At 35.1% G+C, this 230,686-nt stretch carries 207 protein-coding genes, 4 tRNA genes, 2 pseudogenes and 1 riboswitch (2 of these 214 only partly in view); of the genes and pseudogenes, 147 read left to right on the top strand and 66 right to left on the bottom strand.

Translation table 11 applies throughout. The annotated features are described in order from the left end of the window. The 6 genes from mnmE to NCCP28_RS16210 all read left to right on the top strand — a co-directional run. On the top strand, nt 1-612 hold the end of the coding sequence (gene mnmE / locus NCCP28_RS16235) for a tRNA uridine-5-carboxymethylaminomethyl(34) synthesis GTPase MnmE (protein WP_248562464.1). Its footprint begins 774 nt before the window's first position; only the last 612 of its 1,386 coding nucleotides appear in the window; the start codon falls outside the window, past its left edge; it ends in the stop codon at nt 610-612. 58 nt (nt 613-670) lie between these two features. Next, nucleotides 671-2,551: a tRNA uridine-5-carboxymethylaminomethyl(34) synthesis enzyme MnmG gene (mnmG, locus tag NCCP28_RS16230; RefSeq protein WP_248562463.1), complete on the top strand. Its 1,881-nt coding sequence runs from the start codon at nt 671-673 to the stop codon at nt 2,549-2,551. Between the two features lie 23 nt (nt 2,552-2,574). Further along, complete coding sequence (gene rsmG, locus NCCP28_RS16225; RefSeq protein ID WP_248562462.1) at nt 2,575-3,294, top strand: 16S rRNA (guanine(527)-N(7))-methyltransferase RsmG; 720 nt, start codon at nt 2,575-2,577, stop codon at nt 3,292-3,294. A 294-nt stretch (nt 3,295-3,588) separates the two neighbouring features. Then, nucleotides 3,589-4,476, top strand: coding sequence for a nucleoid occlusion protein (noc, locus tag NCCP28_RS16220; RefSeq protein WP_248562461.1), 888 nt, complete (start codon nt 3,589-3,591; stop codon nt 4,474-4,476). Nucleotides 4,477-5,234: 758 nt separating this feature from the next. Then, nucleotides 5,235-5,996, top strand: coding sequence for a ParA family protein (locus tag NCCP28_RS16215; protein ID WP_101176655.1), 762 nt, complete (start codon nt 5,235-5,237; stop codon nt 5,994-5,996). Next, the gene (locus NCCP28_RS16210) at nt 5,989-6,849 is read left to right on the top strand and encodes a ParB/RepB/Spo0J family partition protein (protein ID WP_248562460.1); all 861 of its coding nucleotides are present in this window, start codon (nt 5,989-5,991) and stop codon (nt 6,847-6,849) included. Before NCCP28_RS16215 ends, NCCP28_RS16210 begins: the two co-directional genes overlap by 8 nt. Before the next feature lie 317 nt (nt 6,850-7,166). Here NCCP28_RS16210 and yyaC read toward each other — a convergent pair whose 3' ends face one another. Continuing rightward, nucleotides 7,167-7,784 (bottom strand): spore protease YyaC, encoded by a 618-nt coding sequence (yyaC, locus tag NCCP28_RS16205; RefSeq protein WP_248562459.1) that lies wholly within the window; start codon nt 7,782-7,784, stop codon nt 7,167-7,169. 398 nt (nt 7,785-8,182) lie between these two features. On the opposite strand from yyaC, the gene NCCP28_RS16200 reads away from it, so the two are divergent. From NCCP28_RS16200 to rlmH, 23 genes are all read left to right on the top strand, one after another. After that, on the top strand, nt 8,183-9,043 hold the full coding sequence (locus NCCP28_RS16200; RefSeq protein WP_248562458.1) for a mechanosensitive ion channel family protein: 861 nt from the start codon (nt 8,183-8,185) through the stop codon (nt 9,041-9,043). 18 nt (nt 9,044-9,061) lie between these two features. Next, on the top strand, nt 9,062-9,259 hold the full coding sequence (locus tag NCCP28_RS16195; RefSeq protein WP_248562457.1) for a DUF951 domain-containing protein: 198 nt from the start codon (nt 9,062-9,064) through the stop codon (nt 9,257-9,259). A gap of 217 nt (nt 9,260-9,476) precedes the next feature. Beyond that, nucleotides 9,477-10,577, top strand: coding sequence for a redox-regulated ATPase YchF (gene ychF, locus NCCP28_RS16190; RefSeq protein WP_248562456.1), 1,101 nt, complete (start codon nt 9,477-9,479; stop codon nt 10,575-10,577). 329 nt (nt 10,578-10,906) lie between these two features. Further along, the gene (gene rpsF / locus NCCP28_RS16185) at nt 10,907-11,197 is read left to right on the top strand and encodes a 30S ribosomal protein S6 (RefSeq protein WP_248562455.1); all 291 of its coding nucleotides are present in this window, start codon (nt 10,907-10,909) and stop codon (nt 11,195-11,197) included. A 60-nt stretch (nt 11,198-11,257) separates the two neighbouring features. Continuing rightward, nucleotides 11,258-11,773 carry a single-stranded DNA-binding protein gene (gene ssb, locus NCCP28_RS16180; RefSeq protein WP_248562454.1) on the top strand — a complete coding sequence of 172 codons (516 nt, stop codon included), beginning with the start codon at nt 11,258-11,260 and terminating at the stop codon, nt 11,771-11,773. A gap of 45 nt (nt 11,774-11,818) precedes the next feature. Beyond that, nucleotides 11,819-12,055, top strand: a complete 237-nt coding sequence (gene rpsR / locus NCCP28_RS16175) for a 30S ribosomal protein S18 (protein WP_248562487.1) — start codon at nt 11,819-11,821, stop codon at nt 12,053-12,055. A 520-nt stretch (nt 12,056-12,575) separates the two neighbouring features. Then, nucleotides 12,576-13,517 carry a YybS family protein gene (locus NCCP28_RS16170; RefSeq protein WP_248562453.1) on the top strand — a complete coding sequence of 314 codons (942 nt, stop codon included), beginning with the start codon at nt 12,576-12,578 and terminating at the stop codon, nt 13,515-13,517. A gap of 42 nt (nt 13,518-13,559) precedes the next feature. Then, complete coding sequence (locus NCCP28_RS16165; protein ID WP_248562452.1) at nt 13,560-15,533, top strand: DHH family phosphoesterase; 1,974 nt, start codon at nt 13,560-13,562, stop codon at nt 15,531-15,533. Then, on the top strand, nt 15,530-15,979 hold the full coding sequence (gene rplI / locus NCCP28_RS16160) for a 50S ribosomal protein L9 (RefSeq protein ID WP_248562451.1): 450 nt from the start codon (nt 15,530-15,532) through the stop codon (nt 15,977-15,979). The genes NCCP28_RS16165 and rplI overlap by 4 nt, the downstream gene beginning before the upstream one ends. 187 nt (nt 15,980-16,166) lie before the next feature. Then, nucleotides 16,167-17,531 (top strand): replicative DNA helicase, encoded by a 1,365-nt coding sequence (dnaB, locus tag NCCP28_RS16155; RefSeq protein WP_248562450.1) that lies wholly within the window; start codon nt 16,167-16,169, stop codon nt 17,529-17,531. 269 nt (nt 17,532-17,800) lie between these two features. Then, nucleotides 17,801-19,093: an adenylosuccinate synthase gene (locus tag NCCP28_RS16150; protein WP_248562449.1), complete on the top strand. Its 1,293-nt coding sequence runs from the start codon at nt 17,801-17,803 to the stop codon at nt 19,091-19,093. A 148-nt stretch (nt 19,094-19,241) separates the two neighbouring features. Next, nucleotides 19,242-19,317 (top strand) — tRNA-Lys (locus tag NCCP28_RS16145). Between the two features lie 12 nt (nt 19,318-19,329). Then, nucleotides 19,330-19,401, top strand: a tRNA-Glu gene (locus NCCP28_RS16140). Between the two features lie 19 nt (nt 19,402-19,420). Next, nucleotides 19,421-19,497: transfer RNA gene (locus tag NCCP28_RS16135), tRNA-Asp, on the top strand. A 182-nt stretch (nt 19,498-19,679) separates the two neighbouring features. After that, a tRNA-Phe gene (locus NCCP28_RS16130) sits at nt 19,680-19,752 on the top strand. Nucleotides 19,753-20,408: 656 nt separating this feature from the next. After that, nucleotides 20,409-21,119 (top strand): response regulator YycF, encoded by a 711-nt coding sequence (gene yycF / locus NCCP28_RS16125; RefSeq protein ID WP_248562448.1) that lies wholly within the window; start codon nt 20,409-20,411, stop codon nt 21,117-21,119. A gap of 9 nt (nt 21,120-21,128) precedes the next feature. After that, the gene (gene walK / locus NCCP28_RS16120; protein WP_248562486.1) at nt 21,129-22,970 is read left to right on the top strand and encodes a cell wall metabolism sensor histidine kinase WalK; all 1,842 of its coding nucleotides are present in this window, start codon (nt 21,129-21,131) and stop codon (nt 22,968-22,970) included. After that, a complete protein-coding gene (locus tag NCCP28_RS16115; protein ID WP_248562447.1) occupies nt 22,967-24,301 on the top strand; it encodes a YycH family regulatory protein in 1,335 nt (444 codons plus the stop codon). Before walK ends, NCCP28_RS16115 begins: the two co-directional genes overlap by 4 nt. Then, nucleotides 24,288-25,088, top strand: coding sequence for a two-component system regulatory protein YycI (locus tag NCCP28_RS16110; RefSeq protein ID WP_248562446.1), 801 nt, complete (start codon nt 24,288-24,290; stop codon nt 25,086-25,088). The genes NCCP28_RS16115 and NCCP28_RS16110 overlap by 14 nt, the downstream gene beginning before the upstream one ends. Nucleotides 25,089-25,094: 6 nt before the next feature. Then, on the top strand, nt 25,095-25,883 hold the full coding sequence (locus tag NCCP28_RS16105; RefSeq protein WP_248562445.1) for an MBL fold metallo-hydrolase: 789 nt from the start codon (nt 25,095-25,097) through the stop codon (nt 25,881-25,883). A gap of 174 nt (nt 25,884-26,057) precedes the next feature. Continuing rightward, a complete protein-coding gene (locus NCCP28_RS16100) occupies nt 26,058-27,278 on the top strand; it encodes a S1C family serine protease (RefSeq protein WP_248562444.1) in 1,221 nt (406 codons plus the stop codon). A 264-nt stretch (nt 27,279-27,542) separates the two neighbouring features. After that, the gene (locus tag NCCP28_RS16095; RefSeq protein ID WP_248562443.1) at nt 27,543-27,704 is read left to right on the top strand and encodes a CxxH/CxxC protein; all 162 of its coding nucleotides are present in this window, start codon (nt 27,543-27,545) and stop codon (nt 27,702-27,704) included. 80 nt (nt 27,705-27,784) lie between these two features. Beyond that, the gene (rlmH, locus tag NCCP28_RS16090; RefSeq protein WP_248562442.1) at nt 27,785-28,264 is read left to right on the top strand and encodes a 23S rRNA (pseudouridine(1915)-N(3))-methyltransferase RlmH; all 480 of its coding nucleotides are present in this window, start codon (nt 27,785-27,787) and stop codon (nt 28,262-28,264) included. Between the two features lie 135 nt (nt 28,265-28,399). Here the strand turns inward: rlmH and rluF are convergent, their stop codons facing one another. From rluF to garR, 5 genes are all read right to left on the bottom strand, one after another. After that, nucleotides 28,400-29,107: a 23S rRNA pseudouridine(2604) synthase RluF gene (rluF, locus tag NCCP28_RS16085; protein ID WP_248562441.1), complete on the bottom strand. Its 708-nt coding sequence runs from the start codon at nt 29,105-29,107 to the stop codon at nt 28,400-28,402. Nucleotides 29,108-29,635: 528 nt separating this feature from the next. Further along, the gene (locus NCCP28_RS16080; RefSeq protein ID WP_248562440.1) at nt 29,636-30,307 is read right to left on the bottom strand and encodes a hypothetical protein; all 672 of its coding nucleotides are present in this window, start codon (nt 30,305-30,307) and stop codon (nt 29,636-29,638) included. Between the two features lie 375 nt (nt 30,308-30,682). After that, entirely contained in the window at nt 30,683-32,002 is a 1,320-nt protein-coding gene (locus tag NCCP28_RS16075) for a gluconate:H+ symporter (RefSeq protein WP_248562439.1), read from the bottom strand. A 179-nt stretch (nt 32,003-32,181) separates the two neighbouring features. After that, nucleotides 32,182-33,618 (bottom strand): four-carbon acid sugar kinase family protein, encoded by a 1,437-nt coding sequence (locus NCCP28_RS16070; protein ID WP_248562438.1) that lies wholly within the window; start codon nt 33,616-33,618, stop codon nt 32,182-32,184. Next, entirely contained in the window at nt 33,615-34,514 is a 900-nt protein-coding gene (gene garR / locus NCCP28_RS16065; RefSeq protein WP_248562437.1) for a 2-hydroxy-3-oxopropionate reductase, read from the bottom strand. Before garR ends, NCCP28_RS16070 begins: the two co-directional genes overlap by 4 nt. Nucleotides 34,515-34,824: 310 nt before the next feature. On the opposite strand from garR, the gene NCCP28_RS16060 reads away from it, so the two are divergent. Beyond that, a complete protein-coding gene (locus NCCP28_RS16060; RefSeq protein WP_248562436.1) occupies nt 34,825-35,445 on the top strand; it encodes a GntR family transcriptional regulator in 621 nt (206 codons plus the stop codon). Between the two features lie 94 nt (nt 35,446-35,539). Here NCCP28_RS16060 and NCCP28_RS16055 read toward each other — a convergent pair whose 3' ends face one another. The 3 genes from NCCP28_RS16055 to NCCP28_RS16045 all read right to left on the bottom strand — a co-directional run bounded on the left by NCCP28_RS16055 (nt 35,540) and on the right by NCCP28_RS16045 (nt 40,184). Beyond that, nucleotides 35,540-36,376: a class II fructose-bisphosphate aldolase gene (locus NCCP28_RS16055; protein ID WP_248562435.1), complete on the bottom strand. Its 837-nt coding sequence runs from the start codon at nt 36,374-36,376 to the stop codon at nt 35,540-35,542. A gap of 1,279 nt (nt 36,377-37,655) precedes the next feature. Continuing rightward, complete coding sequence (locus NCCP28_RS16050; protein ID WP_248562434.1) at nt 37,656-39,020, bottom strand: MFS transporter; 1,365 nt, start codon at nt 39,018-39,020, stop codon at nt 37,656-37,658. A 48-nt stretch (nt 39,021-39,068) separates the two neighbouring features. Continuing rightward, nucleotides 39,069-40,184 (bottom strand): 5-methyltetrahydropteroyltriglutamate--homocysteine S-methyltransferase, encoded by a 1,116-nt coding sequence (locus tag NCCP28_RS16045; protein WP_248562433.1) that lies wholly within the window; start codon nt 40,182-40,184, stop codon nt 39,069-39,071. A 262-nt stretch (nt 40,185-40,446) separates the two neighbouring features. Between NCCP28_RS16045 and NCCP28_RS16040 the strand changes: the two genes are divergently transcribed. After that, the gene (locus NCCP28_RS16040) at nt 40,447-41,358 is read left to right on the top strand and encodes a LysR family transcriptional regulator (protein ID WP_248562432.1); all 912 of its coding nucleotides are present in this window, start codon (nt 40,447-40,449) and stop codon (nt 41,356-41,358) included. Between the two features lie 650 nt (nt 41,359-42,008). After that, a complete protein-coding gene (locus NCCP28_RS16035) occupies nt 42,009-43,523 on the top strand; it encodes a transcriptional regulator (protein WP_375709420.1) in 1,515 nt (504 codons plus the stop codon). 495 nt (nt 43,524-44,018) lie between these two features. Here NCCP28_RS16035 and ahpF read toward each other — a convergent pair whose 3' ends face one another. Together ahpF and ahpC are read right to left on the bottom strand one after the other, a co-directional pair. After that, the gene (gene ahpF, locus NCCP28_RS16030; protein WP_248562430.1) at nt 44,019-45,548 is read right to left on the bottom strand and encodes an alkyl hydroperoxide reductase subunit F; all 1,530 of its coding nucleotides are present in this window, start codon (nt 45,546-45,548) and stop codon (nt 44,019-44,021) included. A gap of 12 nt (nt 45,549-45,560) precedes the next feature. Continuing rightward, entirely contained in the window at nt 45,561-46,124 is a 564-nt protein-coding gene (gene ahpC, locus NCCP28_RS16025) for an alkyl hydroperoxide reductase subunit C (protein ID WP_248562429.1), read from the bottom strand. A 611-nt stretch (nt 46,125-46,735) separates the two neighbouring features. Between ahpC and NCCP28_RS16020 the strand changes: the two genes are divergently transcribed. Further along, nucleotides 46,736-48,199, top strand: a complete 1,464-nt coding sequence (locus NCCP28_RS16020) for a protein adenylyltransferase SelO (protein WP_248562428.1) — start codon at nt 46,736-46,738, stop codon at nt 48,197-48,199. A gap of 437 nt (nt 48,200-48,636) precedes the next feature. Continuing rightward, entirely contained in the window at nt 48,637-49,194 is a 558-nt protein-coding gene (locus NCCP28_RS16015; RefSeq protein ID WP_248562427.1) for a tyrosine-type recombinase/integrase, read from the top strand. A gap of 65 nt (nt 49,195-49,259) precedes the next feature. Here NCCP28_RS16015 and NCCP28_RS16010 read toward each other — a convergent pair whose 3' ends face one another. Continuing rightward, nucleotides 49,260-49,952 carry a universal stress protein gene (locus NCCP28_RS16010; RefSeq protein WP_248562426.1) on the bottom strand — a complete coding sequence of 231 codons (693 nt, stop codon included), beginning with the start codon at nt 49,950-49,952 and terminating at the stop codon, nt 49,260-49,262. A 189-nt stretch (nt 49,953-50,141) separates the two neighbouring features. Between NCCP28_RS16010 and NCCP28_RS16005 the strand changes: the two genes are divergently transcribed. The 8 genes from NCCP28_RS16005 to NCCP28_RS15970 all read left to right on the top strand — a co-directional run bounded on the left by NCCP28_RS16005 (nt 50,142) and on the right by NCCP28_RS15970 (nt 58,263). Then, a complete protein-coding gene (locus tag NCCP28_RS16005) occupies nt 50,142-52,559 on the top strand; it encodes a Na+/H+ antiporter subunit A (protein ID WP_248562425.1) in 2,418 nt (805 codons plus the stop codon). Continuing rightward, nucleotides 52,543-52,968 (top strand): Na(+)/H(+) antiporter subunit B, encoded by a 426-nt coding sequence (locus NCCP28_RS16000; RefSeq protein ID WP_248562424.1) that lies wholly within the window; start codon nt 52,543-52,545, stop codon nt 52,966-52,968. Before NCCP28_RS16005 ends, NCCP28_RS16000 begins: the two co-directional genes overlap by 17 nt. Then, on the top strand, nt 52,968-53,306 hold the full coding sequence (locus tag NCCP28_RS15995; RefSeq protein ID WP_248562423.1) for a Na(+)/H(+) antiporter subunit C: 339 nt from the start codon (nt 52,968-52,970) through the stop codon (nt 53,304-53,306). Before NCCP28_RS16000 ends, NCCP28_RS15995 begins: the two co-directional genes overlap by 1 nt. Then, complete coding sequence (locus NCCP28_RS15990; RefSeq protein WP_248562422.1) at nt 53,299-54,780, top strand: Na+/H+ antiporter subunit D; 1,482 nt, start codon at nt 53,299-53,301, stop codon at nt 54,778-54,780. Before NCCP28_RS15995 ends, NCCP28_RS15990 begins: the two co-directional genes overlap by 8 nt. Before the next feature lie 74 nt (nt 54,781-54,854). Next, on the top strand, nt 54,855-55,334 hold the full coding sequence (locus tag NCCP28_RS15985; protein WP_248562421.1) for a Na+/H+ antiporter subunit E: 480 nt from the start codon (nt 54,855-54,857) through the stop codon (nt 55,332-55,334). Then, complete coding sequence (locus NCCP28_RS15980; protein ID WP_248562420.1) at nt 55,331-55,615, top strand: Na(+)/H(+) antiporter subunit F1; 285 nt, start codon at nt 55,331-55,333, stop codon at nt 55,613-55,615. Before NCCP28_RS15985 ends, NCCP28_RS15980 begins: the two co-directional genes overlap by 4 nt. After that, a complete protein-coding gene (gene mnhG, locus NCCP28_RS15975) occupies nt 55,593-55,949 on the top strand; it encodes a monovalent cation/H(+) antiporter subunit G (RefSeq protein WP_248562419.1) in 357 nt (118 codons plus the stop codon). The genes NCCP28_RS15980 and mnhG overlap by 23 nt, the downstream gene beginning before the upstream one ends. 220 nt (nt 55,950-56,169) lie before the next feature. Next, nucleotides 56,170-58,263, top strand: a complete 2,094-nt coding sequence (locus NCCP28_RS15970; RefSeq protein WP_248562418.1) for an Ig-like domain-containing protein — start codon at nt 56,170-56,172, stop codon at nt 58,261-58,263. Nucleotides 58,264-58,426: 163 nt separating this feature from the next. Here NCCP28_RS15970 and NCCP28_RS15965 read toward each other — a convergent pair whose 3' ends face one another. Then, complete coding sequence (locus tag NCCP28_RS15965) at nt 58,427-59,344, bottom strand: aldo/keto reductase (protein ID WP_248562417.1); 918 nt, start codon at nt 59,342-59,344, stop codon at nt 58,427-58,429. Nucleotides 59,345-59,732: 388 nt separating this feature from the next. Here NCCP28_RS15965 and ypfJ point away from each other — a divergent pair, with 388 nt between their 5' ends. Beyond that, nucleotides 59,733-60,578, top strand: a complete 846-nt coding sequence (ypfJ, locus tag NCCP28_RS15960) for a KPN_02809 family neutral zinc metallopeptidase (protein WP_248562416.1) — start codon at nt 59,733-59,735, stop codon at nt 60,576-60,578. Nucleotides 60,579-60,678: 100 nt separating this feature from the next. On the opposite strand, the gene NCCP28_RS15955 is transcribed toward ypfJ, so the two are convergent. Continuing rightward, nucleotides 60,679-62,376, bottom strand: coding sequence for a methyl-accepting chemotaxis protein (locus NCCP28_RS15955; protein ID WP_248562415.1), 1,698 nt, complete (start codon nt 62,374-62,376; stop codon nt 60,679-60,681). 463 nt (nt 62,377-62,839) lie between these two features. On the opposite strand from NCCP28_RS15955, the gene NCCP28_RS15950 reads away from it, so the two are divergent. Both NCCP28_RS15950 and NCCP28_RS15945 read left to right on the top strand, forming a co-directional pair. Continuing rightward, nucleotides 62,840-65,317, top strand: a complete 2,478-nt coding sequence (locus tag NCCP28_RS15950) for a DEAD/DEAH box helicase (RefSeq protein WP_248562414.1) — start codon at nt 62,840-62,842, stop codon at nt 65,315-65,317. Nucleotides 65,318-65,922: 605 nt separating this feature from the next. Continuing rightward, the gene (locus NCCP28_RS15945) at nt 65,923-67,293 is read left to right on the top strand and encodes a polysaccharide pyruvyl transferase family protein (RefSeq protein ID WP_248562413.1); all 1,371 of its coding nucleotides are present in this window, start codon (nt 65,923-65,925) and stop codon (nt 67,291-67,293) included. Nucleotides 67,294-67,527: 234 nt separating this feature from the next. Here the strand turns inward: NCCP28_RS15945 and NCCP28_RS15940 are convergent, their stop codons facing one another. Continuing rightward, nucleotides 67,528-67,791 carry a hypothetical protein gene (locus NCCP28_RS15940; RefSeq protein WP_248562412.1) on the bottom strand — a complete coding sequence of 88 codons (264 nt, stop codon included), beginning with the start codon at nt 67,789-67,791 and terminating at the stop codon, nt 67,528-67,530. A 397-nt stretch (nt 67,792-68,188) separates the two neighbouring features. On the opposite strand from NCCP28_RS15940, the gene NCCP28_RS15935 reads away from it, so the two are divergent. Next, on the top strand, nt 68,189-70,957 hold the full coding sequence (locus tag NCCP28_RS15935) for a CHASE3 domain-containing protein (protein ID WP_248562411.1): 2,769 nt from the start codon (nt 68,189-68,191) through the stop codon (nt 70,955-70,957). Nucleotides 70,958-70,968: 11 nt separating this feature from the next. After that, a complete protein-coding gene (locus tag NCCP28_RS15930; protein WP_248562410.1) occupies nt 70,969-71,817 on the top strand; it encodes a CheR family methyltransferase in 849 nt (282 codons plus the stop codon). A gap of 70 nt (nt 71,818-71,887) precedes the next feature. Here the strand turns inward: NCCP28_RS15930 and NCCP28_RS15925 are convergent, their stop codons facing one another. From NCCP28_RS15925 to NCCP28_RS15910, 4 genes are all read right to left on the bottom strand, one after another. Beyond that, nucleotides 71,888-73,030 (bottom strand): PP2C family protein-serine/threonine phosphatase, encoded by a 1,143-nt coding sequence (locus tag NCCP28_RS15925; RefSeq protein WP_248562409.1) that lies wholly within the window; start codon nt 73,028-73,030, stop codon nt 71,888-71,890. 304 nt (nt 73,031-73,334) lie between these two features. Then, nucleotides 73,335-74,318, bottom strand: coding sequence for a GMP reductase (gene guaC, locus NCCP28_RS15920; protein ID WP_248562408.1), 984 nt, complete (start codon nt 74,316-74,318; stop codon nt 73,335-73,337). Between the two features lie 546 nt (nt 74,319-74,864). Continuing rightward, the gene (locus NCCP28_RS15915) at nt 74,865-75,533 is read right to left on the bottom strand and encodes an SIMPL domain-containing protein (protein ID WP_248562407.1); all 669 of its coding nucleotides are present in this window, start codon (nt 75,531-75,533) and stop codon (nt 74,865-74,867) included. A 142-nt stretch (nt 75,534-75,675) separates the two neighbouring features. Further along, the gene (locus NCCP28_RS15910) at nt 75,676-77,685 is read right to left on the bottom strand and encodes a catalase (RefSeq protein WP_248562406.1); all 2,010 of its coding nucleotides are present in this window, start codon (nt 77,683-77,685) and stop codon (nt 75,676-75,678) included. Nucleotides 77,686-78,171: 486 nt separating this feature from the next. On the opposite strand from NCCP28_RS15910, the gene NCCP28_RS15905 reads away from it, so the two are divergent. Then, entirely contained in the window at nt 78,172-79,497 is a 1,326-nt protein-coding gene (locus NCCP28_RS15905; RefSeq protein WP_248562405.1) for a globin-coupled sensor protein, read from the top strand. A 142-nt stretch (nt 79,498-79,639) separates the two neighbouring features. On the opposite strand, the gene NCCP28_RS15900 is transcribed toward NCCP28_RS15905, so the two are convergent. Further along, complete coding sequence (locus tag NCCP28_RS15900) at nt 79,640-81,103, bottom strand: NAD(P)-binding domain-containing protein (RefSeq protein ID WP_248562404.1); 1,464 nt, start codon at nt 81,101-81,103, stop codon at nt 79,640-79,642. Between the two features lie 480 nt (nt 81,104-81,583). Between NCCP28_RS15900 and NCCP28_RS15895 the strand changes: the two genes are divergently transcribed. From NCCP28_RS15895 to NCCP28_RS15885, 3 genes are all read left to right on the top strand, one after another. Further along, nucleotides 81,584-82,486 (top strand): EamA family transporter, encoded by a 903-nt coding sequence (locus NCCP28_RS15895; RefSeq protein ID WP_248562403.1) that lies wholly within the window; start codon nt 81,584-81,586, stop codon nt 82,484-82,486. A gap of 397 nt (nt 82,487-82,883) precedes the next feature. Next, nucleotides 82,884-83,321 (top strand): hypothetical protein, encoded by a 438-nt coding sequence (locus NCCP28_RS15890; RefSeq protein WP_248562402.1) that lies wholly within the window; start codon nt 82,884-82,886, stop codon nt 83,319-83,321. Beyond that, the gene (locus NCCP28_RS15885) at nt 83,309-83,596 is read left to right on the top strand and encodes a YxcD family protein (RefSeq protein WP_248562401.1); all 288 of its coding nucleotides are present in this window, start codon (nt 83,309-83,311) and stop codon (nt 83,594-83,596) included. The genes NCCP28_RS15890 and NCCP28_RS15885 overlap by 13 nt, the downstream gene beginning before the upstream one ends. A gap of 39 nt (nt 83,597-83,635) precedes the next feature. Here the strand turns inward: NCCP28_RS15885 and NCCP28_RS15880 are convergent, their stop codons facing one another. Both NCCP28_RS15880 and hmpA read right to left on the bottom strand, forming a co-directional pair. Then, entirely contained in the window at nt 83,636-84,559 is a 924-nt protein-coding gene (locus NCCP28_RS15880) for an iron-hydroxamate ABC transporter substrate-binding protein (RefSeq protein WP_248562400.1), read from the bottom strand. Between the two features lie 363 nt (nt 84,560-84,922). Further along, entirely contained in the window at nt 84,923-86,137 is a 1,215-nt protein-coding gene (gene hmpA, locus NCCP28_RS15875; protein WP_248562399.1) for an NO-inducible flavohemoprotein, read from the bottom strand. 183 nt (nt 86,138-86,320) lie between these two features. Here hmpA and NCCP28_RS15870 point away from each other — a divergent pair, with 183 nt between their 5' ends. Then, complete coding sequence (locus NCCP28_RS15870) at nt 86,321-86,767, top strand: RrF2 family transcriptional regulator (RefSeq protein WP_248562398.1); 447 nt, start codon at nt 86,321-86,323, stop codon at nt 86,765-86,767. A gap of 201 nt (nt 86,768-86,968) precedes the next feature. On the opposite strand, the gene NCCP28_RS15865 is transcribed toward NCCP28_RS15870, so the two are convergent. Next, nucleotides 86,969-88,006 carry a PTS sugar transporter subunit IIC gene (locus NCCP28_RS15865; RefSeq protein WP_248562397.1) on the bottom strand — a complete coding sequence of 346 codons (1,038 nt, stop codon included), beginning with the start codon at nt 88,004-88,006 and terminating at the stop codon, nt 86,969-86,971. Between the two features lie 233 nt (nt 88,007-88,239). Here NCCP28_RS15865 and NCCP28_RS15860 point away from each other — a divergent pair, with 233 nt between their 5' ends. Continuing rightward, complete coding sequence (locus NCCP28_RS15860; protein ID WP_248562396.1) at nt 88,240-89,448, top strand: sensor histidine kinase; 1,209 nt, start codon at nt 88,240-88,242, stop codon at nt 89,446-89,448. A gap of 104 nt (nt 89,449-89,552) precedes the next feature. Here NCCP28_RS15860 and NCCP28_RS15855 read toward each other — a convergent pair whose 3' ends face one another. The 4 genes from NCCP28_RS15855 to NCCP28_RS15840 all read right to left on the bottom strand — a co-directional run bounded on the left by NCCP28_RS15855 (nt 89,553) and on the right by NCCP28_RS15840 (nt 93,410). Next, nucleotides 89,553-90,563: a FecCD family ABC transporter permease gene (locus NCCP28_RS15855; protein WP_375709419.1), complete on the bottom strand. Its 1,011-nt coding sequence runs from the start codon at nt 90,561-90,563 to the stop codon at nt 89,553-89,555. Then, nucleotides 90,563-91,570: a FecCD family ABC transporter permease gene (locus NCCP28_RS15850; RefSeq protein ID WP_248562395.1), complete on the bottom strand. Its 1,008-nt coding sequence runs from the start codon at nt 91,568-91,570 to the stop codon at nt 90,563-90,565. The genes NCCP28_RS15855 and NCCP28_RS15850 overlap by 1 nt, the downstream gene beginning before the upstream one ends. Before the next feature lie 126 nt (nt 91,571-91,696). After that, complete coding sequence (locus tag NCCP28_RS15845) at nt 91,697-92,614, bottom strand: iron-hydroxamate ABC transporter substrate-binding protein (protein ID WP_248562394.1); 918 nt, start codon at nt 92,612-92,614, stop codon at nt 91,697-91,699. Beyond that, nucleotides 92,565-93,410, bottom strand: coding sequence for an ABC transporter ATP-binding protein (locus NCCP28_RS15840; RefSeq protein WP_248562393.1), 846 nt, complete (start codon nt 93,408-93,410; stop codon nt 92,565-92,567). Before NCCP28_RS15840 ends, NCCP28_RS15845 begins: the two co-directional genes overlap by 50 nt. A 187-nt stretch (nt 93,411-93,597) precedes the next feature. On the opposite strand from NCCP28_RS15840, the gene NCCP28_RS15835 reads away from it, so the two are divergent. The 18 genes from NCCP28_RS15835 (at nt 93,598) to rfbD (ending at nt 111,764) form a co-directional block, all read left to right on the top strand. Next, complete coding sequence (locus NCCP28_RS15835) at nt 93,598-94,680, top strand: NAD(P)/FAD-dependent oxidoreductase (RefSeq protein ID WP_248562392.1); 1,083 nt, start codon at nt 93,598-93,600, stop codon at nt 94,678-94,680. Nucleotides 94,681-95,032: 352 nt separating this feature from the next. Continuing rightward, nucleotides 95,033-96,469 (top strand): aryl-sulfate sulfotransferase, encoded by a 1,437-nt coding sequence (locus tag NCCP28_RS15830; protein ID WP_248562391.1) that lies wholly within the window; start codon nt 95,033-95,035, stop codon nt 96,467-96,469. A 29-nt stretch (nt 96,470-96,498) separates the two neighbouring features. Beyond that, nucleotides 96,499-97,512: an ABC transporter substrate-binding protein gene (locus NCCP28_RS15825; protein WP_248562390.1), complete on the top strand. Its 1,014-nt coding sequence runs from the start codon at nt 96,499-96,501 to the stop codon at nt 97,510-97,512. A 106-nt stretch (nt 97,513-97,618) separates the two neighbouring features. Beyond that, on the top strand, nt 97,619-98,389 hold the full coding sequence (locus NCCP28_RS15820; RefSeq protein WP_248562389.1) for an ABC transporter ATP-binding protein: 771 nt from the start codon (nt 97,619-97,621) through the stop codon (nt 98,387-98,389). Nucleotides 98,390-98,404: 15 nt separating this feature from the next. Continuing rightward, a complete protein-coding gene (locus NCCP28_RS15815) occupies nt 98,405-99,223 on the top strand; it encodes an ABC transporter permease (RefSeq protein ID WP_248562388.1) in 819 nt (272 codons plus the stop codon). A gap of 214 nt (nt 99,224-99,437) precedes the next feature. Then, nucleotides 99,438-100,421 (top strand): glycosyltransferase family 2 protein, encoded by a 984-nt coding sequence (locus NCCP28_RS15810; RefSeq protein WP_248562484.1) that lies wholly within the window; start codon nt 99,438-99,440, stop codon nt 100,419-100,421. Beyond that, nucleotides 100,418-100,714: a hypothetical protein gene (locus tag NCCP28_RS15805; RefSeq protein ID WP_248562387.1), complete on the top strand. Its 297-nt coding sequence runs from the start codon at nt 100,418-100,420 to the stop codon at nt 100,712-100,714. The genes NCCP28_RS15810 and NCCP28_RS15805 overlap by 4 nt, the downstream gene beginning before the upstream one ends. Before the next feature lie 790 nt (nt 100,715-101,504). Continuing rightward, on the top strand, nt 101,505-102,677 hold the full coding sequence (locus tag NCCP28_RS15800; protein WP_248562386.1) for an ABC transporter substrate-binding protein: 1,173 nt from the start codon (nt 101,505-101,507) through the stop codon (nt 102,675-102,677). Nucleotides 102,678-102,904: 227 nt separating this feature from the next. Beyond that, on the top strand, nt 102,905-103,780 hold the full coding sequence (locus tag NCCP28_RS15795) for a branched-chain amino acid ABC transporter permease (RefSeq protein ID WP_248562385.1): 876 nt from the start codon (nt 102,905-102,907) through the stop codon (nt 103,778-103,780). An 11-nt stretch (nt 103,781-103,791) separates the two neighbouring features. Next, nucleotides 103,792-104,730, top strand: coding sequence for a branched-chain amino acid ABC transporter permease (locus tag NCCP28_RS15790; protein WP_248562384.1), 939 nt, complete (start codon nt 103,792-103,794; stop codon nt 104,728-104,730). Continuing rightward, nucleotides 104,720-105,499 carry an ABC transporter ATP-binding protein gene (locus tag NCCP28_RS15785; RefSeq protein ID WP_248562383.1) on the top strand — a complete coding sequence of 260 codons (780 nt, stop codon included), beginning with the start codon at nt 104,720-104,722 and terminating at the stop codon, nt 105,497-105,499. The genes NCCP28_RS15790 and NCCP28_RS15785 overlap by 11 nt, the downstream gene beginning before the upstream one ends. Next, nucleotides 105,499-106,206 (top strand): ABC transporter ATP-binding protein, encoded by a 708-nt coding sequence (locus tag NCCP28_RS15780; RefSeq protein WP_248562382.1) that lies wholly within the window; start codon nt 105,499-105,501, stop codon nt 106,204-106,206. Before NCCP28_RS15785 ends, NCCP28_RS15780 begins: the two co-directional genes overlap by 1 nt. A 501-nt stretch (nt 106,207-106,707) precedes the next feature. Further along, nucleotides 106,708-108,228, top strand: a complete 1,521-nt coding sequence (locus NCCP28_RS15775) for a glycosyltransferase (protein WP_248562381.1) — start codon at nt 106,708-106,710, stop codon at nt 108,226-108,228. Nucleotides 108,229-108,243: 15 nt separating this feature from the next. Next, a complete protein-coding gene (locus tag NCCP28_RS15770) occupies nt 108,244-108,441 on the top strand; it encodes a hypothetical protein (protein ID WP_248562380.1) in 198 nt (65 codons plus the stop codon). 37 nt (nt 108,442-108,478) lie between these two features. Further along, nucleotides 108,479-109,366: a glucose-1-phosphate thymidylyltransferase RfbA gene (gene rfbA, locus NCCP28_RS15765; protein WP_248562379.1), complete on the top strand. Its 888-nt coding sequence runs from the start codon at nt 108,479-108,481 to the stop codon at nt 109,364-109,366. Between the two features lie 2 nt (nt 109,367-109,368). Next, nucleotides 109,369-109,929 (top strand): dTDP-4-dehydrorhamnose 3,5-epimerase, encoded by a 561-nt coding sequence (gene rfbC, locus NCCP28_RS15760; protein ID WP_101176537.1) that lies wholly within the window; start codon nt 109,369-109,371, stop codon nt 109,927-109,929. 3 nt (nt 109,930-109,932) lie between these two features. Then, a complete protein-coding gene (rfbB, locus tag NCCP28_RS15755) occupies nt 109,933-110,919 on the top strand; it encodes a dTDP-glucose 4,6-dehydratase (protein ID WP_248562378.1) in 987 nt (328 codons plus the stop codon). A 2-nt stretch (nt 110,920-110,921) separates the two neighbouring features. Continuing rightward, on the top strand, nt 110,922-111,764 hold the full coding sequence (gene rfbD, locus NCCP28_RS15750; protein WP_248562377.1) for a dTDP-4-dehydrorhamnose reductase: 843 nt from the start codon (nt 110,922-110,924) through the stop codon (nt 111,762-111,764). 100 nt (nt 111,765-111,864) lie between these two features. On the opposite strand, the gene NCCP28_RS15745 is transcribed toward rfbD, so the two are convergent. Further along, on the bottom strand, nt 111,865-113,079 hold the full coding sequence (locus NCCP28_RS15745) for an NAD(P)/FAD-dependent oxidoreductase (RefSeq protein WP_248562376.1): 1,215 nt from the start codon (nt 113,077-113,079) through the stop codon (nt 111,865-111,867). Between the two features lie 150 nt (nt 113,080-113,229). Between NCCP28_RS15745 and NCCP28_RS15740 the strand changes: the two genes are divergently transcribed. From NCCP28_RS15740 to NCCP28_RS15730, 3 genes are all read left to right on the top strand, one after another. Further along, a complete protein-coding gene (locus NCCP28_RS15740) occupies nt 113,230-113,445 on the top strand; it encodes a hypothetical protein (RefSeq protein WP_248562375.1) in 216 nt (71 codons plus the stop codon). Nucleotides 113,446-113,463: 18 nt separating this feature from the next. Continuing rightward, complete coding sequence (locus NCCP28_RS15735) at nt 113,464-113,775, top strand: spore coat protein (RefSeq protein WP_248562374.1); 312 nt, start codon at nt 113,464-113,466, stop codon at nt 113,773-113,775. Between the two features lie 103 nt (nt 113,776-113,878). Continuing rightward, nucleotides 113,879-114,202 carry an MGMT family protein gene (locus NCCP28_RS15730; protein ID WP_248562373.1) on the top strand — a complete coding sequence of 108 codons (324 nt, stop codon included), beginning with the start codon at nt 113,879-113,881 and terminating at the stop codon, nt 114,200-114,202. Nucleotides 114,203-114,402: 200 nt separating this feature from the next. Here the strand turns inward: NCCP28_RS15730 and NCCP28_RS15725 are convergent, their stop codons facing one another. Together NCCP28_RS15725 and NCCP28_RS15720 are read right to left on the bottom strand one after the other, a co-directional pair. Beyond that, on the bottom strand, nt 114,403-115,350 hold the full coding sequence (locus NCCP28_RS15725; RefSeq protein WP_248562372.1) for an L-lactate dehydrogenase: 948 nt from the start codon (nt 115,348-115,350) through the stop codon (nt 114,403-114,405). A 36-nt stretch (nt 115,351-115,386) separates the two neighbouring features. Beyond that, the gene (locus NCCP28_RS15720; RefSeq protein WP_248562371.1) at nt 115,387-117,003 is read right to left on the bottom strand and encodes a lactate permease LctP family transporter; all 1,617 of its coding nucleotides are present in this window, start codon (nt 117,001-117,003) and stop codon (nt 115,387-115,389) included. 345 nt (nt 117,004-117,348) lie between these two features. Continuing rightward, a riboswitch (TPP riboswitch) is annotated at nt 117,349-117,450 on the top strand. Nucleotides 117,451-117,618: 168 nt separating this feature from the next. On the opposite strand from NCCP28_RS15720, the gene tenA reads away from it, so the two are divergent. Genes tenA through NCCP28_RS15700 form a run of 4 tightly spaced genes read left to right on the top strand, consistent with a single transcriptional unit; the run spans nt 117,619 to nt 121,189 of the window. Next, nucleotides 117,619-118,305: a thiaminase II gene (gene tenA / locus NCCP28_RS15715; RefSeq protein WP_248562370.1), complete on the top strand. Its 687-nt coding sequence runs from the start codon at nt 117,619-117,621 to the stop codon at nt 118,303-118,305. After that, a complete protein-coding gene (locus NCCP28_RS15710) occupies nt 118,302-118,898 on the top strand; it encodes an ECF transporter S component (protein WP_248562369.1) in 597 nt (198 codons plus the stop codon). Before tenA ends, NCCP28_RS15710 begins: the two co-directional genes overlap by 4 nt. After that, nucleotides 118,876-120,480, top strand: a complete 1,605-nt coding sequence (locus NCCP28_RS15705; protein WP_248562368.1) for an ABC transporter ATP-binding protein — start codon at nt 118,876-118,878, stop codon at nt 120,478-120,480. The genes NCCP28_RS15710 and NCCP28_RS15705 overlap by 23 nt, the downstream gene beginning before the upstream one ends. Beyond that, the gene (locus NCCP28_RS15700) at nt 120,443-121,189 is read left to right on the top strand and encodes an energy-coupling factor transporter transmembrane component T family protein (RefSeq protein ID WP_248562367.1); all 747 of its coding nucleotides are present in this window, start codon (nt 120,443-120,445) and stop codon (nt 121,187-121,189) included. The genes NCCP28_RS15705 and NCCP28_RS15700 overlap by 38 nt, the downstream gene beginning before the upstream one ends. A gap of 54 nt (nt 121,190-121,243) precedes the next feature. Here the strand turns inward: NCCP28_RS15700 and ppdK are convergent, their stop codons facing one another. Continuing rightward, nucleotides 121,244-123,895, bottom strand: coding sequence for a pyruvate, phosphate dikinase (ppdK, locus tag NCCP28_RS15695; RefSeq protein WP_248562366.1), 2,652 nt, complete (start codon nt 123,893-123,895; stop codon nt 121,244-121,246). Nucleotides 123,896-124,577: 682 nt separating this feature from the next. Here ppdK and NCCP28_RS15690 point away from each other — a divergent pair. Both NCCP28_RS15690 and NCCP28_RS15685 read left to right on the top strand, forming a co-directional pair. Further along, entirely contained in the window at nt 124,578-125,102 is a 525-nt protein-coding gene (locus tag NCCP28_RS15690) for a sigma-70 family RNA polymerase sigma factor (protein ID WP_248562365.1), read from the top strand. Beyond that, a complete protein-coding gene (locus NCCP28_RS15685; protein ID WP_248562364.1) occupies nt 125,092-126,384 on the top strand; it encodes a DUF4179 domain-containing protein in 1,293 nt (430 codons plus the stop codon). Before NCCP28_RS15690 ends, NCCP28_RS15685 begins: the two co-directional genes overlap by 11 nt. Before the next feature lie 71 nt (nt 126,385-126,455). Here NCCP28_RS15685 and hxlB read toward each other — a convergent pair whose 3' ends face one another. The 8 genes from hxlB to NCCP28_RS15645 all read right to left on the bottom strand — a co-directional run bounded on the left by hxlB (nt 126,456) and on the right by NCCP28_RS15645 (nt 134,639). Continuing rightward, on the bottom strand, nt 126,456-127,004 hold the full coding sequence (gene hxlB / locus NCCP28_RS15680; protein ID WP_248562363.1) for a 6-phospho-3-hexuloisomerase: 549 nt from the start codon (nt 127,002-127,004) through the stop codon (nt 126,456-126,458). Continuing rightward, nucleotides 127,001-127,633: a 3-hexulose-6-phosphate synthase gene (hxlA, locus tag NCCP28_RS15675; protein ID WP_248562362.1), complete on the bottom strand. Its 633-nt coding sequence runs from the start codon at nt 127,631-127,633 to the stop codon at nt 127,001-127,003. Before hxlA ends, hxlB begins: the two co-directional genes overlap by 4 nt. A gap of 330 nt (nt 127,634-127,963) precedes the next feature. Continuing rightward, nucleotides 127,964-128,974, bottom strand: coding sequence for a LacI family DNA-binding transcriptional regulator (locus tag NCCP28_RS15670; RefSeq protein WP_248562361.1), 1,011 nt, complete (start codon nt 128,972-128,974; stop codon nt 127,964-127,966). Nucleotides 128,975-129,392: 418 nt separating this feature from the next. Beyond that, entirely contained in the window at nt 129,393-130,019 is a 627-nt protein-coding gene (locus tag NCCP28_RS15665; protein ID WP_248562360.1) for a bifunctional 4-hydroxy-2-oxoglutarate aldolase/2-dehydro-3-deoxy-phosphogluconate aldolase, read from the bottom strand. Nucleotides 130,020-130,041: 22 nt separating this feature from the next. Next, nucleotides 130,042-131,325, bottom strand: a complete 1,284-nt coding sequence (locus tag NCCP28_RS15660; protein WP_375709418.1) for an MFS transporter — start codon at nt 131,323-131,325, stop codon at nt 130,042-130,044. Between the two features lie 2 nt (nt 131,326-131,327). Beyond that, on the bottom strand, nt 131,328-132,287 hold the full coding sequence (locus tag NCCP28_RS15655) for a sugar kinase (protein ID WP_248562359.1): 960 nt from the start codon (nt 132,285-132,287) through the stop codon (nt 131,328-131,330). Beyond that, nucleotides 132,275-133,063 carry a sugar phosphate isomerase/epimerase family protein gene (locus NCCP28_RS15650; protein ID WP_248562358.1) on the bottom strand — a complete coding sequence of 263 codons (789 nt, stop codon included), beginning with the start codon at nt 133,061-133,063 and terminating at the stop codon, nt 132,275-132,277. Before NCCP28_RS15650 ends, NCCP28_RS15655 begins: the two co-directional genes overlap by 13 nt. A 208-nt stretch (nt 133,064-133,271) precedes the next feature. Continuing rightward, nucleotides 133,272-134,639 (bottom strand): MATE family efflux transporter, encoded by a 1,368-nt coding sequence (locus NCCP28_RS15645; protein ID WP_248562357.1) that lies wholly within the window; start codon nt 134,637-134,639, stop codon nt 133,272-133,274. A 480-nt stretch (nt 134,640-135,119) separates the two neighbouring features. On the opposite strand from NCCP28_RS15645, the gene NCCP28_RS15640 reads away from it, so the two are divergent. The 4 genes from NCCP28_RS15640 (at nt 135,120) to NCCP28_RS15625 (ending at nt 140,330) form a co-directional block, all read left to right on the top strand. Continuing rightward, a complete protein-coding gene (locus NCCP28_RS15640) occupies nt 135,120-136,319 on the top strand; it encodes an MFS transporter (RefSeq protein WP_248562356.1) in 1,200 nt (399 codons plus the stop codon). A 578-nt stretch (nt 136,320-136,897) separates the two neighbouring features. Continuing rightward, nucleotides 136,898-137,914 carry a PTS sugar transporter subunit IIC gene (locus tag NCCP28_RS15635; protein ID WP_248562355.1) on the top strand — a complete coding sequence of 339 codons (1,017 nt, stop codon included), beginning with the start codon at nt 136,898-136,900 and terminating at the stop codon, nt 137,912-137,914. A 327-nt stretch (nt 137,915-138,241) separates the two neighbouring features. After that, nucleotides 138,242-139,612 carry an FAD-dependent oxidoreductase gene (locus NCCP28_RS15630; protein WP_248562354.1) on the top strand — a complete coding sequence of 457 codons (1,371 nt, stop codon included), beginning with the start codon at nt 138,242-138,244 and terminating at the stop codon, nt 139,610-139,612. Nucleotides 139,613-139,682: 70 nt separating this feature from the next. Further along, the gene (locus NCCP28_RS15625) at nt 139,683-140,330 is read left to right on the top strand and encodes a DUF6944 family repetitive protein (RefSeq protein WP_248562353.1); all 648 of its coding nucleotides are present in this window, start codon (nt 139,683-139,685) and stop codon (nt 140,328-140,330) included. 97 nt (nt 140,331-140,427) lie between these two features. Here NCCP28_RS15625 and NCCP28_RS15620 read toward each other — a convergent pair whose 3' ends face one another. Next, the gene (locus tag NCCP28_RS15620) at nt 140,428-141,402 is read right to left on the bottom strand and encodes a bile acid:sodium symporter family protein (protein ID WP_248562352.1); all 975 of its coding nucleotides are present in this window, start codon (nt 141,400-141,402) and stop codon (nt 140,428-140,430) included. Between the two features lie 375 nt (nt 141,403-141,777). Further along, nucleotides 141,778-142,440: an NAD(P)H-binding protein gene (locus NCCP28_RS15615; protein ID WP_248562351.1), complete on the bottom strand. Its 663-nt coding sequence runs from the start codon at nt 142,438-142,440 to the stop codon at nt 141,778-141,780. 241 nt (nt 142,441-142,681) lie between these two features. On the opposite strand from NCCP28_RS15615, the gene NCCP28_RS15610 reads away from it, so the two are divergent. From NCCP28_RS15610 to NCCP28_RS15600, 3 genes are all read left to right on the top strand, one after another. Then, complete coding sequence (locus tag NCCP28_RS15610; RefSeq protein WP_248562350.1) at nt 142,682-143,452, top strand: ABC transporter ATP-binding protein; 771 nt, start codon at nt 142,682-142,684, stop codon at nt 143,450-143,452. Then, the gene (locus tag NCCP28_RS15605; protein WP_375709417.1) at nt 143,433-144,290 is read left to right on the top strand and encodes an ABC transporter permease; all 858 of its coding nucleotides are present in this window, start codon (nt 143,433-143,435) and stop codon (nt 144,288-144,290) included. The genes NCCP28_RS15610 and NCCP28_RS15605 overlap by 20 nt, the downstream gene beginning before the upstream one ends. Nucleotides 144,291-144,472: 182 nt before the next feature. Beyond that, complete coding sequence (locus NCCP28_RS15600; RefSeq protein ID WP_375709416.1) at nt 144,473-145,498, top strand: ABC transporter substrate-binding protein; 1,026 nt, start codon at nt 144,473-144,475, stop codon at nt 145,496-145,498. A gap of 210 nt (nt 145,499-145,708) precedes the next feature. Here the strand turns inward: NCCP28_RS15600 and NCCP28_RS15595 are convergent. Beyond that, nucleotides 145,709-146,137 (bottom strand): annotated as a pseudogene (locus NCCP28_RS15595) (GntR family transcriptional regulator). 86 nt (nt 146,138-146,223) lie between these two features. On the opposite strand from NCCP28_RS15595, the pseudogene NCCP28_RS15590 reads away from it, so the two are divergent. From NCCP28_RS15590 to NCCP28_RS15565, 6 genes and pseudogenes are all read left to right on the top strand, one after another. Continuing rightward, nucleotides 146,224-146,397, top strand: a pseudogene (locus tag NCCP28_RS15590) (6-phospho-beta-glucosidase); the annotation flags it as partial. Beyond that, a complete protein-coding gene (gene chbG / locus NCCP28_RS15585) occupies nt 146,394-147,101 on the top strand; it encodes a chitin disaccharide deacetylase (RefSeq protein WP_248562348.1) in 708 nt (235 codons plus the stop codon). The pseudogene NCCP28_RS15590 and the gene chbG, both read left to right, overlap by 4 nt. Nucleotides 147,102-147,263: 162 nt before the next feature. Then, on the top strand, nt 147,264-148,505 hold the full coding sequence (locus NCCP28_RS15580) for a PucR family transcriptional regulator (protein WP_248562347.1): 1,242 nt from the start codon (nt 147,264-147,266) through the stop codon (nt 148,503-148,505). 135 nt (nt 148,506-148,640) lie between these two features. Continuing rightward, nucleotides 148,641-149,777, top strand: coding sequence for an alanine dehydrogenase (gene ald, locus NCCP28_RS15575; protein ID WP_248562346.1), 1,137 nt, complete (start codon nt 148,641-148,643; stop codon nt 149,775-149,777). A 270-nt stretch (nt 149,778-150,047) separates the two neighbouring features. Next, entirely contained in the window at nt 150,048-150,983 is a 936-nt protein-coding gene (locus NCCP28_RS15570) for an ABC transporter ATP-binding protein (RefSeq protein WP_248562345.1), read from the top strand. A gap of 2 nt (nt 150,984-150,985) precedes the next feature. After that, nucleotides 150,986-151,933 carry an ABC transporter permease gene (locus NCCP28_RS15565; protein ID WP_248562344.1) on the top strand — a complete coding sequence of 316 codons (948 nt, stop codon included), beginning with the start codon at nt 150,986-150,988 and terminating at the stop codon, nt 151,931-151,933. Nucleotides 151,934-152,843: 910 nt separating this feature from the next. Here NCCP28_RS15565 and NCCP28_RS15555 read toward each other — a convergent pair. Beyond that, complete coding sequence (locus NCCP28_RS15555; protein WP_248562489.1) at nt 152,844-152,987, bottom strand: hypothetical protein; 144 nt, start codon at nt 152,985-152,987, stop codon at nt 152,844-152,846. A gap of 229 nt (nt 152,988-153,216) precedes the next feature. Between NCCP28_RS15555 and NCCP28_RS15550 the strand changes: the two genes are divergently transcribed. The 4 genes from NCCP28_RS15550 (at nt 153,217) to NCCP28_RS15535 (ending at nt 156,246) form a co-directional block, all read left to right on the top strand. Continuing rightward, nucleotides 153,217-153,543 (top strand): MerR family transcriptional regulator, encoded by a 327-nt coding sequence (locus NCCP28_RS15550; RefSeq protein ID WP_248562343.1) that lies wholly within the window; start codon nt 153,217-153,219, stop codon nt 153,541-153,543. Between the two features lie 298 nt (nt 153,544-153,841). Then, nucleotides 153,842-154,606 (top strand): threonine/serine exporter family protein, encoded by a 765-nt coding sequence (locus NCCP28_RS15545; protein ID WP_248562342.1) that lies wholly within the window; start codon nt 153,842-153,844, stop codon nt 154,604-154,606. Between the two features lie 15 nt (nt 154,607-154,621). After that, complete coding sequence (locus tag NCCP28_RS15540) at nt 154,622-155,077, top strand: threonine/serine exporter family protein (protein WP_375709415.1); 456 nt, start codon at nt 154,622-154,624, stop codon at nt 155,075-155,077. 266 nt (nt 155,078-155,343) lie between these two features. Then, the gene (locus tag NCCP28_RS15535; RefSeq protein WP_248562341.1) at nt 155,344-156,246 is read left to right on the top strand and encodes an NAD(P)/FAD-dependent oxidoreductase; all 903 of its coding nucleotides are present in this window, start codon (nt 155,344-155,346) and stop codon (nt 156,244-156,246) included. Here NCCP28_RS15535 and NCCP28_RS15530 read toward each other — a convergent pair. Then, entirely contained in the window at nt 156,243-156,965 is a 723-nt protein-coding gene (locus tag NCCP28_RS15530) for a class I SAM-dependent methyltransferase (protein ID WP_248562340.1), read from the bottom strand. The genes NCCP28_RS15535 and NCCP28_RS15530 overlap by 4 nt on opposite strands. A 161-nt stretch (nt 156,966-157,126) precedes the next feature. Between NCCP28_RS15530 and ybaK the strand changes: the two genes are divergently transcribed. Then, nucleotides 157,127-157,603 (top strand): Cys-tRNA(Pro) deacylase, encoded by a 477-nt coding sequence (gene ybaK / locus NCCP28_RS15525; RefSeq protein WP_248562339.1) that lies wholly within the window; start codon nt 157,127-157,129, stop codon nt 157,601-157,603. 347 nt (nt 157,604-157,950) lie between these two features. Then, nucleotides 157,951-158,850, top strand: coding sequence for an SDR family oxidoreductase (locus NCCP28_RS15520; protein ID WP_248562338.1), 900 nt, complete (start codon nt 157,951-157,953; stop codon nt 158,848-158,850). Between the two features lie 248 nt (nt 158,851-159,098). Here NCCP28_RS15520 and cydC read toward each other — a convergent pair whose 3' ends face one another. Genes cydC through NCCP28_RS15500 form a run of 4 tightly spaced genes read right to left on the bottom strand, consistent with a single transcriptional unit; the run spans nt 159,099 to nt 164,952 of the window. Further along, nucleotides 159,099-160,826: a thiol reductant ABC exporter subunit CydC gene (gene cydC / locus NCCP28_RS15515; RefSeq protein WP_248562337.1), complete on the bottom strand. Its 1,728-nt coding sequence runs from the start codon at nt 160,824-160,826 to the stop codon at nt 159,099-159,101. Nucleotides 160,827-160,842: 16 nt separating this feature from the next. Then, nucleotides 160,843-162,540: a thiol reductant ABC exporter subunit CydD gene (cydD, locus tag NCCP28_RS15510; RefSeq protein WP_248562336.1), complete on the bottom strand. Its 1,698-nt coding sequence runs from the start codon at nt 162,538-162,540 to the stop codon at nt 160,843-160,845. Continuing rightward, entirely contained in the window at nt 162,540-163,556 is a 1,017-nt protein-coding gene (gene cydB, locus NCCP28_RS15505; protein WP_248562335.1) for a cytochrome d ubiquinol oxidase subunit II, read from the bottom strand. Before cydB ends, cydD begins: the two co-directional genes overlap by 1 nt. Continuing rightward, entirely contained in the window at nt 163,549-164,952 is a 1,404-nt protein-coding gene (locus NCCP28_RS15500; RefSeq protein WP_248562334.1) for a cytochrome ubiquinol oxidase subunit I, read from the bottom strand. The genes cydB and NCCP28_RS15500 overlap by 8 nt, the downstream gene beginning before the upstream one ends. A gap of 547 nt (nt 164,953-165,499) precedes the next feature. Here NCCP28_RS15500 and NCCP28_RS15495 point away from each other — a divergent pair. Further along, entirely contained in the window at nt 165,500-166,357 is an 858-nt protein-coding gene (locus NCCP28_RS15495; RefSeq protein ID WP_248562333.1) for a Cof-type HAD-IIB family hydrolase, read from the top strand. A gap of 221 nt (nt 166,358-166,578) precedes the next feature. Here the strand turns inward: NCCP28_RS15495 and NCCP28_RS15490 are convergent, their stop codons facing one another. The 3 genes from NCCP28_RS15490 to NCCP28_RS15480 all read right to left on the bottom strand — a co-directional run bounded on the left by NCCP28_RS15490 (nt 166,579) and on the right by NCCP28_RS15480 (nt 169,098). Continuing rightward, complete coding sequence (locus NCCP28_RS15490; RefSeq protein WP_248562332.1) at nt 166,579-167,232, bottom strand: TetR/AcrR family transcriptional regulator; 654 nt, start codon at nt 167,230-167,232, stop codon at nt 166,579-166,581. Nucleotides 167,233-167,357: 125 nt separating this feature from the next. Further along, complete coding sequence (locus NCCP28_RS15485) at nt 167,358-168,374, bottom strand: ABC transporter permease (RefSeq protein WP_248562331.1); 1,017 nt, start codon at nt 168,372-168,374, stop codon at nt 167,358-167,360. Continuing rightward, nucleotides 168,364-169,098: an ABC transporter ATP-binding protein gene (locus tag NCCP28_RS15480; protein WP_248562330.1), complete on the bottom strand. Its 735-nt coding sequence runs from the start codon at nt 169,096-169,098 to the stop codon at nt 168,364-168,366. Before NCCP28_RS15480 ends, NCCP28_RS15485 begins: the two co-directional genes overlap by 11 nt. Nucleotides 169,099-169,291: 193 nt before the next feature. On the opposite strand from NCCP28_RS15480, the gene NCCP28_RS15475 reads away from it, so the two are divergent. Continuing rightward, nucleotides 169,292-169,738 carry an SRPBCC family protein gene (locus tag NCCP28_RS15475; RefSeq protein ID WP_248562329.1) on the top strand — a complete coding sequence of 149 codons (447 nt, stop codon included), beginning with the start codon at nt 169,292-169,294 and terminating at the stop codon, nt 169,736-169,738. Nucleotides 169,739-169,806: 68 nt separating this feature from the next. On the opposite strand, the gene NCCP28_RS15470 is transcribed toward NCCP28_RS15475, so the two are convergent. The 4 genes from NCCP28_RS15470 to pdxK form a co-directional block, all read right to left on the bottom strand. Further along, on the bottom strand, nt 169,807-170,955 hold the full coding sequence (locus tag NCCP28_RS15470) for a 5-methyltetrahydropteroyltriglutamate--homocysteine S-methyltransferase (RefSeq protein ID WP_248562328.1): 1,149 nt from the start codon (nt 170,953-170,955) through the stop codon (nt 169,807-169,809). A 209-nt stretch (nt 170,956-171,164) separates the two neighbouring features. Continuing rightward, entirely contained in the window at nt 171,165-171,836 is a 672-nt protein-coding gene (gene bshB2, locus NCCP28_RS15465) for a bacillithiol biosynthesis deacetylase BshB2 (protein WP_248562327.1), read from the bottom strand. 25 nt (nt 171,837-171,861) lie between these two features. After that, the gene (locus NCCP28_RS15460) at nt 171,862-172,209 is read right to left on the bottom strand and encodes a YojF family protein (protein WP_248562326.1); all 348 of its coding nucleotides are present in this window, start codon (nt 172,207-172,209) and stop codon (nt 171,862-171,864) included. Between the two features lie 32 nt (nt 172,210-172,241). Then, nucleotides 172,242-173,072, bottom strand: coding sequence for a pyridoxine/pyridoxal/pyridoxamine kinase (pdxK, locus tag NCCP28_RS15455; protein ID WP_248562325.1), 831 nt, complete (start codon nt 173,070-173,072; stop codon nt 172,242-172,244). A 365-nt stretch (nt 173,073-173,437) separates the two neighbouring features. Between pdxK and NCCP28_RS15450 the strand changes: the two genes are divergently transcribed. The 3 genes from NCCP28_RS15450 to NCCP28_RS15440 are packed head-to-tail and all read left to right on the top strand — an operon-like array spanning nt 173,438 to nt 175,183. After that, entirely contained in the window at nt 173,438-173,902 is a 465-nt protein-coding gene (locus NCCP28_RS15450; protein WP_248562324.1) for a molybdenum cofactor biosynthesis protein MoaE, read from the top strand. Then, nucleotides 173,895-174,128, top strand: a complete 234-nt coding sequence (locus tag NCCP28_RS15445; RefSeq protein WP_248562323.1) for a MoaD/ThiS family protein — start codon at nt 173,895-173,897, stop codon at nt 174,126-174,128. Before NCCP28_RS15450 ends, NCCP28_RS15445 begins: the two co-directional genes overlap by 8 nt. Before the next feature lie 29 nt (nt 174,129-174,157). Next, nucleotides 174,158-175,183: a MoeB/ThiF family adenylyltransferase gene (locus NCCP28_RS15440; RefSeq protein WP_248562322.1), complete on the top strand. Its 1,026-nt coding sequence runs from the start codon at nt 174,158-174,160 to the stop codon at nt 175,181-175,183. Nucleotides 175,184-175,324: 141 nt separating this feature from the next. On the opposite strand, the gene NCCP28_RS15435 is transcribed toward NCCP28_RS15440, so the two are convergent. After that, nucleotides 175,325-175,648, bottom strand: a complete 324-nt coding sequence (locus NCCP28_RS15435; protein ID WP_248562321.1) for a YflT domain-containing protein — start codon at nt 175,646-175,648, stop codon at nt 175,325-175,327. 215 nt (nt 175,649-175,863) lie between these two features. Here NCCP28_RS15435 and NCCP28_RS15430 point away from each other — a divergent pair, with 215 nt between their 5' ends. The 5 genes from NCCP28_RS15430 to NCCP28_RS15410 all read left to right on the top strand — a co-directional run bounded on the left by NCCP28_RS15430 (nt 175,864) and on the right by NCCP28_RS15410 (nt 178,419). After that, entirely contained in the window at nt 175,864-176,610 is a 747-nt protein-coding gene (locus tag NCCP28_RS15430; protein WP_248562320.1) for a DUF4230 domain-containing protein, read from the top strand. Nucleotides 176,611-176,627: 17 nt separating this feature from the next. Further along, nucleotides 176,628-177,302: a uracil-DNA glycosylase gene (locus tag NCCP28_RS15425; protein WP_248562319.1), complete on the top strand. Its 675-nt coding sequence runs from the start codon at nt 176,628-176,630 to the stop codon at nt 177,300-177,302. A gap of 146 nt (nt 177,303-177,448) precedes the next feature. Next, nucleotides 177,449-177,616: a uracil-DNA glycosylase gene (locus NCCP28_RS15420; RefSeq protein WP_248562318.1), complete on the top strand. Its 168-nt coding sequence runs from the start codon at nt 177,449-177,451 to the stop codon at nt 177,614-177,616. A gap of 38 nt (nt 177,617-177,654) precedes the next feature. Continuing rightward, the gene (locus NCCP28_RS15415) at nt 177,655-177,942 is read left to right on the top strand and encodes a YwdI family protein (RefSeq protein WP_248562317.1); all 288 of its coding nucleotides are present in this window, start codon (nt 177,655-177,657) and stop codon (nt 177,940-177,942) included. Between the two features lie 105 nt (nt 177,943-178,047). Further along, complete coding sequence (locus NCCP28_RS15410; RefSeq protein WP_248562316.1) at nt 178,048-178,419, top strand: DUF423 domain-containing protein; 372 nt, start codon at nt 178,048-178,050, stop codon at nt 178,417-178,419. A 41-nt stretch (nt 178,420-178,460) separates the two neighbouring features. Here the strand turns inward: NCCP28_RS15410 and gerQ are convergent, their stop codons facing one another. Then, the gene (gene gerQ, locus NCCP28_RS15405; RefSeq protein ID WP_248562315.1) at nt 178,461-178,922 is read right to left on the bottom strand and encodes a spore coat protein GerQ; all 462 of its coding nucleotides are present in this window, start codon (nt 178,920-178,922) and stop codon (nt 178,461-178,463) included. Nucleotides 178,923-179,184: 262 nt separating this feature from the next. After that, a complete protein-coding gene (hemQ, locus tag NCCP28_RS15400; protein WP_248562314.1) occupies nt 179,185-179,937 on the bottom strand; it encodes a hydrogen peroxide-dependent heme synthase in 753 nt (250 codons plus the stop codon). Between the two features lie 419 nt (nt 179,938-180,356). Between hemQ and pta the strand changes: the two genes are divergently transcribed. Together pta and lipL are read left to right on the top strand one after the other, a co-directional pair. Continuing rightward, complete coding sequence (gene pta / locus NCCP28_RS15395; RefSeq protein ID WP_248562313.1) at nt 180,357-181,334, top strand: phosphate acetyltransferase; 978 nt, start codon at nt 180,357-180,359, stop codon at nt 181,332-181,334. A 123-nt stretch (nt 181,335-181,457) separates the two neighbouring features. Further along, a complete protein-coding gene (lipL, locus tag NCCP28_RS15390; protein ID WP_248562312.1) occupies nt 181,458-182,303 on the top strand; it encodes an octanoyl-[GcvH]:protein N-octanoyltransferase in 846 nt (281 codons plus the stop codon). Between the two features lie 403 nt (nt 182,304-182,706). Here lipL and NCCP28_RS15385 read toward each other — a convergent pair whose 3' ends face one another. Both NCCP28_RS15385 and NCCP28_RS15380 read right to left on the bottom strand, forming a co-directional pair. Then, entirely contained in the window at nt 182,707-183,501 is a 795-nt protein-coding gene (locus NCCP28_RS15385) for an RsfA family transcriptional regulator (protein ID WP_248562311.1), read from the bottom strand. 267 nt (nt 183,502-183,768) lie between these two features. Beyond that, entirely contained in the window at nt 183,769-185,100 is a 1,332-nt protein-coding gene (locus NCCP28_RS15380) for an MFS transporter (protein ID WP_248562310.1), read from the bottom strand. A 291-nt stretch (nt 185,101-185,391) separates the two neighbouring features. On the opposite strand from NCCP28_RS15380, the gene NCCP28_RS15375 reads away from it, so the two are divergent. The 3 genes from NCCP28_RS15375 (at nt 185,392) to NCCP28_RS15365 (ending at nt 187,764) form a co-directional block, all read left to right on the top strand. Then, nucleotides 185,392-185,616, top strand: a complete 225-nt coding sequence (locus NCCP28_RS15375; protein WP_248562309.1) for a YuzB family protein — start codon at nt 185,392-185,394, stop codon at nt 185,614-185,616. A 257-nt stretch (nt 185,617-185,873) separates the two neighbouring features. After that, nucleotides 185,874-187,175 (top strand): HD domain-containing protein, encoded by a 1,302-nt coding sequence (locus tag NCCP28_RS15370; protein ID WP_248562308.1) that lies wholly within the window; start codon nt 185,874-185,876, stop codon nt 187,173-187,175. A 79-nt stretch (nt 187,176-187,254) separates the two neighbouring features. Continuing rightward, entirely contained in the window at nt 187,255-187,764 is a 510-nt protein-coding gene (locus NCCP28_RS15365) for a YwgA family protein (protein WP_248562307.1), read from the top strand. 161 nt (nt 187,765-187,925) lie between these two features. Here NCCP28_RS15365 and NCCP28_RS15360 read toward each other — a convergent pair whose 3' ends face one another. Continuing rightward, a complete protein-coding gene (locus NCCP28_RS15360) occupies nt 187,926-188,111 on the bottom strand; it encodes a 2-hydroxymuconate tautomerase (protein WP_101178332.1) in 186 nt (61 codons plus the stop codon). A gap of 290 nt (nt 188,112-188,401) precedes the next feature. Here NCCP28_RS15360 and NCCP28_RS15355 point away from each other — a divergent pair, with 290 nt between their 5' ends. Both NCCP28_RS15355 and NCCP28_RS15350 read left to right on the top strand, forming a co-directional pair. After that, nucleotides 188,402-189,040 (top strand): site-2 protease family protein, encoded by a 639-nt coding sequence (locus NCCP28_RS15355; RefSeq protein WP_248562306.1) that lies wholly within the window; start codon nt 188,402-188,404, stop codon nt 189,038-189,040. An 18-nt stretch (nt 189,041-189,058) separates the two neighbouring features. Next, a complete protein-coding gene (locus NCCP28_RS15350; RefSeq protein ID WP_248562480.1) occupies nt 189,059-189,568 on the top strand; it encodes a YwhD family protein in 510 nt (169 codons plus the stop codon). A gap of 208 nt (nt 189,569-189,776) precedes the next feature. Here NCCP28_RS15350 and NCCP28_RS15345 read toward each other — a convergent pair whose 3' ends face one another. Continuing rightward, complete coding sequence (locus tag NCCP28_RS15345; protein WP_248562305.1) at nt 189,777-191,843, bottom strand: transglycosylase domain-containing protein; 2,067 nt, start codon at nt 191,841-191,843, stop codon at nt 189,777-189,779. 886 nt (nt 191,844-192,729) lie between these two features. Between NCCP28_RS15345 and speE the strand changes: the two genes are divergently transcribed. From speE to NCCP28_RS15320, 5 genes are all read left to right on the top strand, one after another. Further along, on the top strand, nt 192,730-193,554 hold the full coding sequence (gene speE / locus NCCP28_RS15340) for a spermidine synthase (protein WP_248562304.1): 825 nt from the start codon (nt 192,730-192,732) through the stop codon (nt 193,552-193,554). A gap of 71 nt (nt 193,555-193,625) precedes the next feature. After that, complete coding sequence (gene speB / locus NCCP28_RS15335) at nt 193,626-194,498, top strand: agmatinase (protein WP_248562479.1); 873 nt, start codon at nt 193,626-193,628, stop codon at nt 194,496-194,498. A gap of 330 nt (nt 194,499-194,828) precedes the next feature. Beyond that, nucleotides 194,829-195,281 (top strand): YwiB family protein, encoded by a 453-nt coding sequence (locus NCCP28_RS15330; RefSeq protein ID WP_248562303.1) that lies wholly within the window; start codon nt 194,829-194,831, stop codon nt 195,279-195,281. Beyond that, a complete protein-coding gene (gene argS, locus NCCP28_RS15325) occupies nt 195,278-196,948 on the top strand; it encodes an arginine--tRNA ligase (RefSeq protein WP_248562302.1) in 1,671 nt (556 codons plus the stop codon). The genes NCCP28_RS15330 and argS overlap by 4 nt, the downstream gene beginning before the upstream one ends. Before the next feature lie 91 nt (nt 196,949-197,039). Then, nucleotides 197,040-197,219, top strand: a complete 180-nt coding sequence (locus NCCP28_RS15320; RefSeq protein ID WP_248562301.1) for a XapX domain-containing protein — start codon at nt 197,040-197,042, stop codon at nt 197,217-197,219. Nucleotides 197,220-197,273: 54 nt separating this feature from the next. Here NCCP28_RS15320 and uvsE read toward each other — a convergent pair whose 3' ends face one another. Together uvsE and cls are read right to left on the bottom strand one after the other, a co-directional pair. Continuing rightward, nucleotides 197,274-198,230 (bottom strand): UV DNA damage repair endonuclease UvsE, encoded by a 957-nt coding sequence (uvsE, locus tag NCCP28_RS15315; protein ID WP_248562300.1) that lies wholly within the window; start codon nt 198,228-198,230, stop codon nt 197,274-197,276. Nucleotides 198,231-198,338: 108 nt separating this feature from the next. Further along, nucleotides 198,339-199,541 (bottom strand): cardiolipin synthase, encoded by a 1,203-nt coding sequence (gene cls / locus NCCP28_RS15310; RefSeq protein ID WP_248562299.1) that lies wholly within the window; start codon nt 199,539-199,541, stop codon nt 198,339-198,341. Between the two features lie 340 nt (nt 199,542-199,881). On the opposite strand from cls, the gene rpoE reads away from it, so the two are divergent. Both rpoE and NCCP28_RS15300 read left to right on the top strand, forming a co-directional pair. Further along, nucleotides 199,882-200,454: a DNA-directed RNA polymerase subunit delta gene (gene rpoE, locus NCCP28_RS15305; protein ID WP_248562298.1), complete on the top strand. Its 573-nt coding sequence runs from the start codon at nt 199,882-199,884 to the stop codon at nt 200,452-200,454. A 388-nt stretch (nt 200,455-200,842) separates the two neighbouring features. Continuing rightward, entirely contained in the window at nt 200,843-202,447 is a 1,605-nt protein-coding gene (locus NCCP28_RS15300) for a CTP synthase (protein ID WP_248562297.1), read from the top strand. 515 nt (nt 202,448-202,962) lie between these two features. Here the strand turns inward: NCCP28_RS15300 and NCCP28_RS15295 are convergent. Then, nucleotides 202,963-203,490 carry a DUF2529 domain-containing protein gene (locus NCCP28_RS15295; RefSeq protein ID WP_248562296.1) on the bottom strand — a complete coding sequence of 176 codons (528 nt, stop codon included), beginning with the start codon at nt 203,488-203,490 and terminating at the stop codon, nt 202,963-202,965. A 191-nt stretch (nt 203,491-203,681) separates the two neighbouring features. On the opposite strand from NCCP28_RS15295, the gene NCCP28_RS15290 reads away from it, so the two are divergent. The 6 genes from NCCP28_RS15290 (at nt 203,682) to NCCP28_RS15265 (ending at nt 210,741) form a co-directional block, all read left to right on the top strand. After that, entirely contained in the window at nt 203,682-204,044 is a 363-nt protein-coding gene (locus tag NCCP28_RS15290) for a response regulator (protein ID WP_248562295.1), read from the top strand. 254 nt (nt 204,045-204,298) lie between these two features. Continuing rightward, on the top strand, nt 204,299-205,156 hold the full coding sequence (locus NCCP28_RS15285; RefSeq protein WP_248562294.1) for a class II fructose-bisphosphate aldolase: 858 nt from the start codon (nt 204,299-204,301) through the stop codon (nt 205,154-205,156). A gap of 759 nt (nt 205,157-205,915) precedes the next feature. Beyond that, complete coding sequence (locus NCCP28_RS15280) at nt 205,916-207,202, top strand: UDP-N-acetylglucosamine 1-carboxyvinyltransferase (RefSeq protein WP_248562293.1); 1,287 nt, start codon at nt 205,916-205,918, stop codon at nt 207,200-207,202. 711 nt (nt 207,203-207,913) lie between these two features. Then, nucleotides 207,914-209,188, top strand: coding sequence for a transcription termination factor Rho (rho, locus tag NCCP28_RS15275; protein WP_101178884.1), 1,275 nt, complete (start codon nt 207,914-207,916; stop codon nt 209,186-209,188). Nucleotides 209,189-209,582: 394 nt separating this feature from the next. Then, nucleotides 209,583-209,783 carry a 50S ribosomal protein L31 gene (gene rpmE, locus NCCP28_RS15270; RefSeq protein ID WP_248562292.1) on the top strand — a complete coding sequence of 67 codons (201 nt, stop codon included), beginning with the start codon at nt 209,583-209,585 and terminating at the stop codon, nt 209,781-209,783. Between the two features lie 334 nt (nt 209,784-210,117). Further along, on the top strand, nt 210,118-210,741 hold the full coding sequence (locus NCCP28_RS15265) for a thymidine kinase (RefSeq protein ID WP_248562291.1): 624 nt from the start codon (nt 210,118-210,120) through the stop codon (nt 210,739-210,741). A 111-nt stretch (nt 210,742-210,852) separates the two neighbouring features. Here the strand turns inward: NCCP28_RS15265 and NCCP28_RS15260 are convergent, their stop codons facing one another. Then, entirely contained in the window at nt 210,853-211,704 is an 852-nt protein-coding gene (locus tag NCCP28_RS15260) for an STAS domain-containing protein (protein WP_248562290.1), read from the bottom strand. A gap of 358 nt (nt 211,705-212,062) precedes the next feature. Between NCCP28_RS15260 and prfA the strand changes: the two genes are divergently transcribed. From prfA to NCCP28_RS15170, 18 genes are all read left to right on the top strand, one after another. Beyond that, nucleotides 212,063-213,136, top strand: coding sequence for a peptide chain release factor 1 (prfA, locus tag NCCP28_RS15255; protein WP_248562289.1), 1,074 nt, complete (start codon nt 212,063-212,065; stop codon nt 213,134-213,136). Further along, nucleotides 213,129-214,019 (top strand): peptide chain release factor N(5)-glutamine methyltransferase, encoded by an 891-nt coding sequence (gene prmC / locus NCCP28_RS15250; protein ID WP_282579580.1) that lies wholly within the window; start codon nt 213,129-213,131, stop codon nt 214,017-214,019. The genes prfA and prmC overlap by 8 nt, the downstream gene beginning before the upstream one ends. A gap of 269 nt (nt 214,020-214,288) precedes the next feature. Beyond that, a complete protein-coding gene (gene spoIIR / locus NCCP28_RS15245) occupies nt 214,289-214,996 on the top strand; it encodes a stage II sporulation protein R (protein WP_248562288.1) in 708 nt (235 codons plus the stop codon). A 297-nt stretch (nt 214,997-215,293) separates the two neighbouring features. Next, nucleotides 215,294-216,208, top strand: coding sequence for a proline dehydrogenase family protein (locus NCCP28_RS15240; RefSeq protein WP_248562287.1), 915 nt, complete (start codon nt 215,294-215,296; stop codon nt 216,206-216,208). Between the two features lie 979 nt (nt 216,209-217,187). Further along, nucleotides 217,188-217,643: a GNAT family N-acetyltransferase gene (locus tag NCCP28_RS15235; RefSeq protein ID WP_248562286.1), complete on the top strand. Its 456-nt coding sequence runs from the start codon at nt 217,188-217,190 to the stop codon at nt 217,641-217,643. A gap of 170 nt (nt 217,644-217,813) precedes the next feature. Beyond that, nucleotides 217,814-218,854 carry an L-threonylcarbamoyladenylate synthase gene (locus NCCP28_RS15230; protein WP_248562285.1) on the top strand — a complete coding sequence of 347 codons (1,041 nt, stop codon included), beginning with the start codon at nt 217,814-217,816 and terminating at the stop codon, nt 218,852-218,854. A 436-nt stretch (nt 218,855-219,290) separates the two neighbouring features. Then, entirely contained in the window at nt 219,291-219,845 is a 555-nt protein-coding gene (locus tag NCCP28_RS15225) for a manganese efflux pump MntP (RefSeq protein ID WP_248562284.1), read from the top strand. Nucleotides 219,846-220,136: 291 nt separating this feature from the next. Then, nucleotides 220,137-220,574, top strand: coding sequence for a low molecular weight protein arginine phosphatase (locus NCCP28_RS15220; RefSeq protein ID WP_248562283.1), 438 nt, complete (start codon nt 220,137-220,139; stop codon nt 220,572-220,574). An 18-nt stretch (nt 220,575-220,592) separates the two neighbouring features. Continuing rightward, entirely contained in the window at nt 220,593-221,888 is a 1,296-nt protein-coding gene (locus tag NCCP28_RS15215) for a methyl-accepting chemotaxis protein (RefSeq protein WP_248562282.1), read from the top strand. A gap of 198 nt (nt 221,889-222,086) precedes the next feature. Further along, nucleotides 222,087-222,536, top strand: a complete 450-nt coding sequence (rpiB, locus tag NCCP28_RS15210) for a ribose 5-phosphate isomerase B (protein WP_248562477.1) — start codon at nt 222,087-222,089, stop codon at nt 222,534-222,536. 31 nt (nt 222,537-222,567) lie between these two features. Then, nucleotides 222,568-223,140, top strand: a complete 573-nt coding sequence (locus NCCP28_RS15205) for a TIGR01440 family protein (protein ID WP_248562281.1) — start codon at nt 222,568-222,570, stop codon at nt 223,138-223,140. A 501-nt stretch (nt 223,141-223,641) separates the two neighbouring features. Continuing rightward, nucleotides 223,642-224,883 (top strand): serine hydroxymethyltransferase, encoded by a 1,242-nt coding sequence (gene glyA / locus NCCP28_RS15200; protein ID WP_248562280.1) that lies wholly within the window; start codon nt 223,642-223,644, stop codon nt 224,881-224,883. 218 nt (nt 224,884-225,101) lie between these two features. Beyond that, a complete protein-coding gene (gene upp / locus NCCP28_RS15195; RefSeq protein WP_248562279.1) occupies nt 225,102-225,731 on the top strand; it encodes a uracil phosphoribosyltransferase in 630 nt (209 codons plus the stop codon). A 237-nt stretch (nt 225,732-225,968) separates the two neighbouring features. Next, the gene (locus tag NCCP28_RS15190; protein WP_309296637.1) at nt 225,969-228,188 is read left to right on the top strand and encodes a S8 family serine peptidase; all 2,220 of its coding nucleotides are present in this window, start codon (nt 225,969-225,971) and stop codon (nt 228,186-228,188) included. A 517-nt stretch (nt 228,189-228,705) separates the two neighbouring features. Continuing rightward, nucleotides 228,706-229,095 carry an ATP synthase subunit I gene (locus NCCP28_RS15185; protein ID WP_248562278.1) on the top strand — a complete coding sequence of 130 codons (390 nt, stop codon included), beginning with the start codon at nt 228,706-228,708 and terminating at the stop codon, nt 229,093-229,095. A gap of 6 nt (nt 229,096-229,101) precedes the next feature. Continuing rightward, nucleotides 229,102-229,824, top strand: coding sequence for a F0F1 ATP synthase subunit A (gene atpB / locus NCCP28_RS15180; protein ID WP_248562277.1), 723 nt, complete (start codon nt 229,102-229,104; stop codon nt 229,822-229,824). Between the two features lie 66 nt (nt 229,825-229,890). Beyond that, nucleotides 229,891-230,103, top strand: a complete 213-nt coding sequence (atpE, locus tag NCCP28_RS15175) for a F0F1 ATP synthase subunit C (protein WP_027323467.1) — start codon at nt 229,891-229,893, stop codon at nt 230,101-230,103. A 106-nt stretch (nt 230,104-230,209) separates the two neighbouring features. After that, on the top strand, nt 230,210-230,686 hold the 5' portion of the coding sequence (locus NCCP28_RS15170) for a F0F1 ATP synthase subunit B (protein WP_248562276.1). 57 nt of this gene lie beyond the right edge of the window; the window shows 477 of its 534 coding nt (coding positions 1-477); it begins with the start codon at nt 230,210-230,212; the stop codon falls past the right edge of the window.

Genomic DNA, 230,686 nt, shown 5'->3' with positions numbered 1-230,686 from the left:
AGAGATGTAATTGAAGAGTATGTCAATATTAGGGGCGTTCCGCTCAAACTTGTAGATACGGCTGGAATAAGAGAAACCGAAGATATTGTCGAAAGAATTGGTGTAGAAAAATCACGCCAAGTACTAAAGGAAGCTGACTTGATTCTATTGGTCTTAAATTATGCAGATGAATTAACAAATGAAGATATAAATCTTTTTAAGGCAGTGGAAGGAATGGATTATATCGTTATTGTTAATAAAACAGATTTACCGCAAAAAATTGACATGGATATGGTGCGTAAGCTAGCTAATCATCAAAAAATGGTTACAACTTCTTTGCTAGAGGATAATGGAGTAAACCAATTGGAAGAAGCGATATCTACTTTATTTTTTGAAGGAACCATTGAGGCAAGTGATATGACGTATGTTTCCAATACGAGACATATTGCCTTATTAAATCAATCACTGCAATCTATAAATGAGGCGATAAATGGTGTAGAAATGGGGACACCAATCGATATTGTCCAAATTGATTTAACTAGAACGTGGGAATTGCTTGGAGAAATTATTGGCGATAGTGTACATGAGAGCTTAATTGACCAATTATTTTCGCAGTTCTGTCTCGGAAAATAACTTTTTTATAGTATAAATCTAGCGAAAGCATAGTGAAACAATATAAGGAGGCACCGTGATGCAGTATGAAGCTGGTAACTTTGATGTCATTGTTATAGGTGCGGGACATGCGGGCTGTGAGGCTGGACTTGCAGCAGCACGGCTTGGCGCTAATACTTTGATGTTGACAATTAATCTTGATATGGTTGCATTTATGCCATGCAATCCATCTGTTGGTGGTCCGGCTAAGGGAATCGTAGTAAGAGAAATTGATGCCCTAGGCGGAGAAATGGGAAAAAATATTGATAAAACCTATATACAAATGAGAATGTTGAATACAGGAAAAGGTCCTGCAGTTAGGGCGCTGCGAGCGCAAGCAGATAAATTTATGTATCAACATGAAATGAAAAAAACGCTAGAAAGCCAGCAAAATCTAACCTTAATTCAAGGTATGGTAGAACAGTTGATTGTAGAAGAAGACATTGTTAAAGGTGTCATTACAAAATCAGGAGCTGTTTATCGAGCAGAAACAGTAGTTATCACAACTGGTACGTATCTTCGGGGCGAAATCATTTTAGGAGAATTAAAGTATTCAAGCGGACCCAATAATCAGCAGCCATCTGTTCGTTTATCAGAATATCTGCAAGAATTAGGATTTGATTTGGTCCGTTTTAAAACAGGAACTCCACCTCGCGTTAATAGTCATTCTATTGACTACAGCAAAACAGAAATTCAGCCTGGTGATGATGTACCGCGAGCATTCTCTTATGAAACAACAAAGTATATAACAGAACAGCTTCCATGTTGGCTGACTTATACGAATGAAACGACGCATCAAATTATTGATGCTAATTTGCATCGTTCGCCAATGTATTCAGGAATGATTAAAGGAACTGGACCTCGTTATTGCCCTTCGATTGAAGATAAAGTCGTTCGTTTTAATGATAAACCAAGGCATCAAATTTTCTTAGAGCCAGAAGGAAAAAATACACAAGAAGTTTATGTGCAAGGATTATCAACAAGCTTGCCTGAAGATGTTCAACAACAAATTTTAAGAACAATTCCTGGCCTTGAAAATGTTCAAATGATGAGAGCTGGTTATGCAATTGAGTATGATGCAATTGTGCCTACTCAATTATGGCCTACTTTAGAAACAAAAAAAATAAAAAATCTTTATACAGCAGGGCAAATTAATGGAACTTCTGGATATGAAGAAGCAGCAGGACAAGGATTGATGGCTGGCATTAATGCAGGGTTAAGAGCGCTAGATAAAGAAGATTTAATTTTAGGCCGCTCTGATGCTTATATTGGTGTATTAATTGATGATTTGGTTACAAAAGGAACAAATGAACCATATCGTTTATTAACATCTAGAGCGGAGTATCGCTTATTGCTTCGCCATGATAATGCTGATTTACGTTTAACAGACATTGGAGCAAAAATAGGCTTAATTTCGAAAGAAAGATTTAGAAAATTTTCCGAAAAAAAGCAACAGATAGAAACAGAAAAGCAGCGCTTAAAAGAAATAATCTTAAAACCATCTGAACAAGTCCAACAAATAATTAAAGAACAAGGCGGCAGCGAATTAAAAGATGGTATACGCGCAGCGGACTTATTAAGAAGACCAGAAATGAATTATAGCCATATACATTCTTTAGTGCCAAGTGATGTTCTGTTAACAGATGAGATAATGGAACAAGTAGAAATTCAAATTAAGTATGAAGGATATATCGAAAAATCTTTACAGCAAGTTGAAAGATTAAAAAAGATGGAAAATAAAAAAATTCCGGAAAATATAGATTATGATGCGATCTCAAGTTTAGCAACTGAAGCAAAGCAGAAGCTAAAAACAGTTCGTCCATTATCCATTGCTCAAGCATCCAGAATCTCTGGGGTAAATCCTGCGGATATTTCCATACTTTTAGTTTATTTAGAACAGGGACGCATAGCGCGCATTTAAATTTTTTTGGAAAGGGTTCTAATATGAATACAGAACAGTTTATTCACATGTTTTCAGAAAAGGGAATTAACCTTTCCGAAACGCAAGTGGAACAATTTGAGATTTATTTCCAAACATTAGTGGAATGGAATGAAAAGATGAACCTTACGGCTATTACAGAAAGGGAAGATGTATATCTAAAACATTTTTATGATTCTGTGACGGCATCCTTTTATGAGGATTTATTTACTAAATCTGTCCATATTTGTGATGTAGGTGCAGGTGCTGGATTTCCTTCCATTCCATTAAAAATTGTTTATCCAAATTTAAAGGTAACAATAGTAGATTCATTAAACAAGCGAATAAATTTTCTCGAACATCTAGCAAAAAAACTTCAATTGGAAAATGTAGAATTTATCCATGATCGTGCTGAGACATTTGGAAAAAATAGCAAATATCGAGAAAAATTTGATATTGTCACAGCAAGAGCTGTAGCAAGATTGTCTGTGCTAAGCGAATTATGCTTACCTCTTGTAAAGATTGGTGGTGTATTTGTTGCTATGAAAGCAGCAAGTGCTGAAGGAGAAATTGAAGCTGGCAAAAGAGCAATTTCTATTTTAGGTGGGAAATTGGAAGCGAAACATTCATTCGAATTACCATTTGAGAAAAGCGAACGAAATATACTAATTATCTCTAAGGTAGAATCGACACCAAAAAAATATCCAAGAAAACCTGGTACACCTAATAAGGAACCAATTGAATAAAAGATGATCTTCCTCCTGATTTAGATTTTTTAAGGAGGAAGATTATAAAAAAATGTAAAAATAGAACTAGCTCTTTTTGCAACCCATTTTATTATTGAAATAATAACGACTTTTCAAATTAAATCTATGAGATTTAGACTATATCATTTTTCTTAACTACTATATAATAGAGATATAATGGCAAATTCTATGAAAATTCGAGAAGTTTCTTATTATAATTAATATATTTTGCAGGACATGCTATTCATTTTAGAGAATATGTAATAGGGAGTTTCGTAAAGGTGGTGCAGGGTGATGAAGCCTTCTTTCTCACGCTTTTTTGGCCTAGGCGAAAAGGAAGATCAAACAGTTGCAAGGCAAATTGGAGTAGAAGATGCTAGTGAGGAGATGGAAATGATGGGAAGCAGGGAAGAAATAAAAAAAATTCCTATCCATCAGATTGTTCCAAACCGTTTTCAGCCAAGAACGGTGTTTGATGACGAAAAAATTGAAGAATTATCAAGAACTATCCATACACATGGCATTATTCAGCCAATTGTTGTCAGAGAATATGAAGCTGATAAATATGAAATCATAGCAGGTGAAAGAAGATGGCGTGCTATGAAAAAATTAGAGTGGGAAGAAGTTCCTGCTATCATTAAAAATTTGAGCGATACAGAAACAGCTTCTGTTGCGTTAATTGAAAATCTTCAAAGAGAAGAATTATCTCCTATAGAAGAAGCGATTGCTTACGGTAAATTATTAGAACTTCATAATCTTACTCAAGAAGCCCTTGCGCAAAGACTTGGAAAAGGGCAATCCACTGTGGCTAATAAATTAAGATTATTAAAGCTTCCAGAAGAAATTCAAGCGGCTCTTTTAAATAAACAAATTTCTGAAAGGCATGCCCGCTCTATGATTCCTTTAAAGGAAAAAGAGAAACAGTTGCAGCTCCTTCAGGAAATTATTGAAAAAAACTTAAATGTGAAGCAAACAGAAGATCGTGTGGTAAAAATGCTTGAGCAGACGGAAAATAAGCCTAAAGCAAAACGCAGAGCTTTCAGTAAAGATATGCGGATTGCAGTTAACACAATTCGCCAATCATTATCAATGGTTTCAGATAGTGGCATTAATCTTAATGCCGAGGAAGAAGAATTCGATGATTTTTATCAATTTACTATAAAAATACCAAAAAAGAAATAAGATCATTTGCCTTTTTAAAAGGTTTTCTATAGAACTGTGCTAATTTGGGGTTCTCTATCAGCAATTGAAGAAATCGTGAAAGTAATGAATACAAAATTATCCTATCTATATTATTTATATAAAAAGCGAGTGTATAACTTTTATTAGTTATGGCACTCGCTTTTTTAACTTTTTATATTCTATATAGGCAGCTCCTATTGGTTTAGATTTATCAAGCATTAATAATGGGCGACCTAAGGGATGATAAAAGAAAATGATGAATCTCTAGGTAGAGAGAAGCTTGCTGATAAAAGTTTAATTGAAGTTTCACTTTATGAAAAAACTTCTTTTTTTTTCATTAGTTAAATTAAAAAACACCATTTTTTTCTAAAAATGTAGTAAAATTTGATATGAAAGGAAAGGTTTTTTTCTTTTATTTTATCATTCTGACTAAGATTAGATAATGCAGGGAAAAAAAGACGATATTTACAAGTTTTCATGATAAAATAATATACAGAATGATATTATCGTTATATTTTTCTACTAATATAACATAATAGACTTAGAAAATTCAGTTTTTTCACTTGAATGTATAAATAAATCGAGAAGCTAACGATATTGTTCGTTGGATAATCAGCATAATTCTCCCTTTTTAAGGGGCCAAGTTTCAAAAAAGCTTTGCATAGACTTACTTAGACATAATTTTTAAAGAGCTTTGATTATTATTAGCTAGAATGCTTGTATAATTTTGATTTCAGGTAATAAAGGTAGGTGACAGCATGGGAAAAATAATTACAGTTGCTAATCAAAAAGGGGGCGTTGGGAAAACGACTACCTCAGTCAATCTTGGCTCTTGTTTAGCATATATCGGAAAAAATGTTCTATTGGTAGATATTGACCCACAAGGAAATGCAACTAGTGGAGTTGGAATTGAAAAAGCAGATGTAGATTATTGTATCTATGATGTTTTGGTGGATGACTTAGATGTAGAAAAAGTATTGAAAAATACAAACGTAGAGAACTTACACGTCATTCCTTCTACTATTCAACTTGCTGGTGCTGAAATTGAGTTAGTCTCCACTATCTCAAGAGAAATAAGATTGAAAAGAGCATTAGAAAAAATAAAAGACAGATATGATTATATTTTAATTGATTGTCCTCCTTCATTAGGGCTATTAACAATTAATGCTCTTACAGCTTCAGATGCTGTATTGATACCTGTACAATGTGAATATTATGCTTTAGAAGGATTAAGCCAGCTTTTAAATACGGTTCGATTAGTTCAAAAACACTTAAATCATGAACTTGCAATTGAAGGTGTATTATTAACTATGCTAGATGCAAGAACAAACTTAGGGCTGCAAGTTATTGAAGAAGTAAAAAAATATTTCCGTGATAAAGTATATAAAACAATTATCCCGAGAAATATTAGATTAAGTGAAGCTCCTAGCCATGGCGAACCTATCATCATTTATGATCCAAAATCACGTGGTGCTGAAGTTTATTTAGATTTGGCAAAGGAAGTGGTAACAAGTGGCTAAAGGACTAGGGAAGGGCCTTGATGCTTTTTTTTCAATGGAAAAGGTAGAACTAGAAAAGGAAGAAGTTATAAAAGAGTTGAGCATAAAAGAACTTCGACCAAACCCTTATCAGCCTAGGCAAGTTTTTGAGAAAGAGGCAATTGAAGAATTAAAGAATTCTATATTAGAGCATGGTATTCTACAGCCAATCATTGTTCGCAAAAGCATTAAAGGATATGAAATTGTTGTAGGTGAGCGAAGATTTCGTGCAGCTAAAGAGGCTAATCTTCATGCTATTCCTGCTATTGTACGTGAATTGTCAGAACAGCAAATGATGGAATTAGCGATACTGGAAAATTTGCAACGAGAAGATTTAACACCTATCGAAGAAGCTAGCGCCTATCAATTGTTAATGAAAAAACTAAAACTTACTCAGGAAGAATTAGCAAAAAGATTAGGAAAAAGCAGACCCCATATCGCCAACCATGTACGATTATTAACATTACCAGTTGAAATTCAAGATCTTATGAGCGATGGGAAAATATCTATGGGGCATGGAAGAACTTTGTTAGGTTTAAAAAATAAAGATAATCTGCCACTGCTTGTAAATAAAATCATTAATGATGGGATAAATGTTCGCCAATTGGAACAGATGATTCAAAGATTAAATGATAATGTTCCACGTGAAACAAAAGAGGAAAAAAAGGAAATAAAAAATGTTTTTATAAAGGAACAAGAATCTTATTTACGAGAAAGATTTGGAACTACCGTTCATATTAAACAATCAAAAAATAAAGGGAAAATTGAGATAGAGTTCTTCTCAGAGGATGATTTGGAAAGACTATTGCAGCTATTTTCCTTAGAGAATGATTGAAAGAAAAGGCTGTTTTCGTATAGATTGTGGCTTTTAAAATCATTAGTCTGCATACACTTCACTAGCGCCGATCCGCTTTGTTTTTTTGCTCCTGTAGGGTCTTGTTTTTCTAGCATTCCCACAGGAGTCTCCGTGTATGCGGGCCACTCGAGATTTACTTCCCCTGTTTTTTTCTTTTAAAAACAACAAACTTTGAGTAAAAAGCCAAAGAAAAAGATGCTTATTTTGCTGTAAGTAATAGAGGAATAATAGGCAAAAAAGAAACCTGAAATAATATGGTTTCTTTTTTTTCTGAAGATAAGCAAGTATTTAATCTTTTACATAGGGCGTTCTTTTAAGGTGTAATCCTTTATTTCTGTAGTGTGCATATAACGCAAACTAGTATGATAGATACCCTTTGAAACTATTTTCGCCATATTTAACACTAAACTTAATCTAGTATTTTGCAATACTAAAAATTCCATGAATCCACTGACATTCACAATGCCTGTAATATGAATATTACCTACAGGAGGAAGTTCTTTATTTACCCCACTTCCAGGTTTAACTGGACCCTCTCCTATTTGAATGGCGCCAACACTTTTCATTCTCCCTAGACAAGCATCTATTCCAATAATAAATGGATTTTCATGAGAAGCTTTTATTTCTTCTAATCTTTCTTCTAAGTTAAGGGCATGTATAGGATCATCTAAAGTTCCATATACACTAAATGGAGCGATATTCTTTTCATTTAGCAAGGTTCCAATAAGTGGACCTAGTGAGTCGCCTGTAGATCGATCCGTACCAATACAAATAAAAACAATGGAATGATTAGAATGGACAGAAGGCAAAAAATTCGCTAAAGAATCTGCTATTCTATAAGAAGCAAGCTGTTCATCATACATGATTCTTGTCGGCAGGTCCCTTTTTTCAAATAGAGAGGAATATATGGTCATTAAATCAACTCCTTTATCTCAGTAAGCATTATAAAAAGTTCGATATGCGGATGGGAAACAATAACAGCGAGTGACTCCTATTAATTGGTAAAAAAATGATTTTTTAATATTCATAGTAATAACAGTATACGGAAATATTATGTAATCTATACATACACAATAATAATAATTTTTAAACAGGGGAAAAGGCTGGGAATGTTACAAGCGAGTATAGAGGTAAGGATTAGTTTATTAAATTACTACAAAGATGAGAAATAAACTGATAAAATGAAATTGTTTTATAAAAAAGTTCTGGCAGTGTGGTAGACTAACTGTTAGAAAAAGACTCGATAGAAATAATTAGGGGATAATTTTATTCGTATACTCTAATGATATAATGGTACAAAGGATGTGAAAAAGTGGATTCAGTTGAAGAGCAAGTTACGGAAAGTGTAGATACATTAACAAATCAAGATATGTGGATCAATTTAGGTCAGACTTCTTTAAAAATAGTTGTTATATTAGTAGTTAGCACTGTTTTAATTAAAATAGGAAAATTAGCGATTAATAATATATTTAAAGTGAGACCTCATGCAGCATTGCGCATATCTGAAAGACGCGAAGCTACTTTAGTAAAATTATTAGAAAATGCGATTACGTATGTTATTTATTTTATCGCAGCAATGACACTTTTATCTATTTTTGGCATTGATGTTAAAGCATTATTAGCTGGTGCTGGTATCGTTGGATTAGCTGTAGGTTTTGGAGCTCAAAGTTTAGTAAAAGATATTATTACCGGATTTTTTATTATTTTTGAAGATCAATTTTCAGTTGGCGATTTTGTTCGGATTGGTGCATTTGAAGGGGTAGTAGAAGAAATAGGACTGCGAACAACAAAGATAAAAAGCTATACTGGAGAAATTAATATTATACCAAATGGTAGTATAATAGAGGTAACAAATTTCTCCCTTAATAATAGTCGTGCGGTAGTCGATGTTAGTATAGCCTATCAAGGTGATATTAATCGGGCAGAACAAGTTATTCAGGAGCTTATTGCAAAAATGCCGGAACAATATGAAGAAATGGTTGGTCCACCTGAATTATTAGGGGTTCAAGATATCTTGGCTGCTGAAGTAGTAATTAGAGTGGTGGCAGAGACATTGCCTATGCAACAGCATTATATAGCAAGAATATTAAGAAAAGAAATAAAAAATGTTTTAGATGAAAATGGAATAGAAAGTCCATACCCGAAATTAGTGATGTATTCTAAACCTGAATAATAACCAATAGGAGGAAATATGGAGCCGAAAGAATTTTCAATAAATGATGTAGTAGAAATGAAAAAGGCACACCCATGTGGGACAAATCGTTGGAAAGTCATTCGAATGGGCATGGATATAAGAATTAAATGTGAAGGATGCGGCCATAGTGTTTTAATACCAAGAAGGGATTTTGCAAGGAAAATGAAAAAAATTCTTGTGAAACACGATGAGTAATTTTTAAGCAATTCTAAATCATGGTAATATACTTCAGGCAAACAGAAATAAAGTGGAAAAACTTTATTTCTGTTTGCCTTTTTTATGCAAATTGCCGCATTAGGATGGCTACTTGTCTTTTTTTGTAGATAAAACTATAATTGTTAGAGGTTTAGAAACAATAACTTAATACTTTTACTGTACGTAAATTAAAAGGTTTATATAGGAGAGTGACAATATGGCATTAACTGCTGGAATAGTAGGATTACCTAATGTTGGAAAATCAACATTGTTTAATGCAATTACACAAGCGGGTGCTGAATCAGCAAACTACCCGTTTTGTACAATAGATCCAAATGTTGGAATTGTGGAAGTTCCAGATCAACGTTTAACAAAATTAACTGAATTGGTTCAACCAAAAAAAACAGTGCCAACAACTTTTGAGTTTACAGATATTGCGGGTATTGTTAAAGGCGCGAGTAAAGGGGAAGGATTAGGGAATAAATTTTTATCCCATATTCGAGAAGTAGATGCAATTTGCCAAGTTGTTCGTTGCTTCGCAGATGATAATATTACCCATGTATCAGGAAAAGTAGACCCTATTTCGGATATAGAAACAATAAATTTAGAGCTAATTCTGGCAGACTTAGAATCTGTTGAAAAAAGAATTGGCCGTGTTGGTAAAATGGCGAAACAAAAAGATAAAGATGCAATGGCAGAGTTAGAAATTTTAGAAATGCTAAAAGCAGCATTTGAGGAAGAAAAACCTGCAAGGGCAGTAGAATTTACAGAAGAACAAGCGAAATTAGCTAGAAGTTTACATTTATTAACAATTAAACCAGTGTTATATGTAGCAAATGTTGGGGAAGACGAAATTTCTGATGCTGAAAATAATGAGTATGTAAAACGTGTAAAAGAATTTGCGGCAAATGAAAATGCTGAAGTTATTGTTATTTGTGCAAAAATTGAAGAAGAAATTGCAGAGCTTGAAGGGGAAGAAAAAGAAATGTTTCTTCAAGAATTAGGAATTGAAGAATCAGGATTAGATCAATTGATTCGTGCTGCATATCATCTGCTTGGATTAGCTACTTATTTCACAGCAGGGGTACAAGAAGTTCGTGCATGGACTTTTGTTCAAGGAATGAAGGCTCCTCAATGTGCTGGAATTATCCACTCTGATTTTGAAAGAGGATTCATTCGTGCTGAAACAGTATCTTATGATGATTTATTAGCTAGCGGAAATATGGTAGCAGCAAAAGAGGCTGGAAAAGTAAGACTGGAAGGGAAAGAGTACATCGTAAAAGATGGAGATATTATTCACTTCCGCTTTAATGTTTAATATTCAAATAAGATAAAACTCTCTTTAGCATCCTTATCATGATAAGGATGCTAAAGATGTTTAGCTGCTTTTTTATAAAATATGAACTAGTATAAAAATAAACGTATGATGGATCTATCTCTAGTTCAAGGGAACATTAAAGTTGCAATTTTAGCTGTTATATACGATTAAGCATTTTAAAGAAATAAATTCATTTTTTAATATGTATTTATTTTATTTGACTGCTTCATTGCTAATTATACTTTTCTATGCTATAATCTAATCTTGTGAGTAATGTTAATTGCTCCTTGCCCAAATTGGGCCGTTTAGACCAAAAGGAGGTGAAAGAGATGAAAAAGTACGAAATTATGTACATCATCCGTCCAAACATTGAAGATGAAGCTAAAAAGGCTCTAGTTGAGCGTTTTAATGGTATTCTTACTGAAAATGGTGCGGAACTAGCTGAAGCAAAAGAGTGGGGTAAACGTCGCCTTGCATACGAAATCAATGATTTCCGCGATGGTTACTACCAATTAGTAAAAGTTAACGCTACACCAGTAGCAGTTGAAGAATTTTCTCGTTTAGCAAAGATCAGCGAAGATATCATTCGCCACATTGTTGTTAAAGATGAAGCTAAATAATTAATATAAATTTATTGTGTTTCACGTGAAACATATTTGACTAGAAGGGAGTTGATACTGATGATGAATCGTGTCGTTCTTGTTGGCCGTTTGACAAAAGATCCGGAATTGCGTTATACACCGAATGGGGTTGCTGTAGCATCTTTTACACTGGCAGTGAATCGTACCTTTACGAATCAGCAAGGAGAAAGAGAAGCAGATTTCATTAATTGTGTTATTTGGAGAAAACCAGCTGAAAATGTTGCTAATTTCTTGAAAAAAGGAAGTTTAGCAGGAGTAGATGGAAGAATTCAAACACGCAGTTATGAAGGACAAGATGGAAAACGAGTTTATGTAACAGAAATTCTAGCTGAAAGTGTTCAATTTCTTGAACCTAGAAATAGTTCTGGCAACAATAGAAATGACAACACGAATTATGGTGCTCCAAGAGAACAAGATAATCCTTTTGGGTCTAATAATTATCAGAATCAGCGACCTCAAAATAATCGCAGCAATCAGGACTATACGAGAATGGATGAAGACCCATTTGCAAATAGCGGCCAGATCGATATTTCAGATGATGACTTGCCATTCTAAATAGAACTAAACATTTTAATAAAAAAGGAGGGAAATCACATGGCAATGGGAGCACGCAGAGGCGGACGTGCAAAACGTCGTAAAGTTTGTTTTTTCACAGCTAACGGCATTTCGCACATCGACTACAAAGATGTAGATCTTCTTAAAAAATTCATCTCAGAACGCGGTAAAATTTTACCTCGTCGTGTAACTGGTACAAGCGCTAAATATCAACGTAAATTAACGATTGCTATTAAACGTTCACGTACTATGGCTTTACTACCTTACGTAACTGGTGAATAATAAAGATTAAAGCACTCATTTTAATAATGAGTGCTTTTTTATATTGGATCTTAAAGTTTATCACGCATTAACGGGCTTTTGTCCCCGTGTAAGAGAAAACGGGAAATCTAGGTGGGGAGAAACTTGCCTATAAAAGCCTGATTGAAGTTTCACTTTATTGTTTGGCATTGCAATGACCATAATCTTCTTATTTTTCCATAGTAACTCATCACTTGAAATCTTCTTTAAAAACTATGTCATAATGGATGCCGCAATTCCTCATAATATTTAAGAATATAGGGAACAGATATAAGTAATTATTAAAATTAATATAACTTTATTAGGCATCAATCATTAGCTAAGGCATATTTGAAGAATATATCTCCCAAAACTACATAAAACCTTATGGAACATCAAGTTCTAGAGGTAAAGCCTAAAAAAAAATCAATAATAGTAATTCTTTATTATTCTATAAGAAAGGAATGATTGAACGAGTTGTAATTAGATAGTAGAATGTTTATATACAGAGGGGAAGGTGGAAATGAGAAAAACAAGAATAATTACAGAAGGTGCTGTACTTTTAGCTATTTATGCTGTTTTTTTATTAATTACACTCTATATACCAATTCTCAATAATGTAACTACCTTTTTTTTAGTGCTTCCATTTATTTTATTTCGTGGAAGGTTTGACAGAAAAGCAAGCGGTCTATTTTTTATAGCAGCTATTTTCATTTCATTTATAGTCGGGTCGTTACATGCACTGCCATTGACTTTCATGTATGGAATCACAGGATTAGTTCTTGGCGATTACATCATTAGGAAAAAAAGCCGGGTTCAGCTGTTGTTAGTAGCCTCCTTTTCATTTTTTATCACTATTGCGCTTTCTTATTGGATATCTGTATTTTTCCTGCAAATAGATTACATAAAAGAGTTATTTAAAGTGATGGAAGAAGGATTAGAACAAAGCAAGCCAATAATTAAAGCAATAGATCCAAAAAAGGGAGAAGAAACTTTGGATCAATTCCAAGTTGCGGTAGAATTAATGAAAAAAATGATTCCAACCATAGCTATTATAGGATCTATTGTAAATATATTTATTATACAGGCTATTGCTATTCCTATTATCAAAAGATTTGGGATAAAGGCAGAGCCGTGGCAGCCAATTAGAATGTGGAGATTGCCCCGTGTTATTTTATGGATTTTTCTTGGATTAATTATATTATCATTTGTTTCAATAGAAAAAGATACACTTGCCTATACGGTATTTCTTAATGCTTTTTACATACTGCAGCTGTTGATTATGGTACAAGGTATATCTTTTCTCTTTTTTATTTTCTTTCAATATAAATTGCCAAAGGGAATTGCTATTGTATTAACTATTTTCATGTTAATTAATCCAACCTTTTCTTTTTTGCTTAGGGTGTTAGGAGTAATTGATATAGGGACAAATTGGAGAGAATTCTTTAGAAAAGCAACTGATTAAGGGTATAGATATTAAAACAGACAATATTAGGAGTTGAAGAAATTGCCTACGTTTTTAGAAAAAGGGTCTATTAGATATCCGTTAATTGGCTTAATGGGAATTACGATGATCCTTCTTGGTCTCCTCTCCTATTATAATTGGATCTTTTCTCTATTAGGCCTGCTATTTTCCTTTATTCCTTTTTATCTCATTTTAAGGATAGATATCAAAAATAGAAAAGAAACAGAAAAGTATATAACGACTCTTTCTTATCGAGTAAAAAAGGTTGGAGAAGAAGCGCTGATGGAAATGCCAATAGGGATAATGCTGATTAATGATGAGTATTATATTGAGTGGACAAATCCCTTTTTAGCTTCATGCTTTACAGAGGATACGTTAGTTGGAAGGTCATTATATGATGTAGCATCATCAGTCATACCATTAATCAAACAAGAAGTAGAGACGGAAATTATTACATTGCATGAACGGAAATTTCGAGTGATTCATAAAAGAGAAGAAAGGCTTCTATACTTTTTTGATGTAACAGAACAAACGGAGATAGAGAAGCTGTACGAAGATGAACGGACAGCTATAGCTATTATATTCTTAGATAATTATGATGATCTAACCCAAGGCATGGATGACCAGACAAGAAGCAGTTTAAACAATAGTGTGACGTCTCTTTTAAATAAATGGGCAACAGATAGCGGCGTCCTGCTAAAAAGAATTTCTTCTGATCGATTTATAGCTATATTTAATGAACATATTCTTCAGCAATTAGAAAAAGGAAAGTTTACCATTTTGGATGAAGTAAGAGAATTGACATCTAAACAAAATGTCTCCCTTACACTAAGCGTCGGGGTCGGTTCAGGGGTTTCCTCATTACCAGAACTTGGAACAATTGCTCAGTCTAGTCTTGACTTGGCATTAGGGCGAGGAGGAGACCAAGTTGCCATTAAACAAACAAATGGTAAGGTGAAATTCTATGGCGGGAAAACAAATCCAGTTGAAAAAAGAACAAGAGTTAGAGCGAGAGTAATTTCACATGCCTTAAAAGAGCTGATTCTTGAAAGTGATAAGGTAATCATTATGGGACACAAAAATCCCGATATGGATGCAATAGGGGCTTCTATAGGGATTCAGAAAGTGGCACAAATGAATCAAAAAGAGGGATATATTGTTGTTAATTTTCAAGAAATAGATACTGGTGTAAGAAGATTGGTTGATGAAATAAAAAAACAAGGGAATTTATTTGAAAGATTTATTACACCAGATCAGGCTTTAGAGATGGCAACAGAAGATACTTTGTTAGTGATTGTAGATACGCATAAACCTTCTCTTGTAATTGATGACAGACTGCTTCAGAAAATTGAAGATGTTGTTGTAATCGATCATCATAGAAGAGCAGAAGAATTTGTGGAGAATCCATTACTTGTTTATATGGAACCATATGCATCCTCTACTGCTGAACTTGTTACTGAATTACTAGAATATCAGCCGAAAAATGTTAAAATTGAGATGTTAGAGGCAACAGCATTGCTTGCAGGCATTATTGTAGATACCAAAAGTTTCACGCTGCGAACAGGTGCAAGAACGTTTGATGCAGCTTCTTATCTCCGTGGTCAAGGTGCAGATACTGTACTTGTACAAAAATTTTTAAAAGAAGACATTGATAGTTATGTAAAAAGAGCAAAATTAATTGAAAATGTAAAATTTTATAAGCCTGGTATTGCTATAGCCTCAGCAATAAATAATGATATTTATGATGGCGTGCTAATTGCCCAAACTGCTGATACACTTTTAACAATGGATGGAGTTATAGCAAGTTTTGTCATTTCCCATAGAAGTGAGGGGATCATCAGCATAAGCGCCCGTTCCCTTGGTGATATAAATGTCCAGCTGATTATGGAAAGCCTAGAAGGTGGAGGCCATCTAACAAATGCTGCGACACAGATTGCTAATGCATCCATTAAAGAAGTGAATATAAGGCTGCAAAATGCTATTGATGAATATTTTGAAGGGAGAAATAAAGAATGAAAGTAATTTTTCTAAAAGATGTTAAAGGTAAAGGAAAAAAAGGGGAAGTGAAAAATGTAGCAGATGGATATGCTAATAATTTCCTTTTGAAACAAGGTTTGGCTGTGGAAGCAAATACGAGTGCAGTCAGCACATTAAATGCACAAAAGAAAAAAGAAGAAAAACAAGCAATTGAGGAGCTAAATGAAGCAAAAAAACTAAAAGAAGTAATAGAAAAAATTACTGTGGAGCTGAATGCCAAGTCTGGAGAAGGCGGCAGATTGTTTGGCTCTATTACAAGTAAACAAATTGCAGAAGAGCTAAATAAAAAGCATCAAATTAAAATAGATAAACGCAAAATTGAAATGAATGATGCAATACGTTCATTAGGTTATACAAAAGTTCCGGTAAAGCTTCATCAAGAAGTAACAGCAACACTAAATGTACATGTAAAAGAATTAAGCTAATATTGGAAGTTCCATTTATAAAAAAAAATGTTAAAATAGGATAAGTCCGATAAAATGTGATACAGTTCTAGCTGATCACATTTTTTTATTTCATTTTATAACTATCATTCTTTTAAAATAACAATTTATTAAATGTATCATAGATGAATAATAATGAACCTTTCCCTACTTAAAAGGAGGTTTCTAGATGAGTGAAATGATGACAGATAGAGTCCCGCCACAAAATATTGAAGCAGAGCAGGCTGTTCTTGGGGCAATTTTTCTTGAGCCGCAAAGTTTAACGTTAGCATCAGAAATTCTTATTCCAGAGGATTTTTACCGTGGTGCACATCAACGCATCTATTCTGTAATGCTGAAATTAAGCGACCAAGGAAAAGCTGTTGACTTGATTACAGTAACGGAAGAATTAGCAGCAGGCAATAACTTAGAAGATACAGGCGGTGTCAGCTATTTAAGTGAGCTTGCGGGGTCTGTCCCTACTGCTGCCAATATAGAATACTATGCAAAAATTGTAGAAGAAAAATCATTGCTTCGCCGATTAATTCGAACAGCAACAGATATAGCTCAAGATGGATTTACACGTGAAGATGAAGTAGAAGTATTGCTTAGTGAAGCAGAAAAAAGCATTTTGGAAGTTGCACAAAGAAAAAATGCGGGTGCCTTTCATAACATTAAAGATGTATTAGTGCGCACCTATGATAATATCGAAGAAATGCACAATCGAAGCGGAGATATAACAGGAATTGCCACAGGGTTTGAGGAATTGGATAAAATGACTGCTGGATTTCAGCGCAATGATTTAATCATTGTTGGAGCACGTCCCTCTGTTGGTAAAACAGCATTTGCTTTGAATATTGCACAAAATGTTGCAGTGAAAACACAAGAAAATGTAGCGATATTCAGTCTAGAGATGGGAGCTGAGCAGCTTGTCATGCGTATGCTTTGTGCAGAAGGCAATATTGATGCGCAACGTCTTCGTACAGGTTCATTAACAGATGAAGATTGGGGCAAGCTTACCATGGCAATGGGAAGCTTATCCAATGCAGGTATTTTTATTGATGATACACCTGGTGTTAAAATTACAGATATTCGCTCTAAATGCCGTCGTTTAAAACAAGAGCATGGGCTTGGGATGATTTTAATCGATTATCTGCAATTGATCCTGGGAAGCGGAAGATCTGGCGAAAATAGACAACAGGAAGTTTCTGAAATTTCTCGTTCATTAAAAGCATTAGCCAGAGAATTGCAAGTTCCTGTTATTGCTCTTTCTCAGCTTTCCCGTGGCGTGGAACAGCGTCAAGATAAACGGCCAATGATGTCTGATATTCGTGAATCAGGAAGTATTGAGCAGGATGCGGATATTGTAGCGTTCTTATACCGTGATGATTATTATGACAAAGAGTCAGAAAGCAAAAATATTATTGAAATAATTATTGCCAAACAACGTAATGGTCCAACAGGAACAGTACAGCTCGCTTTTGTAAAAGAGTACAATAAATTTGTGAATTTAGAGCGGCGTTTTGATGATTCTGGAATGCCGCCTGGTGCATAAGAGCGACAGCAATATACAACAATAAGAATAGAAGTTGGAGGGGGCCGTAAGTTGATTATTTTGCTTACAGTCCCCCTTTTTTTCTATTAATAAAAGCGATACACTGTAGTTTTTACTAGTTTAATAATGTTTCACGAACATAAAATATATTATTTATTTTCATTGTTCGTGTTTTATTGACTTTTACTACATTAAATTGATAAAATAGGAATGTTTGATTGATTAATAATATAAAAAATGTACAGTAACCTTTGGAGGTGCTCAAGGATATGTCATCAGTAGTGGTGGTTGGAACACAATGGGGAGACGAAGGAAAAGGAAAGATTACAGATTTTTTATCTGAAAATGCTGAAGTAATTGCACGTTACCAAGGCGGAAATAATGCGGGACATACTATTAAGTTTAATGGCGAAACGTATAAATTGCACTTAATTCCTTCAGGGATTTTTTATAGTGATAAAGTCTCTGTTATAGGCAATGGAATGGTTGTTGATCCTAAAGCACTTATAACAGAATTAAAATATTTGCATGATCGAGGTGTGACTACAGACAACCTTAGAATCAGCAATCGTGCACATGTTATTCTTCCATATCATTTGAAATTAGATGAAGTAGAAGAAAACAGCAAGGGCGATAATAAAATTGGTACAACAAAAAAGGGAATTGGCCCTGCATATATGGATAAGGCTGCTCGTATTGGCATTCGTATGGCTGATTTATTGGATAAAGAAGCATTTGAAGAAAAACTAGCACGCAACTTAGAAGAAAAAAATCGTTTACTAGAACGCATCTATGAGACAGATGGATTTAAAATAGAAGATATTCTGGATGAATATTATGATTATGGTCAGCAAATTAAACATTATGTTTGTGATACATCTGTAGTATTAAATGATGCTTTAGATGATGGACGCCGTGTTCTTTTTGAAGGTGCACAAGGCGTTATGCTGGATATTGACCAAGGTACATATCCATTTGTTACCTCTTCTAACCCAGTTGCTGGTGGAGTGACGATCGGCAGCGGTGTAGGCCCATCTAAAATCAAGCATGTTGTAGGTGTATCAAAAGCTTATACAACTAGAGTTGGTGATGGTCCATTCCCTACAGAACTAGATAATGAAATTGGCCATCAAATTCGCGAAGTAGGACGCGAATACGGAACTACGACTGGAAGACCTAGACGCGTAGGCTGGTTTGATAGCGTCGTAGTACGTCATGCACGCCGTGTTAGTGGCATCACAGACCTTTCATTAAATTCTATTGATGTATTAACAGGAATTGAAACTTTAAAAATTTGTGTAGCTTATAAATACAAAGGAACAACTATGGAAGAATTCCCAGCAAGTCTAAAAACTTTAGCTGAATGCGAGCCTGTATATGAGGAACTTCCAGGTTGGACAGAGGATATTACTGGTTGCAAATCATTAAGTGAACTTCCAGCAAATGCAAGACATTATTTAGAAAGAGTATCCCAACTCACTGGTATTCCACTTTCTATTTTCTCTGTAGGTCCAGATCGTAAACAAACAAATGTAATTCATAGTCCTTGGAGACAAAACTAATTTAAAGAAATGCCTAAATTGAGTATACTTTCTGCTTTATTTAGGCATTTGAAATTATTTTAATTTTTTTTGTAAAAAGTATTGCTTTTTAAATTGAAACTGTGATAATATAAAAAGCGTCGCAAATGATATGAAAAACTTTTAATAAGAGCCATTAGCTCAGTTGGTAGAGCATCTGACTTTTAATCAGAGGGTCGGAGGTTCGAATCCTCCATGGCTCACCATTTCCTTATAATGGCCCATTGGTCAAGCGGTTAAGACACCGCCCTTTCACGGCGGTAACACGGGTTCGAATCCCGTATGGGTCATTTTTAAAATATACTTTTTGGTCCGGTAGTTCAGTTGGTTAGAATGCCTGCCTGTCACGCAGGAGGTCGCGGGTTCGAGTCCCGTCCGGACCGCCATATTTTTTCTATATGCGATTAGCATATTTTACATATATATTTTTTTATCTGTATATACGACTGGATGTTAAGATAGCCATAGTCGTAATCTAAGACTTAATAAAATTAATTTTATTATCTTAATACATAAATAAAAAATAGATAAAAGTAAGATAATAGAATAAAAAAGCAGATAATATTATGGCTCAGTAGCTCAGTCGGTAGAGCAAAGGACTGAAAATCCTTGTGTCGGCGGTTCGATTCCGTCCTGAGCCACTCTAAAAAAACGGTTATGAATTTTATTCGTAACCGTTTTTTCTTTTTGTCGCATTAAAGGGCTTATTTTCCTGCTTTGGGTTCAGAAAAGGAAATAAGAAATTTAGGTGGGCAGTAAACATTCGATTGTTAGTTGTACTTTATTTAAAAGGAAGACAGTTTTTATCATGAATAGACGAGGAGCTTTTTTATTTTTTCCTTACTGCAATTTACAATTTGATTACAAAATAAAGATGTTCATTCCATAGGCAGAAATATATGATAGAGTGAAGAAGGATATTTAGGAGTTCCTAAATATCTCCTATTTAAATTAGATAAAAATAAAGCTAGAACAAAAAGATAAAGAGTGTCTTTAGATTTAATGGTAGATTTACGTATATACTCTAACTTGCTCATTATTTAGGTTATTCTCTGCATTTTGGTTCTACTATATATTCTTTGGACTAGTAAAAAAATTGTTGCCTACAATGTGAGCTGGCCTAATTCAAGCAAATTAATGATTAAAAAACCCTCTATTTGAGGGTTTTTTAATCATTCGTTTTTATTGGAAAGGTATAAAAAGTGAATATATTCTTATAAAATGGTAAATTAGAAGTAGAAGACGCAAATAATACACATACTACTATAGATACTCTGACTTAAGGGGGACAACTGGTTTGAATAAGAAAATACTTGTTGTTGATGATGAGAAGCCAATTGCAGATATACTACAATTCAACTTAAAAAAGGAAGGTTTTGAAGTCCATTGCGCTTATGATGGAAATGCAGCCTTAGAAAAGGTGGAAGAAATACAACCTGATTTAGTGCTTCTTGATATCATGCTTCCGCAGCGAGATGGTATGGAAGTTTGCCGAGAAATTAGAAAAAAATATGAAATGCCAATTATTATGCTAACAGCAAAGGATTCAGAAATAGATAAAGTGCTTGGTCTTGAGCTTGGAGCAGATGATTATGTAACAAAACCTTTTAGCACAAGAGAATTAATTGCACGTGTAAAAGCTAATTTACGTAGACATCAACAGACTCCTTCGGCAGTGGAAGAGGAGAATGAAACAAATGAGATTGAAATAGGCTCATTAACGATTCATCCAGATGCATATATTGTATCGAAACGTGGTGAAATGATTGAATTGACGCATAGGGAATTTGAATTGCTTCATTATCTCGCAAAACATATTGGGCAGGTTATGACAAGGGAGCACTTGCTGCAAACAGTATGGGGATATGATTATTATGGGGATGTTCGTACAGTAGATGTAACGGTAAGAAGATTAAGAGAAAAAATAGAGGATAATCCTAGTCATCCAACATGGATTGTAACAAGAAGAGGTGTTGGTTACTATTTAAGAAACCCTGAACAGGAGTAATCATAATTGATGAAAAAAGTTAGTTTCTTTCGATCTATTCATTTAAAGTTAGTGCTGATTATTGTACTGCTTATTCTTATCTCCATTCAAATCATTGGTGTTTACTTTGTGCAAACACTGCAGCGAACATTAAAAGATAACTTTGAAACATCTATTCAAGATAAGGTAAATATCTTATCTATCTATTTAGAAGAACAGCTAACAAAGGAACGTTCGATTGAAAATGGGGATTCTACGTTAGAAGAGGATGTAAAAAGGCTTTTGAGCGAGGATAATAACTCAAATATTATTCAGGAAATTAGAGTGATTGACAGTAACTCTATTATTATTGGTACATCAGACCCTGAAAACCAAAACTTGGTAGGACAGAAAATGGTCGATAATGTAGTGAGAAGGACGTTAGTGAATTCTTCAGCACCTGTAGAAGATTATTCCATCGATCCAAAAACAGGGAATCGAATTTATGTTTTAATAGCTCCTATTAGACCTCAAGGGGGAGAATCAATAGGAGCTATCTATCTGGTTGGAAAAATTGAGAATGTTTATAAGCAGATGGATGAAATAAATCAAATCTTCCAAAAGGGTACACTTATTACATTAGTAGTAACAGCTGTTTTAGGAGTGCTGCTGGCAAGAACGATAACAAGGCCTATTTCTGATATGCAAAAACATGCTTTTGCTTTGTCAAAGGGGAATTTCTCAAGAAAAGTAAAAGTATATGGTTTTGATGAAATTGGTCAATTAGCGATTACATTTAATAATTTAACAAAAAAACTGCAAGAATCACAGGCAACAACAGAAAGCGAACGAAGGAAGCTGTCTTCTGTCCTTTCATATATGACAGATGGAGTAATTGCAACAGATAGAAGAGGGCGCATTATACTTATTAATGAACCGGCAGCAAAAATGCTGGATGTTTCACGTGAAACAGTCTTATCAGAATCTATCATCAATCTTTTAGGGTTAAAAGGAAAATATACATTTGAAGAACTTCTTGAAGAGAGAGAGTCGGTTATTCTCGATTATAGTACAAATTATGAACCATATGTATTAAGAGCAAACTTTTCGGTCATTCAAAAAGAAACAGGATTTGTAAATGGTCTTATAACTGTCCTTCATGATATAACGGAGCAGGAGAAAATCGATATGGAACGCAAAGAATTTGTAGCGAATGTTTCACATGAGTTGCGCACTCCTCTTACAACTATGAGAAGTTATGTAGAGGCATTAGCGGAAGGCGCATGGCAAGATGATGAGCTTGCTCCTAAATTTTTAGAAGTGACACAAAATGAAACAGAAAGAATGATTCGTTTAGTGAATGATTTGCTTCAATTATCAAAACTAGACAATAGAGACATTAAATTGGATAAAGAGTTAGTAGATTTTATTGTTTTCTATAATCGCATTATTGATCGCTTTGAGTTGACTAAAGAGCAGAATGTTATATTTGAGCGTAAATTGCCAAAGCATGCTGCTTTTGTGGAAGTAGATGAAGATAAATTAACACAAGTAATGGATAACATTATTTCGAATGCATTAAAATATTCTCCTGAAGGCGGAAAAATCACATTCTCTTTAAAGGAACAGGAGAAACAGATTATTGTCAGTATTTCTGATAATGGCGTTGGTATTCCAAAAGAAAACTTAGAAAAGGTGTTTGATCGCTTCTATCGTGTTGATAAGGCACGTACACGCAAGCTTGGGGGCACCGGATTGGGACTTGCTATTGCAAAAGAGATGGTAGAAGCACATGGAGGGAAAATTTGGGCAACGAGTAAAGAAGGGAAAGGAACAAAAGTATCTTTTACTCTTCCTTATATTCAATCAGAAGAGGATGATGATTGGGTATGACTTATGAAAAAATAAAAACAGTTATATTAGCCATTCTTGTATTAGTAAGTATTTTTTTATACTATATTTTATGGACACATCAAGGTAATTATGAAACATTAAAAAAAATTCCAACAGTTGAGCCAGAAATGTTTGGAAAAAGCAAAGAAATTGGCGAGGTAGTTAAGCCAGACCGAATTTATCAACACTTAAATGGCCAGCATTATGGAACAATGGATAGTATGGAAATAAGTGATGTGATTAATACCTTAAAAAAATGGGACTATAACAATATTAAAAATATTTCCCCGGAAATAAAAAATATTTCTTCTTTTATTCAGAAACAGGACCATAGTATGGAAATAAGATTTCCAGGCGATGTTCCATTTTATTTGTATAAAACCTTGCTGAATAGTACAGAAAGCAATAATTTTGATTTTGATACTATTTTAATTTCCTATGATATTTCTAAAGATAAAGAGGGATTGGTGTATTTTATTTCTAGAAATAATGGAAAAGTATATGAAAGCAATGTTTCTGCATCATTTATTGATTCTTTTAAAGATTTTACTAATCATGCAGCAATGGAAGGATCTATTTATACAACATATTTTAGTCATAATTTGACAAAAAATAATTTGATTTATCTACCAAAAAATGATGGTAGCATGAAAAAGTATAATTATTTATATAAAACTATCGATTCTGCCAAGCTAAAAAGAGCATTATTTAGTGATCCTAGTCTAGTGCAGAAAAACATTATTGCCAATCGAGAAGAATACACAGATGATACTGGACTTTTAAGAATCGATAAAGATACCCATGTTGTTTCTTTTCTAAAACCATCTGAGATACTTACAGATGGTACAGAGAAAAATAAAATGATTCAAAAGAGCATTGAATTTGTAAACCAGCATGGAGGATGGACAAACCAATATAAATATGAGTATAGATATGTAGACAAAAATGATAATTACGATAAAACAACTTTTCGCCTATATAATTCAGCAGGATTTCCAATATTTGATATGGAGCATAAAATATCGGATATTCAGATAGTGTGGGAAAATAATGATGTAAAAACATTTATTACAAGCAATCTTAGTACCTTTGGGACAGATTTTGATACCACCACTACTACATTAATGTCTGGACAAAAAGTGCTTGAATATTTAAAAGAACAAAAAAATATTGAGATGGAAAAAATACAGGATATTGTAATGGGCTATGATATGCAGGTAGACTCGCAAAGTATTGTAAGATTGCAGCCGAGCTGGTTCTATGAATACGATGAAAAATGGTATCAGATAGAAACCTCACATATAGGAGGCAAGAATAATGGATTGGAATAAGATTAAGACAATATTTATTCTTGCCTTTTTAATCCTTGATATTTATTTGGTCTATGAATACATGCGGCTTAAAGAGTCATCTCAACAATTTGAGTACAAACAAGGCCCTTCAGCTGAAAAGATATTATCATCATATGGCATAACATATCCAAAAGATCTGCCTAAGAATGCAAAGGATCAATATTTGTCGGCAAAATCTAAAACCTTTAGTAAAGAAGAATTAACAAAATGGGAAAAGGGCCTTTTAAAGGGGCAAGAGGTTACTATCATTGACAGCAATATTCTCCAGTCTATTTTAGAAAAGCCGATAAGCATAGGACAACCATTTAAGGAAACAGATTTAACGGCATATATAGAGGGTCATATATTAAATGGCAATCAATATCGTTTCTGGGAAAAAAAAGATAAGACAATTACCTACTATCAGCAATATAATGGCAAAACCTTTTATCAAAATTTAAATGGAAAATTGACTTTTTATTTAAATGAAGAAAATAAAATAGTTTCCTATGAACAGACATTTCTTGAAAATATTAAAGAAATTGAAGAAGAAGAAAATATTAGTCGGCCATTAGATGCTATTTATACACTGTTTACAAATAGCTATATTGATAATGACAGCAAGATAAAAAAGGTAGAATTAGGTTATTACTCCCAGCAGTATTCTACAACGCAGGTGCTTTCGCCAACTTGGTCCATTCTATTAGATAATGGGGAAAATTTATTTGTAAATGCGTTAGATAATCAGATAATAAAAACAAAAAGTGAGCAGATTAAATTGGAGTGAGAAAAAATGCAGTTTAGTGTTCTCGCAAGCGGGAGTACTGGCAATGCCATTTATATAGAAAGTGAGGAATATTCATTTTTGGTTGATGCAGGATTAAGCGGAAAACAAATGGAAGCATTGTTTGAGCAAGTTGGCCGGAAAATGAATAAGCTCACTGGCATTTTAGTAACCCATGAGCACAGCGACCATATTAAAGGGGTCGGAATTATTGCCCGCAAATATAAATTGCCTATTTATGCAAATGAAAAAACCTGGAATGCTATGAGCTCACATATTGGGGAAATTCCCTTAGAGCAAAAGTTTCATTTTGATATGGAAACAGTAAAAACGTTTGGGAATTTATCCATCGAGTCTTTTGGCGTTTCTCATGATGCGGCAGAGCCAATGTTTTATGTCTTCCATGAAGGCGATAAAAAGCTTGTATTGATTACAGATACAGGTTATGTCAGCGATCGAATGAAAGGTATAATAAGCAATGCTGATTCTTATGTATTTGAAAGCAATCATGATGTGCAAATGCTTAGGATGGGCAGGTACCCTTGGAATACTAAGAGAAGAATACTAAGCGATGTAGGCCATGTTTCAAATGAAGATGCTGCAATTGCTATGAGTGAAGTGATCGGCGACCGTACCAAACATATATATTTAGCCCATTTAAGCCAGGACAATAATATGAAAGAACTGGCAAGAATGTCTGTTGCGCAAACTTTAGAAAACAAAGGCATTATGCTTAATGAACAAGTAAGCTTAAAAGATACGGATCCAAAAATACCAACAATTTTAACAACTATTTAATTATAAAGAGACGGCCAGAAAATTTATTCTAGGTCGTTTTTTATTTTTCTCTATAAAAGAAAGCAGTTATTTTGTTTGTTTTTAAAAAAATAAGGAAAAATAAATAAAGAACTTATGTAATGACTTTTTATTTACATAACCAAAGCATATATTTTAGTTCTTTAAAAGAGAGGAATGGTGTACGTGGCAAATGAAGAGGATTTTGAATATGGAAATCAAAGAGAAAAGCCTGTACGAAAAAGAAGTTACTTCTTTTCAGGCTTTTTAGGTGCCATTATAGGTGCATTGCTTGTTTTATTAATAGTAACCCGTTTTGCTGATAATGGAATTTTAGCAACTAAAAAGGAAACTGATGATGATATTACCATAACGGAGGATAAGGAATTAAATACAAAAAATGTTTCCCTAAATGTAGAAACGAACATAACAAAAGCAGTTGATAAGGCAGCTGATGCAGTAGTTGGCATTAGCAATCTTCAATCTTCTAACTTTTGGGAAGATACTTCTGCACAAGAAGCAGGTACCGGATCTGGTGTCATCTATAAAAAGAGCGGGGATAATGCGTATATTGTTACAAATAATCATGTAGTAGCAGGTGCAAGTGAACTTGAGGTAACTTTATCGGATGGAAAGAAGATAAGTGCAAAATTAGTGGGTGCTGATGTATGGACAGACCTTGCTGTTGTAGAAGTAGATGCAAAAGATATCAGCAAAATCGCTGAATTCGGCAATTCGGATACGCTAAAAGCAGGTGAACCTGTTATTGCTATTGGCAATCCACTTGGCATGACATTCTCCGGTTCCGTAACTCAAGGAATTGTATCAGGGCTACAGCGGACGATACCAGTAGATATTAATGAAGATGGTGTAACAGATTGGCAGTCAGAAGTTATTCAAACAGATGCTGCCATTAACCCTGGCAATAGTGGAGGAGCATTAATTAATATTGCTGGCCAGCTAATTGGCATTAATAGTATGAAAATTTCTGAGTCCTCTGTAGAAGGGATCGGTCTTGCTATTCCAATTAACTCAGCAGAACCAATTATTCAAGACTTAGAAAAATATGGTGAAGTAAAACGCCCATATATGGGAGTAGAGCTTCAATCTGTCAGCGATATTCCAGGGTATTATCAGCAAGAAGCATTAAAGCTTCCAGAAAACGTGACAGATGGAGTAGCAATTAAAGATGTTAGTCCAAATTCTCCAGCGTCGAAAGCAGGTTTAAAGGAATTAGATGTTATTGTTGAATTGGATGGAGAAAAGGTCAGCGATTTAATTGATTTAAGAAAACATTTGTATACGGAGAAAAAAATAGGTGATAAATTGAAAATAAAATATTATCGCGAAGGAAAACAGATGACAGCAGAATTAATGCTGTCTGAAGATAATCGATAAACAAAAAACAGGAAGAATTCGTTCTTCCTGTTTTTTGTTTATCGAAATTACAAAATAAATGCATAAAAACTTTATAAAAAAAATATTAAAAGGAAAAATAAAAAAAGAAATATAGACTTATTAGAGAATTTTAAAAGGAATAGTTGCAGTTTTGAGATAGAATGATAAGATGAAATGTGGATAACTGAAAAAAAGATAACAATACGGTTATCCACAGGAATATTTTGAAAAATTAGATTTATAGGTAAAAAAGGAGAAGAAAAAATGATTTATAGTTGTGCTGAACATATTGATATAGCAATAGATACGATCGTAAATGAGCATGAAACATTTCCTATTTTGGAAAACCTTAGAGAAGGGGAAAAGTTATCCACAACCTGTGGATATTGCAAAAATATCGCCATATATATGGTAGCGAACAAATGATTTCATACTATATGTGGATTATAAATGTGGATATGTGGATAAGTTATGTGGATATGTTGTTTGTAAAGTGAGGAATACATGTGAATATCTCAATTATTACAGTTGGAAAACTAAAAGAAAAATACTTGAAGCAAGGAATCGATGAATATACAAAACGATTATCAAGCTATTCCAAAATAGAAATCATCGAAGTTTCCGATGAAAAAGCTCCTGAAATACTCAGCAATGCAGAAATGGAGCAAGTCAAAAATAAAGAGGGAGAAAGAATCCTCGCAAAAATTTCTCAAGATGCCCATGTTATCGCGCTGGCCATTGAAGGCAAACAAAAGTCTTCTGAAGAACTAGCAGACACACTAGATAAACTCGCTACATACGGAAAAAGCAAAGTAGCTTTTATTATAGGCGGTTCTTTAGGATTAAGCAATGATGTTTTAAAAAGAGCAGACGACAAGCTCTCTTTCAGCAAAATGACATTCCCTCACCAATTGATGAGGCTTGTTTTAGTAGAGCAGGTTTATCGGGCGTTTCGGATTAATCGAGGAGAACCGTATCATAAGTAAATGAGGTTTTAAAGGGATAGATGGTCCTTATGCATATCTTTTTTAGTGCTTCTTTCCAAGAAAGAAGCACTAAGCTTTAATTAATTATAATGAGATTGTCCCTTTAGCTAGCTGGACATTAATCCAATGATAATTTTACCATTCTTTTGGCTCATAGTTTAATTCTCTAAATAATTGAGTTCGCTCTTTTTTGGATAAATCTTTCCATTGTCCAGGAGGAAGGTTTCCTAAATGAATATTCATGATTCGAGTTCTTTGCAATCGGTAAACGTCGTATCCTAATTCTGCGCACATGCGGCGAATTTGACGGTTTAGCCCTTGCGTTAAAATGATTTGAAAATCAAATTTTGATAATTGAACCACTTCACAAGGAAGTGTTTTTGTACCTAATATTTTGACACCCTCTGACATCTTCTTCACGAATTCAGGGGTAATTGGCTTGTCTACAGAAACGATATATTCCTTTTCATGCTTATTTTCAGAACGCAGTATTTCATTGACAATGTCTCCATCGTTTGTAAGAAGTATTAAGCCCTCTGAATCTTTATCCAGGCGTCCAATATTAAATATTCTTAATGGGTGGTTGACTAAATCAACAATATTTCCCTTTACGCCTTTTTCTGTTGTACTAGTAATGCCTACAGGTTTATTTAAGGCAATATAGACATTATTCCTTGCTACTCGGATTGGATTTCCATCTACTCGAACGTCATCCCCAGGTTCAACTTGGCTACCTATAGTTACACGTTTCCCATTGATAGTAACTCTCCCATCGGCAATTAATTTATCGGCGCCTCTTCTAGATGCTTTTCCAGATTCACTTATATATTTATTAATACGCATAATGACACATCCTTAATCAGAGGATTTTTTTATTAGATACTAACTATACTTTATTTTAAGGAGGAATCACAAACTTTTATTTAGGGATAGCGGATAAAAATTTGTTTTAAAAGAAGCTATCTTTTTTGAGGTGCAATTGTTATTTTTATTTGAATTAAATATATAAAGCCGTTAATAATTGGGAGTATTGGATTTAACCTGTTTACATAAATGCTAGAAACGTTATTACGTAGTGGTAATAATTTTTCTAATTTTGCTGGCCGATCATCGGTATTTGAATTATATCAAGGAATGGCAGCCTGGTTATTTGAAGCGTTTGAGAGATTCATAATATTTGCATGAATACTAAAAAAAGCTTAATTATAAAGGTGGAATATCCTTTGGAAAATGAAGTGGATTTTTATTTTTGGGTTCAATTTTTTATTTAGTTACTAAATAGAAATAGTTGTTTTTATGTAAAAAAGTCAAAAATATATAGAGGTAAAAAAACCTTATATATTTTCGACTTAATGTTCAATTACCAGTTTATCATTCACATCGGTACTTGAATGCAGGCTCTGTCTGAATATAAAAAGCATTTCTGACTTGTGCACTCCAATTTGCAAAGGCTGATCTCCATTCAGGAGTATTAAAGAATTGATCAACAGTTTGAGTTTCAGAATGCCAAACTATAAATAGGTTGAGTGGGGCGATTCCTCCTGCCCAAATTCCATTGTTTGCGTCGGTATCTTCTTCCCTTACTAATAATAAGGGGAGACCAAATTGAAAAGCCATGGAAGGTTCAACTTGTGAATAAACGGATCCTTCCCAAAAAGGAGTAGATGGTGGAAGAGGTCCCGCATTAACGTCAACTGTTTGAATTTTAAAACGACGAAGGTTTACTGCCAACATTCCATAGCTTGATGAAACTAGCCGACGAATATCAGTTAAAATGGATTCGGGATAACTTTCGCTTAAAGGTAATGTACGTGGAAAAAGCAAAGCATTTTCAATCTCTAAAATGAGACGGTTTAGAAACCGTTGTTGGTTGTCATTTAAATGAGTTGTCGTACTTAAAAATATAGGAATACGATAAGCACGGTCAATACATGTTTGGTGTGTCGAGTCTATTTTTACTTTATCTTTACGTGAAGAGCTATGCTCATTATTACTCCCTTTTTTTTCATCCTTGTGTGAAGAGCCATCTTTCTTTTTACTCACTTTCTCACCTCCTTTTTTATCAGTATATGGAAAAGAAATAAGTAAGCTTGGACATAATAGGTAAATTTTATAATATAGAGGTACTGTAAAACGAAAAATAATAATTTTGTAAAAGATTATGGAATTTAAATGAAGCAGGAAATAAGTACTGGTGAAAAATCGATTCAAATAAGAGGATATATGCTAGATCCATTTGGCATTTATAGTCTCGCAGGAATTTGGTGCTCAATTGTTATAGGACTTTTCGCAACTGCTAGTGTTGAGGGAAATGAATACGCAGGAAACAAAAGAAATATGTTTAATCAGGGGAGGCTTTCCTAGACCTAGTGAAAATAAAAAAGACATTGTTTCGAATAACAATGCCTTTTTTATAAGTTATATAAACATATCCAGGATTAGGACACCGGCAAGTCCCACTAAAGAAATAATTGTTACCATGACAGACCAGGTTTTAATCGTTTTTCCGATTGTTAGGTTAAAATATTCTTTGTAAATCCAGAAGCCTGCGTCATTTACGTGTGAGAAGGTAACGCTTCCTGCACCAGCGGCCAATACCATTAATTCTGGGCTTGTGCCAGTTGAAGCGACAAGTGGTGCAGCAATACCTGCTGCTGTCATACCTGCTACGGTTGCAGATCCTACTGCTATTCTTAGGATTGCAGCAATTAGCCAAGTTAAAAGCAAAGGTGACAGGGTAGAACCAGCCATAAGATCAGAAATGTATTTATCGATATGGCTGTCAATCAATACTTGTTTGAAGGCACCGCCAGCAGCAATGATTAATAGAATCATTCCGATACCGCTTACAGATTCACTAAGAGATTGCATAATTTCTGGCATTTTTTTACCAAGATTTAAACCGAATGTAAAGATAGCAACAATAACTGAAATGAGCAAGGCTACATTCGCATTACCGATAAAATTAGTGACTGGTGCGATGGCTGATTCAGGTATAAAAATTTCTACAATGGCTTGTAACGCAATTAAAATAACTGGTAAAAGAGCAGTGAAAAGGCTTACTCCAAACTTAGGAAGCTCCTCTTCTTTAAATTTTTTAGGATTAAATAGACCTTTTGGAATTTCAATCTCTAATGATTCTTTTTTAAATAATTTTGTATAGACTGGACCTGCAAGAATAAAGGCAGGAATCGCAATGATGATTCCTAAAATCATCGTTAAGCCGATATTTGCTCCAAAAACATTTGCAACTGCAGTTGGACCTGGATGCGGGGGTACAAACCCATGCATGGTAATCAAGGCAGCAATTACTGGCATACCAAGATATAAAACTGGCACTCTAGCCGCGGTGGCAATAGTAAATACTAATGGAATTAAAACAACAACTCCAGTTTCAAAAAATAAAGCGATTCCAACAATAGCCGCAGTAATAACAGCAGCCATCTGAACTCGTTTTTCCCCAAAAGCATTAATTAAAGTTGTCGCAATGCGTTGCGCACCACCAGAATCCGTCATTAACTTACCAAGTATGGCACCAAAGATAATGATCATGGTAAGATGTCCAAGCGTTCCGCCTAGACCAGCTTCAATGGATTCTATAGCCGCAATAGGTGTCATTCCTTCTAGTATTCCTACTGCTAGTGAAACAATAATCAATGATATGAAAGCGTTTAATTTGAAGGCCATCATTAAGACTAATAATAGGGCAACTCCTATAGTGACTGAAATAATTGGCATTGATTTTTCCTCTTTTCCTTTTTGTCATCATAAAAGAGGTTCGCCTCCATAAGGAGTTTACTCATAATCTATCATCTAATTCTGATTGAATAAAAAGATTGCTGAACGACTGTATAATGAGTATGGACTCCTTACTTAAAGGCCAACCTTATTTTTTAAAAAGTTTCTTGCTTTTAGGTTTACTTTTGGCTTAGCATCTCAACAACTTCTCTAAGATCCGTTTTTGTCCCGACATTTCCTGGGAAGATAACATAAGAAATCCCTGGAAACTTGCTTTCGCTGCCTATTTTCCAGACAGGAATTCCAGGTCTAATTTGACCAGCTACCGTTGCCCTTTGGACTTCAAGGCCATTTGTTCCAACATCACTAGATGTAATGCCGCCTTTAGCAATAATAAAGGAAGGTCTTGCTTCTAATCTTTTCACGATGCTAGTGACTGCATCAGAAATTTTCACAGACAGCTGTAACTCTTCTTCTTTTTTGTTTTCTCCAAGATCCAATCTTTCCCGTTTTGTATAAACGGCCACATTTGTCCCCTGAGAGATTAGCTGGTTTGTTGTTTCTACTACTCTATCAAGTTCTTTTTCGAATTTATCAGGTTCTAATACAAGATGAACGTTAAATTCAATAAACTCAACCGTATCCAATTTTTTTAGTTCTTCAAACTGTTCTGTTGTCTTTTTAACATGCGAACCAATTATTACCAATCCGCCGTTGTTTGTTTCTTCCGTCATTAGTTCTGCCTGAGTAAGCAAGTTTTTATCACTTACGCCTCCGATTACTTTCGTAAGAGCGGCTGCACTTCTGAACATGAAGTTCTTTCCTTTATTTATGGCTCTAATTAAGGCAATGGTAAAGATTTTTACATCCGTATAATCCACTGCATTCACAATTACTTTATTAAAATTTTCCACTTTCAGCAGCTGCTGTTCAATTGTTTCAATATCTAGTGCACGCAGGCTATCAAGCGAAATATATGTCATATTCTCAGTCTTATATGCACCGTTAGATTTTTCTTCAGCCCACTCGCCTAAATGTGATTTGCTGTAGCCAAAGGTGCGGTCTTTCGCAAATTCTGTTTCCCCTGCAGGAACTAGATACTCATCATATTGAACATAGTGGATATTATCAATGGTGAAACGTCCGCCTTCTTTGAAGAATGGAAGGATCACTTCACCATCGAATTTAATCTCTTCATTTGCTTCTACTGTTTCTCTTAGCACTTGAGTTTCCAGTGGGTAATGACCTCTTAATGTGGAGTCCCCACGACTGATGATTGTAAAATCACGATTGTTTTTCTTCGCTGCTTTCACAATATTTGCGGCAATTTCTTGATGCGCTTTTGTTGTTTCGGCAGCCGTAAATCCACGTGAATTTGTTAAGATAAAGAACATAGAGTTAGCTTCTTTAAAACCCTTATCAATACTGTCCAGTGACCAATCTGTATAAACGGAGACACCATGAACGGTTTGAACACCGGTTGGATCATCGTCTAGTACAATAATTTTTTTATTTAGCTTCTTAAGTTCCTTCTCTATCATTTCATTCACAATGCTTGTATCAACAGAAGGTATCTGGCTAAAAACTTCTTCTACTAATCTTTTATTTGAACTCATTGATTAGATCCCCTTACTTCTACATTTGCAAGCTTTTCATAATACTGAACAATGCCGCCGTGGTCATCCATTAATTTTCCATCTACTTTTAATGCATGAAAGATTTCTAATAGGTGGCTGGATAATGGAAGGGGTACGCCAATTTCATGAGCTGTATCCATCACATTCGTAATATCTTTCATATTAATGGCGATGGTGCCGCCAGGAGCAAAATTTCTTTCAAGAATCAGTGGAACTTTAGCATCCAGTACAGTGCTGCCTGCCAATCCGCCTCTGATCGCTTGATACATTTTTTCAATATCAATTCCAGCCTTTGCAGCTAGAACAAGCGCCTCTGACATTGCGGCAATGTTAAGGTTTACAATAATTTGGTTGGCCAATTTGGCGGTAACCCCGCAGCCGCTGTCTCCAACTAATGTAACAGCACTTCCCAGATCAAATAGCACGGATTTTGCTGCTTCAAAAACATCTTCCTTCCCACCAACCATGATGGATAATGTGCCATCAATCGCTTTAGGCTCGCCGCCGCTGACAGGAGCATCCAAGAAGCCCACACCGCTTTTAGCTGCTTCTTTTGCCAGTTCAATGGAAGCAGCAGGAGTAATGGAGCTCATATCAATAATAATGGCTCCTTCTTTTGCTCCTGATAAGATTCCATTATCGCCTAAAACAACAGCTTGTACATGTTTTGATGCAGGAAGCATCGTAATAATAATTTCACTGTTTTCTGCCACTTCTCTTGCAGAACGAGCTACTTTTGCACCCGCTTCCATTAATAGTTGTACTGTATCTTGATTAAGATCATTAACCGTTAAAGTATGTCCTGCTTTCAGAAGGTTTAAAGCCATAGGTTTTCCCATGATGCCTAATCCAATAAAGCCAATCCTTTTTGTCATGTTGTTTTCCTCCCATGCATTATGTTATGAAAAGCAGATTCCTGCTTTGAAAAAATAATATCCATTTCTTGTATAGATTCGGTCATCTGCTTTGTAATTGAAAATGGTAAGCAATCGCTTACAAAAAGTATTTATGTTTAGATTGTATACTATAAATATTTTTTTGTATACGTATTTTTTAAAAAATGTATACAGTTTTATAAAAAATGTATTCATAAAAAGAGTTGTACACTTTCTCTCTATGTTATTTTTTAAAATAATTTGGTACTATGGACTTTATTAGGAAATAATTATTGAGGTGAAATTTGTGTTGGAAAGTAATAGCCCCCGACCTGCGTATCATCATTGTTATGAAATTCTCCGCGATAAGATTTTAAATGGTGAGCTTCCTGGTGGTACCAAGATCGTCGAAGAAAAAATTGCTGTTGAGCTTGGCGTCAGCAGAACACCGATAAGAGATTCGATAAGAAAATTAGAATATGAAGGACTAATTGTCAAAAAGAGAGTGGTAAATCCAAAAGAGAAGGATTTACGAAATATGTTTAGTGTCCGGATCTTGTTAGAAGGGTACTCAGCCCGATGTGCAGCAACCTTTTTAAAAGAAAATGAAATTGAAAAACTATACAAATATATTGAGATTGGCAGAAAGGGCACAAAGGAAGAAATTATGTCTGCCAACGAAGCCTTCCATAATGATATTGTAAAAGCAAGCAATAATCCTGTCATGATTGATATTATTGATCGAATGCAGGCAATTATTTATTTGTTTAGAAAAACGGTTGTCATCTATAATCGTCCACATCTTATTGATGAACATGAAGAAATTTATGAGGCAATCAAGGCAAGAGATGGGGAAAAGGCTGAGATTTTGATGAAAAAACACTTAGAAACGGATTTAAACTTTTATCTGCACATAATGAGTAATGAATAGTATAGTATAGTATAGAGTATCTTTGCATACAGTGGATGGATAGATAGAAGTGCCCTCAGTAAATTCTGAGGGCACTTCTTGTTTGTTTCTTTTTTTATTTTTTTGATAACAGACGGACAAATTTTGTCATGACTGGTTCCATTGCTTGCTGCATTTCTGCCATAATGGTAGAAAGATGGGCCATTTGATTATTATCTGCGTATTTTTCAAGGTAAGAGACAGCTGCTATGGAAACTTCTGTATTGACATTTACTTTGCAAATTCCCAATTTGATTGCTTTCTCTAGAACATCTCCCGGTGTTCCAGAACCGCCATGCAGAACGAGCGGAATACCAACTGCTGCACGAATCTTTTCGAGAAGGGCTAAGTCGATTTTTGGTTCCCCTTTGTACATTCCATGAACAGTACCGATTGCAGCAGCTAAAAAGTCAACGTTTGTTTCAGCCACGAATGCCTTGGCCGATTGTGGATCTGTTAAAGTTCCATCTCCTTCTTCTTCATCTGAGAATGCCCCCCTTGCCACAGAACCGATTTCTGCTTCAACAGAGACCCCTGCCATATGGGCAATCTCTACAATCTCTTTGGTAAAATGGATATTTTCTTCGAGATTATATTTCGATCCGTCGTACATAACAGAGGTAAAACCAGCTCGAATCGCTCGAATAATGGATTCCTTTTCATATGCATGATCAAGATGCAGTGCAACTGGAACTTTTACTTTTTCAGCCATTGCTTTGATCATAGCTGAAAAACCTTCCACATCTACTGTAGGAAAATAGCGTTCTCCTAAAGCGATAATCACAGGTGTACCTTCCCGTTCACTTACTTGGATAGCAGCTTGGGCTGTTTCTAAGTTATAGACATTAAAAGCTGCCACAGCATATTGTTCTTGTTGTGCTTTTGTTAAAATTTCTTTTGTATTCACTAACATGATTGTTTCCTCCTTGGTTGATAGATTAAGTTGAAAATATTGTATACATTTTTAAAAGATTTGTATACATTTTATTTTATTTTTAGATAAATTCGAATTTTTTAATAGACTAATTTGGATTGATTAAGGTGAACCATACCACAAATAGAGGCAATGGATAGAATATGAGTCAAGATTTCCTTTCTCAACATATAAACAGAGCATTTAAGCAATTATCCTCTTTCAATAAGCTTACAGTTAATTTATTAATCAGAAGGAAGAAGTTTATCGTTCACATACATTAACGAAGTGTTGAGAGCTGGTTCATCAAAGGTAGAGTTGATGATTAATATAAACGAAGCGATGTACAATGAAGTCATTTATGGCAGCTTGCATATTAAAGGAGACAGAAAAATATTAAAGCTATAAAGGCTAGAGTGCACATTACTTAAAAATTATCGGGATGGTTCTGAAGAGAAGTAGAAATAATTACTATTATCCTTATATCAAAGCATTTGCATCGCGATTCATCTGTAAATTTCGTACAAATTTGTTTTTTGTGGATAATAAGGTTAAGTGAAGATTATGATGAATTAACAATTAGAGACTAGATGACAAGCAAAGGAGCTGTTTAATGCTCAGTAATGGTGGCATTCAAAATAAGCAATTCCTAGGCCTTGTATCTGATTATGGTAATTCTTTGATATATAATATCTCAGGCTGTTGGCAAACACCTGCTTTCTTTGTTGCTCGCCTTGTCCAGATGCTCATTACCTGCCTTAGTAACTCCACTCCCCGCAAGGCTGCGCTTCTCAAAAGATAGATGTTTTCAATTGTATATAAAAAGCACTAGCGAGAGAAAAGGGAGTTAGTGCCCACCATTTCCCTCACTTCTTGCCTGCTTAGCCCATAATAGGCCCAATAGGAAGGTTGGACATTGCAATCTTTATTAAAAATAAAGGTGCATCTATACCCACTCCGTTCTTAGATTGTTCTGGGCGAGCATTTAATCAGGCATGATTATCGGCAATTTCCTAGAACATCACATTGCTGTTTTTTTAAATAAATATTTAGACTGGTGGCTGAAATATTAATTTTATAGAATGGAGCAGATTATATTGTGAATAATAAGATAGTAAGTAATAAAGGTTTCTGTCAAAGAATACTTTCTATCTTTATGAATTTTTACATATTCGCACTTATTTTTGTCAGTGGAAAATAAAATATGCCTCCCTTTAAACAAGCAGATTTATCAGCTTGTTTAAAGGAGGCATATTAGAGAAGAGAGGATTTTTAGTAATTAAGCACCTTTATTTTCTGTTTTAAAATGGCTGTTAGATGTTTTGCTGATTTTGTAAAAACTCCCGTATTTCTCTTGCACTAATAAAAGGGCAATTACTCCAATAATACTTGGAACGGCAAATGCCATAAATGCATTTTGCGGCGCTAAATTAGCCGCTAGCAAAAGACCGATTATCAGTGGTGCCAATATTGCTCCGATTCTCCCAATGCCAACCGTCACACTAAGGCCTGTTGTGCGGATTTCTTGGGGATAAAATTCAGATATATATGGATTTATTAAGTTTTGTGTTCCCCCTGTGCATGCACCGCCAATGGCGATTAATATATATAACAGAAGTGTATTAGACGTTGCGCTAAGGGAAACGAAGCAAATAGCTCCTAATAAAAACATATAGATAAGTACTTTGCGATGGCCTAATCGTTCCACTAAGTAACCGCCTAATAAAGATCCTCCGATTTGTCCAACTCCTAATGCTAGGCTGAATGATATGCTTGAAGTGATTCCATATCCAGCTCCTTGCATAATTTTAGGAAGCCATGTATTTAGGCCATATATCATAAGAAGACAGCTAAACACGGCAGTCCAAAAGGCTAGTGTACTAATAACTCGATTGTCTGAAAATAGCTTTTTGGCTGGAAAGCCTTTTGCCCGTTCTTTAACAGTCGCATATTCAAAATCGTCTGTTGCTTGATAGTTCCCTTTAGAATCTATTTTGTTTAAAATGCTGGCTATTTTTCCGCCTTGGTTGCGAATAATATAATAAGAAAGAGATTCAGGAAATTGTTTAAGAAACAATGGCAGCGTAAGTAAGGGAATAATCCCTAGCCAATATAAAAATCTCCACCCTAGACTTTCCATTAAATACATGCCTGTTAGTGAAGCCAGAATAGCCCCGATAGAGTAGCCGCAATACATTGTCGCCACAATCAGCGCGCGGTTTTTTTTAGGAGAGTATTCTGTCATCATGGCAATTACAGCTGGCATTAATCCACCCATTCCAAGAGCAGCAATAAAGCGCATAATCGTAAAGGTTAGGGAGTTTGGCGCTAAACCAGCAAAAAGGGAAAATATGCTGAATAAAAGCATGCAGATTGCTAATATCTTTTTTCGGCCAATAATATCGGAAAGGGAGCCAAGCAAAAAGGAACCAAGCATCATGCCAACTAGAGTATAGCTGCCGATTGCTCCTGCCTCTACAAGGGTTAACTCATAGTCCTTCATCATTAAAGGCAATCCAATTCCGTATAAGGCAATATCAAAACCATCAAAAGCAATGGCATAAAAACACCAAAGAAAAACCAATAAATGAAATTTATTAAACTTACTTTCAGCGATTACCTGAGAAGTCTGAACAACACGCATATTATTCCCCCTTTTGTAGCCATTTTTCTTTTTTATATTAAAAATTGTTTATTTCCAAACTTCCTGGGAGATTTCCACGACATGCCGAAGTTTTGACCATTGTTGTTCTTCTGTCAATAAGTTGCCTTCTTCTGTGGATGCAAATCCGCATTGAGGGCTTAAACATAGCTGATTTAAATCGACAAATTGTGATGCCTCTTCAATTCGTTTTATAATAGCATCCTTACTTTCCAATTCACCAAATTTTGAAGTAATTAAGCCTAAAACAATATTTAGGTCAGATTTATTTACAAAACGAAGTGGTTCAAAACCGCCTGAACGATCATTATCATATTCAAGGAAGAAACCATCGATATTTAGATGACCAAATAATTGTTCTGCCACTGGTTCATATCCACCAGAGGAAATCCATGTGGAGCGGAAATTTCCACGACAAATATGCATTGTTATCTTTAAATCATCAGGTCGCCCTGCTACTGCTTTGTTTAATGTATCTAAATACATTTTTATTAAATAATCAGGGTTCAGTCCTTTTGCACGAAGCTGTTCTTTTTGCTCTTTTGAACATAGATAAGCCCATGATGTATCATCAAGCTGCAGATAGCGGCAGCCGGCATCATAAAAAGTTTGCAGCCCTTTTTTATATGTTTTGGCTAAATCATCGAAGAATTCTTCTTCATCTGGATAAACTGATTTATCAATCTCTCCACGAAAATGAAGCATGCTTGGACTTGGAATTGTAAATTTTGCTACATGGTCCTTGGCTGTTTGATGAAGATACTTATAATCTTCTAACATAGGATGATTGCCAAAGTCTAATTTGTTGGTTATTTTAATCGCACGAGATTTTGTTTGTTTTTGATGGAATTGAATGCCGTTTCCTTCCCAAAAGCCATTAACTCCAACCAGATTTTCTAAGAAATCAAAATGCCACCAAGCTCTGCGGAATTCTCCATCCGTAACAGCTTGCAATCCTATTTCTTTTTGCTTCTGTACAATTCTTGCAATTTCGTTATCTTCGATTTTTCGTAATTGTTCTAAGGAAATTTCTCCAGCAGAGCTTTGTAAGCGGGCTTTTTTTATGGCATCGGATCTCAATAAACTGCCGACTTGATCGGCGCGGAAAATGGTTGCGCTATTGCTAGTTGTATTTATTGTTTTCATAAAATTTCCTCTTTTCTTTTTCTAACTCTAATGTTTGTATCCTAACATGATTAGAAGGTTATAGTGTAACTGATAAAAGTAATTGGTCGTTATAGCCAAAAGCTATAACGACTGCCTCTTTTATATTCTATTGGACATATGATTTTTATATTTTAGCAGTGCTCTATTCATTTTTGTTTATTTCGTCTAAGGTTAGAATAGCGGAATAAATTCTTTTATAATATAGTGAGAACATTTTAAATAAATTAATGAGGGATTAAAGATGAAGTTGCATCAACTAAGATATGTTATTGAAGTTGTCATGTGTGGCTCTATTAATGAGGCTGCACGCAGATTATACATATCACAACCTAGTTTATCAAAGGCAATAAAAGAACTGGAAAAAGAAATAGGCATTACTATTTTTACTCGCACATCCACAGGCATTACACTTTCGCCAGATGGAGCCGAGTTTCTTGGATATGCCAGGCAGGTAGTAGAACAAGTTGAACTATTAGAGCGTCGATACTTTAATACGATTCCCTCTCAGCAATTATTTTCTATTTCTACACAGCATTATGCATTTGCTGTAAATGCATTTGTAGAAATGATAAAAAAGCATGGGGGAGATAAATATCAATTTACTATGAGAGAAACCAGAACCTATGAAATTATAGAAGATGTCAAGAATTTACGCAGTGAAATTGGTATTTTATACGTTAGTTCCTTTAATGAAAAAGTAATGCTGCAGCTATTGAAAGAAGAGGGATTAGATTTTCATGTGCTTTTTAAAGCGGCTCCGCATATCTTTGTGAGTGATCAGAATCCGCTTTCAAAAAGAAAATCTGTTACTTTAGAAGATTTAGAGGATTATCCTAGGCTTAATTTTGAACAAGGAGAGTTTAATTCGTTTTATTACTCAGAAGAGATTTTTAGCACGATTCCCAGCAAAAAAAGCATCCAGGTCAGTGATCGGGCCACTCTATTTAACTTACTGATCGGATTGAACGGCTATACAATATCTACTGGCATTTTAAGTTCAGATTTAAATGGCTCCAATATTGTATCTGTTCCACTTGAAGAAGGAGAAATTATTACAGTTGGCTGGGTGGTGCATAAAAAAACGCAATTGAGCAGAATGGCTAAAGTGTATTTGGAAGAGCTTAAGCAGATTATAAATTTCTATGTATCATGAGATAGAGTTTTAAAAAAGGAATCTGAGAATGATGTTTTATTTCTAGCTTTTTTTAGGGTAAGTATATTTAGTTATGAAGGAGATAAATGGGAAAATATGTTGGTGAGAAAATCTAGTTTGAGTATGAATGATATCGTGGAAAAGCACGCCACTTTGATTTTTAATTTGGATGAAAGAAGGATTGTCTCCATACAGAGGACATTCGATGAATAATCTAATATAGAATTTGTTTTTGCAGGATATGAAAAAAATGTTAAAAAAACTCATAATATATATAACTAAATAGGCCTTTTCCAAAGGTCTATTTAGTTATGCGCTTTAATAAAGAAGTGATAGGAAAGCGAATATTAAAATCACATTTTCTTTCATTTAAAAATAGCTTAACAATAGGTAAAAGAACTAACGAAAGTATAAATATGTATTTTTTATGCATAGAAACATAATAATAGTATAAGAGAAAATAGTATTCAGTTATTATGTTGATATATTAAAAAAACTTATTTTCTACTATTTTGAATAAGCTGTTTTAGCGATGCTTTTAATGGAAAATGTTACTTATCCTATAAAGGAGGGAAGAACTAGACAAAAGATGGTAGAATAAGAATAATCAAAAGATAGATATAAATCGAGTATAAGAGGGGCGATTGAACGTGAATATACATCATCCACCTGATTATTCATCTGTTCCGCAAGATAATGTAATCTTAGAATATTATGGGATCAATGAACTGAATTTCGAATCTATTAAAAAATATCGAGGGGAATTTTCAACGATTAATCCTAGTCATCCTTGGAATGGATTAGAAATAAAAGAGTTTTTATATAAAATTGGTGCATGGGGAAAGGTAAGAAACACCAATCAGGAAGGTTTAACTCTTGCTGGTTTATTGATGTTTAGTGAAGAAAGGATTATTACGGAGGTATTGCCGCAATTTTTTCTTGAATATAGAGAAGTCTTAGGAGAAAAGATAGCTGATAACTGGTCCAAACGTTTTACTTCACAGGATGGAACTTGGTCAGGGAATATATTTGATTTTTATTTCAAAGCCCATGTAGAGCTAAAGGCTAATTTTAATAATTTGTATCAGAATGCTCATTTTACCCCTGCTGAGGAAATAAGCGCTCTATTTTGTCTGCAGGAACCATTAATCAATGCGTTAGTTCATGCTGATTATTATGGAGAAGGGGGCATTGTGATTGAAAAAAAAGCAGATTTATTTCAATTTTCCAATCCAGGTCTTCTGCGTATACCTTTAGAGCAAGCATTAGAAGGCAATGTAAGTAATCTGCGTAACCCTAACCTTTTTAAAATGTTTATTTTAATTGGTCTTTGTAAAAGAACGGGATCTAGCCTAAAAAGCACTAAAGAATTATGGGAACATTATGGCGGGGACGGTTCTTTTGATTTTATAAAAGAGTCAGGGCTCGAGCGTACTATTCTTAGGTTATATGTGAATCAAAAGGGAATCAGCGAAGAAGAAACCAGAGAAAAGGAAAATAACCTTTTTTTATTTTCTAGTGAAGAGGAGTTAATGATGTCGAATTTTGACGATCTAGACAACTCCTATAGTAACGAATCGAACTCCTTGAATAGTGAGGCGAACTCCTGTAATAATATAGTAAACTCCTTAAATAGCGGTAACAACTCCTATAATAAAGAGTTTAACTCCTATAGTAACGAACTGAACTCCTTAAATAGCGGTAACAACTCCTATAATAAAGAGAAGGGCTCCGGTAATAATGAAAATGAGTTAGATGATAGTATAATGTCACCTTTTGACGACATAGTGAACTCCTATAATAGTGAAGACGAGAGTGATGTTCATGAACTGGCGGAAATAGTAGCGAGTCATTCGACAAAGGATCTTCCAGAAGAGAAAATAAACGAATCTCCCTCAGAAGAAATGGATAAAAAATTATGGGAAATATCAGAACTTGCTAGAAGGAAAAAACGCTTGTCTCCAAGTGTGATGGAAGATATTGTAATAAATCTTTGTAGTCAGAAGCCTCTTATGTTAAGAGAATTAGCACGCTTATTAGCAAGAACTCCTGATGGCTTAAGAAATAATTATTTGGCCAAGTTATTAGATAAAGGGAAAATTAGGCTCAAATATCCTAATCAGCCAAACCATCCAAAACAGGCTTATATTATTATTAAGAAGTAAGGAAAGGTACAGAAAAGCTGTATCTTTTTTTATTAGTAAAAAATTAATGATTAGTAGGAGAATTTTGTTGTATAACAGTTTTTTTATTAAGAGTTATAAAATAGGAGAAGAAAAAGAGGTTATTTTTAATAATGGCTGTTTTCTAAAAGATTGCTACTTTTAAACAAGCAGACGTAATACGCTTTGCTTTCCATGAGCAAGCATCGAGCATTACATTTACTAAAACTATTTCTTCTATTTTTTTCTGTTAAAAACAATAAAATTTACAAAAACAGCCTTAATAATAGAGTAGCTTGGTATAGTAAAATAAAGGTCAAAAACTTAATTTAGCTGATGAAGCATTATATAAAGTGAAACGGACTGGAAAGAATCGATTACATTTATTTCATGTAAAGAATTATGAGAAGGAATTAGTTTATTAAGGTTAGGAATCAAGCAGTCTACAGTCTGAAAGCCGCTTTATTAAAAGCGGCTTTCTCTTATTCCAATCAATATTTAATTTCTAATTAGATAATCGAAGGCACCTAAAGATGCAGTTGCGCCTGATCCCATAGAAATAATAATCTGTTTATAAGGACTATTTGTACAGTCTCCTGCCGCAAACACTCCAGGTACGTTTGTTGCGCCGTGTTTGTCTACTACAATCTCACCGGTTCTAGTACGTTCAACTGTGTCGCCTAACCAATCAGTATTTGGTACAAGGCCAATTTGAACGAATATACCTTCTAGTTCAATATGATGGACTTCTTCTGTGTTGCGGTCTATATAGGAAATACCATTTACTTTATCAGTTCCAGTAATTTCTTTTGTTTGAACATTCTTTAGAACAGTTGCATTTGGCAGACTGTAAAGACGCTCTTGCAGTACAGAATCGGCTTTAAGCTCTGATGCAAACTCAAGAATTGTTACATGTTTTACAATGCCAGCTAAATCAATTGCTGCCTCAACACCAGAATTACCGCCGCCGATAACAGCTACATGTTTTCCGGCGAATAATGGACCATCACAATGAGGGCAGTATGCTACACCCTTATTTTTGAATTCTGCTTCACCAGGTACACCAACATTACGCCAGCGAGCACCGGTTGAAAGAATTACAGCTTTACTCTTTAGAACAGCACCGTTTTCTAGTTCAATCTCGATAAGATCTTTCTTTTCCAGGCTTTTGGCGCGCTGTAAATTCATTACATCAATATCGTACTCTTTTACATGTTCTTCAAGACTTGCTGCGAGTTTAGGGCCTTCTGTATATTTCATGCTGATAAAGTTCTCAATGCTCATGGTATCCATAATTTGACCGCCAAAGCGTTCAGCTACAATTCCTGTACGAATACCTTTGCGCGCTGCGTAGATAGCTGCACTTGCACCAGCAGGTCCGCCGCCGACTACAAGCACATCGAAGGGATCCTTATCAGAAAACTCTGAGGCATCTGGAGCATTGCCTATTTTAGCAAGGATTTCTTCTACTGACATACGTCCGCTGCCAAATGATTCCCCGTTTAGGAATACTGTTGGCACTGCCATGATGTTTTTGCTTTCTACCTCTTCTTTAAAAGCTGCACCATCAATCATGGTATGTGTAATGCCATGATTAAGAATGCTCATTAAATTTAATGCTTGTACAACATCAGGACAGTTGTGGCAACTCAAACTAATATAAGATTCAAAATGATATTCGCCTTTAATATTTTTAATTTGATCAATTACTTTTTGATCAACCTTCGGAGGTCTGCCGCTTACTTGCAGCAGTGCCAATACTAATGAAGTGAATTCATGTCCAAGAGGAATACCAGCAAATGTTACGCCAGTGTCTTCGCCAATGCGATTTACACTAAAGCTTGGTGTTCTTTGCAGCTGTGTATTCTCCACTTTAATTTTTGAGGACATAGTGGCTAATTCATCTACTAGAGCCAGCATATCACGAGAAACCTCATCGGAACCTGCGCTTACCTTAAGTACTATATCGCCTTCCATTAGTTGAAGATATTGGTTTAATTGTGCTTTTATCTCTGTATCCAGTAGCATTTATAGCACTCCTTAAATTTTTCCTACAAGGTCTAGGCTAGGTTTAAGTGTTGCAGAACCTTCTTGCCATTTCGCTGGACAAACTTCCCCTGGATTGTTGCGAACATATTGTGCTGCTTTAACTTTATTAACAAGAGTGCTTGCGTCACGGCCGATACCGCCAGCGTTGATTTCAACTGTTTGAATAACGCCATCTGGATCAATGATGAATGTACCGCGATCAGCAAGGCCTTCTTCTTCGTCTAGTACATCGAAGTTGCGAGAGATTTTTTGGGAAGGATCGCCAATCATAACATATTCGATTTTGCCGATAGCTTCTGAGTGATCATGCCATGCTTTATGGGTAAAATGAGTGTCAGTTGAAACAGAATAAACTTCTACTCCAAGATCTTTAAGAGCTGCATATTGGTTTTGAAGATCTTCAAGTTCTGTAGGGCAAACAAATGTAAAATCTGCTGGATAGAAGCAGAAAATGCTCCATTGTCCTTTTAGGCTTTCTTCTGTAATGTCAATAAATTCACCGTTATGGTAAGCAGATGCTTTGAATGGTTGTACTTCTTTTCCAATTAAAGACATAATTAATTCCTCCTAAGTATGTGTTGAGTTTTATAAAATAGATAGTTTTAGACATATTGCCAAAACTATAAATAACTAATAATAATTCTAATTCAAAATTAATTATTATATAAACCTTATTATTTTGTCAAGGATAATGCTCAATTTTTTACGATTTATTGCTACAGTTATATTGAATTTATATTTATAATAATTATGTTAGCTACAGATTGTTTGATAATTATTAAAAGAGATAAAAGAAAATATTTATTGCAAAATAAAATTTTCAATTAATATTACTATTTCTCAATTAACTAGTGTTTTTACATTAGTTAATATTATTATAGATAAAAATTTATATGCAAAAGAATAGACAGAAAAAGTGGAGGCATGTATTACTTTATCCTATTAGTTAGCTTCTATGCTAAAATCAGTTGATATTATTCTCCCTTTATCTACGGTATTACATCTTAAATAACCTCATGTCCTTCTTGTTTTCAAAATGCTCCTCCATTTGAATTCTATCTAGAAATTGTATAATAAACATTAGAAAGCGGACATTATTAAAGATTAGAATGTAGGGTGAAAATGAATTTGTTTATTTTTAGAACGAATACAGAGAAGGAGAAATTATGACAAAAAATAAAATAACAGGATGGAATTTAGATAATAGTTATGCAGAACTTCCCACATTATTTTTTTTAAACATATTGCCAACTTCTGTGAATGAACCAAAACTGGTTATATTTAATGATCAATTGGCAGAATCCATTGGACTGGATCGAGAGGAGCTGCAAAATGGGGATGGTGCGGCAATATTCTCTGGAAATAAAATTCCAAAAGGGGCTGCTCCGCTTGCGCAGGCTTACGCAGGGCATCAATTTGGCTATTTTAATCGCTTGGGAGATGGTCGAGCAATTCTTTTTGGGGAACAAATTACGCCAAAAGGCAGGCGGGTTGATGTTCAGTTAAAAGGTCCAGGGAGAACGCCCTATTCTCGAGGTGGGGATGGCCGAGCATCGCTTGGACCTATGCTTAGAGAATATATTATTAGTGAAGCGATGCACGCTCTTGGTATTCCAACAACTCGCAGCTTAGCTGTAGTAACGACTGGAGAGTCAGTTATTCGGGAAAAAGAATTCCCTGGTGCCATTTTAACTCGTATAGCTTCCAGTCACTTGCGAGTCGGAACTTTTCAATATGGGGCAAACTGGGGAACAGTCGATGAACTTCGCAGTTTAGCTGATTATACAATAAGAAGGCATTATCCTGAATTGGAGATGCAAGAGAATCCCTACCTTTCTTTGCTTCAGAAAGTTATTGAACAACAAGCGTCCCTTATTGCAAAATGGCAGCTGGTTGGCTTTATTCATGGGGTAATGAATACTGATAATATGACAATAAGCGGACAAACGATTGATTATGGACCCTGCGCATTTATGGATGTGTATAATCCAGACACAGTATTCAGTTCGATAGATAGAGAAGGACGCTATCGCTATAGCAATCAGCCTTCAATAGGCGGATGGAATCTTGCACGTTTTGCAGAGAGTCTCTTGCCATTATTGGGTGATGATGAACAAAAAGCATTAGAACTAGCACAGACTGAAATATCTGCATATGGTTCAATATATTATGCCAATTGGCTTAATGGGATGAGGAGAAAACTAGGTTTATTTAATGAAGAAACAGCAGATGAGGATCTTGTCAGCAACCTTCTTAAAATAATGGAGAAATATAGAGCAGACTATACAAATGTCTTTGTTGCATTGACTTTTGCCGAACAGAAAGATATAGCGATGTTTAAAAGTCCGGAATTTGTTCAGTGGCATAAGCTTTGGCAGGAAAGGATTAAAAGGCAAAAAGAGTCTGATGAGGAGAGAACTCTGTTGATGAAAAGCAGCAATCCTGCTGTAATTCCAAGGAATCACCGAGTGGAAGAGGCGTTAGAAGCTGCGGTGGAAAGAGGAGACTATAATGTGATGGAAAGGCTGCTTAATGCGCTATCCAAACCGTACGCACATACAAAGGAGCAGATAGAGTACGCTCAGCCATCTAAAGAGACTTTGCCATATAGAACATATTGCGGCACTTAATAACTCAATATAAAAGTTAAATAGGAGTGGTCAGACTGTCGACAAACGCTCGCTTTTTTCGTTGTTCTCCTTGTACGGATGTGATAAATCCGCTTCTTACAAGGCTTCATGCCTCAAAAGTCAAATGTTTTCTCTCGGCCTGAAATTTTTCCTCTTTGGATTTTATCTATAATTTTTCCGCTCTTTAAATAGGAGCGGTTTTTTTTTTATTATGTAACATAAGAAAATTTTAGTTTATTTCTGATATCAAAAATTATCATTAAATTATAAATTTTTGCCTGCTCTATGGCCAATCTTCTATTGGTTTTTAAAAGAAATTGCATAAAAAAAGATAAGAATATGATGAATTTTTTAATCATTTTTTAATGTTTACTATTTGTAATGTTACTTATTTATTGTTAATATTAAGTTATGTAACTTATTTAGGAGGATAATCGATGGAATATGTCGACCCTATAAAAGATATTGAAAGTATTAATGCGATTAAAGAGATGCTAAAGAAACAATCACAAAGAGATTTATTGCTGTTTGTTTTTGGTATTAATACGGGAATAAGAGTGAGTGATTTACTTTCGCTAAAAGTCGGTGATATACGAGACCAGAATGGAATAAAAGAATTTTTGTATTTGCAGGATTCTAACGGGCAAAAAGCCTACTATATAAATAACCGAATACACCTTGAACTAGAAGCGTATTTAAAAGACCATGATTTTAAAGAGGAAGATTTTCTTTTTAAGTCAAAGAAGAATGATCAAGCGATTACTCGTCAGCAGGCATATCGAATTATTCATAATGCAGCAAAGGAAGTTGGAATTCCAGGGAAAATCGGCATGCACACATTGAGAAAAACCTTTGGCTATCATGCTTACAGGAAAGGAATTGCTATTTCTATTTTAATGGAAACTTATCATCACCACTCGCCCTCTGAAACGTTAAAATATATCGGGATAAATAAGGGAGAGAAGCGTTTAGTGAAGGTAGATGTGAATTTATAAGAGATTTGGATGAGCATGTATTTATAAAAAAACTCCACCCATCAACAGGTGGAGAAACCAATTATTTATAAATAATCATCATTAGAGTCTAAAGTTGCATCAATCTCAACATTTGTTAATTCTTTGACTATATCCTCGTGCACTTCAACTTGTAATGTTTCCTTATCTTTCATAAATTTAAAAACACCATTATTAAAGTCTGTCCCATATTCTTTAAAGAATATGCCTTCAAATTCTACTGATTTTGTATGATTAAAGATTAGACGGTAATTTTCTTGTTCTTTTACAAGATATGCACGGATACCCTTTTCAAAGTGTCCTTCCGGATTTTTAAGATAACGGGAAACAGAAATGATGTGAAGGTCAACAAAAGGAATTTCACGTAATAAAGAATTGATGATAGAGCCTTTGGCAATTTGCTCCCAGCGGCTTTGAGCGGTTTGGCCGAGAATGATTTGTGTAATATTCTTTTCTCGTGCAACCTCAGCAATTACTTTAGAAATAGGTCGTTTTTCATTATCTCGAATTACAAAAGTATTGGCATTATGTTTGTCTGCTAACTCTTTCCATCTTTCGATATAACCTGACTTCTCAGCATCTAAATCATCAAGGGGCTTTGGGTCGACTGTTAGTATATAAAGTGGACAATTAAGCATTTTTGCAATTTTACAGCCTCGTTGTATGAGACGTTCACCATTTGGACCATAATAAACGCAGACGAGAATACTTTCGTCCATACGTTCTTTTCTTTTTTCCATTGTTTTTTCACCTCAAAATCGATGTGAATTTTTACACCACTATTAGTAAACTATGTATGACTATAACGTATGCTACAAAATCAGTCAATCTATTTAATAAATTTTCCAATTTAATCAATATTAAAGATATAAGCTGATTTTTATTTATAGAAAAAATGTTTTTAAAACACTTACAAGGAGGGAGATTCTATGTCTTGGCTGCACATGATTATATTGTTTCCATTTATATTTGCCATCATTGTGCCTTATATATATAAAAAGTTTACGCCGCGCATACACACAGGATGGTTTGTTTTGTTTGTACCGTTCATCATCTTTATTTACCTTTTAACATTAATCCCCAAAATATCCAAAGGGCATACATCGTATGCGGTAGCTCGATGGCTGCCATCATACGATATTAACTTTACTGCATATGCAGATGGACTAAGTCTTGTGTTTGGGTTATTAATTGCAGGTATTGGTACATTAGTAATTGTCTATTCCATTTACTATCTTTCCAAACAACGTGAAGCACTTCATAATTTCTATATTTATTTGCTTCTATTTATGGGTGCGATGCTTGGGCTTGTCTTCTCAGACAATATTTTTGTTCTATATGTTTTTTGGGAAATTACAAGTGTTTCCTCCTTTTTATTGATATCGTACTGGTACACACGAGAAAGATCCCGTTATGGTGCGCAAAAGTCGATGTTAATTACTGTATTTGGCGGTCTTTGCATGCTTGCAGGATTTATTATGCTTTCGATGATTACCAATACGAATAGCATTAGAGAAATGTTTGAAGTGGTGGAGACCATCCATACAGATGCTTTATTTATTCCGGCTATGGTATTGGTGTTGATTGGTGCATTTACCAAGTCAGCGCAGTTTCCATTCAGCATTTGGCTGCCTGATGCAATGGAAGCACCTACTCCTATTAGTGCTTATTTGCACTCCGCTACAATGGTCAAAGCAGGCATCTATTTAGTTGCACGACTAACACCTGTATTTGGCGGAACTTATGAATGGTTTTGGCTTGTTTCAGGCATAGGAATTGTCACATTGCTTTATGGGTCATTAAATGCGGTGAAACAAACAGATTTAAAGGCGCTGTTAGCGTACTCGACAATTAGCCAATTAGGATTAATCATGAGTCTTTTTGGGTTGGGTTCTGCCTCTATGTATTATGGAAATAGCAGTGCTGAAACCTCCCTTTATGCCGCAGCAATATTTGCAGCTATCTTCCACTTAGTGAATCATTCTACATTTAAAGGATGCTTATTTATGGTAGTGGGAATTATTGACCATGAAACAGGAACACGTGATATTAGGAAATTAGGCGGTTTGATGAGTATTATGCCTGTTTCCTTTACGCTTACTGTAATTGGAAGTTTTTCGATGGCAGGGATTCCGCCATTTAATGGGTTCTTAAGTAAGGAAATGTTTTTTACAGCAGTAAAAAATGCTGCTGCCATGAATATATTCAGCATGCAAAGTATCGGTATTGTAATTCCAATTATAGCGTGGATAGCTAGTGTATTTACATTTGTCTATTGTATGGTGCTTGTATTTAAAACATTTAGAGGGAAGAATAAGCAGGAAAAACTTGATAAGAATGTGCATGAGGGATCTATTGGACTGCTAATATCTCCTATTATATTAGGTTCGCTTGTGATTATCTTTTTCTTTTTTCCAAATACAATTGCAAAATATCTGCTGAAGCCAGCATTTGCTGCAGTATTGCCAACACTTGCCGATACAGTCAAGGTAAAAGAAATAAGTGCATGGCATGGATGGAATGCAGAATTGTTTATGACAATAGGTGTAGTTGTTCTTGGAACGCTATTGTATGTGTATTTAAAGAAATGGTACCGGATTTATCGATTATATCCACAAGCAATGACTTTAAATAATTTATATAATTTTAGTTTGGAATATATGGAGAATACCTCTAAGAAAATAACAGATTTTTATATGACAGGATCTATTCGTCATTATTTAGTGTATATCTTTTCTTTTATTATACTTGTAATGGGAGGATCTTTATGGATATTTGGAGGATTTAAAATCGATACATCCCAAGATTCTCCTATCAGTATATATGATATTGGGATTGTCACATCCGTATTTATTTCTGCCATTGCAGTATTATTTTCAAAAACTAGATTGACCGCGATTGCCGCTGTTGGAGCATTAGGTTTTTTAGTCTCCTTTTTCTTTGTATTGTTTAGGGCCCCTGATTTAGCGCTGACACAGTTGGTTGTGGAAACCGTGACCACTGCATTGTTTTTATTATGCTTCTATCACTTGCCGGCGTTGCAGAAGGAAGTTAGTCGCATCCCATTTAAGCTAGTTAATGCTGTCATCTCAATTGGGGTTGGTGCAGTAGTAACAGTTATTGCTCTTTCAGCTAATGGAACTCATATGTTTGACTCTATTTCTAGCTTTTATGAAAATTCGTATAAGCTGGCTGGTGCTCAAAATATAGTCAATGCCATTCTCGTTGATTTTAGAGGGATTGATACGATGCTGGAAATTCTCGTACTGAGCATAGCTGGTTTAGGGGTATATACATTAATAAAATTAAAGATAGCTGGGAGGGATAAGAATGAAGAGATCGAATGATTTGCTGATAAGAAGCGTGACAAAAGTAGCGGTCGTCATTATTTTTACTTTTGCCATTAATCTGTTTGTTTCAGGACATCATTATCCTGGCGGCGGATTTATCGGAGGGCTTACCTTTGCTTCTGCTTTAATTCTTTTATTCCTAACATTTGATATAGAATCAGTTCGCAAAAATATCCCTGTTGATTTTAAAGTGCTTGCCGCTGTTGGTGTATTAATTGCTGTTTTGACAGGGGTAGGCGGAATGGTTTTAAATCAGCCATTTTTAACTCAGGCATTTAATTATTTTGAACTTCCTATATTTGGAAAAACAGAACTTGCAACAGCTGTTATTTTTGATATAGGGGTAGCGTTGGCGGTTATTGGAACGGCTATAACGATTATTATGAGTATAGGTGATGATCGATAATGGAAACAATGATGTCTATTCTTGTTGGTGTGCTATTCGCCATTGGTATTTATCTAATTCTGACAAAAACATTACTCCGGATTATTTTAGGAACATCCATACTCGGCCATGGTGTTAACTTGCTTATTATCACAATGGGAGGCTTGAAAAAAGGCGGTCCCCCCTTGCTTGGGATAAAAGATCTTTCTTATGCGGATTCTTTGCCGCAAGCTCTTTTATTAACCGCAATTGTTATAAACTTCGCAACAACGGCGCTTTTCTTAGTGCTGAGTTACCGTGCCTATAAAGTGTTGGGGACGGATAATACAGAGCAACTGAGAGGTAATGACAATGAATAATTTAATTATACTGCCAATCATAATCCCTATATTGCTGGGTATGGTGATGGTGATTTTCAGAAAAAATATCATGCTGCACAGGATTCTAAGCATTGTTTCAACTATTGCAGTTGGTGCTGTATCTTTTGTATTGATGATGCAAATAAAAACAAAAGGGATTCAAACACTTCAATTAGGCGGATGGGAAGCTCCTTTTGGGGTAAGTATGGTTGGGGATATGCTTTCGATGCTCCTTATCCTAGTAACAAGCATTGTTTCTTTATGCTGTTTGCTTTATGCCTTTCATTCTATTGGAAAGGAAAGGGAACTGCATTATTTTTATCCATTATTTCTTTTTCTTATTACAGGAGTAAATGGATCATTCCTTACGGGGGATATCTTTAATTTATTTGTTTGTTTTGAAGTAATGCTTGTTGCTTCCTATGTGCTGATTGCATTAGGGGGTACTGGAGTTCAGTTAAGAGAGTCGATTAAGTATATTTTAATAAATATTATATCCTCGTTTCTTTTTCTTGTAGCAATAGCTTATCTTTACGCAATGGTAGGGACTTTAAATTTTGCCCATTTATCTGTTCGGATAGCTAGTGTAGGACAAGATGGATTAATGACTACAGTAGCCATATTATTTTTAATTGTATTTAGCTTAAAGGCAGGATTATTTTTATTTTATTGGCTTCCTGGGTCGTACAGTGCTCCTCCTCCTGCTATTGCAGCAATATTTGCTGCGCTATTAACGAAGGTCGGAATTTACGCTATTATGAGAATTTTCACGTTGGTTTTTTATCATAATCCAGAAAATACGCATTTATTTATTGGTATTTTGGCAGCTGCAACAATGATTCTAGGAGCAATTGGTGCTGTTGCTTATAATGACATACAAAGAGTTATGACCTATAACGTGGTGGTAGGAGTAGGACTTATTCTAGCAGGAGTCGCCTCTTTTACTACAGTTGGAATGACTGGTGCATTATATTATTTAATTCACGATATGATTGTAAAAGCGCTTATTTTTCTTTTGGGTGGAACGATTATTCATCTGACAGGAACAAGTAAATTGAATGAAATAAGCGGACTAATTAGGCTGCATCCTCAATTCGGGTGGATGTTCTTTATTGCTGCATTATCTTTATCCGGTATTCCTCCTTTAAGTGGTTTTATCGGGAAGATATTTATTACAGAAGGAACATTTGGCGCTGGTTACTTTTGGCTAGGCGGAATAGGATTGATAACTAGTCTTATGGTGCTGTTTTCTATTATGAAAGTTTTTATGAACGTTTTTTGGGGATATACAGATTTAACGTTGGAAGAAGAGAAAGGGACGACAAAAGGGTTATTGCTGCCTATCGGCATTCTTACCTTTTTGACAATCGCTTTAGGCTTAGGAACGGAAGGGATTCATGAATTTGTAGATATTGCAGTTGAAACCTTGATGAATCCTGAAATATATATTGAAGCAGTATTGGGCAGCCATTAAAAGCTGATAAAATTCTTTTCTTTATAAGAATCAAGTTAATTAATATTTAATAATAATGGAAAGGGGTGGTAGCGATGCCTATGCAGGTTTTAATTAACTTATTAATTGGTGTAGTGTGGATGTTCCTTCAAGATAGTTGGGGTGTCTTAACTTTTTTTAGCGGCTATTTATTTGGCTTGCTGGTTCTGTTTCTTTTACGCCGTTATCTGCCTACTAAATTTTATCTGGAAACATTATTTGCTGTGGTTAAACTGTTTTTTGTTTTTATTTATGAGTTGTTTACTTCAAGTATTGTTGTTATTCGGCAGATTACGAGGCCTAAGATAAATATTTCCCCAGGAATATTTACGTTGGATACTGACTTGGAAGGGGAATTGGAAGTTTCGTTATTGGCTTTACTATTGAATTTAACTCCTGGATCTGTAGTAGTAGAAGTATCCCCTAACAGTAAGCAATTCTATATACACGCAATGGATATTCCTGTATCAAGAGATTCTGTTTTTCGTTCTAAAGAGAAGTTCGAGCATGCTATAAAGAAGGTGACACGTGGATGATTAATGGAATATTATTTTGTTCTTTAATACTTCTTAATTTATCGATTTTAGCAACTGTTTATCGATTGGTAAAAGGTCCTTCCGCTTCTGATAGAATACAGGCACTTGATGTCTTAGGCATCAATTTGATTTCAGGTGTGGCAATCTTTTCTGTTTTGCTGAGGAATACTGCATTTTTTGAAGTGATTTTATTGATAGGAATCCTTTCATTTATTGGAACAATCGCCTATGCAAGGTATATTGAAAGAGGTGTTGTCATTGAACGTAAACAATCAGATTGAATTAGTGGCCGTTCTTTTAATATTGCTTGGAACCATTTTTAGTTTCCTTAGTGCAGTTGGGCTCATTAGACTGCCAGATGTGTATACTCGTTCTCATGCTGCTTCAAAAAGTGCAACAATGGGGGTTTTGTTTACACTGGTAGGCACTTTTGTATTTTTTATGATAGAAGACACCTTTAGCATTCGATTATTCCTTGGCATTTTCTTTGTATTTTTGACTGCACCTGTTGCCTCACACGTTATTGTCCGGTCAGCTTACCGTTCGAAAGTAGCCTTAACAAAAGAAAGTGTTCAAGATGATTTGAAAGAAATAATGGAAAGGGAAAAGGAGTAAGAAATAGTTATTTAATTTAAAAAGCATCTGTTAATCCATTAGAGAGGGTATCTCTGATGGATTTTTTTCGCTGTTATCTTCGGGCCATGGGAGGAGTCTGCAATGTTTACTATATTATAAATTTAACAATATAGTAAATAATATATATATTTAGTAGAAATAGGATATTGGCTGACGATATATTTATTGGAGTGTAAAAAAATAGAAAGAAGGGTTATGGATGAAAAGAACTAGGCTGCTAAAAGCTATGATTCTATTAATGATATTGCTATCTTTTTCAGCAGTAAATAAGGTGGAAGCTGCCAATAAGCAAACATTAAGCACAGGTACATATAAGGTAGGAAAAGATCTTTCAGCTGGATTAATAAAGTTTACTCTTTCGAAAGGTGAGGCACTTATTTATTTGACAAAAAATGGAGCGAATGAGACCTTATATGAAGAACTAAGCGATGATAAGGAGTATGGTCCTAATCACTTTACAGCAAGATTGAACGACGGAGACAAAATAGAAGTATCATTGTATGAAGATAGCGCTCCATTAACAGTACAAAAATTAGCAAAAATCGATGCAAATAAAGTAGAAGCTGGCTATTATGAGATTGGTGCCGATATCCCAGTAGGAACGTATAATTTACAGATTGACCGGCCATATGATGAGTATGATACAGCATATATTAGTATTTTTGACAGCAAATATCATGAAAAAGAGGCATTTGATTTTTATCAGGAAAGCGGGTCCTTTGCTTATAAATTTTCAAAGGGGGATAAAATTTATATTGCTTCTTTAACGGGAACGATGAGCTTTAAAGAAAAGATTCTTATTCCTCAGAGCATTACGTTAAGCAAGTCTCATCTATCTTTAATGGTAAATAAAACAGCCAAGATTACAGCAACTGTTAATCCATCTACTGTCACAAATAAAAATGTCAGCTGGTCAAGCAGTAACCCAACTGTTGCAACAGTGGATGCTAGCGGCAACATTAAAGCACGTAAAGCTGGAAATACAACGATTACAGCAACAGCGAAAGGCAATATGTCTGTAACCAAAAGCGTAAAGCTGACAGTCAATAATATTGTGCCGACTGGGCTAAAGGTAAGCAAATATTCATTGAATATATCGAATAATCAAACAATAAAGGTAACGGCAACTATAACTCCAACCGAGGCTGCTGATAAAACCGTTTTATGGAAAAGTTCCAATATAAAAGTGGCAACAGTAGATGCCAAAGGAAATATTAAAGGAAAAGCAACTGGATCTGCTACTATTACAGCAACAGCAAAGGCTAATGGGAAAATTTCAAAAAAAATAGCAGTAAAGGTTTCTGCTAAGACAGTAAAAGTAAATAGAAAAAGCTTATCCATAATAGCAGGCAAGACAGGGATGCTGTCAGCGACAGTAACTCCTTCTGATAGTACAGATAAAACTGTGAAATGGAGATCTAACAATACAAAAATAGCAACGGTAGACAGCAAAGGAAAAGTAACGGGCAAGACAAAAGGTACCACAACTATTATTGCTTCTGTTAAAGGTGCAAAGGAAGTAAAGATAAAAGTAACGGTTACATCACCAATTCCAGCAAAATCAGTAAAAATAAATAAAAAGTCCGCTACCTTGATTAAAGGAAAAACACTAACATTATCAGCAACAGTAAGTCCAAGCAATACAACAAATAAAACGATAAAATGGAAATCTTCCAATGCAAATGTGGCAAAAGTAGACAGCAAAGGAAAAGTAACAGCTGTAGGTGCGGGAACAGCCAAGATTACTGCTAAAACTGTTAATGGCAAAACTAGCAGTATGGCCATTAATGTACCTTATACGAAAAGCTTAAGTGCGGGCACATGGAAAGCAGGTAAACACCTTCCAGCAGGCCGCTATAAAATTACAACAAATTCAGGAAGCGGCAATTTATTTATTGCTTCTGGAACTGATCATTTTGTAAATGAAATTCTTTCAAGTGAAGATGATGGTTTTGGTGTAATGGTTGTTACAACAGATATCAAGTCAGGAGATAGCGTTGAAATCTTAGGATTAAATAGCGTGCAATTTACTCGCGTTTCACATGTTAAATCCAATACATTGCACGCTGGATATTGGACAGTCGGCAAAGATATCTCTCCTGGAAGATATAAAATAACAACACCAAAGGGATCGGGGAATTTAATCATTTACAGACAGGATAATTTGCTTGTAAATGAAATTCTTTCAAGCACATCAGATAATTATACTGTTAGAAGTGTAACGGCGACATTAAAGTCTGGAGATAAAATTGAAATTTCTAGTTTAAATAAGGTGGTCTTTACAAAAAAATAAGATAACAATAGATTTTGAACTAGTTTTTCTTCTTAAGAGATTAACTAGTTTTTTAATATTATATGGTTTAAGCTTTTATAAATATTTATATCTTGGAATAATAAAAAGGAAGGCAAAATGACTAGTTTGCCTCCTTTGTAATTTGAGATATCCTAAGTAAGATTTATGGCAAAATATTGCCTGCTGCACGATAGATACTATACCATTCTTCTCTTGTAAGATTGATTTCACTTGCCTGACAGCATTCTTTTAATCGATTAATATTCATGGTGCCAATAATAGGCTGCATATTTGCAGGGTGGCGCAATAGCCAAGCGATAGCAATAGTTGTATTGCTTGCATTATATTTGTTAGCGATTTCATCTATTTTTTGATTTAATTCTGGAAACTTATCGCTGCCAAGAAATACTCCTTCAAAAAATCCATATTGGAAAGGAGACCAAGGTTGAATGGTAATATCATTTAATCGGCAATAATCAAGAATGCTTCCATCACGGTTGATTGCTGATTCATTTTCCATATTTACATTAATTCCATTAGAAATCATATTGGCATTTGTAATGCTTAATTGTAATTGGTTTGCAACTAATGGCTGCTTTACATATTTTTTAAGCAATTCTATTTGCATGGGATTTTGATTGGATACGCCAAAATACCTTACTTTTCCAGAATTTTCAAGAATATCAAAAGCCTCTGCCACTTCTTCAGGCTCTACTAATGCATCTGGACGGTGAAGAAGCAATGTATCCAGGTAATCTGTTTTTAGTCTTTTTAATATTCCATCAACGGATTCCAAAATATATTCTTTTGAGAAGTCGAACATTCCATTGCGAATGCCGCACTTTGATTGCAGAATGATTTTTTCGCGGATATCTGCATTCATGTTAATAGCATCTGCAAAGATTTCTTCGCATTCACCCCCGCCGTATATATCTGCATGATCAAAAAAGTTTGCACCTTCTTCTAAAGCTGTTTGCACAAAATGCTCTGCTTCAGCTTTTTCAAGCGAGTTAATGCGCATACAGCCAACCGCAACAACAGGTATTTCTAGTGTACTGCTTCCAAGCTTTATTTTTCTCATTATTTATTCCCCTCCAATTTATAAAATATATGTATGGGCTGAGGGATATGATTCTATGGATCCATCAACCAATAACTGAAGTTCTCTCATATATGTTTTTTCTTAGTTGGATATGCTATACCATGTTATTTTGACATATAAGTAGGTTTACTTCAACTATTAAGAAAGGGGTTTCAATTGCTGTCTATAAATAGAGAATCAGGAAAGGAGCAATAATAATCTTTATTCGAGATAGCAATAAAAATATTCTTTAAAATAATCCTGTCAAATTTATGATTAGGTATGGGAGTTTCAGCTTTATACAATAAAGTAATGATTGTCTAAAAATTTATTTTTTCGGGTATAACACAACTATCATTATTTGATCTATCAACTAGGGGGTATAGCAATGAAATGGCAAGGTAGACGGAAAAGTTCCAATATAGAAGATCGCCGAGGAAAAAGCATAGGCGGGAAAGGCATTATTGGCGGTGGGATTGGAATAGTTATTGTTGTTATTATAACTTTAATGGGAGGAAACCCTGGAGAGTTATTAAATAATTTGTCTTTGTCTGATTCAGGCAGCGATACTTCTTATGAAGAAACAGCCGAGGAAAAAGAACTAGCAGAATTTGTCTCCGTTGTTCTCGCTGATACAGAAAAAGTATGGAAGGAAGAATTTCAAAAGGATGGACTTTCTTATAAAGAACCTACTCTTGTTTTGTATACGGGGAGTGTTGATTCTGCCTGTGGGACAGCTGGTTCATCGGTAGGCCCCTTTTATTGTCCAGGTGATCAGAAACTGTATATTGATCTTAGCTTCTACCAAGAGCTGCAGGATAAATTTCAGGCACCAGGAGACTTTGCAATGGCATATGTAATTGCCCATGAGGTAGGCCATCATGTACAGACTCTTCTTGGTACATCGGATAAGATTATGCCTTTGCGCTCAAAATTAAGCGAAGAAGAATTTAATAAGTATCTTGTTCGTTTTGAACTGCAGGCAGATTATTATGCTGGAGTTTGGGCAAATCATGCACAAGGAATGGATTTGCTTGAAGAGGGAGACTTAGAGGAGGCATTAACAGCAGCGACAGCGGTTGGAGATGATACGCTTCAGAAGAAAGCACAGGGATATGTTGTGCCAGAAAGTTTTACACATGGAACTTCAGAACAAAGAAAACGTTGGTTTTATAAAGGGTTTCAATCTGGAAAAATAGAAGATGGAGATACGTTTCAAGCAAAAAAACTATAATGTTTTATGGCTTGTTTAAAAACCCCCTAAATTCATATGTTGTTTAGGGGGTTTTTTGATACATATATGTCCAAATTTAAAAACGAATAGACAGGCCTGATTATTTTTGTATTTTAAATTTTCTTATATGTGTTTGTAGATCTTCTGCCATTTGCGATAAAGATAGGGAGGAAGAAGCGATTTCTTCTATTGATGCTAGCTGTTCTTCGGTTGCGGCAGACACTTCCTGGCTATTGGATGCAGTTGATTCTCCAATTCCTGTAACATAGTCTATTGTTTGTATTATATGTTCTGAGCCTTCTGCCATTTCTTGAACAGCGGTTGAAACTTCTTGAATTTGCTGTGTAACTAGCTTAATGGAACCTTCAATATGAGCAAATAAATTTCCTGAATCGTTTATGATATGAATTCCTTCAGATACTTCTTTTGTAGCAGAATTCATGGATAAAATAGCTTTATTTACCTCTTCTTGATTATGTTTTATCAGTTCAGCTATTTGTTGAGCAGAGATAGCAGCTTGTTCTGCTAACTTGCGCACTTCATCTGCAACTACGGAAAACCCTCTGCCATGTTCACCAGCTCTTGCGGCTTCAATAGCAGCATTTAATGCTAAAAGATTTGTTTGTGCTGAAATATTTGTAATTACATTAATAATCTCATTGATTTCCATTGAACGATTTCCTAGTCCTGCAATAATGGTTGATAAACTTTGAACATTTTGCTGGATAGAATTCATCTGTTGAATAGCAGTATGAATGGATTTATCCCCTTCTGCAGCTTTTGTAGATGTTTCGCTAGCGCTAGCAGCAACTAGTTGAGCGTTATTGGCTATTTGATTTATTCCTGCAGCCATTTTATTTATAGTAAGAGAAGTCTTTTCTATATTCGTGAATTGTTTTTCTGCATTTGCTGAAACTTCTTGTATAGAAATGGTGATTTGCTCAGCAGCTCTACTTGTTTGTTCAGAGCTTGCAGATAGTTCTTCGGATGTTGCCGCTACATGATCCGCATTTATAGAAACTTGTTGAATAATATTTTTTAAATTAGCAGCCATTTTATTAAAAGAGCTTGCAAGATCACCAATTTCATCCTTGTTTTGTATATTGATTTTATCCGCAGTTAAATCGCCATCTGCTATTTTCTTGGCAGCTGTATTCACGATAATTATTGGTTTTGATATAATTTTGGCAGTATAAAAGGCAATAAGGAACCCAATAAGGATGGCAGCGATACTTAATAGCAGCACGATGTTTAAAATAGAATAAACATTATCGGTTGTTGAAACGCTTTCATTATCCAAGACGGCTTGTTGATAATTAGTTAACTCCTCTGCTTTCAGACTAAAGCGCTCAATCACTTCCTTGCCTTGTCCTGATATAATTGCTGCATATTCCTCTGTTTTCTTTTCTTGTTTTAGTTTAATTGTTTTATCAGCAATTTCCTTATATTCTTTTTCAATTTGATTTAATTGAGAAAGTAATGTTTTAGCTTTAGGGTGTTTAATTATTTTACCTAAGGCATTGCTTTGATTCATATATTCTTGTGCTGCACTTTGATATTTGTGAAGTGCCGTTTCATCCTCAGTTAGAAGATATCCGCGTAAACTGGTTTGTTCATCTTTAACTGTGATTTCAAGGTCTTTAATCATGGATAATTTTTTTGCTTTGTCATTAATTAATTCTGTATAGGTTTTGTCTACAACAGTGATCTGATAGTAAGAGATACTTGCTAATGCCGCTAATATCAGCAATATGATAGAAAAACCAAGGTTGATTTTTTTCTTTATCGTCCATTTCATCCTCTTCATCTCGCTATTCTATATAGTAATTAATAATGCATCAATATCATAAACTTGCTTTTGAAGTTGGAAGAATCCGCAAGGTGTCCACTAATGCATTAAAATAAAAAATATTCATCAATCTGTTGGCTTTTGCATTAGTCCTATATGTTGGTTCCCAACTTCTGAAGGAGTTTGCTTTTATCAAACTATTAAGTTATAAAGAATATACAATAGATGGTTTTAAAAAATGTGGAAATTAGCTAGTTTTCCTTATAGTTCTAATGGAATGATTTTATTGAAAATAAATACTAATATATGTAAATTATAGCATGATAAAATAGGTTTAAATACCTATTTGTGAATTGTGCACAGAAAGTTCATAATTATTGAATGGGTATCATTGGAAGTCTATATAAACGATACATGAATTTACATAAACGACAGAAACTAAAGGAAATATATTATTTTTAGGAGTTTTTAAATGAATAAAATCCTGAAACCCTATTATTTACAGGCAGTCGAACGCACTCAAAAACTTATTTTAGAAGATGTTGGTCGTTATTTGGAGAAACAAGATACAATGCCTTCTTATAATCAATATATTTTGGATAGAGAAGAGTATATTAGCCAAATATGGCTGAATACATGGATTAACACAGCAGCAAGCCATACTTCCAGCGATGAAAAAAAGCAGTACTTAGAGGAGAATGGTATTTCTATAGAAGGAATCCCGAAAAAAAAGCTAAATCAATTATTTCGCGCGCAAATTAGAGAAGTAAAGCCGTATGCTTTTCAACAATGGCTGGATGAATTTATTTCGGAGGAATCTTGCAGTTGGAAACAAATATATACAAATGCTAGAGAAGGGTATCTTGAGCGCAAGGAACAAGTAGAGCAGCGAGAATTGAGGGGGAAGTTAGAGAGCAAGTTTGAATATTATATGGAAAAGCAAGTTGGAAAACAATATGAAGATATTTATCTTTATATACGCTACTTGGTTGGAAGCCATCTTGCTGTTGAAATTGAAAGGTATGGGATTGTTTTATCTTCTTCTGAGCTGTTATTTGAAGAGTATTTATATAATGAAATGGAATTGCCTTATAATAAATTTCATTTTATAGAGGACAGAAGTGAAGCATATGCAAGTCTTATACAGAATTATTTAGTAGACTTTTTGCCTAATTGGTTAAAGAATGAATTGCCGCCGCGTTTGCTCGATGAATATCAACAAGTTTATCAGCATACTATGCCGAATGCCTATTTGAAAGAAGTGGGATATGGCATATTTACAGATATAACGTTTGAGTTAATAGATGATTTGCTTGAAGAACAGCTAAAAGACCTTCTAAAATTAATCGATATTCCATTCGATAGGGAAATACATCGGGAAATATATGAAAGAGATATCGCTAGAAGAGAGCAGAAGGCTTTTGAAGATAAAGAAGAAAGAAGGCGGCGTCAAGAGGAAGAGGCAAGAATGATTGATGATATTTTCGGAAGAGAATATTATCCCCCAGCAAGCAGAAACATTCATTATATTCTTCATACAGGGGAAACAAATACAGGGAAAACGTTCCAAGCCTTATCCAGAATGAAGAAAGCAAATAGTGGTTTATATTTAGCTCCTTTACGGCTTTTGGCATTAGAGGTTTTTGAAAAGTTAAATGAAGAACAGGTTCTGTGCTCCTTAAAGACTGGAGAAGAGGAAAAGCCGGTGATGGGGGCCATGCATCAATCGAGTACAGTAGAGATGTTTCATGAGAAAGATTTTTATGAAGTAATTGTCATAGATGAAGCGCAGATGATTGCTGATAAGGATCGTGGTTTTTCGTGGTATCGAGCTATTACAAAAGCAAATGCAAAAGAGGTTCATATTATCTGCAGCCTTCATGCTAAAGCTATGATTTTGCAAATTTTAGGCGATTCTCATGTTGAAGTGCATGAGTATAAGAGAGATATTCCATTAGAAGTGGAGACGCAAACCTTTCATTTAAATCATACTAGAAAAGGAGATGCACTTGTTTGCTTTTCCAGAAGAGGGGTGCTTGAAACAGCCGCGGAACTTCAAAAAACAGGACGTCAGGTCAGTATGATATATGGCAGCATGCCTCCAGAAACTAGGAAAAAGCAAATGGAGCGATTTATTAATGGTGAAACATCGGTTATTGTATCAACAGATGCAATTGGAATGGGACTAAATTTGCCGGTCAGGCGTATTGTTTTTCTAGAAAATGATAAATTTGATGGCATAAGGCGAAGATTGCTTACCTCTCAAGAAGTAAAACAAATAGCAGGAAGAGCGGGCCGCAGAGGAATATACAATATTGGCAAAGTGGCTTTTGCAACTGAGCAAAGAAAAATGAAACAGTTGTTAGAAAAGGAAGATGAAAGTATAGAGGGATTTACCATTGCGCCGACACAGGCAGTTCTAGAAAGGTTTCAAAAATATTCGAATAAACTCAGCTTGTTTTTCTATTTATGGGATCATTTTAAGAGTCCTGAAGGAACAAAAAAAGCTACTTTATCCGAAGAAAAACTATTGTACGAAAGTATTGTGGGGACAATGATAGAAGCAAGGCTCTCTTTATATGACTTATTTAGCTTTTTGCGACTTCCGTTTTCCACAAGTGAGCCTACATTAAGAAGTCAATGGAAAAGGAATATGGAAGCTATTGTAGAAAATCATGAGTTGCCAGAGCCGCATGTTAAAGGGACGAATCTCGAAGAATTGGAATTATCCTATAAAGCAATTGGGCTTCACCTTTTATTTCTTTACAGATTAGAGAAACGGACGGAAGCCTATTATTGGGAAAGAGTGCGAGAAGAAATAAGTGATAAAATTCACGAGCTGCTGAAGTCAGGGATAAAAAGCCGCAAAAAAACTTGCAGAGTTTGTGGGAAAGAACTGCCAGCGATGTTTAGATATTCGATTTGCAATGAATGTTATTTTGCAAAATAGTGATAAGCAGTAGGAATCTAGAATATTTAGATCTCTACTGCTTTATTTTAAGAAAACGAAAGAGATAGACTTTCAATGATTTTTTTGTATAACTTTATTAAGAGAAAATTAAGAATGAGTTGCTAGCATCTTTCTATATAAAATAAAGGCTGTTTTCTCAAAGTTTGTTGTTTTTAACAGAAAAAAACATAGGGAAAGTAAGTCTCGAGCAGCCTGCATATATGGAGACTACTGTGGGAAAGCGGGAAAGACGATCCTGCAGGCTGCTGATTTTAAAGGCCACAATCTATACAAAAACAGCCAAAATGAAAAAAATCTATAAAAAATGTTTGCATTCCTTTTATATGGGGTAATAAAAGATGGGTTTATGCGATTTATTCTCTAATAAATATATGCATGTCCTTGAAAAGAATAGCATTTATAAAAGGAACTTAAAGTATAGGTGCAAAAAAAATTGGCTAGGCTGTTAAAAATAGAGTATGTAAAAATTTATTATTAGTTTATAAATACTCAATTCCCTAGTATTAGAATCTAAAGTATAAAAGCTTTTAAAAAGTCAGCTCAGCAAAACAGCATATGGGAATTCAGAAAGGAGCATTTTTTACATGAAAAATATTATAATACGCGCAGGAATGTCACCATTTGATACGTTTGATGCCCCTCACATTCTTTTAAACAACTCAATTGGAGGAAATGTAGGAAACCTTGTTTATCAATACAGTGTTTTTCGTACATTGATGACAGAAGATACTGCTATTGCGCCTGATTATTATGACTACGATCCAAAATATGCAGATGAAATCAATGAAAAATACGATTGCTACATCATTCCATTAGCAGATGCTTTTCGCAAGGAATTTGTTCCATCATTGCGTAAGTATACGGCACTAATAAAAAAATTGAAAATTCCTGTAGTAGTTATTGGTGTAGGATTGCGTGCACCCTTTGAACCAAAATTAGATGAGGGTTTCCCTTTTGATCAAGATGTAAAAGATTTTGTCCGCGCAGTATTGGAGAAATCAAGTACTATTGGTCTCCGAGGAGAAATAACCTCCCAATATCTAACTAGATTAGGATTTCGCGAAGGGATTGACCACACTGTAATCGGATGCCCTTCTATGTATACTTTTGGAAGGGAATTAAAGATAAGAGAAACAAATATAACAAAAGAATCAACGGTTTGCGTAAACTCATCAAGACTTTCGCCTAAACATGTTTTAGATTTTATTACAAGAGGAATGGAAGAGTTTCCTAATCACTATTTTATTCCGCAATGGTTGAAAGAGCTAAAGCTTACATACTTGGGTGCGCCTTCTATTGCAAAACCGAGCAGTAATTACCCTGTGAAAATGTCTGATCCAACTTATATGAATAATAGAGTTCGATATCCATTAAATGTTCCTGGGTGGCTGGATTTAATGAAACAAGCTGATTTAAGTTTTGGAGCTAGATTACATGGTAATATCGCTGCAACAATTGCTGGAACACCTAGCATTATCATTCCAAAAGACGCCCGTATGCGTGAATTAGCTGAATATCATCAGCTGACATATGTGTGGGCAAATGATATTACAGAAAAAACAACACTGTCTGAGCTGATTGAAAAAAGCGACTTCCAAAAACCAGCTAGAAGACAAGGAAAAAACTTTGATAACTTTATTAATTTCCTTAATAAAAATAATTTAAACCATATTTATAAAGACACCCTTTCGCCAAGCGCTGTTCCATTGGATAAAAAAATAGCGGAAACTAAGCTGCAGCCAGTTGTTTCTCCAATAAGCGGATGCGGTTTGGAAGAGATAGTAGCAAGGTGGGAAAAATATCATCCAGAAGACGACAGCAAAGAAAAAACAATTAAAAACCTGCAAACTAAGTTGGCAGAAAAAGAAAAAGTGATTAAAAAACACCAAGGCACTATGAATAGAAAAGCAGTAAAATTGGCTTTAAAAACAGCTAATATGTTCAGCTTTAAATAAATGGATGCATACAAAAGCAGTTGTTATCTTAAAAGGTAACAGCTGCTTTTTAATTGTTGGAATCAATGTATAAAATAATGCGCTCACATATTTTTCATGTGTGAGAAGCGAGTCGCTAATAGATGAGCTCGCCTGTTTATTATGTTGCACCCAATCAATAAAATAGTCGATTATTTAGTTTATAAAGAGTTGGTTCCCATTCTCCCAATTTTTCGATGCTGACCTGTCATATATTCAATAATTTTTTCTGTTGGATCCCCATTTCGATTCTATTCTCCTATCTAAAACTTTTGTATCCATCAGGAACCGTGATATATCCACTATATGAATAAAATTTCCTGCGATAAATCTTCTGATATAGTCAGGATAGGGGAATCTATTTTGGGCTTCAGGAAAATCAATAGAGATAGGCTTATCTATGTAAACAGGGGTCCATTTTTCAGCAATTTCAAAATGAGCATCCGGAGCGGTACGGACAAATGCAGCATCAATATCCATTTTTTTAGTTCATCCAATATTTTTTTTTTGGTATTCGACATTTTTCTGATAGATGATAAATAGTCTCCCTGTTCCTGATCTTTCAGAGAGAACTGGCAAATAAGGCTTTCTCGTCATATTGCCTAATCCGATAATTCCATATTCCCCCGTTCTTATTAAAGGTAAAAATTTATTAATGATACACTATTAGAAAAGAAATGTTCAATTCGTGATAAAGTTTTATATTCTAAAGTAGTGAAGCGGGAAAGATGAACAAGGAATACGGCTCCATTTAATAATAGGGAAAAATGGAATAAATAGGTTGATATACATAATGGAGCGGATGATGTTCTTTTTTTATTCCAATTGGTATACTATTAATATAATTATTAAATGATTACGAGAAGGCAGGAAGATAATGAAGAATAATAGGAAAGTAGGAATTCGCTCAAAGATTACCTTTGGCTATGTGGTTATAATTTGCTGCTTGCTTGCATCGGTTATTATTATTAATAGTCAAATTAAATCCTTGCAAAAGGAAAGAAATTATATTATTAATCATGATTCCAAAGTTCATGAGCTGACCAACAATATAGAAAAATATATGCTGGATATGGAAACGGGGCAACGTGGTTTCATTATTACAGGAGACTCAACTTATTTAGAACCATATAACAAAGCCGAGGAAAATTGGAAACTGGATTATAATAAGCTTATGAAACTATTAAAGGATAATCCAGATCAACAGAATAATTTAAAAGAAATTAGAACAACGATAGAACATTGGATAACAACTGCTGGCGAACCGACGATACAATTAAAAAGGGAAAATGATGAGAAAGGCCTTCAAGAATTTTTTCTAACAGACAATGGTCATAAAGATATGGAAATGATGCGCAAGCAGTTTAATGCTTTTCGCTCTGAAGAAAAGGCGGCTACTCAGGAAAAGGCGGCTCAGTTAGATAATAGAAATAATATAGTCACAATTGGTTTAATAGGAATTATTGTGATTGTGTCTGCTATAGCAATTATTGCTGCCAATATTATATCTAAATCTATTGTTAATAAAATAATGGAAGTGACAACAGCGATTAAGAGTATTGCAGCATCAAGCGGGGATCTTAAAAGAAGGATTGATGTAAAAACAAATGATGAAATAAAAGAACTTGGACAAGCAACGAATCAGTTATTGGATAGCTTTGAAAAACGTGAATGGCTGCAATCCAATCTTGCTGAAGTAGTTACAAAATATCAAGGTATATCCTCTATACAAGTATTAGCAGATACGTTTCTTAAAGAAATGGCAAAAATGACACAAGCATCATTTGGGGCATTTTATGTTCGTGAAAAGAATGATCAAAGGAACACTTTTGTTAAGAGAGCAAGCTTTGCAGATTCAGATTATACATCAATTGGGCGGGAAAGTTTTGTTTTGGGCCAAGGATTAATCGGGCAATGTGCAATAGAAAATCGGATTCTTTTATATAAGGAAATTCCCGATGATTACCGTTTTATTGAAACGGGCTTAGGCAAAGTTGCTCCAAAGGGTATTTTAATGGCGCCGGTATTATTTGAAGATGAAGTTATAGCAGTTATTGAACTTGCAACCATAAAAGAGTTTACAAAATTGCAGCAAGAGCTAGTAGAAGAAATAATAAGAACTTTTGGATTAACCATCAATAGTATAATGGGCCGTATGGAAATTATTCGATTGTTAAATGAATCAAGAACAATGACAGAGGAATTGCAGGCACAGTCGGAAGAATTGCAGACCCAGTCAGAAGAGCTGCAAACTCAGTCAGAAGAACTGCAAGTGCAAAAAGAGGAATTGCTTGCTATTAATGAGCAGCTAGAAGAAAGAACAAAAGATGCCGAAGCAAAATCAAAAGAGCTGGAGCGAGCGAAGGAAGAATTAGAGGAAAAGGCGGAACAGCTCACCTTAAATTCCAACTATAAGTCAGAATTTCTGGCAAATATGTCCCATGAGTTACGAACACCCCTTAATAGTATTTTGATCTTATCTGAATTACTGGCAGAAAATGAAAATGAGGGGTTATCTACAGAAGAGACAGAATATGCTAAGGTAATACATTCCTCAGGAAAAGATCTCCTTTCATTGATTAATGATATATTAGATCTTTCTAAAGTAGAAGCTGGAAAATTGGATATTCAATTTGATGAAGTGAATATGGATGAGTTGCCATTAGTGATGGAAAGAAACTTTTTGCCAATAGCAAAACAAAAAAACCTAGAGTTTAAGGTCATAAAATCAAAAGATGTGGAAAATATTTTTTATAGCGATGAAAAGAGATTTTTACAAATAATTAAAAATCTGCTTTCAAATGCATTTAAATTTACAGAAAACGGTTCTGTATCATTAAATATTAAAAAAATGGGTAAAAGTGGAGTAACCAATGGAATGCAAAATATCAGCTCAAATTGGCTGGAAATTGCAGTGGTAGATACAGGCATAGGCATACCGAAAGAAAAGCATAAACTAATCTTTGAATCTTTTCAGCAAGCTGATGGAGCAACAGTTCGCAAATATGGAGGAACTGGCTTAGGATTATCCATTTGCAGGGAGTTTGCTAAACTTTTAGGAGGCTGGATTTCTTTAGAGAGCCAGGAAGGCGCAGGAAGTACCTTTACGCTTATAATCCCAAGTCTGCCAAATGGTTTTCCAGAGGAAAAAGAAATAGATGCTGCTTATCTAGAAGCAGGTGCATCTGAAATAACAGCAGAAAATGCTAAAGCGGAAATTTATGCGCAAAAAGAGGAAACATTGCAACTATCTATAAATGAGTATGATGAGTTTACGGGGAAAAAGGTTTTAATCGTGGATGATGATTATCGAAATATCTTCGCATTAAAAACGACCCTTGAAAAAAGAGGGATGAATATTCTAGTAGCTCGGAATGGAAATGAATCTCTTGATATTATTAAAGATACAAAAGATATTGATGTAATTCTTATGGATATTATGATGCCAAATATGAATGGTTATGAAGCAATGTCCAAAATAAGGACATCAATGGGATTGACTGATATTCCAATTATCGCTTTAACTGCAAAAGCAATGAAAAATGATCGGGAAAAATGTATTGAGGCAGGAGCTTCTGATTATATTAGCAAGCCATTAGATTTAGATCAATTATTTTCTGTTCTAAGAGTATGGTTAGCGAATTAAGGAGAAATTGGATGGATAATGAAGAATACTTGAAGCAAGGACAGGATAACGAAAATACGAATATAGAGGTAGACCTGTTGCTTGAGGGAATTTACCGCTTATCAGGATTTGATTTTCGAGAGTATAACCGATCCTCCATATCTCGTCGAATCTATTATCGAATGAAGTTGGAAAATATTTCAACAATTTCCCGATTATTAGAAAAAATTATTCATGAAAGAAGTTTTTTGGAACAAATTCTTAATGATTTTTCGATTAATGTAACGGAAATGTTTCGCAATCCTAGCTTTTTTAAAGCATTTCGAAAAGAAGTGATACCAAAGTTGCGGGATCATAAAGAGATTCGAATATGGCATGCTGGCTGTGCAACAGGCGAAGAGGTATATTCTATGGCGATTCTTCTTGAAGAAGAAGGTTTGATGGAAAAAGCGGTTATTTATGCAACAGATATGAATGAGCATGTTTTGCAAAAAGCAAGTTTGGGTGCATTTCCTTTAAATAAAATGCAGGCATATACAAAAAACTATATTCTTGCAGGGGGAGCAAATGCTTTTTCTGAGTATTATAAAACCGATCAACAATATGCGTATTTTCATGAATCATTGTTAAAGAATATTATCTTTGCACAGCATAATCTTGTAACTGATCAGTCTTTTAATGAATTTCATGTGATAATATGCCGTAATGTACTTATTTACTTTACCCAGTCTTTGCAAAATAAAGTTCAAAAGCTTTTTTATGAAAGTCTAAGCAAAGGTGGTTTTTTAGGGTTAGGAGATAAAGAAACATTGCGATTTGCAGATGTAATGCCACATTATAGAGATGTAGCAGAAAATGAACGCCTTTATCAAAAAATATAGCAAAAGGGTCTGTCCCCTATAAGTGAAAGTTTTTAACTTATAGGACAGGCCCTTTTTTCTATTGAAAAAGTTATTTTGTTGTTGCTTGGACAAGCAACACACACATGTCGTCTGGTTGATCCTTCTGCTGCTCGGTAGTCAATAAATTATCGATTACACAAGTTGTATGATTTAATTTTTTTGATGCAATGGATCGGATTCGCTTCTCTGACTCTATCTCGCAAGGTCCCATTGCCTCCAGAACTCCGTCTGTATACAATAAAATTTGGGCATCCTTTGTAAAGGGAATAATGGACTTTTGAACAGGAATTTCATCAAAGAAGCCGACTGCGCAGCCACCTTGATCTAGAGCAACTACTTCTTTTTCATCAATAAGAACAAATCCAGGAGGATGACCTGCATTTACATATTCAATCGTTTTTTCTTCCGTATCTACCAATAAATAAATAGCAGTAAAATAATAGGATAGGTCTTGTTTTTCATTTTTTAATAAAGCCATATATCGGTTTAATTCAGTGATAACAAGCTCTGGATCGGCCAGTTGTTTAATGGATTCTCTTAAAACAGAAGAAATGAACATGCAAACAAGCGAGGCAGAAATTCCATGTCCCATCATATCAAGGAGTATAACGGCGTAACGATGATCATTTATTTTATGCCAATAATACATATCTCCTGCTAAATTAAAGGAAGGAAGATAGGATACATCGATTTGAATGTTTTTCTCGTGTAAAGGTGTGCTTAGTAGACTTCTTTGAACATGTGTGGCTAAATCTAGTTCATATTGAATTTTTTTCTCATGTTGAGTGTGCCAATCTAATTCGGCCTTTAAACGGAGGGCAACACGTATTCGTGCAAGAAGTTCCACTTTGTTAAGCGGTTTTGTTATATAATCTACGCCCCCAATATCCAGCGCCTCTGCCAGTTTATTTTTATCTTCAAGAGCTGTGACGAAAATGACTTGGATATCTTTTAATCTGTCGTGCTCTTTAATGCGTTTGCATGCTTCGATTCCATCTATTTCTGGCATCATAATATCTAATAAAATTAAATCCACTGGAATATAGGAAGATGTATATGTGTCAAGCTGCAAATAATCAAAAAGTTCAAAAGCAGAATGAAGAGATACACAATCAGTATAGCCTGCACTTTTTAGTGTTTTTTCCATTACAAATAGATTGACAGGATTGTCATCTACAAGAAGAATAGTCATAATTATAATAACTCCTTATTCTTTCCTTAGTATTGACGATTTTTAGCAAATGCTAGGATTATTATGTATTGATAGATAGAATTGTTTTTAAAAATCTATTTATATTATATTATACAAAAAATCAATCTATACCTGTAATTTAATGATTGAGATAGGAAGGAGTTTAGTGAAAAGGGGTATAAAGTAGCAGATTAATAACGAGGATATTGGATTTTCTGTAAATAAAAGGATGGATCTGAAAGATTTAATTAGAAAACCAAAAAAGAGTAGTAAACCTGCCCTTTTTTGGTTTTAGGTTTCTAAATTAATATACTTTATCTCCGTTAAAGATAGAGTTTTTAACTACCACATAATCAACATTGCGGATAGATTCCAATTTATTGCCTCCAGCATAGGAGATAGAAGATTGAAGATCTTGTTCCATTTCTGTTAATGTATCTTGAAGAGCACCTTTATGCTCTACAAACATTTTTTTGCCTTCCACGTTTTTCTTTTCGCCTTTTTGGAACTCAGATGCAGATCCGAAATATTCTTTGAAAAGTTTTCCATCTTTTTCGAAAGTTTCACCTGGAGATTCTTCATGTCCGGCAAATAAGGATCCGATCATCACCATAGAAGCGCCGAATCTTACAGATTTAGCAATATCACCATTTGTGCGGATACCACCATCTGCAATAATTGGTTTACTTGCTGCTTTTGCACACCAGCGAAGTGCTGCTAATTGCCAACCGCCAGTACCAAAACCTGTTTTAATTTTTGTAATGCAGACTTTGCCAGGTCCAATTCCTACTTTTGTAGCATCTGCTCCGGCGTTTTCCAACTCTCTTACTGCTTCTGGAGTACCAACATTACCTGCAATAACAAAACTTTCAGGCAAGTATTTTTTTATATGTTTGATCATCTCGATAACTGCATTAGAATGTCCATGCGCAATATCAATTGTAATATAGTCTGGAACAAGTCCTTCAGCAGCTAATTGTTCAATAAATCCATATTCTTCTTCTTTTACGCCAACGCTAATGGAAGAGTAAAGTTCGCGTGCTTGCATATCTCTAATAAATGAACTTCTTTTTTCAGGCTGAAAACGATGCATAATATAAAAGTATCCATTTTCAGCTAAATAAACAGCAACTTTTTCGTCAATAATTGTCTGCATATTTGCAGGCACTACTGGTAGTTTAAATGTATGTTTTCCTAAAGTTATGCTTGTATCACACTCTGAACGGCTATTAACAATACATTTTGCCGGAATTAATTGAATATCTTCATAATCAAATACATTATCCATGAGTTTGCACCTCTAAATACGAATATTTTTTGTTTGTTCATTTTAAATGTTCGTCCCTATGGTAATTTACATCATTTTTAATAGGATGTCAAAGTTTTTTAACTATTATGTAAGATAAAAAATCACACCAATATAATGAAGGCGCGATTTATAAGGTAAAGATAATTTTTTCAATTTTGGTGATGAGAAAATGTTATTTACAGATATAATTTGGGATTTTAAAAAAACAAGGTAATGCGCTTTTGATTTTTATGAAAAAACAATACAATCATGTTTGCCCATTTATTGTTGACCCGGATCTTTCTCAGTTAATTGTGTAAAAAAAGAGAAGTTTGTTGTGATTACATTAGAAAGTGTATTGTCTGGTAATCGTATGGCATATACGGTAGAAAAATTGGCAAAGGGATTTTATCCAGAGCTATTTAGATGATAAAGGAATTTTACGGATTTGGGGAAATAGAGTGCAGTGCCCAATAAAGGGCGCTTTTTAATATTTATCCGGCAGTAACGAGCAGTAAAACCCCTACTGTTTGAAGTTTCACTTTATTAAGTATAATAATAAAATTTCACTTCCACTTTTGCTTGTAGCTGTAATTGTCCTGCTTCTATAGATGTAGAGGCCCCAGCTAGTGCATTTGAAGGCGCAAATGCTTTATAGGCGATAGGGGAAGCATGCTCTGTCTGTTGCTCTAAAATTTTAGCAGGCACTGAATCTAGGTGGACCTTTAAATCTTCAGCAATAGTTTGAGCTTTTTCCAGTGCATTGTTTAATGCCATTTTTAAGGCAGTATTATAATAAATATCCTTATTTTTTATAGAAAAGTGAATATTTGATATACTGTTAGCACCATTTTTTGCTGCTGTATCTATTACGCTTCCTGTTTGACTGATATTTTCTATTGTAATAGACAGCAAGTGTTTTACTTGGTATCCTCGAAATTGTTGAATATTATCAATGAAATCATATTGAGGATAAATGGAATAATCAGCAGTTTGAATATGCTCCTTTGAAATTCCTTGATTTAGTAAGGCCTTGGTAATTTGCTGAATCAAGCTAGCATTTTTTTGCTGTGCTTTAGTAAGTTCAGTATCCTCATTTACAACACCTAATTGTATGCTCGCAATATTTGGCTCTACTGTAATATGGGAGCTTCCATAAACAGTCATATAACGCTTTTTTGTTTGATTGCCTTCTCTTATAAATGGATAATGCATATTTTCTTCTCCTTTCCTATACAAATTATTCTATTATAGGGATGAAGAAGAAGTGTTTATCCTATTTTTTCTTCTATCTTTTAGAAAACAACCTTAAATAAAAACCAAGCCCCTAATCTTGCCTAAATTAGGGGCTTGGTTTTTATTGTTGTTTACGATCCCAGAAACGGCCTTCTGCAATGCCTTTAATAAAATCTGTTATATCTTTTGTAGACAGATTAAAGACGCCAGAATCATTTAAATCGATGCGAATATTATCTAAAGACTTTTTATCCTGGACAAAAAAAGCAAGGGGCTTAAAATGTTTAAAGGACATTTCAATAAATTCTAAAGGTTTTGCATCTATTTTGTTGTCGCTGCTGATAAGCAAGGCTGAATCAAACAGGCTGCTGTCTGCTGTGTCATAAGTGTCTGTAACTTTTAAATTTTCATTTAGAGGATGTACTTTTTTATCTACAATACTAAAGTTTATTTTAGATGATGCAAGTGAGTTGACCCATTCGGTAATTTTATTTAGATCTGGTGCGCCATTTAAAAGTATGGCAACATTTTTTGTATCCGGTTTTTTAATTGTATTTGCCATGCTGAGAGCAGGGGATTTTTTATCAGATTTTACTTCATTGTTTTCTTGCGGAAGCTGTGCGCCGATATTTTCGGAAACCTCTTCTGCTGCTTGTCTATCGATATGATTTAATACAGCAATGGCATTATCTTTAACTTGCTGAGATTTGCATTTTCCTAGTTCAAAGCTGAGCGCATTTTTAAGATGTTGTTGTTCATAAGATGCAAGGCTATTGTAGAATAATTTTGCTTGTGAATAAAAATCTAAAAAACTTTCACTTCGTCCCCGAACCTTATGTCCATCCACTTTTTCTTGATAATGTTCATAACCACCTTGACTTTCAGGTACTGGTTCTGGCTGATTATTATTTAAATTATTGCGATGATAGCTTGTTTGTCCATGATGGATAGTCATTTGGTGCATGCCGTCACGCTGATTATTATGGAATGGGCAAACTGGTTTATTAATTGGGATTTGATGAAAGTTGGGACCGCCTAAACGAGAAAGTTGTGTATCAGTATAGGAGAATAATCTTCCTTGCAATAAAGGGTCATTCGAAAAGTCAATGCCTGGAACTACATGACCTGGATGGAAGGCAATTTGTTCTGTTTCCGCAAAAAAGTTATCAACATTCCGATTTAACACCATTTTGCCGACAAGTTTTACTGGCACTTCTTCCTCAGGCCAAAGTTTTGTTGGATCTAATATATCAAAATTGAACTTGAATTCGTCTTCCTCTGGAATTAGTTGAAGTCCTAGCTCCCATTCTGGAAAATCACCTTTCTTAATTGCTTCATATAAATCTATTCGATGAAAATCCGGATTTTTTCCGGCAGCTTTTTGTGCTTCATCCCAAACTTGTGAATGAACGCCGAGTGCAGGCTTCCAATGAAATTTAACAAAATGTGCTTTCCCTTCTTTATTAACCAAACGGAATGTATGGACACCAAAACCCTCCATCATTCGTAAACTGCGAGGAATAGCACGGTCGCTCATTGCCCACATAATCATATGTGCGGATTCTGGATTTTGCCCGAAGAAATCCCAAAATGTATCATGGGCACTGGCTCCTTGGGGAACTTCTGTATCTGGTTCTGGTTTAACAGCATGAACAAAATCCGGAAATTTAATGGCATCTTGAATAAAGAAAACAGGCATATTATTGCCTACTAAATCATAATTGCCTTCATCTGTATAAAACTTTGTTGCAAAGCCGCGCACATCTCTGACTGTATCACTTGATCCTCTTGAACCTTGGACAGTCGAAAAGCGCACAAAAACAGGCGTGATTTTGGAGGGATCATTAAGAAAATCGGCTTTCGTGTATTTTTCCAAAGATTCATATACTTGGAAAACACCATGTGCACCTACCCCGCGAGCATGTACAATTCGTTCAGGAATGCGTTCATGGTCGAAGTGAGTCATTTTTTCTCTAAAATGGAAATCTTCCAAAAGTGTTGGTCCTCTTAATCCAGCTTTTAAAGAAAATTCATCATCTGCCATTTTGAGACCTTGGTTTGTTGTTAATCCAGCTTTTTGTTCATTATCAATCGTGTAATTTTTTAATTGTTCTGTCTTTTTATTTTCCACAAGAAGGCCTCCTCTAATTATTTATGTAGTACATTACAAGTCTTTTTCTTAACTTTCCCTATTTTTTCTATATAAAACATCAAGATACTCTACATTTCATTTATTTGAAAAATAGGTAATTAGTAACAAAATTTATAATTGTGTTAAATTCAGGAAACTATCCGCCGATGTAAAGGTGATAATTATTTTTTTATAAAGATAAAAAATGTTCTTTATAAAACGTTAACATATAATGCATCATTACATTTTTGATTTAGGCTGTTTTTGTAAAATTTGTTGCTTTTAAATCCAGGATGTTCGCTTTCCGTAGGGCGGTCTGCGGGGTTTAACCTGTCCCGCTAATCTAGCAGGGTCTCGCACCTTTCACTCCAACCAATCTGTTTTAACACTGGATTTATTCATTGGAATTATCTGAAAAACAACTATCTTTTAGAAAGCAGCTTTAATTTATTAGAAGAAACGAAGGGAAAAAAGGAGAATTAGATCATGGGACTGCAGGAATTTTTTAAGTGGAACAAAGGAACAGAACAAACAAGTTTAATAGAACAAGCAAAATCTTTAAATGGGAATATTTCCATTTCTAGTAAGAGTGAGTTGAACTGGCAACTTCAGATTATTAATTTAACAGAAAAAGATTTAAAACTGGTTAAAGCAATTAAACCAATTGTGGAGAAAAATATTGATTGGGTGACAGAGGAGTTTTATGAGAATATTACAAAACAGCCTAATTTGTTAGCCATCATTGAAAAGCATAGTAGTGTAGATAGATTAAAAAAAACATTGAAGGTCCATATTATTGAATTGTTTAATGGAGATATCAATGAAGAGTTTCTGGAAAAGAGAAAAAGAATTGCTCAGGTACATGTAAGAATAGGATTAGAAACAAAATGGTATATGTCAGCATTCCAAGATTTATTTAATTCTTTAATAAGACTGGTGGAGAGCATATTCGCTGACCGAAATGATTTAGTGATGGCAATTACGGTTATAGGAAAGTTAATTAACTTTGAGGAGCAAATAGTTTTAGAAGCTTATGAGGAAGAGAATAAAAAGATTCACGCAGTTTATGAAAGGCAAAAAGATGATTTTATAAAAGAAGTAAGCATAACAGCAGAGGGCCTAGCAGCAATAGCTAATGCTACAAGTTTATCAATCAACCAATTAAATGTTCAATCAGATAATATAGTTTCCCTAGCTCAAGTGGGGTTAGATCTTGCTAATCAATCTGAACAGTATTCCCAAGAAGGAAAGCTGCAGCTAGATGAACAAAGCAGAAATATGGAGGATATCGATGAAAGCATGTCCGCTATTAAAAGAGATTCTCAAAAACTTCAGCAAATATCGGAGCAGATTATTGAAGTGATACAGATTGTAAGCAATATTGCTAGTCAAACGAATCTTTTATCACTTAATGCATCTATTGAAGCTGCCAGAGCAGGTGAGCATGGCAAGGGTTTTGCCGTGGTAGCAAATGAAATTCGAAAATTATCAGATCAAACGAAACAATCTACAGAAAATGTGGCAAAGTTAATTGGAAAAACAAATCAGCAAGTTATGAATGTGGCCGTTTCCCTTGATAAGGTAAATGCTTTAGTTGCACAAGGAATGAAGGGGATGGGTGATACAGATAAGTACTTTGCTGAGATCCTGAAAGCAATGATTGAAACAAAGGATCAAAATAAAAGAATGGAAAAGGAAATACAGGATATGGCTATAGGGATAAAAGATATAGATGATATGGCAACAAAAGTAGCATTGTCTACAGAGGAGTTAAATCAAATATCTGAACGTTTTCAGCAACGATTAAATTAAGAAACAATATAAGCATGTTGTTTATCATAAAAAATTGCCGGTTTAGATGATTTTTAGCTTGGAAGCAGAGGAATGCCTATATATTTTAAGTTGTTCCTCTGCTTCCAAGCTTATAATTTAATGAGAACGATAGTATATATTCTTAGGAGATGGTTTGCGTATTAGAGGGAGAGGCTACATCTTCAGAATCCTTTTTTGGCGGCCATTCTCCTATAAACTCTTCTACATCATAAGTAAGGAATTCCTGTAAACTTTCATTTTTATGATCAAGAAAAAGCTCGTCTGCAACGGAAGATACAATCCTTGGGATACCATAGCGCATGCCTGAAAGAGCAGATGCTGCTAAACCACAGCTAATCAAGGCAGAATAATTAAAGGCAAACAGGCCATACAATAGTTTTTCCCCTTCTTTACCACGGCTTAAGAAGGAGAAGCCAGGGCTTAAATATGGATGTGCATCAAGCAGTGGATTAGCAATGTCCTCAGGTGCTTGGTAACGATCGCCCCAACGCGCAATATGCTTTTCAACACGTTTTAATTCTGGACGCAATCCAGGATCTGTCAATAAACCTGTACTAATGACAAGAAAATCAAAAGTGAACTTTCCTTGTGGTGTTGTTACTACTGCACCATCTATTGTTGCTTCTACATCCAGCCATGGAGCGCCTAAATGAAGATTAAATCCAGGCCAAGATGTTGCACGGTTAAATGTATCATTTGTTGGCGGCTGATTATGTTTGAAAAAATGGGAAATTGCCGTATATTTTTCGCTGTCGGACAGCACAGGAAATCTTTCTATTAAACCGGATATTTCCATTTGTCGAATTGGATTGATGCGAGGCATTTCTTTTCTGCGAACAAATACATGCGCTTCTCCTACTCCTTCAGATAATGCGAAATTTGCGTTATCGTATGCTGATGCGCCACCGCCTAAAATAGCAATCTTTTTCCCTTTTAGTTTTTTAAAATCTATATCTTTTGAAGTATGTGCATAAAGAGTTTTTGGAAGTTTATCTGATATAAATGATGGGACATGCCATTCTCCGCCGCCTTGAATACCGGTCGCAAGGATTACTTTACGGGCAAGAAGTTTATCGCTTGGTGCTCCTGTTCCTCCAATATGCAGCTTATGGATTCCTGTTTCATCTGGCTCAATATCATTTAGTGTTACTTCATTAAGGACAGGAAGCTGAAGCACTTGGCGATACCAACGCAAATAATTCATCCAGTCTCCTTTAGGAATTTTATCTATTTTTTCCCAGCCCTCTATACCAGTTTGTGCTTCCCAAAAAGATCGGAATGTTAAGGAAGGAACACCAAGGTCAATGGATGTTAAATGTTTAGGTGTGCGCAGCGTAACCATGCGAGCATAGGTTTCCCAAGGTCCTTCTAACCCTTCTTTATTTTCATCAATTATAAGAATATTAGAGATTCGCTCACGTAAAAGACCAAAAGCTATACCTAATCCACTTTGTCCCCCTCCAACGATAACTACATCATAAACATGACCTGCAGGATGTTGAATAGGACGAACCCAATCTGGGCCTCCAAAGTTAAGATAGGCTAAATCTGTCTTCACTCTTTCATTTAATGCTTCTAAGCTCATATACGAATCATCCTTTCTTTTTTCTTACTGCAAAATAAATTGCCATCTCAAAAGTGCTATAATGTTAGTTAATTATATGTTCGTTTTTATAACATGCAAATGTTAGTTTTAATAACAAATTTATTTCTTGTTCATATCTTATCATTTCTATAATTTAAGTGTATGTTTAATATATCTAAATTTTCTATAAATTTTTAGTTATATAAACCAGTCTTGATTTATGAAAATTAGTTTTAATTTCGAAAAGTATCTATTTTCAGACATTTAAATTTCACATTGACCGTTTTTTAAGTAACTTGATAAAATAACATATAGAAGTATCAATAAGAATTCGCAAACTCGTTTTTTAAGCGAGTGGTGAAATTTTGTAGAGTCTGACTCTGTTTCGTTCACCCATTATCCTATTTATTAGGATGATGGGTTTTTTTGCGTAAAAAGGAGCAAAGGGGAATAAATCAAATGAATGGAGGAATCTTTATCATGAATAAGTTAAAGTACTCGTTCTTCGTACTCGCTGGAGCGATTAGTTATGGTTTGCTTTCAACAGCCATTAAACTGGGAATGGAAAATGGTTTTACTGTTAATGAATTAGTGGGAGGGCAATATTTATTTGGCTGGTTAGGACTCTTTTTAGTAGTGCTTGTTTCATCAAAGTTTCGTTTATCCAAAAAATTAATATTTTCCTTATTGCTGGCAGGTATTCCAATGAGTTTAACAGGCATTACTTACGGTTTTGCTGTAAAGGAATTATCGGCTTCCATTGCAATTGTTTTTTTATTTCAATTCACATGGATTGGCGTCATTATTGAAGCTATTTCCAATAAAAAATTCCCAGGAAAAGATAAATGGCTGTCTATTTCTATTCTATTTATTGGGACTCTTTTTGCTGGAGGAATTTTTAACGGCAGTTCCTTATATTATTCGGCAAGTGGTGTAATCTTTGGTTTATTGGCAGCCTGCTTTTTCGCGTTAAATATCTTTTTTAATAGTCGTATTGCCACAAGAGTTCCAGCTTACACAAAAAGTTTTTATATGACAACAGGAGCCGCTATTATAATCTGTAGTGCATTTCCTCCAACATTTATCTTAAATGGTGCTCTTTTAGAAGGTCTATGGAAGTATGGAGTTTTTCTTGGTTTATTCGGTGTTGTACTTCCGGTGATTTGCTTTTCAATAGGAGCCCCTAAAGTAGGCGCAGGACTTGGGACTATTTTAAGCAGTGTAGAGCTGCCAGTAGTGGCTATTGCTTCTATTATATTTTTGCATGAAACAGTATCAGGATTACAATGGATTGGCATTGTTCTTATTTTGATTGGGATTATTGTTCCAAATGTGTACTTTATAAAGAAAAAAAGGCAACAGCAAATAACCCATGTAGCATAGGGAGGGATATAGACACTCTATAAAGATTGCCGTGCATCAATAACACATTATATAGAAAATGGCTTTTACTTGACGGGTAAATTTCTTTATACTAGAATAAACGTAACAATAAAATACTCCAAAGGGGAGTAGCTAACAGTTATGTCGTCAATACGTGATTTCTTCAATCACCGGCCTAGCTGGCAACAATGCGTTGTTTGCGAGACCTTTGCCTACATGGTAAAGGGATAAATATGTCTAATATAAACCTTTACCAATTATATGGTGAAGGTTTTTTTGTTTTTTAGGCAAAACAGCAGATCATTTCTTTTGTAGGAGGGAGAAAATATCTAATCTTTAAGGGAAAGATAAAACATAAGCAATAGATAATATTTAAAATAATGGAGGAATTTCGGATATGAAAAAATTATTTGCGGCACTGCTTACCTTTACTATTATGTTTTCGCCACTAGGAAGTGTGATAGTTCAAGATCAAATAAAAACTGTTGAGGCGAAGTCCTATAAATCAGGAAAAAAGAGCTTTAATCAGTCGAATAGTAATACAAATAATTCAAATGCAAATTCTTTTTTTCAAAAGAAAAAGTCGAATGATACTAAAACTGCAACTAAATCAAACAAAGGTTTCTTTTCTGGCGGCTTAATGAAAGGCTTAATGGTTGGTGGTCTAGCAGGATTATTATTTGGAAGTTTATTTGCCAACATGGGGATATTAGGGTCTATTTTAGGATTTATGATTAATGTATTCGCAATTATTTTGTTAATTGGCATCATCCGCAAAATATTTGCGTACTTTAAAAATAAAAAGAAAGAAGAAGCGAATCCATGGAGAAACTAATTATATCTGAACAAGATATTATTAATGCTTTATGTGTATATACTTCTCGCAAAAAACAAGTAAAACCAGAAGAGGTAGAAGTAGAACTAATGTATGATGATGATTATGGATTTTCCGCAGAAACATATGTTGACGGGCGCAAGCAGATATTAATTACACAGAATATAATAGAAGCATTGCGTTTATGGATGGATGAATATATGCATATTGATCCGTATATCGGAATAAAGCTAGAGCTTGATGATGAGATGGGCATTATTGCTGTGACCCAATAAAAAACAACCAAAGTGCATAGTGCACTTTGGTTGTTTTTGTTATTTGCTTTCTAAAAAGAATTTTTCAAATGTTTTTAATTGATCATCGAGTGTATAAGGATCTGTGAAAGAAGAAGATTCTCCGTCTATTTCAAGCACGCGATTATTTTTAACTGCTGGAATATTTTTATAAGTTTCCGATTCTTGGAAGGAGTTATCTGCACTAGAATATTTGCTGAATATAATATAGTCTCCTGCATAATCTGGAATTACTTCCGCAGATATTGTATAGTAGCCAGCTTTTAATGCATCTTTTTTGACTTTTTCAGGCATTTTCAATTGCATTGCCTGATACAATATCTCCGTTCCGCGTGCCCAGTTGTTTCCGAATACATAGAGGTCTTTATCATAACCTTCCATTACGGTAACAGTAGCATCTTCACCAATTTTTCCCTTTACTTTTTCTCCAGCTTCCTGTGCACGCTGTTTAAAATCATCTACCCAAGCAGTTGCCTCTTTTTCTTTATTTAAAAGCTTTCCTAATTCAATATGTTGACTTAAATAATCTAATTTGCCCCAAGTATAGGTAACAGTTGGTGCTATTTCTTTTAGTTTATCAATATTTTTAATATTAGATAAACCAATAATTAAATCTGGTTCTAATTCGATAATTTTTTCTAAGTTTTCGTCTGAAACTTCTTCTGCCTCTTTTAATTCTTTTTCGAAGCGAGGATTTGATTTAGACCAAACGTCCACCCCGACAATATTTACACCTAATTTTAAAACATTTCCTGTAAATCCAGATAAAAGAACGACGCGTTTTGGTTCGGTTGGAACCTCAACAGGGCCTGTTTCTGATTCATATGTAAAAAATTCTTCTTTTTCTTCCTTTTTAGCAGTGCTTTTCTTTTCTTCTGAGCTGCTTCCACATGCGCTTAAAGCTAAAATCAACAGTAGAATAACCGGAAATAACAACTTCTTCATGCTTGTTCCCCCATCTTATATGTATTTTAAGTAGTTTAATGGTTAATAATCATTAAATTAAATAACTGTGATAAAATGATAATGATTATCAATGTTATTAACGTTTTAAATATAAGGTCAGTTTTATAGATTGTCAATATATTTTCTGATTTTTGTCACTTTTAATCTGGCATGAAGAAAAATAATATAATAGAATAAAATTAATTATTAAATGTTAGCTTTTCTATCATTAATGTTCTTTTATTTTATTAGAAAAAAGAGATTCTATGAATAGAACCTCTTAGAGTGTAGACAAAGTCAAAAATGCAGACTTTCAGGCTGTCGATATAAAAATTATTCTCTTGTTAATGCTGTTTTTTTATTTTAAAGATTTACAGATGGGCCAAAAAATTCGTAATGAATAGAAGCATCATCCACACCAATTTCTTTTAAACTGCTTATAGTATTTCTTAAAAATGGAACAGGCCCGCATATATAATAGTCGGCGTTTTTATTTGCAATATTGCTTTTTAGCCATTCTGTATCAATAAAGCCTGCTTTGCGGAAATGGATATCCTTTTGATCTTCTTCAGAAGGATTGTCGTATAAATAAGATAGATAGAAATTTGACAGTTTACCTTCCAATTCTTGCAGCTCTTTTTTAAATGCTTGAACCTTCCCGTTTCTAGCAGCATGAATAAAGTCTATTTCAAGATTTAATTGTTTTTCAGCTATGTCATTTATCATACTCATAAATGGAGTGATTCCAACGCCTCCGCTTAAGAAAACAAGCTTTTTGTTTTCTGAAAGGCTGTTTAAAGTGAACTCTCCGGCAGGTGCTGTAACTTCTATTATATCTCCAATATCTATTTGATCATGAAGATAGTTGGATACCATACCTGCAGGTTTAGAGGTTTCGGCTTCTCTTTTTACAGAAATACGATAGTATTTTTTATTTGGGGAAGTGGATAAGCTATATTGACGATTAAATAAAAATTGCTCCCCTGGAATAGAAATACGGATAGAAATATATTGCCCTGGTTTGAATTCTGGAAGAAAACTGCCATCTTCTGCTGCTAAATAAAAGGATGTAATGCATTCGCTTTCTATGACTTTATCAATTATTTTAAAGTTTTTATAATCAGACCAGCCATCTTCTTGATTTTTTGCTTCTGCATACATTTCTTTTTCTATATTGATAAAGACTTCTGCAATGACACCATAAGCTTCTGCCCATGCATTAATAATTTCATCTGTCGCAGCGTCTCCAAGAACTTCTTTAATAGATTGAAGAAGAAATTGTCCTACAATTGGATAATGTTCTGCCTTTACTGCTAAACTGCGGTGTTTATGAGCAATTTGCTGTACAACTGGAATAATAGTTTCAAGTTTATCAATATTTTTTGCGGCAGCCAGAACTGTGTTCGCAAGAGCAGTTTGTTGTCTGCCTTGCTTTTGGTTGGTATGGTTAAAAATGTTTAGTAATTCCGGGTGAGCTTCAAACATATTTTTATAGAAAACAGTAGTAATTTTTGTGCCGTGCACTTCTAAAACGGGAACGGTTGATTTAATGATTTCAATTGTTTTTTGTGATAGCATACAAATAACTCCTTTTAAAGTAGTATTTAAAATACATCTTTTATGCTTTTATACTAAAACTAAAAAAACCTAAAAGCAATATTTAAAATACATCTTTTAAATCTTTATTTAGATAAGTTAACAAAATGTTCACATTTACACTATTTAAAACGTAAAAATATAATCAAGATAGGAGGAATAACCGTGAGGCTAACTAGCTATACTGACTACTCATTAAGAGTGCTTATTTATTTAGGAACAAATACAGAAGAAAAGTTGGTCAATATAAAAGAAATAGCAGAGACCTACAGTATTTCTAAAAATCATTTAATGAAAGTTATCTATAACTTGGGAAAAATGGGCTATATTGAAACAGTTAGAGGGAGAAATGGAGGTATGCGCTTAGCGATGAATCCAGCAGAGATTAATATGGGAGAGGTTGTCCGGAAAACAGAAGAAGATTTTTATTTGGTGGAGTGTTTTGAAAGTGGAAGCAAGTGTGTTATTACCCCTGTTTGTTCATTAAAGCACATATTAAATGAGGCGTTAAACCAATTTATGAGTGTACTTGATCAATATACTTTGGAAGATGTTATTCAAAATAATGTGTTGCTGAAGCAATATTTATCTGTAAAACAGAGTACTGTATGAAAAGGGCATTAGCAAAACAATAATAGAGAGCCAAATTGTTTCACATGAAACAATTTGGCTCATAAATGAATAAGAAGCAAGTATCTTAGAAATATTGATAAGAAAAATAGTTGCTTATGCATTTCCTAGCAGGATAGCAAATGAAAGGGGCTGTACCCAAAAGTCATTATTTACTGGCTTTTGGGACGCCCCTTTTTTGTATCAATCAAAGTGCAATTTATAGTCTTCTGATTTAATCATTTTTAATTTTCTAGAGAATATATAAATAAGAACTGAATTTAATAAAATTGGAAGAATGAAGAAAGTCGTAACCATAATCGTTATATTTTGGGTGGTCCAGCCGCCAGCTGCTAAGTGCATATAATTAAGTGGGCCTACCAGACCAGATAATCCAAATCCCGCACTATATGGGGTGCCTTGAATATTTAACATGCCTGCAAGTGCGCCTAAAACAGCTGCTGTAATTAGCATAGGAATAATAATCTTAGGCTTCATAAAAAAGTTGCGCATTTGTATTTTGGGGGATCCTAATACATGTGCTAATGCTGTCCCTAGTGCATTAGCTTTATAGCTGGCAATTGCCAGACCAATGCCTGCAGCGACAATGCCTAAATTGGCAGCACCTGACCCAATTCCAGATAGGGAGATAACGGTGGCGACCCCAACTGTTGATATAGGTGATAAAATGATAATACAGAAAATCACAGAAATAATAATGCTCATGATGACTGGTTGGAGTGATGTTGTTTTAGCAATGGCAACACCAATTAAGCCAGTAGTTGATTTCATGTAAGGCAAAATCAAATAGCCTATCATACCAGGAATAAGAATGCTTAGGGTCGGAAGTAATAGAATAGAATATTCTTTTAATCGATTGCCGACAAATTTCACAAATAAAACTGTTAATGCGGCAGTAATCCCTGTGTTGACTACAATGCCAATTCCATTTAATGCAAATAAGCCATCGGCGGTTTTTTGAATAGCGCCGCTGCCAACCATTGCAGCTATTCCAACACTTGCAGTTTGAATAGCTGTTAATTTAAAGGACACACCAATCATGACTCCAATCATAACGGGAAGAAGGCTCATTATAATAGTTGTAATATCTAATATATGCTGTAAAAAGGGAAAGCTAGGAATCAGCAATTTTAAGATTTCTCCTAATAAGGCATTAGGGATTAATGATACAACAATACCAATGCTCATTCCTGTTAATAATTTATTGAAAAACTCTTTCATGCCAAATTGCTCCAATCGCATTCATTATTTTGGAGTTAATTATAAAAAATATTCAGAAAATCGTCAACAATTATTTTTTAACACTTCAACGCAAGAAAGAGTCATTTGTGAAAAAAGTTATATACATATAACTTTGAATTAAATGGTTATTTTAATAAAATATTCCAAATGGTTTGTCTGTTTGTTACAATAAATAGACAGAACTTCACTCCTAGGATTAAAGGTGTTTATAAATGGAAAGATATAGGGAGATTAATATAAAGTATTATTATCATTTTATTAAAGCCATCATTGCGTTTATGGCATTAGCAATTATATCAAGTCATGGCAAGTCTACAGCAGAATATTTATTTTTAGGGGCATTAATTATTGTGCTTGCTATTGTACTGTTTGTTTACCCAAAACATGAAACTTTTTTAATGAAGATATTCATTATACTTTTAGGCACTATTTACTTTTACTCTATTTTTTATATTTATCCAGAAACTTGGTCTAGTTTTATATTTATTTGTTTAATACCATTGATATCTATTTTATTTTTTGATGCCAAGTTATTTTATTTTTCTGCTGTTTTAAATGGCCTGTTATATTCTGCTATTTCCAGCTATATTATTTTATTCGAAAGCAACCCAGCATTTAATTATATGAAGACAGATATTATCGGGAATGCTATGAATTTTCTTGGAAGTCAACTTTTGCTATTTTTTATTTTTTGGCTTACACTTATACGCATAAAAAAACAGCAGTTATATTATGAACAATTGCAGCAATCAGAAAAACTTAAGACAACATGGCAGCTTGCTGCAGCCGTTGCGCATGAAATAAGAAATCCGTTGACTGTTGTAAAAGGTTTTCTGCAATTATATGAATCAGATGTTTCCACTCCTTCAGATAGAAAAGACAATTATCGTTTAATGATGGATGAATTGAATATGGCTGAAAAAGTAATCTCGCAATTTTTAATGGTAGCAAAACCAGATACAGGGGAAAAAAGTGAAGAAATTATTGATGTAAATCAGGAACTTCGCAATATAGTGGATTTAATGAAATCTTATAGCTACTTAAATGATAGTGAATTTTTTTTAGAGCTTGAAAGCGACTGTTATACTTGCATGAATATAATGGAATTTAAACAACTGTTTATTAATATAATAAAAAATGCTATTGAAGCATCTAGTCACGGGCAGACTATTGTAATTAAGAATAGAGAAAAAGGCAAACAGATATGGATAGAAGTAATCGATAGAGGGAATGGAATGACAAAGGAAGAGCTGCGATCTCTTGGCACTCCTTTCTATTCATTAAAGAGCAAGGGTACTGGGCTTGGAATGATGATTTGTTATAATATAGTTCTTAAATATCAAGGAACGATAGATATTAATAGCAAAAAGGGGAAAGGCACTGCTGTAGCGGTTAAACTGCCTTCATGTAGTAGGAGATAAAGATTACGGAAGAAAAATAAAGGGCAAAGCGACTTCAATAGTCTCTTTGCCCTTTATTTTTTTCAATGTATGGAAATTTAAGCTGATAATAGAAGAAATATTCACTAATCATTTTTTAATAACAAATAGATAAAATAGGGAGCTCCAATAAAAGCCACCACAATACCTGCTGGAATTCCATCTGGATCCACTATATTTCGGCCAATGGTATCAGCCAATAAAAGAAGCCACCCGCCGATAAGCATGGCAACAGGAAGAAATAGTTGATTTCTGGGACCAACTAGCGCCTTTGCAATATGTGGCGCCATTAAGCCGATAAAGAAGATGCTTCCTGCAACAGAAACGGCGGCAGAAGCTAAGGCGATTGCTGCAATAAGCAAGGTTATTCTTTCTTTATTGATTGATACGCCAAGTCCAATCACAACAGGCTCATTTAAACTTAAGAGATCTAATCGTTTTGCTTTATAAAAAACAAATGGAATAAGTATAATCAGCCATGGAAGGATAGAGTAAATAAAAATCCAATCAGATCCCCAAATATTTCCGGAAAGCCACTTAGCAATAAAATTCACCTTTTCACGATCTGCTGAAGAGATAAGAACAATCATTATTCCTGAAAGTGCCATAGAAAAGCCCACACCTACTAATACAAGTCTAATTGGCTGAAAACCGGTAGCGCGCTTATAAGAGAAAAAGTAAATAAGCACGGAAGTAAAAAAGGCACCAGCAAATGCAAATATAGGGATCAAATAGGTAAAGCTGCCTGCTTCTATAGGGAAAAATAAGAAGAATACTGCTACAGCGACACCAGCTCCAGAGTTAATGCCGATAATACCAGGTTCAGCTAAGTCATTTCGTGTGATGCTCTGCAAAATAGCACCAGAAAGAGCAAGAGCCACACCAGCTAAAAAAGTAATGATAATTCTGGGCAAACGAATGGAAAAGAGCACAAATTCTTCTTTAAAAGTGCCATTTCCTAAAAAGGTAGGCAACAAACGGTTATAGGATAAGGAAGAAGCTCCCATGCCTAAACTGGTAAAAATCGTAAAAATAGTTAATATAGATAATATAATTAAGGCTAATCGTTGTTTTTTTATAACATTTGGATGTATCATCAGTACCCTTTTCCTCCTTTATTGACAATAAGCAAGAAGAAAGGCAATCCTAGCATGGCTACAATTGCGGCAACTGGCGTTTCATAAGGGGCATTAATTATTCTTCCTAATGTATCGGCAGCTAGCATAAACGTTCCACCAAAAATAGCTGACATTGGAATAATATAACGATAATCTGTTCCTACGATAGCTCGTACAATATGCGGAATCATGAGTCCGATAAAAGCCATATTGCCAACAAGTGCAACGGAGGCTCCTGCTAGAACTGTAATGACAATAAACAGAATAATTTTGACATATTTTGTTTTTTGACCTAAACCTACGGCTACTTCTTCGCTTAAACTTAAAATAGTCAGTTGGCGTGAAAGGAAACAGGATATGAATATTCCAATTAGAATAAAAGGAATAATGAGCTGCAGTTGTCCCCAAGCAGTACCTATTAAACCGCCAGACGTCCACATAGAAATATTTTTGGATAATTTAAAAATAAGACCAATTCCCTCTGCAACTGCTGTTAAGAAGGCAGAAATGGCGGATCCTGCCAGAATGAGCTTAAAGGGAGATAATCCCTGCTTTTTAACAGCTCCAATTCCAAAAACCAGCAGGGTGCCAAGAGCTGCTCCGATAAAACAAGCAATCATTATACTGAAATAATTGGCAGATGGAATAAACGCTAAAGTTAAAGCAAGGGCAAAGTTTCCTCCTGCGGTTAGGCCCAATAAGCCTGGATCAGCTAAAGGGTTTCGCGTAATTCCCTGCATAATGGCTCCAGATACGGCAAGAGCTGCCCCTACGGTAATAGCTCCAATCTCTCTTGGTAGTCGAATTTCGCGAAGAAGCGTTATATTATCGCTTTTTATTTTAGTAGTAAGAGCCAGCCAAACATCTTTAATAGACGTATCTGCTGCACCAAAAACCATTGAGACAAAAAATACGGCGATAAATAAAAGGATTGCTAATATAAATTTCCATGCAATGAACTGGCTAAAGGTAGTGTTTTTTGTCATTTATCATCTTTCTTTCTGTAGTTTGGCAGTATAATTAATTAAGAGTTTAAATCCTAAAAAGAAAGTAGCAATTCTTTTATAGAAAATGCTACTTTTGGGTATGCTTTTGTGATTTTGATAAAATAATTATTTTTCTAAAAAATGCTCTTTGAAGAAGTCCAATTGAAAATCGAGTGTAAGTGGATCATTAAAGTAGAACTCGCTTGCATTTGCTTCAAAAACATGATTGTTCTTTACTGCTGACATATTTTTGTATGTTTCTGTATTTTGGAAGGAGTTATCCTGATCATTATATTTGCTGACTACCAGATAATCTCCTACGTATTCGGGCAGAACTTCTGATGAAATAGCATAATAGCCATCTTTAAGTGCCATTTTTTCTACTTTTTCCGGCATTTTTAGTCCCATTTCCTGATAAAGGATTTCTGTTCCGCGACCCCAGTTATTTCCGAATACATACATTTGCTTATTGAAATTTTCAACAACAGTTACCGTTGCATCTTCACCAATTTTTGCTTTAATCTCTTTTCCGGCACTCGCTGCACGTTCTTTAAAGTCATTGATCCAGTCCTGTGCTTCTTTCTCTTTGTTTAAAACTTTTCCAATTTCTAAATGTTGTGTAAGATAATCAACTTTTCCATAGGTAAAAGTTACAGTCGGTGCAATTTTCTTTAATTTATCCATATTTTTAACATTGTCTAACCCAATAATTAAATCTGGATTTAATTCAATTATTTTTTCTATATTCTCATCGGATATTTCTTCAGCATCTTTTAAGCCCTCTGCAAAACGAGGGTTTGCCTTTGACCAGGAGTCCACTCCCACTACATTAACGCCTAATGACATAACACTTCCAGCAAATGATGATAATACTACAACACGCTGTGGGTTTTTAGGTACTTCAATTGGACCATCTTGCGACTGATAGGTAATGGTTCCTGATGCTTCTTTTTCATTTTCCTTGCTGTTTTTTTCATTTGTATTGCCGCATGCACTAATAACTAACGCTAAGATTAGAATAAATGGAGCTAAAAGCTTCTTCATCGTTGTTTTCTCCCTTAATTAAATGATAAGTAAGACACATAGGTTTTTTTGTTCTTGGATCCCGTCCTATTACAGCATCAATTTGAAAAACTTTTTCTAACACCTCGTGTGTAATTACTTCTTCACAATTTCCTGCTTTTACGACTTGCCCCTCTTTCAAGGCGATAATATAATCAGCAAAGCGTGCAGCTTGGTTTAAATCATGAAGAACCATAATAATGGTGCGATCTTGCTCACGATTTAACTTTTGCAAGCATTCGAGTACTTCCAGTTGGTGAGCCATATCTAGATACGTTGTTGGTTCATCAAGGAAAATGATATCTGTTTCTTGAGCTAAGGCCATGGCTATCCATACGCGCTGTCTCTGTCCGCCAGAAAGTGCATCAACAGAGCGATATTTAAATTCAGAAGTACCAGTTACATCTAATGCCCAATCAATGGCTTCTATATCTTTTTTTGTTAATTTTCCGAAACCCTTTTGATGAGGAAATCTGCCGTATGATACTAGTTCTCCAACAGTTAATCCAGATACGCTTTCTGGTGTTTGTGGGAGAATGGCCATTTTTTTGGCTAAAGTTTTTGTATTTATTTTGGAAATTTCTTCTCCATCTAATAAAGCCGAACCTGATTGGTGGGGAATAATTCTGGTAATTGCTTTTAAAAGAGTGGATTTTCCACATCCATTTGAGCCGATAATAGTAGTAATTTTTTTATCCGGTATTTCTACACATAGATCTTTTACAATTAAACGCTCACCATAGCCGATGCTGATATCTTCTGTATATAGCCGAACCATAATAGCCTCCTTGAATTAGCCGTATTTACCATCTCGATGAGAATGATAATCAATAATGAATAGTTAAATAATATTATCGTTTAATATTTCTGTCAATATACCATTGTCAAAAAACGAAAAAGAGGGTAAAATTCTATTTAATGAGAATGATAATCAATATAATTGATTATAAGGAGAGGACATATTAATGAAAAATGCAGATATATTCGATGTGACGATCATAGGTGGAGGACCAGCAGGATTATATTCTGCTTTTTATAGTGGACTTAGAGAAATGAAAACGAAAATCATTGAATTTTTGCCAGAGTTAGGCGGCAAGCTGCATTTATATCCAGAAAAAATGATATGGGATGTTGGAGGAGTAACTCCTTTGCCCGGCGCTCGCTTAAGAGAGCAGCTTGTCGAGCAGGGATTAACCTTTAAGCCAGAAGTTGCCCTTGATACGAAAATTGCTTCTATCTCCAAAAATGAAGAAGGCCTTTTTGTATTAACAGCAGAATCAGGAGCATTGCATTATTCAAAAACCGTTATTGTTGCAGTTGGAAGTGGAATATTGACTCCACAGAAGCTGAAAATTGAAGGCGCTGAAAGATTTGAGTTGACTAATTTAAATTATACAGTTAAATCTTTAATGCACTTCAAAGATAAAGTTGTTGTTATTTCAGGTGGGGGGAACTCTGCACTAGATTGGGCTCTAGAATTAGAGCCGATTGCCAAAAAAGTATATATTATATGCAGAAAAGATGCTTTTGCAGGACATGAAGCACATGCTAAGCAGCTGATGGAAGGATCTGTGGAATGCATTTTCCAAAACGCGATTACAAAGCTGATTGCTAAGGATAATCATGAATTAATCGAGTCTGTGGAGTTGACAAACAATCATACTGGGGAAGCAAGAATATTAGAGGTGGATGAGATTGTCATCAATCATGGATATGAAATGGATTCTTCCTTGTTGAAAAATAGTGATTTGAATATAGATATGATTGAAGATTTTTATATTGCAGGCAGTGCGGCGAGCGAAACTTCAGTAGCAGGTTTATTTGCTGCTGGTGATATATTAAAACACGATGGAAAAGTAAATTTAATCTCAGGTGCATTTCAAGATGCAGCAAATGCTGTAAATAAGGCAAAACAATTTATTCAGCCCGAGGCAAACTCTAGTGCAATGGTATCTTCGCATAATGATGTATTTAAAGAAAGAAATAGAGAGATAGTACAAAATATGATTCAATGCGATGATTGTACGAAGATGAAGGTTAAAATGTAGATATTTCCCGAAAACTGTCTGAACGAGCGTTCGGACAGTTTTTTTCTAAAAATAACTAAAACTTAATACCAAGTAAATTTATAAGAATAATCAAAAAAATATTGACGTTCTTTTTTTCTGCTGTTATTATTACTTTCAAGAAGAAACCAAAAAATAAATAATAAAAGAATCGACTAGATAACTAGAGATTCAATGAAATGCAAAGCCTATCTTAGCATGCATTTTGTTGGATCTCTTTTTGATTATTTAAGGTTTACAGCAAATTAGGAGTGGTGGGCAGTATATCAGTTGACTGGGTTTGTTTTAAAACCGATTAAACTTATAAGAAAACTAAAATTAAGGAGTGGTAATAATGGGACTACCAACAATTTATCCAACAGGCGCAACAGTCTATTCACCAGATAAAGCATGGAGCGGATATACTATTTTTCAAGCACCAGATCTTGGAGCATTATTAATAGATATGAATGGAAAGGAAGTTCATTTATGGAAAGGATTACGCGGTTTTCCAAATAAGATTTTCCCAGGTGGCTATGTATTAGGGCATACATTCAACAGAGATCCAGAGCATGGATTTCAGGATGAAGGAGATGTTGTCCAAGTAGATTTTAATGGAAATATTGTATGGAAATTTGATAAGCATGAGTTTATAGAAGACCCAGGATATGAAGGAAGATGGATTGCGAGGGCACACCATGATTATCAACGTGAGGGAAATCCCGTTGGATACTATGCACCAGAACAAGAGCCTAAAATTGATGGCGGGAATACATTAATACTTGCTCATCGGAATGTAACAAATTCCAAGATATCTAAACATGAGCTTTTAGATGATGTAATCCTAGAAGTAGATTGGAATGGAAATATTGTTTGGGAATGGTCATTCAGTGATCATTTTGATGAATTGCAATTTGATGAACAAGCGAAAAAAACAATATATGAACAGCCTAACCGGCGATTCTTCGAAAATGAGTCTGGAGATTGGCTTCATATAAATTCTATTTCTGCAATTGGACCAAATCGACATTATGATAATGGAGATGAGAGGTTTCATCCAGATAATATTATATGGGATGCGAGAGAAGCAAATATTATTGGCATAACAGACAAGCGATCAGGGAAAATTGTATGGCAAATTGGCCCTGACTATTCTAGCGATGAGTTAAAGCATATAGGATGGATTATTGGACAGCATCATGCTCACATCATTCCACAAGGGTTGCCTGGAGAAGGAAACCTATTAATATTTGATAACGGAGGCTGGGGAGGATATGGATCGCCGAATCCATCATCTTTAGATGGAACTAAAAATGCACTGCGCGATTATTCCCGAGTATTGGAAATAGACCCAGCTACATTGGAGATTGTTTGGCAATATACGGGGCAGGAAGCGAACTTTCAAGCACCAACTGATTCCTATCGTTTTTATAGTCCTTATATCAGTTCTGCGCAACGATTGGAAAATGGCAATACATTAATAACAGAGGGGGCAAATGGCCGCATTTTTGAAGTAACTGCAGCACATGAGATTGTGTGGGAGTATATTTCTCCCTTCAAAAACAAACGCAATTCTAATATGGTATATCGAGCCTACAGAGTTCCATATGATTGGGTGCCGCAGCTTGATAAGCCAGAAGAAATAGCGATAAAGCCTTTGGAAATCGAGACATTCCGTGTACCAAATGCTGCTCCAAGCGGTATTTATTCAGCAGTAGAAGTAAGTGGAGCCCAAACTATCGGAGAAGGGGCATTATGCGTAGCGCGTTTTGATGAACAAGAGACAAAATGATAACAGGCAGTTTTAAGGGGGAATTCTTTATGAAACATAAATCTAAGCTTGTTGCTTTTGGATTTGCAGCATCCATTCTTTTAGCGGGGTGCTCTAGCCAGTCTGCAAGCACTAATAGCGAAAGCGGCAAGGAGTTAAAGGAAGTAAAGATAGGAATTGATACAGCTGCAGGGGGTTCCCTGCAAATTAGAGCCGCGAATTCAGAGGGATACTTTAATAAACAGGATATCGATCCGAAAATTTCAAATTTTGCATATGGAATTGATACGATCAATGCATTATTAACAGAACAAACAGATACTGGATTGGCAGCTGATTATGCGCTATTAAATTCACTAAACCGAGGAGATCTGGTTGTGCTTTCATCTCTCACACACAGTACAGATGAAACAATTAAAAAATCAGAATTTTTAGCTGTTGAGGGGATTGCAAAGCCCTCTCAATTAAAAGGGAAACGAATTGGTGTAGCTAAAGGAACTGTTTTTGAGTACCATTGGGCGAAATATTTAGAGCATCTTGGAATAAATGAGAAAGATATCAAGTATGTTCCATACAGTACACCAGATGAAGCAATTGTTGGGGTCAAAAAGGGAGATATTGATGCTATTTTAGCTAGCGGAGCTTTGCTTGAGAAATTTAAAGCAATAAAAGGTGTACATAAAATTGATGATCTTTCTTCTGCCGGTGTCTCTGTGAGCAGCTATTTAGTAGCAAATAAAACATTTGTTGAAAAAAATCCTGAAACAATTGTTAATCTTTTGAAGGCCATTAAAGAAGGCATAGCATATGTAAAAGAAAATCCTGATGGAACAGCAGAAATTGCCTATAAAGAGCTGAAGATCAAAAAAGAAGATACATTGCGTGATTTAAAAACTTCCAATTATACGCTTGAATTCACTCAGGAGGATATTGACCATCTGACAGATATGAAAAAATGGCTTCTTGATCGAGGTTTATTGAAAAAAGATTATAACCTAGAAGATAAACTAGCATTAGATGCTTTGCAAAATGCTTTTCCAGAAGCTGCAACATACAAAAAATAATTTGATTTTGTATAGAGTTGATTCGGATGAATATGTATTTCATTCGAATCAACCATCTTTTTTGATGCACTAAGCGACTATTATAAAAGAGAGGAGAGATGTTAAAGTGACAGTTATTCAAAAAAAAGCTCCTTCTATTGTATTAAAAGGATTATCAAAAACATTTTCAGAGGATGGACGACAAGCTAACTATGTTCTGGAAAATGTTGATTTAACGATAAAACAAGGCGGATTTTATATCTTATTAGGGCCAAGTGGATGCGGTAAATCCACTTTGCTGAATATTTTGGCAGGATTTATTGAAAAATCAGATGGTGAGTTAACTGTAAATGGTGAGAATGAAGAAAGCAAAGCTAATCGGGGTTTTGTCTTTCAATCAGCTGATTCAGCATTATTTCCATGGCTGACGGTAGAGGAAAATGTGGAGTTTGGGCTGAAAATGAAGAAGATTCCATTAGCAAAGCGGAAGGAAGTTGCTAATCATTTTATTGAGCTTGCGGGACTTTTAGGGCATAATCATAAATTTCCCAGTGAAATATCAGGTGGTATGAAACAACGTGTACAATTGGCGCGCGTCTTGGCAAATGACCCACAAATTTTATTAATGGATGAGCCTTTTGGGGCATTGGATGCAATGACAAGGCGTACGATGCAACAGGAACTTATAAGAATATGGAAAGAAACAAATAAAACAATTATATTTGTAACCCATGATATTCAAGAGGCGCTAATGCTTGGTCAGCATATCGGCATTATGTCAATTGGACCTTCCTCAAAGATTACTCATTCCTATGAAATTAAATTGCCATATCCCCGTGAAATTACGAGTCCTGATTTTAACCAGTATTATAAAGTCGTACAGTCGCATTTTGATTGAGGAGGGCGTGAACATATGAAAACAATCGTACAGCAGGAAGTAGAAATAAAGCCGATAGCAAAAAAAATATCCATAAAGATTTATTGGAAAAAAATATTAAAAACTGGCATTTTAACATGGGTAGGTTTATTGCTTGTTTGGAGCATAGGAGCTCGCTTTTCAGATCCTCAATTTTTGCCCAGCCCTCTTGCGACTTTACAAGGAGCAATAGAACTTAGTAAGGATGGTTCCTTATTCATTTATATGGCTTATAGTTTTATTAGAGTGCTGATTGGCTGGTTTTTAGGGAATTTAATTGCTATTCCATTAGGATTATTTATCGGCAGCAATAGAACGCTCCGTGCACTTGTTGAACCATTAATTAACTTTGTTCGTTTTATTCCGCCATTGGCCTTTATTACGTTATTTATGCTTTGGTTTGGAATAGGGGAGCAGTCTAAAATATTTTTAATTATGTATGCAACATTTTTCGTTGTCACAATTAATACACTAACAGGAGTACTGTCTATATCAGAGGATAAGATTCGATCAGCCAAAAGTATGGGAGCATCTGATTTCCAAGTATTGCGCTATGTAGTTATTCCAGCAGCCATTCCGTTTATTTTTACAGGGGCGAAGCTTGCAATGGGTTCTTCTTTTATGGCAATTGTAGGGGCGGAAATGGTAGCAGCAAATGAAGGAATCGGCTTTATGATCTGGAATGCCAGATTATATTTCCAAACTGATTGGATTTTTGTTGGATTAGTTGTATTAGGATTGATGGGCTTTTTTATGGATAGATTATTTGCATGGACAGGAAAGAAATTTTTAAAGCGATATAATATTGTATCTTAAATTCTGTGAAGAGGAGAAAAATGTCAAGTTGCTATTAATCAAATGAAAAAACAAGTATTCTATTGCAGATTTTTAATAGAACACTTGTTTTTTTGCTTTTCAGAATTATATAAGATCAAAAAACAGCAATTATATCTAATTTAATATTGTCGTTTGTTATAAAAGTAAAGAAAAAATGGAAAAATGAATTTGGAGGGAGGAGTAAAAATTGAAAGTGACAGTTGCTATTCCTGTTTACAATGCGGCAAATTATATAAAGGCAACACTAGACTCATTAATGAAACAAACAATGAATTCCCGAGAGTTTGAAGTAATTTGTGTAAATGACTGTTCCACTGATAAGAGTAAGGAAGTAATAGAATCATTTAAAATAAGAATGGCAAACTTAGTGTTGATAGAACGGGAAACTAATTCAGGGGGGCCGATGATTCCGAGAAATGACGCCATCCAGGCTGCTAGGGGAGAATATTTGCTGTTCCTTGATAACGACGATTTCTTAGGAGAAGAAGCATTAGAGCGACTGTATAATGCAGCTCAAGAAAATCGATCTGATGTGGTATATGGAAAATATATTGGGGTGAATGGAAGAAATGTACCTCAATCGATGTTTAAAAAGGGCAATATCGCAAATGCTGATATTATAAAAGATAATTTGGTTTACTCATTGGCTCCTCATAAGATGTTCAATGTCTCTTTTTTGCATAAACATCAATTTCTATTTAATCCGCAGGCTGTGGTGGGAGAAGATCAATTATTTGTGATGCAATGCTATGTAGAGGCAAAGGTAATTACTGTTTTAGCTGATTATGATTATTATTTTGTTGTATCAAGAGGAAATGAAAATTTGAGTTTGAAATATTTTCCGGCTAAAAATTTTTTTTATTCTTTCCACCAATTACTAAAATACATTGATGAAAGCAATTTAAACAATTTATATAAACGGGATTTAAAAATTGCTTATCTTAACCGCTTTTTTCATGCAAGTCGTCTAAGAAGGCAGCTGCTTTCCAAAAAAAGAACAAAGGAGCAAAAGAGAGATTGGCTTGCAGAAACAAAAAAATTTATTGATTCGCATATTAGTGATGAAATAATGCAGGGGATAGAACCGAGATTTCATTCCATCATACATATAGCAAAAAAACAGGATTTGAAGAAATTGCTTAAATTGGCTCGATCAATAAGGGGGGCTATTCTTTGAAAAAAATGAAAACGAAAAGAAAAAATATAAATACCTATGAGAGGCCTTCATTAAATGCAAACAAGGTGCACTTATTAGAAAAAGCTGGAACAGAATTAGTAGTATACCGCTCTGCTGCAGACTGGTATGAGCATCGCTATATTGGTGCAGATGGGTTTAAGTATGCTGAATTTATACAAAAAAAAGATTTGCGATATCAATTGGGCTATATATTTTTTGCAGCCAGAAAAAGAATGACAGACCCTCATATCAGAATGAAAGTGATGAACCGCTTAAAGTCTAAGAACTATTAAGAGGATTCATCTTTTTTTGTAAAGGTTTAGCAGCATAATGATAAAGCTACTTCATCTGCCCCTATTACATATAAGAAAGGAATATTTTTCTGCTCAATGAAAATAATTTAATAGAAAAATATATTTATCAATATAATTTATGTTAATAAATATAACAAGTGAAATCTAGAATTGTTATATTTTTTTGTTTTTAAACATACTAAAATCTACAAATGACATTTAGTTAGATAATGAAAACATAATTATAACAAGATGTTTATTTGAATGAGGAAAAAAACGCATTGTAAAATAACTACAAAAATCTACAAGTGTCTTTTGGACTGGTTGACTTTTGGTTGAAATGATAGATGTTGTGACAAGTATATTGAAATAATAGAATTATTTTATAGGGATTATCGATATATTGTAAGAAGATATAACGTTAATTTGGTATATAGAAGGTATTGATTATTTTTGTAGAAAAGAGGTATGATAATATTCACACAAAATTCATAATTAATAAAAATAAATAAAATTTCTGATATTATTCTATAAGGATAGTGTTAAAAAAAGGAAAACTCTTTTTAAGCTAACATATTAAAGGTTTATTAGATAGGATATCCTTTAATCTGCATTATTTTTTTATTTCTATATAATTTTCAGATTAGTTAGATTAGTAAAAAATTGGACTAGACAAAACTAAAAACTTTGTACTAAAATAGCAATTGTGTTTGAAAAAATTATACACTCTGTGTTCTGAAGTTTTTGTATTTTCGGAATACTTAAAAATATAGAAAAAGGGGAACTTAACATGAATAAAAAGTTAAAAGTGCTATTAATGACTACTACATTGGCAGCAGGTATCCTTTCGGGCTGTAGTGCTGGAGGTTCTAAGTCTTCAGACGAGGATGCAATTAAATTAGGGGTAAATCTAGAGTTATCAGGAGCAGTTGCTTCATATGGACAATCTCTTGAATCCGGCATTGATTTAGCTGTAGCTGAAATCAATAAAGATGGCGGGATTGACGGCAAAAAAGTTGAAACAGTAAAAGTTGACAATAAATCAGATTTAACAGAAGCAACAAACGCTGCTCTTAAACTAATTACACAAGATAAAGTAACAGCAATTATCGGTGCTGCAACAAGCGGTGATACAGTTGCACAAGTTCAAATTGCTAATGATAAAAAGACTGTTTTATTGACGCCGTCAGGCACTGCGCCAAACGTTACGGTAAATGATGATGGATCTGTTAATGATTATGCATTCCGCACATCTTTTATTGATCCGTTCCAAGGGACAGTTGCAGCAAACTTTGCTACAAATGATTTGAAAATTAAAAAAGCAGCAATTTTTGCGGATAGCGCAAGTGATTATGCAAAAGGGTTAGCAGCGTCTTTTAAAGAAACATTTAAAGAAAATGGCGGTTCCATTGTTTCTGAAGAAGCATATGTAGCAAAAGATACTGACTTTAGCTCTACATTAACACGCATTAAAGCAAAAAAACCTGACTTTATTTTTATCCCAGGCTACTATGAAGAAGTTGGCTTAATTATTAAACAAGCTCGTGAAATGGGCATTACTGTTCCATTCATGGGAGCAGACGGTTGGGATTCTCCTAAACTAGTAGATCTTGCTGGCAAAGATGCATTAAATAACACGTACATTACAAATCATTATTCATCTCAAGATCCAGATGAAAAAATTCAAAAGTTTGTAACAGCATATAAAAAAGAAAACAAAGATAAAAATCCAGATGCATTTAATGCTTTAGGATATGATTCTGTTTACTTGCTGAAAGATGCTATTGAAAGAGCTGACAGCACAGATTCAGAAAAAATCAAAAATGCTTTAGCTGAAACAAAAGATTTAGCTTTAATCACAGGGGTTGTTTCAATTGATAAAAATCATAACCCAATTAAATCAGCAACAGTTCTAGAATACAAAGACGGACAACAAGTATTTAAAACAAAAGTTAATCCTTAAATAGAAATTAAAGAGAAAGAAAAATGGGGGGGATTGTCCTCCCTATTTTCCATTTGAACAGATAAATGGAATGGATTTACTTTTTTATGCAATGAAAGGAAGTAGCATTTTATACGTCTTTCAATTAGCCATCAGCATAAAAAGCTGATGGAAGTTTTGTATAAAGAAGTATTATTTGCTTCCTGCACAAAAAAATCTTGCGTTTTAGCTAAAAAGGAGTGAATAAAATGGAGTGGCTACAGCAGCTGGTGAATGGTATATCATTGGGAAGCATTTATGCACTTATCGCATTGGGATATACAATGGTTTACGGAATTATAAAATTAATTAATTTTGCTCATGGCGATGTATTTATGGTGGGGGCATTTATTGGTTTTTATGCTATTACTGGATGGGGATTAGGTTTTTTCCCGGCACTTATTATATCGATGGCAGCTTGTGCTTTGTTTGGTGTATTAATTGAACGGATTGCTTATAAAAGATTGCGCAACGCAACAAGGATTGCAGCACTTATTACAGCAATAGGAGTTTCTCTACTTATTGAATATGGGGTTATTTATATTCGCGGAGCGCAGCTTGAAACATATCCAAGTGTACTGCCGACAAAAACATTTGATGTATTTGGAGCCCAAATCAGCAGCAAATCATTGTTGATCTTAGGCGTTTCTATAGGATTAATGCTGATCTTGCAATTTATCGTACACAAAACAAAAACAGGAAAAGCAATGAGAGCTGTTTCTCACGATATGGATGCAGCAAGATTAATGGGTATTAATGTTGATCGCACTATTTCTGCTACATTTGCAATTGGGTCAGCCTTAGCAGGTGCAGCAGGCGTTATATTTGGTGCATATTATACAAAAATTGAGCCATTAATGGGGGTTATTCCAGGATTAAAAGCCTTTGTTGCTGCTGTATTGGGGGGAATTGGAATTATTCCTGGAGCAATGGTAGGCGGATTATTGCTTGGTGTTGTGGAAACAGTTGTAAGTGCAATGGGTTATTCTTTATGGCGTGATGCTGCGGCATTTATTATTCTAATTTTAATTCTTATCTTCAAACCTGCTGGTATATTTGGTAAGAATACAAAAGAGAAAGTGTAGGTGAAGAGATCATGAAAAAGTCTAAAAGTTTTTGGGTATTTTTAGTTCTCTCTGCCCTTATCTTTGGCGTGATTCAATTTTTAATGAATACAGGAATTATTGATGATTTATATAGCAATATGATTATTTTGATGGCTATTAACATTATGCTTGCTGTTAGTCTTCATTTAGTTATTGGGATAACAGGGCAGTTTTCCATTGGACATGCAGGTTTTTTGGCAGTAGGAGCTTATATATCTGCAATTGTGACAATGAAGCTAGAGCTGCCATTTTTTGTCGCTATTTTAGCTGCAGGAATTGTTGCAGCATTAGCAGGGCTTTTAGTTGGAATTCCAACATTGCGTTTGCGCGGGGATTATCTTGCTATTGCGACACTAGGATTTGCTGAAATTATTCGTATTATCTTTTTAAATATTGACTATGTCGGCGGCGCAGCAGGAATGCAGGTGTCCCGCCTAACAACTTGGACTTGGGCTTTTGTATGCTTATTTATTACGATTCTTGTTATTGTCAATTTTACGAATTCTCGACATGGACGAGCTGCGATTTCTATAAGAGAAAATGAAATCGCGGCAGATGCAATGGGAATTAACACCACTTATTATAAAGTAGCGGCATTTGCACTAGGTTCTTTTTTTGCAGGAGTTGCAGGTGCATTGCAGGCGCATAATTTCTATATTATCCAGCCAACAAACTTTGGATTCCTAAAATCATTTGATATTTTGATCTATGTGGTATTAGGAGGATTAGGAAGCATCTCGGGCTCTGTTATTGCTGCTGTATTTTTAACGATAATTTCAACTTATTTGCAGGATTATCCAGAAACAAGAATGATTATTTACAGCTTAGTGCTAGTAATCGTGATGTTATATCGTCCAAAAGGATTAATGGGAACAAAGGAAATAACAGATTTATTTAGACGGAAAGGAGGCAATAATCATGACAAATAGTCCTCTTTTACAAGTGAACAAAGCCGGTATTTCATTTGGCGGATTAAAAGCCGTTTCCGAAATAAATATGGAACTGCATCAAGGCGAGTTAATCGGATTGATTGGTCCAAATGGTGCGGGAAAAACAACTACTTTCAACTTATTAACAGGTGTTTATACTCCGACAGAAGGAGATATCACTTTTGACGGCAAGCGTTTAAATGGGTTAAAACCGTATCAAGTAACGAGAAGAGGAATAAGCAGAACATTCCAAAATATTCGTTTGTTTAACGAATTATCTGTCTTGGATAATGTAAAGGTCGCCTATCATTCATTAGCGAAACACTCGATTTTAAGCAGTATCTTGCGCCTGCCATCCCATTTTTCTGGGGAAAAGGAAATGGAAGAAAAGTCCCTAGAATTTTTGAAAATATTTCAGTTAGATAAATATAAAGATGAAAAAGCAAAAAACTTGCCATATGGGCAACAGCGCCGTTTAGAAATAGCAAGAGCCCTTGCCGCTGGTCCGAAGCTGCTTTTATTAGATGAACCTGCAGCCGGGATGAATCCACAGGAAACGCATGAATTAATGGAATTAATAGCATTTATCCGCAGACAATTTAATTTAACGATTCTATTAATTGAACATGATATGCCCCTTGTTATGGGAATTTGTGAAAGAATCTATGTATTAGACCATGGGCAGTTGATAGCAGAAGGAACTCCTGATGTTATCCGCAACCATCCAAAAGTAATTGAAGCATATTTAGGAGAGGAGGTAGCAGAATAATGCTGAAAGTGGAAGATATTAATGTCTATTATGGCAATATCCAAGCATTAAAGGGTGTAACATTAGAAGTAAATGAAGGAGAAATTGTTACATTGATCGGTGCTAATGGTGCAGGGAAAAGTACACTGCTAAAAACTTTATCTGGACTTTTAAAGCCAAAGAAAGGTTCTATTACGTATTTAGGCAAATCCATTTCGGGAAAAGCAGCACAGACTATTGTAAAGGCAGGCATTTCTCATGTTCCAGAGGGCAGAAGAGTATTTGCTAATATGACTGTAGAAGAAAATCTAGAATTGGGTGCTTATTTGCGAAAAGATACTGCAGAAATTCGCACAGATTTAGAGAGAGTGTATAAGATATTCCCAAGATTATCAGAGCGGAAAAAGCAGGCATCTGGCACTCTATCAGGGGGAGAACAGCAGATGTTAGCAATGGGGCGCGCTATTATGGCTAGACCAAAACTTCTATTATTAGACGAACCATCCATGGGACTTGCTCCGTTATTTGTAAAGACAATTTTTCAAGTAATACAAGAGATCAATAAAAATGGAACCACCATTTTGCTTGTGGAACAAAATGCCAATATGGCTCTATCAATTGCAGATAGAGCATATGTCATTGAAACAGGTCGAGTAGTGCTGTCAGGAACAGCAAAAGAGCTTCAAGCGAGCGAAGAACTGAAACTTGCATATCTGGGTGGACATTAAACAAAAAAGGTTGTCACGATTGTGGCAGCCTTTTTATATTTTTATTTAAGCTGAAACTTTTTTGACAGTCCTTGGCACTAATAAAGGAAGGAGGAGGTAAACAGTGAAAAATAAGCAAGAGACTCTTGTGAAAAAGGCAATAAAGGGCAATAAAAAGGCGTTTGAGCAGTTAATAAAACAGCATTATTAATTTTGAATAGATAACACTAATATATAAACAATTTATGTAAGCTACTATAAAAAAGATATCGGTAAAAAACTTCAAATGAAATTCATCAAAAAATACTTGTTTGTAAAAGGAAATAGGAATAAACTTTATAAGTTATTAGAAAATTATGTTGTTTCTCTTAATTTTCAGGGGATTATAAAGGCATATAGAAAATACTTTTATGGTTGAACAGGCTAAAATTTAAGTAATTATGGTATGATGATATATGGAAAATTAAAGTAGAAAATGTAATATTTTATATAAATTCCTTTATATACGGAGGTATAAAAAGATTGAAAATCACAATAGCAATTCCTATTTATAATGCTGCAAGACATTTGAATGTAACACTCGATTCTTTGTTGAATCAAACGATGGATTCTTCTGAATTTGAAGTTATTTGTGTCAATGATCGATCAACGGATAGAAGCAAAGAGGTGATTGAAGAATACAGCCAAAAAATGGACAATTTAATTTTAATCGATCGGGAGGAGAACTCTGGAGGGCCAATGATACCTCGTAATGACGCAATTGAAGCGGCAAGAGGAGAATATATTATGTTTTTGGATAATGATGATTTCCTTGGTGAGGAAGCGTTAGAACGTCTTTATAATGCTGCACAGGAGAATTCTTCAGAGGTCATTTATGGCAAATATGTTGGTGTAAATGGAAGAAATGTTCCGCAATCTATGTTTAAAAAGGGAAATAGATTAAATGCAGATATTATAGAAGATAATTTGGTTTTCTCATTAGCTCCGCATAAAATGTTCAATTTAGCTTTTATACGAGAAAATGGTTTTAGATTTCATCCAAAAGCGGTTGTTGGCGAGGACCAATTATTTGTTATGCAATGCTATATTAATGCCAAAGTAATCACAGTATTAGCTGACTATGATTATTATTTTGTGGTAGCTCGCGGGAATGAAAACTTGAGTCTTAAATACTTTCCTGCTGAAGAATTTTTCTTTTCCTTTAATCGCATAATGGAATTCTTAGAAGCAAGTGAATTAAATGACTTATATAAACGTGAATTGAAGGTTGCCTTCTTAAATAGATTTTTGCATGCCAGCAGGTTAAAAGGACATCTATTATCTGGCCTATTAACAAAGGAGCAAAAGATAGATTGGCTAAATGAGACAAAAAGTTTTATTGATAACCATGTAGAAGATGAAATAATTCCAGCATTGCATACTCGCTTCCAATATATTGTTACTGTTGCAAAAGAGAATAATATTGATAAATTATTGGCAGTTCATGATCAGATGAATCAAATATCAGCAAATGATATTACAAGAGTAGAAGATGGGTTTATTTATGCTCGCTTCCAAAACTATACAAAAGGTGTTTCCTATAATGAGGAATACGTTGTGAATCATTTAAATACCTCAAATGTGTATATAAATGATATGGAGTTTGATAAACGTACACTCACTATTAAAGGACAGTTTACACAAAAATTGCTCATTAATCTTGACATTACTTACAAGCTTATTTTAGTTCATAGAAAAACAGGCTTAGAAGTAGTGCATGTAAATCAGCTGCCTTCTTCATGCAATATGTTTACTTTTGTTATGGAGTATCAAAAAATCTTGTTTGATGAAAAGCTACTGGGACCATGGGATCTATTTGTGGAAGCTTCTATTAATGGCTATGCAAAAAGAAGGAGAATAGGTTCAACAAGAGCACCTCATTTAAAAGAACATGAAATAAGATATCCAATCCAATCCTTTGGGGTAGATTATAAAATTCTCCCATATTACACAAAACCACATAATAATATCTCATTAGAGGTCAAATTGGATAATGAAAATTAGAATGGATGTGCTTGTATGAAAAAAGTAAAAACGAAAGAAAATGTAACCACATATGCTAGACCTTCTACTAATGCTATACAAGTGAATCATTATGGAGAAGGGGAACATGAATTAACTGTATATCCAAGTGTAGAAGGCTGGTATGAATTAAGACCAGTAGATTACGACGGGATAATGAATACAGAATTCATTCAGAAAAAGGATGTTAAGTAGTTATATTAATTTTCTAATAGAAAATGGAGGCTGACCAATGAAAGGCATCATACTTGCAGGCGGAAGCGGCACCCGTCTTTATCCTTTGACAAGAGCTATTTCTAAACAAATGCTGCCAATTTATGATAAACCAATGATTTATTATCCTTTATCTATTCTAATGCTTAGTGGCATTAAGGAAATATTGATTATTTCTACTCCTGAAGATACCCATCGTTTTGAGCAGCTATTAGGGGATGGAAGCGATCTTGGAATTAAGCTTTCCTATGCGGTTCAAGTAAAACCAGAAGGGCTTGCACAAGCGTTTATTATTGGTGAAAAATTTATTGGAAATGACTCTGTTGCACTTATTTTAGGCGACAATATTTATTATGGGCAAGGCTTATCAGAAATGCTGCAGCGTGCTGCTTCGAAAGCAAAAGGGGCAACTGTTTTTGGTTATCATGTTCATGATCCTGAGCGCTTTGGTGTGGTTGAATTTGATGAGAATATGAAGGCTATATCTATTGAGGAAAAACCGGAAAAACCAAAAAGCAACTATGCTGTAACTGGATTGTATTTTTATGATAATCGTGTAGTTGAGTTTGCGAAAAGCATAAAGCCATCTCCGCGTGGTGAGTTGGAAATTTCCGATTTAAATAGCTTGTATTTAGCAAGTGGGGATTTAGAAGTAGAAATAATGGGTCGTGGATATGCATGGTTGGATACAGGAACACATGAAACATTATTAGAAGCATCTACCTTTATTGAAACAGTAGAAAAAAGACAAAGACTAAAGATTGCATGTTTAGAAGAAGTTGCATATCGTATGGGATATATTAGTGCAGATCAAGTGAAAAAGCTGGCAGAACCATTAAAGAAAAATGAATATGGGCAATATTTGCTTCGTTTAATTGCACAAGATAAGGAAGAGAAAGGAGAATAAGAATGAATGTAATAGAAAGTAAATTAAAAGGCGTTAAGTTAATTGAACCAAAAGCATTTGGTGATCATCGAGGATTTTTTATGGAAAGCTACAATGAAAAAGTTTTTAAAGAAAACGGCATTTTAGAGAACTTTATTCAGGATAACCATTCTCTATCAAAAGAAGCGGGTGTGCTTCGCGGCATGCATTATCAGTTAGCGCCGAAAGCACAAACAAAATTAATTCGTGTGGCAACAGGAGCTATTTATGATGTAGTTGTAGATATGCGCCAAGGTTCTCCAACCTATGGTCAATGGGAAGGCTATATTTTAAGTGAGCATAATAAGCGACAATTATTGGTTCCAAAAGGTTTTGCGCATGGTTTTTGTACAATTACGGAAAATGTAAATGTTTTGTATAAAGTAGATGAACTTTATTCGCCAGAACATGATCGAGGAATTGCTTGGGATGATGAGGATTTAGCAATCACTTGGCCTGTTTCTAATCCAATTTTATCTGAAAAAGATGGAAAACATCCTCAGCTTAAAAATGCAGACAATAATTTTGAATGGGAGGAAAAATAAACAATGAATATTATTGTAACTGGGGGCGCAGGTTTTATTGGAAGCAATTTTGTGCGCCATATATTAAATACATACGCAGACTATAAGGTAGTAAATTTAGATCTTTTAACATACGCAGGTAACATTCATAATTTAGATGATCTAAAAAATAATCCTAATCATGTTTTTGTGCAAGGTAACATCACAAATAGAGAATTAGTTGCCCATCTCATTAAAGAGCATGATATCAATGCGATCGTCAACTTTGCTGCAGAATCTCATGTAGATAGAAGCATTTTAGATCCAGGCATTTTTATTGAAACAAATGTACAAGGAACGTTAGCTCTTTTAGACGTTGCAAAAGAATATAAGATTGATAAGTTCGTACATGTATCTACAGATGAAGTCTACGGAAGCTTAGGAGAAAACGGCTATTTTACAGAGGAAAGCCAAATCGCTCCAAATAGCCCATACTCTGCAAGCAAGGCATCTAGTGATATGCTAGTGCGCGCTTATCACGAAACATATGGAATGAACGTTAATATTACACGTTGTTCCAACAACTATGGACCATATCATTTCCCGGAAAAGCTTATTCCATTAATGATTACAAATGGAATGGATGGAGAAGACTTGCCGATTTATGGAGATGGAAAAAATATTCGCGATTGGCTTCATGTAACGGATCACTGTGCAGCTATTGATTTAGTTCTGCATAAAGGAAAATCTGGAGAAGTGTATAACGTAGGCGGACACAATGAACGAACAAATAATGAAATTGTCGAAATTATTGTTGAGAAACTTAACTTGCCAAAAGAACGAATCAAGTATGTGCAAGATCGATTAGGCCATGATCGTCGTTATGCAATTGATCCAACAAAGCTTGAGAATGAACTTGGATGGAAACCAAAGTATACTTTTGACACAGGGATTGTCGAAACAATCGAATGGTATCTAAATAATGAAGCATGGTGGCGCCCATTAAAAGAAAGAGCAAAGTTAGGTAAATAATAATGAAAATATTCATTACAGGTGCTAACGGTCAATTAGGTCAGGATGTTGTTGAATTATCTGAAAAAAATAAAACATATCAAGTACATTCATTTACTAAGGATGAATTAGATATTACAGATGAGCAGGCGGTACACTCAAAGGTAAAGGAGATTCAGCCAGATTGGATTCTGCATTGTGCAGCATATACAAATGTAGAAGCAGCAGAAGATGATGGCAAAGAGTTGAACTGGAAAATTAACAAAGATGGTTCAGCTATCATTAGCAAGGCGGCAGCTTCCGTTCAAGCAAAGCTTATATATATCAGTACAGATTATGTGTTTGATGGAACCAAAAAAGAGTGGTATGAAACAATAGATCCAACCAATCCATTAAATGAATATGGAAAAGCAAAGTTGGCTGGTGAACAAGAAATTCAGCAGTATTTGCCTAATGCCCATATTATAAGAACATCATGGGTGTTTGGAGAGCATGGTCATAACTTTGTTTATACCATGCTAAATTTAGCCAAAAAAATGGATATCTTAAAAGTTGTAAATGATCAGTATGGACGTCCAACTTATGCAAAAGATCTTGCTGCATTTCTGCTTTATATAGTGGAAAAAGATATAGAAGGTGGATTGTACCATTTTTCTAATGATGAAACAGCTACATGGTTTGATTTTGCAAAAGAGATATTAAAAACAGAAGCGGTAGAAGTCACACCAGTAGATTCATCTGCTTTCCCGCAAAAGGCAAAAAGACCTCAATATTCTGTTATGTCTTTGGAAAAAGTAAAAGCAGCTGGCTTTTTTGTTCCAACATGGAAAAATGCTCTTGAACGATTTAAAAACAATATTAACTAAAAAGCTGATAGATTGAGGAAATGAACTAAATATATAGGATTAAATAAAAAGAAGAGAGCCGATAGAATGTTAATCGGTTCTCTGTTTCTTTTTTATACTATTAAGAGGTTTTTCTCCGGCTATTGCTGTAAATGGACATGGCGGGGTGAGAGCCTGCTACAATAACTTCCTTTAAAATTTTCGCTAAAGCCATGCTGTAGACTAGGCCATTATCGCCATATGCCATTAAGAAATAACAGTTTGGATATTCTTCATACTCGCCAATAATAGGAAGACCGTCATGTGTTCCTCCGTAGAATGCGCCGAGATAATATTCTGGATAAATATCTAATTCAGGAAAAAGTCTTTGGCATTCCTTTATTAATTTATTTTTCCGATAAATAATTTTAGAGTCTCGATCTTCAGGATTTGTCGTATCATCATCAAGTCCTCCAATGATAATACGATTATCTTTTGTTGTGCGCATATATATATAAGGACGCGCTGTTTCCCAAATTAACGTACGCTTGTGCCAATGGGAAAAATCTGTCAGCTGATTGGTAACAACAGCATAGGAACTTAATAATAGGCCATTTTTTTCTTTTTTAAATTCTAGGTTTTCATAACCTGCCGCAAAAATTACCTTTTTGGCTGTAATGGAATAGCCATTTTCTGTGGAACAAATAGCAGCATCTTTAGTGAGTTTTTTTCCATTTATTCTAGTATGCTCATACATACGCACACCCTTTTTTACAGCATCAGCAATCAAGGCATGGTTGAATCTAAAAGGATTGATTTCGCCGTCATTAAAGGTATACAGTGCCTTATATTTGCTGAACCCATATTTCTCTTTAATTTCCCGTTCTTCTAAAAGAGTGGCCTGAAAACCATGCTTATTCAAATAAAAATATTCTTTTTCTAGTTTTTCTATATCTTCTTTATAACTGGCGAAGTATAAAGAATCTCTCCGAATAAAGTCAGATGGTATATCTAGGGAATGGGCGGCATTTTCAATATCATTAATAGCAGCTTCGCATAACTTAGTATGTGCAATGGCTGTTTTCTCCCCGAAGCTATTGACTAATTCAAATAGCATTTTGTCTCCTAAGTATTGAATAAGGGCGGTGTTCGTAAGCGTGCTGCCTTCTCCGACTTTTCGTTTATCTACTATTACTACATCAAGTCCTGTTTCACTTAAATAGTGGGCGCACTGAGCACCAGAACTGCCCCCGCCAATTATTACAACATCACAAGTGATATCCTCATTTAATGGGGGATAAGAGGGATGTTCTGAAAAAGTTGTCGGCCAGTAGAAGTTTCCTGTTTGTAGCTGCATAATAAGTCCTCCGTATTTAAAAATCTTCTAGCTAAGTATTTCCAAAGTGACAAATTCCTACTACTGCATTCTAAGAACTTTCCAAAATTTTTACATGCATTCTGGTTGGAAGTGGAGGGAGACTAATGGAGAAAGAAGGGGGAGATAAATATGAAGCCTTTAACAGGAAAAGAACTTGAATACTTAGCTGATTGTATGTCAAATGAAGATTTATTAATAAAACAGGCAATTATTTCACTTACACATGTGCAAAATCCTGCTGTACAGCAATTATTTACAGGAATTGTGAAAGAGCATCAAAAGCATTATCAAACGCTATTAAATACAGTACAGCAGCATGCTTCTATTGCACCAAACATGAGTTAAAGGGAGAGGGGATAAGAGATGAATATGCAAATACCTACCATTGGAGAACAAGATATTGTTTATTCCTTTTTAGCTGATCTAAAACGTTCCGCACGTGAGTATACAACAGCTGTTACAGAATCAAACTGTCCAGAAGTCCGTCGAGTATTCGAACAGCTTTTGCAAAGTACGTTAAAAATGCAGGATCAAACCTACCAGTTAATGTCACAGCAAGGCTGGTATAATACATCTTCACCAGTATTAAGCGCAGAAATTAATAAGCAAATAAATGCGTATACACAAACTCAGACACAAACAAATCAGATGCTGCAACAAAATATAGGAATTTAATTAGCAGAAAATAGCGAATTCCCTTTATGGAATTCGCTATTTTTATGTAAAATGAAAGAAGATTATTTTGCAGAGAAACAATAAATGGAAAGGGAATAAATATATGCAGCCATTTACTTTAAATGTGATTAAAATAATTCAATCGATTCCTCGAGGCAAAGTTATGACATATGGACAAATAGCAAAAGCAGCAGGGAGCAACCGGGCAGCAAGGCAAGTTGTCCGTATCCTTCATTCTATGAGTGAAAAATATCAACTTCCATGGCATCGAGTCGTTAATGCCAGCGGAAAACTGACAATTCCGACAGAGGAGGGCAGGCTGCTTCAAAAGCATTTGCTTCAAAAAGAAGGAATCGTTTTTGAAAAGGATGAACAAGTATTACTAAAAAGCTATATATATGATCCAATCGAGTTTTGGGAGGAATAAAAGGACCTGTAAGTTGGAATAGAACTTACAGGTCCTTTTAGCAATTTTTTAATCAAGCATTAACGGGCAGTAAAGCCCCACCTCAAGATTGTAAGAATCTTAGATGAGGGATAACTACTGCCTGTAAAAAAAGCCTGATTGGCTCAACTGACGATCCATGGAGAACCCCCTCCCCATGGATCATCAGTTGAATTTTATTATTACAGTACTGGTGCCATTGTTTCTTTTAATACTTTAACAGAGTGGTTGAATTTTTCTTGTTCTTCTTTTGTTAAGTCTATATCCATTATTTCTCGAATGCCGTCACGGTTAATAATAGCTGGAACGCCGATATATACATCGTTTTGTCCGTATTGACCATCAAGATATGCAGATACTGTCAAAATAGAGTTTTCATTGTTTAAGATTGCCTTTGTAATACGAACTAGTGACATTCCAATACCATAATAAGTGGCACCTTTTCGTTCAATAATATGGTAGGCCGCGTCACGAACATTTTCAAAAAGTTTATCCAAATCTTGTTGATTATACTTTTCATTTTTCTCTAATAAAGATGCAATGTTTTCAGAGCCAATAGCTGCTTTGCTCCATACAGGAAGTTCTGTGTCGCCGTGTTCACCAATAATTGCAGCATGGACATTGCGGCTATCTACATCGAAGTACTCTCCTAGCATATAACGGAATCTTGCACTGTCTAAAGTTGTTCCAGAGCCGATTACTTTTTCTTTCGGCAGGCCAGATTCTTTCCAAGTTACATATGTTAAGATATCCACTGGGTTTGTGGCGATTAAGAAAATGCCATTGAATCCGCTAGCCATTACATTTTTTACAATTTCCTTGAAAATGGCTGTATTTTTTGCAACTAAATCTAGACGGGTTTCACCTGGTTTTTGTGGGAGGCCTGCAGTGATTACAACCAAGTCAGCAGGACCACAATCTTCATATTTTCCGCTCCAAACTTTTACAGGTGCAGGTGCAAAGGGTATTCCATGATTTAAATCCATCGCTTCCCCTTCGGCTCTTTTTTCGTTTACATCAATTAGCACTAGTTCCTCTGCAATACCTTGGTTAATGAAAGAATAGGCATAGCTGCAACCGACTGCTCCGGTACCAATTAATACAACACGGTTAATATTTTGTTTTTTCATTTCATTTCGCTCCTTTTATTATAATGAAATTATGTTTTAGAATATTAATATGCTTATTAAGCCAATAACTACAAGTAATGCCAAACTATATTTAATTGTAATACCAAATAATTGACTTTCTTTTCCTGCTAAACCAACGGCAGCTGCTGCTACGGCGATAGATTGTGGAGAAATCATTTTTGCCATAGTGCCTCCCATTACATTGACTGCAACCATTGTTTCAGGTGCTATGCCAATTTGAGTAGCTGTAACAGATTGCAGTGGAGCAAATAGTGATCCGCTGTTTACAACAGAACCTGTTAAGAAAACACCTAACCATCCTAAGATTGGTGAAAATAGCGGGAAAATGCCGCCAGTAGAAGCAAACGCTAAACCAAGTGTTGAAGACATGCCAGAATAAGTACAAATATAGGCAAAAGCAAGTACGCTGCAAATAGTTAACACGGGTGTCAATAATTCATGGAATGTCTCTTTTGCTGTTTCAGCTAATAGTCTGCCGCTAGTTTTGAAAATGATACTTGCCACAATAATAGTAATAATAATTGCTGTAGTAGTAGATGAGAATAAATCTAATTTAAATACAGCAGCATATGGCGTTGCTTCCGGGACAATTGGTGAAAGCTTCATCACGTTATTATTTAAAAATGGAATTGGAAGTAATAACACTAGTTTTTCCAATGGTCCACCTGGAATAAAGAGATTTTTAAAGAATGATAAGTTAAAAATTGTTACGCAAATTGTTAAAAAGATAAATGGCATCCAAGCAAAGGCAATCTGACCCAAAGAATAGGTTGATGTGCTTTGTTCTGCTTTTTCGTGGTTAACGCGGTAAATTTCTTTTGGCTGCCATTTTTGCAAGAATAGAGCAAGAGCAACTAAACTAATGATTGCTGCAAAAATATTTGCCAATTCTGCACCAATGAAATACAAAACAAGCGCTTGTGTAATAGCAAATGATAGTCCACTGACTAAAATAGCTGGGAATGTTTGTTTGATGCCTTTAAAACCATCAATAATAAATACTAGTAAGAATGCAACGAAAATACTTATAAATGGAATGATAAGTGCTGTATATCTACCGACAATAAGTCCATCTAAACCTGTAAGAAGGGATGGTACAGTTACAGGAATACCCATCGCGCCATATGCTCCACCTGCAATATTTGCAATTAGGCATAAACTAGCAGCATAAATAGGACTAAAGCCAAGACCTACTAAAATGGCTGCTGTTATAGCAACTGGTGCTCCAAACCCTGCAGCTCCTTCTAAAAAGGCTCCAAATGAAAAGGCTACAATCAGAACTTGCAGACGCTGATCAGAGGTAATAAAAGAGATGCTATTTTCAATTACAGCGAATTTTCCCGTTTTAACGGTTATTTTATATAAGAATATAGCGGCAAATACAATCGATGCGACTGGCCAAATACCAGCTAATGCACCGTAGACTGCGGCCATTACCACTAATATGACTGGCATTTTATAAACGAGTATAGCAACGAGTGCTGCTACGATAATGCTGTAAAGTCCAGCTATATAACCTTTTAATTTTAAGACTGTTAACATCAAAATAAAAAATATAATAGGTATTGCTGCAACAAGTGCTGAGATCCATAAATTATTTAAAGGATCATATATTTGATTCCAAACTGACATATTGTCCATCTCCTTTGAAAGATCATTATTGCTTTCTATGCCGTTATTATAATACTAATATTGTGAATAACATCACAAATGTTGTGTCCGTTTTGTGAAACGAACAATTAAAGCGTTTTCTAGGGGTAATGTTGTTCACATTTTTGTAACACTCCTTTTAGATTAAACCATAAAGATTGCATATAAGCTTAGCTTTTGCATAATGTATAAGAAAATATACACTAGAATGTCCGCTTAAGCACAGAATGTGGAATTACATGCTGTTCATCTATATTTTTCGAACTAATTCGAATATTTAGTTGACAAATATATTCTCCTTTTTGTAAAGTATAAGTAAATTAATAGGGAATCCACTAGGGGAGCCAATTAAGGCTGAGACAAGATATTCTTGGACCCTTTGAACCTGATCTAGTTCATACTAGCGTAGGAAAGTGGAGTCGGCATCATTAGCTGAAAGTATTTTAATGTATATTATTATTCTTTTAACTATAATTTTAGCCACTCCATTTTTGGAGTGGTTTTTTTATGTGCAAGAAGAATCATCAGTTATTTTCCATGAAGATTAGATGATTGCCGCTCCCAATTCCTTTTCCCTAACTAAAAGGAGGAAAAACATTGAAATTTTCACAAGAATTGCGTCAAGAAGCAGACAGTATTTTTCAAGCCATTTTTGAACATCCATTTGTTCAAGGAATTGCAAAAGGGGATTTAAAAAAAGAACAGCTTATTCATTATGTCAAACAGGATTTTGAATACTTGAATTCCTTTATTCAAATTTATGGGATCGCAATTTCTAAGTGTGACAATAGAGAGGATATGCAAATGTTTAATGAGCAAATTTCCTTTATTTTAAATAGTGAAGTTCATCCACATAATAATTTCTGCCAAGTAGCGGGGGTTGTTTATGAAGACTTGCAGGGATACTCTCTATCGCCTTCTTCGCATCATTATATTCGCCATATGCTTACAGTGGCCTATTCAGGAGACATTCCAGATATTTTAGCTGTATTATTGCCTTGTCCATGGACCTACTTAGAGATTGGAAGAAAATTGATTGAAGAAGTAGACCCAGATATTGCCCATCCTTTTTACGACTGGATTCAATTTTATGGAGCGCGTATGGATACTGTTACCGACAAGTTTTGTGCAAGATTGGATGAAATTGCCGAAACCTTAAGCCAGAAGCAAAAGAAAAAACTAAAAGAGTACTTTCTTCTAAGCTGCCAGCTAGAATATAAATTTTGGGAGATGGCGTATACGGTAGAAGAGTGGCCTGTAGCAAAGGAGAATATAAGAGCATGAACTGGAAAATAAAAGAGGTAGTGTTGCTGGTTATCCTATCTGTTGCTTGCGGGGTCCTTTATCTAGGATGGTCTACTTTATGGATTCCTATTTCTGCATTAGTAGGTCCTATTGGAGCCGGATTTATGTTTGGAATATGGGTTATTGCCAGTCCTATTGTTGCTTATATTATTCAAAAACCAGGTGCTGCTTTTATTGCAGAAGTTGCAGCGGCAGCAGTGGAGCTTCTAACAGGAAGTCATTTTGGATTATCAGCATTATTGGTGGGAGTATTTCAAGGAATTGGAGCTGAAATTGCTTTTGCCCTGTTTCGCTATAAAAAATATAATCTTTCTGTTTTAATGTTTTCTGGAGCTGTAGCCGGAATTTTTAATATTATTTACGGCATCGTTGCAAATGGATTTGCTTATTATACAGCGACAGCACTTGTAGCTACATTGGTGATTAATATCATTAGCGGAATGTTGCTTGGTGGTCTATTAGGGAAGTTAATCGTAGATGCCATTGCAAAAACAGGGGCTTTAGATCAGTATGCTATTCGAACAAGCGCCAGAGCAAAGGATGGTCAAAATGACTTCGTTGTTAGGCTGTAAAAGTTTATCTGTTTGTTTTTTTAATCAAAAAAAGAAAGTTTTAGATAATATTAGTTTATCTATTTCAGAGGGAGAAAAGGTATTAATTCTTGGGCCGAGCGGATGTGGCAAATCTACATTATTATCTGTTTTAGCAGGAATTATCCCAGAGCATATTGAAGCGGAAGTAAGTGGGGAAGTAACAAGGAAAAAACAGGTAGGGGTCATGTTCCAAGATCCTGATGCTCAATTTTGCATGAAGCATGTGAATGACGAAATTGCGTTTAGTTTGGAAAATAGAAAAATCCCAACAGAAAAAATGGATGAGGAAATTTCCAAGTTTCTAAAAATAGTTGGTTTGTCTATTGACCCAGCTACTCCAATTCAAGAATTATCAGGTGGCATGAAGCAAAGGCTTGCTTTAGCTTGTTTATTGGCCCTTGAGCCAGAAGTTTTATTTTTTGATGAACCGACAGCGCAAATAGATCCAGCAAGCCGAAAGGAAATATTTGAATTACTGAATGAAACTTCAAAGCGCACAAAACAAACCATGGTTTTTGTGGAGCATGTTTTAGATGGATGTATAGAATGGATGGATCGTTTGATTCTTTTAGATAAGAATAGTCATGTTATTGCAGAGGGCATTCCAAAAGAAATTCTTTTATCTTATCAGAAGGAAATGGAAGAAGCGGGAATTTGGAGACCAAAGGTATATCCTTTCAAATGGGAAGAGGTTGTGCACAATCCTTTGCATCCATTAAATAAGGAGCTGATGCATCGCTATGAAAGCAGGAAATTGCGGGCCGGGTGTAAAAGGGCTGAAATAGAGTCTATTATAGTTAAAGAAAATGCAGCTTTGGCCTATAAGAATACTTCTGTTTTAAACAGCATCAACGGTAGTATCCGCAGAGGAGAATGGGTTGCGATTGTTGGGAAAAATGGCAGCGGAAAAAGCACATTCCTAAAAGCATTGGCAAATTTAATAAAGCTTAAAAGCGGGGATATTCTGATAAAGGGAAAAAGTGTAAGGAAATGGAAAGATAAAGATCTTTATAGCATGATAGGTTTTGTATTTCAAAATCCAGAGCTTCAGTTTATTAATGATACTGTATTTGAAGAAGTGGCATTTTCGGCAAGGCAGCATGATTGGAAGGAAGAAGATACTGCTGCCAAAACAACTATGCTTCTAAAAGAATTTGGATTAGCAGAATATATGAACCTTCATCCATTTATGCTAAGTTTCGGACAGAAAAGACGTTTAAGCGTGGCTACGATGCTTTTGTTAGATCAGGATATACTATTATTGGATGAGCCTACCTTTGGCCAAGATGAAAAATCAGCAAAGCAATTGCTTCGTCTGTTAAAAAGGAGACAGCAAGAAGGCACGACTATTGTGATGGTAACCCATGATATGGATATTGTAGATCAATATGCTGAACGAGTTATTCTATTTGAGGATAAGGAAATAGCTTATAATGGTCATCCTTATTTTTTCTTTCGCAATAAAAGGGATGGTGTAATACCGCCTCTGCATTATCAGCTGATAGAAGAAAAGGAGGATAGATATGCTAACGAGCAATCACTCTTATCTATCAGCCATTAATCCTGCAGTCAAACTTGTCACACATGTTCTTTTAATGATTATGCTTATGGCATTAGATGATCCGTTCACTACTTTTTATTTATGGATATTTGTTCTTATTATTGGAATTGCTATTGGGGGATGGCGTCTGCCTTATTTGGTAAAAGCGCTGCTGCCATATACATTCTTTTTCGTTCTTGTTTTTTGGATGATGGCTGCCTTTGGAAAAGGTGAAAATGTCTTATTCCATTGGGCCTGGTTCCGAGTGACAGAAGAGAGTATAAAAAATGGATTAAACCTATCTTTAAGAATGCTTGGATTTGTTACAATTGGTTTATTGTTTACCTCGACAACAGATTTAAATAAATTAATAATGAGTCTTATTCATCAATTTCATTTATCCCCAAAATGGGCATATGGCTTTTTGGCCGGATTTCGCTGTATTCCTTTATTTCAGGAAGAGCTGCTGCAGATAAAAGCAGCACATAGAATAAGAGGATATAAAAATTATGGCAGCTGGAAAGCTTTCAGCAGATATGCGGTTCCCTTATTGACTACCGCCATTCGAAGATCAGAGAGGATGGCCACTGCAATGGCGGCAAGAGGATTTACAGGAACAAGGGAGAGAACTTATTATGTAAAGCCCACTGTTTCAAGGTGTGATTATGGATATTGCATTTTCACTTTACTGCTAGCCGGTGCCATTATTTTTGTTGTGGGCAATTATTAACTTAAGAAGAGGAAAAAGGCTGCGCAATAGAATGCAGCCTTTTTCTTTTGAGTTTTAGAAAATAATTGTGTGTTTTTGTTTTTTTGTCATTTGTATTTCTTCCAATGCAACTTGTGCAGCAGCTAGTTTTGCCGCAGGCACTCTAAAGGGAGAGCATGATATATAGGATAATCCTAACTGATGGAAGAACCGAATAGAATCAGGATCTCCACCAGCCTCACCGCAGACCCCTAATTTAATTTGCGGATTTATATTTTTTCCTTTATAGCTAGCAATTTTTATTAATTCGCCTACTCCAGATTGATCTAATGTTTGGAAAGGATCGTGTTTCAGTACGTTTTTTTCTTTATAGTCAAACAGAAACTTATCGGTATCATCTCTTGAGAAGCCATAAGTCATTTGGGTTAAATCATTTGTGCCGAAGCTGAAAAATTCTGCTTCTTCTGCAATTTCATCGGCTGTTAAGCAGGCACGAGGTATTTCCATCATTGTCCCAATTTTATAAGGAATATGAGTATTGTTTCTGGTTAAAGTGTCATCAATCACTTTTGTTATTCGTTCTTTAATAAAAGTATATTCTTCCTTTGAACCGATAAATGGAACCATTATTTCGGGCATAACAGCTATTCCTTGATGGCAGACAGAAACAGCACTTTCGATAATAGCCCGGGTTTGCATTTCATAGATGTCCGGGAAAGTAATGCCTAAACGGCAGCCGCGATGGCCAAGCATAGGATTTACTTCTTCCAAATAAGAAATCCGGTTTTTTATTTCTGCTAGAGAAATATGAAGTTCTTGGGCAAGTTTTTTAATTTCTTCTTCTTTTTTAGGCAAAAACTCATGTAAAGGTGGGTCAAGTAAACGAATTGTTACTGGTTTTCCTTTCATTAGCTGAAATAATTGAAGAAAGTCTTCCTTCTGCATTTCAAGCAATGTATTTAATGGTTCTCGGCGCTCATGTTCATCACTAGAAAGGATCATTTGCCGAACAGCTGAAATTCTCGTTTCCTCAAAAAACATATGCTCCGTTCTGCATAAACCAATTCCTGCTACACCAAAGTGAAGGGCTGTCTGTACATCTGTTTTCGTGTCTGCGTTTGCGCGTACTTGTAGTGTACTAAACTCCTCAGTCCAGTTCATTAATTCTGTGAAGTAACTTCCCGTTGTGGTTTGCTCTAATGAAATTTCATCTAAGTAGACTTTACCGGTAGAACCATCCAATGAAAGAAAGTCTCCTTCTCGCAAAACAGTTTTTCCATAGATAAGTTCTCTTTTTTCTTCATCGATATATAAAGAACTGCAGCCAGCTATACAGCATTTTCCCATGCCTCTGGCAACCACTGCGGCATGAGATGTCATGCCGCCTCGAGAAGTTAAAATCCCTTCACTGAATATCATGCCTTCAATATCTTCCGGAGACGTTTCGGCACGGACCAATAAACAATTTTCTCCTCGCTCTTTTGCCTGAAGGACATCTGCTGCATGAAAATAGATTTTTCCTGAAGCGGCCCCTGGTGAAGCGGGAAGCCCTGTTGCGATTAATTTCGCTTGTTCTAATCCTTTTTTAGAAAAGGCTGGATGTAGCAGCTGGTCAATTTGCTGTGTGCTAATTCTTTTTATTGCTTCCTCTTTTTCAATAATCTTTTCGTGAACTAGATCAATGGCAACTTTTAGTGCTGCTTGAGCCGTTCTTTTTCCATTTCTTGTCTGCAAAATAAACAGCTGTCCATTTTCTACTGTAAATTCAATATCCTGCATATCTTCATAATGGTTTTCTAAAGAGTTTGCTATTTTTATAAACTCTTCGTAAACAATGGGCATTATTTCTTCTAATCTATCAATTGGTTCAGGAGTACGGATTCCTGCAACAACATCTTCTCCTTGGGCATTCAGCAAAAATTCGCCGAATAAAGAAGGTTCTCCTGTAGAAGGATTTCTTGTAAAGGCGACCCCAGTTCCACTTGTATTTCCTGTATTGCCAAATACCATTTCTTGAATATTTACTGCAGTTCCTAATGTATGGGAAATATTATGTAGGTCCCGGTAAACTTTGGCTCTTGGATTATCCCAAGAAGAAAATACAGCTTCCACAGCCATGATTAATTGTTCTCGTGGATCTGCTGGAAAGTCTGATCCTTTTTCCATTTTATAAATATATTTAAATTGATCGACAATGTATTGTAAATCTTCTGTTGTTAAATCGGTATCAAAGGCATATCCTTTTTGTTTTTTTCTTGTTTCTAGCACATCTTCAAATTTATGCCGGGGGATATTCATTACCACATCTGCAAACATCTGGATAAACCTTCTGTAGCTGTCATAAGCAAATCTTGGATTATCAGTGGATTTTGAGAGCGCTTTAACCGTGAAGTCATTTAACCCTAAGTTTAATATTGTATCCATCATGCCAGGCATGGAGAATAATGCTCCAGAACGGACAGAAACTAATAAGGGGTTATACTTATCACCAAAGCTTTTGCCCGTACTTTTTTCTAATTGTCTTAATTGACTTTGCATTTCCACTAAGAGGCTTTCTGAAAGTTCTTTATGTATTTGATAATGCTTACAGGCAGTTGTGCTGATTGTAAAACCTTTTGGAACAGGTAGACCTAAGGAGCACATTTCCGCTAAGTTTGCTCCCTTTCCTCCTAATAATGCTTTCATTTCTTTTGTGCCTTCGCTAAATGCATATACTAACTTTTCCATTAAGCCACCTCTTTTTATAATATATGGATAAAACAGCTATGTTTGTTATTATATAGAGTAACATATTTAGAGTCAACAATTAATTATGACATACTAATTAAATGTTTTTATTTAATTAAGTTATATTATTTAAGGATAATACTACAATTGGGAGTCTTTATATTGTAATAATATGTTAAAAGTTAAAAGTACAGTATGGAAGAAGATATAAGAAGAATATTAATATTTTAATAAAATAACAGGAATTATTTAAATAAAAGCTGTTTTCTAAAAGAGGGTTGTTTTTTCTAATAGTTTCCATGAGTAGTAAATCCATTATTAAAACAGATTGATTGGAGTGAAAGGTGCAAGACTCCTGTGGGATTAGCGGGATAGAAGAGGTCCCTTAAAGCACCGTCTGAGGGTGTTCACCAGCTGCCCCACGGAAAGCGAACAAATCAACCTACTTCTTTAAAAGCAACAAAGTTTACGAAAACAGCCTAAATAAAAAGAGAAATAACTAAAAATAGGTTATAAAATTCTTTTTTTGTCCTAATTTAGCAAAGATATGATAGGGAACTTTATGATGGAAGGGAAAGTATACAACTTCTAATGCAGGAAATGATACTAGATTAATATTATTAAAACTTTTTTGTTTGTCAGCAGTCTAATATATAGATATCACCGGGAGGGAGGCAGGAATTTGGAGAATAAGGAACTAGCAAGGAAAGCAATAGCTGGTGAAGAGGAGGCATTTTTAGCGATAATGCATGCCTATAAAATAGATTTGTATAAAACAGCATTTGCCTATCTGCATAATGAAGAAGAATCATTAGAAGCAATCCAGGAAGTCACTTATCGTGCATACAAAAGCATAAAAAAGGTAAAAAAACCAGCTTATATCAAAACTTGGCTTTTACGAATTATGATCAATTATTGCAATGATGTTTTAAAAAGAAAAAAGAAAATGATTATGAATGAGGCAATAATTCCTTTAATTGCAACAATGGATAACTATCAAACAATGGAAATACAAGAAGCAATAGAAACTTTAGATGAACGCTCCCGAGAAATTATCACATTAAAGTATTATCATGATTTAAAAATTAAAGAAATTGCCTTTATGCTTGATTGCCCAGAAGGAACGGTAAAGACATGGCTAAATAAGGCACTAAAACAATTGAAGAATAAATTAGACGGGAAAGGAGGAAGCAGGCATGTTCAATAAGGAAGAAGAAATCCTTTTAGAAGAAAAGAAAAAGCTGGATGAACTAACGATTCCATTTGATAAATTAGACAGGGAAATATCATTAGGATTGGAAAGGGGAAAAAAGGAAAAAGCAAGATCAAAGCATAAACGAATCATGACTTATACTGCAGCGGCGATCCTATTTATTACTATATTTTTAGGTGCAATTCGAATTTCTCCTGCATTTGCCAACTATGCGGCAAATATACCTGGAATGGAAAAAATTATAGAATTAGTCCAAGAGGATAAGGGACAGTTGGCGGCGGTGGAAAATAAATATTATGAGAAAATAAATATTTTTGAAAAAAGGAATGGCATTACGCTGAAAATTGATGGTGCAATTCGTGATGAAGAAGGATTAATTGTATTTTATACAGTAGATGCAAAAGGTGCAGATCTAAAGGATATAAATTTGAAATTTCCTGATAAGAAAGAGCTGGCAAGCCGTTCTTCCTACGAAGGATTTCCTGTAGAAGAAGGGAAGAAAAAATTCAGCAGCACATTAGAGTACTTTTTTGACGAACCATTTAATGAAAAAGACTTTTATGTAGAAGCTAGTTTTATTAAAGATAATCAAAAAGTAGAAATAAGCATTCCTTTCTCGCTAACGAAAAATATTCAAAAAAATAAAGTACTGCCAGTAAATAAAAAAATTATGGTGGAGGAGCAAGAGATAAATATTGTCGATATCACTATTTCACCGCTTAGGATAGCTGTTCATGTGAAGCAAAATCCTAAAAATACAAAAAAAATTCTTGAGTATACCGATTTGCGTTTAATTGATAAAAATGGAGAAGCATGGACGATGATACCAAATGGAATAACTGCCTCTGGGATGGACAGCGATGAACAATTGATTTATTTGCAGAGTAATTACTTCCAAGAACCAGAGGAACTTTACTTAGTGCTGAATAAACTGCAGGCAATTGATAAAGAAGATGAAATGCTTAAAATCAGCTGGAAGCAAAAAAAGATTTTAAAGCAGCCAAAAGGAGATTTATTGACACTGAAGTATATTAGAAAAAAGGAAATAGCATTGCAGCTCCATGTGGAAAAAACGTTTCATTATGGATTGTTTTCATCTGGTACAGCAAGTGATGGAAAAGAATTGGATATCTCCTCTATGTGGACAGAGGGGAGCGGAGATTTAATGGGAATTGAGTTTAATGAGCCGATAAATACGTATAAAGATCCGCTATCACTTCCTCTTTCCTCTTTCCCTAGCTGGATAGAGGGAGATGTAAAGTTAAGAGTAAAATAGTGAAAAAGAGCAGGGATAAACTTCCTGCTCTCAGAGTATAGAAAAAGGCCCAAACGCAAACTATTTCCTCTTTATTCTAGATTACTGTGATTTTTAAATGCCATTGCAAATTCAACTTGGTTTTGTTCTGCATAACATAAACAAATCGTATCGAATACAACATGTGCACATTGATCAAACAGCGAACCGAGCGGCTGAATCGATGGCGCTTCATTTTCTTTTCTGTACTTCGTGCTAGCAGGGATAGTAATAATAGATGATGCTGTATTTGCTAAAGGAGAGGAGCTATCTGTTGTGACGGCAATTGTATAGCAGCCTAAGCTTTTCGCTGCTTCAGCAGTCCAAACAACAGACTTTGTTTTTCCTGATCCTGAAATGGCAACAAGAACATCATCACCTGCAATTGATGGCGTAATGGTTTCTCCTACCACATATACAGTGGCGCCAAGATGCATAAGTCTCATTGCAAAGGATTTAGCCATAAGTCCAGATCGCCCTTCACCGATGACGAAAATTCGTTTTTTACTTTTTAAAAGCTCAGCAGTTTCTTCTAGAAGTTTTTCTTTGATTTGAGATAGAACGAGATGTATCTCTGTTTGGATACTTGCTAACTTAGTCATGATAATATGCCCCCAATTTGCTTTTTAAAATTTTCAGCAGCCTCCTGTGGATTTTTTGCTTTTGTGATAGCTGATCCAATAATAGCCACATCTAGATTTTGTTCAACAAGGTTTTGAATAGTGTCCAATGTTATACCACCAGCAGCAGCGACTTCAATAACGGCTTGCTCTCTTAATCTGCTTTTTGTTTGGACGTTGCTTTTTCCTGCTAATTCTTGTTCGTCTTTGCTGATATGTTCACAGAAAATAGCCTCTGTAAATGGCAGTAATGTTTGAATTTGTTCTTCAGATGTATTTAATAAATCAATCATGATTTTTTTATTGTTTTCTTTAGCCAGCTCCAAACAAGTTTTAATCGTTACAAGTGGTGCAGTTCCCATTACGGTAACAATATCTGCTCCTGCTTGAAAACTCATCTCTAGTTCATATTTAGCATTATCCATTGTTTTTGTATCTGCCAAAATGGTTTTATGAGGGAAAGCTTTTTTTATTTCCTTTACACTTTGCATGCCAAATTCCTTAATTAAGGATGTTCCAACCTCAATCCAATCAATCTCATTTTCTACTAATTTAGCCATTTTAATGGCATCCTGAATATTTAAACGATCTAATGCTAATTGAATTTTCATCAAAAATCGCACCCTTTCTAAAAAAGTGGAACAAATAACTAACCAGGTTTTCAATTCTAATAAAGATGTGTGCAAAGATAGCGACTACTTGACTTTTAATTTTATAAACCGATTTACTAAATCGGTTTATAAAGATAGTATACTTGTTTTGTAAGCGTTTTTCAATGTGGTTAACTCTCTTTTTAAAAATTTTCTTGTTTTCAGCTAGTTTCTATTAATAAATAATGGGGGAAAACAGAAGAGTGTTTTTACATTATGTTAAAAAGTCCCTTTGCAAAGAAGAGCGAATGCAAAAGGACGGATTAAAAATAGTTGGAATATTAAATGGCATTAGGATTTTTTATCTTTTATAGAGGTAGTTCTAATGATTAGTTGGCAAGGAAAATATATTCTCTCCGCTGTAGTTGTTTCTTTCTTTATTTGTTTTAATAAAAGCTCTGCTGCTTTTGCCCCCATTTCAAAAGCTGGTTGAGAAATGATTGTAATAGGTGGATTCGATAGGTGGGCGAAAGGAATATTATCAAATACGATAAGGGATACATCTTCAGGTATATGTAGTTTGTTCTCTTGCAAAAAGGATAAAGTTTCTAGAAAAACAAGGTCATTCCCTGCTAGCAGTGCAGTTGGCGGCTGTTTGCGCTGAAATAATGTTTGAAGTTTAGCCTTTAATTCCGCTATTTCTCCACTAATGATATAGTCGGACTCTACTGGAAGATGATGTTCCATCATTGCCCTTTGGTATCCCTCAATCCTTTCTTTTCTAGATGAAATAGTTAAAGGCTGTGCCACAATGGCAATATGCTTATGCCCATGCTGAATAAAATGGGAAATAGCTCCATAGCTTGCTTGTATATTTTCTGCTAAGACAAAATGAGCATCTAAATCTTTGATATCCCTATCCATAAAAACGACAGGATAGTTTTCATCGACCATCTTTTGATAAAGGGCAGAATTTTGTCCTGTGGGGAAAATAATCAGTCCATCTACTTGTTTTGCCTGAAGCATATCAATATATTTTTTTTCTTTTTCTGCGTTGTTGTCTGCATTGCAGATAATGGCATGAATATCATTATCGTAGCAAAAATCTTCGATTGATCTGCTTACTTCCGTAGAAAAACGATGGATAACATCGGCTACAATAATGCCAATCATCGCTGTTCGCTTTTGCTTTAAGCTTTTGGCAATATAATTTGGCTGGTAGCCTAATTTTTCAATAGCTTCTTTAATTTTAATTCTAGTTTCCTCACCCATGTATTCATAACGATTATTAATATATTGGGAAACAGTGCTTTTTGAAACCCCTGCAAATTGAGCAACATCGGCCATTGTTACTTTTTTCATTGTTTAATTTCCTCTTTCATTTCAGTAATTTTCCTCGATTTGTTGTTAGCTACCTTTAAGTATAAAACAAAATGAATCTATATGTCTAAAAGCTTCTAGATAACGTCAAATAACTTAAGTTTCTGAATAGATTTTAAATCAAGGCTCTTTTCTAAAAGATTGTTGTTTTTAAATAAGTTTGTAAAAAAAACTATTTAGGTTGATTGGGGCGGAAGGGGCGAGACTCCTGTAGGACGAGGAGGCTCACCGCCCGCCCCATGGAAAGCGAGCATCCAGAAGCGGAAATTAACCTTTCCCAGTGCTTAGTGAATAGCAACAAAGTTTACGAAAACAGCCTAAATCAAAAAGGAGGCTTGCCACTAAAACAACCAAGCCCTTTGCTACAAAGGCTAGTTTAAAATAGTGGAAAACCTCAAAATTATTCGATAATCAAATTAGAATATAGTTTAGCTTTAGCTGTTAAATCGAGCAGATATGCTTCATTTATATCTTTTTTTGCATTAACTAATGAACTGCCTATGCCAACAGCAATGGCTCCACTGTTTAGGTATTCCAAGAGATTCGTATCATCAACGCCGCCAGTAGCCATTAAAGGAATATGGGGAAGGGGGCCAGCTAGTTGTTTAAAATAACCAGCTCCTAATGAGCTTGCAGGAAATACCTTAATCAAATCAGCTCCATATTCATATGCTGTTAAAATTTCTGTAGGAGTATAGGCGCCTGGTATGCTAATGGCGCCATAACGTTTCGTTGTTTGAATCGTATTAGAATTAATTGTTGGCGAAAAAATAAATTTTGCTCCAGACATGATAGCAGCCCGGGCTGTCTCTGAATCTAAGACAGTGCCTGCACCTGCGACTAATTCTATATCATCACTAAGTGCAAGTTTTTCTAAAGCTTTAAGAGCGCCTGGTGTTTCCATTGTAATTTCTATAATAGAAATGCCTCCTTCTTTTAATGCATGTGCAATAGGAAGGATATTAGAAGAAGTTGCTCCCCTGATAATGGCTGCTATCTTTTTCTTTTTAAATAGTTCGATACACATTAAAAGTCTCCTTATTTTGTTTTTATAGCTCTTGAATTGGAATAGTTTTATCTTTTATGTCTTTGGTTTTTTTCTTATTTGTCGCAATAACGGTCAACACAGCTGATGCTAAAAGAGAAATAGCCATGAAATTGTAAGATGCCCCGTAGCCTCCAGTTGCATCATTTAAATATCCAACAATATAAGCTCCAGCAAATGATCCTAAAGCTCCCATACTATTAATTAAAGCCATAGCTCCGCCAGAAACATTGCGTGGCAGGATTTCTGGAATAATAGCAAAGAAAGGTCCATAAGGTGCATACATGCAGCCGCCTGCAATTGTTAACAGAATAAAGGATAACCAAAAGTTGGTTGTTCCAATTAAGTAGGAACCATAAAAACATACAGCACCAATCAGTAGAAAAGGATAGACAAATAATTTGCGGTTTTGCAATTTATCTGATAAAAAAGAAACCGTTAACATTAAAATGCATGCAAGCAAATACGGAATAGAAGCCAGCCAACCAGTAGTAACAAGACTTGCATTTGGCGCAGAATTAATGATAGAAGGAAGCCACATGACAAATCCATATAACCCGATGCTCCAAAGTAGATATTGAAGACTTAATAAAATAACCGTCTTTGATTTAAATGCTTCTTTATAATTTTTAACTGGTTTTAGCCCTTGCTGCTCTGCAAGTAGAGCCTGATTTAAAGCTGTTTTTTCCTCATCAGTCATCCATTTTGCATCTTTTGGATGGTCATTAACTAATTTCCACCATAGAAATGCCCAGATTACAGCAGGCAAGCCTTCTAATATAAACATCCATCTCCAGCCAAGTGATTCTAAGATATAGCCGGAGATAATAGACATCCATAGAACAGTAGCGGGGTTGCCCAAAATTAAAAAGGTATTTGCTCTTGATCTTTCTGCTTTGGTAAACCAATGGCTTAAAAAGACAAGCATAGCTGGCATAACAGCGCTTTCAACTACACCTAAACTAAAACGAATCACAAAAAGCAATTTCACATTGGAGATAAGTCCAGTTGCTGTTGCAAGTATACCCCAAAGAATTAAAGACCAGAAGATAAGTTTTTTTGCACTTTGGTTCTCTGCATAATGAGCTCCAGGAATCTGAAAGAAGAAATAGCCCAAGAAAAATAATGCTCCAAGAAGGGAAGAGGTAGCTGCCGTAATATTTAAGTCATGAGCAAGACCGCCGGCAGCGCCAAAACTGTAATTAGCTCTGTCTAAATATGCTAAACTATAAGTGATAAATACAACAGGAATAAGGCGAATCCATCTTTTCTTTGATAAAGCATTCATGATTATTTCACTCCCTCATAATGTTTAGTTATATAGTGGCTAAGTTCCTCTTTTGTTGGATAGAAAGTATTATCCCCAAAAGATTGTACAGCGAGTGCTCCAATTGCATTGCCTCTAACAATCATATCCTTTACAGATAAATTTTCTAGCAATCCGCTGATAACACCTACTGCAAAACCATCGCCTGCTCCAACTGTATCTACAATATTGGATACTTTTACTCCTTTAATAAAACCACTTTCTTTGGAAGTTTTATAATAGGCTCCTTCTTCTCCGAGTTTAACAATCACCAATTTTACCCCTGCATCTAAATAGTAGGAAGCAATATCCTCGGGAGTTTCATATCCAGTTAAACATTTTCCTTCTGCTAAACCAGGGAGAACATAATCTGCTTGTTTCGCGAAGAGATTGATTGTCTTAATCATGTCTTTTTCTGATTTCCAAAGAGCTGGCCTTAGATTAGCATCAAAAGAAATTGTTTTTTGTTTGCTTTTCATAAAGGTAAGAGCTGTTTGTGCGAATTCCCTTGCTGATTGGGAAATAGCAAGGGGAATACCTGTCATATGGAGATGTTTTGCGTTGGCGAAGTATTTCTCGTTAAAATCAGCAGGCTGCAAATGACTTGCAGCGGAGCCTTTTCGAAAGTATTGAACTTCTGGATCGCCAATTTCTACTTGAGATTTTAGCTGAAACCCTGTTGGATAGTGAGGATCAACATGCACTCCATCCGCCAGCACACCGCGTTCCTGCAATTTTTGTACAATAAACTTGCCAAAGGCATCATTGCCAACTTTGCTGATAAAACTTGTATTAAATCCTAGTTTTGCTAATCCGATTGCGACATTTGTTTCCGCACCAGCAAGCTCTAAAGAAAATTTAGTTATTTCATGAAGGGCACCTGGAGAGTCAGCTATAAACATAGCCATGGCTTCCCCAAATGTAATCATATCTAATGTTTGCATACAGGTTTCTCCCTTTCTACTTCATTTTCCTTTACTAAATCTATATAGCTATTAATCTCTGATACAATTGGATTCAGAGGAAATTCCAATGCTTTTGGCATATTAGAAAAGTAATGCTGATCAACTGTTTTCCAAAGTGCATGCTCTTCCTTGCTGATTGGAACCGTAATAAGACTATCATTCGATTGGAGTACGTGTTTTAGATGATAATAAGCGACATATGGTGAAAGTAAAGCAGCTGCACGAAGGGCATCTTCTTTTAAATATATCCAGTTGCCAATATCATAGGTCATTTTAACAGGGCTCTTCTTTTTATCTGTTTCTTTAAAAAAAGCCAAAAGATTTTTGATTTGCCCACCTTCCTTTGTTTGATCATTTTCAATTAGCAATTTAACAGTCGAGTGCTTTTGTAAGAGTGAATGGAAATCATCTAAATTTGAATTTTCATGATGAAAATATCCTAATGGCAATTTTAGCGATGTTGCTTGTAGCAGTTTGCATTCTTCAAATAGGGTTATTAATGCTCTTTCATTAAGTGAACCATCTTCTCTCCATAAAGGAACAGGAGCAGAATAAATGCTCTTTAAATTATAGGATGCAAGACTAATAAAGATTTTTTTTATTTCATTATGAATAGAGAGTGGATCTAATAGTTCCCGTCTGATTTCTATTCCATCTGCATTGGATTTTGCAATAATGGAAATATAAAAATCGATGTCTTTCTGTAAGCCCAATTCATTAGAAAAGGCATTTAAAGGTATAAATATAGTAGACAATTCTTCTCACCTCGTTAATAAAACGGTTTAGTAAATCGGTTTAGTTGAATTATACATCTTTTGAAAGCGTTTTTCAAATGAAAATTTCAAAAATTTTAAAAATAGGTTTTTTTCTTATGCCAAAAGGTGCATTCTCGTATATACCTGTTAGCAGATTATTGATCAGAATCAAAAAAGCATGAAGGCTGAATACCTTCATGCTTTTTCATTATCCAATATGTCCTTTGACTGTGCTTTTAACACGAACTCTTTCCCATGGCTTAGATAACCATCTTCGGCAGGCAAAAATCCCTCTAAACCACTCATCGATACCTTGGGCAAGCCAAACACCTAATAATCCAAGACCAAATGTGATGCCAAGCGTATAGCTAAGTGTTACTGCGATACCCCACATGGACACTATACCAATTACAACAGGGAACCGCACATCACCTGCTGACTTTAATGAGCTCATCAAAACAATATTCATGGCTCTTCCAGGTTCCGTAAAGACAACAGCCCAAAGAATAGGTAATCCTATTGCAATAATTGCATAGTTGTCTGTAAATAATTCTAAAATTGGAGCGCCAATTATAGCCATGGCCAATGCTGCAGCAGACGAAGCTATAACAGCAATTTTTAATGTTTTAATGCCTCGTTTTAAAGCTCGCTCAAACTGTCTTCCCCCGATATAACGGGCAACAAGAAGCTGTGTTCCTTCCGCAATGGCTAATGTAAATAGATAGCAAATCATAGAGATATTCGTAATGTAGACTCTAGCTGCTAGAGAAGCATCTCCTAATGAAGCAACAATAGCAGTGATCACAAGCTGCGAGAATTGATAGGATAGATTTTCCCCGGCTGATGGAATGCCTATATACATCATTTCACGGATATCTTGTTTATTTACTTTAATAAAATCACTTACATTAAACGTTAAAGCAATTCTTTTATAAACTAAATACAATAGAATAAAAACAGCGAATGCTCGTGCAATGACAATGGTCCAGGATACACCGAATACACCAGAGATAGGAAAGCCAAATAGACCAAAAATACTAATTGCATAACCGATTACACTTACTATATTCATTAATATGCTGACAAACATGGATTCTTTTGTAAAACCGTGGCTTCGCAATATAGCGCTTAATGCGAGTGAGAGAGATTCTAGGAAGAGGGATGCACCACATATGCGGACAAATATAAGACCATATTCTAATACTTCACCTTGAATATCAAATAATCGTAGTAAAGTTTCACCGAAAACAACAACGAGGACGGCAACAACCATACCAAACCAGAAATTAAGACCAACTGCTGAACGAGCAAGCTTTCTGGCACTACTCAATTCGTTTGCACCTAATCGTTGACCGATGAGAATCATGGCGGCAATAGAGGTTACGTTAAAAACAAGAATGAAAATTCCCAATAGCTGGTTTGCAACACCTACTCCTGCAGCAGCACCATCGGAATAATGGCTTAACATAAGAGTAGCAGTAACACCAATTCCCATGTGTAAAGCCAATTCAATAAATAAAGGCCATGATAGGTTGAAAAGAGACTGGTCATTTAATTTATTTTGTGTAACTTTCAAATCTTTATATCTCCTTTTCTTGTAAAAGATTATTGCAAATATAAGATACATTTTATTCTTATTTATTAGAAAGTAAAGAGAAAAACACTAAATTTATTTGGAATTTTTTAAACTGTTTTGCATAAAGTAATAAGTTTGTTCGATTTAATGAAATATTGGTTAAAACCTTTATTTGTAAGCGTTTTAGTTTTAAAATTTTTCGAATTTTTTAAACTTATGGAGAGGATTTAAAATGAAAAAATGATAGTTAATAGAAAAAATGTAATGATGATTGTCATGACAGATGTTAATATAAAAAGTGGCTTTTAAAAAAATTTTGGTGAATCTTTATTTTCTTTTGTCTGATTGCTGGGCTGCAATTATTTTTTGGATAAGTTTGCTTCCGTGCATTAAGGCTTAGAAAAGGGATATTGCTGCCCGGTAATCCGGGATAAAATTCTAAAAATATGCAGAAAATAGGAAAAAAGACAGGAGGATTATATGAAAAAAGATGTTTCAAATCGAAAACTTCTTGGTGTTGCTGGATTAGGATGGATGTTTGATGCGATGGATGTAGGAATGCTTTCTTTTATTATAGCTGCGCTTCAGGCAGATTGGAATTTGTCGGTTAAAGAAATGGGATGGATTGGCAGCGTCAATTCTATTGGTATGGCAGTCGGCGCTTTGGTATTTGGAATGATGGCTGATAGAGTAGGCAGAAAAAATGTCTTTATTATCACCTTATTATTATTTTCAATTGCTAGTGGATTATCAGCTTTTACAACAAGTTTGGCCTTATTTTTAATATTGCGTTTTATTATTGGAATGGGGCTGGGCGGGGAACTACCTGTTGCTTCTACGCTTGTATCAGAGAGTGTACCCACAGATAAAAGGGGAAGAGTGGTAGTATTACTAGAAAGTTTTTGGGCTTTTGGATGGCTTCTGGCAGCAATAATATCTTATTTTGTTATTCCAAAGTACGGTTGGGAGATTGCTTTATTAATTAGTGTTTTGCCAGCGTTTTATGCCTTGTATTTAAGATTGAATTTGCCAGATTCACCACAATATTTAAAAGTAGAAAAAAAACAGAAACTTTCTCCAATGGAAAGTATAAAAACAGTATGGGCTAAAGAAAATGCAAAACAAACAACAATGCTATGGATTCTTTGGTTTTGTGTCGTGTTTTCCTATTATGGCATGTTTTTATGGCTGCCTAGTGTTATGGTAATGAAAGGCTTTAGTTTAATAAAAAGTTTTGAATATGTATTAATCATGACATTAGCGCAGCTGCCTGGATATGCATTGGCCGCTTATTTAATCGAAAGAATTGGCCGCAAATTTGTATTAGTTTTTTTCCTGATTGGAACAGCGATTAGTGCTTTATTATTTGGAACGGCCGACACAACCATAGCTCTTATGATAGCAGGTATTCTTCTATCTTTCTTCAATTTAGGGGCTTGGGGGGCCTTATATGCCTATACTCCAGAGCAATATGCTACAAAGGTCCGCGGGACAGGAGTAGGGATGGCCGCTTCATTTGGCAGAATAGGCGGTGTACTTGGTCCTCTTTTAGTTCCATATTTAATGGGACAAAATATGTCAATCGCATTTATATTTACGTTGTTCTGCATTACTGTGTTTATCGGAGCAGCAGCTGTATTCTTTTTAGGGAAAGAAACAAAAAATGTAGAGTTATCCTAGTAAATGAAGCTGGATGACAGTTTTTTCACTTAAATACTATATTTGAAAAATTGCCGGATACCCCTGTATTTAAACCGAAGCGAATATAATTTCGCACAAAGGTTTAAACAGGGGTATTTCATTTAGTCATAATATTACTTTACTGATTTTTCAAATTCTTCAATATGAATGAAATTTAATGATTTATCTAAGAAAAAAGCTAATAGAACAAGTCTAGTTTTTTCAAATTTTAATAGAGTAAGTCTGGTTAGTTTTCAAATTGAATATTAGTGTAAACGCATTATTATTCCGATAATAAAAAATATATTCCATTTTCAGAATATTGATGATATTATTACTTCACAATAATTAGTAAGGAGGAGCATATTATGAAAACAACTAAAATTTTATCACTCAATATAATACTCATATTATGCTCTTAGGATTAAATGAAACCTATTTGTTTATAGGAATTGTTTAGTCCAGTTTTTGTTCTTAAAAAACGAGGCACTAAGCAAAAACGTAATGGTGCCTATCCGAATATCGGACAGGCTTTTTTATTGGGATTATATAATTTATTATAATAGAGGAGAAAAAACATGAATAAGAAGGCCTTTATGGACGGTTTATATAAAGCATCAGCAGGGATGTCGAATGCTGTTTTGGTAACATTAGGATTGGGTTTATTGTTTGAATCTATAGGTAAAGCATTGGGCTGGGATGCCCTTACGCATATTGGTTCGGTTGCAAAGGTGTTGCTGGCGCCAGCATTTGGTGCTGGAATAGCTTACCAATTGGGAGGGAATACATTAGTTATCTTTAGTGCAATGGTCTGTAGCAGCATTGGAGGCAATGCTATCCATTTGACAGATGCAGGAATGACGCTTGTGCCTGGGCAACCAATTAGTGCAGTTCTAGCAGCAGTTATCGCAACATATGTTGGAAAAAAAATCACAGGTAAAACAATCTTAGATATGATCGCTATACCAGCAGGAGCTATTCTTGTTGGAGGGTTCGCAGGAGTGGGACTAGCATATGTTACAACACCGTTATTAACATGGATGAGTGCACAAATTACCTCATCTGTGGAAGGGTCTCCGTTAATTGCACCAATGGTTATTTCACTTGTTTGGAGCATTTTATTAATGTCTCCAGCATCATCTGCAGCATTAGCTATCGCATTGCAGATGGATCCAATTTCAAGTGCTGCAGCATTAATTGGCTGTACGGTTCAGTTTGTAGGTTTTACAGCAATGTCACTTAAACAAAATGACTTAGGTGGTTTCTTAGCACAATCGATTATTACACCAAAGGTCCAATTCCCGAATATCGTTAAAAACCCATTATTGATTATTCCGCCTTTTGTAGCAGCAGTTATTTGCGCTCCAATTGCAACTTTAGGATTTGGTTTTACCGCAACATATGAATTAGCGGGTCTTGGATTAAATTCGTTAATTGCACCAATCAGCATTTTAGCAACACAAGGAGTGACAGGCTTTTTAATTTATATCGCAGTGGGAGTAGTATTGCCAATTGCAATCACGTTGCCATTGTACTATGTGATTTTAAGAGCAGGATGGGCAAAAACTGGCGATTTGGCAATGAGAATTCAATAAGGATTAAAGCAGGCTTAGGAATGAAAGGGGTCTCTGTTCAACGGCAGAACTCCCCTTTTTTCCTAAGCCTTTTATTTTAGGGCAGTTTTGGATAAGGGAATAATTTAATTATTGAAGGGGACGATAAAAATAATGGTGTTAAAAAATTTTGTGCAGTAAATCACATAATAGTTGCCTTTTTAAAAAAAGTGTATATAATAAAAGTGTGAACAACATGTGAAATTGATCACAATATATGTGACTAATTTCACTAATCATGTTATTTTTTCGCATTATTTTGTGAATGTATTCACAAGATATAAATTCAATACAAAGGAGCTTTTTAAAATGAAAGTAATTGTGATTGGATGTACACATGCAGGAACAGCCGCAGTAAAAACTTTAGCAAAATTAAATAATAATATAGATATTACGGTATATGAAAAAAATAATAATGTTTCATTTTTATCATGTGGAATAGCTCTATATGTTGGGGGAGTAGCTAAAGATGTAAACCAATTATTCTACTCATCTCCAGATGAATTGGCATCTCTTGGAGCGAAAATGTTTATGGAGCATGAAGTATTGGAAATAAATTCAGAGAAAAAACAAGTAGTAGTAAAAGATTTGCAAACAGGAAAAGAAAAGGTGGATATCTACGATAAACTAGTTATGACAACAGGATCTTGGCCAATAATTCCTCCGATTGAGGGCATTAACTTGGATAACATTTTATTATCTAAAAACTTTAATCAAGCTAATGAAATAATCGCTAAAGCAAAGGATATAAAGCATATTACTGTTATTGGCGCCGGGTATATTGGGGTGGAGTTAGTAGAAGCTTTTGCATTAAATGGCAAACAAGTAACGTTGATTGATGGAGAGGATCGGATCTTAAATAAATATTTAGATAAAGAATTTACAGATATAGTGGAAACAGAATTTGCAGCCAGAAATATTGAATTAGCTTTACAGCAAACAGTTGTAAAGTTTGAAGGAAATGAGCAAGGGCAAGTAACAAAAGTAGTTACAACAAAAGGAGAATATCAAACAGATCTTGTGATTTTATGTGTAGGATTCCGTCCTAATACTGCATTGCTAAAAGGAAAAGTCGATATTCTTCCAAATGGAGCAATAAAAATTAATGAATATATGCAATCAAGTGACCCTGATATTTATGCAGCAGGAGACAGTTGTGCAGTAAACTACAACCCAACTGGAGAACAAGTATATATCCCGCTAGCTACAAATGCAGTTAGAATGGGAACACTTGTCGGATATAATCTTGCAGGGCAAAAATTGAAATATATGGGGACACAAGGGACTTCTGGTTTGCATATTTTTGGCTATAATATGGCTTCAACCGGCTTAACGGAAGTATCGGCTGCCGCAGCAAAGGTTGCTTATGAGAAAGTGGAGATAGCAGAAAATAATCGTCCAGAATTTATGCCATCATTCGACCCAGTGCAATTAAAGATATTATTTGATAAGGTGACAAGACAAATTTTAGGTGCCCAAATTATATCTAAAGCTGATATGACACAAATGATCAACACCATTTCTGTCTGCATTCAAACGAAGATGACGGTTGAAGAACTAGGCTTTATAGATTTCTTCTTCCAGCCACATTTTAATAAACCTTGGAATACATTAAATCAGGCAGGTCTTGTGGCATTAGAGGCAAGTAAAGGAAGAGACAGGGAAAAGGTAAAAAATTAATGGTGATTATCTCTTGAAATGGAAAACCTTATAATGAAATTCCGTTTTATAGGCAAAAGTGGTGAAATGCTTGGGTAATTATGTGGAGATTTCTTCTGTTTGGGTTCAGGTTGTTGGTACCATTATATCCGCTGTTGCCAACAGCTCTTTTGATATTTTTACATCAGAGCAAGGGGATATATTAGACTTATACGGAAATGTTTTACAGGCAGCTGGGAATGCAATTCAGGCAGATGGGCAGGAAACCGTAACGTTTGAAAAAATTGGAGCGGAAATACAAGCAGTGGGCAATGTAGTAGTTGCTGGTGCATTTATATGTTTAACAGATAAAGTAAATACTACTCTTTTTGTTAAAGGAAATTGGCTCCAAGCATTTGGTGCTCTAGTTGAAGCTGTTGATGAGTATTTTGATAATTCAGGACCAAAACAGCCGTTAAATATTTTGGGAAATGCAACACAGGCAATAGGCAATACTTTTCAGGCAATTGGAGGATTGCAAGAACAGAAAAATAATCTTGAAAAGGCTGAATTTTTAGTGATTAGCGGCAGTTGGATACAGGCCATCGGCTCTATTTTAAATGCAATTGGCCAAACACAGGAGGAAATTTCAGAAAATAATCATAGCAAACATACTAAAGGTGAAAAGAAAAAGAATGATATATTTACGGAAAATAGGTTCTTAAATTATTATTCTGCTGCGAATATAGCGCAAAAATGAAGCAATAGCCACTTAGATATGCTCAAAATGGCTATTGCTTTATTTCATATATATATGGACATTTATGCAGATTCTTTGCATGAGTTTATTAAAAAGATTAGGAAATATTCTTCTCAGCCATTTTAGCAGTTAATGGATTACTATAGACAAGCCGTAATAGGTGTCCGTATAAGGCAGCCAAAATTTGTTGAAACAGCATGCCGATTACAACAGGAACAGCAACCTGAGGAGGAAAAAAGCTTACTGCTAATACAGCCCCAGCACTAATATTTCTCATTCCACCAGAAAAAATCATTCCAACAATTTCTTCTTTGCTCCTTTTTGTTCCTATACCAAGAATCCATGCGAAAAAGTAGCCCGAAAGAGCAATAAAAAAGACAGTAAGTGCAATTTGTATAAACTTTCTATCAATGTTTTGTAAATATGGAGCAACAACTGAGCTGTTAATGCTCACAACAGCAGCCAATCCTATTTTGGAAAAAGGAGCTAAAGTTTTATTCCACTTTTCGCATGCAGTGGAAGAATAAAATTGATTTAAGGCCATTCCTAAAACGGAAGGAAGCACAATCATTCCTAATAAGCCCTTCATCATATCCCACATTGGCAAATGGACCGTTTCTCCAACAAATAAGGACATCGAAAAAGGCACAATGAATGGGGACAGCAAAGTGTCAATAAGAATAATGGCCAATGTAAGAGCAATATTTCCTTTATACATAGATACCCAAATGGCGCTTGTTATCCCTGTTGGAATAACAACAGCTAAAGTCAATCCAGTGATTGTCAGGGGGTCACTCTGGAAAAATAGGTGTCCAATTGCAAATGCCCATAATGGAGTAATCAGGTGAAGAACGGCTAAAGTTAAAATTAGTGATAAGGGATGGGCAATTGTATGTTTAACCGATTTGAAATTGGATGTAAGGCTTCCTGCAAAAGTCATAGCAGCAAAAATCCATGGCACTAAAAAAGATAAGTCATGCAAGTAATCAGCTAGGATAACGCCAATAATAACGCTAGTGGGAGTAAGAAGGGGCATCCATTTGCCAAGAAAGGCATTTGTTTTTTGCAACATCTGCAAGACTCCAATCATAAATTCTTTTATGTACAGTTTAACGGAAGCAAAACTTTATGTATTTCAACAAAATGTCAGCAATTGAATTTTATTATAGCAAAAGCAAATAAATTATAAAGAACTCAAATGAAATAAATTTGTCAATATTCCCACAAATTCAAGAGAAGAGGATGATAACAATAGAGAACTTCTTTAAGTAAGGAAAAAAACCTCTTTTAAGAAGGACGGCGTTAAGGCTAACTGTTTATTTAAGTGGAAGTATAGGGCTCCTGCGGGAAAGTGAGCGCCTATAGCGGAAATCAATAGTCAATTTCAAAAAAATCTTTTAAAAATAGAAAGGTAAAATAATAGGCACTAAAAGAAGAGGTGAAACTATTATAATTCTGCTAAGATTTCTATTTTATCAGAGGATAAAACGACAACTCCTTTTTGGTCCATTTGTGCGATCTTATACATAGTGGCAGCGACTTTTTCTGCATGAATCCCTTTATATTTTTTTAAAGGGCCCACCATTAATTGATGAAAAAGAGGGAGAATAAATGAACTTAACTTTTCGCCAAAACGGAATTCCTCTCTTTCTCCTATTAATAAAGATGGCTGAAGAATCAAAAGAGCTTCAAAAGAAAATGCTGCCAAATTCTCTTCCAATATTCCCTTTATCCTGCTGTAAAAAATAGAGGATTTGCTATTTGCCCCAATTGCGCTAATGACAATAAACTGTTTCACTCCCATTTGTTTTCCTAGTTCTGCGCACTTTACAGGATAATCTACATCAATATTCATCATATTTTGTTGGGTTTTTGCTTTTTTGATAGTAGTGCCAAGACAACAATAAATATCATCCACTGCGAAATATTGCTGATATTGATCTAGTTGGTCAAAATCAATAATCACTTCTTTTAGTTTTTCATGTTTGTACCCGAGTGGTTTCCGTACGAAGGCGATGATTTCTTTATATGTATTGCTTTGCAGAAGTATTTGCAATAAATGTTCACCGACAAGACCTGTTGCTCCAATAATTAATGCTTTTTTCACCATTATTATTATCCCCTTCGCCAGTTTATTCATATAGTATAACAAAGATCTATGCCCCCACACATAAATGCACTCTTTTAATAAGGAGAAGTTAAAGTTTAATGCCCAAAAGATAATGGCGTTTTCATTCATTTTTTCTCTATTGTACCATTTGGGATAGGTGAATACTTAACAAAACGGCACATATAAATAAAGAAAGTTTCCGCAGTATTTAATGTTTGGGGGCTCGGAACGGAGGGCTGCTATGTATAAATTAGAAGTGCAAAACAATAGTAAAATCTTTAAAAAAGATGGGAAAGAATTTTTTGCGTTAAAAAATGTCAATTTAAAGATAGAAGAAGGAAAGTTTGTCAGCATTATTGGACCTAGCGGCTGCGGAAAATCTACTTTGTTTAATATTATTGCAGGTCTTATTCATCCGACAACGGGAAATGTCCTTTTAGATGGGAAAGATATTATTGGCCAAAATGGCTATGTAGGGTATATGCTGCAAAAGGATTTGCTTTTGCCATGGCGCACCATTTTGCATAATGTAATATTAGGTCTTGAAATAAAAGGGATCCGCAAAAAGGAAGCTATAGAAAGGGCTATGCCTTTGCTTGAAAAGTATGGCTTAGGCGGATTTGAAAATCATTATCCAGATGAACTGTCAGGGGGAATGAGACAGCGAGCTGCTCTTTTACGCACTCTTTTATACGATCAGGATATTATTTTGCTTGATGAACCCTTTGGAGCTTTAGATGCGCAAACAAGATTAATGATGCAAGAATGGCTGCTGCAAATATGGGGGGATTTTAGAAAAACAGTGCTTTTTATAACACATGATATTGATGAAGCCATTTTTTTATCGGATGAGATTTATATTTTAACCCAAAGACCTGGCACGATTAAAGAAAAAGTTGCAGTGCCTTTAAAAAGGCCTAGAGATGAACAAACTTTATTAGGCACAGATTTTATTGAATTAAAAAAACATGTATTAAATGTATTAAAAAGCAATGAAAAGGAAGAAACATAAGGGAAAGGAGCGACTAACCGTGTCAAGAAAAAAAGACAGCGCCAATCCTTTTGTAGAAGATGAAGAAGCGAAGGAAAAAAGACGGCGAAGATTAACTGTATATGGACAATGGGCAATTGGCATCTTATTGATTATATGTTGGGAACTATTTACACAGTGGAAAATATTAGACTCGTATTATTGGAGCAGCCCTTTGATTATATGGAAAACGGCATATATAGCGTTTATGGAAGGAACATTGCTGGATGATCTTGTTTATACATCGGGTGCTACTATCCTAGGCTTTATAACGGGAACCTTTGCAGGGGCATTATTGGGTCTGTCCTTTTGGTGGTCGTATTATTATTCCAGAATTTCAGAGCCCTATTTGATAGCATTTAATGCCGTGCCAAAGCTTGCGTTAGCGCCAGTGCTTGTTATCTTATTTGGAATAGGGTTCAGTTCTAAAGTAGTTTTAGCTTTTATGATGACAGTTATTGTAACGGCATTAGCTGCATATAGTGGCGTTAAAAGTGTTGATGCTGATTTAGAAAAGCTAATGTATTCTTTAGGAGCAAAAAAAATCCATGTATTCACAAAAGTTGTTGTGCCAACAAGTATGCCATGGATTGTAAGCAGCTTAAAAATCAATATAGCATTGGCGCTTGCAGGAACAATTGTAGGAGAATTTATCAGTTCAAGGCAGGGTATTGGAAGGATGATTCTTTACGCTGGGCAAATTATGAATATTAATCTTGTTTGGGTGGGAGTGGTTGTTTTATCCCTATTGTCCATTCTGATGTATTTTGCTACTGTCTGGATGGAGAAAATTTTGCTGAAAGGAAGACATGACAGCTAATTTTATGTTTGTTTTAAAAAAGAAAGGCACTAAAAATCGTTATAAGAAACCGGTTTTCATCATACTAAACATAGAACATTCTTCCACTTATTCTTCGTTATATATTTTTTCCAATATCATATTCTCAGCAATATTAGCACCTTTCTTTTTTTATTTTTCATATAGAAAAAGGGGGAATTAATTTGAAAAAATGCAAGCTGTTTCTCATTGTTTGTGTAAGTTTTGTACTCATGCTGGCAGGCTGTACTTCTAAGGACAAAGAGTCTGGAAATGAAAACGGCGATGGGCTAAAAAAGATTACCATTGCAGAGCCAGTACATTTAATTGGATATTTGCCACTATATGTTGCAATAGAAGAAGGTTATTTCAAAGAAGAGGGGCTGGATGTAGAGGTCATTACTGCAACGGGTGGTGCTCATGTAACGTCTGTTATTGGCGGTGATGCTTGGGGGAATATCGCTGGACCAGATTCTAACCAAATGGCCAATAAAGGCAACTCAGATCCTATTGTCTCTGTGGTAAATGTGGTCAATCGAGCAAATGTATACTTAATGGGCAATGAAGATACGAATATTAACAGCAGCAATAAAGAGGAGTTAAAAAGTTATCTGAAAGGCAAAACCATTGCGGCAGGGCGTTTTGGAGGAAGTCCTAATTTATTGACAAGATGGCTGTTGATAGATGTAGGTTTAGATCCGGAAAAGGATGCAGTATTAGAGGAACCCGCAGATGCTAGTGCAGTTGTTTCTCTTGTAGAGTCAGGGAAAGCTGATATTGCCAATGGCGGTGAACCGCAAATAACAGAAGGAATTAAAAAGGGTGTATGGAAAGAGCCATTTTACAGCTTTACAAGTTTAGGGGACTATCCATATTCGGTATTAAGCGTAAAGAAATCTACGATTGAAAAAGAGCCAGAAGTGGTCGAAGGTTTTGTAAGAGCTGTATTAAAAGGGCTAAAGGCAGTAGATGAAGACCATAAGCTTGCGATGAAAGTGCTAAAAGCAGAATTCCCATCTACGGCAGATGAAAGTTTGCAGGCATCCCTCGATCGAGCTTATGCTGATAAATTATGGAGCAAAGATGGATATATATCAAAAGAAGCTTTAGCAAAACCAATGGAAGTAGTAGAAAAAACAGGAGTTTATAAAGATGGGTACGAGTATGATGAGTTAGTTGATATGCAGTTTGTCGAAAAATCAACAAAATAATAAGAAGAAAAAACGAAGAGCAAAAGTTGGTTCTTCGTTTTTTTGTATATGCTTTGTTTTTATGCAATAGGTCAAGACTTATTAACTGCATTTTGGCAGTAGAAAAATATGCTGTTATTAAATATGAAAAATAAACATATATTTAAGAGACTCATTCTATAATAAAATGAGTTTATTTGTTATTACAAACATTTCGAGGAGAAAAGATCTTTAATAATTTCGTTCAATTACAAAATGGGCCCGCTCTCCTCGGAAAATGGTTTTGGAATATTCAATTGAAGAATTTTTATCATCATATGCGAATGTTTCCAGATTAAAGCATGGCTTCCCTTTAGAGATATTTAATGCATCTGCAACAGTTAGTTCAAGCTGCTCTATTGTTTTTTTTATTTTGATAGAAAATTGTGTTTCAAGAACTTTATATAGGGATTTTTCACATGCTTGAATGTCCAAGCCTGGAGCCTTCACCTATGGAATATATGCTGCTTCAAGTTGGAGCGGGTCATTATTTACATAACGAATCGGCTCTAATTTATTGACAGGATCGCCCGTTTTTAAGCAGAATTGCTCAGCTAAAAAAGCCGATGCCGCTATTACCTTTAAATGTAATGCTTTTATAGAAGGATTTTTTCTTTGCATCATAATTTGTTCTGAAAACTGTTCTACTGTACTGGTAAGCGATTGTTTTATTTTGTTTTCAGCAATAAAAGTCCCCTTTCCCTGCACTCGATGCAGCCATTTCAGGAGATTATGATCAAGCGCTCTTAGCTATGACTATTAATCCTCTTGTGCCAAGTGATCGAATAGCAAAATGTATTTTAGAGGAAATGTTAGAAGCGCATAAAGAATTTCTTTCTCAATTTTTTGCAAATAAACCTACCGAGGAGATTGTATTATGATAAAAGTACTCGTAAACGCAGATGATTTTGGATTTTCTCATGGGGTAAATTATGGAATCATGGATTGTCATAAATATGGTCTTGTTAATTCAGCGACGATGATGATGAATGCAGAAGCAACCGAACATGGGATAGAGCTGGCAAAAGGGGTGCCGACATTAAAAGTCGGGGTGCACCTTGTACTTACATGGGGCAAACCTTTAAGCAATAATGTTCCTAGTTTAATAGATGAGAATGGCAATTTTAAGAAGCAGCAAGCGGTATATGGAAATCCACAATCCATTGATTTGGTAGAACTTGAACAGGAATGGACTGCTCAAATAGAACGGTTTATTCAAGCGGGACTTGAACCGACGCATCTTGATAGCCACCATCATGTTCATGGAATAAAAGGGTTTTATCCAGTTATAAAAAAACTTTCTGACAGCTATCAAATTCCCGTCCGGCATGCAGGAAGCCATTTTAAGCAAATTCAGACAGTGACTGATTTATTATTGACTGATTTTTATGGAGAAACAGCAGTACCTGATTACTTTATAGAGCTCGGAAATCGTGTAAAGGATGTATCTAGTGTAGAAATTATGACACATCCAGCCTATTTGGATCATGAATTGCTTCAAGGATCATCGTATAATCAGCAAAGAGTAAAGGAAACAAGCATTTTAAAATCTGCAGTTTTGCCAAGTGGATTCAGTTTGCTTTAATTGAATAGGGGAAAAATCCTCAGCCTAAAGGGTTGGGGGTTTTTATAGTTATAAGGGAATCGATGAGTTTCAAATTTGTTATTGTTGAATAGATTAATTAAGAGATAAAATAAAAAAGTAATAGGTTAGGAGATAAATAAAGAATACGGAAGGAGCAGGATAATGCCGAATGAGCCATTGAATCCGTTCCGAAGGGAAATGTACGATTCCCTTGAAGCGTTTGTTGACCATGTAAGTGATTTGCTTGGATGTCCCATTACATTAGAAGATACACATCATCGTGTTTTAGTATACTCAAGTCATGATGATGAAACAGATATAGTGCGCATTTCCACCATTATAAGCAGAAGAGTGCCGGAAAAAGTAATAAATCGATTATGGAAAGACGGCGTAATTCCTCAATTGCTTCAAAGCAAAAAGCCGATTCGCATACAGGAAAAAAAGGAGATAGGGCTGGGCAATAGAGTGGCAATTTCTATTTGGAGGGGGGAAGAGGTAATAGGCTATATCTGGGCAGTTGAAATAAAGGAGCTGCTGACAGATGAACAAATGCGGATTCTCGAGCATGCTGCAGCCATTGGAAAACATCTTATGTCGCGATTTGGCAGGAACAAGGGAAGTTCTAATCAAGATAATCAAGAGTTTTTTTGGAGATTACTAACAGGTCATATTGGCGAAAAAGAAGCAGAAGAAAAATTAAAGAAAATCGGCATTTCTGCATCTGTTCCATTTACTATAATGGTATGTTGTTTTAATGAAGTAATAACAAAGGAAATAGAACGTCATATTTTATATTTACTAAAAATAGCAGAAGATGTAAAAATAATCCTTTCGACTATAGATGATAATGAATTGATCATTTTAACTCATCCAATGGAGGCAAAAGGCAAATCTTCCGTTACTTATAAAAAGTTTATACAAGGTTTTCAAAAGCATCTAAAGGAACGTTTCTGTATTGCAGATGTTAAGGGGAGTTTTGGCGGAATCTACAAAGATGCAAAGTATATAGGAAAAAGTTATAAAGAAGCAAAAACAGTGTTGGAAGTTCAGCAGAAATTCCCAAAGGAGGCGTATTCTTTTATCAATTATCAAGATTTAGGAATCTATCAGTTTTTGGACGTTATATTAGAAAAGCGAAAGCAAGATGGAGTGGACAATTTAGCGATTAAGAAGCTGGATGAATATGATAAATCCCATAATACAGAATTATTAGCGACCCTAGAGGCTTATTTAGACGAAAGCGAAAGCATGCAAAAAACGGTAGCAAGATTACATATTCATGCCAATACATTAAGTTATCGCCTTAAACGGATAGGAGATATTATGGAAATTGATTTAACTTCTCCTGCGCAAAAATTTATGCTTTATTTAGATTTAAAGCTTTTGCATTGGCTAAAAACCTAAGTTTTGTGAATTTTCACAAAAAAGATATTAGATATTTATTATTTTAAACAATGATTATTATCATTCTCCATCTTATTATAATGATAAGAGATATAACGAATTAATGTTATGAATAATAACAAGGAGGAATTGATAATGATTATTGGAATACCAAAGGAAATAAAAAACAATGAAAATAGAGTAGCGATAACCCCATCTGGTGTTTCTTTTTTGACAAAAGAGGGACATGATGTATTAGTGGAGGCAAATGCTGGTATTGGCAGTGGATTCAAAAATGAGGAATACAGTGCAGCAGGAGCGAAAATAATAGATGGAGCGAAGGAAGTTTGGGATGCCTCGGAAATGATCATTAAAGTAAAAGAGCCGCTGCCTTCAGAATATGGTTTTTTCCGCAAGGGACTTATTCTTTTTACTTATTTGCATTTGGCTGCAGAAAAGGAATTAGCAAAAGCTCTAACAGAAAATGGCGTTACCTCCATTGCCTATGAAACAATTGAGGTAAATGGCAAACTGCCATTATTGACGCCGATGAGCGAAGTGGCTGGAAGAATGGCTGTGCAAATCGGTGCGCAATTTTTAGAACAGCCGCATGGGGGAAAGGGGATTTTGCTTGCTGGTGTACCAGGAGTAAAAAGAGGTAATGTAGCCATCATTGGCGGAGGTATTGTTGGAGCAAATGCAGCGAAAATTGCTATTGGTTTAGGTGCGAATGTTACATTATTAGATTTGAATCCAGAAAGATTAAGAGAATTGGATAATCAATTTGGCGCAAGCTTAAATACAGTTATTTCAAATCCATCAAATATTGAAGAAGCAGTAGTTGGCGCAGATTTAGTAATTGGGGCCGTATTAATTCCAGGTGCAAAAGCACCGAAGTTAGTAACAGAAGAAATGGTAAAGAAAATGTCTCCAGGATCTGTTATCGTAGATGTTGCGATAGACCAAGGAGGCATCTTTGAAACAGTTGACCATATTACTACACACGATAATCCAACATATGTGAAGCACGGTGTCGTTCATTATGCTGTTGCCAATATGCCAGGTGCAGTTCCTAGAACATCTACAATTGCTTTAACGAATGTTACGATTCCATATGCATTGCAAATAGCAAATAAAGGTGCAGTTGCCGCAATTGAAAGTAATTATGCAATTAAACAAGGAGTAAATACATTTGATGGACATATTACGTATGCACCTGTAGCAAAAGATCTAGGGGTTAAGTATACTCCTGTACAAGAAGTGATTAATAGCTTATCAACTACAATTGTTTAATAAACGAGGTAGATGAAACTAAGCCGGCTTATCTTGAACTTATTCAGGATAGGCCGGCTTTTTGTTTCTTTTAAGAAGGGAAAGTCAAGTAGGCTTCCGTTTTGAGTTGGGAGCAAGAAGCTGAGCAGAAATTAGCAACTACAATTTTTTAAATAGATAATTTCCAATAATATGAAACTTTTTAAGATAAAAAGCGTATAAAAAGGGAGGATGGACGCAAGTTTTGGTTGATAGAAAAATGGAGTGCTATTAAAAGGGAAGGAGCAGGCTATGTCTCAAAATGCATTAGAGGTAAAAAATTTAACAAAAAAAATCAAAAATAAAAAAATTGTAGATTCAGTCAGTTTTTCAGTTGAAAAAGGAGAAATTTTTGGTCTATTGGGTCCGAATGGCGCAGGAAAAACAACAATTATTCGGATGATTGTCAGTTTAATAAACAGAACAGATGGAGAGGTTATAATTAATGGAAATCATTTAGATCAATCATTTGCTGAGGCGATGGGCAGTCTGGGTGCTATTGTTGAAAATCCGGAATTTTACAAGTATATGAGCGGATATAAAAATTTGCGGCATTATGCAAGAATGGCTAAAAAGCAAATTTCAGAAGAACGATTGCAAGAAGTGGTAAAATTAGTAGCATTGGAAAGTGCAATTCATCAAAAGGTGAAAACATATTCCTTAGGAATGCGCCAGCGATTAGGGGTTGCCCAAGCGTTACTACATAATCCTGCCATCCTGATTTTGGATGAGCCAACAAATGGTCTTGATCCTCAAGGAATAAAGGAATTCCGCAATTATCTCCATGAGTTAACTGCACAAGGTATATCTGTATTAGTATCTTCCCATTTGTTAGCTGAGATGCAGTTGATGTGCCACCGGTTCGCTATCATTGAGCAAGGAAAACTTATTCATATATCGACAATGGATGAAACGGTAGAAGAAGGAAATGAAGAAAAAAGAGAGGTTAGCTTTGACGTAGATAAGCTAGAACAAGCAATCACTATTTTAAGAAATAGCGAAATATCTTATGATTTTATTCAACAAAAGGATTCTACTCTGACGTTGAAATTGGAGAAATCATCTATTCCTTTAATAAATAAGCGGCTAGTAGAAAATGAAATAGGGGTATTTGCTATTAATGTAAGAAAATTAACTCTTGAAGACAGATTTTTAGAGATTACTAGTCATCAAGGAGGAAAGCAATAATTATGAGTGGTTTAGTGCAAAATGAATTAATAAAAATATTTGAGAAAAAAGTAAGCTGGATATTTGCTATTATTTTAATTGTTTCATTGGTAGCGGGTGCTCTTATTTATCAAAAAACAGGAGAAAAACAAAAGGAAGATACATGGCAGGAGTCAGTTCAGCTAGAAATTAAAGAGCTTCAGCAGCAGCAAAACAATGCCGCAAATGAAGAAGAAAAGGGATATATAGGAGAAGAAATAGCTCAAAAGCAATGGTATTTGGATGAAAAGGTAAACCCCTTTCATACTAATTGGAGCTTTATGAGTGAATTAGTTATTTCTATGAAATCATTAGTCACCTTATTTATTGTAATTGTTTGTGCTGGAAGTATTTCATCTGAGTTTTCGGATGGAACAATTAAACAGCTACTTATAAGACCGTATAAAAGATGGGCCGTTTTATTGTCTAAGTATATTTCACTGCTTATTTACTCTGCCTTTTTATGCACTGTATTGCTCCTTTTTGGTTATATTGTCAGCTTGTTCTTTTTTGGAAATGGTGGATTTGACAGCAAAATAGCCGCATATGGTATGGATGGAATAGTAGCGGTGAGCGGCGGAGAATATTTTTTTCAGTTGTTTTTATATTATTTGCCAGGATTGCTGATGGTTTTAACGATTGCTTTTATGCTATCGACTTTATTTAAAAATCAGGCAATTGCTGTAGGGATAGGAATTTTTGTTTTATTTTTCTCTTCGACAATTGGAAGCATACTGTTGTTTTTGGCTGAAAAATATTCATGGACAAAAATATTGCTATTCCCACATTTGGATCAAACTGTTTTCGTTTTGCAAGATAAGATTCTGGAAAATATTACTATGTCAATGTCATTAGGCATTTTAGGTGGATATTATATTGTCTTTATGGTTGTTACCTTTATATTTTTTCAAAAGCGCGATATTAGTATTTAAATTGTTGGGACAGCTGGTTAAAACTAGCTGTCTTTTTTGGTTAAAAGTAGAGGAAGAATGGTTGGAAAAGAAAAATAATAGCGTTAAATAGAAAGATAATTAAAAAAAATTAGATATTTACTTGATGTTATCTAGCTATTCCATTAAAATTATGTTAGATTTCTTAACATCTGAGCGAAAGTATAACCGAAGCAGGGTTTTTATTTTATCACGCATTAACGGGCGGTAAAACCCCTATCCAAGGGACTGTAAGAGAAAACGAGAAATCTAGGTGGGGAGAAACTTGCCCATAGAAACCTGATTGAAGTTTCACTTTATAAAGAGTAAAAGAAAGATTAAATGCGCTATTCTAAATAGAAAGGTGTGTTGTTTAAAGATGAAGCTGACACCTGTTGGAATGGAAAAACTGTATCTTTTTATGGCAGGGGAACTTGCAGAACACAGAAAGGGTTGAAGCTGAATTATCCAGAAGCTGTCGGGTTTATGATCCGCTGAAAATTTTTCCTGAAAAAATGGGACTATTAGAATGATTTATGTATGTAACATATGTCTGGATAATTACTCTGAAATTGGAATGGACAGAAAATCAGTTGCAGGAATTATTGCCCGTTGAGGATAAAAACCATGGAGTTGTTGTGGTTAGCTTGAAAAACAATGTTTTGCTAGTAAGGTGGCTTTCTTCTAACTTGCTGCAAATAAAAAAAGAGATTGAGAGGATTTTAATAAAAGCGAAAAAAGAGTGCAGGTAGATAAATCCAGAAAATAGAAAAAATCTGTGGGGCTTAGTGAGCAGAATTTTAGGGAGAGAGAATAAAGTGTCCAATTCTGCAAATGTGGCAAGAATCATTTGTGGAATTGGACTATAAAAATCAATTTATATTATATAGAATAAAGAAAAAGATATAAGTAATTAGCTATTTTGGACCATGCGCAATAAATCATGTGCATAATCTCCGGCAACTGCAGCGAAGTTTTCCCAAATTTCGTCGCGTTGTAAATCCAATTCAACAATTTTTTTCGCTAACTCAATTGCTTCTTTATTAATCATTTGCAAAAATGCTCCTCTCATTTTAGGTGGAATTTTATATTTGTAAAATAATCTAGAAGATACAATTAGGATTGTATAAGAAAATATTAAAAATATCATCTGAATTGTCAGGTAATCTTACCTATTTTTTTAAAATGATGTAAGAAATTCTTACAAAACATGCTTCGTTTTTCTAGAACCGTATTATAATTACGATAAATGAGATAAATAATTACTTCATGAGGTGGATGATAAAATGGATAACGAACCATCCTATAAAAAAAGAAAAGTTATCACAATCGGAGTTGTCAGCGAATTAACGGGATTAACGGAAAGGCAGATTAGATATTATGAGCAGCGCAAATTAATTTTCCCTGAAAGGCCAGAAAGAGGAAATCGGAAGTACTCCTTTTCAGATGTAGAGCGGTTGATTGAAATTGCAAACAAAAGAGAGGAAGGTGTTCGAACGCATGAAATAAGGCAGGAAATAATTAAAAAGACAAGAGAAGACGAAGAGAAAAAGATAAAAAAGCAAATGCTGCGTGGGCAAATAAATGCCAGATTTGGAATACAAAGAGATTGAAAATTCACCCTATTCTGTTTTGTTGTTTATATAGCTAAAAAATAGTATCTTCAAGTCCTTGTAAAGTAAGCAAAGGGCTTTTTTTATTTTGTTTTTCATCCGTTATTCTTCGCAAAGTGAATCTTCTATTGATTATACACACCTCTTTCATATAAACTTTAATATGGGAAATGATAAGTTGTCTAGGAAGCATATATAGCCGGTGAATATAGCGGCAAAAATTATCTGATTGCTGTGTCCTGTATAACTGTTTGCCTACAATTCATGTATAGACTACAACCTCTACTGGAGAGATTATATGGATTTAATATCAAAAGAAAAGACATATGAGATTATTGAGATTTGTTTATTAGCAGGAAAAATCATGTTGAAAAATGGCGCTGAAACGTATCGTGTAGAAGATACAATGACGAGAATTGCAACTGCTTACGGAGCTGAATATTCCGATAGCTTTGTTACGCCAACAGGCATTATTTTTTCAGTAGAAGGTATAGAGCCTACCAAAACAAAACTAATCAGAATTATTGAAAGGACTACAAATTTAGAAAAAGTAGTGAAAGTCAATGATATTTCAAGAAAAATCAGTGCTGGTGAACTAACCATTGCACAAGCATATTATTTATTAAATAAAATTGAAAATGAACAAAAAACGTACAGTGATGTTATGCAAGTAATGGCAGCTGCAATTGCAAGTGGTTGTTTCCTTATTATGTTTCAAGGTATTTGGGGAGATTTTTTGCCAGCATTAGCAGCTGGAGGAATAGGATTCTTATGTTCTGTTTATTTTCATCGTCTTGTACCAATTAAATTTTTTGCAGAATTTTTAGCAGCTTTTGTGGTAGGGCTTATGGCATTTGCAGCTGTACGGCTTGGAATTGGGACAGAAGTGGATAAGATTATTATTGGTTCTGTTATGCCGCTCGTGCCAGGACTATTAATAACAAACGCAGTGAGGGACTTAATGGCGGGCCATCTCGTATCAGGCATTTCAAAAGGTGCTGAAGCCTTTTTAACTGCCTTTGCCATTGGATCAGGCATTGCCGTACTTTTTGTACTTTTATGAGGGAGTAAGCATGTAATGATTATATTTTTAGAGCAAGGGTTTACCAGTTTTATTGCAACATATGCTTTTGCGATGATTTTTCATACCCCAAGACAAAAGCTTTTGCAATGCGGGTTTGTAGGTATGTGTGGTTGGTTGGCATACTGGTATGCGGTTCATATTCATTTAGATATTGTTCCAGCAACTATTATCGGTGCTTTTTTAACAGCTGTAATCAGCCAGGCTTTTGCAAGAATATATAAAACACCTGTCATTATATTCAGTGTTGCAGGCATTATTCCTCTTGTTCCAGGTGGGATGGCTTATGATGCGATGCGCAACTTTGTTGAAAATGATTATAGTACAGCAGTCAGTTTAGCCGCCAAGGCTTTTTTAATATCTGGATCGATTGCGATGGGGCTAATGTTCTCAGAGGTAATCAATCAAATAATAACAAAAGTAAATAAAAGAGTGAAGGCAAGCGATAAATAGTTGATGTAGAGGCTATTTATCGTTTGTTTTTTTTAGAAAAGATATCTATAGATTTACTTGGAAAAGAATTTCTATTTTGTTTGGGCATAAGTGGCCTGTTTATGTACAATGCGGTACATATGAATCGGTCAGGAATAAAAATCCTATATTATGCAAGGCTAGTATGGGAGGGACAAAAAATAGCCTTTTTAAACTACCTCCCCACTTAGCTAACGCCGGAAGTGGGGGGGAATGATAAAATAAACTCGGGATGAAAGGGAGATTATATGCATACATATGATTGCATAATTGTAGGAGGGGGAATAGCAGGATTGCAGGCCGCCATACAATTAGGAAGATATCAGCATAAAGTATTAGTTATCGATGGAGAAAATGGCAGATCTACCTTATGCAGAAGCTACCATAATATATTAGGATATCCAAATGGGATCAGTGGCAATGAATTGCGATCAATAGGAAAAAAACAAGCCATGGATTTAGGCATTTTATTTGAAACAGCAATGGCAATACATGCAGAAAAGCAAAATGAACAGTTTATTATCGAAACTGATTTACATAACCAGCATGCTGGAAAAAGACTGCTTTTGGCAACAGGCATAATGGATACAATTCCGCCTTTTGCGAACTTATTTCCATGTTTAGGAATCAGTGTTTATGTATGTCCAGATTGTGATGGATATGAAGTCAAAGAGAAAAAGACTGTTGTAGTAGGAAATGGAAATGTTGGGGCCAATATGGCGTTAACATTAACGTACTGGACAGAAGAAATTATCTATATAAACCATGGCGGCGGAGAGGTGGATGCAAACTTATTAAATAGGCTAAAAGAGCACAATATCCCGTATATAAATAAACGGATTAAGGAAGTAGATGCGCAAGAATCGCAATTAAAAAGCTATGTTTTAGAGGGAGATGTTAAAATAGAGACAAACAAAAGCTTTATTGCATTCGGCGGAAATAAGGTGAAATCAGATTTAGCCAGCCAATTGGGTGTAAAGCTTACGGAAAATCGGCATATTGATACAGACAGCAGAACAAAGGAGACAAATATCCAGCATGTTTTTGCAGCAGGGGATGTTGCCGTTCATTCTGAGCAAGTGACTATTGCTATGGGGGAAGGATCACAGGCGGCCATTTGGATCCACAAATCTTTATTGGAAGAAAATTAGCAGATTGCTCGGTATACTCTATACCCAATAATGTTGCCATACGTATATAAAATAAAAGAGTGTTCCATCAGCTTCTGCTCCATTTCTATATTTTGAGGAACATTTCGATCCATTTCTTCCTCTTCTACTTCTGGAGTGGATAACATATGGGAGAAAACAGAATGGGCCAATTTAATTTCGATGCCTTTAAAGCCAGCCTCTTTCATGCTGGCTACCCATTCTTGCTCTGTTAAAACTTGATTGATTCCATATACAGAACACATATTACTTTGTTCCACTGGCGTTAAGACTCTTTCAGCAGTCATCTCTAAAGCAAGAAGCACTCCATTTGGTTTTAAGACTCGTTTCAATTCTTTTAAAGCTTTTTTGCTATCAGTAAAAATGAGGACAGACTCGACTAGAATAATGTCAAAGCTATTAGGGGAAAAAGGGAGATTTTCCAAGCTGCCTTGCAAAAGTTGGATGGAAAGCTGTTCTTTTTGAAATCGTTTCAATGCGCGTTGCACCATAGTTGGATGGTAGTCAATGCTTGTTACATGACAAGGATAATTTTTCTTAATAAAAGCAGATGTTTGACCAGTTCCGCATCCTGCATCCAGTAAGTGTGTAGCATTTGAAATTTGTTCCCTTTCTAATAATGCCTTTGTTAAGGATAATCCTCCTGGATGAGCACCATTTACTCCGAAATAAGCAAGAGCATCTTGATAAGATGGTTTCATAATTTTCCTCCTAATTATCTAAAATAAAACAATAAATTGCTTTTTATACTATATGAGATTTGTGTCTATTTGTTCATATATTAAACTAGACTGATAACAGCAAATCGAAATTGATTTGCTATAATAAAGAAAGAGGTTTGTATAAGGAGAGAAGTTATTGTATGGCCCAACCAAAAACGAATGCAATGAGATTTTTAGATAGTTGCGATATCGATTATGAAGTATATATATATGAAAACAAAGATGGGAAAATTGATGGTATATCGGTTGCCAATAAAATCAACAAAAATATTGATATGGTGTATAAAACCTTAGTCGCAAAGGGAACAGGGACGGATGTTTATGTTTTTATTGTGCCTGTAGGCGAAGAACTGGACTTAAAAAAGGCGGCAAAAGCAGCGAAAGAAAAGAAAGTGGAACTAGTTGCTGTAAAAGATATTCAAAAACTAACTGGTTATATAAGAGGTGGATGTTCTCCATTAGGAATGAAAAAGAAATATGAAACCTTTATTGCTGATAGCGCCGAAAAAATTTCTTCTATTATTGTGAGCGGGGGAAAGATTGGAATTCAAATGGAGCTCAAAGTGGCAGATTTAAAAGAAACAGTAGATGGGAAATTTGCAGATATTACGCATTAAATTATTCCTTTAGGCTATTTTCGTATAAATTTTTGCTTTTAAAAAAGCAGTATGAATATTTTGAGCTTTCCGCATGAGAGCGCGGATTCTCCTTATCGTATACACTCCCGCCAGGGTCTCGATTTTTTTTACTTCCACAGGAGTCTACGTGTATTCAGGCTGCTATATCTTTTTTTCATTTTGTCTGTTGAAAAAACAGTCTTCATTTAAATAGGCTCTTATTTTATGCAGCGTTTTCTTGCAAGAGAAGAAAGCGCTTTTTGTTTTAAGCGACAAAAAAGATGCACAAAGGATCGCTGTTTGCATACGATAACTCTAGGTAAAAGCCTATAAGGAGTGAGTTATCTATGTATCCAGAATACCCTTACTATGGTCAGAAAAAAGAAACAAAAACAGTGCCAATTGCTTTCCCGCCTCAACATCAGAACCGTATGCCGGGTTTTGAATATGAGATGAATCCTCGACCCATTTCAGAGAATCCAAATTATAAAAGCGGCAATCGTCTAAAAGACAAAGTGGCCATTATTACAGGTGGCGACAGTGGAATTGGAAGAGCAGTTGCCTATTCATTTGTGAAAGAGGGAGCAAAGGTTGTTATTGTTTATTTAAATGAACATAGAGATGCCATGGAAACAGCAAATCGAATCAAGGAATTAGGCGGGGAGTGCTTATTGATTGCAGCGGATTTAACAGAAGAGAACAACTCAATTTTAGTTGCAAAGCAAACAATGCAGCGGTTTGGAAAAATTGATATTCTTATAAATAATCATGCTGTGCAATATGTACAAAAAAGTATTCTGGATATAACAAAAGAACAGTTAGAGCATACGTTTAAAACAAATATCTTTTCCTTTTTCTATTTAATAAAAGCAGTGCTTCCATATTTAAAGGAGGGAAGTTCTATCATTAATACGGCATCGATTACTGCTTACAGCGGCTTTAAAGAGCTGTTAGACTATTCTTCTACAAAGGGTGCCATCATTTCTTTCACAAGATCCTTGTCTTTATCCCTCGTTAATAAAAGAATTAGAGTAAATGCTGTTGCACCGGGCTCCTTTTGGACACCACTTATTCCAGCCAGCTTTTCTGAAAAAAAAGTAATGACGTTTGGCACGGATTCCCCTTATAAGAGAGCAGGTCAACCTTTCGAATTAGCGCCTGCATATGTTTATTTAGCATCGGATGATTCAGGCTTTACCACTGGAGAAGTTATTCATGTAAATGGCGGTCAGATGGTAACAACGTGATATAGAGGCAAATAGTATGAAAAAAGCTTTTCTCTCTATGGAAGGCATATAGGGAAAAGCTTTTTATTTATAATGAATGAACAGACGCTTAATCTCAACCCGCTTCAAGATGATAAGAGAATGCGAGAACAGAAACTTGCCTGTTAAAGGCTGATATAAAAATACACAGGCTCTTAGCCTGTGTAACTTTCAACTCACAATCAGCAGGGGGAAGAAAACTCTAATGATGTTGTTAGTTTTATTTTATTTTATTGGAAGGCAGGATGATCAAGAAGATAAAGTTGCTTATATCGCACATTAGCCATTAATTCTACATGGGTTCCCCGCATTATTATTTCTCCATCCTCCATAAATAAAATTTCATCCATTTCCTCCACACCAACTAGATGATGAGTAATCCATACAATAGATTTTTCCTGTAAGCTTGCAAAAATAGTCTTTAAAAGCTCCTTTTCCGTTTTTGGATCTAAACTGGCATTCGGCTCATCCATAAGAACAACTGGGGTGTTTTGCAACAGAATTCTTGCAAGTGCAACCCGTTGTTTTTCTCCACCGGAAAAGCGCTGCCCCGTTTCTTGCATAAATGTATTCATACCATCTGGCAAGCTGTCTATTAGATTTTCAAGTTGGGCAAGCTTTATAGCTTTTTTTATTTCTTCCTCTGTAGCATCATCAACCCCTAAGGTTATATTGCTGCGCAATGTTGTATCAAATAAATGGGGATTTTGATTCAATACAGATAGAAAGGAAGAATTAGTCTCATGATAGTCATGGGCATCATGGTTGTTAATTAGCACTTTTCCTTTTTGGGGAATAAGAGCACCTTGAATCAATTTCAGCAAAGTAGATTTGCCAGCACCGCTCCTGCCGATTATTGCAATTTTTTTCCCTTGGGGAATAGCAAGCTGGATATTAGAAACCGATAAATTATCTTCAGACAGATAAGAAAATGATGTCCCTTCCAATTCAATGTCAATCCGTGATGTATCGATGCTTTTTAAGTCTTTATTGGAATATATGGTTTTTTCTTCTTTTAATTTTTTTAAGCGCTCCAGTGAATCTTGATATCCTGGAATTTTTTCAAAAGCGTCGGAAATAATTAAAAAAGCATCCAGGACAGGAAAGGCAACTAGGATGATTGCTGCAATGACTGTGGCAGAAATGGCCCCTTGGGCATATTGTTCACTTGACCACAAGGCAAGCGTTATAATAATGACAGCTGCAATCCCTTGACTAAAAAAGTTTCTCCATCTAGAAAAACTTTGAAGTTTTCGATTGATAGAAGCAGCGGCAGCTTCTTTCTTTTCATAGTCCCCGATAAATTGTTTTGCACGGCCACTGATTACCCAATCGCTTACCCCAAGTATATTATCTGTCAATTTCTGATATAAAGCATTCCGTTTTTGTTTATATGCCTTTTGTTTTTTTTGGATAAAGAGAAGAGACAAAATTGGCAGGATGATAAGCAATACAGCCAAATAAAAGCCGATTAAAAGAGCAAATGTCATATCAAACATTCCAATGGCAATCAGAACAATGATATATAGAAAAATGGCAGAAATAGTGGGGAAAATAGTCCGCAAATAAATATACTGCAGCTGTTCAATATCTTCTGCCAGTATTCCAAGCATATCTCCCATTTTAAATCGAGATTTAAGAAAAAGAGCCTGAGGTTCTAATATACGGTATAATTTTACCCGCATTCTAGAAAGAATCCGCAAAACAGTATCATGCCCGGCGAGCCTTTCTAAATAGGCAAAAACTGCTCGGCTTATTCCAAATGTGCGAACCCCCACGATTGGAATATAAACTAACAGTATATTCTCTACAGGAATGGCAGCTTTTGATATTAAATAGCCAGATGTAAAGGTAAGCATTGCTGCTGTAAACACTGTAAGGAAACTAAGTGTGATAATTAAGATGATGCGAAGACCATTTCCCTTTAAGAAGGGAAGAATCCATTTGTTTTGTTTCATTGTTTTTTCCCCCTCCTTACTCATGCAGCAGCCTAAAATAGGTCCCTTTTTTTGCAACTAGCTCTTTATGTGTTCCAACCTCTACTAGCTTTCCATTATCTAGAACAAATAGTAAATCCATATTTTCCATCCAATGCAAACGATGGGTAGCTAAAAAGACTAATTTATCTTTAAATAATGGCAGCATTGTTTTTTTTAGCTCATATTCTGTTTCGATATCAAGATGAGAAGTTGGTTCATCTAAAATCATGATATGGCGATTGCTTAAGTAAGCGCGAGCCAGTGCAATTCTTTGCTCTTGACCTCCGCTTAAACGGCGGCCGCCATCGCCTAGCCACTCATCAAGTCCATTAGGAAATGTTTTATACAATTCGTAAAGACCGGTAGCCTTTAGAGCTTTTTCTACTTCTTTATCCGTCGCTTGCGGCGAATAAAAACGAATATTATCTCGAAGGGACAGGCTAAAGATATATGGAGATTGGGGGATATAAGTAGTCCGCTTTCTCCACGTGCTGCCAGTTAGGCTTTCCTTGTTTCCGTTTATTTTAATAGATCCAGAAGAGTGTTCTATAAAGCCGCTTAGCATATCAATAAGAGTCGATTTGCCAGCACCGCTTTCTCCAACAATGCCAATTTTTTTCGCACCGCTTATAGAAAAGGAAATATCCTTTAAAGTATTTATTTCTTCACCAGGATGATGAAAATTTATTGAATGAAAATCAAGTTCATTGATAGCTGAAGGCAGAGTTTTTTCTTGGGAATTATGTGTTCCGTCCTTTTCATCAAGGATTGCTCCAATCGCTTCTCCAGCCTCTTTTCCATTTAATGTAGCATGATAATCAGCGCCGACCATGCGAACAGGCAGAAAATATTCTGGAGCTAAAATCAAAATCATTAATGCTGGAAGCAGGGTTAAATCGCCATTGATCAATCTTACTCCCAAATTGACAGCAACAGATGCAACAGATAAAGATGTGAAGAAATCTAATGAAAAAGAAGATAAAAATGCCACTCTTAATGTTTTCATTGTAGCAGAACGGTATTGTTCACTGACTTTTTCGATGTTTTCACTATGCTTTTTGCTTTTTCCCAAAAACTTAAGTGTTTCGAGTCCCCTTAATGAATCTAAAAAATGATTAGATAATATTCGATAGGTTGCCCACTGACGAGTAGTCTGCCCTTTTGCAGCAAGACCTACAAGAATAAGAAACCCTATTAATATAGGCATGGTAACAGTTAAGATAATGCCAGAAATCCAATCCATCCAATAAACATAAAGAAGGACCATAGGCGGAACAGCAGAGGTTGCTATCATACGCGGAAGAAAAAGCTCCAAATAGTTTTTAAATTGAGAAATTCCTTCTAAAACAAGTGTAGCCATGTTTCCGCTACCTTGTTTTTTTGTGAATTTTGGTCCTAGTTCAAATAGTTTTGACACTAATTGAAAGCGCAATTGTTTACTGGTTTTTTCAGCAAAATCAGCTGAGATTTTTTGCAGCGTTAATTGCAGCAAATGGCGGCCTATAAATGCTAACAAAAACAATATGATTATCTCATATTGTTTTGAAAAAGATTCGCCTTTATATAAGGAGACTATTACTTCTGCAAGCCACTTGGCTTGCAGAATAATAGTGATTCCTTGCAATATCGTTAAAATGGTTAAAATAATTAAAATCGGCTTAATCCCTTTATATTTAAATAAATCTTGTTTCATTAGTATTCAAGATGTGACTTCTCGGTAACTCTTTTGCGGAATACAATATAGCTCCATACTTGATAGCCTAGTACAAAAGGCAGCAGGGAAAGAGCAACAATTGTCATTACTTTTAAAGAGTAATGCCCAGAAGCAGCATTTGTTATTGTTAAGCTGAAGGCATCATTAATGGAACTGATCATTACTCTAGGGAATAAGCCGATAAATACTGCTGCAAATGAAAGAATAATGACACCGCCCGTCATGCCAAATGCCCAGCCATCTTTTTTTCTTGAAATAAAGAATCCGCTAAGTACAAACACAATGACTGCTAACCCAAATATAAACGAAAGAATAGTGCCTCGTTCATTAAAAATATCTGTTTTGATATAGGTTAAGGAGCAAAATGCAACTAATAAAATTCCCAGGACAGGCAATAACTTTTGTGCTGTACGGCGAGCGCGATCTCTAAGGTCGCCAACAGTGCGCAATGTTGTAAACATAAGGCCATGAACTAAACAAAGGATAAGAACTGTTAATCCGCCAACTAGTGTATAGTAATTGACGATATCAAAAAATCCTGCCTTTAATTCCATATCTTTATCAATCGGCAGCCCTTGCATAAAACAAGCAAATACAACACCGAATAAAAGAGGAGGCAATAGGCTGCCTAGAAAGATGCATACATCCCATGACTTTTTCCATAAGGGATGATCGCTTTTAGCGCGAAATTCGAAACCAGTTGCCCGTACAATCAGTGCGAGCAATACAACTACAAGCGGTGTATAGAAACCGCTGAAAAGGGTTGCATACCAATGGGGAAAGGCAGCAAATAACGCCCCCCCAGCAGTAATAAGCCATACTTCATTTGCATCCCAGAAAGGGCCGATTGAATTAATTAAAATTCTTTTATCCATATCATTTTTAGCAATGATCTGTGTGGACATGCCTACACCAAAATCAAATCCTTCCAAGAAGAAAAAGCCGATAAATAATACAGCAACTAAAATAAACCAAAGTACATTTAGATCAAACATGAAAACCCTCCTTTGCAAATGGGTCATTATTTACTTTTGCGTCTTTTTTATCCATTAAATATGGTCCTTTTTTAATGACTTTTACAAATAAAAATACCATGATAATACCTAAAATTGCATAGACAGAGGAGAATGTAATAACAGAGAACAATACTTGGCCAGCGCTCACGCTTGGTGAAATGCTGTCTTCTGTAGTCATTAATCCAAATACAGTCCAAGGCTGTCTGCCGATTTCTGTCATAATCCATCCTGAAGTATTGGCGATAATTGGTAAAGATATACCTGCTATCATAAAGCGGTAAAACCATTTATTTGATTTTGAAACCAATTTTTTCTTCCATGCTAGATATACTCCATAAATACCAAATAAAAGCATTAGAGTTCCGGCAGCTACCATGATTCTGAAACTCCAAAAAGTTGTTTTGACTGGTGGAATATAATTTCCTTCTCCATATTTTTGGGTATACTCTGCTTGCAGTTCATTCATGCCCTTTACGCTTCCATCAAGGGTATTGTAAGAAAGGATACTTAAAAGGTATGGTATTTTGATTTCGCCAGTGTTCTCTTTTTTATCTACATCAATAAAAGCTGATACAGTCCAAGGAGCTGGGTCTTCGCTTGTTTCCCAAAGGCCTTCACTTGCTGCCATTTTCATTGGCTGTGTTTCCACAAGATATTGTGCTTGTGCGTGTCCTGCTACCATTGTTAGAAATGTAGAGATTAAAGCAACGGTTATACCGACTTGGAATGATTTTTTAAAGAATTCAACTTCTTGTTTTTTAAGCATTTTATATGCACTAATGCCTGTTACTAAAAATGCGCCTGTTGCTAATGCCCCCAAAACAGTGTGGGGAATTTCTACAAGAGCCTGCCCATTTGTAATAAGAGCAAAAAAGTCATTCATTTCAGCGCGGCCATTGTTAATCTCATAGCCAACAGGATGCTGCATAAAAGAGTTGGCTATTAAAATCCAGAAAGCAGAGAAAATGGTTCCGATAGATGTTAGCCAAATACATGCTAAATGGACTTTTTTCGATAAGCGATCCCATCCAAAAATCCATAAGCCGATAAATGTCGATTCCATAAAGAATGCAAGCAATGCTTCGATAGCAAGCGGTGCACCGAATACATCTCCAACAAAACGAGAATAGTTAGACCAGTTCATACCAAACTGGAATTCTTGAAGAATACCAGTAACAATTCCGATTACAAAATTTATTAGAAACAATTTCCCCCAAAACTTTGCCATCTTTTTATATTCTTCATTGCCGCTTTTCACATACATTGTTTCCATGATGGCGATTAAGAATACAAGGCCAATGGAGATTGGTACAAATATGAAGTGAAAAATGGTTGTTGACGCAAATTGCAGACGCGATAGAAATACCATATCCATGTATTTCTCCTCCTTTTGATTTAAAATATTTTTGTGAACGTACTAGTAGGCAAAGCGATAAATATCATTGCATAAAAAAATGTAGCGTACAGATGCAAATTTGTTATCCAAAAATGAAAACGTGCAGCAAATACAATGCGCTTAGCATAGTTTTTAAGTAATCAATACAATAAGCGAGCTATAGATATTGGTATATAAAGCTTTTAAAAAACTCGGCTTCGTTTTTTCCAATCGTCTCCCTTTTTTTTGAATTCTAGATATATCATAATGAAAAATTTATAACTTGAGTTAAAAATCACATAAAGTTAGAAAAAAGTTCACAATTTCACATAAAAGTTTTCTATGGGCATAAAAGCATATTGCATATCGGAAATAAATGTTATATAAAAATATGTTAACTAATAACTTGATTCTTTTTTGTCTAATAAATTTTGGGAAATATAAAAAAGAAAAGATTATGTGCAGAAGCTTTGCTTCTAAAGAGTGAACATTGTATGCTTTTGTAAGCTATTACTTTTCATTAAGACAGAATTGAGGGTGCAAAAAAATGATAAAATGTATTGCGATTGATATGGATGGAACATTACTAACTTCTACACAAGAAATTACAGAAGAGAACAAGTCAGCCATTAAACAGGCTCAACAGCAGGGGGTAGAAGTAGTTATTGCCACAGGGCGCGCTTATGAAGAAGCGGGAGACTTATTAAAAGAAGCAGGGATTATTACACCAATGATTTGTGCAAATGGAGCAGAAATACGCACTAATCAACACGAAATTATTGGGACAAACCCATTAGAAAAAGAAATGGCAAAAAAAATAGCAAATATTTTACATGATAATCAAGTGTATTATGAAGTTTATACAAATAGAGGTACATATACATTAGATAAAAATACTGCTAGATCTCTAATCATTGATATTTTTACTGTGAACGGCCATACGGAAAATATGGAGGAAATTAAAAGGGCAGCAGAAGAACGCTTAAATGATATTCATCAAGTAGAAAGCTATTTGCCTTTAATAGAAGACAAAGACCAAGTTATTTACAAGTTTTTAGCCTTCAACTATGATCAGAGTTTGCTAGCCAAAGTCAAAGAAGAATTATTAAGTGTGATAGATGGGATAGCGATTAGTGCGTCAGGGAAGGAAAACCTTGAAATAACATCAGTGAATGCACAAAAAGGCATCGCATTAGAGGAATTTGTAAAAACAAGAGAGATAGACTTAAAAGATACGATGGCTATTGGAGACAACTTTAATGATCTTTCGATGCTTCTTAAAGTCGGCAGAGCTGTTGCAATGGGAAATGCAGAAGAGGAAATAAAAAAACAATGCCACTTTGTAACAACTACAAATGAAGAGAGTGGAGTAGCAAAGGCTATACATAAAGCTTTAGCATTATAAAAAACGACTCTAATTTAATAGAATCAATAAAGCAAAACTTCAATCAGTGGGGATTTTTTCATCTCCCACCCAGATTTTTCTTTTTTTTCTTATAATCTTGATGTGGGGGTTAAAAGCCCGTTAATGCATGATAAATGGATCTTTGTTCATTAATATAGTCAAAAAAACAGAAAACGGATCATCAGTTTTCTGTTTTTTTGCAAGAAAATTAGTAGAGCTTCTTATTTTCGCGGGGTTAAGCCGTATAAAATAAACTGAATGGTAGTTTCAATTTCTTCCTCATCATTCCATTTTGCCTCAGGAAGCAAAATATAACGAGCAATAAAATAGCCGAAAATCGAAGTTACAGTAAGACGAACTGAACTATATGTTGGAATATCAATTATTTCGCTCTTTGCTTTAAATGATTCTACTAATTCTTCCATTCGTTTAAATATTTTTTTGGCAATTTGCTCTTTAAAAAGTTCTCTCAAGTCTTCATGAAAAGGTATCTCTTGTATTAATATTTTAAATAAAGCCTGATTTTTTTTTAGAAATTCTAATCTGTTATATACAATTGCCCGAATAAATTCTTCAAATGTATTATAGGAAAGATCAAGTACTTTGCTGAAAAAATCTTTCACAATAAATGGAGCGATCAATGTATGGACTAATGGGGTCAAAATGGCCGTCAACAAGTCTTTTTTTGTTTTATAATGCCTAAAAATAGTACCTTCTGCAACACCTGCCTTTTTGGCAATTTCATTGGTAGAGGTTGCAGCATAGCCTTTGTCGCTAAAAGCCTCGATTGCTGCAATTAAAATTTTTTTCTGTTTATTGGTAATGTTTTTTTCCTCTTTTAGAATAAGATCTAAAATGGATTCTTGACTACTCATAAAAGACTCCTTCTGCTAAACTGAATTATTTCTATTATAAAGTACAGTATGAAAAAAAAATCACCGATTATTCATTATTTATCTCTATTTAACAGGAGTTTGGCCCCACTGATTAAAGATTCACTTTATATTTTGCGGTAGTTTTTTAAAGATAATATGTTGCATAATAAAAATACTAGAGAAAAGATGCTTAATATAACAAGTGGAATAAAAATTTCTTCTATGCCAAGTCCTCGTATCATTACATTTTTTAATGCATCGGCAGCATAATACAGTGGAGTAATAGTAGATATCCAACTGATAGTAGATGAAATGCCATCTAAATTAAATAATCCAGAGAAAAATACTTGCGGAACAACAATAATCGGAATGAATTGAAACATTTGAAGTTCATTTTTTGCATAAGATGATAAAAGCATTCCTAAGGTTAAAGCAGTCAATGATAGTAATAGTGTAAGAAGAATTACATAAACTATCGAACCTTTTTGAATTAAATCTAAAATATAAACCGAATAAAGGACAATAATAATCGATTGTACCATTGTAAAAATGCCGAATCCAATGACATAGCCAATAACAATTTCCCATCTGCGAATAGGACTGGAAAGGAGCCGCTCTAGTGTTCCAGATGTTCTTTCTCTTAAAAAGGCGACGCCTCCAACTAAAAATACAAAGAAAAAGGCGAAGAAACCTAATAGTACAGGCCCGATAGCATCAAACTGATTCATATCTTCAGAACCATATAGAAAGTGAACAGTTGGTTTTAGGGTGTTTTCGGCTGTTATACTATCTTGTATCATGGTAACCGTTGTTTTTGTAACAGTTGGATCACTGCCTTCTAAAAGAATGGCAGGAGTTTTATCTTCAAAAGAAATATACCCATCGATCTTTTTATCGACTATAGCTTTTTTTGCCTGTGAAACAGTGGAATAGGCATATATCTTCACATCATTTTCTTTTAATTTAGCAGTGATTTGTTCAGGAACTTGGACAACTCCTACTTTAGGTGTATAAGCATTGCTGTCAAAAATTAAATTTAATAGGGTTAGCACAAAGATAGGAGCAACTATCATCATTGCTAAAGTTCGCTTATCGCGGTAAAACTGTTTTAATATACGAATAATAAGGCCTTTAATTCTCATAAGGCATCCCCCCATAATAAAGAAAAGCTTCTTCCATTGATGAAGCATGACAGGCTTCTTTTAGATTCTTGGGAGTATCCACTGCAATTAATTGGCCGTCACGAATCATCCCCAATGTATCACATTTTTCTGCCTCATCCATTACATGTGTCGTTACAATAATAGAGGTCCCCTTCTCTTTTAATTGTTCAAAGGTTCTCCATATATTTTGTCTTAAGACAGGATCAATGCCAACTGTCGGTTCATCCAGAATAAGAAGATCCGGCTCGTTTAATAATGCAATGCAAATGGATAATCTTCTTTTCATTCCACCTGAAAATTTGCTGACAGGCTTATTTAAATCATTAGTTAAGCCTACTAAGGAAGCAGATGCCTCGATTTGTTCTTTTTTCTTTTGGCCTTTGATTCCATATAAAGTAGCAAAAAAATCTAAGTTTTCCATCGCGGTCAACTCCTGATAGAGAGCATCTGCTTGGGCCATATAGCCGATTCTCTCCATTACTTTTAAATTTGGCATCTTGTTATCTAATACAGTAATGCTCCCATTATCAGGAGTATCCAAACCGATAAGCGTTTTAACAAGTGTTGTTTTTCCTGATCCAGAAGGACCTAATAAGCCGAAAATCTCCCCTTTTTTTATTGTTAAATTTATATTGCGGAGAACAGACTGTTTGCCAAATGATTTAGAAACAGCTTGAATAGTGACCGTTGATTTTATTATCATTGTTATCCCGCCTTTATAAAATGAGTGATTACTCACTTTATAATATTCCTAAGGACAGAAAATGTAAAGTGAGTAATCACTTATTTTGGGATAGTAATATTTGTTTATAGTACCCTTTTCAGAAAATCAGTTATACTAAAAAGATCAGCGAATCAAAAGAATATACTATTTAATTATTTTGAGGTGGATGAAAATGGCTGATTTTCAGGCTAACGTAATTATTGCAGAACCGGTAGAGATTGTATTTTCCTATATGGCTAATTTAAAAAATGCACCTGTTTACATGGATAAAGTGAAAGAGACAACAAAATTAACAGAGGGGCCAATCGGAAAAGGGACTAAATATCAGGAAATAAGAATAGTTCGAGGCAAGGAAGCGGTCGCGGAGATTGAATTTTTATACTATGAAGAAAATAAAACATATACTACTAGAAGCCACTCTAATGGTTTATTAGTAGATTATCATTATCGTTTCACTGAAATTGCAGAAGGAACAAAAGTAGAATTTACAGCAAAAGTGCATGTTGCAGGTTTTTGGATGCGATTAACGAAAAGGCTTCTTATTAATATTTTAAAAGGGGAAGATGGCGATCATCTTCATCAAGTAAAAGTAAATCTTGAAAAGGAAGAACACATATAAGTGTAAGGAAAAAAGGCTGATAAGAAAAATCAGGCCTTTTTTCTTTAAGTTAAGAAGAGTGCTCCTATTTACGATTTCCAAACATCTTGTGCGATGCGGACAACATGGCGCACCTTTTCCCATTGTTGTTCCTCTGTTAGAAGATTTCCCTCTTCTGTTGAAGCAAATCCGCACTGTGGGCTTAAGCAAAGCTGGTCTAGGCTGACATATTTATTTGCTTCTGCAATTCTTGTTTTAATTGTTTCGGCATTTTCCAATTCCCCAAATTTTGAGGTAATCAAGCCTAATACAATTTGCAGGTCATTTCTATTCACATGGCGAAGCGGTTCAAATCCGCCAGAACGCTCATCATCGAACTCAAGGAAAAGCCCATCCACATTTAAGCCTCCGAAAATTATTTCAGATACACTGTCATAGCCGCCGCTGGCTGTGTAAGTAGATTTGAAGTTTCCGCGGCAAATATGCATGGTGATTACCATATCATCGGGTTTTTTAGCAATGGATTCGTTAATTGCTTTTGCAGACAATAAGGCTATTTGTTCTGGGTCTTGCCCTTTTTCACGCATTTGTTCTCTGCCTTTTTCTGAGAAGAATGCTGCCCAAGAAGTATCGTCTAATTGTAGATAACGGCAACCCGCATCATAAAATGCCTGAATAGCCTTCTGATATGCTGCTATTAAATCATCGAAAAATACTTGTTGATCTGGATAGACATCTTGGTCGATTTTCCCTCTGAAAAATAGCATGTTTGGGCTAGGGATAGTAAATTTGGCAACATGATCCCCAGCAATACGATGAAGAAATTTATAATCTTCTATCATGGGATGATTAGTAAAATCAACTTTACCAGTTACTTTTATGCCATGTGGCTTCGTTTGGACACCATGAAATTGAATGCCAGAATCTGCTTGGTAGAGTTCCACTCCATCAAGAGCAGCCAAAAAATCAAAATGCCACCATGCACGTCTTAATTCCCCATCTGATACAGCCTCAAGCCCTGCCTCTTTTTGTCTTTCTACTAGACGAATTATTTCCTCATCTTCAATCGTGCGCAGTTGTTCTGCTGTTATTTCCCCATTTTGTTTTTGCAAGCGTGCATTTTTTAAACGTTCTGGTCTTAAAAAGCTGCCTACATGGTCTCCTCTAAAAGGCCCTCTTACTAATGTTTTCGTCAATTTTTTTCGCTCCTTACTCCTGATGTAATTGGTAGCTGTCATTTTATTAAAGGCAGTGCATATAAAATGCGATAGAAACAGCTGGTTTTGCAAGGGTTCTGCAAATTTTTATAATATTTTCTCTATTTAAAGATACTACTAAAAGAAGTTGATTTGTATAAAATTTTAAAAATAGTTTTGTTTTTTTGTTTATAGTCCTTAAGCAAAAGAAAAGTGGAGAGAAGGCATGCCCTCTCTCCACTTACTTTCTTTTACTTATTAAATTTATAGGACCAAAAGCGTTCTGTATAGAGACGAGCAAGTACGGCTGGATCCTGATTTTGAACACCTTCTTGGAGTGTTTGTGTATACTGTTGTGTTTGTGAACGATGGGCTGCTACTGTTGCAATTTTTTTATCCGCATAGTTTTGAACATCCACTGCTATATCAGGTTCGCCAAGGTCTTCAATAGAATTATGGGCAAAGGCAATGCAATGCAATTTCGGGCGTTTTGATGCCTCAATTTTTTCTAGTGTTTTTACAACAGCCTCTGCTGTTGCATCATGGTCTGGATGAACAGAATATCCAGGATAAAAAGAAATGACTAGAGAAGGATTTAACTCTTTTATAAGAGCAGCAAATTCATTTACTAGCACGTCGCCTTTTAAAAATTCAATTGTTTTATCCCGATATCCTAGCATGCGGAGATCTGTTAAGCCCATAACTCTAGCAGCTTCCTGCAGTTCCTCTTTGCGAATAGAAGGCAATGACTCTCGAGTTGCAAATGGGGGATTTCCTAAATTTCTTCCCATCTGGCCAAGCGTTAAACAAGCATAGGTTACAGGAGTGCCTTCATGTATATGCCTTGCAATTGTTCCTGAAACACTAAAAGCTTCATCATCAGGATGAGGGAAGATGACAAGTACATGTCTTTCCTTTTCCATTGCTGTATCCTCCTTTCTAAACTGTTTATTCAAATGGTTTTTCACTAATTTGTAATGCAACGGCCAGTTTACCAGAAAAATCAAGGCCTGCAAGCAGAAGACGATTTTTTTCATCTACTTCATAATGGTTGATTCCTTCTGCATATACCCAGCCGAATTCTGTTTTTAATCCAATCCGATATGGACCATTTCCAGTGATTTTGCCATATTCAAAGCTTAATTTTGCATTGCGTATATATGCTCCAGAATTAAAAAATGTTTCATCTTCATGGTTTGCATAGGCGCCATTTGTTGTTTCCAAATGGATGTAGACTTCTTTATTGGATTTTTTGTCTAACTCTTGCTGGACATTTTCTATATGGATAAATTCCATTTTGGTCCTCCCTCCGCAAATATTTTAAGTCATTATTTTGAACGGACAGCTGTTTTATGTTCTTTATTCTTTCGATAAGCGCCATGCATGGTTGGACCAACATATTCATTTAGTTGAAATCCATTTGCAATGGCTGCAGTAATAAATTCCTTTGCTACTTGAATTGCTTCTAATACTGTTCTTCCTTTAGCCAATTCTGCAGTGATTGCAGCAGAATAAGTGCAGCCAGCACCATGTGTATATGTAGTATCTACTAGTTCACTTTCATAAATAGTAAATTCTGTTCCATCGTATAAAAGATCAATTGCTTTTTCATGCTTTAATTTGCTGCCACCTTTAATTAAAACATATTTAGGTCCTAAAGCATAAATTTTAACTGCTGCTTCTTTTAAATCGTCAATTGTTTTAATTGGTCCATCTGTTTTGGCAAGCTGCCATGCTTCAAATAGATTAGGTGTAACAACAGTTGCTTTTGGCACAAGCAATTCGCGAAGTGCATCAGCAGTTTCAGGATGCAATACTTCATCTTCTCCTTTGCAAACCATTACTGGGTCAATAACTACTTTATCTAGCTTTTTTTCCTCGATTAATTTGCTTGCAAGTTCAATAATTTCAACTGAACCTAACATGCCAGTTTTCATGGCATCGATGCCTACTGAAAGAACTGTTTCTAATTGGGATTCTACAGTTTTAATTTCTTGTGGGAACACATTATGGTGCCAGCCATTATTAGGATCCATTGTTACAATGGTAGTTAGTGCTGTCATTCCGTATACACCTAACTCCTGAAATGTCTTCAAATCTGCTTGGATACCAGCACCGCCACTTGTATCCGAACCAGCTAATGTTAATACCTTTTTCATGCTGAATTGCCTCCTATAAATAAAAGATCTAAAAGGTTTTGCGAGCATTTTTAAACTTTTAGGATATTGCTAACCTTATCGATTATTCTGCTGCACACCTTATTTTGGATAATTGTAGTCTATTCTAAACTAATCATACAACTATTCCATACTTTTTTCATTAAGTTCGCATGTAAAGAGCATAACAATAAGTTTTTAGTGCATTTAATCAAGGCGGAGAATAGAATTTTGTTCCTCTATCATGCGAAAATATAGTTTATTTGCACAACTCCAAATAAATTTGCAAACTTGTACTATTTATTTTAAACAATCGATTCTTAATTTTGGTAGAATACTAAATAAGAAGTATAAAAAGGAGCAAACAAATGAATTTTTCAATAACAACAAAGCCTATTTTGGCGCAAGATGTAATAGATAAAGTAGTGAATAGGAATGCTGGTGCTATTACGACCTTTATCGGGACAGTACGAGAATTAACTCACGGCAGAAAAACAATGCATTTAGTTTATGAAGCATATGAACCAATGGCGGTAAAAAAACTAGAACAAATAGGGTTTGAAATAACTGAAAAATGGAAAAATTCAGAAGCGGCGATTACCCACCGAATTGGCAAGCTGGAAATAACAGATATTGCCGTAGTAATTGCTGTTTCGACTCCACATCGAGAAGATGCATATAAAGCGAATAAATACGCGATTGAAAGAATTAAAGAAATAGTGCCTATTTGGAAAAAAGAGCATTGGGAAGATGGTGAAGAATGGATAGGGAACCAAAAAGGAACGATTCCGTATCCATCTGGAAAACCGGAAATGGAGGAAAAAGATGAATAAAATACTTTTTTTTGCAGCATTAAAAGAAGTGATAGGCGAGGATTCACTAGAAATGGATTTAAATGGAAAAACAGTTAAGGAAGCAAAGTCTATCTTGCAGGAAGAGTTTCCTGCACTGCCTTTAGCAGTTGCAATGACTGCTATTAATGAAGAATTTGCCTTTGATGAGGATGTCATTAAAAAAGAGGATATTATTGCATTTATTCCACCAGTAAGTGGAGGCTAATGATAATTTTTAATAGAGAGGAGAAATAAATGGTGAAGGATGACCGTTATTCCCGGCAAGTTTTATTTTCTCCTATTGGCAAAAAGGGGCAAGAGCTGCTAGAGAAAAAGCATGTATTGCTAATTGGCGCCGGAGCATTAGGTTCTAGTGCAGGGGAAATGTTTGTCCGGTCAGGAATTGGAAAACTGACAATAATTGATCGAGACTATATTGAAATAAGTAATTTGCAAAGGCAGACACTATATACAGAGGCTGATGTAGAACAAAAAATGCCAAAGGCGGTTGCAGCAAAAAAGCATCTTTATGCTATTAACTCTTTGTGCAAAGTAGAAGGCATTGTTGGAGAAGCTACTATTGAACTCCTTGAGGGCTTGATGGATCAGGTAGACCTTGTAATGGATGCCACAGATAATTTTGAAACAAGAATGATCTTAAATGATTTGTCTCAAAAATATAATAAGCCATGGATTTATGGAGCCTGTGTTGGCAGCGTCGGGATGAGCTACACTATTATCCCAGGCATCACTCCATGTCTGCATTGTTTGCTGCAAAAGATGCCGTTGCAAGGAATGACCTGTGATACAGCGGGAATCATCTCGCCAGCTGTGCAGATGGTAGTGGCACATCAAGTGGTGGAGGCAATGAAACTTTTAGTAGAAGACTATAATGCTTTAAGAGGAACTTTTTTAAGTTTTGATTTATGGAATAACCAGTATCAGTCCATAAAAGTGGACCGCATAAAAAAATCAAGCTGTACATCATGCGGTGTTGAAAAGACTTATCCCTTTTTAGACAAAAATAATCATACAAAAACAGCTATTCTTTGTGGAAGGGATACTGTGCAGATTCGCCCTTCTAAAGAAAAACAGCTGAATTTGAAAAAATTGGCAGAAAGTCTTGAGAATAATGGATATGAAGTGAAAGTCAATCCTTTTTTAGTTGCTGTTCAAATGGAGCATACAAGGATGGTAATATTTAAAGATGGAAGGGCACTTATTCATCATACAAAAGATGTCATCTATGCTAAATCACTGTATGATAAACTTTTAGGCTAGCATATACAAAGAGATTGCTCTAAAAGGTATTATGTTTAGTAGGGAAAAAACATAATTGCCCTTTAGAGCAATCCGATATAAATAATTATAGTGTAAAAGAAAGTATGCAAGTGAAAGCATTAACTGCAGACAATATACAGATTAATTGGTTGATCCAACGATGACAAGTTTACCTGTATCTAATACTTCTTCATATTTTTCTGCTTCCATTTCAGTTAAGCCAACAGATTGCATTTTAGAGCGAAGCTCATCTCCTCTTTTTCGGAAAACATTGCTTAAAGAATCAAGAAATCCTTGCTCCTTTATGCTGACTTCTGCTGTTTCTGTTGCGGCAGTTAAATCCTCTGAACGATCTTTATCATGAGCAAAAATATAAATGTTTTCTCTTTCATATCCTTGGTTTTCTAATCCTCTAATAATATTATCTGCTTGTACTCCATTTTCTACTACCTCTACTTTATACATAGTGTTTCCTCCTTTTATTCTAGTAATTTATTTTCTTTACCTGTATGTAATTTATTTATCCTTTTCTATAAAAAATAAACTTTCTATAGATTGGTAAATTATTCTTGCATCTAAAAAGTATTGTGAAAGCTATGTTTTTTTGCTAAAACGAAGTATAGCATTTAAGAGACTATTACTGAAAAGTAGAGATGAAACCGTATTAAGGGAGAGAAATAATGGTTAGCAGGAAGCAAAAAAGGGCTATAAATAAAGAGATTGATACAATTTGGCAAGAGACGGCCAGCACTGCGATGGATTGGAAAGAAACAAAGGGTTTTTCTTTTCCATTTATCTATCTGAAACATAATAAGAAAAGACGATTTAAATTAATATTTTTCCTTGCTATTGTTATTCTAGTGCTTTTAGCAATAATTATTGGGATTGGGAGGATGTCTTTTTCTGAGACTGCAGCCATAAGAAAAAGCGGTTATCTAGAGCAAATGAAAAATCTATCTTCCCTTGCATCTTCACAGGCATTTGTAAAAGTGATTTTGGAAAAAGAAGATAATGAAATATTCGGCAAAGAAATTCAAGCAGATATACCAGGAACAAAAAGGAAAATATTATTAGTGGTGCCTGGTGTGGTAACAGCTGGAGTTAACATAGAGGGCTTGAATGAGGATAAGCTGGAAGTAGATGAACAGAATAAGCAAATAACCATTATTTTGCCTCATGCTGAACTTCTTCAGGAACCTTCCATTGATTTTGAAAAGGTAGAAACATATTCTGTATCTGGGATTTTCCGTGGAGAGGTCAACTGGAAGGAAGGTTATGCATTGGCAAATGAAGCAAAAGAAGAAATAAAAAGGGAAGCGATCGAACAAGGGATTTTAGCTAATGCTGAAAAGAATGCCAAAAAGACAATTGAGCAATTTTATGAAAAGTTAGGGTATGCTGTTACTGTACAATTTAGTCAAGAGTAAAGGGGCGATAAACTAAAATGATTGACTTGCAATTGCCAAATGATTGGGCGAAGTTGTTGGAGCAAGAAAAGCAGAAGCTTTATTTTCAAGAATTAGAGCGATATCTGCAGAAAGAATATGAAGAGCAGTTGATCTATCCTAAAAAAGAGGATATCTTTAATTGCCTTAGGTACACTTCCTTTAATGAGGTGAAAGTTTTGATATTGGGACAAGATCCATATCATGGCCCAAATCAAGCGCATGGACTAAGTTTTTCTGTTAAGCCAGGTGTGGCCATTCCTCCGTCTTTAAAAAATATTTATAAAGAATTAAACGAGGATATAGGATGTCATATCCCGAATAATGGATATTTAGAAAATTGGGCAAAACAAGGAGTATTACTATTAAATACAGTAATGACAGTTAGAGCAGGACAAGCTAATTCACACCGCGGAAAAGGGTGGGAAATCTTCACAGATGAAATAATAAAAGAACTGAATAAGAGGGAAGAACCAGTGATTTTTGTATTATGGGGAAAACCTTCCCAAGGGAAAATCCGATTAATTGATTCGAATAAACACCAAATAATTATGTCTAGCCATCCATCGCCATTATCCGCATATCGAGGCTTTTTTGGCAGCAAACCATTTTCTAAAATAAATGATACTTTAAATCGATGGGGAAAAAGAGGAATAGATTGGTGCCAATTGTAAGAAAAGTATTGTTTCTTCTCTGTGGCTGCATAGATGATTTTTAGAAAAAGTAATACTATAATAGAAGAATACGTAAATAAAGCAGCAGGCTTTTAAATAGTCTGCTTTTTTACATGGTTTTTGAATGAAAGTGGAAGGAAAAGAAGATGAAGGAAGACAAAGTAGACTGTTATAAATGTAAGTTCTATTATGTTACATGGGACCGCAATTTTCCGAAGGGCTGTAGAGCATTTCAGTTTAAAGGGAGAACAATGCCTTCTCTAGAAGTGAAAAGAGCATCTGGCCAAGAATGTTTAAGGTATATTCCAAAATAGCGCAGTATATCATTTAAAAGGAAAAGTAGGTGAAACTAATGAATATTTCTGTTCAGCAACTTTTAATGAAAATGGAAGATCAAGTAAAAGAAGCAAAAGCAAGTGAATCAGATTCGCGCATTAGGGAACGAGTGCATGCAATTAAGTCATTATGCGAACTGATATTAGAACAAAAAGACCAGTCGGAGCATAGCGTTGCTTATCAGCAAATGGTTCCCCAGGCTGCACCAATCCAGCATGTTTCCTTTAGTTCTGCACCACAGCCGATTCAAACGCAAAAGTTGAATACAGAAGAAGGGAATGGCGACTCTTTATTTGATTTTTAAGATAAGCTGTCTTCTTGACAGTTTAGCATGCAAATAGGTGAATTTGGATTCCTTTTCTTTCAGAGAAGGCATTTTCAATAAGTCTTAAGATATAAGGAGGATATAATGAAAGCATTTATTATAATTGGTGCAGTCAATGCTTTTTTAGCAGTAGCATTGGGGGCATTTGGAGCACATGGTCTAGAAGGAAAAATAAGTGCAAAGTATTTAGAAATTTGGAAAACAGGTGTTACTTATCAAATGTTTCACAGTATGGGGATTCTGATCATTGGGGCAATAATGATGAAAATTCCTCAAAGTAGTTTACTAACTTGGTCAGGCTGGCTGATGGTTGCTGGAATTATCTTGTTTGCTGGAAGTTTATATGTATTGGCTGTTACACAAATCAGTGTATTGGGAGCCATTACTCCTTTAGGAGGAGTTGCATTTTTAACAGCATGGATTCTATTGATTATCGCAGCGGTAAAATACTTGTAGCAGTAGATAATAAAAAGCTGGCAAACTTCGCCAGCTTTTTGTCATCTTGGAGGATAGGTAGAGAGATTTGGCGCCAGTCCATATGGATATTCATATTCTATTTCTTCATCGAATGTGACGTAATCCAAGTATACCATTGGAAGCAAGTAGCGTACTCCTGATTGTGGATCGCTTAAAATAAGGTGGTCACGGCCAGCTGCTTCCACAACACCTTTAAATATCTTCGCATTCCACTCCCGATTGTTCTCAAAAGTTGCATAAACAGTGGCGAGTTTTCCCTTATTTAAACGTAATATATTTTCGATATAGGACGCTTCAATAGGAAGCTGCCCAGGCAGAGTTGGTGAGACTTGAGGCTGCTGAACTGGCTGGGTTGGAACTTGCGTTTGTGGCGGAATATATTGCTGTGTGCCATACGCCGGCGTTTGACTAGGTACAGCTCCATAACCTTGTGGATAGCCGTAAGTTCGATACTCAGGATTCTGATTGTAGTTCTGACTCATTTTCATCCCTCCATTTAATCCGAAAAGAAGTTGAATTCTTCCATATACTTGTGTTTAGAAGTGTGTTTTAGTGGGAGGGCATCTAATTTATGAAGCTTCCCCCATTATTTCTTTTTTTATAAACTCACTAGTTCATCCTATGATACGATTTAATAACTTATGCGTAAGATTTGCTGAAAAATCTAATAAGGAATAACAAAAGAAAAAGGATAACTTTAAAGGAGAAGATTCCTTTTTAAGTTATCCTTTTTCATAAAAGATCTTAATTTACATGTAAAAATGATGAAATAGTATCTGTTTTTAGGATATTTCCAACAAAAAATGATCCAAACTCTCCATATCGGGCACTAACCTCATCAAATCGCATTTCATATACTAGTTTTTTAAATTGAAGAACATCTTCTGAAAATAGAGTGACGCCCCATTCATAATCATCAAAACCAACGGATCCAGTAATAATCTGTTTTACTTTTCCAGCATATTGGCGGCCGATCATGCCATGGCTGTACATAAGTTTTTTGCGATCTTCCATTGGAAGCATATACCAGTTGTCATTTCCTTGGCGGCGTTTATCCATTGGATAGAAGCAAACGTATTTTGCCTGTGGAAGAATAGGATACAACCTTGCTTTAATATGCGGGTTTTCATATGGATCTTCATCAGAACCTGCTGGCAAATAATTGCTTAATTCTACTACAGATACGTAAGAATGTGCAGGTATTGTAAATTCTGCTAATTTTGTTTTGTTAAATTCTGTTTCAATCTCATTTAATTCTTCCATAGTTGGTCGAAGAATCATCATCATAAAGTCTGCTTTTTGACCAACAATCGTATATAATGCATGACTGCCTTTATTTTCATTTTGGACACTATTCCATTTTTCTAATAATCCAAGAAATTCATGGATAGCTGCTTGTCTATCTTCGCTTGATAGCATTTTCCAAGTAATCCAATCTATTGTGCGGAAATCATGCAGGCAATACCAACCATCTAATGTCTTCGCTGCTTCGCTCATTTTATCACTCCTAAATCTTAGCTTAAACATATAAAGTGAAACTTCAATCAGTGGGGGGTTCCACGTCTCCCATTGATTGTTAGTAGAACCAATCGGGCCTTTACGGGCAAGTTTCGTTTCTACCCACCTAGATTTTTTTTTTCTTCTTATCCTCTTGAGGTGAGGAATGACTGCCCGTTAATGCCGGATAAACTTACTATAGCATAGTTTTTCCATAATCCGTTGGAATAACACTCATAGAAAATATGAACAAATTTTGAACAAATGAAAGGGAAAGAATAAAAAGAATAAAAGGGGGTAAATTAAATCAGATAATTTAAAATAATAAAGGATTTTATAAATATGATGGTAACTCCTTGAAATTTTACTAGGTAAGAGTATCCTATAATATGTATAGAAAAAGGAGGAGTAAAAAAGTTATGAGTGATTTATTTACAGGATTAAAGGAAAAAGTGACTGGGCAAAATGTAAGAATAGTATTTCCAGAAGGTTTGGATGAAAGAATTTTAAAAGCGGCTGCTCGATTAGCAGAAGAAAATGTACTGACGCCTATTCTAATTGGTGATATTGAAGAAATCCAAGCAAAAGCTCAAAATTTAGGTGTTTCTTTAGAAAAAGCGGCTATTTATGATCCAAAAAAATATGCACAATTTGATGCTCTTGTAGCTTCTTTTGTGGAAAGACGCAAAGGGAAAGTAACAGAAGAAGATGCTAGAAGAATTCTTCTTGATGAAAATTACTTTGGAACAATGCTTGTATATGCAAATGAAGCAGAAGGTTTAGTAAGTGGTGCTATTCATTCTACAGCAGACACAGTTAGACCAGCATTGCAAATCATTAAAACAAAACAAGGTGTCAAAAAAACATCTGGTGTGTTTATTATGGTTCGTGAAGATGAAAAATATGTTTTTGCAGATTGTGCAATCAATATTTCTCCAGATAGCCAAGATCTTGCAGAGATTGCTGTAGAAAGTGCAAAAACAGCAAAAATGTTTGATGTAGATCCTCGTGTAGCGTTGTTAAGCTTCTCTACAAAGGGTTCAGCAAAATCTCCTGAAACAGAAAAAGTAGAGGCGGCGCTTGCTGAAGCTAAATTAAGAGACCCTCTTTTAGTTATTGATGGAGAATTTCAGTTTGATGCTGCATTTGTTCCGTCTGTAGCAAAACAAAAAGCTCCTGATTCTCCACTTCAAGGCGATGCAAATGTATTTGTATTCCCGAGTTTGGAAGCTGGAAATATTGGCTATAAGATTGCACAAAGACTTGGCAATTTTGAAGCAGTTGGTCCAATTCTTCAAGGATTAAATCGTCCAGTAAACGATCTTTCCCGCGGTTGCAATGAGGAAGATGTTTATAAATTAGCGTTAATTACTGCTGCGCAAAGTTTAAACAACTAAAAGCTACATAAAAAACCTGCTAGCTTTGGTTAGCGGGTTTTTTTCGTATCTCCTTACTTTTACTAACCGATATTTTTTCGATATAATTATGTATTATTTGTTTCTTTAGAAGGGGTTACGCTGATGAAAGAGAATCATAGTTTACTGCATCAAGATAAATGGAGGATTATTGACCAATCTGGGACAGGATTGCATGTATCTGCACTTCATTCGTTTGGTATGGATGATACTTTATGCGCTTTAGTTGGTGGAGGGAGTACGCCGGCAACAGTTCGTACATGGGTGCATGACAAAACGATTGTATTGGGAATTCAAGATACAAGATTGCCCCATTTAGATCAAGCATTGGAATTTTTGCGCCATCAAGGGTACCGCACAATTGTAAGGAATTCTGGAGGACTTGCAGTAGTGCTAGATAAAGATGTATTGAATATTTCTTTAATCTTGCCTGAGCGAGAAAAAGGAATTGATATAAATAGCGGATATGATACGATGTGGGAACTAATAAGGATAATGTTTGCAGATTATAGTGAGGCGATTGAGGCAAAAGAAATTATCGGCTCTTATTGCCCGGGAAGCTATGATTTAAGTATAGAGGGAAGAAAATTTGCGGGTATATCTCAAAGGCGTATTCGAGGCGGAGTAGCGGTGCAAATCTATCTTTGTGTGAATGGAAGCGGACAGAAGCGGGGAGAAGTGATCCAGCAATTCTATAAAATAGGCGTTGGAGGAGAAAAAACAAAATTTATTTATCCAGTTATTCAGCCGGAAGTCATGGCATCTTTGTCGGAACTGCTGAAAGTGGAATGGACAGTAGAGAAAATAATGACTAGATTGCTATATGCAATAAAAGACCATGCTGATCATTTGTATGCAGAGCCTCTTCAAGGGGAAGAGCTGACATTATTTGGAGCTTATTACCAGCGAGTATCAGAAAGAAATAGAAAAATTTTGAATTTTATTGAATAAAAATAAAGGTTGGGACACAACTAATTAGATAATCTGTAAAGACGAATAATCTCTAACTTTAGCTTTAAAATAAAGGCTAGTTTCGCAATCTTGGTTACTTGTTTTTTTACATATAGTCAAGTGTAAAAACTAATTCGTTCCACTGTGCTACAGACACTCCCTTTCCGCGGCTCAGCTCGAGCCCCACGGAAAGCGAAGTGTATTCAGGCTGCGGGTAATAACAACAAACTTTACTGAAATCACCCTTTTAAAAGCTTAAAACGAACAATTAACATATAATTGTTCGTTTTTATTTTCAACTGGAATACTTATGTCCCAGCCTTTATTAAAAGATAATACCATTTATAAGTCTTTTTTCTAGAATGCGGCAATTTAGGAAGGTTTCTATTTATTTACTAGAGTGTTATTCTGCTACCTTTTCTAAATTTCCATTTCTGTCCATCTTAAATTTTGTTGCAGGCCGCTCTTCCTCTTCTAACAATACTAATTTTCTTGCTCTATTCATTATCTTCATCAGTGTTTCATAATCTTCTTGAATAATTTCTGAATTATTTTCCATCTTATTTAATTTTTCTTCTAATTCTTTATTGCGGCTTTTTATGGTAGCCATCTCTCTTTTTAATCTTTCATTCTCACTTTTTAAAATATCTACTTGTATTTGTGAATTTTTAAAGTTTTGCAAATAAGAAAGAACGGTATCAAAATCTAAATTTGCTGAATTGTAAGAAATGCTAGATTGTGCTTGTGTGTTCGGTGTTTTTTCCTCAGATAAGGCTTGTTGATAGCTTGATATAACATCTTCTGTTAAGCTGCTAGTAATATTTTCTTCTAATATATCCATTGAGTCATTTTCCATAGACCCCAATTCCGTCATGGAGGCAGCGGTTGTTAATGCTTCTAGTTCATCTACTGTAGGAACTGGCGGTGAATAAAGCAATTTCTTTTTTCCGCCTTGATCTTTTCCTAAAATGCGCTGGCGTTGTTTTCGCTGTTTTTTTGCTAGCTGCAATGCCTTTTCATATTGATGGCGGACCACAGCATTCCATCTGAAGCCACAAGCTGCTGAAGTGCGGTTTAGTTTATCTCCTACTTCTTCAAATGCATTTAATTGAGTACTTCCTTCCCGAACGTGGCGTAAAACTGTTTCAGCTAATAAAAGATCATCTTCTTCTGACCAAGCATCTTGGCGTAATTTCATTTCACTCAACTCCCGAATATAACAATATAATAATAATTCTAGTAACATCTTTTCCAAACTTTTATTATTTATACAGGGAATTGAAAGGATAGTAGATTTTTTTAGTAAAATGGCAAAAAAATAAGAAGGGAAAGGAATAGTGAGAGAAGGTAAAGGGAGTCTGACTAGCCATTTGAAACTCTTTAAATAGCGATTTTTTTCTTTTGCTTTTAAAGAAATGGAGAATCAGACATCATGTTTATTAGAAAAGCTGCAGCTAATAATAGATTACTTTACTTGTGCTACAGATTTTTCATTTTGAATAAAAAAGGCAGAAATAAAAGCAAATGCACTTGCAATAAAACCATAAAGGAAAAGATGATGAATGCCATCCATAATATTGAATCCACTTGTTAATAGTGTGCCCATAATGGTTACACCAATAGCAGTACCCATATTGCGGCAGAACATCAGAAAAGAAGTAGAGATGCCTTTTTCATGATTTCCAACAAGTTGCTGTGCACCGATAACCCCTACAGTGCTTAATAAGCCAAAGGCAAGTCCTTGAATGATCATAATGATAAAGGTATACCAAAAACCATGTGTATCATTTAATAACACTAACATTATTCCAGAGATGAATAGTAATGTATTCCCGATTATTAATAGAATACGATAGCCATATTTTAATATCCACTTTCCCGCAGGAACGGAAACCGCCATCCATCCTATTGCTACACCCAACAAAGAAACACCGCTTAAAAATAGGGATAATCCGGCTACTTTTTGCAGAAAATATGGAATGTAACTAGAGGTTCCAAATAAAGCCAAGGTTCCTATAAAAGAATTTAAAAAGATCCAAGCAATTGTTTTATTTTTAAAAATAGAAAAAGGGACAATTGGTGAAGGATGCCTTCTTTCGAAAAAGTAGAAAATAACTAAAAATGCTACACCAAGTATAGAAAAAAGAATGATATTTTTGTCTACTATCGTAATTAGCAGAAGAAAAGTAATGCTGGCAGCAAAAAGAGTGGCGCCTATATAGTCAATAGTTGCTTTTTTTGGTTCATATTCTTCCTTGTATGGAAGCAATGTCATAAAACATAGGAAACAAACAGGGATGTTAATATAGAATATCCATCTCCATGACAAAATTTCTACAAATAAAGATCCAAGCAGTGGTGCAAGAATAGCAGACAGTCCCCACATAGCGGTAAAGAGAGCCTGTATTTTTCCGCGTTTTTCTACTGAAAAAAGATCGCCGGCAATAATAGCTGGAAAAGGCATCATAAACCCAGCGCCCATTCCTTGAATGCTTCGGAAAATAATGAGCTGAATCATGTCTGTTGCAATTCCGCATAACAAACTGCCGAATAAAAATAATATAATGCCGAAGCCAAAAATCTTTTTTCTCCCAAACAAGTCAGATAATCTGCCTGCCACAGGAGAAAGAATGGTGCTTGCAATCATATAGGTGGCAAATGACCATGCATATAAATCTAATCTGCCTAGTTCATCAGCAATAATAGGCATTGTTGTATTCATGATAGTTGAATCTATAGAAGCAACAAGCATTGCTAGTACGATACTGACCATAACAAGTATTCTATTGTGTTTCATTTCGATAATCCTCCTTAAACTTAGGATAAAAATTATACAGCAAGAAGAAAAATTAATATAGAGGAAAGCTTGAACATTTTGGCAGCAGGTCGCGAGAAAAGGAATTTATGATGGCAAATAATCTTAGAAGAATGCTGAGAAACGTTTTTTCGTGATAAAACTGCACCTTTCCCCTTTTTATAATTAGTTTTGTCAAAAGTTTGCATCTTGCATTGAAATAGAAGAAGGGGTAAAATACCATATAGTAAATAGTAAATCGACATAAATGCTTTTAAAGAAAGGGTTGTCCCAATGGCAAACGAATTCCGTGTTTGCGACGATTGTCAGGCTGTTAATTTAAAAACATTAATACCGCGCCTAAAGCAAATTGATCCTGAAGCAAAGATTGAAATAGGGTGTCAATCCTATTGCGGTCCAGGCAGAAAAAAAACTTTTGCCTTTGTAAATAATCGTCCACTTGCAGCATTATCTGAAGAGGAATTAATGGATAAAATAAACAATAAGCTAAAAAAGTGACATCTGTAGTTAATCTAAATGAAGTAAAGATGTTATAATCAACATAGATAGAATGCAGAAAATAGAGGGTGCTTCCATCAAAAGAGTTAACATAAATCGTAAGGAGAAATGGCTTTACGAGATTTGAATTGTTACCTCTTTTTAAAGGAATCACCTCTTTTTATGTGCATTGGTAAGACGCGGCACCTTCATCAGTGTCTGCGATTAGAACGGCATAAGCTATTGGCATAAGCTATTAGAGAGAGAAGGGAAAGAAGATGTCCTATTCAACAGAGATGTTAAAAGAAGAAAAGGTATTTAAAGATCCAGTACATCGTTATATTCATGTTCGGGACCGGGTTATTTGGGATTTGATTGGAACAAAAGAGTTTCAGCGCTTGCGGAGAATCAAACAACTTGGCACTACCTATTTGACATTTCATGGGGCAGAACATAGCAGGTTTAATCATTCTCTTGGTGTATATGAAATTGTCAGGCGAATAATTGATGATGTTTTTAATGGAAGAAAAGAGTGGAACAGTGATCAAAGATTATTATCGTTATGTGCGGCTCTTTTGCATGATTTAGGTCATGGACCTTTTTCCCATTCTTTTGAAAAAGTGTTTGACTTAGACCACGAGCAATTTACACAAGATATTATTCTAGGAGATACGGAAGTAAATCAGATTTTAACAAAAGTCTCTAAGGATTTTCCTAAAAAGGTTGCAGAAATAATCGGAAAAACGTCTAATGAGAAATTGGTAGTAAGCTTAATTTCCAGCCAAATTGATGCGGACCGGATGGATTATTTATTGCGGGATGCTTATTTTACAGGGGTAAGCTATGGGAATTTTGATATGGAGCGAATTCTTCGCGTCATGCGCCCCCGTGAAGATCAGGCAGTCATCAAAAAAAGCGGCATGCATGCGGTGGAAGATTATATTATGAGCAGGTATCAAATGTACTGGCAAGTATATTTCCACCCAGTTACGAGAAGCGCAGAAGTGATTTTGACAAAAATTCTGCATCGTGCCAAGCATCTTCATGAGCAGTTCTATTCCTTTAAGCATCATCCTGCGCATTTCTATTCCCTTTTTAAAGATGAGATGACATTAGAAGACTATTTAAAACTGGATGAGGCTATTATTCTGTATTATTTTCAAATGTGGCAAGAAGAAGATGATGAGATATTAAAAGATCTATGCCGTAGATTTATGAATAGAAATCTCTTTAAATACGTAGAATTTGATCCAGCAAAAGAATATAAGAAGCTGGCTGAATTATCTATTTTATTTCAAAAGGCAGGAATAGATCCAGATTATTATCTAGTGGTAGATTCTTCTTCTGACCTTCCATATGATTTTTACCGCCCTGGAGAGGAAGAGGAACGGCTTCCTATCCATTTGTTAATGAAAAACAATGAAATAAGAGAACTTTCCAGGGAGTCGGAAATTGTAGACAGCATTTCTGGAAAAAGAAGAACAGATCATAAATTGTATTTTCCAAAAGATATCTTAAAAAACGATCAAACAAAAAGTAAAATAAAAAAACAAATTCGCCAATTATTGGATATAAAATAACGGGAAATCTTTCGCACGAGAATGAAATTTCAAAAAGAACAGCTGCTTTTTGAAACGAAGGAGTAGGAGTTGAACCATTTTGTTAAAAGATCATGCGAAAATAATGAAAGCTATTGCTGCTTCTGGTGAAATTATAGGCAGAAAAAAATTACAAAAGATGATATATATTGCAAAAAAACTAGATTTTCCTTTCCATGAAAAATATCAATTCCATTTTTTTGGCCCCTATTCAGAAGAGTTGACACTGAGAGTGGAAGAACTTTGCAATATGGGATTCTTAAATGAAATAAAAGAAAAAAAAGGGGGGTATTTCCAATATCGCTATTCGCTGACAGAAAGCGGAGAAGAATTTTTACAGTTAAATGAAGTGGAGATGCCCCTTTTGCCTACTTGTTTAGTAGATATGAACGAACAAAGCGCAAGGTTTTTAGAACTTGTTTCCACTGTACTCTATTTTGACAATTTAGAGAAAGAGGAAATTAAGGAAAAGGTATTTACCTTAAAAAGCAAACAAAAGTATACGAATGAAGAGATTGAACAAGCTTTTCAATATATTGAAGGCCTTAAGGCAAAATCAACCGTACAATAAGTAAAGAGGCCCCTAGTAATGTCAAGGTCAAGAGCTGATGTTTTGAGGGGTCTTAAGCACGCAATCATCCATATATGCGGTTGCATAAAAAATGCCCATTTGAATTGCATATGCAATTCAAATGGGCATTTTACTAGTCCTTTTTGTTGTCATTTCTACACTTATTGATCGCTTACACGTTTGCCAGCGATACCATAATGGTTTTTGGACATTTCTTCAATAAATACTACCACTTTTTCCTTCGGAGCGCCTGTTGTTTCGGATACTGCATCTGTTACTTTTTCTACAAGATTTCTTTTTTGCTCTTCTGTACGTCCTTCTAACATTTTAACAGTAATATATGGCATATTTTTCCCTCCTAGTGATGTTCGTATGTAGTTTTTCATATTTTCAGAAAAAGTGCAAGTCTCTTCCCCTGATGTTCACCATTTTGTTAAAGGATGAGAAAAAACTTTCATTTTCAGAGTAACTAAAAATTTTCGAAATAAAAAATTAGGCCGAGAATGAAAAAACTATTAGTCAGATAGAAAATTTTCCTTTCCTTTTTATAATCATGTATAATTTTATATTGGAGTAGATAAAAATAGGATGTATTTCTTATAGAAAATAGATATTGATTAAGAGGGGAGATTACCATTTGTTATTTTCACAATCGTGGGCAGATTTGCCATATATTATTATTACCATCATTATAGGTTTTACTCTCCACGAATTTGCACACGCATATGTTGCTTATAAATTTGGAGATCCAACGGCACAAAAACAAGGCAGATTAACATTAAATCCGATAGCGCATCTAGATCCTCTTGGAGCCATTTTTATCATTTTAGTCGGTTTTGGATGGGCTCGGCCAGTTCCTGTAAACCGTTATTACTTTAAACGTCCGAGGCTTGCGGGAGTGCTTGTTTCATTAGCAGGGCCTCTGAGCAATTTGATCTTAGCATTTATTGGTTTTGTTTTGTTTGTTTTATTATATAAAACAGGGATTACAAATGGATTGCCATTCGACTTTTTTCCATTTTTACAAATCTTTATTCAAATGAATTTACTGCTTTTTGCTTTTAACTTAATTCCATTGCCTCCATTAGACGGCTACCGGATTATTGAGGACTTAGTAAGTTCGCGGGTTCGAGCTAAGATGTCTCAATACGAAGTATATGGATCGATTCTATTTATTGTTCTTGTTGTAACTGGGTTATCAAATAGTACGATATTTCCTTATATCCGATTTGTACAAGGTTTCTTTATCAATTTATTTCAATCAATATTGCTTTAAATAAAGGAGAGTTGCATGATGGAAGAAAAAAAGAAAAAAACAATAGGCTTTAATATCATTAAAAATGATCCAACAGATGGACATGGCGGTTTTGGAGTAGGCGCCTTAAGTTTAGAAAATGTTTCCCCTGTTATTATTGATGTAGAGGCTGGAGAAGTGGAAGTGGATGTAGGTGCCATGCATGCTAGAAGCGCTGTGGAAAAAGGCATTAAGTTTCTGAAGGAAAAGGCAGAAGTGCCAAATGGAAAGTTATATTGGCTAGTGTGGGTAACGATAGACAGAAAGCTAGAAGGTCCTTATTATGCAGGTGTAACAGCATGTGAGATGACTGTTGACCGTTCGATTCGCAGAGGATATAAATCTTTGCCAGAGCATGTTAATAAGATGGATAAATCAATGAAACGTCATATAATGGTCGAGCATATGGATGAAAAATCTAAAAAAGTGTTGGCAGAATTTTTAAGAAATCATGATGAAATATTGTGGAATAACTCAACAGAGGAATTAAAAAAAGGCTTATTAGGATAATGCAAAAAAAAACGGAACTTTAATGGTTCCGTTTCAGAGTGTAGACAAAGCTTATTTTACTAATTTTTCAGGCTGATCGAAAACGTTTGTCTTTGGAGGAGCGGAGTTACCCAGGTAGGTAATGAGCATCCGAGCAAGGCGAACAACGAAGAAAGAGAGCGTTTTTATCGACAGCCTCAAACGGAACTTTAATGGTTCCGTTTTTTACTTACCAAGGAAGGATTCGTTTATACCAAGGAGTGTCCTTGTCTGTTTTGCCATTGTGGTGATTGGAGCTTTTATTATTCTCTTTAGGCAAATCTGAACAATAATCGATCGGAACTGTTTCTTTTGTAAAGTACATCAATCGTTTTGTCGGACAGGCAGTTGTTGCAAGTTTTCCGCTTTTGGGATTAATGTAGACGCCTACTGTTCCTTTTGTTGGCGCAAACCCTTTGATTGGCTCATCCTTTAAGCTTTCCTCCATAAATTTAATCCAAACATTTTTTGCATATACTTTATCGGCTGTCAATGTAATTGGTTTCCCTTGATCATAACCAGTCCAAACGGCAGAAACAAGCTGTGGCGTGTATCCAATCATCCAGCTGTCTGTTTCTGTGGACCCAGATTTTCCTCCATAAATTCTTGTAATATCTTTTTTGATTGGACTGCCAGTTACACTTGAATAGCCATTTAGTTTCTCATCAAACATCCCTGTCATTAATTGGTTCATGACGAATGTTAAGTCTTTATCCAATATTCTTTTTGTTGTCTGTTTATGGCTGTAAATAACCTTGCCATTGGCTGTTTCAATTCTTGTGATGTAAACTGGCTTCACTTTTTTTCCGCCATTTGCCAGTATGCTATAGGCATTTGCCATTTCGATCACTTTTACATTAGAGGTTCCTAACGCTAATGATGGAACCTTCTGCAGGGGTGTATCAATGCCAAATCTTTTCCCTGTTTCTACTAACGTATCTTCTCCCAGAAATAAGTGAGTCTTCACTGCATACACATTATCCGATAATGCCAGTGCTTGTGCTAGAGTAATATTCCCTTCTGCATATTTATTGTTAAAGTTATGCGGTGTATAAGGATCGCTTCCATTATCAAATCGAAAGGTTGTCTTTTCGCTGCTCATCATGGTTGTTGGAGTAAAACCGTGCTCTAATGCAGCATAATAAAGAATTGGCTTAATAGTAGAGCCAGGTTGACGCTTGGCTTGTACCGCTCTATTAAACGGACTTTCCTCATAATTCCTCCCACCGACCATCGCTTGTACATATCCATTAGCTGGATTCATGGCAACAAAGCCAATTTGAAGATTGCTTGCAGGATTTATAACGGAATGAATTGTTTGTTCCGCTATTTCCTGTTGTTGTGTATTCAATGTGGTATAAACCCGTAATCCTCCAAGGGCAATGGTTCGATCATCAATATGAAGCTCGTTTTTTAATACATTTTTTACCGCATCTTGAAAATAGGGTGCTATTTTTATACTGGCTATAGGGAACTTTCCTATATACGATAACTGTTCGTTTAAAGCAGATTCCTTTTGGTTTTTTGTGATATATTTGTTTGTTACCAATGAATCAAGAATCACTTTTTGTCTTTGCTTCGCTTTATCTAAAGAAACTAAAGGAGAATAAGAGCTTGGACCTTTGGGAATTCCCGCAAGCATCGTTGCCTCAGCTAATGTAAGCTCGGCAGCACTTTTTCCGAAGTAGTACTGGCTTGCAGCTTCTGATCCATATGCACCGTTTCCGTAATAAATGGTATTAAGATAACCTTCTAATATTTCCTCTTTGCTGTAAAACATTTCAAGTCGAATAGTATAAAATGCCTCGGAGAGTTTTCTTGACCATGTTTTATCATGCTCTAAAAATAGGTTTCTTGCATATTGTTGAGTAATTGTACTGGCGCCTTGCACTTTTGCCATTGCTTTTATATCGGCAAGCAAGGCTCCACCGATTCGTTTAAAGTCAAACCCATAATGTGCAAAGAAATTTTTATCTTCAATAGAGACAGTTGCATCAACGAGAGATGGACTGATATTTTCTATAGAAACCCAATAGCGCTTTTGGCCATTGTTGCTTTCTCCAATGATGCTGCCATCGTCAGAATAATAAATTGTAGATTGGGAAACAGCAAGGGGAGGGGGCCCTAATACTCGTGCATAAATTAAAATCCCTGCTAGAGTGATACTTGCAGCTATAATGAAAAGAAAAGCTATAATAACGAAAAAACGTATATATTTTGAAGAGTTTCTCAGACCATTTTTTGTGATAATCTCCATAAAACTCCATCACCACTTTCAATTGTTATATAAAGTGAAGCTTCCATCAGCAGGGGGAATTTCCAGCTGATCGTTAGTGAAACCACTCGGGCTTTTTTAAGGGCTGATTCTCCATCTAATTTTCTTTTTTCTAATAATCTTGGGATGGTGGTCAAAAGCCTGCTAATTCAAGATAAATGTTTAATGAAGGCTTCCCTCTATCGGTTCATCTTTACAAAAAAGATAATGTTAATCGGTTTGCCCTTTTTCTATTGCCTTTTGTCTTAAACGGTTGATTCAAGAAAGCTTGCAAAAAGATCTTGCATCTGAGCGAGCTCCAATTGCTGTATAAACAAAACTTTATAAAAGCATAAAAAATAAATAGATAGCTACAGTATGGAGTGGAGAGAAAATTTTTAAACATTTTTATTTCCGTTAAATAAATTTTTCTTGCATTTTAAAATAATTACTCTATACTTTTTTTCGTGTTTGTTATTTATTTGTTTGGGAAGTATAAGGATGATGGGTCTTTTGCTAAAGGGTATAAATGTTAAACAGAAGTCACTTTTACTTTTTTTGTTTTCTACAGCCTGATCCATCAGGGGAGTGTCTTCCTTGTTATCTTCTAGCTTGTGTTCATTTTCGGCGGGAAAGCTGAATGTGCTGAAAAAAGGAGTTATATTGCATAGAATTTTTCTGTCTAGTTAATGAGTGAATTATTTTTGCATGGATAGTGGTTTGCAAAAGACAGAAAAATTATTTCACAAAGTTGCACAAGGATAACTGCCCGTAAAAGTCTGATTAGCTCAACTAACAATCATTGGGGGGATAAAGAAGTCTCTACTGATTGAAGGTTCACTTTATAAAAAGGCATGAGTACTTTTGATACTGAATGGAGGACAATAATATGGGTTTATGGTTTACAGAAAAACAAACAGATAATTTCGGCATCACAATGAAAATCAAAAAAACTTTACATACAGAGCAAACAGATTTTCAAAAGCTAGATATGGTAGAGACAGCAGAATGGGGCAATATGCTTCTTCTGGATGATATGGTCATGACCTCTGTCAAAGATGAATTTGTGTATCATGAAATGGTGGCGCATATTCCGCTTTTCACCCATCCTAATCCAAAAGAGGTTTTAGTAGTTGGAGGAGGAGATGGTGGGGTAATACGAGAAATATTAAAGCATCCAAGTGTGGAAAAGGCGACATTGGTAGACATTGATGGCAAGGTAATTGAATACAGCAAAAAGTATCTTCCAGAAATTGCAGGGAAGCTTGAAGATCCCCGCGTAGAAGTTAAAGTGGGCGATGGATTTATGCATATTGCCGAAAGTGATAATCAGTATGATTGTATAATGGTAGATTCTACAGAGCCTGTGGGACCGGCAGTGAATTTATTTACAAAAGGGTTCTATGCAGGCATTGCCAAAGCATTAAAAAAAGATGGCCTATTTGTAGCTCAATCGGATAATCCATGGTTTAAAGGAGATTTAATACAATCTGTTCAAAGGGATGTAAAGGAAATCTTCCCGATTACGAGACTATATACAGCGAATATTCCAACGTATCCAAGCGGAATGTGGGCATTTACTATTGGTTCCAAAAAATATGATCCATTAGAAGTGAAGGAAGATCGGTTTCATCCTATTGAAACAAAATACTATACGAAAGAACTGCATAAAGCGGCTTTTGTCTTGCCGAAATTTGTGCAAGATTTATTATAAGGAAAGTGAGTGTCCTTCTAAGCTAGGAGAAAGGAAGGGGCTTCGCGATAAATGGAGGAATGGAGAAGATTATGAGATTTGATGAAGCATATTCGGGTAATGTATTTATAAAAAGCCATCCAAACTATGAAGAGAGCACAGCTGTTCTTTATGGAATGCCGATGGATTGGACGGTGAGCTACCGCCCTGGATCTAGATTTGGTCCAACAAGAATTCGTGAAGTTTCAATAGGTTTAGAAGAGTATAGTCCATATTTGGATCGTGAATTAGAAGAAGTGAAATACTTTGATGCTGGCGATATCCCATTGCCATTTGGAAATCCGCAAAAAAGCTTAGATATGATTGAAGAGTATGTAGGGAAAGTATTGGCAGATGGAAAATTCCCACTTGGAATGGGTGGAGAACATTTAGTATCATGGGGCGTTTTCCAAGCAATGTATAAAAAATATCCAGATTTAGCAATTATACATATGGATGCACATACAGATTTGCGCGATGATTATGAGGGAGAACCTTTATCCCATTCCACCCCGATAAAAAAAGTCGCAAATTTAATTGGACCGACTAATGTCTATTCATTCGGCATCCGTTCTGGAATGAAAGAAGAATTTCAATGGGCAAAAGAAGTAGGCATGCATATTTCTAAATTTGAAGTTTTGGAGCCGTTAAAAGAAATATTGCCGACACTTGCAGGCAGACCAGTATATGTCACAATTGATATTGATGTGTTAGACCCAGCACATGCCCCAGGAACAGGAACTGTAGATGCAGGTGGAATTACTTCAAAAGAACTATTGGCATCCATTCATGAAATTGCTCGTTCTGAAGTACAGGTTGTGGGAGCTGATTTAGTAGAAGTGGCACCAATCTATGATCCTTCTGAACAAACAGCAAATACAGCAAGCAAATTAATTCGCGAAATGATTCTTGGCTGGGTGAAGTAATAGTGAATGTTTTCTCAAAATTTATTGTTTTTAACACAATAATGGGAGAAACGGATTTCAACAGCCTGAATACACGTAGACTCCATTGAAAATGCGAAAAAGACAAAGACTCTAAAGGAGCTTATGTGACGAGGAAAATCAAAAAGTGTATTCAGGCTGTGTGTTTAAAAGCAACACTCTATCTTCTATACAAACATAGCCTAATAAAAAGAAGATGCAATTCTAAATGGCATCTTCTTTTTTCTTGTTTAGCTTTTGCCATCTTGCGCTTAAACCTTAAAAAATTTATACTTATAAAGTTATACAGTAAAAGAAAAGGATGTGTTGCCGTTGTCAAGCCGATCAGCGGAACAAGTGCCTATAAAGATACGCGTGTCTACTCATATTTATAATGGGAAAGCAAAGGATAGTATTGAGTGGAACGGATTTGGACAATACTTAGAAAAAGATAATGGAAAATATATAAAATATGAAGAAGCGGCAGAAGAAGGCATAATTAAAACGATCATCAAAATTACCGAAAATGAAGGGATTATTCTTCGAAGTGGTGCAGTGAAAATGAGATTATCTTTTATCTTAAACAAAAAAAGAAATGGAAGCTATGAAAGTCCATATGGCACCTTTCTAGTAGAAACAGATACAAAAAGAATGTCACTGGAATTATCTCGAGAATCCTTATCTGCTGGAAATTTTGATTTATTATATGATTTAAAAATGCAAGGAAAGTCTAATGGCACCTATCATATGACAATAGATTTTAAGGAGGAAGCAGAACAAAAATGAATATCGTAGCGCAAATACAAGAAAAGCTTAAACAAGAAATAAAAGATACGGTAATAAAAGCGGGATTAGCTCAAGAGGAGCAGATTCCAGAAGTTATTTTGGAAATTCCAAAAGATAAAAATCATGGGGACTATTCTACCAATATGGCTATGCAATTAGCAAGAGTAGCAAAAAAGGCTCCTCGCATGATTGCAGAAGCAATTATCGAGAACTTTGATGTAAGTAAAGCATCAATTAAAAAGTTGGAAATTGCTGGACCAGGATTCATTAATTTTTATATGGATAACAGTTATTTAACAGCATTAATTCCAACTATTTTGGAAGCAGATGATGCTTATGGAGAAACAAATATAGGAAATAAAGAAAAAGTGCAAGTTGAGTTTGTATCGGCAAATCCAACAGGCGACCTTCATTTAGGCCATGCGCGCGGGGCTGCTGTTGGGGATTCATTAAGCAATATTTTGGCAAAAGCAGGATATGATGTTTCTCGGGAATACTATATAAATGATGCTGGAAACCAGATTAACAACTTAGCTTTATCTGTAGAAGCACGCTATTTCCAAAGTTTAGGGCTAGAGAAGGAAATGCCGCAAGATGGCTATCATGGGGAAGATATCATTGGAATCGGCAAAGCTTTAGCAGAAGAATATGGTGATAAGTATGTGCATGTTTCTGAGCAGGAACGTTTTGATTTCTTCCGTGATTATGGATTGAAATATGAGATGGCGAAACTGAAAAAAGACTTGGAAGATTTCCGCGTTCCTTTTGATGTATGGTATTCTGAAACTTCTTTATACCATAATGGAAAAATTGATGTTGCACTAAATGCTTTAAAAGAAAATGGTTATATTTATGAGGAAGACGGAGCAACATGGCTGCGCTCAACTGATTTTGGCGATGATAAAAACCGTGTTCTAATCAAAAATGACGGCTCTTACACGTATTTAACGCCAGATATAGCTTATCATAAAGATAAGCTAGAGAGAGGGTTTGAAAAGCTTATTAATGTTTGGGGAGCAGATCACCATGGTTACATTCCTCGTATGAAAGCAGCCATTCAAGCATTGGGATATAATAAAGACGCATTAGAAGTAGAAATTATTCAGCTTGTTCATTTATATAAAAATGGCGAAAAAATGAAGATGAGCAAACGTACTGGTAAAGCTGTAACAATGAGAGACTTGGTAGAAGAAGTTGGACTTGATGCTACACGCTACTTCTTTGCAATGAGAAGTGCGGATACACATTTAGATTTTGATTTAGACTTAGCTGTATCTCAATCAAATGAAAACCCGGTTTATTATGCACAATATGCACATGCGCGCATCTGTAGTATCTTGAGACAAGGCAAAGAGCAGGGCATCACATTGTCAGATAGTCTGGATTTAGCACAAATCGAAGCAGAAAAAGAATTTGATTTGCTGAAGAAATTAGGAGAGTTTCCACAAGCTGTTAGTGAAGCTGCGTTAAAAAGAATGCCGCACCGCATTACAAATTATATTTATGATTTGGCATCTACATTTCATAGCTTTTATAATGCAGAAAAAGTGCTGGATGTAGATAATTTAGAAAGAACAAAAGCAAGATTGGCGCTAATTAAGTCTACACAAATTACATTAAGAAATGCTTTGCATTTAATTGGTGTATCTGCACCTGAAAAAATGTAAGAAAAAAGGATTGGCATGCTGCCAGTCCTTTTTTTGTGAGCTGGGATAGTATCATTCTTCTTTTCAAATAATAAAGGAAAGGATGGTGTCTATGAAGTTGATTATATTAGCACTTTGTACAGGTTTTTTAACAGGATTTATTTTTGCTCTATTAAAATTGCCAATACCAGCACCAGGTGCATTGCCTGGAATTGTGGGCATTATTGGTATATATGCAGGGTTCAAAGTGTATGAAAAACTGGCTCCGTGGATTGCAGCGATGTTTAAATAAAAATAATAACAAAAGGACTTACAGTATATAAAAAACTGAAAAGTCCTGTTTTTGCTATTTCCATTCAAGTGAAGCACCACCGATTCTTTTCACTCCGCGAATAGTGCTCAGCTCTTGGACAAGATGTAGACATGCTTGATCTTTTAATTTTGCCTCAATCATAAAATCAATGTCGATTTGCAAGGGCCGAAGCATTTCAAATAATGGCCTAACAAAATGAACGTCCACCATATCAGCATGGGAGCGAAGGGCCTTTTCCGATTTAGGAGAAGATAAATGAATTTTTGGCTTTAAGCCTCGTTCTTTCCATGTATCCATAATGGCTGGAAGCATTTCTTCAAGGGAGTTAGTGCTTAGGTTTGCCATATGATGATGATAGTCAAAAACAAATGGAATATTTTCCTTTTGGCAAACCGCTAGTGTTTCTTCAGCCGTATAAGTTTTATCATCATTCTCTAATGTCATTACCTTTTTTATATGAAGGGGTAATGTATTTAAATTCTGATAAAAACGAATCAATGTTTGTTTTTTATCCCCATAAGCGCCGCCAATATGGATGTTTATTACACTATCTTCAGCAATCCCCATAGCTTCAAGCATTTTATAGTGGAATTCCATATCTATAACAGCATTTTTTGTCACTTCATCTTTTGTTGAAGTGAAAAGTGTAAATTGATTTGGATGAAAGCTCACCCGAAGATGATGCTTTTTGACGAGTTCTCCTATTTCTGAAAATTTTTCCTTGAATGGAGAAATAAAGTCCCACATTACTTCAGGGTGTGTTGCAAGTGGAACAATAGAACTGGACATGCGATAAAGATTTATTTCATGGCCGATATTATAATGAATGGTTCGCAAAGTGTGGTTTAGATTTGTTTCTGTAATGTCACAGAGCTTTTGCAATCTAGCTTCTTTGGTCATTTCTTTATACCTTGAAAAAGTTAAGGTTTTTGCAGGTGAGGCATCCCAAAGATTAGTGGCATGGGATACAAAGCCAAATTGGTATATCATGATATATCCCCTCTAATATTTCTTTATATTATATTCGCTATTAAATCAATTCCCCAAAAACTAGTAAGGCTACTCATTAAAAGAGGAAATATTTGGTGTGCAGATTATTTATAAAAAGGAAGAAAAAACATGGGCGATTTTTTCCTTTAGTAACGTCCAAATAGTCGGTTTTTCTATATCTGCTAGAAGTAATGGATTAGAAACGCTTAAATCATTCTGAATTTGTTTTTTCATCTCTCCAATAAATTTCTTATCATAAACGCTGCAGTTCAGCTCATGATTCAGCAATATGCTTCTTTTATCAAAATTAGAGGAACCGACAAAACATATTTCATCATCAACAATTGTGATTTTACTATGAAAAAAACCGTGAGTGTATTGAAAAACATCGGCATTTTTGACCAGCAGTTTTCTTAAATAAGAGAAGGAAGCTTCTTTGACTAAAATATGATCGGCGTTATTAGGCAATAAAATCATAATCTCAACATTGCGGTCTAAAGCAAAAAGCAATTCCTTCATTATTTGTTTAGTTGGGATAAAATAAGGCGTGCAAATGATAATGGATTTTTTGGCATTCCTTATTAAATGAGAAAGAATCTCTTCTAAATATTTGCCTTTAGATGCAATTAGCTGATGCCTGGAAGCTCCTTTTGGCTGCGATGGAAAATATATTTGATTTTGCAGCAAATTAATTTTAGAAGCACCTAGCCAATCTTTTAGAAATTCTCTTTGTAAATCGTCTAAACCTTCTCCAGTCATTTTTATATGACAATCTCTCCAAGGACTTAACTTAAGATTGGCATTAATATAGTCTTTCCCTATATTGAATCCACCCATAAACCCAATTTTTCCATCCACAATGGCAATTTTGCGATGATTTCTCACTTGAAGAGAATAGAAGAAAAAAGGGAGCTTGGGAATATGGCAAAAATAGAACTCTATTCCTGCCCCTTTTAGTTCATTAATGATTTTTTTTCGTATCTTTAGGCTTCCTAGCCAATCGAGAACAAGGCGAACTTCTACCCCTTCTTTTGCTTTTTCCCTTAACAAGGCAAAAAATTCATTGCTGATGCTGTCTGTTTTTACTGTATAAAATAAAATATGAATATGGTGTTTTGCATGTTTTAAAGTTGAAAATAGTTCAGGAAATAAATCGTTCCCGTTACAATAAATAGTGAAATCTGTATATCGAAATGGGTGGTTGTGTCGATTAATCTTTTTCAGCTGATGTTTTCTTCCAAAATAAAAATCGATGTAGAGGAAAAAAAATAAAACAATTAAAGCAATTATAATAAGAAGTGATATTTTCAAATTATCGTTCCTCCTTTAAGATGATATTATTTCCGAAAATTATTGTTTCTATCATAAAGGGAGAGAGGGGTGAATCCAATTATTTAAAGAAAAGTCCAATGAATGCCAAAACTACTAGCATATTCATCTAGATTTTGTTTATAATGGAGAATATGTATTTTTGCTCTTTACTGTAAAAAATACTTGTAAAAATGGTATATTTACATCGAGGTTAGAGTGGTTTTGAACTTATTTCTTTATAATTGGCTTGATTTTTTAGATAATTGGTTAGAAACGTAGGGATAAACTGCTGCTTATCATGACGAGATAAAGAGTCTAGATTAGAAGGGAAGTGCAAGAAATGAGTGTAGAAAAATACACAATTGAAGAATTAAAAGAAATGTCCTTAATAGAAGTTGCATATGAATTATTAAACGGTGCTAAAACTCCATATTCCTTTCATGAAATTGTGAGAGAAATAACAAAACTATTAAATTTAACAGATGCTGAAGTTAATAACAAAATTGCACAATTTTATACAGATATAAATATTGATGGCCGTTTTCTATCATTAGGAGATAATCGTTGGGGATTACGTACATGGTACCCTGTAGATAAATCTGAAGAAGATGTGGTAACCGTTACAAAACCGAAAAAGAAAAAATCGAAAAAAGCTTCTGATGACGATTTTGATGATTTTGATCTTATCGATGAAGAAGACGAATATGATGATTTCGATGAAGAGTTGGAAGATGACGACGATTTATTAGAAGATGACGACGAAGAGGAAGAAGATGGCGATGACGATCTGCTGGATGATGATCTAGTTGATGAGGATGAAGAGGAAGATTTAGAGTTAGATGAAGAGTATGGCTTGGACGAAGAAGAAGAAGAAGAAGATGATGAATTTGAAGATGAGGATGACGATAAATAGTTCCTTGACTTTTATAGTTGTTACTTGTAAAATCATTTTTGGGCTCCTTAAAAAAGGAACGATCTTAAATTCGCTAAATAGCGCTCCCTTACTTTTTTGAAGTAAGTGGAGCTTTTTTGTTTTTTATAAAATTATTAAGCTTTTTATAAATACATTCTCTAGCAATCGTTTCACTCCCTGTCTAAAATGAAGGCTTTGTTAAAGAACTATGTCGGCTTTTTGCTCACGTCTTCTAGCAATTGCGAGAAGGCGCAAAAAACATTTGCTTTCACAAAAAGCAAAAAATGATTTTAGCAAAAAACTCCATTAGCATAGCCGAAAATAAAGATAAATTCTTCTTTAAATAAAGGGGAATTTGCACAAACTGATAAACAAGGGGGATTTTATAATGACAAAATATATTTTTGTAACAGGTGGCGTAGTTTCATCACTTGGCAAAGGGATTACTGCTGCATCTTTAGGAAGACTATTAAAAAATCGTGGAGTGAGTGTAACTATTCAAAAGTTTGATCCATATATCAACGTGGATCCAGGTACAATGAGTCCATATCAGCATGGAGAGGTTTTTGTAACAGATGATGGCGCGGAAACAGATTTGGATTTAGGGCATTATGAGCGTTTTATTGATATAAATTTAACAAAATACAATAATGTGACAACAGGAAAAATTTATTCAACGGTTTTAAGAAAAGAGCGTCGCGGTGACTATCTTGGCGGAACAGTTCAAGTTATTCCACACATCACAAATGAGATTAAAGAAAGAGTATATCGTGCAGGCAGAGAAACGAATGCAGATGTTGTAATTACAGAAATTGGCGGAACGGTTGGAGACATTGAATCACTTCCATTCTTAGAGGCAATACGCCAAATCAAAAATGATATTGGCAGAGAAAATGTCATGTATATCCACTGTACTTTAGTACCTTATATTAAAGCTGCAGGAGAAATGAAAACAAAACCAACTCAACATAGTGTTAAAGAACTTCGCAGTTTAGGTATACAGCCAAATGTCATCGTTGTTAGAACAGAAAAGCCAATTTCACAAGATATGAAAGATAAAATTGCTTTATTCTGTGACATTGATACAAAAGCTGTAATTGAATGCCAAGATGCAGATACGCTATATACGATTCCATTAGCATTACAAGAACAAAAGTTAGATCAAATTGTTTGTGAGCATCTAAAGCTAAATTGTCAGGAAGCAGATATGACAGAGTGGATTCAGCTTGTTGATGTAGTGCGCAATTTATCTAAGACAGTAAAAATTGCACTTGTAGGGAAATATGTGGAGCTTCAAGATGCTTATATTTCTGTTGTAGAGGCATTAAAACACGCTGGGTATGCATTTGATGCGGATATTGAAATTGATTGGGTTAATGCAGAAAATGTAACGTCAGAAAATGTAAAAGAATTATTAGAATCAGCAGATGGAATTCTTGTTCCTGGTGGTTTCGGAGATCGTGGCATCGAAGGAAAGATTTTGGCTGTACAATATGCTCGTGAACAAAAAGTTCCTTTCTTCGGTATTTGTTTAGGAATGCAAGTTGCTTCTATTGAATTTGCTCGTAATGCATTAGGATTTGATGGAGCACATTCCTCTGAAATCAAAGAAGATACACCATATCCAATTATTGATTTGCTTCCAGAGCAAAAAGATGTGGAAGATTTAGGCGGAACACTGCGATTAGGATTATATCCTTGTAAGTTAAAGGAAAATACAAAAGCATATGAAGCATACCAAGATGAAGTGATTTATGAAAGACATCGTCATCGTTATGAATTCAACAATCAATACCGTCAAGACATGGAGAAAGCTGGATTTGTATTCTCTGGTACAAGCCCAGATGGCCGTTTAGTAGAAATAGTAGAGTTAACAGATCACCCTTGGTTTGTTGCATCTCAGTTCCATCCAGAATTTATTTCTAGACCAACTAGACCACAGCCGCTATTCCGTGAATTTGTTCATGCAAGCATCAAAATGGCAGAGAAATAAGTATAGACGAAAGCGGCTGGGACATAAGTATTCCAGTTGGAAATAAAAACGAACAATTATACGGAAAATACGTATAATTGTTCGTTTTTTGACTTTTAAAAGAGCGATTTCAGTAAAGTTTGTTGTTATTACCCGCAGCCTGAATACCTTCGCTTTCCGTGGGGCTCGCGCTGAGCCCACAGGAGCCTACGTGTATTCAGGCTGCTCAGTTTTTCCGACTAATTAATTTTTTCTGTTTTTTTAGATAACAACCTTTAAAAACGAATTGGAATGGAGCGGAGGACACTCAACTCCTGCGGGAAGTAGAGGAAAGGCTTCCTTCCCGCGGAAAGGGAGTGTCTGTAGCGCAATGGAACGAATTAGTTTTTACACTTGACTATATGTAAAAACACAAGTAACCAAGATTGCGAAACTAGCCTTTATTTTAAGGCTAAAGGTAGAGATTATTCGTCTTTACAGATTATCTAATTAGTTGTGTCCCAACCTTTTTGCATCAAAAAAGAGAAGGAGTGCGATTAGAGATCAAGCTCTGATATAATTTCATTTAATGTAAACTTAATTCCATGGTAAGCAAAAAGTGCGCCTATTAAAGAGGGGTTTCCAAAACGATTACCGTTTTCATCTGGAAGCAGTCCCTTTTTTAGGGCAAGATCTATATGAATATCAGCAAATTCATGAATGCCCTTTTCGTTAGACATAATAGTTGAAATGGCGGCAAAAGGAATATGTTGTTCATAAAGTTTTTTGGCAAATTCTAAAAGGCCATAATCTTGGGAAGTTCTAGAAATTAATAAAAACCGATCATTTGGAGCGATATTAAGAAAGTTGTCTTTTTTGTTCCAGCGAGCAGCTTGGAATAAAGGCTCTGGTCCTTCTATTGCCTCATAAATAACTCCTTCCATTTCATTTGTTGCCATTAAATATATCTTTCCTTTTCCTACTATTGCTTGTGCCAGCAAACGAGCGGTGTCTTCCATTTCTTCCTCTTTATCCTGAATTCTTTTAAATAACCCGCTTAACTGGGTTGAAAACATTTTAAGCAAGGTAAATCCCTCCACTATTTTTTCTTGTTGTACTGTCTCTATATTTGGCTGATTCCTATTATGTATTATAAGGAAGTGTGCAGCAAAGGTAAAATTTATAGGAAATAGCAGGAAAACCGGATTGAGAAGTAGAAAGATAGTAAAGATATAAACATGTGTATCGTTTAAGATAAGGAAGGGTAGGTTTAAATATGAAAGGGAAAGTATTAATAGTAGATGATCAGTTTGGCATTAGAATTCTTTTAAATGAAGTATTTCAAAAAGAAGGTTATCAAACATTTCAAGCTGCAAATGGTGTTCAAGCATTAGAGATTTTAACAAAAAATGAACCGGATATCGTTTTATTAGATATGAAAATTCCTGGGATGGATGGAATTGAAATTTTAAAGAGAATGAGAAAACTTAATCCGGATATTCGTGTTATCATCATGACTGCCTATGGAGAGCTGGATATGATACAAGAAGCAAAAGATTTAGGAGCACTAACGCATTTTGCAAAACCATTTGATATAGATGATTTAAGAGATGCCGTAAAAAAATATATTGCAGAGTAAATGAGATGGCTGTAGAAATATCGCTTACACACTTTTTTTAATGGCAAATAATACATAACTAATTATGACAATTTAGAAAAAGTGAACGGAATCATAGCATTTCTTCACTTATTTTGGTATGATTACAATGAATTTAAAAGGAAATGATTCGTTTTGTTTTACTTAGGGTAATATATACATATTCTACTTCTCTTTGGGAAATTTAATAAAGCTTACCTTGTAAAAAGGACGAACATGATTAAGGAGGAAGAAAAATGCCTTTAGTTTCAATGACAGAAATGTTAAACAAAGCAAAAGCAGAAGGATACGCAGTTGGACAATTTAACTTAAATAACCTTGAGTTTACTCAAGCTATTCTTCAAGCTGCAGAAGAAGAAAAATCTCCAGTAATTTTAGGAGTTTCTGAAGGTGCAGGACGTTATATGGGTGGATTTAAAACAGTAGTAAAAATGGTAGAAGGATTACTTGAAGATTACAAAATCACTGTACCAGTTGCTATTCATTTAGACCACGGTTCAAGCTTTGAAAAATGTAAAGAAGCTATTGATGCAGGATTCACTTCTGTAATGATCGATGCTTCACATCATCCATTCGAAGAAAATGTAGAAACTACTGCAAAAGTGGTAGATTACGCTCATTCAAAAGGTGTTTCAGTTGAAGCTGAACTAGGAACTGTTGGTGGACAAGAAGATGATGTTGTTGCTGAAGGCGTTATTTACGCAGATGCAAAAGAGTGTGAAGAATTAGTGAAACGCACTGGCATCGATTGCCTAGCTCCTGCTTTAGGTTCAGTTCATGGCCCTTACAAAGGAGAGCCAAACTTAGGATTTAAAGAAATGGAAGAAATCGGGAATTTAACTGGTATGCCATTAGTATTACATGGTGGAACTGGAATTCCTACAAAAGATATTACAAAGTCTATTTCTTTAGGAACTGCAAAAATTAATGTAAATACAGAAAACCAAATTGCTTCTGCTAAAGCAGTACGCGAAACTTTAGCTGCATTGCCTGAAGAGTACGATCCACGTAAATACCTAGGACCTGCTCGTGAAGCTATTAAAGCTACTGTAATTGGCAAAATTAAAGAGTTTGGTTCTTCAAACAAAGCTTAATTTTTAGCCTAAATAGATTTACTATGAGAAACCGCCTTTTTGGGCGGTTTCCGTATATCATAATATATATAAATAAAGTTTATCCCTATCTAATGGGCAATAAGGCCTCACTGGTTAAATTTGAAAAAACACTGGGTTAATGAACTTATTTCTAGATCATGCTATTGGAAAAGAAACTAAATCTCGAAAAGGAAGTATCTCTCCATAAAGGAAAGGAAATAATATAATTATATATATAACTAACCTAGGAAAATTGACTATCTCTTCTTTCCATTTTGTTATGTATAATGTAAAAAGACAGTGAATTTTATTTTACTTTCTTTATTACATTTCCTCGAAGATGGGAAAACCCATACACTTGCATTACTTATCTTCAATATTTATCATGAAATATATTCTTTTATGCTTTTTCAAAGATTAGAAAAGTAAACCTTTATCATGTTAGGCAATAATCAGCGGGATTGTTTTAGATCTAGTCATTCTGTTAAAGGTGAAAGAATCCCTCTTTAACGTTTGTCGCCAATTAAGTTACTATTTGCCCTTTTCCTATCAAGATTACTTTTTGGTATAATAATTGAATTAGTATAAAACAAAGATTTTACGTCCAAGCCTTGATTCAATTCTTATCTAATATGTATTTTTTCTGGAATGCTTTTTTTAATCTTCTTCTAATTATCATGATTATAAAGGAAGATTTAAAGTACTGACAGTCCAAAATACAAAATTGTACTTTTTGCATGGCTTAGAAGGGAGTTAGAAATGGAAAAACTTATGATTGCAGGTGGATCTCCATTAAAAGGTACTGTACGAATAAGCGGAGCAAAAAACAGTGCTGTTGCTCTTATTCCAGCAACTATTTTAGCGGATTCTCCAGTTACTATTGAGGGACTGCCTGACATTTCTGATGTACAGATTTTAAAGGAAATTTTAGAAGAAATAGGCGGTAGTGTGTCTTTTTCCGAATCCGATATGACCGTCGATCCTTCTTCCATGATTTCTATGCCTATGCCGAATGGAAAGGTAAAAAAATTGCGGGCTTCTTATTATTTAATGGGGGCAATGTTAGGTCGTTTTAAGAAAGCAGTTATAGGGTTGCCTGGCGGATGTCATCTTGGACCGCGGCCAATAGATCAGCATATCAAAGGATTTGAAGCGCTTGGTGCGCAGGTGACAAATGAGCAAGGCGCTATCTATCTTCGTGCAGATGAGCTTAGAGGCGCTCAGATTTATTTAGATGTTGTGAGTGTAGGAGCAACTATAAATATAATGCTTGCAGCAGTAAGAGCAAAAGGAAAAACAATTATTGAAAATGCTGCAAAAGAGCCTGAAATTATTGATGTTGCTACATTATTAAACAATATGGGCGCAAAAATCAAAGGTGCCGGCACAGATATTATACGCATAGAAGGGGTAGATAAACTGCATGGCTGCCGTCATACGATTATCCCTGATCGAATTGAAGCTGGTACATATATTATAATTGGTGCAGCAGTGGGAGAAGGTATCTTAATAGATAATGTCATTCCTCAACATTTGGAATCGCTTATTGCAAAATTGAGAGAAATGAATGTTCATATTGAGTCAAGTGATGATCAAATATTTGTAAGTTCGAATTCAGATTTAAAGGCTGTAGATATAAAAACATTAGTTTATCCAGGATTTCCAACAGACTTGCAGCAACCGTTCACTTCTCTTTTGACAAAAACAACAGGTACAAGCATGGTTACAGATACGATTTATGGAGCCCGCTTTAAACATATTGATGAGTTGCGGAGGATGAATGCAACAATTAAAGTGGAGGGGCGTTCTGCCATCATAAATGGACCAGTGCATTTGCAAGGAGCAAAAGTTAAGGCAAGCGATTTACGTGCAGGGGCGGCTTTGGTAATTGCTGGACTTATGGCAGATGGAGTTACGGAAGTTACTGGACTGGAGCATATAGACAGGGGCTACAGTTCTTTAGTAGAAAAGCTTAATGGATTAGGAGCAACTATTTGGAGAGAGAATATGTCTCAGGAAGAGCAGGAGCAATTAAAAAACGTATAAAAATTCATTTAGGGGAATCTGAATAGCTGTCTGAATTAAGATTTAGCGAGTATGCATAATGCATCAACAAGTTATATTGTCTAAATTCTATCAGTAAAATGGACAAGTTCTCTATTGTTTTGCTTATAATAAAGCGTTTTTTATTATGTTTTATTTAACTTTTGTTTAAAAATCGGCTTTGTGGATAAACTGGTTTTTGATTGAATCATGTAGAGTATAGATAACAATGGCCTAGTAATAAAAAGACAAATAAATCATCGAAAAAATAGGGGGCGAATTATTGTAATGCGTCTCCTATCCTTCCTTCATTAATGCTTCCTTAATATATAATCATAAAATTCTTGAAACAGGTTATTATTTCATAGAAGGAAACTAAGACATAAAAAAATCTTGTTGCACTTTTTTTACAGATAGATGTAAAATAGAGATTGCTTTGGATAGTTTTCTATTGTTAATAATTTTTGTGATATGGGAATGTCTTATATGTATGATACTTTCCATGAAAAAGTTAGAAAACTACCATTAAAAAGTAAGCGGATTTATGACGGTTTTTTATGTAAATAACTACTTCAATCTATTTATTCTCGCATCAGTACGTTTCTCTTCACTTTAGAAATAATAGCCTCAAAATGCTTAAACATTCCTTCCCGACTATAATTTTTGTTCATGCACTGGTAGGAATAACTGAAAATATAAAAGAGTGGTGTCAAAATGGGATTAAACATATCTAGTTTAGAAAATATGAAATTAAAAGAGCTATATGAGCTAGCACGAGAATATAAAGTGTCCTACTATAGCAAATTAACAAAAAAAGAATTGATTTTCTCCATATTAAAAGCAAGGGCAGAACAAGAAGGCTACTTTTTTATGGAAGGTGTTCTTGAAATAATACAGTCGGAAGGTTTTGGATTCTTGCGACCAATTAATTATTCTCCAAGTTCACAAGATATTTATATATCTGCATCTCAAATTAGAAAATTTGATTTAAGAAATGGAGATAAGGTTTCGGGTAAAGTCCGACCGCCAAAAGAAAATGAACGGTATTTTGGATTGCTTCAAGTAGAAGCTGTAAATGGTGATGACCCTGAGGCTGCAAAGGAAAGAGTGCATTTCCCAGGGTTGACTCCACTTTATCCAAACCGCCAAATGATTTTAGAAACGACTCAAAAAAATGTTTCTACTAGAATTATGGATGTGTTGGCACCTGTGGGCTTTGGGCAGCGTGGTCTAATTGTAGCACCGCCAAAAGCTGGTAAAACGATGCTGATTAAAGAAATAGCAAACAGTATTACAACCAATCATCCTGATGCAGAATTAATTGTTTTGTTGATTGACGAGCGTCCTGAGGAAGTAACGGATATTGAAAGATCTGTTACAGGCGATGTAGTAAGCTCTACGTTTGATGAAGTGCCAGAAAATCATATTAAAGTTGCTGAATTAGTATTAGAAAGAGCGATGCGTTTAGTAGAACATAAAAGAGATGTTATTATATTAATGGATAGTATTACGAGATTAGCACGTGCTTATAATCTTGTGATTCCTCCTAGCGGCAGAACATTATCTGGAGGAATTGATCCAGCTGCGTTCCATCGTCCAAAACGTTTTTTTGGGGCAGCGCGGAACATTGAAGAAGGCGGATCTTTAACTATTTTAGCTACAGCTTTAGTGGATACTGGCTCTCGTATGGATGATGTTATATATGAAGAGTTTAAAGGAACTGGAAACATGGAATTGCATTTAGATCGTTCTCTTGCAGAAAGAAGAATTTTCCCTGCAATCGATATTCGCCGCTCTGGAACAAGAAAAGAAGAGCTTTTGATTCCGAAAGAACATCTAGACAAATTATGGGCTATCCGCAAATCTATGTCAGATTCTCCAGACTTTGCAGAGCGCTTCTTGCGTAAGCTTAGACAAACAAAATCAAACGAAGAATTTTTTGCTGTTTTGGCAGATCAAATGAAAGCAGGTTCTTCGAGAAAATCGTAACAGTAGAATAAAAATGTTTTGTTTGCAGTTTTCTCTATTTGATGAAGAAAAGCTAAGTTGAAATTGCAGTTTTTCTTATCCATTCCCAATCTTTTAAGCAGGGAGTGTATTGCTTGTTAAGATGATAAATAGGAAATGGTAAAATTTTATTTGCTTACATTTTCTAATATCATGATAAGATAAGGTGAGAATATAAATAAAGTTATGAAATTCCTTTTATTGGTCTTTTTGTAAAAAAATAAAAGAAGAACCTAATAGATAGAATGGATTAACAAGTTGCAAAAAAGTTTTGTCCTTGCTATAATAGTCACAGTATGTGATTTTAAATAACAATGAAAATTCATTGTTTATAACTCTGTTTCGAAAGTTGCAGGGCGGAAGGAGATGAAAAGGAATGAAAGCAGGAATTCATCCTAATTACAACGAAATTACGGTGAAATGTGCTTGTGGAAATGAGTTCACAACTGGTTCTGTTAAAAAAGAAATCAAAGTTGAAACTTGTTCTGAGTGCCACCCGTTCTATACTGGTCGTCAAAAATTCGCTGAAGCTGGCGGACGTGTTGATCGTTTCAACAAAAAGTACGGTCTTAAGTAATACGAAATCAAAAAGAACAGGCAAGAAGTTTAATTCCTTGCCTGTTCTTTCTTTTATGAGAAAAAATACTGGTGTATTAACCGGAAGTCATAAAGTGAATGATAAAATGATTTTTTTCTGAGAAATGCTACTTCTAAGTTAAATGAAGCGGAGTTTGTCAAAATTAGGCTGCTTAAGAATAGAAGGTAAAATATCCCTTCTATTCTTAAGCATCTTATGCTTTTTAGAGTAGAGGGAATAATACTAATAATGAAATTGAAGCCATTTCTTTTTAAATGGTTTTTCAATGTTGAATAAATGAAAGCAATGTTTTTCTTGAGGAAGGAGAGGTTTCATGTACGTAATGAAACAGCACGGCTGGGTAGAGGTCATTTGTGGGAGTATGTTTTCAGGCAAGTCAGAAGAGCTCATCCGTCGGGTAAGAAGAGCGGAATTCGCTAAACAAAATATCGTAGTTTTTAAACCGAAGATAGATAATCGTTATAGTGAAGAAGCGGTTGTTTCCCATAATGGTACGGCAACGAATGCTATTCCTATCAAAAATTCTGCAGAAATCTTTGAACATATCACGTCAGAGATTGAATTGGTTGCAATTGATGAAGTGCAGTTTTTTGATGAAGAAATAGTAGAAGTTGTGCAGCGCTTGGCTAATAGTGGGTATCGAGTTGTCTGTGCGGGACTCGATCAGGATTTCCGAGGAGAGCCATTTGGGAAAATGCCTAAACTTATGGCGGTCGCAGAGCTTGTTACTAAGCTGCAGGCAGTTTGTGCTGTATGTGGTTCTCCTGCTAGTCGTACGCAGCGTTTAATCAACGGTTCACCGGCATCTTATAATGATCCAATTATTTTGGTAGGAGCATCGGAATCATACGAACCTCGTTGCCGTCACCATCATGAAGTACCAGAATCGCCTCAAAGTGCAAATAAACAAGATAGTGGCACTTCTTCCTCTTTGTGAATAAGTATCTGCTGCTATTAAAAAAGTGAAAAGCTAAAAAGTCTCCTGTATAAGAGGAGACTTTTTTATTGTTAAAATTTAAAATGGCCCAAGCTAGTCTATTGATATCATTTACTCCTGAATGAGCTTTATTTTTCCTTTTGAAAAAGCTTGTCTTAGACTGGAGTAGGTATTTACTTTGCTTAAATTACTGCTAGAAACGCCAGCTAACTTGGCCATTTCAGGACTCATGCCAGAAATGGTAGTATCAATTCCTATTAGTGCAAGCACATGAATTAATTTGATTAATTCATCCAAAGTTTTGGCATCAAAGGTAGAAAGGCCAGATAAATCTATATATAGATGGTTTATTTTCTCTTTAAGACAGCGCTCGGGTACTTCTTCTATAATTGATTTTGAGCGGGAAGAGTCAATATCGCCAACTAGTGGCAAAACTCCTGTATTTGCGATCAAAGGAATAATGGGATTGCTGAGAGCGAGAATAATTTTCTGCTGTTCATTTAATTGTTTTATTGTAAATTCATGGTATAAACTAGCAAACTTATTATTTAAAGTATCAAATGCCTGTTGAAAAATTGTAATCCAATTTAAAATAACTTCTGTAGGAATATCGCCATGCTCTTTAATATATTGTTCAATATGTTCCCAAATTATCTGACGAGTAATGCTTAATGCTTGTAAAACCTCATGAGTGGGTGTTCCTAAATCAACTCTACTTTGTGCTACTTCAATTGCCCATTTTGATAGATTGCTAGCAAATATTTGCTGATCATCTAAGAATGCACTCATTACTGTCTGGATAGTAAATGTATGCTGTTTTTCCAATAACTCTTTAACATATGGAGAAACTGTACTAGAATAAATAGATCCATTTTCTCCCTCTTTTAATGAAAACCATCTCTCGCTGATGGAAGCAGAGTTTTCAAGTATATAATTATATAAAGAAGTATTCATTAAAGGCATTTCTCTAACTCCTCTTATTTATTGACATTGTTTGATTCCTATATCTAAACTATACTTTCATTATATAAGAAATAGGAAATAATTAGTTCATAAACAATTATTTATGTTCCCCTATTTAACAGGCTGAAAAACCTTCGCCTTGAGATTGGGAGAGACTAGGAAAAATTAGAGGGAATCAGATAACTGACTGCAAAAGCCTGATAGAAAAGAACATAGGTTGTAATATCTTTTAGAAAAACTTTTGCAGTTTGCAGTTTCGCTTTATAAATGGCTAGTTTTTAGTATTAATTTGGTTTTGACGGGGATTATAGCCTATAATATAATTAATACGTTATGGAAAAAAATGAGGTGAATATTCGTGTTTGATCGTCTACAAGCTGTAGAGGATCGTTATGATAAGCTTAATGAGTTATTGAGCGATCCTGAAATTGTTAATGATACAAAGAAATTGCGTGATTATTCGAAAGAACAATCCGATATCCAAGAAACGGTTGAAGTATACCGGGAATATAAAGAAGTAAAAGAACAGCATAAAGAAGCAAGAGCAATGCTGGAAGAAAAATTAGATGCTGAAATGCGTGAGATGGTAAAAGAAGAATTGGATGAAACGGGTGACCGTATTGAAGAGTTAGAAGCTCGTCTAAAAATCTTGCTGATTCCGAAAGACCCTAATGATGATAAAAACGTAATTATGGAAGTCCGCGGTGCTGCAGGTGGAGATGAAGCAGCATTGTTTGCTGGTGATTTATTCCGCATGTACAGCCGTTATGCAGAATCGCAAGGCTGGAAAATAGAAATTATGGATGCAAGCACAACTGGCGTCGGCGGCTATAAAGAAATTATCTTTATGATTAGCGGTAAAGGCGCTTATTCAAAAATGAAATTTGAAAATGGCGCACATAGGGTACAACGTGTTCCTGAAACAGAATCAGGTGGACGCATTCATACATCTACTGCAACGGTAGCATGTTTGCCAGAAACGGAAGAAGTAGAAGTGGACATTCATGAAAAAGATATTCGAGTAGACACATTTGCTTCTAGTGGACCTGGAGGACAAAGTGTAAATACGACGATGTCAGCTGTGCGTTTAACGCATTTACCTACTGGAATAGTTGCTTCTTGCCAAGATGAGAAGTCTCAGATCAAAAATAAGGAAAAGGCAATGAAAGTGTTGCGTGCTCGTATTTATGATAAATTCCAGCAAGAAGTACAAGCGGAATATGATCAGCAACGTAAATCTGCTGTTGGAACAGGAGACCGCTCTGAACGAATTAGAACATATAATTTCCCGCAAAACCGTGTAACAGATCATCGTATTGGTCTGACTATTCAAAAGCTTGACCAAATTCTTCAAGGAAAAATGGAAGATGTTATCGATGCATTAATTTTTGAAGAGCAATCAAGTCGTTTAGAGAGTGCATCTGATGTATAATCGCAATTCGATAAAAATATTTGAAGCCCTTAAATGGGCTTCTTCTTATTTACAAGAACATAAGCGGGAAGAATTTGCAGCAGAATTATTATTAAGGCACGTATTAAATATAAGCAGGTCAGAACTTATCATTCAGTTTAGAGAAGAACTGGATCAGAGCGCACTCTCCATATTTGAGAAATATGTAAAACTTCATGCAGAAGGGACACCCGTTCAGTATCTTATGGGATACGAAGAGTTTTATGGAAGAAAATTTAAAGTGAATAGTGAAGTGCTTATTCCTAGACCTGAAACAGAAGAGTTGGTGGAAGGGGCCATTACAAGAATAAAAAAAATTTTTTCGAAAGAGCATGCGCTGAAATTTGTTGATATTGGCACTGGAAGTGGAGCTATTGCAGTTACCTTTGCGTTAGAGGTTCCTTTTCTGGAAGTGACGGCAACAGATATTTCTTTGCCTTCTTTGCAAGTGGCGAAAGAAAACGCAGCACAATTAGGAGCGAATAGTATTCGATTTATTCAAGGTGACTTATTGGCTCCTTTTTTAGAAGCACAGGAGAAATTTGATGTTGTTCTCTCTAATCCTCCATATATTCCGGAAAGCGACGAGAAAGGAATGTCGGATGTTGTCACGAAACATGAACCGCATAGAGCATTGTTTGCTGGAGATAATGGTTTGGCAATATATAAACGATTGTGTGATCAACTTCCATTGGTGTTAAAAGAGCAGAGTCTTGTTGGATTTGAAGTGGGGGCGGGGCAAAGTGGAGCGGTATCTTCCATTCTGCAAAACACATTTCCAAATGCAAAAGTAGAAGTAGTGTATGATATTAATGGTAAAGACCGAATGGTGTTTGCGGAAATTGGATTTGACCAGAACAGATAAAGGTATAAAGTATTTAGGGGCATCCTATGAGGGGTAGCCCTTTTTATCACATATTAAGGGTTTTTTGCCCCCCCCTTAAGGGATTGTAAGAGAAAAAGAGAAATCTAGGTGGGGAAAAACTTGCCTGTAAAAGCCTGTTTGAAGTTTCAAATTATGTTGAGCCATATCTAGCAAAATATTTTTTGTGAAACTAGCAAAAAAATTTATTTTGCTAGTTTAAGATTGTTGCAAGCTGTCCACACTGTTTTAGTGAAGGGGCGGTGCTAAATATGAAAAAGAAACCAATGGCAACTATCTATTTATTCGTACTTATTGTATCTACTATTTTAAGTTTATATATACCAAAAAATGAAGTAACAGCAAATGATGAAATTGTGATTCCTAGTGATGCAATCCGCTTAAGAATTTTGGCAAATAGTGATTCAGAAGAAGATCAAGCATTAAAAAGAAAAGTGCGTGATGCTGTCAATAAAGAAATTACTAAATGGGTAGCTGAATTAACTTCCAAAGAGGAAGCAAAGCAATTATTAAAATCAAACTTGCCGGAGATTCAAAAAATTGCGGAAAAAGTAGTAGCAGAAGAAAATCAGCAGCAGGCGGTGAAAGTGAAGTTTGGAAAGGTAGATTTTCCAACAAAGCTATATGGGGAATTCCTTTATCCAGCAGGGACGTATGAAGCAATCTTAATTACCTTAGGAAAAGGAGAAGGGGCAAATTGGTGGTGTGTATTATTTCCTCCATTATGTTTCCTGGATTTCTCTAATGGGGTAGCTGTAAGTAAAGGGGTAGAAGAAAAAGAGGAGAATAAGGCAGATAAACAAGGAGATATTGCTAAAGCAGCAGATAAAGAGGATCAGGTAAAAGAAAAGATAAAAAAGGAAACAAAGGAAGATCCCTTATATGTAGAAGAAACAAAGGATGAGGATGTTAAAGTAAAATTTTTTTTAGTAGAGTTATGGGATAAAATATTTGGTTGATAGATAGAAACTGCCTGAGCTAAGCTAGGGCAGTTTTTTATATAAAAAATGAAAATATTAGACGGATTGCGGCATTAGAGCATGTTTTAAAAAAAGAATTATATAATGTAATATAAAGTGAAACTTCAATCAGACTTTTACAGGCAAGTTTTTCCCCACCTAGATTTCTCTTTTTCTCTTACAATTCCTTAAGTGGGGGACAAAAGCCCATTAATGCGTGATAAAAGTAAAGGTGCTCAAAATTTAATTTACACAACTATGTTTAAACTTATAAGGGAAGGAAATGGAGGAGATTAAATGGAAGCTGTTTTGCGAAGTATGTTTCAATCAATTGCAAAAAATGCAGCTGCAAATAAACTGGCCAAAAAATATGGCCTGCGCTTTGGTGCCCAGAGGTTTGTTGCAGGGGAAACGGTTGCTAGTGCAATAGAATGTGTAAAACTGCTGAATGCAAGGAAAATAGCAGCGACACTTGATCATCTTGGCGAATTTGTTTTTACAGAAGAAGAAGCAAAACACTCTGCTGATATGTGTTTATTAACATTAGATCATATTTATGCATCAAAAGTCGAATCCCATTTATCTGTTAAATTAACTTCCTTAGGTTTAGATATAAACAAAGAGTTATGTATGAATAATATGAGAACTATTTTGGAGCGAGCGCAGCAATATGACAATTTTGTTCGAATTGATATGGAAGATTTTTCTCATTGTGAAGCAGCAATTGAGATTTATGAACAATTGCGCAAAAAATACGATAATGTTGGTTTAGTTATTCAAGCATATTTATATCGAACAGAAGAGGATATAAAACGATTACATCAAATAGCAGCAAATTTACGATTGGTAAAAGGTGCTTATAAAGAGTCTCCTAATGTAGCTTTTCCAGAAAAAGCGGATGTTGATGAAAATTTTAAAAAAATCATCCAAACGCATCTATTAAATAGTTATTATACAGCCATTGCAACACATGATGAGAATATAATTGACTTTGCGAAAAAATTGGTTTCTGACCACCAAATCAAAACAAGTATGTTTGAATTTCAGATGTTATATGGAATACGCGTAGATTTGCAAAATAAGCTAGTGGAAGAAGGGTATAAAGTTAGAGTATATGTTCCTTATGGTGTCGATTGGTTTGGTTATTTTATGAGAAGATTGGCCGAAAGACCAGCCAATAGCTGGTTTGTGTTAAAGAACTTATTTAAATAGCAGCAAAATGTAACAAAAAAGATAAAGATTAATAGGTCTTTAATCGCCAACTAAAGGAGTAGGAAAGAAAAATGAGGAATTTATCTGGGCAGAAACTTGCTGCGAAAAAGCCTCATAGTAGAGAATAAAGCCATAATCACCATGAAGATATGTTTGGCCTATGTCTGATCTTGCCAGAAGGAGCAAACATTGGGGAGTGAAATCCCCGATGTTTTTATGTTGATTTTCTTCCTATGTTGTAAAAGATTGGTCTGTTTAGGCTTATAAACCTGTAATCAATCTAGAAATTATAACAAAAAATAATGCTATTATGGTAAATTATTAATGAATACATACAAAGGGTTTTCTACGTTCAGTTATTCACAATTTTCAAAAGATGGTTTTCGCTTTTGCAGCTAGGCTGTTTGGAGAAAGAATAAATGGAATTAGTAGAAAAAGAGATGCGTCCTTATGAAGTAAATGGATGGACAGAAGAGTATAATGCTAAAAAATAGTTGATCTTGGATAACTTAGATAGCATTTTGATATATTTGATAAAAAACGATGATATGCTGCCAGATGGAGATTCTCTTTTCGAAATACTAGAAAGTAATAGAGGTATAACATTTATTAAAAGAAACAGGAAAGGCGTATTTTAAGATATATAGAAACAAAATGCAGCAGCCAATCCTATAGTTTTTTAAGAAAGGCTTTGATAAAGGAAAACTTCAATTAGTAAGAATTTTTTAATTCTCTGCTGATTATTAGTGGAACTAATTGGGATGTTACGGGAAAGTTTTTATCTGCCTAGAATTTTTGTTTTCTCATATCAGCTCGAGGTGGAGGGCAAAGGCCTGTTAATGCGTGAGAAAATAAAAAAGTATGATCTCTAAATATAATAAAATATAGTAAAATAAACTAGCATTTTTTCTTTTTTTTCTCATAGAAATAGAATAACAGAAGTTTAAAAAGGCTATTTCTTAAAGATGGGGTGGAGAAAATGCAAAAATCAGTTCGACAGGCGATGCAAGAGGATTTAGAAAAAATTCAGACCTTCTTAGCGAAAACAGCAGTAGATACAGAAGATATTGAAAAATGGTTAAATTATTATTTATTAGTGGAAGATAAAAATGGGGATTTGATTGGTACAATTGGCATTGAACCATTTGAAAAAGTTGGCTTATTGCGTTCCCTTGTTATTGCCAATGCAACAGCAGAAGACATATTATATTTGCTTCAGCAAACAATACAATTGGCAAAGGAGCGTCAACTTGAATCCTTATACTGCATGATCAATAATAAAAGCGCGATTCATTTATTCTCATTGTTAGGATTTCGGACGATAAGAAAAGAAAAAATGCCAGAGGAAATAAAGACATCAAAATCAGTAGCAAATATATGGACTGTTAATAACCTGCAATATATGTATTATCATATAGAGAATGTGAATAAATAGAATAAGTTATCCACAAAAATGGATAACTTATTCACAAATTGTGTATAAAACAACTATTTATCCACTGATTTTTTTGAATAGGTATAAATAATATTGTATTTTTTGTCGAAAATGTGGGAAATAAGGCTTTTTAATAAGAGAAAAAATAGTTTTTGAAAAGGTGGATAAAAATGGAGACGATTTATTGGGAAGTGGATAAAACTGTGGATAGTATAGACAGTTATCCACAAATCAAAAAGGCTGCTGATTTTCTGAAACAAAATGAAGTAGTAGCATTTCCGACCGAAACTGTTTATGGGTTAGGAGGAAATGCAAAAGATGATCAAGCAATAAAGAAAATTTTTGCAGCCAAAGGACGTCCATCTGACAATCCTTTAATTATACATATTGCCAAACAAGAGCAAATAAAAGAATTTGTGGAAGAGATACCTGCTGTGGCTAAACAGTTAATGGAAGCTTTTTGGCCAGGAGCTTTAACAATTATATTACGAATAAAAAAGGGGGTATTATCTCCCTATGCAACAGCGGGTTTGCCAACTGTGGGAGTGCGCATGCCCGATCATCCAGTTGCATTAAAGTTAATAGAACAATCGAATCTTCCTATTGCAGCTCCAAGTGCCAATCAATCAGGAAAGCCAAGTCCTACTAATGCTGTGCATGTAAAGGAAGATTTAGATGGCAAAATTGCTGGTATTTTGGATGGTGGAAGTACTGGTGTTGGGGTTGAATCGACCGTTATTGATTGTACGGATCAAATGCCGACTATTCTTCGGCCAGGTGGTATAACAATAGAACAAATTGAACAAATAATTGGAGAAGTTCACTTAGACTCAGCTTTAACGAATAAAGAAGCAAAACCAAAAGCGCCCGGAATGAAATATAGTCATTATGCTCCTGATGTTCCTTTGTTTTTAGTAAAAGGAACAAAAGAAAGAATTCAGCTGCTTATTAATGAAGCGAAACAAACAGGGAAAAAAGTGGGAGTGCTCACAACAAAAGAGCATAAAAATTATTATGATGCAGATTATATTTTTGCCTGTGGAAAACGAGAAGATTTAGAAACAGTAGCCGCAACATTATATGAAGGGCTAAGGTCATTCAACTATAAGGATGTAGATGTAATTTATAGTGAAATGTTTCCTGACTCCGGAGTAGGACAAGCAATTATGAATAGGCTCATGAAGGCAGCTGCTCACCGAGTAATAGAGTAAAAAGATTTGTCTGGCATTAACGGATTTGTGGACCCTGATTTAAGACTAGAAGTGAAAACGAAAAATCTAGGTGTGGAGAAACTTGCTGAGTAAAAGCCTAAGGTATGATAATAGTAAGGATCTGCACCCTCCTATGGCAACGTTTGTATGGCCTATATCTTATCTTGCTTAGAGAAGTAATTAGAGGGGAATGTAAATGGAGCTCCCCTTTAATTGAAGTTTCACTTTATAGTGTGGATAAGTTGGATAGAAGTTTTTTCTATTGGACTTATCCGTATTTTTTTGGATATCTTTTTATAATCCAAAAGAATACAATGACTTTCATGAATAATCCGCTTAAAGGAGAAAAAACATTGATTAAATTTTCCACTTAAACCATTCTAAATTTTCTTGGCATTGCATATTCTCTAAATAGCAAGTCCAAGGAGGCAAAAGTATGTCTATAGACTGGGGAGAGTTAATCACACTAATTATCATGGCATTTGCTTTAGGAATGGACGCATTTTCTATTGGATTAGGCATGGGAATGTATAAGCTCCGTTTAAGGCAAATAGCTAAAATTGGTTTAACAATTGGCGTTTTTCATATAATTATGCCGCTTTTAGGCATGATAGCAGGAAGGTTCTTATCTGATAACTTTGGAGCGATAGCAGGAATAATTGGTGGTGGATTGCTTGTTATTCTTGGTATGCAAATGATATGGTCAAGCTTTAAATCAGAACATGGATACCGAATTACACCTGTTGGTTTTGGTTTATTGATTTTTGCTTTAAGTGTTAGTTTAGATAGTTTTTCTGTAGGCTTAAGTTTAGGGATATATCAAGCTAGAACAGTAGTTGTTTTAGCGTGTTTTGGAATAATGGCAACATGCTTAACATGGTTGGGCCTGCTTATAGGGCGAAAGGTTCAAGGCATGTTAGGTTTGTATGGAGAAGTATTGGGTGGAGGAATTCTTTTGGTTTTTGGATTGAAATTGTTGTTGAACATATAAAAAGATGAAAAATCTAGGCTGCCTTTAAGGGAAGTTGTCTAGATTTTTTTACGGTGGGGATTAAGCAAGTATAAAAAGAAAAAAGGTTATTTTATCAAAATATGACTTTTCGTTGCCGATAAGTAATCCCTGATATTTTAGAGAGTAGAGACAAATATAATTATTTACATGGGGATAAAAGGGGGAATTCTCATTTATTTAATACAAAGTTATCCAAATAAGAAGAAGGAGAATAGAATATTTAGGCCATTTGGTCTATAATGAAAGAAAATAATAGAAGGAGGATGATTTATGATTCGTGTATTATTTGTCTGTACAGGAAATACTTGCCGCAGCCCGATGGCAGAAGCTATTTTAAAAGCTAAGAAGATAAAAAATGTAGAAGTAAAGTCGGCTGGAGTTTTTGCAATAGATGGTGAAGAAGCTTCTTATCAAGCCCAAGAAGTTTTGGCGGAAAAGAACATCGGTTATTTTCACAGATCAGCGTTGCTTACGAATGAGCTGATTGATTGGGCAACGTATGTATTAACAATGACTGTAGGGCACAAAAGTACAATCTTGGCACAATATCCATCCTCTATTAGGAAAACGTTTACTTTGAAAGAGTTTGCTTTTGAGAATATAGAAGGAGACGTTTTAGATCCATTTGGTGGTTCTGTTGAGCAATATAAAAGGACATTTGAAGAATTAGATTTATTAATACAAAGTATGATGGATAAATTGGAATAATAATTAGTGGGGGTTATTATGGAAGTCAGTCGGGGTTACAAGTTTAGTTTAAGAAAAAAATTAGTGTTTTTTATTACTTCTTTAGCACTAATTACTTATTCTACAAGTGCGTTTTTTATTTATGTAATTTACCCGTTGTTAGCAAATAGTATAGAAGTCAGTTCTTATACTTTTACTGTTGCTACACTAATGATGGGGATTTTTTGGTCTGGTGTATTAGCGTTTATAGCTGCTGGGGTAATAATAAAGCCATTGCAGAAGCTGGAGAAAACAGCGTTGAATGCGGCGCATGGGGACATAAGCAAAGATGCAGAAATATCTAAATCAGATGATGAAATAAAATCATTGGGCATTGCATTTAATCATATGCTTTTTAATTTAAGAGAAATGGTGCAAAATATAGAAGAAAATTTCAATAAAACAAACAGTAAAGTAAAAGACTTAAATAAAGAGGCTAATTGTGCAAAAGAGCAAACGCTTGCAATTTCGTTGGCTGTAAAGGAAATTGCAGAGGGGTCTGAAGTTTCTGCTCGATCTGTCCAAGATACCGCTGTTTCGGTAGATGAGGCGATGGAGCTTGCGCAAGCTGTTAAAACAAAAGCAGATTCTTCATTAGAAATTTCCCAAAATATGATACACGATTTAACGGAAACAAACCAAGTGGTTCTCTCGCTGATTAAGGGGATGAAAACACTAGTAGAAGAAAATAATAATTCTTTGAAATCTGTTCAAAAATTAGAAACCAATGCTAATGAAGTGGAAAAAATTATAAAGCTTGTAGGGGATATCGCTTCTCAAACAAATTTGCTTGCATTAAATGCTTCTATTGAAGCAGCTAGAGCTGGAGAGCATGGAACTGGTTTTGCCGTTGTGGCAGAAGAGGTAAGGCATCTTGCTGATGAAAGTGCCAAAGCAGTGGAAGGTATAACAGAACTTGTCAAAGGTATACAGTCAGAAGTGAAAAATGTAGTAAAGCAAATGAAAATGCAAGTCGCAAATGTGGAGCAGGAATCAAAAAAAGGAGAAGATGCAAATCAAGCTTTTCACCATATGAATGCAACCATTAAAGAAATGGCAGAACGTGTAGCAAGCATTACAGAACTTGTACATCAGCAAATGGAACAAATCTATCAAACGTCTCAACAATCTCAAGAAGTTGCTGCTGTTGCGGAACAAACTTCTGCTTGCGCACAGCAAGTTTCTAATATAACAGAAAGTCAAAACACAATAATTAATAAAGTGGACGAACTGGCCGTGCTATTAAAAGGGCAAGCGGAGGAGCTGAAAACAACTATTTCGCGATTTACTATTTAATAGCATATGGAATATATTTATTCTAAAGAGTTGAAGAAAACGTTTAGCTTTTGTGAAATGAATTCTTTGGGAACAGCTTTGTAGAGTAGAAAAGTGGTTCTTTTTATAGGGGAATATTCAAGTCTTTCTATTTTTGAATCTTTCTATTTTGGTGCTTTTATGTGAAAATAAGATTGTTAAAGAGGGAGGATGATAGTGATGAAAGTAGCAGTGGCTTCTGATCATGGAGGTATAAATACACGGAGAGAAATAATCAGTTTACTTGAGCAAATGGGAATAGAATATGTTGATTTTGGCTGTGAGTGCAAAACATCAGTAGATTATCCTGATTATGCACTGCCAGTTGCGGAAAAAGTAGCAAATGGCGAATTTGATCGTGGAATTCTTATTTGCGGTACAGGCATAGGGATGAGCATTGCAGCAAATAAAGTAAAAGGGGTACGTTGTGCTTTAGTCCATGATGTGTATAGCGCAAAATTAACCCGGGAACACAATGACAGCAATATGATAGCGATGGGGGAGCGAGTAATCGGTCCAGGGCTTGCTTGTGAAATTGTCAAAGTATGGATTCAGGCAGAATTTAGTGGTCAGAGGCATGGTGCCCGTCTGGAAAAAATTGCTGAATATGAAAAAAGTCATTTAAGTTAATTAATCTAGTCGTTCGAAAGGCAGTGTCTTGATGAATAATGAAAAATTAGCTTTAGAAAAACAAATGGAAACAATTCTCGATGAATACCAAAAGCAGGCGAATTTGTCCAACCGTCATTTATTTGTTGTAGGATGCAGTACAAGTGAAGTGATTGGGCAAAGAATTGGATCAGCTGGTACAGTGGATGTTGCAGAAATTATTTTTAATCAATTAGCTAGTTTTAGGAATGAAATAGGTATTTCGCTAGCTTTTCAATGCTGTGAACATTTGAACAGAGCCCTTGTTGTGGAACGGAAAACAATGGAAGAAAAGGGATTGGCGGAGGTTTCTGTCATTCCAGTTCGCCATGCAGGTGGCGCGATGGCGACGTATGCATACCATCATATGAAGGATCCAGTAGTGGTTGAGTTTATTCAGGCTGATGGCGGCATGGATATTGGCGATACTTTTATTGGCATGCATCTTAAGCATGTTGCAGTACCTCTGCGCACCTCTTTGAAGCAATTAGGCGAAGCTCATATAACGCTTGCCAAATCTCGACCGAAATTGATAGGCGGCGTGCGCGCAGTTTATGAAAACACCGATGAAAATAAATCTTGTTGAAATTGAAGGGATATTCATAGTAAAAAGCAGGTGAGGATATGCTTTTTCATATGTGTCGAAAACGAAAAGTTGAGATGGCGCGTATGTATAGCAGGGAATCATTTTATGCATTTTATTATGATTATCTTTTTTTTTGCAATCAATGCTTTCGTGCTACCATATGCCATAGATATTGTAATAGTCTTATTTTTATATAATATTAATTAACTAAATTTTATGAAATCTAAAGCAGGGAAAATGTTATTGTTAAGAGGTTTGAGATTGATAAAAATAATGAGAAATTTTTGGAATATAGCAAAAGTTAATGTAAAAAATGAAAAAAAGTAAAAGTGGATAGATATACGAATTGATTAGGTGATTAAAAACGAACATTTTTGTTTGTTTATATTTTTATAATTCGTATTTTCTTCTTCCTTTTTAAAAACATTACATGTTAGAATAGAATTGAATTTACGGTAGATAGAGATTTTATTATGAACAGTTAATAAGGGAGGATTACAAATGAAGCACTTAGCACAACAAGACGAGCGTATTTTTCAAGCTATTCAACAAGAATTAGGACGTCAACGATCAAAAATTGAATTAATAGCATCTGAAAACTTTGTAAGTGAAGCAGTAATGGAAGCACAAGGATCTGTTTTAACCAATAAATATGCAGAAGGATATCCTGCTAAACGCTATTATGGCGGTTGTGAATATGTAGATATCGTAGAGGATATTGCTAGAGATCGTGCGAAAGAAATTTTTGGAGCAGAATATGTAAATGTTCAGCCGCATTCTGGTGCGCAAGCAAATATGGCTGTTTATTTCACTATTTTGGAAACTGGCGATACTGTTTTAGGAATGAACTTGTCCCATGGTGGTCATTTAACGCATGGCAGTCCTGTAAATTTTAGTGGTGTGCAATATAACTTTATTGAATATGGTGTTGATAAAGAGAGTCAGTATATAAATTATGAAGATGTAAGGGAAAAAGCGCTTGAGCATAAACCGAAATTGATTGTTGCTGGTGCCAGTGCGTATCCTCGTGAAATAGATTTTGCTAAATTCCGTGAAATAGCTGATGAAGTGGGAGCATATTTGATGGTAGATATGGCGCATATTGCTGGATTAGTTGCTGCGGGTCTTCATCAAAACCCAGTTCCATATGCTGATTTTGTAACAACAACAACACATAAAACATTAAGAGGCCCACGCGGAGGCATGATTTTATGCAGAGAAGAGTTTGGCAAAAAAATTGATAAATCCATTTTCCCTGGAATTCAAGGCGGACCATTAATGCATGTTATTTCTGCTAAAGCTGTAGCATTTGGAGAAGCACTGCAGCCAGATTTTAAAGTATATGCAGAAAATATTATTGCAAATGCAAAAAGATTAGCAGAAGGATTGCAAAAAGAAGGATTAAACCTTGTATCTGGAGGAACAGACAACCATTTATTATTAGTGGATCTGCAAAGCTTAGGTTTATCAGGAAAAGTAGCAGAGCATGTGCTTGATGAAGTAGGAATCACAGTAAATAAAAACACAATTCCATATGATCCAGCAAGTCCATTTGTTACAAGCGGTGTTCGTATTGGAACAGCTGCTGTAACATCTCGTGGTTTTGGATTAGAAGATATGGATGAAATAGCATCAATCATTGGCTTTACATTAAAAAACCATGAAGATGGGGACAAATTAGCACAAGCGGCAAAACGAGTAGAAGCATTAACAAGCAAATTTGTATTATATAAAGAACTTTAAAAAATGGCGTTAAGGTCTGTTCTGTTTTTTGGGACAGGCTTTTTTTATGTCCTCGGAAAAAAGCGATTGTTTTTGAAATTTTAGGATACGATAAAAAGTGGAATGAATTAAATAGATGAAAATATCTGAATTAACTTACAAGTTGCTTCCCTAGTGCTTTTTCTGTAGAATAATTAGAAGTGTATTTAGGACAAAAAGATGGAAATGGAGTGAATATTGTGGCAAAAGTATATGTGTTTGATCACCCGCTTATTCAACATAAACTTACATATATCAGAGAAACAAAAACAGGTACAAAAGAATTTAGAGAATTAGTTGATGAAGTAGCGACATTAATGGCTTTTGAAATTACAAGAGATTTGCCTTTAGAGGAAATTGAAATCGAAACTCCTGTGTGTACAACGAAATCAAAAGTTCTTTCCGGCAAAAAGCTTGGAATTATTCCAATCTTGCGTGCTGGTATTGGTATGGTAGATGGAATTCTTAAACTGATTCCTGCTGCCAAAGTAGGGCATATTGGATTATACCGGGATCCAAAAACATTAAAACCAGTAGAATATTATGTGAAATTGCCTTCTGACGTAGAGGAAAGAGAGTTTATTGTAGTAGATCCAATGCTTGCAACTGGAGGATCTGCAGTTGAGGCGATTAACTCTTTAAAAAGCAGAGGCGGAAAAAACATTAAATTTATGTGTTTGATTGCGGCTCCAGAAGGAGTAGAAGCATTAAAAGAGGCGCATCCTGATGTGGATATTTATATTGCAGCATTGGATGAGAAGTTAAATGAAAAAGGTTATATTGTTCCTGGGTTAGGTGATGCTGGGGACCGCTTGTTTGGCACAAAATAATAAATGATAGAGAAAAACCGAATGCTGATGTCATTCGGTTTTTTTTTAGGTAATCATTTTAATTTAGATAGTGAATAATTTATGTTCCTCAATATTTCTGTAAAATCCAGTTGGGCATATGGAATCTCTTGCTAGATTACATAATCTTGATAGTTCTGCGAGAAACTAAAAAGTATATACGAAAATCGGCATTTTTACATATAAATAGATTTGCTTAACTAGGAGGATAATGTTTTGGTGAGAAAATCTTTTTTATTTAGTATTATTTTGGTTTTTTTCATGTGCACGTCGAATGTTTATGCAAAAACTTTTGATTATCCTTCTTTGCCGAAGGATAATCCTTATGAAAAAAAAATAGCTATTGTGAAAACAAAAGACAACTATTCTATGGAAGAAATAGAGAAGATGTTAAAAAAACATAAAAGTCTAACCATAAGAACAAAATTCCGCGAAATATTTAATGGTTTTTCGGTTGAAGGTTATCTAGGAGAAATTCAAAAACTAAAACAAGAACAGGCTGTAGAAATAGTTTCAGAAGTGCAAATATATTCTGCTGAAGAAGAGAATCCAGTTCGGCTGATCGGTGCAGACCCTATTAGTTCAGCATTGCAACATACTTCTAAACCATTGACAGGGAAAGGAGTGAAAATTGGTGTCATTGATACAGGCATTGATTATCAGCACCCTGATTTACGCAAAAATTTTAAAGGAGGCTGGGATTTTATTGATAAAGATAAGTATCCAATGGAGACAGTTGGCAAAGGTACAAAAAATACACTTCATGGGACTCATGTAGCGGGGATTATTGCAGCAGATGGGAAAGTTAAAGGAGTGGCTCCAAATGCAGAAATCATTGCATATCGAGCACTTGGTCCTGGAGGAACTGGAACAACAGAGCAAATTTTAGCAGCAATTGAACAAGCTATAAAAGATAAAGTGGATATTGTGAATCTCTCTTTGGGGAGCGAAGTAAATGGACCAGATTTACCGATTAGTGCTGCTTTAAACAAGGCAGTGGAAAAAGGAATTATTGCAGTAGCAGCTGCGGGTAATTCTGGACCTTTTGATTGGACAGTTGGATCTCCTGGAACAGCAAGCAAAGCAATTTCGGTTGGAGCTTCCACTCCGAATATTCAGACAGAGTATATCAACATTGATAATAAAAAGCTTATTTTAAACAATATGAAAAACAGTGCAGAATGGAAAGAGTTTTCAGCATTGGAGGTAATGGATGGAGGGATAGGAGAAAAAGAGAACTTGAAAAACGCAAGCGGTAAGTTGGTTTTAATAAAAAGAGGGAAAATCACTTTTACAGAAAAAGTAAAAAATGGTATGGCTGCTGGTGCAAAAGCGGTGCTTATTTATAATAATGAAGAGGGGCCTTTAATGGGCAGTCTAGAGCAAGAACTGCCTATACCGGTAGCTGGAATAACAAAAAAAGAGGGGCTTTTTATTAGTGAAAAGCTGAAAAAAAGCCCGCTGATTGTAAAGATAGAAACTAAATGGGAAAAAGATATACTAGCTGATTTCAGTTCAAGAGGACCTGTAACGACAACATGGGATATAAAACCAGATGTCCTTGCTCCAGGAGTTGTGATAAATAGCACTGTTCCAGGCGGGTATATGGTCTTGCAAGGTACAAGCATGGCAGCCCCCCATGTTGCTGGTGCATGTGCACTTTTATTAGAAGCCCATCCTAATTGGAAGCCGGAAGAAGTAAAGGCAGCGCTAATGAATACAGCTAAGCCAATAGTGGATAGAGACAATAACAGATATAAAGTATATGAACAGGGAGCAGGAAGGATTCAAGTGGATGAGGCTATTCAAACGAATGTTTTAGTGATGCCTGGTTCCCTGCGTTTTGGCAAATTTCATTTAGTGGATCAATTGCACGAACATACAGCATTTATCACAATAAAAAATGTCGGCAATAAAATAGAAAAAATTTCTTTTGGAATCCCGAAAAAACAAGCAGGTATAAGCTGGAGCATGCCCTTTTCGTTTAGTTTGCAAGCAGGAGAAACAAAAAAACTGCCAATAACGATGAGATTAGACCGTCATGTTGTTCAAAATAAGCTTCAAGATGGAACAATAGAAATGATAGCAGGCAGCCAAAAGATGCAAATTCCTTATTTATACGTGCTGGAAGAACCCAATTATCCAAGAGTGATGGGGTTTGAACTAACAGAAAATAGCAAAGAAAAGATATATGAGTATGAAGTATATCTGCCTGGAGGAGCCGAGGAGTTTGGGATTGCTCTTTTTGATAAGGAAAGTTTAGCATTTGTGCAGTTTTTAGATTGGAAGAAAAATGTAGGGAGAGGATTGTTAAAAACAAAAATAAGTCCAAAAAAGTTTCCTGCACCAGGAAACTATTTGATGATAATTTTTGCAAAAAAGTCAGGACAAGAGGATGAAATCAAGTCTGAATTAACCATATCGGCAGGAAAAAAATAGGTCTAAATCTTAAAAGTATGTGAATTTATTCTCAAATCCATAGAATTTTAAAAAAATCGTGATAGAATAAAAAAAGTAATCAGCAAAAGTTGCTTTATTCCCTTTTCTTTTTCAGAAAAAGAAAAGGGAATAAATAGATTATGCAGCGAAAAAAACTATCTATATATTAAAATTTACAAATTGCTTGTTTTCACCAAGGTGAAAAGCATAAAAATGTGGTATACGCTTTCAATAGTAGTATAATAAATATATTGCGAAATATATGATTGTAGCGTTTTCACGTTGTTAATACTAATTGACATTGACATTAGCTTATTGTATGCTTACAAAGGAGAGAATGACAGGGTTTTCAGCTGATTTTCCCCTCAAAACATACAAACTTTTTCGGGAAATGTATTGGGTTTTGAGAGGATTACTATTTTCTTTAGGAATTTTTTCTGGAAAAAGGCTTGTAATAACTGCTATTCAATGACAACCTATTCTTGCAGAAAGAAAGTGATCAGGAGATTGGCTAACTATGCTTGAAATTAAGCAAATGCTTAAAAGACAAAGTAAATACATATCATTTTTGCTGTCTTTATATTTAATAGGGTGGGCTTTGACCCCGTTCCAGCCGGTTTTTTTAGGGCTGATTATTGGGACTGGTTTAAGCTTTTTTAACATGTTTTTACTAGTCAGAAGAATGGGGAAATTCAGTAAAGCGATTGATGAGGGCAAAAAAACCCGTTCGCTAGGAATGCTTTCGCGTATGGCCGCAGCTGTTTTTGGGGTGGCGCTGGCATTAGAGTTTCCAGAACAAATTCATCTAATTAGTGTGGTTATTGGATTAATGACTTCTTATATTGTCATTATGATAGATTTTTTAATAAGTACTATTCAAATAGGTAGTAACAAAAAAGAGAGGTGAACATGATTGGAACATAAAGAACAGATATACCATTTATTTGGAATTGATTTTTTGCAGTTTAATCTAGCAAATGTTTTGATGATTACCATTGCGAGTGCAATTGTATTTCTAATAGCAGTTCTTGCAACCCGCACGCTTGCATTAAAACCTACAGGCCTTCAGAATTTTATGGAGTGGGTAATGGATTTTGTGAAAAACATCATCAACAGTACAATGGACTGGAAAGATGGAGGCAAATTCCATGTGTTGGGAATCACTGTAATATTTTATATTTTTGTATCAAATATGCTAGGATTGCCATTTGCTATTGTACTAGATGGCGTTCTTTGGTGGAAATCGCCAACAGCTGACCCTACGATTACATTAACGCTTGCCGTAATGATTATTGTGCTTACCCATTACTATGGTATTAAACAAAGAGGATTAAAAGAATATTCAAAAACGTTTGTCAGTCCAATGAAATTTCTATTCCCTTTAAAAATCATAGAAGAGTTTGCAAATACGCTTACTCTAGGTTTGCGTCTCTACGGTAATATTTATGCTGGAGAATTGCTACTGTCTCTTTTAGTAGGATCTTTAGCTTCGGTAGGAATAGCTGGTTTTATAGCTGCTATCCCTCTAACACTGGTATGGCAAGCTTTCTCTATATTTGTTGGTACCATTCAAGCGTATATCTTTACAATGTTAACAATGGTTTACATGTCTCATAAAGTCAGTCATGACCATTAATATATACCCTTTTTATAAAAGGCAAAACAAAAAAATAAATGAAATTATAAATTAGGAGGAAATAAAATGAATCTAATAGCAGCAGCAATCGCAATTGGTTTAGCAGCAGTAGGAGCAGGTATTGGTAACGGATTAATCGTAGGTCGTACAGTAGAAGGTATCGCTCGTCAGCCAGAAGCACGCGGTTTACTTCAAACAACAATGTTTATCGGGGTCGCTTTAGTAGAAGCACTTCCAATTATCGGGGTTGTAATTGCATTCATGGTATTAAACCGTTAATTCATAATTCTATCTTATCGGCGAAGAGAATCTTCTAAAAAGAACTTCGCCTTTCCTTTATGTTCTAGAAATATAAGATGGTAAAGTATTGAAGGGAGTGAACCAAGTGTTAATGAACAGTTTAGTTCTAGGTGCTGCAGACGGTGCGGCTCATCATGGAATAAATGGTGGAGATATAATTTTTCAGCTAGTTATATTTATCGTTCTTCTTGCGTTGTTGAAGAAATTTGCTTGGGGTCCATTAATGGGCATCATGAAACAAAGGGAAGAGTTTGTGGCAAATGAAATAGAAGAAGCAGAAAAAAGCCGCTTGGAAGCTGCGGGAATTTTAGAAGAGCAGCGCGCATTATTAAAAGAAGCAAGAGTAGATGCACAAAACTTAATGGAAAAAGCAAAAGCTCAAGGCGATGCTCAAAGAGAAACTATTATTGCTGATGCTAAACAAGATGCAGAGCGCATTAAAAATTCTGCATTGCTTGAAATTGAGCAGCAAAAGGAAAAAGCAGTTGCTGCAATTCGCGATCAGGTAACGTCACTATCTGTATTAATCGCTTCAAAAGTTATTGAAAAAGAATTGAGCGAA

The sequence above is a fragment of the Niallia sp. NCCP-28 genome, assembly GCF_023168165.1.
Classification (GTDB): Bacteria; Bacillota; Bacilli; order Bacillales; family Cytobacillaceae; genus Niallia.
This window is presented reverse-complemented; position numbering and strand designations above follow the sequence as displayed.

Excerpts from the sequence above, each read along its gene's own strand:
- hmpA (WP_248562399.1), bottom strand. The coding sequence starts at position 86,137 with ATGCTATCACAAAAAACAATTGAAATCATTAAATCAACCGTTCCCGTT.
- NCCP28_RS16055 (WP_248562435.1), bottom strand. The coding sequence starts at position 36,376 with ATGTTAGTGAATACAAAAGAAATTTTAACAAAAGCACAACAAGAACAA.
- NCCP28_RS15425 (WP_248562319.1), top strand. The coding sequence starts at position 176,628 with ATGATTGACTTGCAATTGCCAAATGATTGGGCGAAGTTGTTGGAGCAA.
- NCCP28_RS16005 (WP_248562425.1), top strand. The coding sequence starts at position 50,142 with ATGTCTTGGCTGCACATGATTATATTGTTTCCATTTATATTTGCCATC.
- bshB2 (WP_248562327.1), bottom strand. The coding sequence starts at position 171,836 with ATGGAAAAGGAAAGACATGTACTTGTCATCTTCCCTCATCCTGATGAT.
- speB (WP_248562479.1), top strand. The coding sequence starts at position 193,626 with ATGAGATTTGATGAAGCATATTCGGGTAATGTATTTATAAAAAGCCAT.
- ahpC (WP_248562429.1), bottom strand. The coding sequence starts at position 46,124 with ATGTCTTTAATTGGAAAAGAAGTACAACCATTCAAAGCATCTGCTTAC.
- NCCP28_RS15770 (WP_248562380.1), top strand. The coding sequence starts at position 108,244 with ATGAAAAAAGTAAAAACGAAAGAAAATGTAACCACATATGCTAGACCT.
- NCCP28_RS15700 (WP_248562367.1), top strand. The coding sequence starts at position 120,443 with ATGCTAACGAGCAATCACTCTTATCTATCAGCCATTAATCCTGCAGTC.
- NCCP28_RS15430 (WP_248562320.1), top strand. The coding sequence starts at position 175,864 with ATGGTTAGCAGGAAGCAAAAAAGGGCTATAAATAAAGAGATTGATACA.
- noc (WP_248562461.1), top strand. The coding sequence starts at position 3,589 with ATGAAGCCTTCTTTCTCACGCTTTTTTGGCCTAGGCGAAAAGGAAGAT.
- NCCP28_RS15720 (WP_248562371.1), bottom strand. The coding sequence starts at position 117,003 with ATGTCAGTTTGGAATCAAATATATGATCCTTTAAATAATTTATGGATC.
- guaC (WP_248562408.1), bottom strand. The coding sequence starts at position 74,318 with ATGGATAATGTATTTGATTATGAAGATATTCAATTAATTCCGGCAAAA.
- NCCP28_RS15320 (WP_248562301.1), top strand. The coding sequence starts at position 197,040 with ATGAAGTTGATTATATTAGCACTTTGTACAGGTTTTTTAACAGGATTT.
- hxlA (WP_248562362.1), bottom strand. The coding sequence starts at position 127,633 with ATGAAAATTCAATTAGCATTAGATCGTTTAAATATTCAGGATGCCATT.
- NCCP28_RS15415 (WP_248562317.1), top strand. The coding sequence starts at position 177,655 with ATGAATATTTCTGTTCAGCAACTTTTAATGAAAATGGAAGATCAAGTA.
- NCCP28_RS15935 (WP_248562411.1), top strand. The coding sequence starts at position 68,189 with ATGAAGAATAATAGGAAAGTAGGAATTCGCTCAAAGATTACCTTTGGC.
- NCCP28_RS15445 (WP_248562323.1), top strand. The coding sequence starts at position 173,895 with ATGAATAAAATACTTTTTTTTGCAGCATTAAAAGAAGTGATAGGCGAG.
- NCCP28_RS16010 (WP_248562426.1), bottom strand. The coding sequence starts at position 49,952 with ATGGAAAAAAGAAAAGAACGTATGGACGAAAGTATTCTCGTCTGCGTT.
- NCCP28_RS15435 (WP_248562321.1), bottom strand. The coding sequence starts at position 175,648 with ATGTATAAAGTAGAGGTAGTAGAAAATGGAGTACAAGCAGATAATATT.
- rsmG (WP_248562462.1), top strand. The coding sequence starts at position 2,575 with ATGAATACAGAACAGTTTATTCACATGTTTTCAGAAAAGGGAATTAAC.
- NCCP28_RS15610 (WP_248562350.1), top strand. The coding sequence starts at position 142,682 with ATGTATAAATTAGAAGTGCAAAACAATAGTAAAATCTTTAAAAAAGAT.
- NCCP28_RS15785 (WP_248562383.1), top strand. The coding sequence starts at position 104,720 with ATGACAAATAGTCCTCTTTTACAAGTGAACAAAGCCGGTATTTCATTT.
- ppdK (WP_248562366.1), bottom strand. The coding sequence starts at position 123,895 with ATGGAAAAGTTAGTATATGCATTTAGCGAAGGCACAAAAGAAATGAAA.
- spoIIR (WP_248562288.1), top strand. The coding sequence starts at position 214,289 with ATGAAAAAGAAACCAATGGCAACTATCTATTTATTCGTACTTATTGTA.
- walK (WP_248562486.1), top strand. The coding sequence starts at position 21,129 with ATGAAAAAAGTTAGTTTCTTTCGATCTATTCATTTAAAGTTAGTGCTG.
- hemQ (WP_248562314.1), bottom strand. The coding sequence starts at position 179,937 with ATGAGCGAAGCAGCGAAGACATTAGATGGTTGGTATTGCCTGCATGAT.
- NCCP28_RS15260 (WP_248562290.1), bottom strand. The coding sequence starts at position 211,704 with ATGCCTTTAATGAATACTTCTTTATATAATTATATACTTGAAAACTCT.
- ychF (WP_248562456.1), top strand. The coding sequence starts at position 9,477 with ATGGCATTAACTGCTGGAATAGTAGGATTACCTAATGTTGGAAAATCA.
- atpE (WP_027323467.1), top strand. The coding sequence starts at position 229,891 with ATGAATCTAATAGCAGCAGCAATCGCAATTGGTTTAGCAGCAGTAGGA.
- NCCP28_RS15955 (WP_248562415.1), bottom strand. The coding sequence starts at position 62,376 with ATGAAATGGACGATAAAGAAAAAAATCAACCTTGGTTTTTCTATCATA.
- NCCP28_RS15900 (WP_248562404.1), bottom strand. The coding sequence starts at position 81,103 with ATGAGCTTAGAAGCATTAAATGAAAGAGTGAAGACAGATTTAGCCTAT.
- NCCP28_RS15530 (WP_248562340.1), bottom strand. The coding sequence starts at position 156,965 with ATGAAACCATCTTATCAAGATGCTCTTGCTTATTTCGGAGTAAATGGT.
- NCCP28_RS15550 (WP_248562343.1), top strand. The coding sequence starts at position 153,217 with ATGGATAACGAACCATCCTATAAAAAAAGAAAAGTTATCACAATCGGA.
- NCCP28_RS16020 (WP_248562428.1), top strand. The coding sequence starts at position 46,736 with ATGACAAAAAATAAAATAACAGGATGGAATTTAGATAATAGTTATGCA.
- NCCP28_RS16070 (WP_248562438.1), bottom strand. The coding sequence starts at position 33,618 with ATGAGTTCAAATAAAAGATTAGTAGAAGAAGTTTTTAGCCAGATACCT.
- NCCP28_RS15840 (WP_248562393.1), bottom strand. The coding sequence starts at position 93,410 with ATGGTTCGGCTATATACAGAAGATATCAGCATCGGCTATGGTGAGCGT.
- rho (WP_101178884.1), top strand. The coding sequence starts at position 207,914 with ATGGGATTAAACATATCTAGTTTAGAAAATATGAAATTAAAAGAGCTA.
- NCCP28_RS15930 (WP_248562410.1), top strand. The coding sequence starts at position 70,969 with ATGGATAATGAAGAATACTTGAAGCAAGGACAGGATAACGAAAATACG.
- NCCP28_RS15350 (WP_248562480.1), top strand. The coding sequence starts at position 189,059 with ATGGAAGAAAAAAAGAAAAAAACAATAGGCTTTAATATCATTAAAAAT.
- garR (WP_248562437.1), bottom strand. The coding sequence starts at position 34,514 with ATGACAAAAAGGATTGGCTTTATTGGATTAGGCATCATGGGAAAACCT.
- NCCP28_RS15265 (WP_248562291.1), top strand. The coding sequence starts at position 210,118 with ATGTACGTAATGAAACAGCACGGCTGGGTAGAGGTCATTTGTGGGAGT.
- NCCP28_RS15370 (WP_248562308.1), top strand. The coding sequence starts at position 185,874 with ATGTCCTATTCAACAGAGATGTTAAAAGAAGAAAAGGTATTTAAAGAT.
- NCCP28_RS15205 (WP_248562281.1), top strand. The coding sequence starts at position 222,568 with ATGAATAATGAAAAATTAGCTTTAGAAAAACAAATGGAAACAATTCTC.
- NCCP28_RS15850 (WP_248562395.1), bottom strand. The coding sequence starts at position 91,570 with ATGACAAAAAACACTACCTTTAGCCAGTTCATTGCATGGAAATTTATA.
- NCCP28_RS16050 (WP_248562434.1), bottom strand. The coding sequence starts at position 39,020 with ATGCGTGTTGTTCAGACTTCTCAGGTAATCGCTGAAAGTAAGTTTAAT.
- NCCP28_RS15965 (WP_248562417.1), bottom strand. The coding sequence starts at position 59,344 with ATGAGAAAAATAAAGCTTGGAAGCAGTACACTAGAAATACCTGTTGTT.
- NCCP28_RS15345 (WP_248562305.1), bottom strand. The coding sequence starts at position 191,843 with ATGGAGATTATCACAAAAAATGGTCTGAGAAACTCTTCAAAATATATA.
- NCCP28_RS15640 (WP_248562356.1), top strand. The coding sequence starts at position 135,120 with ATGAAAAAAGATGTTTCAAATCGAAAACTTCTTGGTGTTGCTGGATTA.
- NCCP28_RS15665 (WP_248562360.1), bottom strand. The coding sequence starts at position 130,019 with ATGTGTATCGAACTATTTAAAAAGAAAAAGATAGCAGCCATTATCAGG.
- cydD (WP_248562336.1), bottom strand. The coding sequence starts at position 162,540 with ATGAAACAAGATTTATTTAAATATAAAGGGATTAAGCCGATTTTAATT.
- NCCP28_RS15380 (WP_248562310.1), bottom strand. The coding sequence starts at position 185,100 with ATGAAACACAATAGAATACTTGTTATGGTCAGTATCGTACTAGCAATG.
- chbG (WP_248562348.1), top strand. The coding sequence starts at position 146,394 with ATGATAAAAGTACTCGTAAACGCAGATGATTTTGGATTTTCTCATGGG.
- ald (WP_248562346.1), top strand. The coding sequence starts at position 148,641 with ATGATTATTGGAATACCAAAGGAAATAAAAAACAATGAAAATAGAGTA.
- NCCP28_RS15300 (WP_248562297.1), top strand. The coding sequence starts at position 200,843 with ATGACAAAATATATTTTTGTAACAGGTGGCGTAGTTTCATCACTTGGC.
- NCCP28_RS15735 (WP_248562374.1), top strand. The coding sequence starts at position 113,464 with ATGAATATGCAAATACCTACCATTGGAGAACAAGATATTGTTTATTCC.
- NCCP28_RS15725 (WP_248562372.1), bottom strand. The coding sequence starts at position 115,350 with ATGAAAAAACAAAATATTAACCGTGTTGTATTAATTGGTACCGGAGCA.
- NCCP28_RS15730 (WP_248562373.1), top strand. The coding sequence starts at position 113,879 with ATGCAGCCATTTACTTTAAATGTGATTAAAATAATTCAATCGATTCCT.
- argS (WP_248562302.1), top strand. The coding sequence starts at position 195,278 with ATGAATATCGTAGCGCAAATACAAGAAAAGCTTAAACAAGAAATAAAA.
- NCCP28_RS15225 (WP_248562284.1), top strand. The coding sequence starts at position 219,291 with ATGTCTATAGACTGGGGAGAGTTAATCACACTAATTATCATGGCATTT.
- NCCP28_RS15215 (WP_248562282.1), top strand. The coding sequence starts at position 220,593 with ATGGAAGTCAGTCGGGGTTACAAGTTTAGTTTAAGAAAAAAATTAGTG.
- cydC (WP_248562337.1), bottom strand. The coding sequence starts at position 160,826 with ATGAAACAAAACAAATGGATTCTTCCCTTCTTAAAGGGAAATGGTCTT.
- NCCP28_RS16170 (WP_248562453.1), top strand. The coding sequence starts at position 12,576 with ATGAGAAAAACAAGAATAATTACAGAAGGTGCTGTACTTTTAGCTATT.
- NCCP28_RS15480 (WP_248562330.1), bottom strand. The coding sequence starts at position 169,098 with ATGATAATAAAATCAACGGTCACTATTCAAGCTGTTTCTAAATCATTT.
- NCCP28_RS15545 (WP_248562342.1), top strand. The coding sequence starts at position 153,842 with ATGGATTTAATATCAAAAGAAAAGACATATGAGATTATTGAGATTTGT.
- mnmG (WP_248562463.1), top strand. The coding sequence starts at position 671 with ATGCAGTATGAAGCTGGTAACTTTGATGTCATTGTTATAGGTGCGGGA.
- NCCP28_RS15660 (WP_375709418.1), bottom strand. The coding sequence starts at position 131,325 with ATGAATGCTTTATCAAAGAAAAGATGGATTCGCCTTATTCCTGTTGTA.
- prmC (WP_282579580.1), top strand. The coding sequence starts at position 213,129 with ATGTATAATCGCAATTCGATAAAAATATTTGAAGCCCTTAAATGGGCT.
- NCCP28_RS15235 (WP_248562286.1), top strand. The coding sequence starts at position 217,188 with ATGCAAAAATCAGTTCGACAGGCGATGCAAGAGGATTTAGAAAAAATT.
- NCCP28_RS15740 (WP_248562375.1), top strand. The coding sequence starts at position 113,230 with ATGAAGCCTTTAACAGGAAAAGAACTTGAATACTTAGCTGATTGTATG.
- NCCP28_RS15605 (WP_375709417.1), top strand. The coding sequence starts at position 143,433 with ATGAAAAGGAAGAAACATAAGGGAAAGGAGCGACTAACCGTGTCAAGA.
- rfbB (WP_248562378.1), top strand. The coding sequence starts at position 109,933 with ATGAATATTATTGTAACTGGGGGCGCAGGTTTTATTGGAAGCAATTTT.
- NCCP28_RS15800 (WP_248562386.1), top strand. The coding sequence starts at position 101,505 with ATGAATAAAAAGTTAAAAGTGCTATTAATGACTACTACATTGGCAGCA.
- NCCP28_RS15895 (WP_248562403.1), top strand. The coding sequence starts at position 81,584 with ATGAATAAGTTAAAGTACTCGTTCTTCGTACTCGCTGGAGCGATTAGT.
- ybaK (WP_248562339.1), top strand. The coding sequence starts at position 157,127 with ATGGCCCAACCAAAAACGAATGCAATGAGATTTTTAGATAGTTGCGAT.
- rpoE (WP_248562298.1), top strand. The coding sequence starts at position 199,882 with ATGAGTGTAGAAAAATACACAATTGAAGAATTAAAAGAAATGTCCTTA.
- NCCP28_RS15945 (WP_248562413.1), top strand. The coding sequence starts at position 65,923 with ATGAAAAATATTATAATACGCGCAGGAATGTCACCATTTGATACGTTT.
- NCCP28_RS15865 (WP_248562397.1), bottom strand. The coding sequence starts at position 88,006 with ATGAAAGAGTTTTTCAATAAATTATTAACAGGAATGAGCATTGGTATT.
- dnaB (WP_248562450.1), top strand. The coding sequence starts at position 16,167 with ATGAGTGAAATGATGACAGATAGAGTCCCGCCACAAAATATTGAAGCA.
- ahpF (WP_248562430.1), bottom strand. The coding sequence starts at position 45,548 with ATGCTACTGGATACAGAGATAAAAGCACAATTAAACCAATATCTTCAA.
- NCCP28_RS15360 (WP_101178332.1), bottom strand. The coding sequence starts at position 188,111 with ATGCCATATATTACTGTTAAAATGTTAGAAGGACGTACAGAAGAGCAA.
- NCCP28_RS15490 (WP_248562332.1), bottom strand. The coding sequence starts at position 167,232 with ATGAGTAGTCAAGAATCCATTTTAGATCTTATTCTAAAAGAGGAAAAA.
- NCCP28_RS15655 (WP_248562359.1), bottom strand. The coding sequence starts at position 132,287 with ATGCAAACATTAGATATGATTACATTTGGGGAAGCCATGGCTATGTTT.
- glyA (WP_248562280.1), top strand. The coding sequence starts at position 223,642 with ATGAAGCACTTAGCACAACAAGACGAGCGTATTTTTCAAGCTATTCAA.
- NCCP28_RS15230 (WP_248562285.1), top strand. The coding sequence starts at position 217,814 with ATGGAGACGATTTATTGGGAAGTGGATAAAACTGTGGATAGTATAGAC.
- NCCP28_RS15670 (WP_248562361.1), bottom strand. The coding sequence starts at position 128,974 with ATGAAAAAAGTAACAATGGCCGATGTTGCTCAATTTGCAGGGGTTTCA.
- NCCP28_RS16195 (WP_248562457.1), top strand. The coding sequence starts at position 9,062 with ATGGAGCCGAAAGAATTTTCAATAAATGATGTAGTAGAAATGAAAAAG.
- NCCP28_RS15485 (WP_248562331.1), bottom strand. The coding sequence starts at position 168,374 with ATGAGAATTAAAGGCCTTATTATTCGTATATTAAAACAGTTTTACCGC.
- gerQ (WP_248562315.1), bottom strand. The coding sequence starts at position 178,922 with ATGAGTCAGAACTACAATCAGAATCCTGAGTATCGAACTTACGGCTAT.
- NCCP28_RS16215 (WP_101176655.1), top strand. The coding sequence starts at position 5,235 with ATGGGAAAAATAATTACAGTTGCTAATCAAAAAGGGGGCGTTGGGAAA.
- NCCP28_RS15825 (WP_248562390.1), top strand. The coding sequence starts at position 96,499 with ATGAAACATAAATCTAAGCTTGTTGCTTTTGGATTTGCAGCATCCATT.
- NCCP28_RS15890 (WP_248562402.1), top strand. The coding sequence starts at position 82,884 with ATGAAAAAATTATTTGCGGCACTGCTTACCTTTACTATTATGTTTTCG.
- NCCP28_RS15535 (WP_248562341.1), top strand. The coding sequence starts at position 155,344 with ATGCATACATATGATTGCATAATTGTAGGAGGGGGAATAGCAGGATTG.
- uvsE (WP_248562300.1), bottom strand. The coding sequence starts at position 198,230 with ATGATATACCAATTTGGCTTTGTATCCCATGCCACTAATCTTTGGGAT.
- NCCP28_RS15280 (WP_248562293.1), top strand. The coding sequence starts at position 205,916 with ATGGAAAAACTTATGATTGCAGGTGGATCTCCATTAAAAGGTACTGTA.
- NCCP28_RS15830 (WP_248562391.1), top strand. The coding sequence starts at position 95,033 with ATGGGACTACCAACAATTTATCCAACAGGCGCAACAGTCTATTCACCA.
- speE (WP_248562304.1), top strand. The coding sequence starts at position 192,730 with ATGGGTTTATGGTTTACAGAAAAACAAACAGATAATTTCGGCATCACA.
- NCCP28_RS15780 (WP_248562382.1), top strand. The coding sequence starts at position 105,499 with ATGCTGAAAGTGGAAGATATTAATGTCTATTATGGCAATATCCAAGCA.
- NCCP28_RS15570 (WP_248562345.1), top strand. The coding sequence starts at position 150,048 with ATGTCTCAAAATGCATTAGAGGTAAAAAATTTAACAAAAAAAATCAAA.
- NCCP28_RS15835 (WP_248562392.1), top strand. The coding sequence starts at position 93,598 with ATGAAAAATGCAGATATATTCGATGTGACGATCATAGGTGGAGGACCA.
- pta (WP_248562313.1), top strand. The coding sequence starts at position 180,357 with ATGAGTGATTTATTTACAGGATTAAAGGAAAAAGTGACTGGGCAAAAT.
- NCCP28_RS15925 (WP_248562409.1), bottom strand. The coding sequence starts at position 73,030 with ATGACTATTCTTCTTGTAGATGACAATCCTGTCAATCTATTTGTAATG.
- NCCP28_RS16000 (WP_248562424.1), top strand. The coding sequence starts at position 52,543 with ATGAAGAGATCGAATGATTTGCTGATAAGAAGCGTGACAAAAGTAGCG.
- NCCP28_RS15565 (WP_248562344.1), top strand. The coding sequence starts at position 150,986 with ATGAGTGGTTTAGTGCAAAATGAATTAATAAAAATATTTGAGAAAAAA.
- NCCP28_RS15710 (WP_248562369.1), top strand. The coding sequence starts at position 118,302 with ATGAACTGGAAAATAAAAGAGGTAGTGTTGCTGGTTATCCTATCTGTT.
- NCCP28_RS16150 (WP_248562449.1), top strand. The coding sequence starts at position 17,801 with ATGTCATCAGTAGTGGTGGTTGGAACACAATGGGGAGACGAAGGAAAA.
- NCCP28_RS15475 (WP_248562329.1), top strand. The coding sequence starts at position 169,292 with ATGGCTGATTTTCAGGCTAACGTAATTATTGCAGAACCGGTAGAGATT.
- NCCP28_RS15860 (WP_248562396.1), top strand. The coding sequence starts at position 88,240 with ATGGAAAGATATAGGGAGATTAATATAAAGTATTATTATCATTTTATT.
- NCCP28_RS15880 (WP_248562400.1), bottom strand. The coding sequence starts at position 84,559 with ATGAAGAAGTTGTTATTTCCGGTTATTCTACTGTTGATTTTAGCTTTA.
- NCCP28_RS15540 (WP_375709415.1), top strand. The coding sequence starts at position 154,622 with ATGATTATATTTTTAGAGCAAGGGTTTACCAGTTTTATTGCAACATAT.
- NCCP28_RS15470 (WP_248562328.1), bottom strand. The coding sequence starts at position 170,955 with ATGACAGCTACCAATTACATCAGGAGTAAGGAGCGAAAAAAATTGACG.
- ssb (WP_248562454.1), top strand. The coding sequence starts at position 11,258 with ATGATGAATCGTGTCGTTCTTGTTGGCCGTTTGACAAAAGATCCGGAA.
- NCCP28_RS15460 (WP_248562326.1), bottom strand. The coding sequence starts at position 172,209 with ATGGAATTTATCCATATAGAAAATGTCCAGCAAGAGTTAGACAAAAAA.
- NCCP28_RS15995 (WP_248562423.1), top strand. The coding sequence starts at position 52,968 with ATGGAAACAATGATGTCTATTCTTGTTGGTGTGCTATTCGCCATTGGT.
- NCCP28_RS16045 (WP_248562433.1), bottom strand. The coding sequence starts at position 40,184 with ATGAAAACAATAAATACAACTAGCAATAGCGCAACCATTTTCCGCGCC.
- NCCP28_RS15745 (WP_248562376.1), bottom strand. The coding sequence starts at position 113,079 with ATGCAGCTACAAACAGGAAACTTCTACTGGCCGACAACTTTTTCAGAA.
- NCCP28_RS15845 (WP_248562394.1), bottom strand. The coding sequence starts at position 92,614 with ATGAAGAAGCTTTTAGCTCCATTTATTCTAATCTTAGCGTTAGTTATT.
- cydB (WP_248562335.1), bottom strand. The coding sequence starts at position 163,556 with ATGTTTGATCTAAATGTACTTTGGTTTATTTTAGTTGCTGTATTATTT.
- NCCP28_RS15855 (WP_375709419.1), bottom strand. The coding sequence starts at position 90,563 with ATGATACATCCAAATGTTATAAAAAAACAACGATTAGCCTTAATTATA.
- NCCP28_RS16110 (WP_248562446.1), top strand. The coding sequence starts at position 24,288 with ATGGATTGGAATAAGATTAAGACAATATTTATTCTTGCCTTTTTAATC.
- NCCP28_RS15705 (WP_248562368.1), top strand. The coding sequence starts at position 118,876 with ATGACTTCGTTGTTAGGCTGTAAAAGTTTATCTGTTTGTTTTTTTAAT.
- rfbD (WP_248562377.1), top strand. The coding sequence starts at position 110,922 with ATGAAAATATTCATTACAGGTGCTAACGGTCAATTAGGTCAGGATGTT.
- NCCP28_RS15815 (WP_248562388.1), top strand. The coding sequence starts at position 98,405 with ATGAAAACAATCGTACAGCAGGAAGTAGAAATAAAGCCGATAGCAAAA.
- NCCP28_RS15790 (WP_248562384.1), top strand. The coding sequence starts at position 103,792 with ATGAAAAAGTCTAAAAGTTTTTGGGTATTTTTAGTTCTCTCTGCCCTT.
- NCCP28_RS16040 (WP_248562432.1), top strand. The coding sequence starts at position 40,447 with ATGAAGTTGCATCAACTAAGATATGTTATTGAAGTTGTCATGTGTGGC.
- rluF (WP_248562441.1), bottom strand. The coding sequence starts at position 29,107 with ATGCGTATTAATAAATATATAAGTGAATCTGGAAAAGCATCTAGAAGA.
- pdxK (WP_248562325.1), bottom strand. The coding sequence starts at position 173,072 with ATGAAAAAGGTATTAACATTAGCTGGTTCGGATACAAGTGGCGGTGCT.
- rplI (WP_248562451.1), top strand. The coding sequence starts at position 15,530 with ATGAAAGTAATTTTTCTAAAAGATGTTAAAGGTAAAGGAAAAAAAGGG.
- NCCP28_RS15970 (WP_248562418.1), top strand. The coding sequence starts at position 56,170 with ATGAAAAGAACTAGGCTGCTAAAAGCTATGATTCTATTAATGATATTG.
- NCCP28_RS15950 (WP_248562414.1), top strand. The coding sequence starts at position 62,840 with ATGAATAAAATCCTGAAACCCTATTATTTACAGGCAGTCGAACGCACT.
- NCCP28_RS15450 (WP_248562324.1), top strand. The coding sequence starts at position 173,438 with ATGAATTTTTCAATAACAACAAAGCCTATTTTGGCGCAAGATGTAATA.
- NCCP28_RS16095 (WP_248562443.1), top strand. The coding sequence starts at position 27,543 with ATGATTTATAGTTGTGCTGAACATATTGATATAGCAATAGATACGATC.
- NCCP28_RS15410 (WP_248562316.1), top strand. The coding sequence starts at position 178,048 with ATGAAAGCATTTATTATAATTGGTGCAGTCAATGCTTTTTTAGCAGTA.
- NCCP28_RS15620 (WP_248562352.1), bottom strand. The coding sequence starts at position 141,402 with ATGTTGCAAAAAACAAATGCCTTTCTTGGCAAATGGATGCCCCTTCTT.
- NCCP28_RS15795 (WP_248562385.1), top strand. The coding sequence starts at position 102,905 with ATGGAGTGGCTACAGCAGCTGGTGAATGGTATATCATTGGGAAGCATT.
- NCCP28_RS16115 (WP_248562447.1), top strand. The coding sequence starts at position 22,967 with ATGACTTATGAAAAAATAAAAACAGTTATATTAGCCATTCTTGTATTA.
- NCCP28_RS15375 (WP_248562309.1), top strand. The coding sequence starts at position 185,392 with ATGGCAAACGAATTCCGTGTTTGCGACGATTGTCAGGCTGTTAATTTA.
- NCCP28_RS15940 (WP_248562412.1), bottom strand. The coding sequence starts at position 67,791 with ATGGATATTGATGCTGCATTTGTCCGTACCGCTCCGGATGCTCATTTT.
- rpsR (WP_248562487.1), top strand. The coding sequence starts at position 11,819 with ATGGGAGCACGCAGAGGCGGACGTGCAAAACGTCGTAAAGTTTGTTTT.
- rfbA (WP_248562379.1), top strand. The coding sequence starts at position 108,479 with ATGAAAGGCATCATACTTGCAGGCGGAAGCGGCACCCGTCTTTATCCT.
- NCCP28_RS15285 (WP_248562294.1), top strand. The coding sequence starts at position 204,299 with ATGCCTTTAGTTTCAATGACAGAAATGTTAAACAAAGCAAAAGCAGAA.
- NCCP28_RS15420 (WP_248562318.1), top strand. The coding sequence starts at position 177,449 with ATGAAGGAAGACAAAGTAGACTGTTATAAATGTAAGTTCTATTATGTT.
- NCCP28_RS15520 (WP_248562338.1), top strand. The coding sequence starts at position 157,951 with ATGTATCCAGAATACCCTTACTATGGTCAGAAAAAAGAAACAAAAACA.
- hxlB (WP_248562363.1), bottom strand. The coding sequence starts at position 127,004 with ATGACTAAGTTAGCAAGTATCCAAACAGAGATACATCTCGTTCTATCT.
- NCCP28_RS15630 (WP_248562354.1), top strand. The coding sequence starts at position 138,242 with ATGAAAGTAATTGTGATTGGATGTACACATGCAGGAACAGCCGCAGTA.
- NCCP28_RS16100 (WP_248562444.1), top strand. The coding sequence starts at position 26,058 with ATGGTGTACGTGGCAAATGAAGAGGATTTTGAATATGGAAATCAAAGA.
- NCCP28_RS15290 (WP_248562295.1), top strand. The coding sequence starts at position 203,682 with ATGAAAGGGAAAGTATTAATAGTAGATGATCAGTTTGGCATTAGAATT.
- ypfJ (WP_248562416.1), top strand. The coding sequence starts at position 59,733 with ATGAAATGGCAAGGTAGACGGAAAAGTTCCAATATAGAAGATCGCCGA.
- NCCP28_RS15500 (WP_248562334.1), bottom strand. The coding sequence starts at position 164,952 with ATGGATATGGTATTTCTATCGCGTCTGCAATTTGCGTCAACAACCATT.
- NCCP28_RS15635 (WP_248562355.1), top strand. The coding sequence starts at position 136,898 with ATGAATAAGAAGGCCTTTATGGACGGTTTATATAAAGCATCAGCAGGG.
- NCCP28_RS15990 (WP_248562422.1), top strand. The coding sequence starts at position 53,299 with ATGAATAATTTAATTATACTGCCAATCATAATCCCTATATTGCTGGGT.
- rfbC (WP_101176537.1), top strand. The coding sequence starts at position 109,369 with ATGAATGTAATAGAAAGTAAATTAAAAGGCGTTAAGTTAATTGAACCA.
- NCCP28_RS15440 (WP_248562322.1), top strand. The coding sequence starts at position 174,158 with ATGGTGAAGGATGACCGTTATTCCCGGCAAGTTTTATTTTCTCCTATT.
- yyaC (WP_248562459.1), bottom strand. The coding sequence starts at position 7,784 with ATGACCATATATTCCTCTCTATTTGAAAAAAGGGACCTGCCGACAAGA.
- NCCP28_RS15495 (WP_248562333.1), top strand. The coding sequence starts at position 165,500 with ATGATAAAATGTATTGCGATTGATATGGATGGAACATTACTAACTTCT.
- NCCP28_RS16075 (WP_248562439.1), bottom strand. The coding sequence starts at position 32,002 with ATGCCAATTATTTCAGTCACTATAGGAGTTGCCCTATTATTAGTCTTA.
- NCCP28_RS15985 (WP_248562421.1), top strand. The coding sequence starts at position 54,855 with ATGCCTATGCAGGTTTTAATTAACTTATTAATTGGTGTAGTGTGGATG.
- NCCP28_RS15220 (WP_248562283.1), top strand. The coding sequence starts at position 220,137 with ATGATTCGTGTATTATTTGTCTGTACAGGAAATACTTGCCGCAGCCCG.
- lipL (WP_248562312.1), top strand. The coding sequence starts at position 181,458 with ATGAAAGAGAATCATAGTTTACTGCATCAAGATAAATGGAGGATTATT.
- rpmE (WP_248562292.1), top strand. The coding sequence starts at position 209,583 with ATGAAAGCAGGAATTCATCCTAATTACAACGAAATTACGGTGAAATGT.
- NCCP28_RS15905 (WP_248562405.1), top strand. The coding sequence starts at position 78,172 with ATGGGACTGCAGGAATTTTTTAAGTGGAACAAAGGAACAGAACAAACA.
- NCCP28_RS15240 (WP_248562287.1), top strand. The coding sequence starts at position 215,294 with ATGGAAGCTGTTTTGCGAAGTATGTTTCAATCAATTGCAAAAAATGCA.
- rpiB (WP_248562477.1), top strand. The coding sequence starts at position 222,087 with ATGAAAGTAGCAGTGGCTTCTGATCATGGAGGTATAAATACACGGAGA.
- NCCP28_RS15185 (WP_248562278.1), top strand. The coding sequence starts at position 228,706 with ATGCTTGAAATTAAGCAAATGCTTAAAAGACAAAGTAAATACATATCA.
- NCCP28_RS15885 (WP_248562401.1), top strand. The coding sequence starts at position 83,309 with ATGGAGAAACTAATTATATCTGAACAAGATATTATTAATGCTTTATGT.
- rpsF (WP_248562455.1), top strand. The coding sequence starts at position 10,907 with ATGAAAAAGTACGAAATTATGTACATCATCCGTCCAAACATTGAAGAT.
- NCCP28_RS15580 (WP_248562347.1), top strand. The coding sequence starts at position 147,264 with ATGCCGAATGAGCCATTGAATCCGTTCCGAAGGGAAATGTACGATTCC.
- NCCP28_RS16105 (WP_248562445.1), top strand. The coding sequence starts at position 25,095 with ATGCAGTTTAGTGTTCTCGCAAGCGGGAGTACTGGCAATGCCATTTAT.
- NCCP28_RS15980 (WP_248562420.1), top strand. The coding sequence starts at position 55,331 with ATGATTAATGGAATATTATTTTGTTCTTTAATACTTCTTAATTTATCG.
- NCCP28_RS15615 (WP_248562351.1), bottom strand. The coding sequence starts at position 142,440 with ATGGTGAAAAAAGCATTAATTATTGGAGCAACAGGTCTTGTCGGTGAA.
- NCCP28_RS15915 (WP_248562407.1), bottom strand. The coding sequence starts at position 75,533 with ATGCATTATCCATTTATAAGAGAAGGCAATCAAACAAAAAAGCGTTAT.
- NCCP28_RS15685 (WP_248562364.1), top strand. The coding sequence starts at position 125,092 with ATGTTCAATAAGGAAGAAGAAATCCTTTTAGAAGAAAAGAAAAAGCTG.
- NCCP28_RS16015 (WP_248562427.1), top strand. The coding sequence starts at position 48,637 with ATGGAATATGTCGACCCTATAAAAGATATTGAAAGTATTAATGCGATT.
- NCCP28_RS15385 (WP_248562311.1), bottom strand. The coding sequence starts at position 183,501 with ATGAAATTACGCCAAGATGCTTGGTCAGAAGAAGATGATCTTTTATTA.